Origin of the sequence: Bradyrhizobium sp. I71 (genome assembly GCF_022354745.1) — a bacterium.
Lineage (GTDB): Bacteria > Pseudomonadota > Alphaproteobacteria > Rhizobiales > Xanthobacteraceae > Bradyrhizobium > Bradyrhizobium liaoningense.
This window is the reverse complement of record NZ_CP059398.1, coordinates 7,086,129-7,308,473: the sequence shown is the minus strand read 5'-3', so window position 1 is coordinate 7,308,473 and position 222,345 is coordinate 7,086,129. Positions and strand designations below refer to the sequence as shown.

The 222,345-nt window shown below is 65.1% G+C and carries 222 protein-coding genes and 3 pseudogenes (1 of these 225 cut by a window edge); 120 read left to right on the top strand and 105 right to left on the bottom strand.

From position 1 onward, the window contains the following. The first annotated feature begins 37 nt into the window (after positions 1–37). Complete coding sequence (locus FJV43_RS34700; protein ID WP_024337874.1) at positions 38–685, top strand: alpha/beta hydrolase; 648 nt, start codon at positions 38–40, stop codon at positions 683–685. A 10-nt stretch (positions 686–695) separates the two neighbouring features. On the opposite strand, the gene FJV43_RS34695 is transcribed toward FJV43_RS34700, so the two are convergent. The 3 genes and pseudogenes from FJV43_RS34695 to FJV43_RS34685 form a co-directional block, all read right to left on the bottom strand. Next, positions 696–1,019, bottom strand: a complete 324-nt coding sequence (locus FJV43_RS34695) for a multidrug efflux SMR transporter (protein WP_239623414.1) — start codon at positions 1,017–1,019, stop codon at positions 696–698. A gap of 7 nt (positions 1,020–1,026) precedes the next feature. Then, positions 1,027–1,704: pseudogene (locus tag FJV43_RS34690) on the bottom strand (glutathione S-transferase family protein). A 98-nt stretch (positions 1,705–1,802) separates the two neighbouring features. After that, on the bottom strand, positions 1,803–2,903 hold the full coding sequence (locus tag FJV43_RS34685) for an anhydro-N-acetylmuramic acid kinase (RefSeq protein ID WP_239623413.1): 1,101 nt from the start codon (positions 2,901–2,903) through the stop codon (positions 1,803–1,805). Between the two features lie 165 nt (positions 2,904–3,068). On the opposite strand from FJV43_RS34685, the gene tyrS reads away from it, so the two are divergent. The 4 genes from tyrS (at position 3,069) to FJV43_RS34665 (ending at position 8,350) form a co-directional block, all read left to right on the top strand. After that, a complete protein-coding gene (gene tyrS / locus FJV43_RS34680) occupies positions 3,069–4,322 on the top strand; it encodes a tyrosine--tRNA ligase (RefSeq protein ID WP_239623412.1) in 1,254 nt (417 codons plus the stop codon). Between the two features lie 56 nt (positions 4,323–4,378). After that, complete coding sequence (locus FJV43_RS34675) at positions 4,379–5,638, top strand: MFS transporter (protein ID WP_239623411.1); 1,260 nt, start codon at positions 4,379–4,381, stop codon at positions 5,636–5,638. Between the two features lie 218 nt (positions 5,639–5,856). Beyond that, positions 5,857–6,291 carry a DoxX family protein gene (locus FJV43_RS34670; RefSeq protein WP_061880351.1) on the top strand — a complete coding sequence of 145 codons (435 nt, stop codon included), beginning with the start codon at positions 5,857–5,859 and terminating at the stop codon, positions 6,289–6,291. Between the two features lie 364 nt (positions 6,292–6,655). Beyond that, positions 6,656–8,350, top strand: a complete 1,695-nt coding sequence (locus tag FJV43_RS34665; protein ID WP_239623410.1) for a methyl-accepting chemotaxis protein — start codon at positions 6,656–6,658, stop codon at positions 8,348–8,350. Between the two features lie 196 nt (positions 8,351–8,546). Here the strand turns inward: FJV43_RS34665 and FJV43_RS34660 are convergent, their stop codons facing one another. Then, entirely contained in the window at positions 8,547–12,356 is a 3,810-nt protein-coding gene (locus tag FJV43_RS34660; RefSeq protein WP_239623409.1) for a DUF3971 domain-containing protein, read from the bottom strand. 195 nt (positions 12,357–12,551) lie between these two features. Between FJV43_RS34660 and FJV43_RS34655 the strand changes: the two genes are divergently transcribed. Beyond that, entirely contained in the window at positions 12,552–13,241 is a 690-nt protein-coding gene (locus tag FJV43_RS34655; RefSeq protein ID WP_239623408.1) for a peroxiredoxin, read from the top strand. A gap of 111 nt (positions 13,242–13,352) precedes the next feature. Then, positions 13,353–14,708, top strand: a complete 1,356-nt coding sequence (locus FJV43_RS34650; RefSeq protein ID WP_239623407.1) for a M23 family metallopeptidase — start codon at positions 13,353–13,355, stop codon at positions 14,706–14,708. 32 nt (positions 14,709–14,740) lie between these two features. On the opposite strand, the gene FJV43_RS34645 is transcribed toward FJV43_RS34650, so the two are convergent. Both FJV43_RS34645 and FJV43_RS34640 read right to left on the bottom strand, forming a co-directional pair. Further along, on the bottom strand, positions 14,741–15,940 hold the full coding sequence (locus tag FJV43_RS34645) for a DUF5666 domain-containing protein (protein ID WP_239623406.1): 1,200 nt from the start codon (positions 15,938–15,940) through the stop codon (positions 14,741–14,743). Continuing rightward, positions 15,937–16,815, bottom strand: coding sequence for a DUF6502 family protein (locus FJV43_RS34640; RefSeq protein ID WP_239623405.1), 879 nt, complete (start codon positions 16,813–16,815; stop codon positions 15,937–15,939). Before FJV43_RS34640 ends, FJV43_RS34645 begins: the two co-directional genes overlap by 4 nt. Positions 16,816–16,940: 125 nt before the next feature. Between FJV43_RS34640 and FJV43_RS34635 the strand changes: the two genes are divergently transcribed. The 5 genes and pseudogenes from FJV43_RS34635 to FJV43_RS34615 all read left to right on the top strand — a co-directional run. Continuing rightward, positions 16,941–17,102, top strand: a complete 162-nt coding sequence (locus tag FJV43_RS34635) for a hypothetical protein (protein ID WP_239623404.1) — start codon at positions 16,941–16,943, stop codon at positions 17,100–17,102. 8 nt (positions 17,103–17,110) lie between these two features. After that, complete coding sequence (locus FJV43_RS34630) at positions 17,111–19,039, top strand: glycosyltransferase (protein ID WP_239623403.1); 1,929 nt, start codon at positions 17,111–17,113, stop codon at positions 19,037–19,039. 3 nt (positions 19,040–19,042) lie between these two features. Then, entirely contained in the window at positions 19,043–19,783 is a 741-nt protein-coding gene (locus tag FJV43_RS34625; RefSeq protein WP_239623402.1) for an ABC transporter ATP-binding protein, read from the top strand. Further along, complete coding sequence (locus FJV43_RS34620; RefSeq protein WP_239623401.1) at positions 19,780–21,159, top strand: glycosyltransferase family 1 protein; 1,380 nt, start codon at positions 19,780–19,782, stop codon at positions 21,157–21,159. The genes FJV43_RS34625 and FJV43_RS34620 overlap by 4 nt, the downstream gene beginning before the upstream one ends. Positions 21,160–21,170: 11 nt before the next feature. After that, positions 21,171–22,430 (top strand): annotated as a pseudogene (locus FJV43_RS34615) (O-antigen ligase family protein); the annotation flags it as partial. On the opposite strand, the gene FJV43_RS34610 reads toward FJV43_RS34615, so the two are convergent. From FJV43_RS34610 to FJV43_RS37230, 6 genes are all read right to left on the bottom strand, one after another. Beyond that, entirely contained in the window at positions 22,339–23,346 is a 1,008-nt protein-coding gene (locus tag FJV43_RS34610; RefSeq protein ID WP_345946113.1) for a DMT family transporter, read from the bottom strand. The pseudogene FJV43_RS34615 and the gene FJV43_RS34610 overlap by 92 nt on opposite strands. 139 nt (positions 23,347–23,485) lie before the next feature. Then, complete coding sequence (locus FJV43_RS34605) at positions 23,486–24,364, bottom strand: NAD(P)-dependent oxidoreductase (RefSeq protein WP_239623399.1); 879 nt, start codon at positions 24,362–24,364, stop codon at positions 23,486–23,488. A 2-nt stretch (positions 24,365–24,366) separates the two neighbouring features. Then, positions 24,367–25,498 (bottom strand): peptide chain release factor 2 gene (gene prfB, locus FJV43_RS34600; protein WP_194387559.1). Its coding sequence is split into 2 segments (ribosomal slippage): positions 24,367–25,428 and positions 25,430–25,498, totalling 1,131 coding nucleotides; the frame shifts between segments, so codons are not numbered across the junction. A gap of 212 nt (positions 25,499–25,710) precedes the next feature. Further along, positions 25,711–28,212 carry a penicillin-binding protein 1A gene (locus FJV43_RS34595; RefSeq protein WP_239623398.1) on the bottom strand — a complete coding sequence of 834 codons (2,502 nt, stop codon included), beginning with the start codon at positions 28,210–28,212 and terminating at the stop codon, positions 25,711–25,713. Positions 28,213–28,441: 229 nt separating this feature from the next. Next, on the bottom strand, positions 28,442–29,737 hold the full coding sequence (locus tag FJV43_RS34590; protein ID WP_239623397.1) for an N-acetylmuramoyl-L-alanine amidase: 1,296 nt from the start codon (positions 29,735–29,737) through the stop codon (positions 28,442–28,444). Between the two features lie 616 nt (positions 29,738–30,353). Further along, positions 30,354–31,232 (bottom strand): hypothetical protein, encoded by an 879-nt coding sequence (locus FJV43_RS37230; protein ID WP_275973695.1) that lies wholly within the window; start codon positions 31,230–31,232, stop codon positions 30,354–30,356. 21 nt (positions 31,233–31,253) lie between these two features. On the opposite strand from FJV43_RS37230, the gene FJV43_RS34585 reads away from it, so the two are divergent. Both FJV43_RS34585 and FJV43_RS34580 read left to right on the top strand, forming a co-directional pair. Further along, entirely contained in the window at positions 31,254–33,611 is a 2,358-nt protein-coding gene (locus tag FJV43_RS34585) for a ribonuclease E/G (protein ID WP_275973694.1), read from the top strand. Between the two features lie 63 nt (positions 33,612–33,674). Beyond that, the gene (locus FJV43_RS34580) at positions 33,675–34,907 is read left to right on the top strand and encodes an FAD-dependent oxidoreductase (RefSeq protein ID WP_239623395.1); all 1,233 of its coding nucleotides are present in this window, start codon (positions 33,675–33,677) and stop codon (positions 34,905–34,907) included. Positions 34,908–35,000: 93 nt separating this feature from the next. Here FJV43_RS34580 and FJV43_RS34575 read toward each other — a convergent pair whose 3' ends face one another. The 3 genes from FJV43_RS34575 to FJV43_RS34565 all read right to left on the bottom strand — a co-directional run bounded on the left by FJV43_RS34575 (position 35,001) and on the right by FJV43_RS34565 (position 38,255). Beyond that, on the bottom strand, positions 35,001–36,335 hold the full coding sequence (locus FJV43_RS34575; RefSeq protein ID WP_239623394.1) for a dicarboxylate/amino acid:cation symporter: 1,335 nt from the start codon (positions 36,333–36,335) through the stop codon (positions 35,001–35,003). An 84-nt stretch (positions 36,336–36,419) separates the two neighbouring features. Further along, positions 36,420–36,977: a biotin transporter BioY gene (locus FJV43_RS34570; RefSeq protein WP_239629749.1), complete on the bottom strand. Its 558-nt coding sequence runs from the start codon at positions 36,975–36,977 to the stop codon at positions 36,420–36,422. A 90-nt stretch (positions 36,978–37,067) separates the two neighbouring features. Next, positions 37,068–38,255: an aminotransferase class I/II-fold pyridoxal phosphate-dependent enzyme gene (locus tag FJV43_RS34565; RefSeq protein WP_239623393.1), complete on the bottom strand. Its 1,188-nt coding sequence runs from the start codon at positions 38,253–38,255 to the stop codon at positions 37,068–37,070. Between the two features lie 191 nt (positions 38,256–38,446). Here FJV43_RS34565 and FJV43_RS34560 point away from each other — a divergent pair, with 191 nt between their 5' ends. The 10 genes from FJV43_RS34560 (at position 38,447) to aat (ending at position 48,378) form a co-directional block, all read left to right on the top strand. Beyond that, on the top strand, positions 38,447–39,847 hold the full coding sequence (locus tag FJV43_RS34560) for a M48 family metalloprotease (RefSeq protein ID WP_239623392.1): 1,401 nt from the start codon (positions 38,447–38,449) through the stop codon (positions 39,845–39,847). A gap of 98 nt (positions 39,848–39,945) precedes the next feature. Further along, positions 39,946–40,713, top strand: coding sequence for a DsbA family protein (locus tag FJV43_RS34555; protein WP_239623391.1), 768 nt, complete (start codon positions 39,946–39,948; stop codon positions 40,711–40,713). Between the two features lie 222 nt (positions 40,714–40,935). Beyond that, positions 40,936–41,805 (top strand): DUF1236 domain-containing protein, encoded by an 870-nt coding sequence (locus FJV43_RS34550; protein ID WP_239623390.1) that lies wholly within the window; start codon positions 40,936–40,938, stop codon positions 41,803–41,805. A gap of 226 nt (positions 41,806–42,031) precedes the next feature. Continuing rightward, complete coding sequence (gene aroQ, locus FJV43_RS34545; protein ID WP_239623389.1) at positions 42,032–42,499, top strand: type II 3-dehydroquinate dehydratase; 468 nt, start codon at positions 42,032–42,034, stop codon at positions 42,497–42,499. Positions 42,500–42,534: 35 nt separating this feature from the next. Beyond that, positions 42,535–43,029: an acetyl-CoA carboxylase biotin carboxyl carrier protein gene (gene accB / locus FJV43_RS34540; RefSeq protein WP_239623388.1), complete on the top strand. Its 495-nt coding sequence runs from the start codon at positions 42,535–42,537 to the stop codon at positions 43,027–43,029. Positions 43,030–43,111: 82 nt separating this feature from the next. Continuing rightward, the gene (gene accC / locus FJV43_RS34535) at positions 43,112–44,470 is read left to right on the top strand and encodes an acetyl-CoA carboxylase biotin carboxylase subunit (protein ID WP_239623387.1); all 1,359 of its coding nucleotides are present in this window, start codon (positions 43,112–43,114) and stop codon (positions 44,468–44,470) included. 102 nt (positions 44,471–44,572) lie between these two features. Then, the gene (locus tag FJV43_RS34530; protein ID WP_239623386.1) at positions 44,573–46,099 is read left to right on the top strand and encodes a CHASE3 domain-containing protein; all 1,527 of its coding nucleotides are present in this window, start codon (positions 44,573–44,575) and stop codon (positions 46,097–46,099) included. After that, positions 46,096–46,536, top strand: a complete 441-nt coding sequence (locus FJV43_RS34525) for a response regulator (RefSeq protein WP_028177209.1) — start codon at positions 46,096–46,098, stop codon at positions 46,534–46,536. The genes FJV43_RS34530 and FJV43_RS34525 overlap by 4 nt, the downstream gene beginning before the upstream one ends. Further along, positions 46,533–47,636 (top strand): histidine kinase dimerization/phosphoacceptor domain -containing protein, encoded by a 1,104-nt coding sequence (locus FJV43_RS34520; RefSeq protein ID WP_239623385.1) that lies wholly within the window; start codon positions 46,533–46,535, stop codon positions 47,634–47,636. Before FJV43_RS34525 ends, FJV43_RS34520 begins: the two co-directional genes overlap by 4 nt. Before the next feature lie 61 nt (positions 47,637–47,697). After that, complete coding sequence (gene aat / locus FJV43_RS34515) at positions 47,698–48,378, top strand: leucyl/phenylalanyl-tRNA--protein transferase (RefSeq protein WP_239623384.1); 681 nt, start codon at positions 47,698–47,700, stop codon at positions 48,376–48,378. A gap of 19 nt (positions 48,379–48,397) precedes the next feature. Here the strand turns inward: aat and FJV43_RS34510 are convergent, their stop codons facing one another. Next, positions 48,398–49,420 carry a DUF2155 domain-containing protein gene (locus tag FJV43_RS34510; RefSeq protein ID WP_239623383.1) on the bottom strand — a complete coding sequence of 341 codons (1,023 nt, stop codon included), beginning with the start codon at positions 49,418–49,420 and terminating at the stop codon, positions 48,398–48,400. Between the two features lie 223 nt (positions 49,421–49,643). Between FJV43_RS34510 and FJV43_RS34505 the strand changes: the two genes are divergently transcribed. Genes FJV43_RS34505 through FJV43_RS34495 form a run of 3 tightly spaced genes read left to right on the top strand, consistent with a single transcriptional unit; the run spans position 49,644 to position 51,942 of the window. Beyond that, on the top strand, positions 49,644–50,591 hold the full coding sequence (locus FJV43_RS34505; RefSeq protein WP_239623382.1) for an alpha/beta hydrolase: 948 nt from the start codon (positions 49,644–49,646) through the stop codon (positions 50,589–50,591). Between the two features lie 10 nt (positions 50,592–50,601). Beyond that, positions 50,602–51,660, top strand: coding sequence for a Na+-dependent transporter (locus tag FJV43_RS34500; protein WP_239623381.1), 1,059 nt, complete (start codon positions 50,602–50,604; stop codon positions 51,658–51,660). Between the two features lie 27 nt (positions 51,661–51,687). Continuing rightward, positions 51,688–51,942 (top strand): PepSY domain-containing protein, encoded by a 255-nt coding sequence (locus tag FJV43_RS34495; protein WP_239623380.1) that lies wholly within the window; start codon positions 51,688–51,690, stop codon positions 51,940–51,942. A gap of 104 nt (positions 51,943–52,046) precedes the next feature. Here the strand turns inward: FJV43_RS34495 and FJV43_RS34490 are convergent, their stop codons facing one another. Together FJV43_RS34490 and FJV43_RS34485 are read right to left on the bottom strand one after the other, a co-directional pair. Beyond that, on the bottom strand, positions 52,047–52,376 hold the full coding sequence (locus FJV43_RS34490; RefSeq protein ID WP_239623379.1) for a cytochrome c: 330 nt from the start codon (positions 52,374–52,376) through the stop codon (positions 52,047–52,049). Between the two features lie 10 nt (positions 52,377–52,386). After that, positions 52,387–53,628: a molybdopterin-dependent oxidoreductase gene (locus FJV43_RS34485; protein ID WP_239623378.1), complete on the bottom strand. Its 1,242-nt coding sequence runs from the start codon at positions 53,626–53,628 to the stop codon at positions 52,387–52,389. Between FJV43_RS34485 and FJV43_RS34480 the strand changes: the two genes are divergently transcribed. Next, entirely contained in the window at positions 53,608–53,895 is a 288-nt protein-coding gene (locus tag FJV43_RS34480; RefSeq protein ID WP_239623377.1) for a hypothetical protein, read from the top strand. The genes FJV43_RS34485 and FJV43_RS34480 overlap by 21 nt on opposite strands. Before the next feature lie 236 nt (positions 53,896–54,131). Here the strand turns inward: FJV43_RS34480 and FJV43_RS34475 are convergent, their stop codons facing one another. From FJV43_RS34475 to FJV43_RS34460, 4 genes are all read right to left on the bottom strand, one after another. Continuing rightward, positions 54,132–55,022: a LysR family transcriptional regulator gene (locus tag FJV43_RS34475; RefSeq protein ID WP_239623376.1), complete on the bottom strand. Its 891-nt coding sequence runs from the start codon at positions 55,020–55,022 to the stop codon at positions 54,132–54,134. Positions 55,023–55,024: 2 nt separating this feature from the next. Beyond that, positions 55,025–56,083, bottom strand: coding sequence for a YeiH family protein (locus FJV43_RS34470; protein WP_239623375.1), 1,059 nt, complete (start codon positions 56,081–56,083; stop codon positions 55,025–55,027). Positions 56,084–56,145: 62 nt separating this feature from the next. Continuing rightward, entirely contained in the window at positions 56,146–57,189 is a 1,044-nt protein-coding gene (locus FJV43_RS34465; protein ID WP_239623374.1) for an alpha/beta hydrolase, read from the bottom strand. Between the two features lie 246 nt (positions 57,190–57,435). After that, positions 57,436–58,374 carry a GlxA family transcriptional regulator gene (locus FJV43_RS34460; protein WP_239623373.1) on the bottom strand — a complete coding sequence of 313 codons (939 nt, stop codon included), beginning with the start codon at positions 58,372–58,374 and terminating at the stop codon, positions 57,436–57,438. Positions 58,375–58,482: 108 nt separating this feature from the next. Between FJV43_RS34460 and FJV43_RS34455 the strand changes: the two genes are divergently transcribed. Continuing rightward, positions 58,483–59,169 carry a DJ-1/PfpI family protein gene (locus FJV43_RS34455; RefSeq protein WP_239623372.1) on the top strand — a complete coding sequence of 229 codons (687 nt, stop codon included), beginning with the start codon at positions 58,483–58,485 and terminating at the stop codon, positions 59,167–59,169. A 427-nt stretch (positions 59,170–59,596) separates the two neighbouring features. Here FJV43_RS34455 and FJV43_RS34450 read toward each other — a convergent pair whose 3' ends face one another. After that, positions 59,597–60,004: an NADH:ubiquinone oxidoreductase subunit NDUFA12 gene (locus FJV43_RS34450; protein ID WP_239623371.1), complete on the bottom strand. Its 408-nt coding sequence runs from the start codon at positions 60,002–60,004 to the stop codon at positions 59,597–59,599. A gap of 243 nt (positions 60,005–60,247) precedes the next feature. Between FJV43_RS34450 and FJV43_RS34445 the strand changes: the two genes are divergently transcribed. From FJV43_RS34445 to FJV43_RS34435, 3 genes are all read left to right on the top strand, one after another. Continuing rightward, positions 60,248–60,955: a BA14K family protein gene (locus FJV43_RS34445; protein WP_239623370.1), complete on the top strand. Its 708-nt coding sequence runs from the start codon at positions 60,248–60,250 to the stop codon at positions 60,953–60,955. A 242-nt stretch (positions 60,956–61,197) separates the two neighbouring features. After that, the gene (locus FJV43_RS34440; protein WP_061876588.1) at positions 61,198–61,620 is read left to right on the top strand and encodes a response regulator; all 423 of its coding nucleotides are present in this window, start codon (positions 61,198–61,200) and stop codon (positions 61,618–61,620) included. After that, positions 61,617–63,869: a CHASE3 domain-containing protein gene (locus FJV43_RS34435; RefSeq protein ID WP_239623369.1), complete on the top strand. Its 2,253-nt coding sequence runs from the start codon at positions 61,617–61,619 to the stop codon at positions 63,867–63,869. Before FJV43_RS34440 ends, FJV43_RS34435 begins: the two co-directional genes overlap by 4 nt. Before the next feature lie 52 nt (positions 63,870–63,921). Here the strand turns inward: FJV43_RS34435 and FJV43_RS34430 are convergent, their stop codons facing one another. After that, the gene (locus FJV43_RS34430) at positions 63,922–64,818 is read right to left on the bottom strand and encodes a DMT family transporter (protein WP_239623368.1); all 897 of its coding nucleotides are present in this window, start codon (positions 64,816–64,818) and stop codon (positions 63,922–63,924) included. 818 nt (positions 64,819–65,636) lie between these two features. Between FJV43_RS34430 and FJV43_RS34425 the strand changes: the two genes are divergently transcribed. The 6 genes from FJV43_RS34425 to FJV43_RS34405 all read left to right on the top strand — a co-directional run bounded on the left by FJV43_RS34425 (position 65,637) and on the right by FJV43_RS34405 (position 73,461). Then, positions 65,637–69,407 carry a vitamin B12-dependent ribonucleotide reductase gene (locus FJV43_RS34425; protein WP_239623367.1) on the top strand — a complete coding sequence of 1,257 codons (3,771 nt, stop codon included), beginning with the start codon at positions 65,637–65,639 and terminating at the stop codon, positions 69,405–69,407. A gap of 21 nt (positions 69,408–69,428) precedes the next feature. Further along, positions 69,429–70,340: a hypothetical protein gene (locus tag FJV43_RS34420; protein ID WP_239623366.1), complete on the top strand. Its 912-nt coding sequence runs from the start codon at positions 69,429–69,431 to the stop codon at positions 70,338–70,340. 69 nt (positions 70,341–70,409) lie between these two features. Continuing rightward, positions 70,410–70,826: a RelA/SpoT domain-containing protein gene (locus tag FJV43_RS37200; protein WP_256456583.1), complete on the top strand. Its 417-nt coding sequence runs from the start codon at positions 70,410–70,412 to the stop codon at positions 70,824–70,826. Next, positions 70,742–71,479, top strand: coding sequence for a hypothetical protein (locus tag FJV43_RS34415; RefSeq protein ID WP_256456581.1), 738 nt, complete (start codon positions 70,742–70,744; stop codon positions 71,477–71,479). Before FJV43_RS37200 ends, FJV43_RS34415 begins: the two co-directional genes overlap by 85 nt. 181 nt (positions 71,480–71,660) lie before the next feature. Continuing rightward, on the top strand, positions 71,661–72,176 hold the full coding sequence (locus FJV43_RS34410) for a ParB N-terminal domain-containing protein (protein WP_239623365.1): 516 nt from the start codon (positions 71,661–71,663) through the stop codon (positions 72,174–72,176). 316 nt (positions 72,177–72,492) lie between these two features. Continuing rightward, complete coding sequence (locus FJV43_RS34405) at positions 72,493–73,461, top strand: IS110 family transposase (RefSeq protein ID WP_239620704.1); 969 nt, start codon at positions 72,493–72,495, stop codon at positions 73,459–73,461. 296 nt (positions 73,462–73,757) lie between these two features. Here FJV43_RS34405 and FJV43_RS34400 read toward each other — a convergent pair whose 3' ends face one another. Then, positions 73,758–74,024, bottom strand: coding sequence for a DUF2312 domain-containing protein (locus FJV43_RS34400; protein ID WP_145631477.1), 267 nt, complete (start codon positions 74,022–74,024; stop codon positions 73,758–73,760). 110 nt (positions 74,025–74,134) lie between these two features. Between FJV43_RS34400 and FJV43_RS34395 the strand changes: the two genes are divergently transcribed. The 3 genes from FJV43_RS34395 (at position 74,135) to FJV43_RS34385 (ending at position 77,551) form a co-directional block, all read left to right on the top strand. After that, positions 74,135–74,917 carry a class I SAM-dependent methyltransferase gene (locus tag FJV43_RS34395; protein ID WP_239623364.1) on the top strand — a complete coding sequence of 261 codons (783 nt, stop codon included), beginning with the start codon at positions 74,135–74,137 and terminating at the stop codon, positions 74,915–74,917. 231 nt (positions 74,918–75,148) lie between these two features. Next, positions 75,149–76,354 (top strand): hypothetical protein, encoded by a 1,206-nt coding sequence (locus FJV43_RS34390; protein ID WP_239623363.1) that lies wholly within the window; start codon positions 75,149–75,151, stop codon positions 76,352–76,354. A gap of 405 nt (positions 76,355–76,759) precedes the next feature. Then, positions 76,760–77,551, top strand: coding sequence for a transglycosylase SLT domain-containing protein (locus FJV43_RS34385; RefSeq protein ID WP_239623362.1), 792 nt, complete (start codon positions 76,760–76,762; stop codon positions 77,549–77,551). Between the two features lie 104 nt (positions 77,552–77,655). Here the strand turns inward: FJV43_RS34385 and FJV43_RS34380 are convergent, their stop codons facing one another. From FJV43_RS34380 to FJV43_RS34355, 6 genes are all read right to left on the bottom strand, one after another. Further along, positions 77,656–77,931 (bottom strand): hypothetical protein, encoded by a 276-nt coding sequence (locus tag FJV43_RS34380; protein WP_239623361.1) that lies wholly within the window; start codon positions 77,929–77,931, stop codon positions 77,656–77,658. A 285-nt stretch (positions 77,932–78,216) separates the two neighbouring features. Then, positions 78,217–78,753 carry a helix-turn-helix domain-containing protein gene (locus FJV43_RS34375; RefSeq protein WP_239623360.1) on the bottom strand — a complete coding sequence of 179 codons (537 nt, stop codon included), beginning with the start codon at positions 78,751–78,753 and terminating at the stop codon, positions 78,217–78,219. Positions 78,754–78,911: 158 nt separating this feature from the next. Next, positions 78,912–79,583 carry a cell envelope biogenesis protein TolA gene (locus FJV43_RS34370; protein ID WP_239623359.1) on the bottom strand — a complete coding sequence of 224 codons (672 nt, stop codon included), beginning with the start codon at positions 79,581–79,583 and terminating at the stop codon, positions 78,912–78,914. Between the two features lie 130 nt (positions 79,584–79,713). Next, on the bottom strand, positions 79,714–80,118 hold the full coding sequence (locus tag FJV43_RS34365) for a VOC family protein (protein ID WP_239623358.1): 405 nt from the start codon (positions 80,116–80,118) through the stop codon (positions 79,714–79,716). A gap of 206 nt (positions 80,119–80,324) precedes the next feature. Next, positions 80,325–80,684: a cytochrome c gene (locus FJV43_RS34360; RefSeq protein ID WP_239623357.1), complete on the bottom strand. Its 360-nt coding sequence runs from the start codon at positions 80,682–80,684 to the stop codon at positions 80,325–80,327. Between the two features lie 123 nt (positions 80,685–80,807). Continuing rightward, on the bottom strand, positions 80,808–81,260 hold the full coding sequence (locus FJV43_RS34355) for a pyridoxamine 5'-phosphate oxidase family protein (RefSeq protein ID WP_239623356.1): 453 nt from the start codon (positions 81,258–81,260) through the stop codon (positions 80,808–80,810). A 170-nt stretch (positions 81,261–81,430) separates the two neighbouring features. On the opposite strand from FJV43_RS34355, the gene FJV43_RS34350 reads away from it, so the two are divergent. Together FJV43_RS34350 and FJV43_RS34345 are read left to right on the top strand one after the other, a co-directional pair. Further along, entirely contained in the window at positions 81,431–81,604 is a 174-nt protein-coding gene (locus tag FJV43_RS34350; protein WP_018644642.1) for a hypothetical protein, read from the top strand. Positions 81,605–81,714: 110 nt separating this feature from the next. Beyond that, positions 81,715–82,065 (top strand): zinc ribbon domain-containing protein YjdM, encoded by a 351-nt coding sequence (locus FJV43_RS34345; RefSeq protein ID WP_239623355.1) that lies wholly within the window; start codon positions 81,715–81,717, stop codon positions 82,063–82,065. Positions 82,066–82,071: 6 nt separating this feature from the next. On the opposite strand, the gene FJV43_RS34340 is transcribed toward FJV43_RS34345, so the two are convergent. The 3 genes from FJV43_RS34340 to FJV43_RS34330 form a co-directional block, all read right to left on the bottom strand. Next, positions 82,072–82,992, bottom strand: a complete 921-nt coding sequence (locus FJV43_RS34340) for a DMT family transporter (RefSeq protein ID WP_239623354.1) — start codon at positions 82,990–82,992, stop codon at positions 82,072–82,074. Positions 82,993–83,189: 197 nt separating this feature from the next. Further along, positions 83,190–83,444 (bottom strand): hypothetical protein, encoded by a 255-nt coding sequence (locus tag FJV43_RS34335; RefSeq protein WP_239623353.1) that lies wholly within the window; start codon positions 83,442–83,444, stop codon positions 83,190–83,192. Between the two features lie 168 nt (positions 83,445–83,612). Beyond that, complete coding sequence (locus FJV43_RS34330; protein ID WP_061876629.1) at positions 83,613–83,816, bottom strand: hypothetical protein; 204 nt, start codon at positions 83,814–83,816, stop codon at positions 83,613–83,615. Between the two features lie 257 nt (positions 83,817–84,073). On the opposite strand from FJV43_RS34330, the gene FJV43_RS34325 reads away from it, so the two are divergent. Further along, positions 84,074–85,375, top strand: a complete 1,302-nt coding sequence (locus FJV43_RS34325) for a hypothetical protein (protein ID WP_239623352.1) — start codon at positions 84,074–84,076, stop codon at positions 85,373–85,375. Between the two features lie 8 nt (positions 85,376–85,383). On the opposite strand, the gene pdxY is transcribed toward FJV43_RS34325, so the two are convergent. The 3 genes from pdxY to FJV43_RS34310 form a co-directional block, all read right to left on the bottom strand. Beyond that, entirely contained in the window at positions 85,384–86,202 is an 819-nt protein-coding gene (gene pdxY, locus FJV43_RS34320) for a pyridoxal kinase (protein ID WP_239623351.1), read from the bottom strand. Between the two features lie 40 nt (positions 86,203–86,242). Further along, positions 86,243–86,884 carry an FMN-binding negative transcriptional regulator gene (locus FJV43_RS34315; RefSeq protein ID WP_239623350.1) on the bottom strand — a complete coding sequence of 214 codons (642 nt, stop codon included), beginning with the start codon at positions 86,882–86,884 and terminating at the stop codon, positions 86,243–86,245. A gap of 104 nt (positions 86,885–86,988) precedes the next feature. After that, positions 86,989–87,621 carry a TetR family transcriptional regulator gene (locus FJV43_RS34310; protein ID WP_239623349.1) on the bottom strand — a complete coding sequence of 211 codons (633 nt, stop codon included), beginning with the start codon at positions 87,619–87,621 and terminating at the stop codon, positions 86,989–86,991. A gap of 94 nt (positions 87,622–87,715) precedes the next feature. On the opposite strand from FJV43_RS34310, the gene FJV43_RS34305 reads away from it, so the two are divergent. Together FJV43_RS34305 and FJV43_RS34300 are read left to right on the top strand one after the other, a co-directional pair. Continuing rightward, positions 87,716–88,381: an O-methyltransferase gene (locus tag FJV43_RS34305; protein ID WP_239623348.1), complete on the top strand. Its 666-nt coding sequence runs from the start codon at positions 87,716–87,718 to the stop codon at positions 88,379–88,381. Positions 88,382–88,554: 173 nt separating this feature from the next. Further along, complete coding sequence (locus tag FJV43_RS34300; RefSeq protein ID WP_028179789.1) at positions 88,555–88,899, top strand: multidrug efflux SMR transporter; 345 nt, start codon at positions 88,555–88,557, stop codon at positions 88,897–88,899. A 22-nt stretch (positions 88,900–88,921) separates the two neighbouring features. On the opposite strand, the gene FJV43_RS34295 is transcribed toward FJV43_RS34300, so the two are convergent. From FJV43_RS34295 to FJV43_RS34275, 4 genes are all read right to left on the bottom strand, one after another. Next, positions 88,922–89,242: a hypothetical protein gene (locus FJV43_RS34295; RefSeq protein WP_239623347.1), complete on the bottom strand. Its 321-nt coding sequence runs from the start codon at positions 89,240–89,242 to the stop codon at positions 88,922–88,924. A 73-nt stretch (positions 89,243–89,315) separates the two neighbouring features. Next, positions 89,316–89,522 (bottom strand): hypothetical protein, encoded by a 207-nt coding sequence (locus tag FJV43_RS34290; RefSeq protein ID WP_345946110.1) that lies wholly within the window; start codon positions 89,520–89,522, stop codon positions 89,316–89,318. A 130-nt stretch (positions 89,523–89,652) separates the two neighbouring features. Further along, positions 89,653–89,934, bottom strand: a complete 282-nt coding sequence (locus FJV43_RS34285; protein WP_131868396.1) for a hypothetical protein — start codon at positions 89,932–89,934, stop codon at positions 89,653–89,655. Positions 89,935–90,200: 266 nt separating this feature from the next. Then, on the bottom strand, positions 90,201–92,123 hold the full coding sequence (locus tag FJV43_RS34275) for an FAD-binding monooxygenase (protein WP_239623345.1): 1,923 nt from the start codon (positions 92,121–92,123) through the stop codon (positions 90,201–90,203). Positions 92,124–92,228: 105 nt separating this feature from the next. Here FJV43_RS34275 and FJV43_RS34270 point away from each other — a divergent pair, with 105 nt between their 5' ends. Together FJV43_RS34270 and FJV43_RS34265 are read left to right on the top strand one after the other, a co-directional pair. Beyond that, positions 92,229–92,693 carry a MarR family transcriptional regulator gene (locus tag FJV43_RS34270; protein WP_061876627.1) on the top strand — a complete coding sequence of 155 codons (465 nt, stop codon included), beginning with the start codon at positions 92,229–92,231 and terminating at the stop codon, positions 92,691–92,693. Positions 92,694–92,810: 117 nt separating this feature from the next. Then, entirely contained in the window at positions 92,811–93,239 is a 429-nt protein-coding gene (locus FJV43_RS34265; RefSeq protein WP_239623344.1) for a hypothetical protein, read from the top strand. Positions 93,240–93,312: 73 nt separating this feature from the next. Here the strand turns inward: FJV43_RS34265 and FJV43_RS34260 are convergent, their stop codons facing one another. Further along, positions 93,313–93,909 carry a L,D-transpeptidase gene (locus FJV43_RS34260; RefSeq protein WP_165935844.1) on the bottom strand — a complete coding sequence of 199 codons (597 nt, stop codon included), beginning with the start codon at positions 93,907–93,909 and terminating at the stop codon, positions 93,313–93,315. 345 nt (positions 93,910–94,254) lie between these two features. On the opposite strand from FJV43_RS34260, the gene FJV43_RS34255 reads away from it, so the two are divergent. Together FJV43_RS34255 and FJV43_RS34250 are read left to right on the top strand one after the other, a co-directional pair. Beyond that, positions 94,255–95,331 (top strand): hypothetical protein, encoded by a 1,077-nt coding sequence (locus tag FJV43_RS34255; RefSeq protein ID WP_239623343.1) that lies wholly within the window; start codon positions 94,255–94,257, stop codon positions 95,329–95,331. A 479-nt stretch (positions 95,332–95,810) separates the two neighbouring features. Further along, positions 95,811–96,041, top strand: coding sequence for a hypothetical protein (locus FJV43_RS34250; RefSeq protein ID WP_025035960.1), 231 nt, complete (start codon positions 95,811–95,813; stop codon positions 96,039–96,041). 95 nt (positions 96,042–96,136) lie between these two features. On the opposite strand, the gene FJV43_RS34245 is transcribed toward FJV43_RS34250, so the two are convergent. Continuing rightward, on the bottom strand, positions 96,137–96,922 hold the full coding sequence (locus tag FJV43_RS34245) for an SDR family oxidoreductase (RefSeq protein ID WP_239623342.1): 786 nt from the start codon (positions 96,920–96,922) through the stop codon (positions 96,137–96,139). A 126-nt stretch (positions 96,923–97,048) separates the two neighbouring features. Here FJV43_RS34245 and FJV43_RS34240 point away from each other — a divergent pair, with 126 nt between their 5' ends. Both FJV43_RS34240 and FJV43_RS34235 read left to right on the top strand, forming a co-directional pair. Continuing rightward, a complete protein-coding gene (locus FJV43_RS34240) occupies positions 97,049–97,441 on the top strand; it encodes a hypothetical protein (protein WP_239623341.1) in 393 nt (130 codons plus the stop codon). Between the two features lie 113 nt (positions 97,442–97,554). Further along, positions 97,555–97,803: a hypothetical protein gene (locus FJV43_RS34235; protein ID WP_239623340.1), complete on the top strand. Its 249-nt coding sequence runs from the start codon at positions 97,555–97,557 to the stop codon at positions 97,801–97,803. A gap of 21 nt (positions 97,804–97,824) precedes the next feature. Here the strand turns inward: FJV43_RS34235 and FJV43_RS34230 are convergent, their stop codons facing one another. From FJV43_RS34230 to FJV43_RS34210, 5 genes are all read right to left on the bottom strand, one after another. Beyond that, a complete protein-coding gene (locus FJV43_RS34230; RefSeq protein ID WP_239623339.1) occupies positions 97,825–98,010 on the bottom strand; it encodes a hypothetical protein in 186 nt (61 codons plus the stop codon). Between the two features lie 229 nt (positions 98,011–98,239). Then, complete coding sequence (minE, locus tag FJV43_RS34225; RefSeq protein WP_028180817.1) at positions 98,240–98,521, bottom strand: cell division topological specificity factor MinE; 282 nt, start codon at positions 98,519–98,521, stop codon at positions 98,240–98,242. Next, positions 98,518–99,333 carry a septum site-determining protein MinD gene (gene minD / locus FJV43_RS34220; protein WP_239623338.1) on the bottom strand — a complete coding sequence of 272 codons (816 nt, stop codon included), beginning with the start codon at positions 99,331–99,333 and terminating at the stop codon, positions 98,518–98,520. Before minD ends, minE begins: the two co-directional genes overlap by 4 nt. Positions 99,334–99,354: 21 nt before the next feature. Beyond that, a complete protein-coding gene (gene minC / locus FJV43_RS34215) occupies positions 99,355–100,053 on the bottom strand; it encodes a septum site-determining protein MinC (protein WP_131868387.1) in 699 nt (232 codons plus the stop codon). Positions 100,054–100,357: 304 nt separating this feature from the next. Continuing rightward, positions 100,358–101,374 (bottom strand): ABC transporter substrate-binding protein, encoded by a 1,017-nt coding sequence (locus tag FJV43_RS34210; RefSeq protein ID WP_239623337.1) that lies wholly within the window; start codon positions 101,372–101,374, stop codon positions 100,358–100,360. Positions 101,375–101,474: 100 nt separating this feature from the next. Here FJV43_RS34210 and FJV43_RS34205 point away from each other — a divergent pair, with 100 nt between their 5' ends. From FJV43_RS34205 to FJV43_RS34180, 6 genes are all read left to right on the top strand, one after another. Continuing rightward, positions 101,475–102,122, top strand: coding sequence for a TetR/AcrR family transcriptional regulator (locus FJV43_RS34205; protein WP_345946109.1), 648 nt, complete (start codon positions 101,475–101,477; stop codon positions 102,120–102,122). 84 nt (positions 102,123–102,206) lie between these two features. After that, the gene (locus FJV43_RS34200) at positions 102,207–102,977 is read left to right on the top strand and encodes an ABC transporter permease (RefSeq protein ID WP_061876625.1); all 771 of its coding nucleotides are present in this window, start codon (positions 102,207–102,209) and stop codon (positions 102,975–102,977) included. Between the two features lie 20 nt (positions 102,978–102,997). Then, a complete protein-coding gene (locus FJV43_RS34195; protein ID WP_239623335.1) occupies positions 102,998–104,035 on the top strand; it encodes an NAD(P)-dependent oxidoreductase in 1,038 nt (345 codons plus the stop codon). After that, on the top strand, positions 104,022–104,843 hold the full coding sequence (locus tag FJV43_RS34190; protein WP_239623334.1) for a GNAT family N-acetyltransferase: 822 nt from the start codon (positions 104,022–104,024) through the stop codon (positions 104,841–104,843). Before FJV43_RS34195 ends, FJV43_RS34190 begins: the two co-directional genes overlap by 14 nt. Before the next feature lie 6 nt (positions 104,844–104,849). After that, positions 104,850–105,905 carry a dihydrodipicolinate synthase family protein gene (locus FJV43_RS34185; RefSeq protein WP_239623333.1) on the top strand — a complete coding sequence of 352 codons (1,056 nt, stop codon included), beginning with the start codon at positions 104,850–104,852 and terminating at the stop codon, positions 105,903–105,905. Beyond that, entirely contained in the window at positions 105,893–106,675 is a 783-nt protein-coding gene (locus FJV43_RS34180; RefSeq protein WP_239623332.1) for an ABC transporter ATP-binding protein, read from the top strand. Before FJV43_RS34185 ends, FJV43_RS34180 begins: the two co-directional genes overlap by 13 nt. A gap of 153 nt (positions 106,676–106,828) precedes the next feature. Here the strand turns inward: FJV43_RS34180 and FJV43_RS34175 are convergent, their stop codons facing one another. The 4 genes from FJV43_RS34175 to FJV43_RS34160 form a co-directional block, all read right to left on the bottom strand. Continuing rightward, on the bottom strand, positions 106,829–107,920 hold the full coding sequence (locus FJV43_RS34175) for a substrate-binding domain-containing protein (protein ID WP_239623331.1): 1,092 nt from the start codon (positions 107,918–107,920) through the stop codon (positions 106,829–106,831). Between the two features lie 203 nt (positions 107,921–108,123). Next, the gene (locus FJV43_RS34170; RefSeq protein WP_239623330.1) at positions 108,124–108,627 is read right to left on the bottom strand and encodes an SMI1/KNR4 family protein; all 504 of its coding nucleotides are present in this window, start codon (positions 108,625–108,627) and stop codon (positions 108,124–108,126) included. Between the two features lie 93 nt (positions 108,628–108,720). Beyond that, positions 108,721–108,978 carry a hypothetical protein gene (locus FJV43_RS34165; protein WP_024338019.1) on the bottom strand — a complete coding sequence of 86 codons (258 nt, stop codon included), beginning with the start codon at positions 108,976–108,978 and terminating at the stop codon, positions 108,721–108,723. A 65-nt stretch (positions 108,979–109,043) separates the two neighbouring features. Next, positions 109,044–110,063 carry a DUF2778 domain-containing protein gene (locus FJV43_RS34160; protein WP_239623329.1) on the bottom strand — a complete coding sequence of 340 codons (1,020 nt, stop codon included), beginning with the start codon at positions 110,061–110,063 and terminating at the stop codon, positions 109,044–109,046. A gap of 121 nt (positions 110,064–110,184) precedes the next feature. On the opposite strand from FJV43_RS34160, the gene FJV43_RS34155 reads away from it, so the two are divergent. Continuing rightward, positions 110,185–110,622, top strand: coding sequence for a DUF1810 domain-containing protein (locus FJV43_RS34155; protein ID WP_239623328.1), 438 nt, complete (start codon positions 110,185–110,187; stop codon positions 110,620–110,622). A 3-nt stretch (positions 110,623–110,625) separates the two neighbouring features. On the opposite strand, the gene FJV43_RS34150 is transcribed toward FJV43_RS34155, so the two are convergent. Then, complete coding sequence (locus FJV43_RS34150) at positions 110,626–111,402, bottom strand: crotonase/enoyl-CoA hydratase family protein (protein ID WP_239623327.1); 777 nt, start codon at positions 111,400–111,402, stop codon at positions 110,626–110,628. Positions 111,403–111,438: 36 nt separating this feature from the next. Continuing rightward, a complete protein-coding gene (locus FJV43_RS34145) occupies positions 111,439–111,921 on the bottom strand; it encodes a tautomerase enzyme (protein WP_239623326.1) in 483 nt (160 codons plus the stop codon). A gap of 128 nt (positions 111,922–112,049) precedes the next feature. Between FJV43_RS34145 and FJV43_RS34140 the strand changes: the two genes are divergently transcribed. From FJV43_RS34140 to FJV43_RS34130, 3 genes are all read left to right on the top strand, one after another. Continuing rightward, the gene (locus FJV43_RS34140) at positions 112,050–112,637 is read left to right on the top strand and encodes a helix-turn-helix domain-containing protein (protein WP_239623325.1); all 588 of its coding nucleotides are present in this window, start codon (positions 112,050–112,052) and stop codon (positions 112,635–112,637) included. Positions 112,638–112,652: 15 nt separating this feature from the next. Then, a complete protein-coding gene (locus FJV43_RS34135) occupies positions 112,653–113,438 on the top strand; it encodes a fumarylacetoacetate hydrolase family protein (RefSeq protein WP_239623324.1) in 786 nt (261 codons plus the stop codon). Between the two features lie 92 nt (positions 113,439–113,530). Next, positions 113,531–115,612, top strand: coding sequence for a methyl-accepting chemotaxis protein (locus FJV43_RS34130; protein ID WP_239623323.1), 2,082 nt, complete (start codon positions 113,531–113,533; stop codon positions 115,610–115,612). A 97-nt stretch (positions 115,613–115,709) separates the two neighbouring features. Here FJV43_RS34130 and FJV43_RS34125 read toward each other — a convergent pair whose 3' ends face one another. Then, positions 115,710–116,300, bottom strand: coding sequence for an NAD(P)H-dependent oxidoreductase (locus tag FJV43_RS34125; RefSeq protein ID WP_194387623.1), 591 nt, complete (start codon positions 116,298–116,300; stop codon positions 115,710–115,712). A gap of 49 nt (positions 116,301–116,349) precedes the next feature. Beyond that, positions 116,350–117,297: an AraC family transcriptional regulator gene (locus FJV43_RS34120; protein ID WP_239629747.1), complete on the bottom strand. Its 948-nt coding sequence runs from the start codon at positions 117,295–117,297 to the stop codon at positions 116,350–116,352. Positions 117,298–117,598: 301 nt separating this feature from the next. On the opposite strand from FJV43_RS34120, the gene FJV43_RS34115 reads away from it, so the two are divergent. Genes FJV43_RS34115 through FJV43_RS34105 form a run of 3 tightly spaced genes read left to right on the top strand, consistent with a single transcriptional unit; the run spans position 117,599 to position 120,214 of the window. After that, the gene (locus FJV43_RS34115; protein ID WP_239623322.1) at positions 117,599–118,708 is read left to right on the top strand and encodes a DUF2336 domain-containing protein; all 1,110 of its coding nucleotides are present in this window, start codon (positions 117,599–117,601) and stop codon (positions 118,706–118,708) included. Beyond that, entirely contained in the window at positions 118,705–119,034 is a 330-nt protein-coding gene (locus FJV43_RS34110) for a PilZ domain-containing protein (protein ID WP_239623321.1), read from the top strand. The genes FJV43_RS34115 and FJV43_RS34110 overlap by 4 nt, the downstream gene beginning before the upstream one ends. A gap of 58 nt (positions 119,035–119,092) precedes the next feature. Beyond that, positions 119,093–120,214, top strand: coding sequence for an HD domain-containing phosphohydrolase (locus tag FJV43_RS34105; RefSeq protein ID WP_239623320.1), 1,122 nt, complete (start codon positions 119,093–119,095; stop codon positions 120,212–120,214). Between the two features lie 365 nt (positions 120,215–120,579). Here FJV43_RS34105 and FJV43_RS34100 read toward each other — a convergent pair whose 3' ends face one another. After that, entirely contained in the window at positions 120,580–121,257 is a 678-nt protein-coding gene (locus FJV43_RS34100) for a nitroreductase (RefSeq protein WP_239623319.1), read from the bottom strand. 109 nt (positions 121,258–121,366) lie between these two features. On the opposite strand from FJV43_RS34100, the gene FJV43_RS34095 reads away from it, so the two are divergent. Then, complete coding sequence (locus FJV43_RS34095) at positions 121,367–122,329, top strand: alpha/beta hydrolase (RefSeq protein ID WP_239623318.1); 963 nt, start codon at positions 121,367–121,369, stop codon at positions 122,327–122,329. A gap of 7 nt (positions 122,330–122,336) precedes the next feature. Here the strand turns inward: FJV43_RS34095 and FJV43_RS34090 are convergent, their stop codons facing one another. Next, on the bottom strand, positions 122,337–122,801 hold the full coding sequence (locus tag FJV43_RS34090; protein WP_239623317.1) for a cupin domain-containing protein: 465 nt from the start codon (positions 122,799–122,801) through the stop codon (positions 122,337–122,339). Between the two features lie 201 nt (positions 122,802–123,002). Between FJV43_RS34090 and FJV43_RS34085 the strand changes: the two genes are divergently transcribed. Next, a complete protein-coding gene (locus tag FJV43_RS34085) occupies positions 123,003–123,251 on the top strand; it encodes a hypothetical protein (RefSeq protein ID WP_239623316.1) in 249 nt (82 codons plus the stop codon). Positions 123,252–123,434: 183 nt separating this feature from the next. Here FJV43_RS34085 and FJV43_RS34080 read toward each other — a convergent pair whose 3' ends face one another. Further along, positions 123,435–124,310, bottom strand: coding sequence for an MBL fold metallo-hydrolase (locus FJV43_RS34080; protein WP_239623315.1), 876 nt, complete (start codon positions 124,308–124,310; stop codon positions 123,435–123,437). Between the two features lie 173 nt (positions 124,311–124,483). Here FJV43_RS34080 and FJV43_RS34075 point away from each other — a divergent pair, with 173 nt between their 5' ends. Further along, positions 124,484–125,434 (top strand): glycerophosphodiester phosphodiesterase family protein, encoded by a 951-nt coding sequence (locus tag FJV43_RS34075; protein WP_239629745.1) that lies wholly within the window; start codon positions 124,484–124,486, stop codon positions 125,432–125,434. Here FJV43_RS34075 and FJV43_RS34070 read toward each other — a convergent pair. From FJV43_RS34070 to FJV43_RS34060, 3 genes are all read right to left on the bottom strand, one after another. After that, entirely contained in the window at positions 125,431–127,053 is a 1,623-nt protein-coding gene (locus FJV43_RS34070; RefSeq protein ID WP_239623314.1) for an ABC-F family ATP-binding cassette domain-containing protein, read from the bottom strand. The two genes, FJV43_RS34075 and FJV43_RS34070, sit on opposite strands and share 4 nt — an antisense overlap. Positions 127,054–127,234: 181 nt before the next feature. Next, positions 127,235–127,594 (bottom strand): hypothetical protein, encoded by a 360-nt coding sequence (locus FJV43_RS34065; RefSeq protein ID WP_239623313.1) that lies wholly within the window; start codon positions 127,592–127,594, stop codon positions 127,235–127,237. Between the two features lie 78 nt (positions 127,595–127,672). After that, positions 127,673–127,927 (bottom strand): hypothetical protein, encoded by a 255-nt coding sequence (locus tag FJV43_RS34060; protein ID WP_239623312.1) that lies wholly within the window; start codon positions 127,925–127,927, stop codon positions 127,673–127,675. A gap of 171 nt (positions 127,928–128,098) precedes the next feature. On the opposite strand from FJV43_RS34060, the gene FJV43_RS34055 reads away from it, so the two are divergent. Further along, the gene (locus tag FJV43_RS34055; protein ID WP_239623311.1) at positions 128,099–128,830 is read left to right on the top strand and encodes a DUF3750 domain-containing protein; all 732 of its coding nucleotides are present in this window, start codon (positions 128,099–128,101) and stop codon (positions 128,828–128,830) included. Positions 128,831–128,966: 136 nt separating this feature from the next. Here the strand turns inward: FJV43_RS34055 and FJV43_RS34050 are convergent, their stop codons facing one another. The 6 genes from FJV43_RS34050 to FJV43_RS34025 form a co-directional block, all read right to left on the bottom strand. After that, the gene (locus FJV43_RS34050; RefSeq protein WP_239623310.1) at positions 128,967–129,671 is read right to left on the bottom strand and encodes a hypothetical protein; all 705 of its coding nucleotides are present in this window, start codon (positions 129,669–129,671) and stop codon (positions 128,967–128,969) included. A 254-nt stretch (positions 129,672–129,925) separates the two neighbouring features. Beyond that, positions 129,926–130,075, bottom strand: a complete 150-nt coding sequence (locus FJV43_RS34045; protein ID WP_007609497.1) for a hypothetical protein — start codon at positions 130,073–130,075, stop codon at positions 129,926–129,928. Positions 130,076–130,146: 71 nt separating this feature from the next. Continuing rightward, positions 130,147–130,968 carry a tetratricopeptide repeat protein gene (locus FJV43_RS34040; protein ID WP_239623309.1) on the bottom strand — a complete coding sequence of 274 codons (822 nt, stop codon included), beginning with the start codon at positions 130,966–130,968 and terminating at the stop codon, positions 130,147–130,149. Positions 130,969–131,000: 32 nt separating this feature from the next. After that, positions 131,001–131,684: a substrate-binding domain-containing protein gene (locus FJV43_RS34035; protein WP_239623308.1), complete on the bottom strand. Its 684-nt coding sequence runs from the start codon at positions 131,682–131,684 to the stop codon at positions 131,001–131,003. 18 nt (positions 131,685–131,702) lie between these two features. After that, positions 131,703–132,404, bottom strand: a complete 702-nt coding sequence (locus tag FJV43_RS34030) for a GrlR family regulatory protein (RefSeq protein WP_239623307.1) — start codon at positions 132,402–132,404, stop codon at positions 131,703–131,705. Positions 132,405–132,597: 193 nt separating this feature from the next. Further along, entirely contained in the window at positions 132,598–133,632 is a 1,035-nt protein-coding gene (locus FJV43_RS34025) for a glutamine synthetase beta-grasp domain-containing protein (protein WP_239623306.1), read from the bottom strand. Between the two features lie 542 nt (positions 133,633–134,174). Here FJV43_RS34025 and FJV43_RS34020 point away from each other — a divergent pair. Further along, complete coding sequence (locus FJV43_RS34020) at positions 134,175–134,378, top strand: DUF2735 domain-containing protein (protein ID WP_028181961.1); 204 nt, start codon at positions 134,175–134,177, stop codon at positions 134,376–134,378. A gap of 112 nt (positions 134,379–134,490) precedes the next feature. On the opposite strand, the gene FJV43_RS34015 is transcribed toward FJV43_RS34020, so the two are convergent. Then, positions 134,491–134,802 (bottom strand): MliC family protein, encoded by a 312-nt coding sequence (locus tag FJV43_RS34015; protein ID WP_239623305.1) that lies wholly within the window; start codon positions 134,800–134,802, stop codon positions 134,491–134,493. 70 nt (positions 134,803–134,872) lie between these two features. Here FJV43_RS34015 and FJV43_RS34010 point away from each other — a divergent pair, with 70 nt between their 5' ends. The 4 genes from FJV43_RS34010 to FJV43_RS33995 all read left to right on the top strand — a co-directional run bounded on the left by FJV43_RS34010 (position 134,873) and on the right by FJV43_RS33995 (position 137,504). Then, the gene (locus FJV43_RS34010) at positions 134,873–135,616 is read left to right on the top strand and encodes a tyrosine-protein phosphatase (protein WP_239623304.1); all 744 of its coding nucleotides are present in this window, start codon (positions 134,873–134,875) and stop codon (positions 135,614–135,616) included. Positions 135,617–135,639: 23 nt separating this feature from the next. Further along, positions 135,640–136,320, top strand: coding sequence for an SDR family oxidoreductase (locus FJV43_RS34005; protein WP_239629743.1), 681 nt, complete (start codon positions 135,640–135,642; stop codon positions 136,318–136,320). A gap of 96 nt (positions 136,321–136,416) precedes the next feature. Then, positions 136,417–137,103, top strand: coding sequence for a DUF2161 family putative PD-(D/E)XK-type phosphodiesterase (locus tag FJV43_RS34000; RefSeq protein WP_239623303.1), 687 nt, complete (start codon positions 136,417–136,419; stop codon positions 137,101–137,103). Between the two features lie 95 nt (positions 137,104–137,198). After that, positions 137,199–137,504 (top strand): hypothetical protein, encoded by a 306-nt coding sequence (locus tag FJV43_RS33995; RefSeq protein ID WP_028182079.1) that lies wholly within the window; start codon positions 137,199–137,201, stop codon positions 137,502–137,504. An 80-nt stretch (positions 137,505–137,584) separates the two neighbouring features. Here FJV43_RS33995 and FJV43_RS33990 read toward each other — a convergent pair whose 3' ends face one another. After that, entirely contained in the window at positions 137,585–138,190 is a 606-nt protein-coding gene (locus tag FJV43_RS33990) for a GNAT family N-acetyltransferase (protein ID WP_061876526.1), read from the bottom strand. 152 nt (positions 138,191–138,342) lie between these two features. Beyond that, a complete protein-coding gene (locus tag FJV43_RS33985; RefSeq protein ID WP_028182077.1) occupies positions 138,343–138,741 on the bottom strand; it encodes a PaaI family thioesterase in 399 nt (132 codons plus the stop codon). A gap of 118 nt (positions 138,742–138,859) precedes the next feature. Between FJV43_RS33985 and FJV43_RS33980 the strand changes: the two genes are divergently transcribed. After that, positions 138,860–139,639 carry a cobalamin-binding protein gene (locus tag FJV43_RS33980; protein ID WP_239623302.1) on the top strand — a complete coding sequence of 260 codons (780 nt, stop codon included), beginning with the start codon at positions 138,860–138,862 and terminating at the stop codon, positions 139,637–139,639. A gap of 124 nt (positions 139,640–139,763) precedes the next feature. On the opposite strand, the gene kynU is transcribed toward FJV43_RS33980, so the two are convergent. The 5 genes from kynU to FJV43_RS33955 all read right to left on the bottom strand — a co-directional run bounded on the left by kynU (position 139,764) and on the right by FJV43_RS33955 (position 144,992). Continuing rightward, a complete protein-coding gene (kynU, locus tag FJV43_RS33975; RefSeq protein WP_239623301.1) occupies positions 139,764–140,966 on the bottom strand; it encodes a kynureninase in 1,203 nt (400 codons plus the stop codon). A gap of 8 nt (positions 140,967–140,974) precedes the next feature. Then, a complete protein-coding gene (gene kynA / locus FJV43_RS33970; protein WP_028180727.1) occupies positions 140,975–141,814 on the bottom strand; it encodes a tryptophan 2,3-dioxygenase in 840 nt (279 codons plus the stop codon). 35 nt (positions 141,815–141,849) lie between these two features. After that, positions 141,850–142,659, bottom strand: coding sequence for an alpha/beta hydrolase (locus FJV43_RS33965; RefSeq protein WP_239623300.1), 810 nt, complete (start codon positions 142,657–142,659; stop codon positions 141,850–141,852). 274 nt (positions 142,660–142,933) lie between these two features. After that, the gene (locus tag FJV43_RS33960) at positions 142,934–144,211 is read right to left on the bottom strand and encodes an ArgE/DapE family deacylase (protein WP_239623299.1); all 1,278 of its coding nucleotides are present in this window, start codon (positions 144,209–144,211) and stop codon (positions 142,934–142,936) included. Between the two features lie 55 nt (positions 144,212–144,266). After that, positions 144,267–144,992 (bottom strand): pyridoxamine 5'-phosphate oxidase family protein, encoded by a 726-nt coding sequence (locus tag FJV43_RS33955; RefSeq protein ID WP_239623298.1) that lies wholly within the window; start codon positions 144,990–144,992, stop codon positions 144,267–144,269. 75 nt (positions 144,993–145,067) lie between these two features. Between FJV43_RS33955 and FJV43_RS33950 the strand changes: the two genes are divergently transcribed. Together FJV43_RS33950 and FJV43_RS33945 are read left to right on the top strand one after the other, a co-directional pair. Further along, positions 145,068–146,537: a PLP-dependent aminotransferase family protein gene (locus FJV43_RS33950; RefSeq protein WP_239623297.1), complete on the top strand. Its 1,470-nt coding sequence runs from the start codon at positions 145,068–145,070 to the stop codon at positions 146,535–146,537. A gap of 66 nt (positions 146,538–146,603) precedes the next feature. After that, a complete protein-coding gene (locus tag FJV43_RS33945; RefSeq protein WP_239623296.1) occupies positions 146,604–146,849 on the top strand; it encodes a DUF6719 family protein in 246 nt (81 codons plus the stop codon). 12 nt (positions 146,850–146,861) lie between these two features. Here the strand turns inward: FJV43_RS33945 and FJV43_RS33940 are convergent, their stop codons facing one another. The 3 genes from FJV43_RS33940 to FJV43_RS33930 all read right to left on the bottom strand — a co-directional run bounded on the left by FJV43_RS33940 (position 146,862) and on the right by FJV43_RS33930 (position 148,587). After that, positions 146,862–147,224, bottom strand: a complete 363-nt coding sequence (locus tag FJV43_RS33940; protein ID WP_239623295.1) for a hypothetical protein — start codon at positions 147,222–147,224, stop codon at positions 146,862–146,864. Positions 147,225–147,256: 32 nt separating this feature from the next. Then, positions 147,257–147,421, bottom strand: a complete 165-nt coding sequence (locus FJV43_RS33935; RefSeq protein ID WP_239623294.1) for a hypothetical protein — start codon at positions 147,419–147,421, stop codon at positions 147,257–147,259. 617 nt (positions 147,422–148,038) lie between these two features. After that, positions 148,039–148,587: a CreA family protein gene (locus tag FJV43_RS33930; protein ID WP_239623293.1), complete on the bottom strand. Its 549-nt coding sequence runs from the start codon at positions 148,585–148,587 to the stop codon at positions 148,039–148,041. 208 nt (positions 148,588–148,795) lie between these two features. Here FJV43_RS33930 and FJV43_RS33925 point away from each other — a divergent pair, with 208 nt between their 5' ends. The 5 genes from FJV43_RS33925 to FJV43_RS33905 all read left to right on the top strand — a co-directional run bounded on the left by FJV43_RS33925 (position 148,796) and on the right by FJV43_RS33905 (position 154,382). Then, positions 148,796–150,334, top strand: a complete 1,539-nt coding sequence (locus FJV43_RS33925) for a L,D-transpeptidase family protein (protein WP_239623292.1) — start codon at positions 148,796–148,798, stop codon at positions 150,332–150,334. 89 nt (positions 150,335–150,423) lie between these two features. Beyond that, complete coding sequence (locus FJV43_RS33920; RefSeq protein WP_239623291.1) at positions 150,424–150,993, top strand: glutathione peroxidase; 570 nt, start codon at positions 150,424–150,426, stop codon at positions 150,991–150,993. A 163-nt stretch (positions 150,994–151,156) separates the two neighbouring features. After that, entirely contained in the window at positions 151,157–152,182 is a 1,026-nt protein-coding gene (locus FJV43_RS33915) for a polysaccharide deacetylase family protein (RefSeq protein WP_239629741.1), read from the top strand. A 7-nt stretch (positions 152,183–152,189) separates the two neighbouring features. Beyond that, positions 152,190–152,741 carry a dihydrofolate reductase gene (locus FJV43_RS33910; protein ID WP_239623290.1) on the top strand — a complete coding sequence of 184 codons (552 nt, stop codon included), beginning with the start codon at positions 152,190–152,192 and terminating at the stop codon, positions 152,739–152,741. A 525-nt stretch (positions 152,742–153,266) separates the two neighbouring features. Beyond that, on the top strand, positions 153,267–154,382 hold the full coding sequence (locus FJV43_RS33905) for a helix-turn-helix domain-containing protein (RefSeq protein ID WP_239629739.1): 1,116 nt from the start codon (positions 153,267–153,269) through the stop codon (positions 154,380–154,382). A 3-nt stretch (positions 154,383–154,385) separates the two neighbouring features. Here FJV43_RS33905 and FJV43_RS33900 read toward each other — a convergent pair whose 3' ends face one another. After that, complete coding sequence (locus tag FJV43_RS33900; protein ID WP_239623289.1) at positions 154,386–154,838, bottom strand: DoxX family membrane protein; 453 nt, start codon at positions 154,836–154,838, stop codon at positions 154,386–154,388. A 360-nt stretch (positions 154,839–155,198) separates the two neighbouring features. Then, positions 155,199–157,508, bottom strand: coding sequence for an NADP-dependent malic enzyme (locus FJV43_RS33895; RefSeq protein ID WP_239623288.1), 2,310 nt, complete (start codon positions 157,506–157,508; stop codon positions 155,199–155,201). Between the two features lie 247 nt (positions 157,509–157,755). Between FJV43_RS33895 and FJV43_RS33890 the strand changes: the two genes are divergently transcribed. Next, complete coding sequence (locus FJV43_RS33890) at positions 157,756–159,726, top strand: hypothetical protein (protein ID WP_239623287.1); 1,971 nt, start codon at positions 157,756–157,758, stop codon at positions 159,724–159,726. 254 nt (positions 159,727–159,980) lie between these two features. Here the strand turns inward: FJV43_RS33890 and aspS are convergent, their stop codons facing one another. Next, positions 159,981–161,753 (bottom strand): aspartate--tRNA ligase, encoded by a 1,773-nt coding sequence (gene aspS, locus FJV43_RS33885; protein ID WP_239623286.1) that lies wholly within the window; start codon positions 161,751–161,753, stop codon positions 159,981–159,983. A 189-nt stretch (positions 161,754–161,942) separates the two neighbouring features. Between aspS and FJV43_RS33880 the strand changes: the two genes are divergently transcribed. From FJV43_RS33880 to rnd, 6 genes are all read left to right on the top strand, one after another. Then, positions 161,943–163,415, top strand: coding sequence for a protein adenylyltransferase SelO (locus tag FJV43_RS33880; RefSeq protein ID WP_239623285.1), 1,473 nt, complete (start codon positions 161,943–161,945; stop codon positions 163,413–163,415). Between the two features lie 204 nt (positions 163,416–163,619). Next, positions 163,620–164,468, top strand: a complete 849-nt coding sequence (locus FJV43_RS33875; RefSeq protein WP_239623284.1) for a phosphodiesterase — start codon at positions 163,620–163,622, stop codon at positions 164,466–164,468. Between the two features lies 1 nt (position 164,469). Then, positions 164,470–165,420, top strand: coding sequence for a sugar ABC transporter permease (locus tag FJV43_RS33870; RefSeq protein ID WP_239623283.1), 951 nt, complete (start codon positions 164,470–164,472; stop codon positions 165,418–165,420). Next, positions 165,417–166,286: a carbohydrate ABC transporter permease gene (locus FJV43_RS33865; RefSeq protein ID WP_239623282.1), complete on the top strand. Its 870-nt coding sequence runs from the start codon at positions 165,417–165,419 to the stop codon at positions 166,284–166,286. The genes FJV43_RS33870 and FJV43_RS33865 overlap by 4 nt, the downstream gene beginning before the upstream one ends. An 11-nt stretch (positions 166,287–166,297) precedes the next feature. After that, a complete protein-coding gene (locus FJV43_RS33860) occupies positions 166,298–167,617 on the top strand; it encodes an ABC transporter substrate-binding protein (RefSeq protein ID WP_239623281.1) in 1,320 nt (439 codons plus the stop codon). A 410-nt stretch (positions 167,618–168,027) separates the two neighbouring features. Next, the gene (gene rnd, locus FJV43_RS33855; protein WP_239623280.1) at positions 168,028–169,176 is read left to right on the top strand and encodes a ribonuclease D; all 1,149 of its coding nucleotides are present in this window, start codon (positions 168,028–168,030) and stop codon (positions 169,174–169,176) included. Between the two features lie 180 nt (positions 169,177–169,356). Here rnd and FJV43_RS33850 read toward each other — a convergent pair whose 3' ends face one another. The 5 genes from FJV43_RS33850 to FJV43_RS33830 form a co-directional block, all read right to left on the bottom strand. Continuing rightward, entirely contained in the window at positions 169,357–170,739 is a 1,383-nt protein-coding gene (locus tag FJV43_RS33850) for an aspartate aminotransferase family protein (RefSeq protein ID WP_239623279.1), read from the bottom strand. A 201-nt stretch (positions 170,740–170,940) separates the two neighbouring features. After that, on the bottom strand, positions 170,941–171,111 hold the full coding sequence (locus tag FJV43_RS33845; RefSeq protein WP_239623278.1) for a hypothetical protein: 171 nt from the start codon (positions 171,109–171,111) through the stop codon (positions 170,941–170,943). A gap of 30 nt (positions 171,112–171,141) precedes the next feature. Further along, complete coding sequence (locus tag FJV43_RS33840) at positions 171,142–171,705, bottom strand: isochorismatase family protein (protein ID WP_239629737.1); 564 nt, start codon at positions 171,703–171,705, stop codon at positions 171,142–171,144. A gap of 25 nt (positions 171,706–171,730) precedes the next feature. Beyond that, positions 171,731–172,351: a GNAT family N-acetyltransferase gene (locus tag FJV43_RS33835; RefSeq protein ID WP_124158925.1), complete on the bottom strand. Its 621-nt coding sequence runs from the start codon at positions 172,349–172,351 to the stop codon at positions 171,731–171,733. Further along, on the bottom strand, positions 172,338–172,955 hold the full coding sequence (locus tag FJV43_RS33830; protein ID WP_239623277.1) for a hypothetical protein: 618 nt from the start codon (positions 172,953–172,955) through the stop codon (positions 172,338–172,340). The genes FJV43_RS33835 and FJV43_RS33830 overlap by 14 nt, the downstream gene beginning before the upstream one ends. 71 nt (positions 172,956–173,026) lie before the next feature. On the opposite strand from FJV43_RS33830, the gene FJV43_RS33825 reads away from it, so the two are divergent. After that, on the top strand, positions 173,027–174,067 hold the full coding sequence (locus FJV43_RS33825; protein ID WP_194387676.1) for a LysR family transcriptional regulator: 1,041 nt from the start codon (positions 173,027–173,029) through the stop codon (positions 174,065–174,067). Between the two features lie 18 nt (positions 174,068–174,085). Here the strand turns inward: FJV43_RS33825 and FJV43_RS33820 are convergent, their stop codons facing one another. Beyond that, entirely contained in the window at positions 174,086–175,270 is a 1,185-nt protein-coding gene (locus tag FJV43_RS33820; RefSeq protein WP_239623276.1) for an autotransporter outer membrane beta-barrel domain-containing protein, read from the bottom strand. 381 nt (positions 175,271–175,651) lie between these two features. On the opposite strand from FJV43_RS33820, the gene FJV43_RS33815 reads away from it, so the two are divergent. After that, the gene (locus FJV43_RS33815) at positions 175,652–175,858 is read left to right on the top strand and encodes a cold-shock protein (protein WP_028180514.1); all 207 of its coding nucleotides are present in this window, start codon (positions 175,652–175,654) and stop codon (positions 175,856–175,858) included. 92 nt (positions 175,859–175,950) lie between these two features. On the opposite strand, the gene purN is transcribed toward FJV43_RS33815, so the two are convergent. Together purN and purM are read right to left on the bottom strand one after the other, a co-directional pair. Beyond that, positions 175,951–176,604 (bottom strand): phosphoribosylglycinamide formyltransferase, encoded by a 654-nt coding sequence (gene purN, locus FJV43_RS33810; protein ID WP_239623275.1) that lies wholly within the window; start codon positions 176,602–176,604, stop codon positions 175,951–175,953. Further along, entirely contained in the window at positions 176,604–177,677 is a 1,074-nt protein-coding gene (gene purM / locus FJV43_RS33805) for a phosphoribosylformylglycinamidine cyclo-ligase (protein ID WP_239623274.1), read from the bottom strand. The genes purN and purM overlap by 1 nt, the downstream gene beginning before the upstream one ends. A gap of 156 nt (positions 177,678–177,833) precedes the next feature. On the opposite strand from purM, the gene FJV43_RS33800 reads away from it, so the two are divergent. The 4 genes from FJV43_RS33800 (at position 177,834) to ppx (ending at position 183,038) form a co-directional block, all read left to right on the top strand. After that, positions 177,834–178,376 carry a CDP-alcohol phosphatidyltransferase family protein gene (locus FJV43_RS33800; RefSeq protein ID WP_239623273.1) on the top strand — a complete coding sequence of 181 codons (543 nt, stop codon included), beginning with the start codon at positions 177,834–177,836 and terminating at the stop codon, positions 178,374–178,376. Between the two features lie 122 nt (positions 178,377–178,498). After that, positions 178,499–179,176: a DnaA/Hda family protein gene (locus tag FJV43_RS33795; RefSeq protein WP_061876616.1), complete on the top strand. Its 678-nt coding sequence runs from the start codon at positions 178,499–178,501 to the stop codon at positions 179,174–179,176. A gap of 154 nt (positions 179,177–179,330) precedes the next feature. Continuing rightward, positions 179,331–181,520 (top strand): RNA degradosome polyphosphate kinase, encoded by a 2,190-nt coding sequence (locus tag FJV43_RS33790; RefSeq protein ID WP_239629735.1) that lies wholly within the window; start codon positions 179,331–179,333, stop codon positions 181,518–181,520. A gap of 15 nt (positions 181,521–181,535) precedes the next feature. After that, a complete protein-coding gene (ppx, locus tag FJV43_RS33785; RefSeq protein WP_239623272.1) occupies positions 181,536–183,038 on the top strand; it encodes an exopolyphosphatase in 1,503 nt (500 codons plus the stop codon). Positions 183,039–183,097: 59 nt separating this feature from the next. Here the strand turns inward: ppx and FJV43_RS33780 are convergent, their stop codons facing one another. Genes FJV43_RS33780 through FJV43_RS33770 form a run of 3 tightly spaced genes read right to left on the bottom strand, consistent with a single transcriptional unit; the run spans position 183,098 to position 185,417 of the window. After that, positions 183,098–184,468: a sensor histidine kinase gene (locus tag FJV43_RS33780; protein ID WP_239623271.1), complete on the bottom strand. Its 1,371-nt coding sequence runs from the start codon at positions 184,466–184,468 to the stop codon at positions 183,098–183,100. Beyond that, complete coding sequence (locus tag FJV43_RS33775; protein ID WP_239623270.1) at positions 184,465–185,130, bottom strand: response regulator transcription factor; 666 nt, start codon at positions 185,128–185,130, stop codon at positions 184,465–184,467. The genes FJV43_RS33780 and FJV43_RS33775 overlap by 4 nt, the downstream gene beginning before the upstream one ends. Next, complete coding sequence (locus tag FJV43_RS33770) at positions 185,130–185,417, bottom strand: PepSY domain-containing protein (protein ID WP_239629733.1); 288 nt, start codon at positions 185,415–185,417, stop codon at positions 185,130–185,132. Before FJV43_RS33770 ends, FJV43_RS33775 begins: the two co-directional genes overlap by 1 nt. Before the next feature lie 172 nt (positions 185,418–185,589). Between FJV43_RS33770 and FJV43_RS33765 the strand changes: the two genes are divergently transcribed. Beyond that, on the top strand, positions 185,590–185,865 hold the full coding sequence (locus FJV43_RS33765) for a PepSY domain-containing protein (protein WP_239623269.1): 276 nt from the start codon (positions 185,590–185,592) through the stop codon (positions 185,863–185,865). An 11-nt stretch (positions 185,866–185,876) separates the two neighbouring features. Then, positions 185,877–186,440, top strand: coding sequence for a cytochrome b/b6 domain-containing protein (locus FJV43_RS33760; RefSeq protein ID WP_239623268.1), 564 nt, complete (start codon positions 185,877–185,879; stop codon positions 186,438–186,440). Between the two features lie 33 nt (positions 186,441–186,473). Here FJV43_RS33760 and FJV43_RS33755 read toward each other — a convergent pair whose 3' ends face one another. After that, positions 186,474–186,947: a hypothetical protein gene (locus FJV43_RS33755; RefSeq protein ID WP_239623267.1), complete on the bottom strand. Its 474-nt coding sequence runs from the start codon at positions 186,945–186,947 to the stop codon at positions 186,474–186,476. Between the two features lie 276 nt (positions 186,948–187,223). On the opposite strand from FJV43_RS33755, the gene FJV43_RS33750 reads away from it, so the two are divergent. Genes FJV43_RS33750 through FJV43_RS33740 form a run of 3 tightly spaced genes read left to right on the top strand, consistent with a single transcriptional unit; the run spans position 187,224 to position 191,683 of the window. Next, positions 187,224–188,300, top strand: a complete 1,077-nt coding sequence (locus tag FJV43_RS33750; protein ID WP_239623266.1) for an efflux RND transporter periplasmic adaptor subunit — start codon at positions 187,224–187,226, stop codon at positions 188,298–188,300. Further along, positions 188,301–191,375, top strand: coding sequence for a CusA/CzcA family heavy metal efflux RND transporter (locus FJV43_RS33745; protein ID WP_239623265.1), 3,075 nt, complete (start codon positions 188,301–188,303; stop codon positions 191,373–191,375). Further along, complete coding sequence (locus FJV43_RS33740; RefSeq protein ID WP_239623264.1) at positions 191,372–191,683, top strand: DUF3240 family protein; 312 nt, start codon at positions 191,372–191,374, stop codon at positions 191,681–191,683. The genes FJV43_RS33745 and FJV43_RS33740 overlap by 4 nt, the downstream gene beginning before the upstream one ends. A 7-nt stretch (positions 191,684–191,690) precedes the next feature. Here the strand turns inward: FJV43_RS33740 and FJV43_RS33735 are convergent, their stop codons facing one another. The 3 genes from FJV43_RS33735 to ndk form a co-directional block, all read right to left on the bottom strand. Then, on the bottom strand, positions 191,691–193,622 hold the full coding sequence (locus FJV43_RS33735; protein ID WP_239629731.1) for a TonB-dependent receptor: 1,932 nt from the start codon (positions 193,620–193,622) through the stop codon (positions 191,691–191,693). Positions 193,623–194,219: 597 nt separating this feature from the next. Beyond that, positions 194,220–195,080, bottom strand: coding sequence for a TerC family protein (locus FJV43_RS33730; RefSeq protein ID WP_239623263.1), 861 nt, complete (start codon positions 195,078–195,080; stop codon positions 194,220–194,222). A gap of 44 nt (positions 195,081–195,124) precedes the next feature. Further along, positions 195,125–195,547, bottom strand: coding sequence for a nucleoside-diphosphate kinase (ndk, locus tag FJV43_RS33725; protein ID WP_035670008.1), 423 nt, complete (start codon positions 195,545–195,547; stop codon positions 195,125–195,127). 311 nt (positions 195,548–195,858) lie between these two features. Between ndk and FJV43_RS33720 the strand changes: the two genes are divergently transcribed. From FJV43_RS33720 to FJV43_RS33710, 3 genes are all read left to right on the top strand, one after another. Then, complete coding sequence (locus FJV43_RS33720) at positions 195,859–196,113, top strand: hypothetical protein (RefSeq protein WP_028178706.1); 255 nt, start codon at positions 195,859–195,861, stop codon at positions 196,111–196,113. Between the two features lie 212 nt (positions 196,114–196,325). Continuing rightward, a complete protein-coding gene (locus FJV43_RS33715) occupies positions 196,326–196,499 on the top strand; it encodes a hypothetical protein (protein ID WP_239623262.1) in 174 nt (57 codons plus the stop codon). A 46-nt stretch (positions 196,500–196,545) separates the two neighbouring features. Continuing rightward, positions 196,546–198,408, top strand: a complete 1,863-nt coding sequence (locus FJV43_RS33710; protein ID WP_239623261.1) for an ABC-F family ATP-binding cassette domain-containing protein — start codon at positions 196,546–196,548, stop codon at positions 198,406–198,408. A gap of 152 nt (positions 198,409–198,560) precedes the next feature. Here FJV43_RS33710 and FJV43_RS33705 read toward each other — a convergent pair whose 3' ends face one another. Then, entirely contained in the window at positions 198,561–199,526 is a 966-nt protein-coding gene (locus tag FJV43_RS33705; RefSeq protein ID WP_239623260.1) for a tripartite tricarboxylate transporter substrate-binding protein, read from the bottom strand. Positions 199,527–199,761: 235 nt separating this feature from the next. Here FJV43_RS33705 and FJV43_RS33700 point away from each other — a divergent pair, with 235 nt between their 5' ends. Then, positions 199,762–200,883, top strand: a complete 1,122-nt coding sequence (locus FJV43_RS33700) for a helix-turn-helix transcriptional regulator (protein WP_239623259.1) — start codon at positions 199,762–199,764, stop codon at positions 200,881–200,883. Positions 200,884–200,983: 100 nt separating this feature from the next. Continuing rightward, a complete protein-coding gene (locus tag FJV43_RS33695) occupies positions 200,984–201,952 on the top strand; it encodes a tripartite tricarboxylate transporter substrate binding protein (protein ID WP_239623258.1) in 969 nt (322 codons plus the stop codon). Positions 201,953–201,974: 22 nt separating this feature from the next. Here FJV43_RS33695 and FJV43_RS33690 read toward each other — a convergent pair whose 3' ends face one another. The 3 genes from FJV43_RS33690 to FJV43_RS33680 all read right to left on the bottom strand — a co-directional run bounded on the left by FJV43_RS33690 (position 201,975) and on the right by FJV43_RS33680 (position 204,587). Further along, entirely contained in the window at positions 201,975–202,463 is a 489-nt protein-coding gene (locus FJV43_RS33690; RefSeq protein WP_239629729.1) for a hypothetical protein, read from the bottom strand. A gap of 165 nt (positions 202,464–202,628) precedes the next feature. Continuing rightward, positions 202,629–203,081 (bottom strand): DNA polymerase III subunit chi, encoded by a 453-nt coding sequence (locus FJV43_RS33685; protein WP_239623257.1) that lies wholly within the window; start codon positions 203,079–203,081, stop codon positions 202,629–202,631. A 6-nt stretch (positions 203,082–203,087) separates the two neighbouring features. After that, complete coding sequence (locus FJV43_RS33680; protein WP_239623256.1) at positions 203,088–204,587, bottom strand: leucyl aminopeptidase; 1,500 nt, start codon at positions 204,585–204,587, stop codon at positions 203,088–203,090. A gap of 338 nt (positions 204,588–204,925) precedes the next feature. Here FJV43_RS33680 and lptF point away from each other — a divergent pair, with 338 nt between their 5' ends. The 9 genes from lptF (at position 204,926) to FJV43_RS33635 (ending at position 214,968) form a co-directional block, all read left to right on the top strand. Beyond that, the gene (lptF, locus tag FJV43_RS33675; RefSeq protein WP_239623255.1) at positions 204,926–206,095 is read left to right on the top strand and encodes an LPS export ABC transporter permease LptF; all 1,170 of its coding nucleotides are present in this window, start codon (positions 204,926–204,928) and stop codon (positions 206,093–206,095) included. Continuing rightward, positions 206,092–207,189 (top strand): LPS export ABC transporter permease LptG, encoded by a 1,098-nt coding sequence (gene lptG, locus FJV43_RS33670; protein WP_028178692.1) that lies wholly within the window; start codon positions 206,092–206,094, stop codon positions 207,187–207,189. The genes lptF and lptG overlap by 4 nt, the downstream gene beginning before the upstream one ends. Next, entirely contained in the window at positions 207,189–209,678 is a 2,490-nt protein-coding gene (locus tag FJV43_RS33665) for an LPS-assembly protein LptD (RefSeq protein WP_239623254.1), read from the top strand. Before lptG ends, FJV43_RS33665 begins: the two co-directional genes overlap by 1 nt. Positions 209,679–209,739: 61 nt before the next feature. Further along, positions 209,740–210,678, top strand: a complete 939-nt coding sequence (locus tag FJV43_RS33660) for a peptidylprolyl isomerase (RefSeq protein WP_239623253.1) — start codon at positions 209,740–209,742, stop codon at positions 210,676–210,678. Next, the gene (gene pdxA / locus FJV43_RS33655) at positions 210,678–211,739 is read left to right on the top strand and encodes a 4-hydroxythreonine-4-phosphate dehydrogenase PdxA (protein WP_239623252.1); all 1,062 of its coding nucleotides are present in this window, start codon (positions 210,678–210,680) and stop codon (positions 211,737–211,739) included. Before FJV43_RS33660 ends, pdxA begins: the two co-directional genes overlap by 1 nt. Continuing rightward, complete coding sequence (gene rsmA, locus FJV43_RS33650) at positions 211,739–212,596, top strand: 16S rRNA (adenine(1518)-N(6)/adenine(1519)-N(6))-dimethyltransferase RsmA (protein ID WP_239623251.1); 858 nt, start codon at positions 211,739–211,741, stop codon at positions 212,594–212,596. The genes pdxA and rsmA overlap by 1 nt, the downstream gene beginning before the upstream one ends. A 72-nt stretch (positions 212,597–212,668) precedes the next feature. Further along, on the top strand, positions 212,669–213,727 hold the full coding sequence (locus FJV43_RS33645) for an alcohol dehydrogenase (RefSeq protein WP_239623250.1): 1,059 nt from the start codon (positions 212,669–212,671) through the stop codon (positions 213,725–213,727). Between the two features lie 75 nt (positions 213,728–213,802). After that, positions 213,803–214,039, top strand: a complete 237-nt coding sequence (locus FJV43_RS33640; RefSeq protein ID WP_239623249.1) for a hypothetical protein — start codon at positions 213,803–213,805, stop codon at positions 214,037–214,039. Positions 214,040–214,248: 209 nt separating this feature from the next. Then, positions 214,249–214,968, top strand: coding sequence for a Crp/Fnr family transcriptional regulator (locus FJV43_RS33635; RefSeq protein WP_239623248.1), 720 nt, complete (start codon positions 214,249–214,251; stop codon positions 214,966–214,968). A gap of 110 nt (positions 214,969–215,078) precedes the next feature. Here the strand turns inward: FJV43_RS33635 and FJV43_RS33630 are convergent, their stop codons facing one another. Continuing rightward, a complete protein-coding gene (locus FJV43_RS33630; protein WP_239623247.1) occupies positions 215,079–215,816 on the bottom strand; it encodes a Crp/Fnr family transcriptional regulator in 738 nt (245 codons plus the stop codon). Between the two features lie 157 nt (positions 215,817–215,973). Here FJV43_RS33630 and FJV43_RS33625 point away from each other — a divergent pair, with 157 nt between their 5' ends. After that, positions 215,974–216,213 carry a hypothetical protein gene (locus tag FJV43_RS33625; protein ID WP_239623246.1) on the top strand — a complete coding sequence of 80 codons (240 nt, stop codon included), beginning with the start codon at positions 215,974–215,976 and terminating at the stop codon, positions 216,211–216,213. Between the two features lie 17 nt (positions 216,214–216,230). Next, positions 216,231–216,932 (top strand): Crp/Fnr family transcriptional regulator, encoded by a 702-nt coding sequence (locus FJV43_RS33620; protein ID WP_239623245.1) that lies wholly within the window; start codon positions 216,231–216,233, stop codon positions 216,930–216,932. A 20-nt stretch (positions 216,933–216,952) separates the two neighbouring features. Here the strand turns inward: FJV43_RS33620 and FJV43_RS33615 are convergent, their stop codons facing one another. Both FJV43_RS33615 and FJV43_RS33610 read right to left on the bottom strand, forming a co-directional pair. Beyond that, positions 216,953–217,273 carry a low affinity iron permease family protein gene (locus FJV43_RS33615; protein ID WP_239623244.1) on the bottom strand — a complete coding sequence of 107 codons (321 nt, stop codon included), beginning with the start codon at positions 217,271–217,273 and terminating at the stop codon, positions 216,953–216,955. A gap of 82 nt (positions 217,274–217,355) precedes the next feature. Next, a complete protein-coding gene (locus FJV43_RS33610) occupies positions 217,356–217,970 on the bottom strand; it encodes a cupin (protein ID WP_239623243.1) in 615 nt (204 codons plus the stop codon). 333 nt (positions 217,971–218,303) lie between these two features. On the opposite strand from FJV43_RS33610, the gene FJV43_RS33605 reads away from it, so the two are divergent. Together FJV43_RS33605 and FJV43_RS33600 are read left to right on the top strand one after the other, a co-directional pair. Continuing rightward, complete coding sequence (locus FJV43_RS33605; RefSeq protein WP_239623242.1) at positions 218,304–218,519, top strand: hypothetical protein; 216 nt, start codon at positions 218,304–218,306, stop codon at positions 218,517–218,519. Positions 218,520–218,662: 143 nt separating this feature from the next. Continuing rightward, positions 218,663–219,541: a papain-like cysteine protease family protein gene (locus tag FJV43_RS33600; RefSeq protein ID WP_239623241.1), complete on the top strand. Its 879-nt coding sequence runs from the start codon at positions 218,663–218,665 to the stop codon at positions 219,539–219,541. 180 nt (positions 219,542–219,721) lie between these two features. Here FJV43_RS33600 and FJV43_RS33595 read toward each other — a convergent pair whose 3' ends face one another. Beyond that, on the bottom strand, positions 219,722–220,705 hold the full coding sequence (locus FJV43_RS33595) for an ABC transporter substrate-binding protein (RefSeq protein WP_239623240.1): 984 nt from the start codon (positions 220,703–220,705) through the stop codon (positions 219,722–219,724). A 224-nt stretch (positions 220,706–220,929) separates the two neighbouring features. Here FJV43_RS33595 and FJV43_RS33590 point away from each other — a divergent pair. Further along, positions 220,930–221,220 (top strand): annotated as a pseudogene (locus tag FJV43_RS33590) (hypothetical protein); the annotation flags it as partial. 149 nt (positions 221,221–221,369) lie between these two features. Continuing rightward, on the top strand, positions 221,370–222,345 hold the 5' portion of the coding sequence (locus FJV43_RS33585) for a hypothetical protein (RefSeq protein WP_239623239.1). The gene runs 233 nt beyond the window's last position; the window shows 976 of its 1,209 coding nt (coding positions 1–976); the start codon lies at positions 221,370–221,372; its stop codon lies off the right edge, out of view.

Sequence of the window (222,345 nt, the reverse complement as noted above, 5' to 3'; positions counted from 1 at the left end):
CAGGGATCACCTCCAAGGGACTCAATCAGAGACATCCATGCCTGAAGTCATTTTTACCGGCCCTGCGGGCCGTCTCGAAGGCCGCTATCACCCGGCCAAGCAGAAGAACGCGCCGATCGCGATGATCCTGCATCCGCATCCGCAGTTCCACGGCACGATGAACCATCAGATCGTGTACCAGTGCTACTACGCCTTCGCGCATCGCGGCTTCTCGGTGCTGCGCTTCAATTTCCGCGGCGTCGGCCGCAGCCAGGGTTCGTTCGACCACGGCACCGGCGAACTGTCGGATGCAGCCGCCGCGCTCGACTGGGCGCAGACCATCAATCCCGAAGCGCGCGCCTGCTGGGTCGCCGGCTTCTCCTTCGGCGCCTGGATCGGCATGCAGCTCCTGATGCGCCGCCCCGAGGTCGAGGGCTTCATCTCGATCGCGCCGCCCGCGAACCTCTACGACTTCTCGTTCCTCGCGCCCTGCCCGTCGTCGGGCCTGATCGTGCACGGCGAGAAGGACGCGGTGGTGCCGCCCAAGGACGTCAACACGCTGGTCGAGAAGCTGAAGACGCAGAAGGGCATCGTGATCGATCAGCAGATCATCCCCGGCGCCAACCATTTCTTCGACGCCAAGCTCGAGCCGCTGATGGAGACCATCACGGCCTATCTCGACATGCGTCTCGCCAACGTGCGGTGAAGGGTGCAGCTCAAGCCAGCTTGAGCGCGACGATCCCCGTCAAGACGAGCGCGATGCCCGCAAGCTTCATCGCGCTCAAGGTCTCGCCGAACAACACCACGCCCATCAGGAAGGTGCCGGCGGCACCGATACCGGTCCACACCGAGTAGGCGACGCCGACCTCGAGCACCTTCAGCGCGCGTCCGAGCAGAAACACGAAGGCGGCGAGCAGCACGAGCGACGCAATGCTCCAGCCCGGCCGCGTGTAGCCTTCCGCATATTTCATCGTGATCGCCCAGCCGACGTCGAGCAGGCCGGCGAGCACGAGCATAGCCCAAGCCAACGACGGCGACATGGCGCGCTCAGGCCGCAAGCTTGAGCAGATGCGCGTCGTGCCGCACGAGGAAGGCGCGCAGCAATTGCGGATAGTCCGCGCCGACGGCGCTGCGCACACTCGGACGTTTCGCGAGCTAGGCGCGCCACGCACGGACCTTCGGCACATCGCGGAAGATGCCATGCTCAGTCAATTCGTCGAACAGATCGAAGTAGCGGAAGATCGGCGCGAACACGGCGTCGACGAGACTGAACGCGTCGCCGGCAAAGAAGGGACCAGTGCCGAGCGCGGCCTCGACGCGCGCAAACTTCGCGACGAGCGCCTGACGCTTGTTCTCGAAGGTCGCCGGATCGGTCGTGGTTTCCAGGCCCCAGAGGTCGCCAAGGATCGCCGAGCCGAACTCCATCCAGGCGCGGTGTTCGGCACGCTTCAACGCATCCGCCGGATGCAGCTTCGCGCCGCCTTGCGTCTCCTCGATGTACTCGCAGATCACGTTGCTCTCGAACAGCGCGACCTCGCCCCTGTCGGTCGTCACCCCCAGCACCGGCACCTTGCCGAGCGGCGAGAGCTTCAGAAACCAGTCGGGCTTGCTGGCGAGATCGATGTCGATCCGCTCGAACAGCACGCCCTTTTCCTTGAGCGCGATCACGGCGCGCTGCACGTAGGGACAAAGCTTGTGGCTGATCAGTTTGAGCGAAGTCGCCATGGCGATGATCCCGGGCGGTTATATGCAACTGCATTTAATATAGATGCACTTGCATTAACTCGTCAAGATCAATGCACCCGCATTAATCGGCCGCGATCTCAGGGCCGCGCCATGACCCCGCCCGTCATCGGCATGGGTACGCCCGTGGTCGCTGGATAAGACAATGGCAGGCCCTTCAAACCGCGCACAGCGAGGAAACCGAAGGCCTGCGCCTCGATGGCATCGGAGGCCCAGCCGAGCGTCTCGGCGGCCTCGACGGTTGCCGAGCCCACCCGCTCCCGCAGCATCCGCAGCATGGTCAGGTTGCGGGCACCGCCGCCGCAGACGATCCAGCTCCGTGGCCGCCGCGGCACCAGCGGAATGACCCGGGCGATCGCCGCCGCGGTGAAGGCAGTCAGTGTCGCGGCACCGTCGGCCGGCGCGACGTCGCCGAGCTTCAGGGCGGCAAAATCGTTGCGGTCGAGCGATTTCGGCGGCGGCAGCGCAAAGAACGGCAGCTCCAGCGCCCGCGCAATCCAGGCTTCATCCACCTTGCCGAGCGCTGCGAATTTGCCTTCCGCATCGAACGCCTGGTTCATGGTGCGGTACATGAAATCGTCCAGCAGCGCATTGCCCGGCCCCGTGTCGCAGGCAATCAACGCCTCGCCGTCAATATAGGTAACGTTGGAAACGCCGCCGATATTGACCACGACGATCGGCCCCTCGCGCTGCAGCGATTGGACCAGCGCCCGGTGGTAGACCGGCACGAAAGGCGCACCCTGCCCGCCGGCCTCGACGTCGGCCGCGCGGAAATCATACATGACGGGAATATGGATCGCCCTGGCCAGTGCCGGCCCATCGCCGATCTGCACCGTCAGCCGCTTCTCGGGCCGGTGCAGCACGGTCTGGCCATGGAAGCCGACGATGTCGATATCCTCCGGCCTCATGCGATTCTGGGCGAGGAAGGCAGTGACAGCCTCGGCATGGGCCCGCGTCACCGCACGCTCGGCATCGGCCAGAATGCCCGGGCGGGCGTCGCGTTGCTGCAGATGCACGGCCTCGCTCAGCGCCTGGCGCAGCAGGTTGCGCTCGGCCGGGCTGTAGGCCCGGTAGCCGGTCGGCCCGAACGCCTTCACCTGTTTTCCGTCGGTTTCGATCAGCGCGACATCCACCCCGTCCAGCGAGGTGCCGCTCATCAGACCGAGTGCCGTCAACATCATGGATCAGCGTCCTCAAGAGACCCGCCCTGGCCTGCCGATCTTGTGCCAGAGGGACACATCTTATAATGCCAACGCGCCAGGTGGCGGGCGGTCATCGGGTTCCCGCGGAAGACCCTTAAATTGCCCCCAAAACAGTAAACCAAGAATTGTCAGGCACGCCGACAGATGACTGCATTTAAATCGGATTTCCTCAATATCCTGCAGGAACGAGGATTCATCCACCAGTGCTCCGATTTCGAGGGGCTGGATGCGCTCGCCGCCAAGGGCGAGGCCATCGCCTATGTCGGCTACGATTGCACCGCCCGCTCGCTGCACATCGGCAACTACCTGACCATGATGATGCTGCACTGGCTCCAGCAGTCCGGCAACAAGCCGATCACGCTGATGGGCGGCGGCACCACCATGGTGGGGGACCCCTCCGGCAAGGACGAGACGCGCGCGATGCGCACCGTCGCCGAGATCGAGGCCAACAAGGAATCGATCCGCGGCGTGTTCGCAAAGGTGCTGCGTTATGGCGAGGGCAAGAGCGACGCCATCATGCTCGACAATGCGGAGTGGCTGACCAGGCTGAACTGGATCGAGATGCTGCGCGACGTCGGCCGGCACTTCTCAGTCAACCGCATGCTGACCATGGACTCCGTGCGGCTGCGTCTCGAGCGCGAGCAGGAGATGAGCTTCATCGAATTCAACTACATGGTCTGCCAGGCCTACGACTTCGTCGAGCTGGCCAAGCGCACCGGTTGCCGCCTCCAGATGGGCGGCTCGGACCAGTGGGGCAACATCATCATGGGCGTCGATCTCGGCCGCCGCATGGGCACCCACCAGCTGTTCGCGCTGACGACGCCGCTGCTGACGACAGCGTCGGGCGCCAAGATGGGCAAGACCGCGCAAGGCGCGGTGTGGCTCAATGCCGACCAGTTCTCGCCCTATGATTTCTGGCAGTACTGGCGCAACACCGAGGACGCCGACGTCGGCAAGTTCCTGAAGCTGTTCACGACGCTGCCGATCGCCGAGATCAAGAAGCTCGAAGCGCTTGGCGGCTCGGAGATCAACGAGGCCAAGAAGGTGCTCGCCACCGAAGCGACCGCGCTGCTGCACGGCCGCGATGCCGCAAACGAAGCGGCCGAAACCGCGCGACGCACCTTTGAAGAAGGCGCCCTCGCCGAGAGCCTGCCGACCGTGGAAATTCCGCGCGGCGAACTCGACGCCGGCTTCGGCGTGCTCGCCGCCTTCGTCAAGGCGGGCCTCGTTGCCTCCAACGGCGAGGCACGGCGGCAGATCAAAGGTGGCGGCCTGCGTGTGAACGACGCGCCCGTCACCGACGAGAAGATGGCGCTCTCTGCGGCCAATCTGACGCCGGAAGGCGTGATCAAGCTGTCCTTCGGCAAGAAGAAGCACATCCTGATCAAGCCTGCATAGGCGTATGAGCTTTTCGCTGCTTGTCAGGGTGCGCGGATGCGCGCTCCCTGACGGCAATGGACCAGAACACGCCCAGGGAAACGCGCAAGGAACAAGCCGGCAGCACCAAGCGCGAGGCGGTGCGCACCGCCCTCGTGGTGCTCTGCCTTTGTTTTACCCTGGCTGTTCTGGGCCGCGGGCTCAGCGAGAGCTTCACCGTCTTCTTGAAGCCGATCTCCGAGAACTTCGGCTGGGACCGCGCGCAGGTCGTCTCGATCTATTCTCTGACCTGGCTGATCAGCGGACTGACCGCACCGCTGGTCGGGCGCCTGTTCGATCATGCTGGACCGCGCATGGTCTATGCGCTCGGGCTGTTCTTGCTCGGCTCAGCCTTCCTGATTGCAAGCCGGGCCCAAGCGCTGTGGCAGTTCCAGCTCTCGATCGGCATCTGCGTCGGTATCGGCGTTGCCTTCATCGGCAACGTGCCGAGCTCGATCCTGCTCGGCCGCTGGTTCGGACCACGGCTGCCGACCGCCATGGCGGTGGTCTATTCGGCGATGGGCGGCGGCGTGCTGGCGCTGCTGCCGGCCTCGCAGCTTCTGATCGATCATCTCGGCTGGCGCGAGACCTACCAGGTCTATGGCCTTGCCGCGCTCGCGCTGCTGGTGCCGCTGCTGCTCCTGCCCTGGCGGATGTTTTCGGCCGGCTCGCCGCATATCGCCAAGAGAAGCGACCCTGATTTCATCGACAACGGCTGGACACTGGCGAGCGCGATGCGCCACCATGCCTTCTGGGCGCTGTTCTCGACCTTCTTCTTCACCGCGGTCGGCATGTATGCGATCGCCGCGCAGATCGTCGCTTATCTGATCGACGCCGGCTTCCCGCCGCTCCAGGCTGCGACCGCCTGGGGCTTCTCTGGCGTCGTGCTGGTGTTCGGCATGCTCGGCGTCTCCGCGCTCGACGGACTGATCGGACGCCGGCCGTCGGTGCTGCTCAGCTACGCGATCTCGATCCTCGGCATCGTTCTGCTCTGGCTGCTGCAGTACTATCCGAACGTCATCCTGCTCACCGGTTTCGTCGTCTGCTTCGGCAGCATGATGGGCTCCCGCGGGCCGCTGATCACCGCCACCGCGATGAAGATCTTTCGCGGCAAGCGCGTCGGCACCATCTTCGGCACGATCTCGATCGGCAGCGGCTTGGGCTCGGCCTTCGGCTCATGGAGCGGCGGTCTGATTCACGACGCAACGCACGGCTACAATCTCCTGCTGGTCTTCGCACTTGCGAGCGTCATCCTCGGAATGATTCCATTCCTGGTCGTCCCCGCCTTGCGGGAGTAGGTCTCCCCGACGTAACCTGCATCCCTTGGCGTCACCGGGATATTACCTACGAGCCCGAGGCGAACACGCAAAAAAAGCGGATCGCGCGCGGCTGAAATGCCGGGCCTGCGGTGTTTTGTCCGACATGACAAAAATGTCAGCGCGGAATTGATCGTAGGTGGCTTGCGAGACGAAACTGAATACGGTCCAAGTCGCAGCATTGGATGGAGGGCAAACCAATGGACTTTCCTTATCTCACTCGCTTTCAACCGGTTCTGCTGAGCCTGTTTCGCTTCGTCACCGGCCTGTTACTGTTCCAGTACGGCGTCGCCAAGCTGTTCAAGTTTCCGGTGCTTCCCTACTTCGCCAACATTCCGCCGCTGATCTGGACGGCCGGCGCGATCGAGCTCGTGCTCGGCGCGCTCCTGATCCTCGGCCTGTTCACGCGGCTCACCGCGTTCATCCTCTCGGGTGAAATGGCCTTCGCCTACTTCATGGGCCACATGTTCAAGGGCGAGACGCCGGTGCTCCTGCCGCTGCTGAACGGCGGCACCGCCGCGATCCTGTTCTGCTTCGCCTGTCTCTATCTCTCGGCGGCCGGCGGCGGCTCCGTGAGCGTCGATGCCGCGATGGGCAAGGAGAGCGACGCTGGCGGCGCCTATGCGCGACGCTGACGCGCTTCGCGGTTAACCTGAAAGTAAGACGGCACCGGCGGATCTGCCGGTGCCGGTCAGCGCGTCCCCAGCACGTTCCAGATGAGAACGAGGACCGCCACGAGCAGCACGGACATGATGATTCGGTGACCGAACCGATTCATGAGCGCTCCTGCGAGGCAGGCTGACCGCCAAAGCGAAAAACCAATTCTCTCCGGCATCCGGATTGGCCTGCACCGACGCCTGTCGTCGCTTCGGTTGCAGGCTTGCGCATACGATTGCACCGCAGCTTTCGCGCGGCGCGGTTCTGCGCGCGCATGTTCACGTTTGGTAAGAACTTCATGCTACCGATGCGAGCAATAACAATCATTCCGTAGGGGCTGTGATGAAGCTGCTGAGCCATTTGAAGATCCGCACCAAGCTTGCCAGCATGGTCTGCCTTGCGGCTCTCACAGTCACGGCCATCATCGGCGTATCGGCCGTGCTCAGCAAGAGCCGCATGGTGGAGGACCGCGTCCAGCAGATGCGGACCGCAGTGGAGCTCCTCTTCAACTACGCCCAATCGCTCCAGGACGAAGTCACCGCCGGCAAGCTCACGCAAGCCGAGGCCAAGACCCTGTTCCACCAGCGCGGCCGCCGCATGAACTTCAACGGCAACCAGGGCTATCCGGTGGTCTATAATCAGGACTCCTCCCTGGTCGTGAACGGCGCCAATCAGCAGCTCGAAGGCAAGATCACCGGCGCCAAGGATTCCAACGGCGTGCTGATCGCCGACGCCATCATCAAGGCCGGCAACGAGACCGCGCAGGGCGGCGTGACCTCCTATCTCTATCCCCGTCCCGGCCAGACCGAGCCGGTCCGCAAGACCGTGTTCGCACGCAAATTCGCGCCCTGGAACGTGACCATCAGCTATGGCCTCTATGTCGACGACATCGACGCCGACGTGCGCGCGCTGACGCTGCAGCTCGGCGCGATCGGCATCGGCCTGATGCTGCTGATGGCGACGCTGTCCTGGCTGATCGCCCGCGACGTGCTCGGCGCGCTCGACCGCCAGAAGAATCGCATGCAGGAGATCTCCGAAGGCGCCATCGACAAGCCGGTCGAAGAGACCGATCGCGGCGACGAGATCGGCCGCATGGCCGAGACTCTCGAAATCCTGCGCCAGACGGCATTGACGGCGCGCGCGCTGGAGGCCGAACAGGCCGCCACCAAGACGCGCACCGAACAGGAGAAGCGCGAGGCCCTGATCGCGCTTGCCGACCGCTTCGATGCCTCCGTCGGCCAGCTCGTCGGCCTGATGGCCTCCGGCTCCGGTGAGCTCGAAGCCACCGCCAAGTCGATGTCCTCGACCGCCGAGGGCACCAACCGCCGCGCCTCCGTGGTCGGCTCCGCCGCCACCGAGGCCAGCCAGCGCGTCCAGACCGTCGCGGCCGCCGCCGAGGAGCTCTCCTCCTCCATCACCGAGATCAGCCGTCAGGTCGCGCAATCCGCCGAGGTCACCGGCCGTGCCGTGGACAGCGCCCGCCGCACCGACACCATCGTGCGCGCATTGTCCGACGGCGCCCAGCAGATCGAGCACGTCGCCGAGCTGATCTCCAGCATCGCGGCACAGACCAATCTGCTCGCGCTCAACGCCACCATCGAGGCGGCCCGCGCCGGTGAAGCCGGCCGCGGCTTTGCGGTCGTCGCCTCCGAGGTGAAGTCGCTGGCGAGCCAGACTGCGGAAGCCACCCGCGAGATCGGCGACAAGATCGCCCAGATCCAGGGCGCGACCAAGGAAGCGGTGGATGCGATCGGCGGCATCACCGCCACCATCGAGGAGGTCAGCCGCATCGCGACCTCGATCGGCGCCGCCATCGAGGAGCAAGGCGCCGCCACGGCCGAGATCGCCCGCAGCGTCTCGCAGACGGCGGAGGCGACCAAGGAGGTCACCACCAATATCGGCGTCGTCTCCACTGCCGCCAACGAGACCGGCAACGCCGCCGGCATGGTGCTCGCCGCTGCCTCGAACCTCTCCAAGCAGGCCGAGCAGCTCTCCGGCGAAGTCGGCACGTTCCTGGCCGGCGTGCGCGCCGCCTAACGCGCCACCCCCGACTCGAGACGTTTAGCGCGAAAGCGTCGCCACATTCGTCATGGCCGGGCTTGTCCCGGCCATCCACGTTTTTGGCCGCGCCGCACGAAGAACGTGGATGCCCGGGCCTTCGCCGCGCCGAAGCGGCTTCGGCCGCGCAGGCGGGACAAGCCCGGGCATGACGAGCACTTGGGAATGTGGGCGTTTATCGCCGCGCGAGGCTGCAACCGCTCGACAGCTGGCGCGTCGATCCCGTCGAGCCGTCGTTGGACTGCGACGGGAATTCGTCGAACGGCGAGTTCTGCTTGCCGGTGTTGAACTCGAAGATCTTCCGGAACAGGCCGGGCGCCATCGCCGAGATCGGATTGACCCGCATCACCGGGGCCGCCGGGGTGCCGACGACCTCGTAGGTCACGCCGATCAGTCCCTCGTTGTTGCCGCCGCCGAGGAAGATGCCGAACAACGGGATCTGGCCGAAGATGTTGTTGACGCCATACATCGGCACGAAGGTGCCGCTCATGCACACCTGGTTGCCGGGATAGTCGATCGAGCCCTCGATGGTGGCACCGATCATCGGTCCCTTGACCACGCCGTCGCGGACCGTGAGCGCGCCGTTCTGCCGCGTGAACTCGGCGCGAAGCGCGCTGAAAGAGACGCCATTCCCGGTGCCGTTGGGCGCGCCGGCGGCAACGCGTTCGAGCTGCGCCTCGCCCTTCACCGTGAAGTCGCGCACATTGATCAGGCCCTCGCGCGCGGTGTTCGGCTCGGAGGTCGGCGGCTCCATCGCCACCACCATCTGGCCGCCGACCGCCTTGGTGTAGGTGTCGGTGAAGCGCAGCAGCGCGCCGGCATCGTTGGTCTGCAGATAGATCACCTCGCGGCTGCCCTGCGCGCGGCCGCCGCGCAGATCGGCTGCCACCGGCGTGTCGCGGCCAATCTTGCCGCTCAGCGTGAAGGCTTTGACGGCGCCGCTGCGTTTCGACATCTTGGCATCGACGCTGCGCATGGCCTCGCCGTTGAACCCGGCGACGGCGCCGAGCTTCACGTCGATGTCGAAATCGACGTTCTTCAGCTTGCTCTTGCCGTCGTCCTTGGAATTGCCTGAGATCGCCGACTTCAGGAAACCGCGGCCGTCGAACACGTCGCCGCGCACGGTGCCGCGCACCACGCCGTCCTGGCTGCGCTCGACTTTGAGCGACGCCTTGTCGCCGTCGGACGGCGCATAGGTCGGGAAGTTCGCGTTCATGAGATCGCCGTTCGCGTCGACCTCGAGCGAGCCCTTGATCGAGGCTCCGGCACCGTCGATGACGATGTCCTCGAAACGCGTCGATTGCGCCGTCGGCACCACCTTGAAGCTGGCCTTGGCGGATTTGCCCGGCAGCTTTACCCAGCCGGGAAGGATGTTGTCGAGCTTGACCGAGGTCAGGTCGGCCTCGACGCCGAGCTTGGTCGTCTGATCCGTGCCACTTGCGATCTTGCCCGAGAGCTTGATCGGCAACGATCCGCTGACGGCGGGGCTCAGATCGAATCCCAGGCGCGCGCGGCTGGCATCGTCCAGCGTCGCCTGCAGTCGGACGTCCGCGTCGCCCTCGGCCGGCTTGCGATAATCGAGCGAGGCCGCCTGGCCGTTGATCTTGACGTCGCCCTTGACCTGATAGCCCTGGTTATTGGCTGATATCTTGAGGTTGTTGGCCTCCAGCTTCTGGTTCATCACCAGCTTCTCGGCGGCAAAGCCGTTGAGGTCGGCGGTGACGGCATAGGTGGTGTCGGCCTTGGTCAGCTCGCCCTTGACCGGCATTCCGAGCTGGATGTTCGCCGAGAACGTTCCCTTGCTGGTGTTGGGATCGACGACTGTCGACGACAGATCGCTCAGCCGATCATTGGCGAGCATTTCGGCGGCCGCAGGCACCGGGCCATCGACCCGGAACCTGCTCCGCGACGGCGACGGCTTGGGCGCCATATCGGGCACCTCGAAGACGAAGTCGGAGATCGTGACCTTGCGCCCCGAAGGCGTATCCGCAACGCCCTGCCCGATGTTCACAGTCGCAGTGCGCCCGGTCACGCGCGCCTTCAAATCGGCATCGCGCACCACGGGCATGCCGTCCACGGGGCGGACCGTGACACCGCTCGCCACGATGTTGACCGACAGGCCGTCGTCCGGAATCGGCGGGCCCCTGCGCGGGAGGTTCTTCGTCGGCGAGTTGATGCCGATCTCGATGCGCTGGAGCGTCCCGCGCTCGATCCGCTCGATCACCCATTCGCGCAGTTCGGGGACGACCAGCGTCGGCCACATCCGCTTCAGGGCTGAGGCCGACATCGGCGTTCCCGCAAAGCCCAGCGTCAGCCGCGGCTCGCCGGAATAGTCGATGGCACCGGTGCCGGCGACGCCGATCTCGCCATTGCTGATGTCGGCCTGCGTCAGCAAGAGGCGCTTGTGATCCGTGTCGAAGCGGAGTCCGATCGCAATGCGGTTGAAGACGAGCGGCGGCTCGTTGTCGATGCCGCCGAGCAGAATCGAACCGCCGCTGAAGCCGAGCTGCCAGTCGTTGGTGGTGCCGTTGGGCGGCTCGAGATGAGCCAGCAGCGTCAGGCGGTTCGCGCCGGAGAGAATCTTGAACGGAGCGACCAGCACGCGCCGATTGGCGTCCCACTCGACATTGATCTCGGCCGAGTCGATGGCCATCGGATAGTCGGGCGTGTCGGTGTCGATGATGTTGCCGGCGCCGACGGCGATCTTGCCGCGGAAGAAGGTCGGCACGCCGTCGCGGCCGAGCTCGCCCTTGAGTTCGCCGGTCAGCGGCAGGTCGGCGGTGTAGGTGAAGTCCTTCACCCGCAGCGCCAACAGGATGTTGGAAGTCGAGACCTTGTCGGCCTTGATGTCGATGGAGCGGACGCCGTTCTCGGCGGGACCGATCGTGGCGCGCAGCATCCACGGGCGCGCGCCCTCCTCGCCGAGGCTGAGCGCGACGCCGCCGCGGCTCGGCCGGCGCAGGCTGAGCGTGATGTTCTCAAACGACCATTTGCTGCCGCGCTGCTGATCGTCGACGACCAGGTTGCCGTTCTTGAGACCGATCTCATTGAGGTTCTGACCGTCGAGGCCGGTCATGCTCAGACTGTCGAGCCAGTCGAGGCCCTGGAGGATGCCGCTCTGCGCTGTCGCCTGCGGGGCGGCTTGCGACACCTCCGGGCTCGCGGGCGCGGTCGCGAATGGCGGCGGCGGGACACCGCCACGCGGGAATGTCGGCGGCAGGCCGGCGTCCTTCTTGGACGCGACGCCGGTCGCCAGCGGCTTCGCGGTGTCGCCGGCCGACACGGTGACGGTGCCATCGGGCGCGATGCGGATCGCGAGCTCGGCATCGACGAGATTGAGGCTTTCGGCGCGCAGGTGCCCCATCAGGAGACCCGCACCCGACAGCTTCACCTCGGCCTTCGGCGCGCTGGCGACGATGGCGTGATCGCGGTCGCGAACGATGATGTCTCGGATGCGGACGGCGATGCGGACCCGCCCGGCGCGCTCGATCTGGGTGCCGCCGATCTCAACCGTGTTGCCGTGGCCGATATTGTCCTCGATCGCGGCTGCCAGCCATGGCGTTGCGATGTCCAGATTGATGGGACCGGCGCCGAGCCGCCACCACAGCGCGCCGAAACAGCCGACGAAGATGACGAGCAGGGTGCCGAGAACCACCGCGCTGCGCTTCAGCCAGCGACCACCACCCAGCCAGCGGCGCAAACCGCCGAATCCGCCACCGAAGCGATGGAAGCCCGAACCGGAACGCGCCAGCAGCCGCCGCGCGCGATGGCCCGCCGCCGCTTCCTGATCCGGATCCCAGTCGGCGTCGTCCCATTCCTGCGGCTCATGTTGGCCGCCGCGCCGATCGAAATCCCGGTTGTAGTCCTGGGGCGACGTATTCCTTGCCATTGCTTCTCGATACAGGCGCCCGTCGTAGGATTGAGCGCCGCCGGGACCGCAGCCGGCCGCGGGACGTGATGCTCCCTGGGCCGGCACTGCCGCCATACCTCGTATATTCCTGCTGTTCGTCATTTCGCCCCGGGAGCGCGTTCAACGAGCAGTGGGGTGGTCGGTGGAATTCCTTGTAACCATACTCCGGCGTCGTCAGACTTGCCCAGCCGAGGGCGCGATTCCGGCACGCCGGACGAGGGCTGCAATACCGCTTCGATTGACCCGCCGAAAGCGTCGAAAGGAAGGCGTATGTCCAAGAAATCCCGAAAGAAATCGTCCAAAACGTCCTCCGGCAGTTCGACCGCCAAAAAGAAGACCGCAAAAACGCGGGCATCGACTCAAGCAAAGTCCGCGAAAACACAGCGGACACCGGCAGGCAAATCAACCGGGACCGTAGCAAAAGCAGGATCACATAAGGCCGCATCGGAACAGTTAAATTCATCCAAAGCGGCCTCCCCGCCCGCTCAGGCGAAGTCCGGCCTGGTTGAGGGCCAGAAGGCCCCCGCCTTCCGCCTGCCCCGCGACGGCGGCGACGTGGTTACGCTGGCGGACTATGCCGGGCGAAAGCTCGTCCTGTTCTTCTATCCCCGGGCCGACACGCCCGGCTGCACCCGCGAGGCGATCGACTTCACCCGCCTGGCCGGCGCCTTCTCCGCCGCGGGCACGGCCGTGCTCGGCATCTCCGCCGATCCGTTAAAGGCCCAGGAGAAATTCCGCGACAAGCACAAGCTCGGCGTGCCCCTCATCTCGGATGAGAAACATGAGATGCTGGAGACCTATGGCGCCTGGGGCCAAAAATCCATGTATGGCAAAAGCTTCCTGGGAATTCTTCGCACCACGATCCTGGTCGGGGCCGACGGCAAAGTGGCCAGGATCTGGCGCAATGTCCGGGTCGACGGGCATGCCGACGCGGTGCTGGAAGCGGCAAGAAGCCTTTAACCAGTCCTTCGAATTCGCCCGTTCCCGTTTCCATAAAATTAACCATGACCGGCCCAGATTGCTGCGGCAATTAGGGCCGTACGGACTCATCCGACCGGCGCGGGAGTGCCGATGTCGAAAAGTTCTGCCCAATATTCGCAGTACCCCCAGCATCATCCTCATGACCACGGACGCGTCCTCCACCGCCGTCCGGCCGCACCGGCGGCGGTAACCGCGATTCCCCTGCCCGCCGCCGACGACGCCTACACCATCGTCCATGCCGGCAAGCAGGTCCGCTTTGGCCCTGTGGTATTCTGGATCGTGGTCGGCACCGTGGTACTGCTCGGGCTGTGGTCGGCAGCAACGGCCACCTACTTTGCGTTCCGTGACGACGTCCTGACCCGGCTGATCGCCCGCCAGGCCGAGATGCAATATGCCTATGAGGACCGCATCGCCGAGCTGCGCGCCAAGGTCGACCGCGCCACCAGCCGCCAATTGCTCGACCAGGAACAGTTCGACCAGAAGCTCGACCAGATCATGAAGCGCCAAACGGCGCTGGAGTCCCGGGCCACGGCGCTCGGCGCCATGCCCGACGTGACTGGCTCGATTCCCCGCTCCACCCCGCAGCGCGGCGATCCTAGCCAGGCCACGCCGAAGCCGTCGCCGATCAGCGACACCGTCATCTTCGTGGCGCCGGCGGACCGCGAAGCGCGCCTCGAATCGCGCGCTCCGACCGTCGCGGCGCCGCCGACCAGCCAGTTCGCCAAGAACCACGGCTTCGACAATGTGCTGGCCCGGCTCACGAACTCGCTCGATCAGGTCGAGCGGCGCCAGATGGCGGCGCTCAACGCCGTTGAGGAAAGCATGGATTCGCGCATGCGCCGCATGCGCGGCGTGGTCAGCGATCTCGGCCTGAAACTCGCCAGTCTCGAAGCCGCCGTGCCGCGCACCGCGATGGGCGGGCCTTTCGTCCCCGTCAAGTTGACGGCCAATGCCGGACCGTTCGAGAAGCAGCTCTATCGCATCAACACCACGCGCGCCGAGATGGACCGTCTCAACCGCACGCTGGCGCTGGTGCCCTATCGCAAGCCCGTCATCGGCGAGGTCGAGTTCACCTCCGGCTTCGGCGTGCGCAGCGATCCTTTCCTCGGGCGGCCCGCGATGCATACCGGGCTCGACTTCCGCGCCGCCTCCGGCGATCCCGTTCGCGTCACCGCCAACGGCAAGGTGGTCTCGGCGGGCTGGTCCGGCGGCTATGGCCGCATGGTCGAGGTCGACCACGGCAACGGGCTATCGACCCGCTACGGCCATCTCTCCGAGATCAATGTCAGGGTCGGCGAGATCGTGAAGATCGGCCAGGTCGTCGGCCTCGTCGGCTCGACCGGTCGCTCCACCGGTCCGCATCTGCATTACGAGACCCGCATCGAGGGCGAAGCGGTCGACCCGCAGAAATTCCTGCGCGCCGGCGTGCGTCTCAGCGCGGGTTAGTCCCGCGCTTCTCTCCGTCCCGTAAGCGGCCTTCAGCGCCGGCCACCCATTCCGCCTCCGGGGCCGCCGAAGCCGCCGCCACCACCACCCATTCCACCACCGGGTCCCATGGGCCCGCCGGGCGCGCCCGGGCCGCCGGGCCCTGACGGGCCGCTCGGTCCTGTCGGCGCAGAGCCGGACGGCGCACCGGGCCCCGCTCCTGGCGCAGGCGCGCCCGGTGCACCGGGCTGGCCGCCGCCAGGGGGGGTGCCGCGATTTGGATGCAGGATCGAGCCACCCGGCGAGCGCCCGGGATGCCCCGCTCCGCCGGGCGCCTGCCCCGGCGATCCCGGGAATTGCCCAACCGCCTGCGCCGAATCGAGCTGAAGCCCGCGCGACCTGTCGAAGACGCCATTGATCACCATGCGCGCTTCACCGGCGGCTGGGCCGAAGCGCGAGCCGTCAAGGGCAATGAGCCCGGAGCCGAGCTGGAGGTTCGAACCCGCCCGCTGCACATAGGCCTCGATCGACAGGCGGCTGGCGCCGACGAGATCCGAAAAATCGTCGATCCGCGTGCGCGCCGCCTGCATCGCCCCGTGGCTCGCGCTTCCCTCGATCTGGACCCGCTGGCCGACCAGCCGGGGATCGACACCGCTCAGCTTCAATCCGCCGATTCGCAGGCCGTCCGGCCCGCCCTCGACCAGTCCCGTTACGCGTGCGACGACATTGCGCCGCGGCTCGACCAGGCTTGCGACGATGACCCCGTCAGTCCGGCGCAAGCCGTAGACGGCGACTTGCGTACCCATGCGGAGCTTGCTCGCCTTGTCACCGGCCAAGATCTTCTGGCCGAGCACGGTCAGCTCGTTGCCCTTCACCTGCTCAATCGGACCGGAGACCTCGCTCGCGATCGTGATGTTGCGCGTGACGAGCGTGCCGTCGGCCTGACGGATCGCAACCACGCGCGCGAGTTGACCGATACGCAGCGCCCTGGGGCTGGCCGCCTCCCCGTCGATCCGGACCGGCACGTCGCTCGCGTAAGTGATGCGCTCGCCGTTGACGTAGATGCTGCCGAAACGCTGGATCACGCCGACGATGCCGGTGCCGCCGATGCCGTGATCATCACCGCGCGTGATCCCGGTGCCACCGATGCCCTGATCGGTGCCGCGCTTGACCTGTGCACGGGCGATAGCCGTGCCGGCGAGCCAGAATCCAGCCAGCAGCACGCGACGGGAGATGAACGGCGGCCGGCTCATGAAGGACCACCTTCTTTGCCGCGCGCCTTCGCTTCACCCTCCTCGTCGGCACCTTCGTTGTAGATGTAGATGCCGAAATTCCAGCGGGCATTGCCGCCCTTGTCCTTGGCGAGCGCGCGGTTGGCCTCGCGGTTGGCGGTCTTCAGCGCGTCCATGGCGAGCTCGCGCGAGCGCGCTTCGAGCCGCCGCGCCAGCTTCGGCGAGATGTTGTTGTAGTGCACCGCGCGCTCGAGGAAGCGTGGCGCGGGCCCGGAGACGTTTTCCGCGGCGGCCGCGATATGGTCGTGCAGATTGCGGCCGAGATAATGCCATTTGCCGTCGTCCTCGCCGCTCGGCACGAAAGCGGCCTCGACCAGCTCGATCTCGTCGGACTCGTTGATGGTGACGAGCTTGCGGTCGATCCACTCGTCGAGCACCGCGCGTGGGCGTACGTCCTTGGTGACCGAGGCGACGAGCTGCTCGAACGAGGGCGCATCGCCCTCGGCCGTGCGCGGCAAAGCGAGCGGCTCGCCCCTGGCATCGGTGAACTCGGGCGCGGCGAGCCAGCGCGCGATCACCGCGCTGGTCAGCGACACTGCCGCCGGCGCCTCGTGCACGGGCGCGCCGGCGCCGCGCAGCCGCGCCACTTCCTTGCGATGGATGCCGGTGAGCAGGCTGACCCGGCTGTCGGTCTGCTCCTTTCCTTCCAGCGCGAAATCGTGCTCGGCGACGTTGACGAACAGCTCGCGAAGCAGCTGCGCCAATGCCGGAAAGGTCATTCCGCTTCGGATGCAGAGCCGCACGAGCGGGCGCAGCAGCCGCGCCAGCGGCGCGTGCAGCTTCGCGGCGGCATTCGGCTGCGGTGCCGCTGCTTTGGACCCGGACTTGGCATTCATGTCTGAATTGTACCAATGCCACACGTGGGACACAATCCCACACTTTTCCGTGTTGCGATTGACGTGGTAAATTTTCCCACATATACGGGACGCCACTGAGGGGCGCGACATAAGGGACTTCACACATGGCTGACCGCTTGGTCCGCATTTCCAGCTCACCGCGTGCCGTGCCGGCTCCCGACTGGGGACACGGCGCGATCGAGCCGATGCTGCCGGCGCTGCTGCGCGGCGTCATCTTCATCTCGCTGCTGGCCGCACCGTTCCTCGCAGCGCTTCTCGCAGGCTGACCGCCATCATGCATCACACCAGCGACAGCCCGCCCCGCCCGTCGGTGCTGCACATCTTCAAGGTGTACTATCCCGACCTGTTCGGCGGCACGCTCACGGTGATCCGCGACATCTGCGCGAGCCTGAAGGATGCCTTCGCCTCCGCCGTGCTGGTCTGCTCGCAATCGGCCGGACGGCGCCAGATCGTCGTCAACGACGTCCCGGTCGAGCGCGTGCGCTCGTTCGGCAACGTCATGTCGCTGCCAGCCGCCCCGACCTATCCCTGGCGTCTGTGGCGCAGGATCGCCGAGCACGATCTGCTCGCGCTCCATGCCCCCTTCCCTCTCGCCGACCTCGTCTTCGCCTTCGGATACGGCGCCAGGCGTCCACTGGTGGTGCACTGGCACGCCGACATCGTCACTCATGCCGGCCTGCGCTGGCTCGTCGAACCTCTGATGCGGCGAACGCTGCGCCGCGCCAAGGCGATCATCGTCTCGGACCACGCGCTGGTCGACCACACGCCGCTGCTGCGCGAATTCGAGGACAAATGCCACGTCGTGCCGTTCGGCATCGACACCACAAACTACGACCGGCCGAAGATCGAGCCGCACCATGTCAACGATCGCGGCCGGCTCGTACTGGCCTGCGGCCGGCTCGTGCCCTACAAGGGTTTCGACGTGCTGGTCCGCGCCGCAGCCGCGCACGATTTCGAGGTCTGGATCATCGGCGAGGGCAGCGAGCGGCCGCGGCTCGAGCAGTTGATCCAGGAGCTCGGCCTTCATGACCGCGTCCGCCTGCTCGGCTCGGTCAACGATTGCGAACGCATCAAGCTGATGTGTCTCGCCGACGTCTTCGTGATGCCGTCGGTGACCAATGCCGAGACCTTCGGCCTCGTCCAGCTCGAGGCCATGGCCGCCGGCCGCCCGGTCGTGAATACGGCGCTCGACACCGCGGTGCCGCGTGTCGCCCGCCACGGCATGGAGGCGATCACCGTGCCGCCCGGCGACGTCGCGAAGCTGGGTGAGGCCATCGATATCCTGATCCGCGATCCCGAGCGACGCCGCCGCATGGGGCTTGCAGCGCGCACGCGCGCCCTCACCCGCTACTCGACCACGGCCTTCAGGCAAGGCATGGAGACCGTCTACCGCGATGCCGTTGCCGTACCAGGCAAGGAACGATCAGCAACCGCGGAGTCGCTTCAAGCGACCGCCTGGCTGGACTGCGTTCGGATCGCGGCGGCACTGGCCTGGTCGGACATGCGCCACCGCTACGTGCGTTCGTTGCTCGGTCCGTTCTGGATGTCGCTCCAGATGGCGATCGTGGTGGCGGTGCTGGGCTCGGTGATCGGCCAGATGTCGAACGACGACATGCTGTCGCGCCTGCCCATGCTGGCGCTGTCGATGACGGCCTGGACTTTCCTCAACAGCGTGGTGCTCGACGCCACCACGGCGCTCCAGAACTCCGCGAGCCTGATCCGCGACCGGGCGCTGCCGCCGGTCATCTTCCTGCTGCAATGCACGTTCCGCCAGGCGCTGTTCGCGCTCCACAACGCCTGCGTACCACTCGTCCTATGGCTCATCCTGTCCCGTCACGAGCTCTCCCACGCGCCGGCGGCGCTGCCGGGCCTCCTGGCGTTCGTGGCCTGCACCTTCGCCTTGAGCCTCGTTCTCGGTGCGATGGCAACACGCTATCGCGACCTCAAGCCAATCATCGAGTCCACGTTGATGCTCGCCTTCCTCGCCTCGCCCATCATCTGGTCGTCGGAGATGATCAACCACCGCTCGACGGTGATGCGGATCAATCCGCTCACGCATCTGTTCGCGGTGTGGCGCGAGCCACTGGCCGGCGGCCATGTCGACCCCGTCAGCATCGTCTACGTCCTCGTCGCGCTGGCGCTTCTGATCGTTGCGAGCGTGCTGACGCTGCTCCACCTTCGCAAAGCCGCGTTCTGGATCTGATGCATGGTCTCGATCAGCCTACGCAACGTCTGCCTCGACTATCCGGTCTATGGCGCCTACGACCATTCGCTGAAACGGCGGCTGCTCGGCCATCTCATCCGCGAGCCCGGCGAGATGCGGATCATCCGCGCCGTCGACGACGTCACCATCCAGGCTGAAGCCGGCGCCCGTATCGGACTTGCCGGAGCCAACGGCTCCGGCAAGTCGACGCTGCTGCGGCTGATCGCCGGCGTCTATCCACCAAGCAGCGGCAGCGTCGCGATCCAGGGCAAAGTCGTGCCCCTGCTCGGCCTCAATGCCGGCGTCAATCTGGATTTCGTGGCCGAGGACAACATCGCACTGCTGCTGCGGATCAGCGGCCGCAAGCCGACCCGCAGCGTGATCGACGAGATCTGGGCCTTCACCGAGCTGGAGGCGCGCATGCAGCGGCTGCCGCTGCGGATGTTCTCCTCGGGCATGCTGATGCGGGTGCTGTTCGCGACCGCCACGGCCTTTCCGGCCGACATCCTCCTGCTCGACGAATGGCTCAGCGTGGTCGACGAGCACTTTGCCGAAAAGGCGCAGGAGCGGCTCCTCAAGCTCATGTCGCAGGCGGCGATCGTGATCATCGCCTCGCACGACCAGCCGCTGCTGCGCCGCACCTGCACCAGCATCATCAACCTCGATCGCGGCCGCATCGCCTCGACCATCACGGTCGCCCCGCCGGTCCCCAACGCCTTCGAGCTCCGCGAGAAACGCGCATGAAGCACAACATCCTCGTCGTCTCCGAGTCGCTCGGACAACCCAATCACAAGCGCGGTATCTTCCACTTCACCCGGGAACTGGTACGTTCGCTCGCCTCGGAAGGCCACGAACTCACGCTGGTGGTGGAGACCACGAAACGCTATCGCAAGCTCTGCCAGCGCGAGCGGCGTACGAGGCTGTTCGCGGCGCAGTCGCGCAACATCGAGCTGCTTGCGCTCTATCGCTATCTCGACGAAATCAACGTGAGCGGGCCGTTGACGCTCAGCGGCACGCGCCGCAAACTCGACTGGCTCCGCCGTAGGGCCGGCCTGTTGCTGTCGCAGGACAACACCGTCTGCCTGCTGCGCGCGATCGGCCTGCTCGGCCTGCCCACGCGCCTGATCGAGAACCGGCCCGCCGCGCTCGAATACATTCCGCCGGATCTGAGGCACCTCGAGCTGTTCGGCGACTTTCAGCTCGAGCCCGGCTTCTTCAACTATCAGGACGCATCGGCCTTCTTCCTGCTGCCTCCGCCGCGGATCGACGCGCGCGACTATGACTTGATCGTCGTGGACACCCCCACACGGGTGGTGATCAGGCGCAAACCCGGCGCCAAGGTGATCTGCATCGTCCACGACCTGTTGCCGCTCACCGACCTCAAGCTCAGCGACATCGCCACGCGGCAGTTCCTGGCGCGAATCCGCACCAGCCTGCGCCAAGCCGACGAACTCGCCTTCGTTTCAAACTACAGCATGATGCGGTTCAGGGAACTGCTGCCGCAATTTGCGCACCTGCCGGCGCGGGTCGTGTATCCCCGCACCCGGTTCGACGCCCCGGATGTCCTGCACCTTCCAGCCCCGTCGGGGCGTCCGGGGCGGCCGAGCTTCGTCGTCATCGTCTCGAACGAGCCACGCAAGAACGTCCCCGCCGTCGTCCGCGCCTTCCGCAACGTTCCCCACGCCGATCTCGTCGTGATCGGCTATACCGGCGAGATCAGCCGGATGCGCAACCTCCCGCCCAACGTCCGCTTCGCCGGCTACGTCGACGAGCACGAGAAGGCGACTCTGATCGCGGAAGCGCACGGCCTGATCATGCCGAGCCTTGCCGAAGGTTTCGGCGTGCCGATCATCGAGGCGCTGGCTGCGAACACGCCGGTGCTGTGCTCCGACATCGCCGTCTTCCGCGAGGTCGCGGGCGAGCTCGCCGACTATTTCGACCCGTTCTCCACGGAGGCGATCGCCGCCTCCGTCACCCGCGTGCTGACGCGGCAGGAGGAGTGCCGCGGCAGGATCCGGGCGCGACGCCACGAGCTCGCCGAACGCTTCGGCTACGAGACCCAGGCCCGGGATTTCCTCGGCCATGAGACGCCCAGAGAAAGCCTGGTCGCAGCACAGTAAGCGTCAGCCACATGCCCGCTGAGCAAGCCGTATCGCCCAGTCCGGCCAGCCCGCCAACCGTGCGCGACCGATCGCAGGCCCTGGGCCATTCCGCCCGGCTGTTTCGTGCTGCCGACCTGCTCGTCATCCTGATCGCGGCATCGCTGCCCTGGTCGACCACCGCGACTTCGGTCTTGGTCGGGTTCTGGCTGCTTGCGGTGACGCCGACCATCGCCTGGCGCGACTATGCGCGCCAGCTCGCGCGGCCGGCGTTTGCCTTGCCCTTGGCACTCCTGCTGCTCGCGCTTCTTGGCACGCTGTGGTCAGAGGGTGCGTGGGCGGACCGGCTGCATGCGGTCAAGCCGGTTGCAAAGCTCATGCTGATTCCGCCGCTGCTCTACCATTTCCGCCGGTCCGAGCGCGGCTTCCATGTCTGCATCGCCTTTCTCGCTTCCTGCGCGCTGCTTGCCGTGTTCTCCTGGATCGTGCTGCTCGATCCCGCCTGGAAGATCACCGCAACGGCGTCATCAGGCGTTCCCGTCAAGAACTACATCGACCAGAGCCAGGAGTTCACGCTGTGCGCCTTTGCGCTCGCGCTGCCTCTCTGGCGCGGCAGACGCGCGGCCACAACAGTCGTCTGCCTGGCCCTGATCCTGCTGTTCGTCACCAACATGGTGTTCGTCGCCTCGGCCCGCACCGCCCTGCTCTGCATCGCGGTGCTGCTGACGCTGTTCGCCTTGAGGCATTTGAGCCGGCGGGCGGCACTGGTCCTGCTCGCAGGTACGGTCGCCGCGAGCCTGTTGGCCTGGACCACGTCGCCCTATCTGCGCCAGCGCATCGACGACATCGCCGTCGAATACCGCCACGGCCACGAGGACATCAGCCGCGCCTCGACCGCGCAGCGGCTGACCTATTGGCGCAAGTCGCTCCATGCCTTTATCGAGGCGCCTCTGATCGGCCACGGCACCGGTTCGATCAAGCGCCAGTTCGAGCGCGCCGCCACGAGCGAAAGCAGACTCGATGCCGAGGTCGTGAGCAATCCGCACAACCAGACCCTCAACGTCGCGGTGCAGTGGGGCCTTCTGGGTGTCGTCCTGCTCTACGCCATGTGGATCGCGCATCTTCGCATGTTCGCAGGTGAAGGCTTCGCCGCCTGGATCGGTCTCGTGGTCGTCGTACAGAACATCGCGAGCTCGCTGCTCAACTCGCACCTGTTCGATTTTCATGAGGGCTGGATGTATGTGCTCGGCGTCGGCGTCGCCGGCGGCATGGTGCTGAAGGCCCAAGCCGGAGAAGCGACAGGCAGCCCGCGATTGCTGGCTGGGCTCGTCCGTCGATCACCAGCAGCGCGCTGCCGATGACGATCGCGCCCGCGATCTCGCGCATCGAGATCGGCTCGCCCAGCACCAGCCAGCCCAGAAGGATGGCGGTGACGGGAATGAGCAGCGTCACCAGCATCACGTTGGTCGCGCCGGAGCGCCGCAGGATCTGGAAGAAGACGATGTAGGCGAGCGCCGTCGACAGGCCGGCGAGGCCGAGCACCGCAAGCCATGTCGTGTCGCTCGGCATCGGAAGACGCCAGGGCTGCTCCACCGCACCGGCGATGATCGCCATCATCGCGGTCGACGCCATCAATTGAAACGTCGCCGTTCCAAGAGGCGGAGAATCCTTCAGCAGCCGCCGCGCCGCCAGTGCCGCAAAGCCGTAGCTCAAGGCCCCGCCAAGGCAGAGCAGGATGCCGAGCCCCTGCCCCGGCTTCGTCTCGATGCCCCACCCGCGCAGGATGACGACGCCGAAGAGCCCCAGCGTCACTCCGACCACGCGACGCATCTGCAACGCCTCCTCGCCCGCTGCCGCCATCACGAGAACCGCAAACAGCGGCGTCGTCGCGTTCAGGATCGACGCCAGCCCGCTCGGGATGAAAGTCTGGCCGATCACGATCAGCGAGAACGGGATGGCGTTGTTGAGCAGCCCGATCGCGACGAACGGCTTCCAGCCAGTCGCCCCGATGGGAAAGCCGATGCCCTGCATGCGAAGCAGCGGCAGCAGAATGGCCGCGCCCAGCGCGACGCGCAGGAACACCAGCGTCAGCGGCGGCAATTCCCGCAAGGCTGCGGCGTTGAAGAAGAACGAGCCGCCCCAGAGGATGGAGAGCACGCAGAGCAGCGACCAGTCGCGTGCGTCGATCCGGCTGTCGTTCGGGGGCATGCGTCTCACCCTTGGCGGCCAAGTCCGTCCGCCTAGACCGGCGCGATCGACGGCGCCACCCGAATTCCGATGAAACAGAGGTTCACAAGACCGATGCGCAAAAATGAACCAGACGATCGAAACTGCCCGCGTCGAGCGGCTACGGCGTCTTCGGCCGCGACACCAGCTCGATCATCCGGCCTTCGTCATCGTCGGGCATCTTCGCCGCCGCCTGCGCGTAGGCCTCGACCGCGGCGACCGCGACCAGCGGCTTGTCGGCCAGCAGGCTCTCGGCGAGCTTCACCGCATAGGCGGCATCCTTGTGCCGCAGCGCCGTCGTGAACGTCGCGCCACTGAAATCGCGAGCGACCATGCGTCTGGAGTGACGCTGCACCTGGGGGCTTGCGGCGACCCCCGCCTGGATCGACTCCAGCACAAGGTTCATGTCGAGCCCGGCCTGCTCGGCGATGGCGAGGCCCTCGGCGAGACCGGCGATCTGGATCGCCCCCATGAGATTGTTGATGAGCTTGTAGACGGTGCCGGAGCCGACCGGCCCGAAATGGCGGATGGTCGAGCCGATTGGCGTCAGATAAGGCCGCGCACGCTCGAGATCGGCCGCATCGGCGCCGGCGAGCAGCGTCAGCTTCCCGGCCGCCGCCGCGTCCGGCAATCCCGTCACGGGACAATCGATGTAGATCAGACCGCGCGCGTTGAGCTCGCGGCCCATCTCGCGCGCGTGGTCATGGGAAACAGTCGAGCATTCGATCGCGACGGTGCCGGCCTTCGCCGTCTTGGCGGCGCCCTTGGGCCCGAGCCAGACCGCGCGCGAGGCCTCGTCGTCGGCGACCATGGTCACGACCGCGGCGGCATCGATCGCCGCGTCCTCCGGCGAGGTCGCCCAATGCGCGCCGCGCGCGATCAGGTCTTCCGCCTTGGCCTTGCTGCGATTCCACAGCGTCACCGTGAAGCCGGCATCGAGATAGCGGCCGGCCATGCCATGACCCATCCGCCCCAATCCGATGAAGGCGACACGGGGCATGGCTAGTCCACGTCCTCGATCTCGCCGGTCGTGGTGCCGAACGCGCGCTGCGCCAGCGTCGCGGCCATGAACTCGTCGAGCTCGCCATCGAGCACGCCCGCGGTGTCGGAGGTCTGCACGCCCGTGCGCAGATCCTTCACCATCTGGTAGGGCTGCAGCACGTAGGAGCGGATCTGGTGGCCCCAGCCGATGTCGGTCTTGGCCGCCTGATCGGCGGCGGCCTTCTCCTCGCGCTTCTTCAGCTCCATCTCGTAGAGCCGCGCGCGCAGCATGTCCCAGGCCTGCGCCCGGTTCTTGTGCTGGGAGCGTCCGGCCTGGCAGACCACGGCAACGCCGGTCGGAATGTGCGTCAGGCGCACTGCGGATTCGGTCTTGTTGACGTGCTGGCCGCCGGCGCCGCCTGAACGCATGGTGTCCACGCGGACATCGGATTCCTTGATGTCGATCTTGATGCTGTCGTCGATGACGGGGAAGACCTGCACGCTCGAGAACGAGGTGTGCCGCCGCGCGTTGGAATCGAACGGCGAGATGCGCACCAGGCGATGCACGCCGGCTTCCGTCTTCAGCCAGCCATAGGCGTTGTGCCCGGAGACCTGGATCGTCGCCGACTTGATGCCGGCCTCTTCGCCCTCGGATTCTTCCAGGAACTCGACCTTGAAGCCGTGGTTTTCGGCCCAGCGCGTGTACATGCGTAGCAGCATCTGCGCCCAGTCCTGGCTCTCGGTGCCGCCGGCGCCGGCATGGACTTCGAGATAGGAGTCGAAGCGATCGGCCTCGCCCGACAGCAGCGCCTCGAGCTCGCGTCGCGCCACTTCCTTCTTGAGGTTCTTCAGCGCAGCTTCGGCTTCCGCAACGACGCCGTCATCGCCCTCGGCCTCGCCGAGCTCGATCATGCCGATGTCGTCTTCGAGCTCCTGCTCGACCTTGCCGATTCCTGAGAGCGCATCCTCGAGCGAGGTGCGCTCCTGCATCAGCTTCTGGGCTTTCTGGGGATCGTTCCAGAGATTGGGATCTTCTGCGAGCTTGTTCAGCTCAGCGAGGCGCGCCGTCGATTTCTCGACGTCAAAGATGCCTCCTCAGCAGCCCGACTGACTGCTTGATCTCTTCTACCAACCGTTCGATTTCGGCGCGCATGTCGTTCTCTGGTTTCGCGGAATGGTTCCGCAAGCAATTGAGGTGTGGATGTAGCGGCGGCGGCTGCAAAGCGCAACCGCCGGAGCCGCGATCGTCTGTGTTGTCCTGAGCCTTAAAGCGCGACGCGATTAGGATCAATCGTCATCGCGCTTTAGGTTGTTGTTTAAGCATGATCTTTTCGGAAAACCGCTGCGCACTTTTCCGGATCGTGCTTAGTACAGCCCGCCGGTGCCCGGCCGCATGAAGAAGCCGGAATCCGGCTGCTGCTGCTGCGACGCCGGCATGCGCCCGTCGGCGTCGGCAACGCCGATGACCGAATAATTGTCCGGCGGGGCCGTGCCCGGCTTGAAGGCTTCGAGGATGGTTCCTCCGGTCTCGCCGGGGCCTGCGCGCATGCCGGTCTTGGCGACGACGCGCACGAGCTTGATGCCGGCCGGCACCTTGAACGGAACGGCCGGCTTGTCGGCGAGCGCGAGCTTGAGGAAATCGCGCGCGATCGGAGCTGCCAGATGGCCACCGGTCGCGGCATTGCCCCGACCCAGCGGACGCGGCTTGTCGTAGCCCATGTAGATGGCGACGGCGATATCGGGCGAGAAGCCGACGAACCAGGCGTCCTTGGCCTCGTTGGTGGTGCCGGTCTTGCCGGCGACGGGTTTGCCGACGTCCTTGATGACCGTGGCCGTACCGGCCTGCACAACGCCTTCCATCAGCTCGGTGATCTGATAGGCGGTCATGGAATCCAACACCTGCTCGCGGCGGTCGATCAGCTGCGGCTCGGGCTGGTTCTTCCAGCCGCCCGGCGCGTCGCAGCCGCGGCACTCGCGCTGGTCGTGCTTGAAGATGGTGTGGCCGTAGCGGTCCTGGATGCGGTCGATCAGCGTCGGCTTCACGCGGCGGCCGCCATTGGCGAGCATCGAGTAAGCCGTGACCATGCGCATCGCCGTGGTCTCACCGGCGCCGAGCGCGTAGGAGAGATAGTTCGGCAGCTCGTCATAGACGCCGAAACGGCGGGCGTATTCGCCGATCAGGGGCATGCCGATGTCCTGCGCGAGGCGCACCGTCACGGTGTTGAGCGACTGCCGCAGCGCATTGCGCAGCGTCACCGGTCCCTGGAACTTGCCCGAGGAGAAGTTTTCAGGCCGCCACACGCCGGCGCCCTGGCCCTGGTCGATTTCGATCGGCGCATCGAGCACGACGGTCGAGGGCGTATAGCCGTTGTCGAGCGCGGCCGAGTAGACGATCGGCTTGAACGACGAACCCGGCTGCCGATAGGCCTGCGTGGCGCGATTGAACTGGCTCTGGTCGAACGAGAAGCCGCCGACCATCGCGAGCACGCGGCCCGTCCAGGGATCCATCACCACCATGGCGCCGGAGACCTCCGGGATCTGGCGGAGCCGGTACTGGCCCTCGACGGGCTGGCCGTCCTTGTAGAGCGGATCTGCATAAATGACGTCGCCGGGCTGAAGCACCTGCGAGACCGCCGTCGGCGTCTTGCCCTTCGTGCCGCCCTGCAAGGCCCGCGCCCAGCGCACGCCGTCGACCGTGACGATGCCGGTCTCGCGCTGCTTGCTGATGGCGCCGCCGAGCTCGCGGCTCGGCTGGAAGCCGATGCGCGCCGACTGGTCGCTGGTCTCCAGCACCACCGCCATGCGCCATGGCGAGATGTCGGAGAGCGATTTGATCTCGGCGAGCTTCACGCCCCAGTCGCCCGAAACATCGAGCTTGCTCATGGCGCCGCGATAGCCCTGCTGCTCGTCGTAATTCACGAGGCCGGCGACCATGGCCTTGCGCGCCATGACCTGGATCTTCGGATCGAGCGTGGTGCGAACCGACAGGCCGCCTTCATACAGCTTCTTCTCGCCGTAGCGCTCGAAGATGTCGCGGCGGACTTCCTCGGCGAAATATTCGCCGGCGAAGGTGTGGGCGCCGTTGGACCGGCTGGTGACGGCCAGCGGCTCCTTGCGCGCCTTGTCGGCGTCGGCCTGCTTGATCCAGCCGTTCTCCAGTAGACGGTCGATCACGTAATTGCGGCGCTCGACGGCGCGGTCGCGGTTGCGGACCGGATGCAGCGTCGCCGGCATCTTCGGCAGCGCCGCCAGATAGGACGCTTCCGCCACCGTCAGCTCGTTCACCGACTTGTCGAAATAGACCAGCGAGGCGGCCGCGATGCCGTAGGCGCCGAGGCCCAGATAGATTTCGTTCAGGTACAGCTCGAGGATCTTGTCCTTCGAGTAGGTTTTCTCGATGCGCATCGCCAGCAAGGCTTCCTTGATCTTGCGGGCGAAGGAGACCTCGTTGGTCAGCAGGAAGTTCTTGGCGACCTGCTGGGTGATGGTGGACGCACCCTGCGGGCGGCGGTTGGAGCCGTAGTTCTGCAGATAGAGCAATCCGGCGCGCGCCATGCCGGTGTAGTCGATGCCGCCGTGCTCGTAGAAATTCTTGTCCTCGGCGGCCAGGAACGCGTTGATCACGAGCTTGGGCACGGCCTGGATCGGCAGATACAGCCGCCGCTCCTTGGCGTATTCGCCAAGCAGCGAACCGTCGACCGCGTGCACGCGGGTCATCACCGGCGGCTCGTAATCCTGAAGCTGAGAGTAGTCCGGCAAGTCCTTGGAGAAATGCCAGATCAGGCCTGCCACGGCCCCGACACCGACAAGGAACACCACCGTTCCCGCGGCGAACAGGAAGCCCATGAACCGCACCAGCAAGCGCATTATCTGTTTATCCGTTCAAACTCTGGATCAGCCCAGTATCAGCCCCATGGCGACCCCAAATGGCCGCCAACCTCACGTCGCGAATTCGCCGGCTTACGCAATCACATCAATGCCGGACTTCCGACGCTTGCCGAGCAGGATTCTCGCCGATTCCGACCCCCTGCGGGGTTTTTATAGAGCGTCCGCTGTGGCCAAACTAGGGCCTTTGGATCGGGCGGGATCAACCCATTCAGTTCGGAGTTCCGGCCGTGGCCATCCGCTTGGTCAAAAATCCGTCGATCGCCTGTGCCATCGAGCCCACGGCACGCGACCGCCACCCCTCGGAGACCAGGTGCTCGAGATCCCCCTTGTTGGAGACATAACCGATCTCGACCAGCACGGAGGGTACATCGGGCGCCTTCAGCACCCGGAAGCCGGCGGACTTCAGGGGATGCTTGTGCATCCGCACCGTCGCCTTCATTTCACCCATCAAGAGGCGGGCGAAACGGTTTGAAAAGGTGCGGGTTTCCCTCTGCGTGAGGTCGATCAGGATATCGGCGACGTCGTTGGGCTCCTCCGCGAGATTGAAGCCGGCGATCGCATCGGCCCGGTTCTCCGCGTCCGCCAGCCGCTGGGCCTCGGCGTCGGACGCCTTATCTGAGAGCGTATAGATGGTCGCGCCCTGCGCATCGCCCTCGGCACGAGGCAGCGCATCGGCATGAATCGAGACGAACAATGCCGCCTTCTGGTTGCGGGCGATCTTGGTCCGGTCATTGAGGGGGATGAAGGTGTCGTCGTCCCGCGTCATCACCACGCGGTATTTACCGGCCTTTTCCAGCTTGTCGCGGAGCGCCAGACCAAAAGCGAGCACCAGGTTCTTCTCGCTCTCGCCCCCCGACTGCGTGCCGTTGTCGATGCCGCCATGGCCGGGATCAATCACGACCACCGGACGGCCGTCGGCCTTCTGCTGCGCGGCATCCGCGGTTGCCTTGGCGGGAACCGTGGCAGGCGGCGCCTCGGCGATCGCGGGCCGCAACTCGGGACGGTTTTCAGGCGGGAGCGATGCCACGAAGGCGGCGCGCTCGATCTCCTCCAGCTCGAGCACGAGCCGGGCCGGCTGGCCGTTGGCGGCTTCGACCACGTAGGAATTGGCGATCTTCGCCGGCCCCGTCAGGTCGAACACGATTCGCGAGCCGCCGGGCATGACCAGCCCGTAGCGGAAAGCCTTGACCAGCCCCCGCCCCCCGCTTCCGGTGCCGGCGGGCAGCTGGAAATTGACTTGCGGCACGTCCACCACCACGCGGAACGGGTCGGCCAGCGCGGCGGTGCGGAAGGTAATGGTCCGGTCGAGGTCGAGGATGAAGCGAGTCTGCTTGCCGTCGCCGGCCAGCCGGGCGGCCGAGGCCACCGGAAAATTCGCTGCGGCAACAACGGGCTGCGGCTGACTTTCCGCAGCAATGAGGCGCGAGGAATCAGCACACGGCAATGCCGCTGTGCACAGCAACACGCCTCCCAGCAAAACCCGTCGATTTGTGCGGCTCGCCACCGATTCCGTGCCTCCGAGCAGCCCTCTTAACGCAATAGAACCACAGGGTTAATCGCTCCCTAATGACAGAGGTGCGAAACTCGGCGACTGTGACCGCCGTGCGACGCTTCCCTTGCACGGATGGCTCATTCCTCGTATGTACGGAATGCTGACGGCCGATATTTCAGGTTGTGTCGCATTCAGCCTCCCGGCGCTGCGCCGGAACTCCCAAGATTTGGGGATTCCAGCGTTTTCCGCTTCCCTCTAAGACCAGCGCGGTGCGCGGCAGCGAGGTGGAGCGGGTCAGGCACCGGCGGTGGACGGTCTCGGGTTACCACTCATGTTACCGGGACGGTTCTGACGGCGGCGTAACCCATTACCCGGTCCCTTGATCCCAAGGGAGCGGTTCGTGATCCCCAAGGCGAGCGCGCTCGCGCCGTGCCTGGCCAGCAGCAACTGATTGAAGGGCGGCCTCGCCGCCCAATGTTTCATACGGGCCGACGCTTGATGCGCCAGACTGTGCCGACGAAATCTGAAGGACCATTCGCGACGCTGCGGAGTGACAATCCCGCGCGTCGCAACGGTCCTGAAGCTTCCGGTTCGGCAAGGCGCGAGAGACGGCGTTTCGGCCTTCCCCTCACCCCCGAATCAGGTGGACCGTCGCGTCACCCGGCGGCGCGATACGCGCCCACGGTTTATCGCGTCCGCCGCCGCCAAGAGTTAAGACATGCCCAACAAGATGTTGATCGATGCCACCCACCCGGAAGAGACCCGGGTCGTCGTGGTCCGCGGCAATCGCGTCGAAGAGTTTGATTTCGAAACCGCGCAACGCAAGCAACTGCGCGGGAATATCTACCTCGCCAAGGTCACACGGGTCGAACCCTCGCTCCAGGCCGCCTTCGTCGAATATGGCGGCAATCGCCACGGTTTCCTCGCCTTCAGCGAAATCCATCCCGACTATTATCAGATCCCGGTCGCCGACCGGCAGGCGCTGATCGAGGCCGAGGAACAGGCCCATCGCGAGGCCGAGGAAGAGAGCGAGAACCGTTCGCACGGCCGCCGCCGTTCGCGCCACCGCAACGCCCGCCGCCGCGGTCATGGCGAGCGCGTGCGCAGCGACATCGTCGAAGGCCTCGAGGTCGGTGCCGATCCCGCAGCCCAGCCCTCGGAGGGCGAGGCCCCGCACAGCGAAGGCGCGCCGTACGAGGGCGAGCATCTGCACGCCGATGCCGAGCACCGCGGCGAGCACGAAGGCCACGATCACCACGACCACGATCAGGGCGAACATGCTCATGGCGAGCATGATCACGACGATCATCATGCCCATGATGACGAGCACGCCCGTGATCACGATCACCAGCGCGATCATCACGACCACGATCACCACCACCATGATCATGCCGACGAGACGCCCGCGCCCGTTGCGGCCGTCGGCGCCGAGCCCGTGGTCGCGACCGAGGCCGCTGCCGAGCCCCAGGATGCCGAAACCTTCGAAGCTCACGTTCCTGAAGCGCATGCGGAAGCTCTGGCTGAGGCCGTGACATCGGCCGCTGAGCCGGCCGATGCGGTGTACGCCGCCGGTGAGAATGCCGAGACGTCCGCCGAGGCTGCGGAAGCAACCAGCGACGACGATGAGGACGAGGACGAAGACGACGGCGAGGAAGCCGAAGAGGAAGTCGTCGAATCCGTCGGCGGCGACGATGTGCTGGAGGAAGTGCCGGAGCGCACCTTCCGTCCGCGCCGTCAGTACAAGATCCAGGAAGTCATCAAGCGGCGCCAGGTGATGCTGGTGCAGGTGGTCAAGGAGGAGCGCGGCAACAAGGGCGCGGCGCTGACGACCTACCTCTCGCTCGCCGGCCGCTATGCCGTGCTGATGCCCAACACCGCGCGCGGCGGCGGCATCAGCCGCAAGATCACCAGCGCGCAGGATCGTTCGCGCCTGAAGGAAGTGGTGCAGGATCTCGACGTGCCCGAGGGCATGGGCATCATCCTGCGCACGGCAGGCGCTTCCCGCACCAAGCCCGAGATCAAGCGTGACTTCGAATATCTGATCCGGATGTGGGAAACGGTACGCGACCTCACGCTGAAGTCGCAGGCCCCGACCCTCGTCTACGAGGAAGGCTCGCTGATCAAGCGCTCGCTGCGCGACCTCTACAACAAGGAGATCGACGAGATTCAGGTCGCCGGCGAATCCGGCTACCGCGAAGCCCGCGATTTCATGAAGATGCTGATGCCCGCCAATGTCGGCGCGGTGAAGCAGTATCGCGACGGCCAGCCGCTGTTCTCGCGCATGGGCGTCGAGAGCCAGCTGGACGCGATGTTCTCGCCGACCGTGCAACTGCGCTCCGGCGGCTACATCGTGATCAACCAGACCGAGGCGCTGGTCTCGATCGACGTCAACTCCGGACGATCGACGCGGGAGCACCATATCGAGGACACCGCGCTCAAGACCAATCTGGAAGCGGCCGAAGAGGTCGCCCGCCAGCTCCGGCTGCGCGACCTCGCGGGCCTGATCGTCATCGACTTCATCGACATGGACGAGAAGCGCAACAATCGCGCGGTCGAGCGCAAGCTGTCCGATTGCCTCCGGCAGGATCGGGCGCGCATCCAGGTCGGCCGCATCTCGCATTTCGGCCTGCTCGAAATGTCGCGCCAGCGCATCCGCGCCAGCGTGCTGGAGAGCTCGACCGATCCGTGCCCGCATTGCGGCGGCACCGGCCACGTCCGCTCGGTGTCTTCGGTGGCGCTGCAGCTGCTGCGCGGCCTCGAAGAGATCCTGATGAAGGGCGCGACCCACAATCTCGTGGTCCGCACCCGCACCGACGTCGCGCTCTACGTGCTGAACCACAAGCGTGGCCATCTGCGCGACCTCGAGAACAGCTTCAAGGTCACGCTGTCGGTGATCGCCGATCCCACCGTCAGCGGACCGCAGGCATATGTGATCGACCGCGGCGAGCAGGTGCATACGCTCGAAGCCGCCAAGGCGCTGCTCGCTGCGCAAGTGGCTGCGAGCCCGCCGCCACAGGCCGAAGAAGCCTATGACGACGAGGATGGCTTCGACCTGGAAACCGAATCCGAGGTCGAGACCGACGAGACCGAAGGTCTTGCTGACGAGCAGGCTGCCGGCGAGGCAGCCTCCGAGCAGGACGGCCAGCGCCGCAAGCGCCGTCGCCGCCGGCGCGGCCGCGGTGCTCAGCGCGAGGGTGAGTTGCGCGAGGATACCGCCCCCACGCTTCCCGAAGCGGCCGTGATGGCCGGTGAAGGTGAAGACGATACCGAGTCCGAGCAGGACGGCGAGGAAGGCGAGGAACAGGCAGCGCGTGGCGAGCAGCAGGGCAGCGGCGAGCGCCGGCGTCGGCGTGGTCGCCGCGGCGGACGCCGCCGTCGCGGTGGCGGCGAGGAAGGTCTCGCCGGCTCCATCGGCGACGAGCTCGGCGCCAGTCAACCGTCGGAGGCGACGGACGCGGTTGCCGATTTCGACGGCTTCGGCAGCGAGCCTGCGCCCTCCATCGCGCAGGCCGAGCACGCCATCGAGCCGCAACACGCCATCGAGCCGCAACACGCCATCGAGCCGCAAATCGTGCAGCCCGAGCCGCGCGCCGAGGTGCGGACCGAGGCGCCGGACCAGCCGGAGCCGGCTTCCGCCACGACGACGGCAACGTCAGAAGAGGAGTCCGCCAGCGACAAGGCCGCGCGGCGCCGCTCCACCGTCCGGGAAAAGGTGAGCTTCCTGCTGAACAGCCAGCCCGAGCCGGCAACGCCGGTGGCGCAGGTGACCGAGCCGGTCGCTGCGCCCGCGCCGGCACCCGAGCCTGCGCCGGAGCCCACAAGCGAAACCCCGGCCGCGCCGCGCCGCGCCGGCTGGTGGTCGCGCCGCTTCGGCGGCGGCGAATAATAGGGACATCCATGAAACCGCCCGGCCAAGCCGGGCGGTTTTTGGTTGGCAAGGTCAGTTTCGATGCGACGTGCAATAGTTCTCGGCGGCGGCATGGTCGGTGTGAGCGCGGCGCTGCACCTGCAGCAGCGCGGTTGGTCCGTCACGCTCGTCGACCGCAGGGAGCCGGGCCGCGAAACCAGCTACGGCAATGCCGGGATGATCCAGGCGGAAGCGGTGCGCCCCTATCCCATGCCGCGCGACTTCGCCTCGCTCTTGAAGATCGCGACCGGCCGCACCAACGACGTGCGCTACAGCCTCTCCTCCCTCCACCTCCACATCGAGCCCCTGCTCCGCTACTGGTGGCATTCGGCGCCGAAGCGGCATCGTGAGGCGATCGAGGCGTGGGCACGGCTGATCGCCTACGCGACGGCCGAGCACGACATCCTGATCCGCGAGGCGCATGCCGATAATCTCATCCGCCGTGCCGGTTACCGAGCGTTGTTTCGCGACCGCGCTTCACTGGATATTTCGATCAAGGCCGCGGAAGAGGATCAGCGCGAATTCGGCGTGAACTTTCGCGTGCTGTCGGGCAGCGAGCTTGCCAAGGCCGAGCCGATCCTGCGCGACGATCTCCCCGGCGCGATCCATTGGCTCGACACCTGGACCGTGTCGGATCCCGGCGCACTGGTCACCGCCTATGCCGAGTTGTTCGAGCGCCTCGGCGGCACGATCGTGCTCGGTGATGCGCAGTCGCTGCAGCAGACCGCGACCGGCTGGTCGGTCGATACCGACAGCGGACGCCTCGATGCTCCCGACGCCGTCGTGACGCTCGGGCCGTGGTCGCCCGACCTCCTCCACAAATTCGGCTACCGCATCCCGCTGGTGCGCAAGCGCGGCTACCACATGCATTACAGCGGCGGCGCTTCGCTCGACCTGCCGCTGATCGACAAGACCGGCGGCTATGCCATGGGTCCGATGGCCAAGGGCATTCGCATCACGACGGGAGCGGAGCTGACGGGGCCGGATGCGCTGGCAACACCGGTGCAGCTCGCCAGCGCCGAAGCCTCGGCACGCGAGCTGATCGACCTCGGCAAGCGGGTCGAGCCGGACCCGTGGTTCGGCACTCGGCCCTGCACGCCCGACATGCTCCCGGTGCTCGGCCGCGCCCCGCGCCACCCCGGCCTCTGGATGAACTTCGGCCATGGTCATCAGGGCTTTACGCTGGGACCTGCGACCGGCCGCCTGCTCGCCGAGATCATGAGCGGCGAGACGCCGGCGGTCGATCCCATGCCATACCGGCCTGAGCGCTTCTAAGCCTCAATAAAAAGGGCTGATCGAGAATCTCGACCAGCCCTGTCATTTCAAGATCTGACGGCGCGGCCTGCGCCGTCGGACGCGGTTTGCAGATCAGTCCGTCGTGATCGCGGTCTCCATGTCGGTCGGATCGATCTGCTTGGCGAGGTTGGCGTTGAGCTTGTCGCGGTCGAGCTCGCCTTCCCACCATGCCACGATCACGCAGGCGACGCCGTTGCCGCACAGATTGGTCAGCGCGCGGCACTCGCTCATGAACTTGTCGATGCCGAGCACGATCGCCATGCCCGGCACGAGGCGTGGATCGACCACGGCGAGCGTCGCCGCCAGCGTGATGAAGCCCGCGCCGGTGATGCCGGAGGCGCCCTTCGAGGTCAGCATCGCCACCACCAGGATCGTGAGCTGCTGGCCGAAGGAAAGATCGACGCCGAGCGCCTGCGCGATGAACAGGGTCGCCAACGTCATGTAGATGTTGGTGCCGTCGAGGTTGAACGAGTAGCCCGTGGGCACCACGAGGCCGACCACCGACTTGGAGCAGCCGAGCCGCTCCAGCTTCTCCATGAGGGACGGCAGCGCGCTTTCCGAGGACGAGGTGCCGAGCACGATCAGCAGCTCGTCCTTGATGTAGGCCAGGAACTTGAAGATCGAGAACCCTGCCAAGCGCGCGATGAGGCCGAGCACGACGAACACGAACAGCGCCGCGGTGACATAGAACGTGGCGATGAGACCGATCAGGTTGAGGATGGCGCCGGTACCGAACTTGCCGATCGTATAGGCCATCGCACCGAACGCACCGATCGGCGCCGCGCGCATCACGATCGAGATGACACCGAACACCGCGTGCGCAGCATCGTCGATGAAGCTGCGAATCGTATGGCCACGCTCGCCGAGGCTCATCAAAGCAAAGCCGAACAGCACCGCGAACAGCAGCACCTGCAGAATTTCGCCTTGCGCGAAGGCGCCGACCACGGTGTCGGGAATGATGTGCAGCACGAAGTCGACGGACTTCTGGCCGGCGGCCTGCTTGGCGTAAGTTGCGACGGCCGCCTCGCTCGCCGCCGCATTGCCGAAACCGGAGCCCGGCTTGACGAGATTGCCGACGACGAGGCCGATCACCAGCGCGAAGGTCGAGACGACCTCGAAATAGACCAGCGCCTTGACGCCGATGCGTCCGACCTTCTTGGCGTCCTGGATATGGGCGATGCCGGAGACCACGGTGCAGAAGATGATCGGGGCGATCACCATCTTGATCAGCTTGATGAAGCCGTCGCCGAGCGCCTTGATCCATTCGTTGGTGGCGAACTGAGGCCACAGCCAGCCGACGATGGCGCCGAGCACGATGGCGATCAGCACCTGGACGTAGAGGACCTTGTACCACGGCTTGGCGACGGGCGGCGCGACCGGCGCTCCCGCCATCGTTGTCGTCGTCATGGTTTCACTCCCCCTCAAAACACCGGGCCAGCCAAGATCAACCCGGCCGGCCCTGTCAATTGGAACTGCTCGCTAACCGGCGTTTTACCCGCGGCGCTCGACGATCCGGCGCGCCGCCGGCATCAGGGCCGCCCCGAGCGCATTCTTGACCAGTGAGGCCGCAATGAACGGCACGATGCCGACCTGCCAGGCCTTGGCGGCGCCGAGGCCAAGACCGAACGCCAGCCAGCCGAAGCCCGCGGCCAGAATGACGATGTGGCCGACGGCCATCGCCGCAAACAGCAGCATCACGCTGCGATCCCAGCCGCGCTCGGCGAGCCAGCCGGTCACGAAGGCAGCCAGCACGAAACCGAACAGGTAGCCCGCGGTCGGACCGACCAGCGGCGCAATCCCAGCCACGGGACCGGCGAACACCGGCAGCCCCATCGCACCCTCGGCGAGGTAGGCAATCATGGTTGCGCTGCCAAGGCGCCAGCCATAGGCGGCGCCGATCATCAGCACCACCAGCGTCTGCAGCGTCATCGGCACATAGGGCAGCGGCAGGTTCACCTTGGCCGACAGCGCCATCAGCGCGGTGCCGAGAACGATCAGCACGGCGGCACGCAGCGCGCCGACGGCTTCGCCCGGCCGGGTCGGCCACATCAATGCGGCGAGAGAAGAATGCGGTGCGGCGGCGGACGGGGCGGAACTGTCTGACAAGTTGAACTCCGGAAGGCTGTCGAAAGCTGGCGGCTATTTAAGCCAGTGAGCGATCCGGTCAACTGCCTCGCGCATCTCATCGGGCGAGCGGGCATAGGAAAACCGGACGAATGAACGGCCATGGATGGGATCGAAATCGAGGCCGGGCGTCGCCGCCACGCGCGCCTGCTCCAGCATTTGCTGGGCGAACTCGAAACTGTCCGAGGTGAAGTCCGAGACGTCGGCGTAAAGATAGAAGGCGCCGTCGGCCGGCAGGAATCTCGTCAGTCCGGCTTTGGGCAATCCGTCGATCAGAATACGCCGGTTTTCCTGATAGCCGTGCTTGATTTCCTCCATCTCGGCCGCGCCGTCGAAGGCGGCCTCTGCCGCGATCTGCGACAGCGACGGCACCGAGATCGAGAGGTTCTGTTGGAGCCGCTCGATCGGCCGCACCAGGATCTCGGGCACGACCATCCAGCCGACGCGCCAGCCCGTCATGCAAAAATACTTCGAGAACGAGTTGATCACGAGTGCGTGCTCGGACAGCGCCGCCGCGGTCACGGCTGGAAACGCGTAATCGAGCCCGTGATAGATCTCATCCGAGATGAAGCGGATGCCAGCATCTTCCGCGGCCGCGATGAGGCCGGCGAGCGCTTCGCGGGACATCATCGTGCCCGTCGGATTGGCGGGACTGCCGACCAGCACGCCCTTCAGCGGCGCCTTGCGATGGGCGGCGATGAGCGCCTCACCGGTCAGCGCATGGCGCGTCTCGTTGGTGGTTTCGATCAGCACCGGCTCGCAACCGAGCGCGGTGAGGATATGGCGGTACGGTGGATAGCCCGGCACGGTCACGGCGACGCGATCGCCGGGCTCGAACATCGACAGGAAAGCCAGGATGAAGCCGCCGGAGGAGCCTGTGGTCACCACGATCCGTTCGGGGCTGACGTCGCAGCCATAGGTGTCGCGATAATGGCGCGCGATGCGCTCGCGCAGACTGGGAATGCCCAGCGCGGAGGTATAATCGATCCGTCCGGCCTCCAGCGCCGCATGGGCGGCTGTGATCGCAGTCCTGGGCGCGCCGGCCGCGGGCTGGCCGACCTCCATATGGATGACATGACCGCCGGCGGCCTCGATTCGGGCCGCCGCCGCCATGACGTCCATCACCATGAACGGGGGAACATCGCTGCGGCGGGAGGGCTCGAGCCACTGCCCCAACCGGTTCCTCAAGGTCGCATCGTGCATCGATTTCTGCTATTCGCTGGCGGACCGGATCCGTCCGGGCCGGAAAACAGGGCGCTTGCGCCCCAGACTGGCCGCATTGTACGGCTCATAAAGGGCTCGGCTCACAAGGGGCATATCGCGGATCCGGTCTGCCGCCAATCGCCAAACCAATCACGAAACTGCTGACCAAGACCGTTTGACCAGACCGCTCGATGTTGCTCAGGATCGCATTGCGCCAGAAGGCCTCCGCTCTCACCGCCCTCGTCACGGCCGCGGCCATCGCGCTGACGCCGTTCTCGGCCGCGCGGGCACAGGCCAAGGGGCCGCCGGTGCTGCGCGACACCGAGACCGAGCAGCTGCTGCGCGAATACACCCGTCCGATCCTGCGTGTCGCGGGTTTGGAGAAGCAGAACATCCAGATGGTGATCATCAACGACGGCTCGTTCAACGCGTTCGTCGCGGACGGCCGCCGCATCTTCGTCAATTGGGGCGCGATCCTGCAGTCGGAGACGCCGAACCAGATCATCGGCGTGCTCGCGCACGAGACCGGACATCTGGCCGGCGGTCACCTGTCCAAGCTGCGCGAGCAGCTTGCCACGGCCCAGACCCAGATGATCATCGCGATGCTGCTCGGCGCCGGCGCAATCGCCGCCGGCAGCACCCGCAGCTCGAGCGCCGGCAACAACGGGCTGGCCAATGCCGGCGCGGCCGCGATCGCCGCTCCGCAGGAGATGATCCGCCGTACGCTGCTATCCTACCAGCGCCAGCAGGAGGAGAACGCCGACCGCGCAGGCGTGAAATTCCTGACTGCGACCCAGCAATCGCCGAAAGGCATGTACGAGACCTTCAAGCGCTTCACCAGCGAGAGCCTGTTCGCTTCGCGCGGCGCCGATCCCTATCTCCAGTCGCATCCGATGCCGGCCGAGCGCGTCGCCGCACTCCAGGAATTCGCGGGCACCAGCCCATACTGGAACAAGAGGGACGATCCCGCGCTTCAGCTCCGGCACGACATGGTCCGCGCCAAGATATCAGCCTTCATGGAGCGGCCGGAGACGGTGTACCGCCGCTATCCCCAGACCAACGACAGCCTGCCGGCGCGCTATGCCCGCGCCATCAGCACCTATCTGCACGGGGATTTGCGCAGCGCGCTCACTCAGATCGACGCGCTGATCCAGGTTCAGCCGAACAACCCCTACTTCTACGAGGTGCGCGGCCAGGCGCTTTTGGAGAGCGGCAAGCCGGCGGAGGCGATCGCTCCCCTGCGCAAGGCAGCGCAGCTCTCGAACAACGCCCCCCTCATCGAGATGTTACTTGGGCAGGCTCTGGTTGGAGCCGATAATAAAGCCTACACCGACGATGCCGTTCGGATTCTCCGCGCTGCGGTGGCCCGAGAGCCCGAGGCGGCACTCGGTTATACCCAGCTCGCAATGGCCTATGGCCGGAAGGGAGACTACGCCGAGGCCGATCTCGCCTCGGCCCAGGCCGCTTACTTGCGCGGCGACAACAAGACCGCCCGCGAGCTTGCAACGCGCGCGAAAACACGTTTCGCCATCGGCACGCCCGGATGGGTCAAGGCCGACGACATCGTGGCGGCGAAGCCGCCGCGCAACTGACGCAACTCGAACGACGCCCGATACCACGACGTCACGACACCGAGCTTAAGTCCGCCGGGACGTTTATCGAAACCTGCTTTGGATAAGAGGATTTACCTATGCCTTCGCTGCGCCTGCTTGCTCCCGCATTGTTCGCGCTCGCCATGTTCGGCGCAGCCGTGCCCGCGTCGGCCGACAGCTTCTCCGATGCCCAGCGCACCGACATCGAAACCATCATCAAGAACTACCTCGTCAGCCATCCCGAGGTGCTCGAGGAGGCCATGGCCGAGCTCAGCAAGCGTCAGGCCGCGGCCGAAACGCAGAAGCACGAGGCCAGCATCGCGCAGAATGCCGATGCGATCTTCAACTCGCCGCGCCAGGTCGTGCTCGGCAACAAGGACGGCGACGTCACCTTCGTCGAGTTCTTCGACTACAATTGCGGCTACTGCAAACGCGCGATGGACGACATGCTGACCATCATGAAGAGCGATCCGAAGCTGAAGGTCGTGCTGAAGGAGTTTCCGGTGCTGAGCCAGGGTTCGGTCGAAGCGGCGCAGGTCGCGGTCGCCGTGCGCATGCAGGATCCCACCGGCAAGAAATATCTCGACTTCCACCAGAAGCTGCTCGGTGGCCGGGGCGCTGCCGACAAGGCGCGCGCGATTCAGGCGGCGAAGGAAGCCGGCCTCGACACCGCTCGAATCGAGAAGGACATCGCCAGTCCGGAGGTGCGCGCCACCATCGAGGAGAACTTCAAGCTTGCCGAAGCGATGGGCATGAACGGCACGCCGAGCTACGTCATCGGCAAGCAGATCGTGATCGGCGCTGTCGGCGTCGAAGGCCTCAGGGAAAAGATCGGCATCGCCCGCTGCGGCAAAGCGGCCTGCTAAGGCGACTTGCTGATCGCGCCTTTCGCGACTCGCGCATGCAAAAGGGTCGGCTGAAGAGCCGGCCCTTTTTTCGCGCGCCCAACGTTGGCGTCTTCGTGCGAAGTCGTTCATCCAGCGTTCAACAAACAAATGCCGCGGAACAGACGAAGTTCCGGAACAACTCAAATCTCCTTTCGTTGTCGGCGCGGGCAATGACGCAGGAAACACGTGAGGAGAATTTCGATGTTGAACCGCTTTATGATCTCGGTTGCCGCAGTTGCACTCATCGCGGGGACCGGTTTGGCAAACGCACAGGGCAGCATGGGCCGCGACAGCGGTGGCGGCGCCGGTGGCTCGCAGCAGATGCAGCCCTCGCAGCCCTCCGGCGGCGGCGCTGAGCGCGGCTCGATGGGGCGCGACTCCATGAGCCATGACAAGGGCACCGTCGGTCAGGCCGGCGGCTCCAGCACGATGAAGTCCGATCGGGCCTCCGAGGACAAGTCCGGTGCGATGAAGGACGAGCGCCCGGGCGCCGCGATGAACAAGAACGCGGCCGAGGACAAGGCCGGTGCCACCAAGGGCCAGCGCACCGATGATCGCGCGCAGGGCCAGATGGACAAGTCCCAGCAGGACAAGTCCAAGAGCATGAGCCAGGACACCAGCAAGTCCGGCAGCAAGGACCAGAAGGACATGAAGGCTGAGGGCAGCAAGAGCGGCACCTCGACCAACAACGCCGAGACCCGCCAGGGCACCGGCACCAGCACCAACCAGAATGCTCAGGGCCAGACCGGCACCAGCACGACCCAGAACGCGCAGGGCCAGAGCTCGACCACGGTCGGCCAGGCCGGCGCCGCTGCCAAGCTTTCGACCGAGCAGCGGACGCAGATCACGTCGGTGATCCGCGAGCAGCGCGTCGCTCCGGTGACGAACGTGAACTTCTCGATCTCGGTCGGCACCCGCATCCCGCGCGAGGGCATTACGCTGCACGCCCTGCCGTCGCGGGTCGTGAGCATTTATCCGGAGTGGCGGACCTACAGGTACGTCCTGGTCCGCGATGAGATCGTGATCATCAATCCGGACACCTACGAGATCGTGGCGGTCCTGAACGTCTGAGGCAGGATACCGGCAAGCTCGGGGCGGGCAGCGATGCCCGCCCCTTTGCATTCGGCCCGCAGCCATGCTTCGGACTGGTTAACAAGCAATTTCCGTAGTTTCCGCACAGGTTTTTGCGCACTGGGTGAGGTGCTTGAACCCGCCCCTGAGGCCCTTCGAGGCTTCCCCTCACGCGCTTTGTTACCTATAACCCCGCCACGCCGAAGCACCTCTTTCCGGGATTGGAATGGCCGAAACTGCAACCGACACGATCCTCGTCCTGAACGGGCCGAACCTCAACTTGCTGGGGACGCGCGAGCCCGAAAAGTACGGTCATGCGACGCTGGCCGACGTCGAGGCGCTGTGCCGGGAGACAGCGGCGACCTTCGGCCTGAAGGCCGATTGCCGGCAGTCCAACCGCGAAGGCGAGCTGATCGACTTCATCCATGAGGCACACCGGCGCAAGATGAAGGGCATCGTCATCAACGCCGGCGGCTATTCCCACACCTCCATCGCGCTGCACGACGCACTGCTCGCGGTGCAGATTCCGACGGTCGAGGTGCACGTGACCAACATCCACGCCCGCGAGAGCTTTCGTCACCATTCCTACACCGCACGCGCGGCCTTCGCCTCGCTCTGCGGTTTCGGCATCGAGGGCTACCGCCTCGCCATTCAGGGCCTTGCCGCCAAGCTCGGCATCAAGCCCAACGCCTGACGCCCCCTTCCAACAGAACATTCGGATCAAACAACATGGCGCGCCAGCCAGACGACAAAGCAGCCGCAAAGTTTTCCAGCGAGGATTCGGCGCTCATCCGCGAGCTTGCCTTGCTGCTCGATGAAACCAGCCTGACCGAGATCGAGATCGAGCGGGCGGGGCTGCGCCTGCGCGTCGCCCGCAACATCAGCGTGGCCGCGACTATGCCGATGCCGATGGCGGCCGCTCCTGCCGCCATGACGGCGGCTGCAAGCGCGGCCGCGCCCGGCACTGCCGCGGCCGATCTGTCGAAGCATCCCGGCGCCGTGACCTCGCCGATGGTCGGCACCGCCTATTGGGCGCCGGAGCCGGGCGCAAAGCCGTTCATCGAGGTCGGCACCAAGGTCTCGGTCGGCCAGACGCTGCTGATCATCGAAGCCATGAAGACGATGAACCAGATCCCTTCGCCGCGCGCCGGCACGGTGACGCAGATCCTGGTCGAGGATGGCCAGCCGGTCGAGTACGGCGAGCCGCTGGTGATTATTGAGTGACGCGAATGGGGAATAGCGAATAGCGAATGGCGTCAGCCTTTCCTACTCGCCATTCGCCACTCGCCATTCGCTGCAGGACAATATGTTCGACAAGATCCTCATAGCCAATCGTGGCGAGATCGCCCTTCGCATCCTCAGGGCCTGCAAGGAGCTCGGGATCGCGACCGTCGCCGTGCACTCCACGGCCGACGCCGACGCCATGCATGTGCGGCTGTCGGACGAGAGCGTCTGCATCGGGCCGCCCTCGTCCAAGGACAGCTATCTCAACGTGCCCGCGCTGCTCGCGGCCTGCGAGATCACGGGCGCCGATGCCGTGCATCCCGGTTACGGCTTCCTCTCCGAGAACGCGCGCTTTGCGGAAATCCTCGCCGAGCACAATCTGCATTTCATCGGCCCGAAGGCCGAGCACATCCGCCTGATGGGCGACAAGATCGAGGCCAAGAAGACGGCGAAGCGCCTCGGCATTCCCGTGGTGCCCGGCTCCGATGGCGCGGTCGGCCCCGATGACGACGCGATGGCGATCGCCAGGAAGATCGGCTTCCCGGTGCTGGTGAAGGCGGCGGCCGGCGGTGGCGGCCGCGGCATGAAGGTCGCGCACAGCGAGGCCGACCTCCAGCTGGCGCTGTCGACGGCGGCCAACGAGGCCAGGTCCGCCTTTGGCGATGCGTCCGTCTATCTGGAAAAATATCTCCAGAAGCCGCGCCACATCGAGATCCAGATCCTCGGCGACGGCCGCGGCGGCGCCATCCATCTCGGTGAGCGCGACTGCTCGCTGCAGCGCCGGCACCAGAAGGTCTGGGAGGAAGGCCCCTCGCCCGTGCTCTCCGCCGCGGCGCGGGCCAGGATCGGCGAGACCTGCGCCAAAGCGATGCGCGAGATGAAATATCTCGGCGTCGGCACCATCGAGTTCCTCTACGAGGACGGCGAGTTCTACTTCATCGAGATGAACACCCGCATCCAGGTCGAGCATCCCGTCACCGAGAGCATCACCGACATCGACCTCGTGCTGGAGCAGATCCGCATCGCCGCCGGCGGCGACCTGCCCGCCAGGCAGGACGAAATCCAGGTCATCGGCCACGCGATCGAGTGCCGCATCAACGCCGAGAATCCGCAGACCTTCCGCCCCTCGCCCGGCCGGATCCTGCAATATCATCCGCCCGGCGGCCTCGGCGTCCGGATCGATTCCGCCGTCTATCAGGGCTACACGATCCCGCCTTATTACGATTCGCTCGTCGGCAAGCTGATCGTGCATGGCAAGACCCGCGCCGAATGCCTGATGCGGTTGCGCCGGGCGCTGGACGAGATGGTGGTCGAAGGCATCGAGACCACGCTGCCGCTGTTCCGGGCGCTTGTGCGCGAAGACGCCATCATCAACGGCGACTACCACATCCACTGGCTGGAGCAGTACCTCGCCGGCAAGCCGGAACCCGAAGCGGGATAGTCCTCTTGTGGAACCCTTTGGCCCCAATCGCGTTCTGGACGGTTGGGGCTAGTTCCAAAGGGGGCGTTTTGATCTCCATTGAGCGCAGACGGGTGAACCGCCGTGACGGCTGAAGGCCAGCGACGGCGCGCATTCTGGCAGATCCTGCTGTTCGCGGCGGGCCTTTTGGTGCTGACCGTGATCAGCGCCGGCTCCGTCTATCTCGTCAACAAGGCGCGGGAAGACAGCAAATGGGTGGTTCACACCATCGAGGTGGAGAACCAGATCAACGCCCTGCTGCTCGAAATCCGGCGCGCCGAGAGCGGCGCTCGCGGCTATCTCCTGACGCAGGGGGAGAATTTCAGGGTCGACCATGAAAAGGCCGTGGCGGCAATCATCCCCGCTCTCGACAAGCTCACGCGCCTGAGCGGCGACAATCCAGGGCAGCGCGAGAACGTCGAAAAGCTGAGCGCGGCGATTGAAATCCGCCTCGGCCAGTTCGCGCAGGAAATGGTGTTCATCCAGCAAGGCCAGCCGGACAAGGCCGCGGCACTGGTGCGTGAGGCCGCGGCCCAGGACACCACGACGAGGATCGCCACCGTCGCGAACGCGATGATCCAGGAGGAGGAGCGCCTGTTCCGCCTCCGCACTGCCAACTCCGACCACAGCCAGACCCTCGCCGCGTCGATGACCGGCATCGGCTCCGGCCTCGTGGTGGTGCTGGCGATGCTCTCGATCTGGTTGGTGCGGCGGTCGGCCCGCGCCCGGGACGAAGCCGAATCCCGGCTGCGCGATGCCAACGTCAATCTGGAGGCCGTCGTCGACGAACGCACGGCAGACCTGCGCGAAGCCAACGACGAGATCCAGCGCTTTGCCTATATCGTCAGCCACGATCTGCGCTCGCCGCTCGTCAACATCATGGGCTTCACCAGCGAACTCGAGGAGCTCGGCGGCGACATCTTCCGCCGCATCAGCAGCCTCGCTCACGTCCCCGCGGAGGGAGCGCCGCTGGCCCCCGCCGGGCCGGGCGAGATCGCGCTCGAGGGCGCCGACAAGCAGCTCTCGGAGGATTTTTCCGAAGCGCTCGGCTTCATCAAATCGTCGATCGCCAAGATGGACCGGCTGATCTCGGCCATCCTCAACCTCACGCGCGAGGGCCGGCGCGAATTCCAGCCGGTGAAGATCGACACGCGCGAGCTGATCGAGGCCATCGTCTCGACGCTGGCGCACCAGGCGGCCGAGGCGCAGGCCGAGATCCACCTCGAGCCCCTGCCGAACCTCGTGAGCGATCGTCTCGCACTCGAGCAGATCTTCTCGAACCTGATCGACAATGCGGTCAAATATCTCAAGCCCGGCATGCCCGGCGAGATCAGAATCCGCGGGCGGACCAAGCTCGGCTACGCTATCTTCGAGATCAGCGACAACGGCCGCGGTATCGATCCGAAGGATCACCAGCGGATCTTCGACCTGTTCCGCCGCGCGGGAACCCAGGACAAGCCCGGCCAGGGCATCGGTCTTGCGCATGTCCGTGCACTTGTGCGTCGCCTCGGCGGCACCATGTCGGTATCATCGGAACTGAACGCGGGCAGCACCTTCACGATCACGCTGCCGATCGCCTGGAATGTGAGCAACCGGAACACAGATCGATGACCCAGCCTGTCACCATCATCATGATCGAGGACGACGAGGGCCACGCCCGCCTGATCGAGCGCAATATCCGTCGCTCCGGCGTCAACAACGAGATCGTCTCCTTCCAGAACGGCACTGACGCGATGATGCACCTGTTTGGTGCCGACCGCTCCGGGCTGGTTCAGAAGGGCAATGCGCTCTTGATCCTGCTCGATCTCAACCTCCCCGACATGACCGGGATCGACATCCTGAAGCAGATCAAGGAGAACAAATATCTGAAGGCCTCGCCCGTGGTGGTGCTGACCACCACCGACGACTCCCAGGAAATCAAGCGCTGCTACGAGCTCGGCTGCAACGTCTACATCACCAAGCCCGTCAACTACGAGAATTTCGCCAATGCCATCCGGCAGCTCGGGCTGTTCTTCTCGGTCATCCAGGTCCCGCCCGCCGCCACATGAACCAGCCCACGCCGACACTGCTCTACATCGACGACGACGACGCGCTGGCGCGCCTGGTCGACCGCGGCCTGACGCGGCGCGGCTACCGGGTCGTTCACGCCGCGAGCGGCGAGGAAGGTCTCGAGCGCATCCGCCGCGCCAGCGCCGAAGGCGGCATCGATGTCGTTGCGCTCGATCAGTACATGCCGGGCCTCGACGGGCTGGAGACGCTCGAGCAGATCATGGCGATCCCGGACGCGCCGCCGGTCGTATTCGTCACCGCCTCGCAGGATTCCAGCATCGCGGTCACCGCGCTGAAGGCGGGTGCGGCCGACTATCTGGTGAAGGACGTCCAGGGCGACTTCATCCCGCTCCTCCACGTCGCCGCCGAAGGCGCGCTGCGCCAGGCCGCATTGCAGAGGGCGCGCGAGGAGGCCGAAGCCGAGATCCACGCCTCGCGCGACCGCTACGCGGCGCTTGCCGCCGAACGCGAGCTCCTGCTGCGCGAGGTCAACCACCGTGTCGGCAATTCGCTCCAGATCATCGCCTCGTTGCTGCACCTTCAGGCAAGCTCCGCCGCGCAGGACGAGGTCAAGGCGGCACTGACCAATGCGATGGGCCGCGTTGCCGCGGTCGCACAGGTGCACCGCCGCCTCTACACCTCGCAGGATCTGAAAAGCGTGGTCCTGAACCAGTATCTGGACTCACTGCTCGAGGACCTGCGCCGCTCGGCCGAAGGCAACCGGATGTCGCGCCTGACGCTGAAGGCCGAGCCGATCGAGATCGACCCGGACCGTGCGGTCGCCGTCGGCATCATCGTCAACGAGCTGGTGATGAACGCGGTGAAATACGCCTATCCCGACGGCGCCGGCCCGATCCATGTCGAGCTGGTCTCGCATGGCGACGATCTCCTGCTCGCGATCACCGACGATGGCGTCGGCGACAACGTCAAGGCCGATCCGCGCTCCACCGGCATGGGCCAGCGCATCGTCGCCGCCATGGCCTCCAAGCTCGATGCCTCGGTCGAGCGCGATCCCGCGCATTCCGGAACCCGCGTCGTGCTGAAGTTCGGCCGCGTGCCCGCAGCCCCCGGCAAGACCAGCACCGCCGCCGCGAGCTGACCTCGCGCCGGGTTGCGCCACCCATCGCAACCGCATTGCGATCCTGCTATGATGGCAAACCATGACTTCGCGCGACTCCGCCCCGTCTGAAATCACGCCGGCCGTGCTGCTGCGCGCTTATGCCTGCGGCATCTTCCCGATGGCGGAAAGTGCCGACGATCCGACCCTGTTCTGGGTCGAGCCGGAATTGCGCGGCGTCATCCCGCTCGACGGTTTTCGCGTCGCCTCGCGGCTTGCGCGCACCGTACGGTCCGACGCCTTTCGCGTGACCGTCAACACCGCCTTCAAGGCGACGATCGCCGGCTGCGCCGCGCCGCAGGCAGGACGCGAGGACACCTGGATCAACAAGCGCATCCGCGACCTCTATGGCGGCCTCTTCGAGCTCGGCCATTGCCACAGCGTCGAGGCCTGGCAGGGCGACGACCTCGTCGGCGGGCTGTACGGCGTGAGCCTCGGACGGGCCTTCTTCGGCGAGAGCATGTTCCACACCGCGCGCGATGCCTCGAAGGTCGCGCTGGTGCATCTGGTCGCGCGGCTCATCTATGGCGGCTTCGAGCTGCTCGACACCCAATATGTCACCGAGCATCTGAAGAGCTTCGGCGCGGTCGAGATTTCGCGGCGACGCTATACGGCGCTGCTCGACAAGGCGCTGGCGGGCGAAGCCGGCGACTTTCTGAGGCTCTCCGACGGCGAAGCGATCCCCGGCGCACGCGCGCTCGAGATCATCGCCTCGCGGCAATGATCGACAGCCGGGCTCGATTTTAGCGGCCGAGCCCGGGGATACCGAACAGACCTGGCCGCTGCTCCGGCGGCGGCGGTGGCGGAGCCGGTTGCTGCTGCGGCGGTGGCGGCAAGGGCTGCGGCGGACGCTGCTGCACGGCCTGCTTGGGCGCAGCCTTCTTCTGCGCCGGCGGCGGCGCTGCGGGCTTGGTCGCAGGATCCGGTGCCGCGGTCGCAATGGTCTGCTGCGGCTCCTTGCAGTCGGTCAGCCAGATGTCGTAGATCGGATGCTCGACGCCGTGCAGGCCCGGGCTTGCCGCATACATCCAGCCCGAGAAGATACGCTTCACCTCGCCCTGCAGGGTGATCTCGTCGACCTCGACGAAGGCGTCGGTGTTGGTGGCCTCCGTTGCCGGCCGCGTATAGCAGGCGTCGGTCTTGACCCTGAGCGCGCCGAACTGGACGGTCTCGCCGATCTCCTCGTCGAAATTGATGATGCGCCCGGTGATCTTGTCGAGGCCGGAGAAGGTCGCCTTCTTGTTCACGATCTTCTGGGCCGGCGGCTCGGTCACGACCTCGTCGCCCGGCTGGAGGCTTGCCGGGGTCTGCGGGACCGTGCCCGGCGCACCCTTCTGCTGGGGCTGGCGCTGACCAGGCGCACCTTGCGGACTGGGCGGAGCGATCGCCGCGGACGGCGGCTGGTTTGGCGGCGCCACGGTCGAGCCCGGCGGCGGCGCCAGCGGCTGGCTCTCGACCGGCCCCGGCATCACGTTACCTTGGCGGCCCGGCGGCGGCGCCATCGGGCGGGACGGCAGCACGCGGCCCTGCGGCGGCAGCTCCGGCACCTCTTCGTCGTCCTCGGGGACCTGCGGCTGCGGCTGGCCGCGCGGAATGCTGCCGGGCGGCCGCAGCGGCGGCGGATCCGAAAAGATCGTGCCGATCTGCGCCTGAGCCGGCGTCGCAACGGTCAGCGCGGTGGCGGCCAGCAGTGCCGCAAGGCCTGTCAGGGAAAAGGTTTTGAACATCTCGCGCGGCTTCAACAGCGAATCGGGCTCGTTGGACATTTTACAGGGGATACCGCCGCTCGCAGGCCTCCGGTTAACACGGGGAATACGGCGGGGGAAGGGCGGCATCCCTGCCCTTCCCGGCGCGGTCTGGCCAGGCCAGCTCCCGGATGGGATAGTCATGGAATAGTTTTGGGATCGTCATGGCCCCTCCCCGGGGCCGAAGGCGGGCGTTGCGCCGAATGACATCCAACGATCACTGGAAACTCCAAGGTCCCGCTTCATGCCCGTTGTGCTCGATCCCGACGCCGTCGCCGTCTACAAGGCCTTCCAGGAGGCCGGCCGCCCCGCCTACGAGACCCTGACCGCGGACGAAGCACGCGCCTACTATTCCCAGGCGCGGTTTGCCACCAACCCTGACGCGCCGGAGCTGGCGCGCGTCGCGCCGCTGGCGATACCGGCACCGCACGGGGCGATCCCAGCCCGCCTCTACGTGCCCAAGGAACCGCGCCAGCACGACGGCCTGTCGCCGGCGCTGGTGTTCTTCCACGGCGGCGGCTGGGTGATCGGCGATCTCGACTCCCACGACGTCGTCTGCCGCCAGCTCGCGGCCGAAGGCGCACTGATCGTGATCTCGGTCGACTACCGCCTCGCGCCCGAGCACAAGTTTCCTGCCGCCGCCGATGACGCGATCGCCGCAACCAGATGGATCGCCGCGCATGCGCGCGATCTCGGCGTCGACGCCTCGCGCCTGTCGATCGGCGGCGACAGCGCCGGCGGCAATCTCGCCGCGGTCGTGGCGCTCGCCGCGCGTGACGCTGGCGGCCCCGCGCTCGCGGGTCAGGTGTTGATCTATCCGGCGACCGATTTCGCCATGACGCACGACTCCCATAGCGAGCCCGAGACCAGCGTGCTGCTGACGCATTCGGTGATCCGCTGGTTCCGCGACCACTACCTCAATGGCGCCGCCGACATCCACGACTGGCGCGCCTCGCCGGCGCGCGCGCAGAACCTTGCCGGCCTGCCCCCCGCCTACGTGCTGACCGCCGGCGCCGATCCCTTGCGCGACGAGGGCGACGAATATGCCGAGCGCCTCAGGCGGGCCGGCGTGCCCGTGACCTACAAGCACTTCCCCGGCCAGTTCCACGGCTTCTTCACCATGGGAAGGCTGTTGCGACAGGCGAACGTCGCCGTGAGCGAGATCGGCGTCTGGTTGAAGGGATTGGGCTGACCCCTCCCGCATGCCGTCCGTTCTTCATCCCATCTTCGCTCTTCCCCTGCGCGGACTGACATGGCTCGGCAGCCAGGGCACCCGCGCGGTCGCCGCCGTCGCCTTCATCGCGGTCGCGGTGCCGCCGCTCGGCGCGCTGCTGCGCCCCTATGTCACCGAGGCGATTTTCCTTCTGCTCTGCATCTCGTTCATGCGGGTCGATCTGGCCGCGCTCTACGGCCATCTCCGCAGGCCGGCGCTGGTCGCCACCGCCACGGCCTGGACCACGATCGGCGTGCCGCTGATCGTCGGATTGATCGCCCATGCAACGGGGCTGGCGAGCCACTCGCCCGGCCTTGCTCTCGCGCTGATGCTCCAGGGCATGGCCTCGCCGATGATGGCCTCGCCGGCACTCGCCGCGCTGATGGGGCTCGACGCCACCTTGGTGCTGGTCACGCTGGTGACCTCGACCGCGCTCGTTCCCTTCACGGCTTCGATGTTCGCAGGTCTGTTCCTCGACGGAATGCTCAGCATCTCGCCGCTTGCACTCGGCCTGAAGCTGCTCGGCATTCTCGCCGCGTCGCTGCTCGCCGCGACCGTCATCCGCTGGATCTTCGGCGCGCAGGCGATCCAGCGCCGGAAGCGGCCGATCGATGGCTTCAACATCATCATCCTGTTTGTGTTCGCGTCCGCAGTCATGGGGGATGTCGCGAGCGAGCTGGTGAGCCAGCCGGTGTTCACCATCGGCCTCGCGCTGCTGTCCTTCGCGATCTATTTCACACTGCTCGCGATCACCACGCTGCTGTTCCGCCGCATCGGCTATGAGCGCGCGCTTGCGCTCGGGCTGATGGTGTCACAGCGCAATCTCGGCCTGATGCTGGCGGCGACGGCCGGCGCGCTGCCGCCGACCACCTGGCTCTATTTCGCCATGACGCAATTCCCGATACATCTTGCGCCATACATGCTGATGCCGATCGCGCGGCGCCTGACGGCACGGGCAGATGCGTCCAGCGGGGAAAACAAGGCTGACGTTCATTCGTTTGCGTCGCACCGACGCAGTGGAGGAACATCAATCCATGGCCCCCGTTGAAGCCTCTCATCGACAAGGAGGTTCGCGATGAAGTTTGCCACAATTCTGGTTCTCGGCTCGCTCGCCGTGGGCTCGGCAGCGAGAGCCGATCAACCCGGACCCGACTGGATGCCGATGGAGCAAGTGAAGGCCAAAGTCATGGAGTCGGGCTATTCGGAGGTCACCAAGCTTGAAGCCGACGATGGCCAGTGGGAGGGCGAAGGCGTCAAGAACGGACAGAAGATGGAATTCCATGCCGACCCCAAGACTGGCGCGATCGTGCGCGAGAAGCCCGATCGATGAGCATCGCCGAAGTCCGCTTCTAAGGCGGGAGATTCAGCGGTGGTCGACTTGGACGAACGCCCTGGTCTCATCCGTTCAGCCGCGCTTGTCAGCGGTGCCGAGCATCACTGGCCGCTTCCTTTGACCTTGGCAAGATAGTCGACGATGGCGGGCACGTCGCTGTCCTCGACGGGAGCTCCATAGGCCTTGATCATCTTGTGCACCTCGGATTCCCAGGTGGACCTGGGCAAGGCCGGCTGGTTCAGCACCATGTCTGCCGAATGGCAAGCCAGGCAGTTGTTGTTGATGGCATCCGCTTCGGATCCACCGGGGAACAGCGCATCACCCGCCGGAAGCTCCACAGTCGTGGAGGAAATTGCGGGGGCCGGCCACGCGGGCGTGGATGCCAGCAGAGCGGCGAACGAGGTGCCGACGACGAAGATGAGGTGACGCATGGTGGTGCTCCTAGATCGCGGTGAGTTGGACCGTCTCAACGACGTTGCGCATGAAGCCGCTGGTGTTCCAGTTCGATGCTGCCGGCTGAATGTCGCCGGCGGTGTTCGTGCAGCGGACCATCAACGAATGGCCGCCCTTCATCAGTTGTGGAATCTCCAACTGCCAGCGGCGGAAGCTGTACTTGCCGTGGTCCTCGCCAAGCGTCGCGGGTTGCCACGTCCGGCCATCATCCATCGATAGCTCGACCTTGGCGACACCGGCATCACCGCCGAACGCGATCCCGCGGATTGTTGCGACTGCGCCCGCCGGAAGCGATGCGCCGTCCACGATGTTCGTGAAGAATGACCGTGGCACCATGCGGCTGATCGGAACCATCTTTACGCCGGTCTGGCCCGGCTTGATGTTGGCATGCGGCGTATCCGGAACGGTGTAGGCAGTCGCCATCCAGTAATTGTCGTCCTGGCGATCGAGAACCTCGATGTCGCTGAGCATCTTGACCCAATAGGTCGAGTACCATCCCGGCACGATCAGCCGCAGCGGGAAGCCGTTGAGGAGCGGCAGTTGCTCGCCGTTCATGGCAAAGGCGATCATGACCTCGCCGTCACGGGCGTGATCGACATCGAGCGACTTGCGGAAATCGGGTGCGTCGGGCACGACCGGCTCGTCCAGTCCGTTGAAGCGGACCTGAACTGCGCCCGGCCTGACGCCCGCGCGGTCCAGCACGTCCTTGAGCAGGACTCCCGTCCACCGCGCATTGCCCATCGCGCCATGCGCCCATTGCGCGCCCGGCACGCGAGGCAGGAAGAACCCTCGCGAATTGCCCGAGCATTGGTTGACGGCGGCAAGCTCGACACGGGGCAACTTGAGCAGGTCGCCGATGGACAACGAGAGGGTCTGGTCGACGTGACCGCGCACGGTCAGTCTGAAGGCGTCAGCATCCACCGAGGTCGGTATCACCGCCCAGTGCCAGCGCACATAGAACTGGTCGTTGGGGGTGAACACGCCGCGGTCGAACACCTCCATCGGGGTCTCGAGCAGTGGCGGTCGCGTGCGCTGCAGGATCATGCTCCCCTTTTGCGGAAAGTCATGCGTGATCGGCCGATCACGCGGCTCGCCCGCGATCGGCAGCCGGATCGATTGATCGGCGCGGACCGATGAGCCGGCGAGCGTGAGGCCGGCAACCCCGAGGGCTCGAAGCATGGCGCGGCGGGACAATGCCGGAAAGCGTGCATGGTCGAAATGTTGGGACATCGAAGACTCCTCAGGAATGGATTTGTGCTGGTTCAGTCCCGCGGCTCATCCGAGGAGCAAGTCCGCGAGCGGATCTTCGACGGGCTGGCGAGGTTGCGCCTGCCGGATGGTCGGAAGATGCCTGTCGATCTGGCGAAAGCCTCGTTCCGGGTGAACGGCAATTCTGGGATCCAGCACGTGCACCGGGCTGCCGGCAAGCGCGGACGGCGCACCAAGCGTGGACGCGGCGGCGACGAACAGGGCGATCGCAAGGAAAGCGCGACGTGAATGGGTCATTTTCGTTCTCCATGTCTGTATTTCCGGCACGCAGTGCTTGAAGTGCCTGCCTGTGTCCAAAGAGGTAGACCTCGGCGCATCGGCAATCCAACGAGATGATCAGATCGTTCTGATCGCCGACAGCGATCGAATCCCGCAGGCGCTTGCACGCGCGCGTCGGCGCCCTCGCCGGCGAGACGTGGGTTCGATCGTTGCGGAATCGGTGCTGCGGGCGGGCGCAGCTCTGCCTACGGTGCAGCGCCGGCAGCGATGCTGGACATCAGGGCGGCTTCCGCCTTGCTGATATGCCGCTCCTTGTGACGGAGCGCGTAGAATGAACGCTTGGCCAAGTCGTCCTCGAGCTGGACCAGCCGTTTTGCCGCTATCGCCTTTTCAACCACGAGATCGGAGACGGCCGCAGCGCAGCCGCCCGCCTCGACCGCGGTTCGGATCGCCTCGTTCGAGGCTAGTTCGAGCTGCACCGTCAGGTCGGCGAGGCGCACCCCGCGCTTCTTTAGGGCGCGCTCGAACATGGCCCGCGTTCCGGAGCCCGGCTCGCGAAGGATCCACGGTGTCCTGGTCATCCAGTCGGCGGGCAGCTTCTTTTGGTTCGCCAGCGGGTGCCGCGCACCCACGACGGCGACCAGCGCATCGCCGTCGACCCGGCGGGCGGACAATGCGGCGTCGTCAATGTCGCCCTCGACGAAACCGACATCCGCCATGCCGTCGCGAACGTCGGTTGCGACCTGCTCGCTGTTGGCGATCCTGACGTTGATTTCGATGCCGGGATGGACGGCCTGAAACGCCAGCAATCTCATCGGAAGCCAGTAGCTCCCAACCGTCTGGCTTGCCGCGATCACCAGTCGGCCGGCCTTGAGGCCGGCAAAATCGCGCAGGACCTGCTCGGCGGCGTGCGCACGCGCCAGCACCGCACGCGCTTCCCCGAGAAACGTGCGGCCCATATGCGTCAGAACGATGCCGCGTCCCACCCGATCGAACAGCTTGACCCCGTAGCGTCCTTCGAGCGCGGCGATTGCCGCGCTCGTGGCCGATTGTGTCAAATTCAATTCGTGGGCGGCCTGGGTGACGTGCTGCTTGTCGGCGACAGCGGCGAAGATCCGGAGCTGTTCGAGCGTCATGGTCATCCAACGAGTTTGACGAGGATCAGGCTGAAGCCTGCGATGAAGAGAAACGCGAGCGCGCCCAGCATAGCCGGACGCAGCCCCTCCGCGTACAATTTCGAGACGTCGGTCTCAAGGCCCATGGCCGCGAGCGCCATCGTGAGCAGGAAGGTCGAGAGCGTGATCGTCGCGCTCCTGAGGCCTGCCGGAATGCACACGACGCTGTTGAGTGCGGCTATCGCGACAAAGCCGATCGCGAACCAAGGGATCGGCGGCCTTGCCGACTTGCCGCCGGCCGGCTGCGCCGAAGCCCGGGTGACGACGCTCAAGGTCAGGACGACCGGCGCGAGCAGCATGACACGGGCAAGCTTGGCAACGGTTGCCATTTCACCCGCCCGCTGGCTGTTCTGGAACGAGGCGGCAGCCACCTGGGCGATCTCGTGGATGGATGCGCCGCTCCAGAGGCCGTACGCGTCGGCATCGAGATGCAGGAGGCAAGGCAGCATGGGATAGACGAACATCGCGATCGAGCCGAAGACCGTGACGCACGCGATCGCATATGCGACGTCCTCGTCGGAAGCTTCGGTGACGCTGTTGGTCGCCACGACGGCTGACGCACCGCAGATCGAGGTGCCCGCGGCGATCAGTCGTGCGAGCTTGCGTTCGACGCCCAGCGCACGCCCTGCTGCGAGCGTGAATCCGAACGTGGCAACGAGCGTGCCGGCGACGATGAGGAACCCCTTGGTGCCGACGCTGGCAAGCTGGGCCAGCGTGATCTGGAAGCCCAGGAGCACGATCGCGAGCCGAAGCAGACGGCGCATGCTGAAGCTGATTCCAGCGCGGGCGAGAGTTGGCGTTCCGGCGAGGTTGCGCACGGCCATTCCGATCGCGATCGCCAGGATCATGGGACTGAACGTCGCGACGGCAGGAATACTGCGCATCATGTTGGCGACCACGGCAATGGTCGCGGCCAGCGCGACGCCGGGGACGATCGCAAGGACGGAGTCCCGATATGACAGGATGTTGCCGCGCATGGCACGCGTGGCTGGGTATGGGCGGGAATTCTGAACGATGGTCATTGGCGTATCTCCGGGGAGCGAGGGACGCGACGGCGAACGCCGCCGCGTCTCTCATCGATCGGTCAATCGGTCGCGGCTGCGAGATGCCGACGCAGGCCCTGGTTCACCTGATCGATCGCAGCCTCGGTGGAGGGCACGTGACGCAGTGCGTTGAGCAACACGAAATCGTGGATCGTGCCGTTGTAGCGAACCGCATCCACACTGACCCCGGCCTCCTTCAGCTTCCTCGCATAGGCCTCGCCCTCATCGCGCAGCGGATCGTTCTCCGCGGTGATGACGAGCGCGGGGGGCAGTCCCTTCAATTGTTCGCTGCTGGCGCGCAGCGGCGATACGTAAGGATTGTCCCGGATCTTCGCGGCGGGCGCATAGAGATCCCAGCCGTACTTCATGAAGGCGCGGGCGAGGAAACGGCCGGCTCCGTATTCATGATATGACGCCGTATCGACGCTGGCGTCGGTCGCAGGGATGAGCAGCGCCTGGTACCTGATCTGCGGCCCGTTGCGGTCCTTCGCCATCAGGGCCAGTGCCGCACCCATGTTGCCGCCGACCGAGTTCCCTGCAATCGCGATACGATGGCCGTCGGCACCGAATTCGTCGGCATGCACCGCGATCCACTTGAGCGCGGCATAACATTCTTCGAGTTGCGTCGGATACTTCGCTTCCGGCAACGGCGTGTATTCCACGAACAGGCCGATCTGCCCCGAGCCCACGACCAGGTCCCGCAACAGGCGCTGATGGTTCTGGAAGTTGCCGGCGATCCAGACTCCGCCGTGGATGAAAAGCACGACGCCAGGTCTGCCGGTCAGACGCTCGGGCTTCATGACGTAAAGCTTCACGGCGCGCCCGTCCTGCTCGATGGTCAACGCGGTCGTGGTGACGCCGGACATGTCCACTGCAGTCTGAGACTGCAGCGATGTCAGTACGCCTTGCGGCTCGGGTTGGGGCAACTCCCAGAATGGCGAGCTGTCCTTGTTGATCTCGGCGAGAAATGCACGGACCTCGGGATCGAGGCGCGGATCGTTGGCGGGAGCCGGCGCAGCCGTTGCCGCCTGATTCATCAGGCTCGCTTCAGTGACAGGGGTTGCAAACGTTGTGGTGCGGTTCATGGGATTGATCCAATGCTGGTTGGAGTGACTCACTGAGGGGTCTCAGCGCAGCGAGGATCGGAGAATCCAATTAATTGATCCAACGAATTGTTATTGTTTAACCAATCGATAAAATCGATTATTTTGGCTGCAGCAGGCGCAGGCCAGCCGATCGCGGAATAGGACGTCGCGCACGAGCTAACACTTGTGAGATCGGACTAGTCCCGAACTCCTCGAGGCCAGTCGCGAACGAGGTCCGTAGCGCGCCTACCCCACCCGCGCCGCGCGCCGCAGGGCCTGCGGCGGCTGGCCGAAGGCGCGGATGAAGGCGCGCCGCATTCGCTCGGGATCGCGGAATCCGGTCGTTTCCGCAACGAGCTCGATCGCCTCGCGCGAGGACTGCACGCGCTCGCGCGCGACTTCGAGCCGCAGGCGCTCGATCGCCTTGGATGGCGTCGTGCCGGTCTCGGCGGCAAAGGCACGGGCAAAATGCCGAGCGCTCATGCCGGCGCGATCGGCGAGATCTTCCACCGTCAGCGGCGTGTCGAGGTTTTCACGTGCCCAGGACAGCAGTGCGCCGAACCGCCCGTTCGGCGTCTTCAGCTCCAGCAGCGAGGAGAATTGCGACTGGCCGCCGCTGCGGCGGTGATAGAGCACGAGCTGGCGTGCGGTCTGCTGTGCGATCTCCTCGCCGTGGTCCTCGGTGATCATCGCGAGCGCGAGATCGATGCCCGCGGAGATGCCTGCCGAGGTCCAGACATTGTCGTCCCGGGTGAAGATCTGGTCCGGCTCGAATTTCACCTTGGGAAAGCGCGCGACGAAATCGCGCGTCCGCCCCCAATGCGTGGTGGCGCGGCGGCCGTCGAGAAGTCCCGCTTCGGCGAGCACATAGGCGCCCGAGCAAACGCTCGCGACCCGAACGCCACGCTTTGCCAGCCGCTGCAAGAAGGCCCGCGTGACCTCGCAGCGCGCGGCATCGGCAACGCCCACGCCGCCGGCCACGACCAGCGTCGTGATCGCGCTCGCCGCCTTGAAGTCGCGCGCCATCATCTCGACCCCGGATGAGCTGCGCACGAGCCCCGGCTTGACTGCCAGCACGCGGATGGCCGGCGTCTTGCCGGTGCAGCGCGCTGCGATCTCGAACGCCGAGATCGGGCCTGCCGCATCGAGCAGCTGGAAATCCGGGAAGATCAGGATGCCGATCATGGGCCAACTCCTAACGATATGTCCGAAAGTGAGGGAATTACGCCATTTCGGACGGGAAGGCAGCATGACATCGTGCCGGCGTCAAGCTCGCAATTGGAGGATCTGCCGATGTCGTCACCGCTCCAGATTGGTCTGTTGGTGTTTCCGCGCGTCACCCAGCTGGACTTCACCGGCCCCCTGCAGGTGTTCGCCATGGTCCCCGGCGTAAAACTGCACCTCGTGTGGAAGCGGATCGAACCGGTGCCGAGCGATTCCGTGATGACGCTGACGCCGACCACGACGTTTGCGGACTGCCCTCAACTCGACGTGATCTGCGTGCCCGGCGGCAGTGGCACCAACGACCTGCTCAACGACGAGGAGGTGCTCGACTTCCTGCGCAGACAGGCCGACGGCGCCAAATACGTCACCTCGGTCTGCACGGGATCGCTCGCGCTCGGCGCCGCAGGCCTGTTGAAGGGCTACCGCGCCGCCACCCATTGGAGCGCGATGGACATGCTCGCCCAGTTCGGCGCGACGCCGACAAAGACGCGCGTCTGCATCGATCGCAACCGCATCACCGGCGGCGGCGTCACCGCCGGCATCGATTTCGCGCTGACGTTGGTATCGATCATGGTCGATCGCACGACGGCGGAAGCGATCCAGCTCCAGATGGAATACAATCCGGCGCCACCGTTCAATTCGGGCTCGCCCGACACCGCTTCCGCCGAGGTGAAGGCGTTGCTGAAGGAGCGCGGCGCACAGAACCAGGCGCGGCGGCTCGAAGCGGTGAAGCGCGCGGCTGAAAGGGTGATGTAGCGCACGCCGATACTCTCGTGTCCCGGACGCGCCGCACCGCTGAAGAAGCGCTGCGCTGCGTCCGGGGCACGAGACCTTCGCAAGCCCCCCAAAAGAAAAAGGCCGCTCGGTTTCCCAAGCGGCCCTTCCTGTCTTACGGCGGCTGCACATTCACATCGGGCGATTTCGGAGCTTCCAGACCGGGGGCCTATCTCCCGATCGAGTCCTGGTCGGCGGCCGCTGCATCTCGGGACAGTCGCGAGCTGTTGCCCGAACCGAACGCGATGGTCTCCCATCTCCGTAAGATGGGATCATTGAGCCGCATCGGCCGCGTCAATGCAACGCTGGCGCGAGCGGCATCCCCGCTGTTCCCGTTGTCCACAGGAGTGCGGCGCGGATGCATGTGCATCCGCTTCGGACGATGGCAGTTCGCGGGTGGGCGGAAGGGCTAGCCTGGCGTCCAGGGCTGGTAGTCGCCGGTCGCCTTTGGACGCCGGCCGCTGGCAAGCGTCGAGCCGGAGGGCCGATACGCCTTCGCCGTGCCGGTGAGGTTCGGCTGGTGCGGCTTTTCCCACTCGCGCGGCTGGTAGTTGGCCTCGGTCGGCGGCACGTCGACGACGTGATGAATCCAGCCATGCCAGGACGGCGGAATCCGGCTCGCTTCCGCGTAGCCGTTATAAATCACCCAGCGCCGCTCAAAACCGAGGGTGGGATCAATCGCACCGCCACGGGTGCGGTAGTAACGGTTGCCCTGCTCGTCCTCGCCGACCAGCTCCCCGTACCGTTTGGTCCAGAGCTGGGTGCCAAAAGTCTGGCCATTCCACCAGGTAAAGAACTTGAGGAAGAATTGTTTCATGCGGCAAGGGCCCTGCTTCGTCAGGTCCTGATGCCATCCGGGCAGCGAAATGTCCAGTTCGGCAGCTGCGGGGGTCTCCCTCCGCAATCCGGCCACCGAGCAGGACCCTGCCGCAAAGCGGTCGCGATTCATTCATGCCCGGTACAGCGGCAGCGCGTGAGGCTCCATTCGCGCGCAAACCGGCGTGATCCCAAGGAACCCCCGCGCATTCATAGGGTTTGCTTTCCGGAAAGGAGTTAAACCATGAACAGTCTGAAAGTCTTGAGTGCCGCCGCGGCGGTGGCGCTGGTTCTTCCCTTTGCGACACCGAGCTTTGCCCAGCGTCCCGGAGTGGGCGGAGGCGGGGGCGGTGGCGCCCATATCGGCGGCGGTGGCGGCGGCGCTCACTTCGGTGGCGGCGCGCGCATGGGTGGCGGCGGAGGTGGCGGCGGCGCTGCGTTCCGTGGCGGTGGCGGCAATTTCGGGGCCGGTGCCGCAGTACGTCCGGGCGGAGGCGGCTTCGCGGCCGGGACTGCGATGCGTCCGAGCGGAGGCAGCTTCGCGGCCGGCACTCCTATGCGTCCGAGCGGCGGCAGCTTCGTAGCCGGCGCAACGCCCCGGCAGGCCTTCGGTGGCACCCGTAGCGTCGCAACCGCGGGCAACTGGCACGGCGGAAGCAACTGGAGCGGCCGTCACGGGCATCATCATCGTCGGGGCGGCTTCTGGCCGGGCTTCGCGACCGGCGTCGCAGTCGGCGGCCTCGGCTCGTACGCCTATTATGGCGGTTACGGCGGCGGCTACGGCTATTACGATGATCCCTACTACTACGGCGGCTATTATGACGAACCGTCGGTTGCGGTGGTGCAGGATGGCGGCGGCGATTCCGCCTATTGCGCGCAGCGCTTCAAATCGTACGACCCGGCTTCGGGCACCTATCTCGGCTACGACGGCCAGCGGCATCCCTGCCCGTAAGCAGACCGCCAGGGCGTGAGACTGAAGGCGCCGCAGCGATGCGGCGCCTTTCTCGCGGCCGGGATATCCCTCACCCGCGTCGATTCCGTCCTGCTCGCCCGAGGACGCCGACGACCGGAGGCAGGCGGACCTTTATGCACTGCGCCGTGCATATCCTTGGGGGTCCAATCCAAAATTGACCGGACACACGATTCGCGGATATCACCAAATGCAGTGGGGACTTCGATCACCTGGGAAGTGTCATGCCGCGTGTTCTCGTGGTTGATGACGATCCGATGGTCGGCGCGACCATCGAGGTCCTCCTGCAACGTCAGGGCTTCGACGTCACGCTGGCCGACGGCGGCGAAACGGGACTGGCTGCGCTGGAATCGCAGGCCTTCGACGTGATGCTGGTTGACATCTTCATGCCGCATATGCGCGGCTTCGAATCCATCCGCATCTTTCACGAGCGCGCGCCGACCACTCCGCTGATCGCGATGTCGGGCTACGCCTTCGCCTCATCCGCCTCGCCCTCTCCCGATTTTCTCCGCATGGCGCTGGAGCTTGGCGCAACGCGCTGCCTGCGCAAGCCGTTCACGCCGGAAGCGCTGATGACCACGATCCGGGAATGCCTCGCCGGCGCGGGCGAGAGCGCACAGCCGAAGGACAAGAAAGAAGCCCCTTGATTCCAACGCAGCGCGTCATTTTCGGTGCTGGACTTGCCATCCTCCTGATCATCGCCGCGGCCTCGATCGCCCTCGACGTCAAGTCGCGGTCCGACGCGGCATGGGTCAACCATACCGTCCAGGTGCAGAAGAAGATCTCGGATCTGCGCGTGCTGCTGCGCCGCGCCGAGAGCGCCGCGCGCGGCTACGAGCTCTATCGCACCCCCGGCTTCAGCGATGAGTTTCAGGCGGTGCACGCCAGGATCGCGCCGGCCCTCGCCGACCTCAAGCGCGACGTGCGCGACAGTCCCGATCAGGTCGCTCTGCTGGAGAGCACCGAGCCGCTGGCGCTGCGCCGGATGGAGATCGCCGCCACAGCGATGCGCCTCCGCGCCGAGAACGACCAGGCCGGCATTGCCGCGCTCAACAGCAGGGCCGAGGGCCGCGGCCTCATGGACACGGTGATGGCCAATCTCGACCATCTGAGCGCCGAGGAAGAGCGCCTGCTCGCCGAGCGATCCCGGGATTCGCGCCGCACCGGCATCGCGCTGCTCGGCATCGACGTCGCCGGCGCCGTGCTGATCCTGCTCCTGGTCGCGCTGGTGATGCGCGAAAGCCGGCGCACCACGGGCGAGCTCCAGAGCTCGCTCGAGCAAACACAGGCCGCCAAGACGGCGCTCGAGGCGGCGGTAGCGGAGCGGACCGAGCACCTCGTCACCGCGCATGACGAGCTGCGCCTGTCGGTCAACGTGCTCCAAAGCACGTTTCGCAGCATGGCGGAGGCGGTGCTGGTCATCGACGCCGAGGGCAATGTCCTTCTGTCCAATCCGGCCGCCGAGCGCATGCTGTTGCATCGCGCCGGCATGAACCTGAGCAACCTGCGCGCGCTGTCCGATGTGTTTCACGGCGACGGCGTCACGCCGCTCGAGGCCGACGAGCTGCCATCGACGCGCGTGCTGCGCGGCGAGCAGTTCGAAGAGCTGGAGATGATCGTCCGCCCGCACAGCGGCAATCCTCCCCGCCATCTCATGATCAGCGGCCGGCCGATGCGAGACGGGCAAGGCAATGTCTCGGGCGCGGTGCTGGTCTATCACGATGCCACCACCTCGCGTGAGACCGAGCGGCAGCTGCACCAGTCGCAGAAGCTGGATGCGATCGGCAAGCTGACCGGCGGCGTCGCGCACGACTTCAACAACATGCTGACCGTCATCTCCGGCAACACCGAGACGCTGGTGGAGAGCCTGAAGGGTCAGCCCGAACTCCAGCGCACGGCACGGCTGATCGACGACGCCGCCGAGCGCTGCGCCGAGCTGATCCAGCATCTCTTGGCGTTTGCGCGCCGGCAGCCGCTCGAGCCGCGCAACGTCGAGATCAACGCCGCGATCGCGGACATCGCGAAGCTTCTGCGCCCCACCCTCGGCGAGCAGATCCAGATCGAGACCGTGCTGGAACAGGGGCCGATGACGACGCATATCGATCCCTCCAGGCTGACCAATGCGGTGCTCAACATGGCGATCAACGCCCGCGATGCCATGCCGAACGGCGGCAAGCTGCTGCTCGAGACCCACCGCGTGGTGCTGGACGAGGCCTATGCGCAGGCCAATGCCGACGTGACGCCCGGCCCCTATATCATGCTCGCGGTCAGCGATACCGGCACCGGCATGTCGGTGGAGATCCAGCAGAAGGCGTTCGAGCCCTTCTTCACCACCAAGGAGGTCGGCAAGGGATCCGGCCTCGGCCTCTCCATGGTCTACGGCTTCGTCAAGCAGTCCGGCGGCCATATCAAGATCTACAGCGAGGAAGGCCACGGCACCACGATCAAGCTCTATCTGCCGCCGGGCGAAGGCACGGCGGAGGTGGCAGCCGGCATGGCGCCGCAGGCCGAAGGCGGCGCCGAGACAATCTTCGTGGTCGAGGACGACCCGTTGGTGCGCAACTTCGTCACCACCCAGCTGCAGAGCCTCGGCTACAAGACGGTGGCCGCGCCCGACGGCAAAGCCGCGCTGGAATTGATCGGGGCCGGCCAGAAGTTCGATCTCTTGTTCACCGACGTCGTCATCCCCGGCGGGATGAGCGGCCGCGAGCTCGCCGAAGAAGTGGCCAGGCGCCGGCCGGGTGTGAGGGTGCTCTACACCTCCGGCTACACCGACAACGCGATCATCCATCAAGGCAAGCTCGACGACGGCGTGATGCTGCTGACCAAGCCCTACCGCCGCAACCAGCTCGCCGAGATGATCAGGACGGCGCTGGGCGGCGGAGCGGGAGCATGATCCGGAAAAGTGTGCAGCGGTTTTCCGACAAGATCATGCTCAAACAAAAAGGCTAACGCGTCGCCAGCACCACGGCGGCCAGCGTGAAGACCAGCGCCGCGATCTGCCCTGCCCCGAGCGGCTCGCCCAGCGCGATCGCCGAGGCGACGACGCCGATCACCGGCACCGCCATGGTGCCGATCGCGGCGACCGAGGCCGGCAGGCGCGCCAGAGCCGCGAACCAGCTGACATAGGCGATGCAGAACTGCACCACGGTCGAATAGACCAGCAGCCACCAGCCGAGCGGCGTCACCTTCGACAGATGCGTGGTCTCGACCAGCAGACCGACGATCGAGATCGGCAGGCAGCCGATCCCGATCTGCCAGGCCGCAGCCGTGATCGGCGGCAGATGGATCGGGTACTTCTTCGAGAACACCGTGCCGACGGCGAAGCCGAACGCGCCGGCGAGCGCCATGATGATTCCCGGCGCCTTCTCCGCGCTGGCGGCGATGCCGTTGCCGCCCATGATCGTGGCCAGGCCGGCAAAGGCCATCACCAGCCCCAGTGTGCGCAAGACCGTCGGCCGCTCGCCCAGCACCGGCCAGGCGATGATCGAGGCCCAGACCGGCATGGTGTAGGCGATCAGCGCCGCCTCGCTCGCCGGCAGCCAGAGCAGCGCCAGCCCCATCAGCACCATCCAGCCGGTGACGTTGAGCACGGCCGCGGTCAGCAGGCGTGGCCAGATCGCGCCCTCCACCCGCAGGCTTTGCCGACGCATGACCGCGAGCAGCGCCAGCAGCACCGCCCCGAGCACGCCGGTCACCCCGCGCAGGGTCAGCGGCGGCAACTCGGCCAGCAGGAATTTCGTCACCGGCCAGTTGAAGCCCCAGCCGATCGAGGTGATCGCGAGGAACATCAGGCCGGCCGGGGCGATGCGCGGTCGCGCATCCCGGCGGGTCGAATCATGCATGTGGGCAATCCGGCAAAATCTTGCGGTCAGCTTGGCCCGGATTCGCAGGCCGAACCACCGTCCCGGCGGGCATGCCTGCCCTCACCTTCCGTAGGGCTACGTGAGTCCTTCTGGCGCAATCCCGGTCCGGAAAAATATACCTGCCCTGTGAACAGCGGGATGAAGCCTCCGCAGCTCGCCGGATATGAATTTTTTCGGTTGGGAATCCCTGAGGACTCACTGATACTTGGCTCCACAACAGGCGCGGCGAAGACCCCTGTTATCCCCCACAATCCACCATATTTAGTATTTGATTCAGGAACTCGCACTAGTTCTTGACGGGCGCAACGGAGAGTCCTAGCTTTCGGTCCGTTCGGCGCGAGTGAGTTTGCGTCCCGCCGGCACTCCCCCAAAGGGTCTCGCAAATCTCAGCTCCGCCAGCCGGCCAAAGGCAGCGGGATGGGGGCTCGTCTGCCCTCGACATGCGAACGACATGCGGACTCCCCAGGGGCGCTAGAACGGGCCGGCAACAGGCTCGGAAGGCAGACTTCACGGTGGTTTCGAAGTGACACCTGCGTGAAGTGAGAGAAGTAGCGGCGTTGTGGGGCGTTGAACGCATGTCGCGCACATCCCCTTGGGGGCGGATGGGTGTGGACGTGCCGGCGGGATGATCGATGCGCGCATCGACGTCGCGCCGGGAAAAAACAGGGCCGGATCCACCGGCTGAACTGCGGTGACCGAAGGCCGAACGGCCGCAAGGTGCCGCGAAACGAAATGTCGACCCGGCACGCCCTCAATGAGGGGCGGGACCGGTCAAAGATTAAGGACGGGGCAAGACCATGCGGATTGAGCGGCGCCACACCACTTCGGGACAGTCACCTTATGCGGGAATCGAATTCCGCCTGACCACGTCGGAGATTCGCAATCCCGACGGCTCGGTCGTGTTCAAGCTGGAAAACGTCGAGGTGCCGGCCGAATGGTCGCAGGTCGCCTCCGACGTGCTGGCCCAGAAATATTTCCGCAAGGCCGGCGTTGCCGCGCACCTGAAGAAGGTCGAGGAGGAATCCGTTCCCTCCTTCCTGTGGCGCTCCGTGCCCGATACCGACGCGCTTAGCCAGCTGCCTGAGAAGGAGCGCTATGTCAGCGAGCTCTCGGCCAAGCAGGTGTTCGACCGCCTCGCCGGCTGCTGGACCTATTGGGGCTGGAAGGGCAAGTATTTCTCGACCGACGAGGACGCCCAGGCCTTCTACGACGAGCTCCGCTACATGCTCGCCAGGCAGATGGTCGCGCCGAACTCGCCGCAATGGTTCAACACCGGCCTGCACTGGGCCTATGGCATCGACGGCCCCGGCCAGGGCCATTATTACGTCGACCCCTTCACCGGCAAGCTGACCAAGTCGAAGTCGGCTTACGAGCATCCGCAGCCGCATGCCTGCTTCATCCAGGGCGTCGGTGACGACCTCGTCAACGAGGGCGGCATCATGGACCTCTGGGTCCGCGAGGCGCGCCTGTTCAAGTACGGCTCCGGCACCGGCTCCAACTTCTCGCGCCTGCGCGGCGAAGGCGAGAAGCTCTCCGGCGGCGGCCGCTCGAGCGGCCTGATGAGCTTCCTCAAGATCGGCGACCGCGCCGCCGGCGCGATCAAGAGCGGCGGCACCACGCGCCGCGCCGCCAAGATGGTCGTCGTCGACGTCGACCACCCCGACATCGAGACCTATATCGACTGGAAGGTGAAGGAGGAGCAGAAGGTCGCCGCCCTCGTCACGGGCTCCAAGATCAACCAGAAGCACCTGAAGGCAGTGCTGAAGGCCTGCGTGAACTGCGAAGGCTCGGGCGACGATTGCTTCGACCCCGAGAAGAACCCGGCACTCCGCCGCGAGATCAAGCTCGCGCGCCGCAGCCTCGTGCCCGACAATTACATCAAGCGCGTCATCCAGTTCGCCAAGCAGGGCTACAAGGACATCCAGTTCGACACCTACGACACCGACTGGGACAGCGAAGCCTACCTCACGGTATCAGGCCAGAACTCCAACAACTCGGTCTCGCTAAGGGACGACTTCCTGCGCGCGGTCGAGACCGACGGCGACTGGAATCTGACCGCCCGCACCTCCAAGAAGGTGACGAAGACGCTGAAGGCACGCGACCTCTGGGAAAAAATTGGTTACGCCGCCTGGGCCTCGGCCGATCCGGGCCTGCACTTCAACACCACGATGAACGACTGGCACACCTGCAAGGCGTCCGGCGACATCCGCGCGTCCAATCCGTGCTCGGAATACATGTTCCTGGACGACACGGCGTGCAACCTCGCCTCCGCCAATCTGCTGACGTTCTACAACACCGAGACCAAGCGCTTCGACGTCGAGGGTTACGAGCACCTGTGCCGGCTCTGGACCATCGTGCTGGAAATCTCCGTCATGATGGCGCAGTTCCCGTCCAAGGCGATCGCCGAGCTCTCCTACGAGTTCCGCACGCTCGGCCTCGGCTACGCCAATATCGGCGGCCTCCTGATGACCATGGGCCTGCCCTATGACTCTAAGGAAGGCCGCGCGCTCTGCGGCGCGCTGACCGCCGTGATGACCGGCATCACCTACAAGACCTCGGCGGAGATCGCCTCCGAGCTCGGCACCTTCCCCGGCTACAAGAAGAACGCTCAGCACATGCTGCGCGTGATCCGCAACCACCGCCGCGCCGCGCACGGCCAGTCCAACGGCTATGAAGCGCTCAGCGTCAACCCGGTGCCGATGGACCTCGTCTCCTGCCCGCAACCCGATCTCGTCAGCCATGCGCAGGCGGCCTGGGATGCGGCGCTCGAGCTCGGCGAGAAGCACGGCTATCGCAACGCCCAGACCACGGTGATCGCGCCGACCGGCACGATCGGCCTCGTGATGGATTGCGACACCACCGGCATCGAGCCCGACTTCGCCCTGGTGAAGTTCAAGAAGCTCGCCGGCGGCGGCTACTTCAAGATCATCAACCGCGCGGTTCCCGCAGCGCTCCGTGCGCTCGGCTATCGCGAAGCTGAGATCGCCGAGATCGAGGCCTACGCCGTCGGCCACGGCTCGCTCTCCAACGCGCCGGGCATCAACGCCTCGACCCTCAAGGCCAAGGGCTTCACCGATGAAGCCATCGCCAAGGTCGAGAAGGCCCTGCCGACCGCCTTCGACATCAAGTTCGCCTTCAACAAGTGGACCTTCGGCGAGGATTTCATCCGCGACCAGCTCGGCATCGGCGCCGAGGCGATCGCGGCCCCCGGCTTCGACCTGCTCCAGGCCGTCGGCTTCACCAAGCGCGAGATCGAGGCGGCCAACGTCCACATCTGCGGCGCGATGACGGTGGAAGGTGCCCCGCACCTCAAGGCCGAGCACTATCCGGTGTTCGACTGCGCCAATCCCTGCGGCAAGATCGGCAAGCGGTACCTCTCGGTCGAGAGCCACATCCGCATGATGGCGGCGGCCCAGCCCTTCATCTCGGGTGCGATTTCCAAGACCATCAACATGCCGAACGACGCCACGGTGGAGGACTGCAAGTCCGCCTACATGCTGTCGTGGAAGCTCGCCCTGAAGGCCAACGCGCTCTATCGCGACGGCTCCAAGCTCTCCCAGCCGCTCAACTCGCAGCTCATCAGCGACGACGAGGACGAGGACGATGCGGTCGAGACCCTCTACGAGAAGCCGATGGCCGCGCGCGCGACCCAGGTCTCGGAGAAGATCGTCGAGAAGCTGGTCGAGCGCATCATCGTGATGCGCGAGCGCGAGAAGATGCCGGATCGCCGCAAGGGCTACACCCAGAAGGCGGTCGTCGGCGGGCACAAGGTGTACTTGCGCACCGGCGAATATGACGACGGCCGTCTCGGCGAGATCTTCATCGACATGCACAAGGAAGGCGCGGCACTCCGCTCCTTCATCAACAACTTCGCCATCGCGGTGTCGCTCGGCCTGCAATACGGCGTGCCGCTCGACGAATATGTCGACGCCTTCACCTTCACCCGCTTCGAGCCGGCGGGCCCCGTGCAGGGCAACGACAGCATCAAGTACGCGACCTCGATCCTCGACTACGTCTTCCGCGAGCTCGCGGTGAGCTACATGTCGCGGTTCGACCTCGCCCATGTCGATCCCAACGAGACCGGCTTCGACGCGCTCGGCAAGGGCGTCGAGGAAGGCAAGGAGCCGGACGAGGACGGCGGCCACCACGCGACCCGGCTGGTCTCGCGCGGCCTCACCCGCTCGCGGACCGACAACCTCGTCGTGATGCGCGGCGGCAGCGCCGCGGTCACGCAAGGCAACGACAGCGCTCCCTCCGGCGGCAGCAAGGTCACGGCGATGGCCTCGCATGGCGCGAGCGCCCGCGTGGGCGATACCCTCGAAGGCGCCGTCGCCCTGAAGCAGGAAGTGAGCCACGACCTCTCGCCGACGGAGAAGCTCGAGCAGCTCCAGTGGAGCAAGGCCGGCACCGCGCAAACGCTCGTCCCCACCAAGGCCGAGCGCCGTGCGGAAGCGAAGGCCAAGGGCTACGAGGGCGAGATGTGCAGCGAGTGCGGCAACTTCACGCTGGTGCGGAATGGCACGTGTATGAAGTGCGATACGTGCGGATCCACGACGGGGTGTAGCTAATAATCTTATGGGCGGGCTAGCATGCCGCTGTCTGAACAAATATTGGCTGCGGCTGCTAGCGCTGTGAAAAACTCCGTCAAAAAGTTCGTCGGCTTGAGTGCCGGCGAACTTTCAGGACTAATCGGCGATCAACTCAGATTCCAGCGTTGGAAGAATGCCGTACGAATTTTGGATCGAGCCAAAGTCTTCTGCGCGAAAAACAAGATTCCGATAAAGGCCATTCCTCTAAAATTCATTGTTCCCTTCCTCGACGCAGCATCCCTAGAGGATACGCAACGCACAACCAAATTGACCGATCTTTGGGCATCTCTTCTCGCGTCGGCTGTCACCCACACGGACGCCAAATCTCAACTGTTGATCGAAAAGCTGCGAACGCTATCGTCTGACGATGCAAAGCAGCTCGGCAAACTCGTCCGCCACCTTCTGCGAGAGAAGAACGCGAACATCAACCAATTTCGAGACGAGGGATTTGATCCGGATAGTTGGAACATCGACCTTTGTGAAGAATTTCGCTTTCACTTTGCTCAAAGCGCCGCACAGGCACCCTTCAGCTTCTCGATCAACGACAAAAAGAGCACATACTCCATCACGCCCGAGCCTAGCGCTTTCCTCAAGCGCAGTCTGCGACGTTGGCCGAAAGCACGGGAGGACTTTTTCATTGATCATTACGGATGGAATATATTCAACGAGGAAGGATTCTATGGCGGCGCGTCCGACAACAGCTCATTCGGCAGCAATTGCCTAACGTCTGCTACAGTCGACACACTTGTCGCACTGGGACTCATAGAACGCCAAGTACAGGTGTTCCGCGTTGCGATCTCAAAGCCCGTTAAAGGTGAGCTGAGATTCGACATAAGACTAGGAATGCTCACGACCATGGGCCTTGAGTTCCTTCGGGCGACCCACATCAACGAATTTGGGCCAGCCAAATAATTATTGCTTTAGAACAGAGCACAACATGCCTCTCAATCTCTTCAGACGAGTGAGATTAGCAAAACGAGCATGACAGGCAACGACCGATCTTGGATAGAGGAAACCCTGTCGCAACATCGGCGACTAACTCCTGCCGTGGTTGGATTGCTTCAGAGCATCCTCGACCGAAGTTCTATCCAATATCTCAGTGTTAGCGGACGGACAAAGGAAACCACTTCAACGGAAGAGAAGATCCGCCGCAAGAAGTACACTCAACCTGAACAGCAGTTGACCGACCTTTCCGGCATACGCGTGATTACGTTCCTGGAGACTCAGGTAAAGGAGATCAGCAGCATCATTCGGGCGACGTTCGACGTTGACGACAAGAACAGCTTTGATCGAGCCTACTCGGCGACGATCGAATGGGCTATCGCTCGACGCACTTTGTCTGCACTCTCGGGCCCAACCGAAAGGGTCTTCTTGAATACGAAGCACTTAGTGAACTGAAATTCGAGATTCAAATCAGAACCGTGCTCCAGCATGCTTGGGCAGAACTTGCCCACGATCGTTCATTTAAGCTCGGAACTGGGTTGCCGATGAAGATACAACGGAAGTTGAATCTCTATTCAGGCATGCTCGAGATCGTCGACGGCGCGTTTGACGAGATTGCTCGAGATGTCGAAGAGTATAAATCAGAGATAGCAACTAAGACCGCAAGTCAGCTTTCTGACACTGAGCTTAACTCGCTCACCCTTAGGCCATATTTAGAGCAGCTCGCGGATCAATACGATCTCGATATAACCTTCGTCGAAATTCCAGACGACGTCCTCGATGAGTTCAAAGCATTTGGGCTAAACAAGATCGGCGACCTGAAAGCAATTGCTAACAAGTACGTACTCGAACAACTTAGTGAACATTCGGCGGGAGACGAGAACGCGATAGGTTTTATCCGAACCTTGATGATGTATCACGACATTGATCGATACTTCATGATCTGGAAGAGGTGGGAGGGCTTGGATAGACCAACAGCGACGCTATTGGCTAAACGATACGGCTCGCAAAAGTTCAAACAGCTAATGAAGGAAAAACATATTTGGATCGAAGGCGAGGAATACCTTGGTCCTCCTCGCGATCCTTTCGACGATGACATCCCTTGGTAGCGAGCGCCGGAATTGCGCTGACAATGCACTAAATTCACTCTCTCCGTCCTGATCTACGCTTTCGATGCCCAACAATACCCCGCCTACCCCGAAATTGCCTTTGCTGTCGACCCCTTCCCTCCTAAACTCCGACCACCGCCGGCATGAGTTGCGACGGGCCCGGTAGAAGCGGAGTCAGATTATGCCCAAACCGGAAAGCTTCCCGATCGAGAAGATCTTCGTTCCCACGAAGCAGAAGAAAGCCATCAAGCCCGAGACCGTCGGGGAGATTGCAGAAAGTATTCTCGACATCGGACAACAGACCCCCATCTCCGTTCGGCTCGACGGAGACCGCCTCGTTCTGGTCGAGGGACTGCATCGGCTCGAAGCCTGCAAGGCGCTCGGCGAGACGACCATTCTCGGCGTCCTGGTCCCGGCCGAGCTTGCTCAACACAAGCCGCAGCTAGCCGAGCGACCCGAAGTCGAGGCAGAGCGCATCAAGATGGCGCGATTGAAACAGTTGCGCCTCGAAAAGGAAGCCGCAGAGGCATCGACGGCTGCCTTGAAGGGCGCTGGCGCAACGCAAGCGTCGCGCACCCTTCCGGCGAAAGGCGCTCGCGACAATCCGAAGGCATCACCGGGCCGGACTGTGAAATCGACACCGAAATCATTGTCGGACTGGATCACGCAGCAAAAGGGCAGCGGCGGCCGCTATTGATGGTCGGCTCGTTGCCAAAGAAGCAGTTCGTAGGATGGGTAGAGCCCTTGCGAAACCCATCATTCCGCGACGGCTATTGATGGGTTTCGCTTCGCTTGACCCATCCTTGTATTAGCCCGATTGGTTATATTGAGCCGTTCCGTGAGGAATGGCCCAGCCCGGGTGGCCGCCCGAGCTGGGTCGCCGTTCGATCGGATCGGTACCCACCGAAGCCTTGAGGGCTGTCAGACGTAGCAACATCGCGATCGGCACTTCATCGGGACCCGAATGGTTGAACGAACTTTAGGTTCGCATAACAAGGGAGGGATCGACGAAGATGGCCAAGCATACCACGATCTGTGCCGGGATCGATACCGGCAAACGGAAGCTCGATGTGGCGATCGAGGGCAGCCGCGAGCAGTTGCAGGTGACGAACACGGCGGAAGGCCATGAGGCTTTGCTGACGTGGCTGCGACAGCATCGCATCAAACGCGTCGGCATCGAGGCGAGCGGCGGTTACGAACAGGCTGTCGTCGCCGAACTGCGACGCAAGGGGTTTGTGGTTGTGGTGTTTCAGCCGGCTCAGGTCCGAGCCTATGCCACATTCCACTTGCAACGGGCCAAGAACGATAAGATCGATGCCGCTCTTATCGCAACCTGCACCGCCGCGGTGCGGAAGATCCATACCGCTCCCGATCCCCGGTTGCTGCCGTTCGCCGAGCAGCTGACCATGATCGATCAGATCGGTGAGGATATTGCACGCCTCAAAAACAGGATCGAAAGCTGCCGCAATGCGGCGATCAACAAGCTCTGGCAAGAGGATATCGCTCGCCTGGAGCAGCGCGTGAGGGTCGCACTCAAGGCTCTGGTCGCCTCGATCCGCAAGCATCCCGACCTTGCCAAGAGACTTGCCCTGATCAACAGCGTTGACGGCATCGGGCTGCCGACCGCCGTGGCCATCCTGGTGCGTCTGCCTGAGATCGGCCAGATCACGCGGGAGCAGGCTGTCGCTCTCGCCGGCCTTGCGCCCTATGACGACGACAGCGGCGACCGGTCAGGCGTTCGGCATATCGAGGGCGGACGAAAGCGGCTGCGCCGCGCCCTTTATACGGCTTCACTGGCCGCATCGTTTCGATGGAACCCGCAGCTCATCAAGCTCTATCAACGGCTGACTGCGGCTGGAAAGGAACACAAGCAGGCGCTCGTTGCCTGTGCCAGAAAGATGCTCATCTTCGCCAACACAGTGGTGGCTCGCGGCACGCCGTGGTGCGGCGAACCTCCGGTAGGATCATTCCCTGCTTCTTAGTTCGACCGAGACGCGCTTCTTCGTCCCGACCTACGGCTCCTCATGACGTCGCGCGTAGCGTCCGTCAAGGATGGCCGTCGCTCGCCCCAACATCACCCGATCTGCCGCCAGGCCACGCCTTGACGGACGCGAGCACGGCGTCATCATGGCAGACGCAGGCGATCCGGACGGCGCAAAACACGGCCGCTATTTAATGGTTGCTACGAGCTATTGATGGCCGGGATCAGCTCGTCGTCGTCCTGCGGGAGAGATAGCTGCAAGCTGCGGCTACCTCTCCTTGCATGACCGCGATCACCTCAAGCCGCTTTCGCCTGCTCCGGCGATGACGTCTCCATTGCGCGCATGTAGAGGTCGAGCAGGCTTTCGCGCTCGTCGCGCTCGTTCTTGTCTTCCTTGCGCAGCTTGATGATCTCCTTGAGGATCTTCACGTCGAAACCCTCGCCCTTGGCTTCCGCGAAGACTTCCTTCTTCTGTTCGCTCAACTCCTGCATTTCGCTGTCGAGGTTCTCGATCCGCTCGACGAAGGAACGGATCTTGCCGCCGGGAATGGTGATGTCGGACATGGTGCCTCTTTGCTGACTGAGGTCGTGAAAATGACCGCAGAAAAATGACCAATGTGTTAACCTCGTCGCCCGCGCATTGCGCCCTGTGGAAACGCCGAGGGAGCCGTTCCATGCCCGAGCTTCGCTTCGATGACGGTGCCGCCTATGAGCAGATGATGGGAGTCTGGAGCCGTTCGGTCGGCGAGGTCTTTCTCGACTGGCTGAAGCCCGCGCAAGGGCTGCGCTGGATCGATGTCGGCTGCGGCAGCGGCGCCTTCACCGAGCTCATCCTGGCACGCTGCGCCCCCAGCGACGTGCAGGGCATCGATCCCTCCGAGGGGCAGCTCGCCTTTGCCCGCACGCGCCCCGGTGCGCGCGGCGCCGTGTTTCAGACGGGCGATGCCATGGCACTGCCCTTTCCGGCGGAAAGTTTCGACGTCGCGGTGATGGCATTGGTTCTCGTCTTCGTGCCGGACCCGTCGAAAGGTGTCGCGGAACTGGCGCGGGTCGTTCGTCCCGGCGGCCTCGTCGCAACCTACATGTGGGACATGCTGGGCGGCGGGTTTCCTCTCGATCCGATCGTCGACGAGATGCACGCGATGGGGCTGTCGCCGACGCGTCCGCCCCACATGGAAGTGTCCACCCTTGCGGCGCTTCAGGACCTTTGGCGCGCGGCCGGGCTGCAGCAGATCGAGACCCGCGAGATCGCCGTGCAGCGCACCTTTGCCGATTTCGACGAGTTCTGGACCGTGGAGACGAAGTCCCCCTCCATTGCACCGGTGGTCGCAGCCATGCCGGCGGCCGATGTCACAGCGCTCAAGCAGCGCGTGAAGACGGGTCTTCCCGCCGGCGCGGACGGCCGCATCACCTGCAGCGCCCGCGCCCACGCCATCAGCGGACGCAAGCCGGGCTGAGCACGTGGGGAAGCAGCACTTTTTGTCATAGGATACGCAAACATGCGGAGGCGATTTCGACGATCGCCGCCGCGGTTCCATCCATGCAATCAAACTCTCTCCCGAATTCCTGCAAATCTCTGCCATCTACCAAAGGTAGATTGCTCCCCTGAAGCGTGGTCAACAACGCGACTTGCAAGAAACTCTGCAGGCGTCAGGCCCCGCTTCCGACAATGAAATGGGAGTTACGCCATGCAGCATCTGCCCAACGACACCATCGACGTCCTGCTCGACCAGTTTGGTCAAATCGAAACCATCTACGGCGATCCGAATTTTCCGACCGCCACGGACGCCTGGGGCGGCAACGACACCGTGACGGTAACCGTCACCCAGCCTGAAGTGGACGTCACGATCTTCGGCGAGGACGACACGACGTTGCATGGCCACTCCCGCGGCGGCAACGACACCTTGACCGTTACCTTGAATTACGGCTGGAACGCGTTCCTCGTGGTCGGCGATGCCCAGGCGATGACCGACGATGCCAGGGGCGGCAACGACACGATCAGTGTCGGGGCCGATTCGCTGTACACCGACGTGCATGTTTTCGGCGATGTCGCCGGTGACATGTCGGGCAATTCACACGGCGGCAGTGACACCATCACGGGCGCGGTGGGCTGGCGAAGCTACGACCACGTGTACGCCGGCGATGCCGGCGGTTCCATGACCGGCTCGGCGCATGGCGGCAATGACACGCTCGCCATCACAGTGGATACCCTGCAGGGCTTTGCGACAGCCAGCGGCGATGCCATCGGCTCCATCGGTGGCGATGCGCAGGGCGGCAACGACAACATCACCTTCACCTTCGGCACCGACGTCGCCATGACTGGCGGATTTGGCTACGGAGATTCGGTGACCTCGCTGACCGACAATGCCCGAGGGGGAGATGACATTCTCACGCTCGAATTCGATGGTGTCGACACCATCCAGTTTGCACACCCGGAGCTCTACGGCGATGCGCGGACCATGTCCGGCAATGCCCAGGGCGGCAACGATATCCTCACCGGCGGGGCAACTCACGATCACCTCTATGGCGATGCCGCGAGCTATGCCCCTGCCACGCTGGGCTCGATCACCGGCGGCAGGGATATCCTCAACGGCGGCGCCGGCGATGACCAGCTTTCCGGCGGCGGCAACAGCGACACCTTCGTCTTCAACACCGGCTCCGGCAACGACCTGATCACCGACTTCGATCAGGGCAACAAGGCGGTCGGGAGCACCGTGACCGAGCACGACCTCATCAATGTGCACGACTACGGCTTTGCGGACTGGACGGCGCTGTCGAGCCTGATCAGTGACAATGCCGCCGGGGATGCCGTGATTCAGCTCTCGGCCAACGATTCGATCACGCTCGACGGCGTCCAGGCCGCAAGCCTGCACCCGACCGACTTCCTCATCTGAGCGAGTTGCTTCGGCGCAACGATCTCGCCCCGCCTGCAGCGGGGCGAGACGCGGATTACACCTTCCCTGCCCCGCAAAAATCCCTTCGCCCCAGCGCAGTCGTATACGGGAAGCAGACGCCTGCAGCCATCCTTCGAGACGCCCGCTTTGGCGGGCTCCTCAGGATGAGGGCGGAGTATGCGGCAGCAGTATCAGCGGGCGCGGTGCCCGTTAGCCTCATCCTGAGGAGACTGCTGGAAGCGGTCGTCTCGAAGGACGAGGCGCTTGTTCAGTCCGTTCCTACACATCATATGCGATTAGCCCTGCCCTCGACCCGATGGGTGGAACGAAGCGATTCCCGTCCTGCGAACTCCTTCGCAGAGAACAAGAACTCCACAGTTTCCGCAATTGCACGCTCACAACGCCATGCCAACGAAAAGCAGGAGCCTCCGCCTTCGCAGCGTCCGGCGGGGCGCTCGGTGGGTGCGAAGGAGGTTCGCGCGGGCACCGCGGATGGTTCGTATCGCGGGCAGCGTGGCGGTGATACTTGTGACCCTCGCGCTTCTGAACACCGCCTATCAATTGATCCGCAAGCCGACCGAACTGTTCGTCCTCGTCGGCCACGCCTTCGACAAGGAGCCGGCGGAGACCTGGGCGAGCTACGGGCCGCTGTTCCGGAAAGCTTCCACCGCGACGATCACGCCGGAATTGCTGGCCGCGCTGGCGCAGGTCGAGAGCTCGGGCAATCCGGTGGCGCGCACCTATTGGCGCTGGCGATGGAGTGTCAATCTGCTGGCGATCTACCGGCCCGCCTCCAGCGCCGTCGGCCTCTTTCAGATGACCGATCCGGCCTTCGCCGAGGCCGCGCGGTTCTGTGTTCGCGGCAACGCGGTTACGCAGACCGGCTGCGGGTCTACGTTCTTCTATATCCGCGCGATCCCGAGCCACGCCGCCGAGCTGGCTTCGGTGTATCTGGACCGCCAGGTGGCCATGGTTCTCACCCTCGCAGGCGATGCGAAGGCAAGCGCGCAGCAGAAGCAGGATCTGGCCGCCTTCATCCATCTCTGCGGCGCGGGCCCGGCCACGGCCTATGCGCGGCGCAAATTTCAGATGATCGCGGGCGAGCGCTGCGGCGATCACCTCGTCGCGGGCTATCTCGCCAGGGTCAACGCGATGAAGCGGCAGTTTCTGCGGCTTGCGGCGAATGAGGACGGTTAGCCGTAGCCCGGATGAGCGAAGCGACATCCGGGACTTCCGTTACCGAATCACCCCGGATATCGCTTCGCTCATCCGGGCTACGAGACCACGCGCGTGGCCCGGCTCTACCACCAATACGGCCAGCGCCATCCCTCGTAGCGAACGTAAGACGGCACCAGCGGCGGACCGTAGGGATCGACCTTGTCGTCCTCGGGGCGATAGCGATAGCGCGGAACGATGTTGTAGTCCCATGGCGTCGGCCGCAGCACCGGCGCCGTGACGATCAGCCGCTCCTGCGGTGCGCGAACCACTTGCTTCCGCGGCTTTGCGTCGGCGGCCGATGTTGCGAGGCTCAGCACCAGGGCCGTTCCGAGCGCATAGGCGATGGTCGTTTTCTTCATTGCATTGGTCTCCTTCCCCCGAAGAGTGCAAAAGGATGCCAGGCAAGGCAAGCGAATTTCGCGCGAGAATTTTTCCGCGGCCATCCTTCGAGGCGCCCGCTTTGGGCGGGCTCCTCAGGATGAGGACGGAGCGCGCGGCAGCAGCTTCAGCAGGCGTGATTGCCGCTCAGCCTCATCCCGAGGAGACCGCCACCGGGTCCGCGCACAGCGCGGCCCGATGACAAGCTCCGCGGTCGTCTCGAAGGACGAGGCGTGCACACGGACGCTCCAGCGGGCTACGAAGGCCTAGCCCGCATTGACCTCCTCGGGCACCGGCCCCGCAACCAGCCCGTCGAGACCGACCATCAGCAAATCCGCGATGTGCATCAGCTGGTACAGCGGAATGTCCGCCTCGCCCTTCTCGGCCGATGCCACGAAGGCGGGCGTGACGCTGAGGCGCTCGGCGAGCTGGGCTTGCGTGTAGCCGCGCTTTTCGCGCGCGGCTTTGACGCGCGCGCCGATGCCGAGGCGGTGCCGGGACTGTTCCCCTGCGGTCATCATGGCGGCCTGCTCGTCCACGCTGGCATAGCCGTCCGCGAACGCGCTGCCGATCAGCCGCTCCTTGCGCCACGCAACGCGGCAGGCCTTGCGCAGGCCGCTCGCGAAAACCAGCGTGAACGCTTCGGCGACCCATAGCGAGGAGTTGAGTTGCAGTCGCGCGCCGGTGGCGGAGACGTCGCGAATCGTACAGGGCACGCTGACGGTGCTGCCGGTGCCGTTGTCGAATTCGACGATGCCGGTGCGCAAGGTGTGATGCCTGACTGCGGCGCGATGATCGCTCATGACAGATCCCGTAATCTTGCGTCGGCGTCGCACGGCGTGTCCGACGCATCCGCAATCGCAGCGAGGATACCGCAGAATTTTGGCGCAACTCCTAAACGTCCGGCGGTTCGGCCGAGACTGGATGGCGTGGTAAAGGAATCCCTCCCGGCCTGCGCAAGCTACTCCCGCGCCCGGCTTAGCGCCTGCTCCAGCTTCATTCGCTGCTTGTCCCAGCGGCCCTGCTCGGCCTCGGCGCGCGCATCCAGCGCAGCCCGCTCCGCCTCGATCTCCTCGCTGCGTGCTTCGTGCTCCCGCCTCGCTTTGTCCAGCGCCGCCTGCGCGGTCGCGACCGCCTTGTCCCGGCGCACGCGCTCCCTGGCGCGGGCGGCCTCCTCTTTCTTTCGCTCGGCTTCGCGCCGCCGCTCCTCCTTCTCGAATGCCGCCGCGGCCTTGCGCGCGGCCTGATCGTCGATCTTGCGGGACGGCTTCTTCGCGGCCTTGGCCGGACGCTTCGTGGACTTGCTCTCGGGCTTGCTCTTGGACTTGCTCTTGGGCTTGCGTTCGGATTGGCCCTCGCCGAGATCGGTCGGCAGCTCCGCGCTCTCGGTGAACGGGCCGTCCGAGCCGACCGGACGTCTGAGCACGACACCCGGCTTCGCCATCGTCGCCGCGACGATGTCAGGATCGTCAGTCTCCTTCGCGGCGCCCTGATGGAACAGGTTGGAGCTGGCGCCCCAGGCCTGAAGCGCTGCCTTCATCGAGGGTGCGGCGATCGCCTGGTCGTAGAAGCCGAGCGAGGTCTGGTAGGTCTTCAGCTTCCTCGTCGACTTGCTTGTTTGCTTTTTTGCCATGTCGCCCCGATGTCCGCTCACGATCGTAGCAAGCGTAGCCCGGATGAGCGAAGCGATATCCCGGATTCATCGTGCCGAGGCATTTCCCGGATGTCGCTTCGCTCACCCGGGCTACGCACCCGGTCGCGAACTACGAACTCCCCAACAGCGCATCATACCCTCTCGCGCTGAACGCCAGCAGACAGAACCCGTGCCCGAACGGATCGGCCAGCACCGCGATCCGCCCATAGGGCGCATCGCGCGCGGGCGCCTCCAGGATCGCACCCGCGCCGAGCGCGCGCGCCACAGCGGCGTCGACATCGTCAACGAGGACGTCGATATGCACGGGCGTCCAGTGCCGCTCGTAACGGCGGCGATCGCCGCCGGCACCGATCGTGCCGGCCTGCTTGGTCAGGAGATACACCGGCGCCGGCCAGCCGTTGAGCTCGACGAAGTCGGCGCCGAAGCGGCGGCCGACCGTCAGGCCGAAGGCTTCGGTGTAGAAGGTCGTGGCTTTGGCGACGTCGGGGACGTCGATGTTGAGGAGGAAGGTCATGGCGGGCTCGTCGCGCGTTACGGGCGGAGGCTACGCATCGAGCGCAGGGGCGTCGAGACGACTCCACCGTGACATCATGCACCTGTTTTGCCCGACGGCGCAAACGAAATTCGGTATCGCCGAAATCAGATCAAATCCCGAGCGATTCCAAGACGATGCCTACTGTGCATGGGGTTGTTTTCGCGAAATGCAGTCTGGCTGGTCCCTCATTTGCCCCTGAGGCTCAGGATATAGGCCGACAGCGCATCCGCCTGCTCCGGCGAGATCACCAGGTTCGGCATGTTCCGATGGCTGGTGCGCCAGAACACCTTGAGCGACAGCGCGGTGGTGCCTTGCCGGTCGGCGATGGCCTGGAAGCTCGGCGCCTCGTCGAAGAAATCGGTCATGCGCCGCTCGACCGCGTGACACGACTGGCACCACGCCTGCGCCAGGCGCTGTCCTTCGGCGATCGTGCGCGAGCCGGGCCTCGGGGCCCCCGCGGCGGTGTGGACGACGCTGAAGAGGAACAGCAGCGACAAGGCGATCAGAATGACGATGCCGATGGAGATTCGAACAGTATGCGACATCGCCAGACCTCACCGCGGTTGCATCACCGATCGAGCCTAGATTTGCACCGAAAGGCCGAGTTGATCTGCGTCAAGGGAGGCGCGGATGATTGCCCTCGTCTTCGCAGACCACCGCGCGCATCATCAGCACGTCACGAGATCGGTGTGACCGAAGCCCTTGGAGTAATCGAGCAGCGAGATCACCGTCGGTGTGAGGCGGATCAGCCGCACCTCGGAAGGCTTCGGCACGGTGAGGCCGGAGGCCTTCTGCTCGGGATAGCGCGCCATCAGCAGCGCGATCGCCTTCTCGGCTTCGGCCGGATCGGTCACGGCCACGGCCCGCGCCGCCATGGACAGGCCGGTGATCTCCATCACTTCCGCCGGGTCGTCGTCGATCGTCAGCGAGACGCGGTCGTCCCGGGACAGGTTCTGCGCCTTCTGGCTGTCGATGCCGCAGAGGAAGTAGATGGTGAAGCCTACGTTGGCGTAGCCGACGGTCGTCACCTGCGGCCAGCCGTCCGGACGAACGGTTGCGATCCGCATCGTGCGGTGCTGATCCAGCAAGGCCTGGATTTTTGCTCTGAGAGTGTCGTCCATCGCTCGCCTCCGGTGGTCATTTCGCCAAGGAGGATACGACCCTCACGCGCAATGCCGTTGACGCAGCTCAACCCCGCGCGGGCGACGTTGGTTCATTGATCATGCCGCTCGCCAGGATCACGGCGACCGCATAGGCTCGGCGCTCATCCGACGATTCAGGAGGCATCACCATGAACGGCAATCGCTATTACGGCGTCCGCGTCGAGGGCGCGAAATATGGCGTGGGATTCGGCTCGGCGCTCGCCATCGCGATCTCCTACACCAACAACCATTCGATCCTGTGGGCGATCATCCACGGCATCCTGGGCTGGCTCTACGTGATCTTCGTCGCGCTGTTTCGGTGACATCGCACCGGCAGTCGAGGCCCTGCCCGCGCGGCTTGCAGCTTTTCCTTGCTTTCCCGGTTCCCGCCTCTACGGTCGCGCCGCGAACGAACCGTTGAGACGAGACAGACATGACCGACACGATGAAATGCCCGGCCTGCAACTCCGAGCACGCCTATCAGGACCGCGATCTCTGGGTCTGCCCGGAATGCGGCCATGAATGGAGCGGCACGGCGGAAGCGGCCGCGGACACGGCGCAGGATGCCGGCGTGCGCGACGCCAACGGCAACGTGCTCGCCGACGGCGACAGCGTCATCGTGATCAAGGATCTCAAGATCAAGGGCTCGTCCTCGGTCGTCAAAGGCGGCACCAAGGTGCGCAACATCCGCCTGCAGGACGCCAGCGACGGCCACAACATCGCCTGCAAGATCGACGGCATCGGCGCGATGAATCTGAAATCGGAGTTCGTGCGGAAGGCTTGAGATCCGCTAGCTTTGCCGCTGGGCCAGATAGAACCCGCACAGCACCGTGACGAGCCCTGCCGTCTGCAACATCGTCGGCGGCTCGCCCAGCAGCAGCCAGCCGGTGAGCAGCGTCAGCGCCGGCACGCAGGCCGGAAACACCGCGGCGCGGGCAACGCCGAGGCGCTGGACCGAGACGGCGTAGAGATAGAGCGCAGCGGGGCCGGCGAGCACGCCCTGCGCCAGCGCCTGGATGGCGTTCTCGGTCACGCCGATCGCCGCAATATGGGCAAGGCCGACGGTTGCGATGTAGACCGGTAACAGCAGCAGCGATAGCACGTTGATCACCAGCGCAGCCGACACGGCCGAGACGCGCCAGCGGCGCAGAGCAGCACCGAAGCCGGCGAACATGAACCCGGTGAGCACGAAGATCAGATCGCCCTGGACGCCGTCGGTCCCGATATGGCCGATCGATTCCGCGCCGATCACGCCGAGGCCGCCGACGATGACGATCGCGCCGGCAAGCCGCGAGGCGGAGATCCGTTCCTTCAGCACGACCGCCGCGAGCAGCAGGCCGCCCAGCGTCGCGCAAGAGGGCTGGATCACGCTGCCGTGGCCGAGCGGCACGAACAGGAAGCCGGTGTAGGAGATCAGCGACATCACGGGGCCGCCGAGCACCATCAGCACGAGGCCCCTGCTCCAGCCGATGCCGCAGAGATCGGAGATGCCCGCACGCGCGACCAGCGGCAGGAACACGATGCCCGACCAGACATAGCGATGCACGAGGAGATCGACCGGCGTGAAGCCGACCTTGAGGCCGTGCCGCGTGGCGGCAAAGCCGAGCGCCCAGAACAGCGCCGCGGCAAGGCCGCAGGCCACGCCGAGCAATGCCGGCGCTGCATCGTTCTTCTGAGTGAGAGCGTCAGCGCCGCTCGCCCGCTGATCCATGCATCAAGCGATATGTCGGCACGCTGAACCGCTCAACCCACGCGGTTGCAGGGCTGGCACGCAGGCATCGCGACGATGCCGCGCAGGATCGTGATTGCCGCACGCGCAATGCGCATGCGGCGTCGTGGTGTCAATGGCGCCGAGGCGGTGAAATCTCGCTCAGCGCGAAGCCCCATCTGCCTCAGGCGACCTCAGTCTCAGCGGGCCGCGCCCGTGGTGACGTCCGCGGTCGTCACCTTGCGGGGGCTGAGCACCTTCGCCTGGTGGACCGAAGCGACCGTGGCGGGCGCGGCAACCTGCTGCTCGACATGCGCAGCCCCGAGCACGCGCACCTGCAGCGGAGAAACCGGCAAGCCGTTGGCCTCATAGGTCGGCAGCTCGGCGGCGACGGCGGCGGTGCCGCCCACGATCGTCAGGATGACGGCGGCGATCGACAAAGTCTTCTTGTTCATGGTGATGCTCCGAGGGTGAAGGTCGGAGCCTATTTAGGCGCGTTTTGCTGCATTGCGACATGCTTTGTTGCATCGCAACAGCGCGCGCGTTGCATGGCGATATGCCTAATGCGTACAGGCCCTTGGGCGAATCACGCTGGCCGCGACATGCGTTTCCGTGGGCGGTACTCAACCACCCAGCACGTTGCCCCAGCCATCGAAGAGGTAGGTCTTCCAGGCTACGGTTCCATCCCCAGCGGGCCTGCTGGCACGGCGGTAGTCATCGGCCTGATCGGCGGTCCAGGTGATGATCGTGTCCGAAAGACGATCGTGCAGGATGGCGGGCTCGGTGGGATCGAAGGCGTCCATGGGACGAAGAGTGGGATGCGTCATGGCGCCTCCAACGCAGCAGCATCCGTAAAGTTGCGGCACGGCCTCGGGCAAAGCACCGCGTGGAACCCTGCGTTGCAGCTCGGCAACACCCGCCGCGAAAAGGCCGCATCCGCCGATTGCGCCATTGCGCCGCCACACCATCCCCCGAACAATCGACAAGCTGCGTGCCTTTCCGTGCAAGACTGTTTCGTCCAACTGTTTGCATCATGACTGTTCGGACAAGATGGTTCGGACAGAACCGTTTGGAGGCAGGGATCATGAACGATCGGCGGTCTCTTCTGGTGGCGGTATCGTGTCCCTCGGCCGTTCTCGCCGGCTGGCTGGTGTTGTCTCTCTCCGCCTATGCGCCTGCCCTCATCGAGAACAGCGGCGCCAATGTGGCTGCCGTCTCGCGCGTCAAGGATGTCAGTCGCCTCGAGCTCGCCGACGTGCCGCGCGCTGCAACGATCGAGGACGGCATCACCTTGACCGCCGACATCGCCGCCGCCGTCGCTGCGGCGCCTGCCCCGATGGCGACGTCGCAGGACACGCCGGAGGAGCATGCCTCAGCCGTCAAGCTCGCTTCGGCCGACCCGGCGCTGATCCTGCCGACGGAGGCGGCGCCCGCACCGCAGATTGCGCCTGAACCGGAAGCCATCGTCAGCGAGGATGCTCCCGCGCCAGAGCCCGTCAAGCTCGCCTCCGCCGATCCCACCGAGATCGTCACGACGGACGCACTGTCACCTGCGGCGATCGCAAGCGGCCCCGCCACGCCTGCGGCCAAGCCATCTCCGCCGGCCGACACCGTCGCCGTGCTCGACGAATGCTTCGTCATCGAGGCCTGCATCGACCGCTACCTCTGGGCGCTCTATCAGCGCACCGCCAAGGAGGACTCGATCAAGGTTCAGGAGCGGCGCGCCGTCACCGTCAAGCGCAAGGGCAAGACGGTCACGGTGATGCGTAGCTTCACGAAGCTGGTCGATCAGGACTTCGGCTGGAAGGATCCGAAGGCGGCCGAGCGCGCCGGCATGTCGATGATGGACTACGTCATCGGCGGCATGGACAAGAGTTTCAAGAAGAAGCTGTTCCGCACGCTGCTGGCGGCCGAAGCCGCCGGCCTGTCGCCGGGCATCACCAGCGCATTCCGCGACGACTATCGCCAGTCGATCGCGAGCGGTCTCAAGGCCGCCTCCGACCGCTCCTATCATGGGGGCAGCACGCGCGGCGGTTATGGCCACGGCATGGCGGCCGACATCGTCAGCACCCAGGGCAACAACCGCGCGCAGCGCTGGGTCTCGACCGAGATCCTGTGGAAGTGGGTCGACGCCAACGGCAAGGCGTTCGGCATCGGCCGCCCCTATCTCGGCCGCGATCCGCCGCATGTCGGCCCGATCGACGGGAAGGAATACATCTCACGCCGCGGCGTTGCGACCGACAGCAAGGAAGCCGCGAACGTCAAGCCGAAGAAGACGCGGGCTGCCGCCAGCGCCAAGCCGCCCAAGGCGCACGCCGCACGCGAGCAGAAGAGCCCGGCCAAGCAGCAGAAGTCGGCGCAATCGGCCATCAAGCCGGCGACCTGAACCGTCAATCAGGCGTCGGGCCCGCGCGTCGGCAACGGCACGAGCCGCATCTCGGCGGAGCCGGAGTCCTGCGTGCGCACCAGCACCGCGAAGATCGTGTCGACCGCAAGCCGTACTGCCGACTCGATCGCTTCGCCCTTGGCCAGATGCGCCGCGATCAGTCCGGTGAGGAGGTCGCCGGTGCCGTAGGGCCGGATCGGCAAGCGCGGCGTCGCAAAGCGCGACAATCGCCCGTCGGCGCACAGGATCGTCTCCACCTGCCCCGCTGCCGTGTCAGCGAGCGTGCAGCCGGTGGCGACCACGTCGATGCGGCCCACCCCTGCCAGCGCGGCGCAGGCCGCGCTGAGGTCCTGGGCATCGGCAATGGTGAGACCGGAGAGCAGCTCGAGCTCGAATTGATTCGGCGTCGTGAGGTTCGCCACCGGCAACAGCCGGTGCCGGACCACATCCAAAATGCCGTCCGCGACATAGACGCGGCCGTCATCGCCGATCACGGGATCGCAGAGATAGACGAGCTTCGCATTCCGCGTGAGCGCCCGCTCGACGAAATCGGCGATCACGGCAGCATTGCCCGGCGAGCCCAAATAGCCGGTGACCAGCACCGCAGCCTCTTCGACCAGGCCGCGCTCCTCGACACCCTTCAGGAGATCGGCGACGAGCTCGCTCTCCAGCACCCGCCCGCGCAGGCTCGGATAGCGCGGATGGTTGGAGAGCAGCGTCGTCGGCACCGCCGCAACGTTCACGCCCTCCGCCTGCATGGCATAGGCAGCCGCGCTGTTGCCGACATGGCCGTGGACCACCTGACTCTGAATCGAGATGACGAGCATGAGGAAGGTCCGTAAGGTCAAACGTTGCGCGGGGCAAGCGTTACGGCATCTCGTATCCAAGCCCCTGCCGCAGCGCCTGCATCTTGCGCGCCAGTCGCCGGTGACCCGACTCCTCCGACCGCGCCAGTCGATCGGCGACCGCGACATGGTCAGCATCGCTCTTGTGCTGGTTGAGCTTGGCCTGCCCTTCGACCTCATCCACCACGAGATCGACGACGCGGATCGCAGCCAGCATGCTCTCGCGCTTGCCCGGCTCCATCTGCGCGAGGTCCCAGGGTTCTTTCGGTAAGCGCGCCTCGGAGACTGCGAGCAGCGCATCGCCGTGTCCGCGGTTCTCGTCGAGCCCGCGCAGATGGGCCACGCCCGACAGGTGCACCGCTTCGTAAAGCCAGGTCGAGACGTTGTCGCGCGAGGCATACCAGTCGTTGGAGACATAGGCATCGTCGCCCGTAACGATCAGCAGAAATCGTCTGGTGCCATCGGCCAGCGCCACAAGCGGATTTTTGGCGGTGAAGTGAATCTGCACGACGGTGTGCCCGCAGCGCTCGGTCAGCACGAATGGCACGTGCGAGGCCCGCGGCCCGCGCTCGTCCGCCGCCACGATCACGCCGAAGCCGCGAGATGCGGCAAATTCCAGCGCACGCTGCGTCTCGATGCGGAACTGGGCGCGGAGAACGTGCATGGCGCGGGTACTCGATGAATGGATGACGAACGCGGCGAGGCTAACCCATAATCCCCCGAAATCCGAAGAACAATCAACCTTCGAACGCTGCTGCCAGCAATCCCTCAGCGCCGCGACAACCTCGCAAGATAGGCGCAGAACATGTCGGCCATGGCGTCGGCATAGGCTGCGATCTCCGCCTCACCCCGCATCTGTTCCGAAAAACTCTTGCCGACTTCGCTCAGCGTCCTAGTGATCAGTTCGCCGGCGAGGGTGCGCGTCGCATCCGAGGCCTTGGGCAGCGCCTCGCGCATGAAGGCGGCGACGATGCCCTCGCCGGCCGCCCGTGCGTCCCGCGCCTCGGGCGCATCGCGATAAAGCGGCGCGGCATCATTGAGCGCGATTCGGATGACAGCTTCCTCGCACTCGGAGCGGATGAAGGCGTGAACCAGCGTGCGCAGCCGCGCCCGCGGCGGCCTCGCCCGGTCAGCGAGGATACCTGCGAGCAGCCCGCTGGTGCGCCGCCACTCATCGCTCTGGAGACGGAACAGGATCGCCGCCTTGTTCGGAAAATATTGATAGACCGATCCGACGCTCACGCCGGCCCGCTCTGCCACCCGCGCCGTCGTGAAGCGCTGCGCTCCCTCCTTCGCCAGAACCTGAACAGCGGCATCCAGAATGGCCGCCACCAGCTCCGTGGAGCGGGCCTGTTGCGGCTGTTTTCGTGAGGAAACTGAAAGGCTTCGACGATTGGACATGGCGCCTGCGAGCTATGCGAATAGGAAATGCGACGAATTAGTCGTATTTCGATCTTCGCGCAAGCATGCGCTCCCCCGAACTCTGGAGACACCGATGACCACCCCAACCATCACATCGCTTGCGCCGCTGCTGGATCGACTGTTCTACGAGGCCGAAGCCGCAAGCGTCGCAACGCTGGCCGCCGTCTCCGATCTGTCCGACGCCGACCGCGCGCGGATGATGCGGAGCAAGACCGCCTACCGCGACCTCTATGGACGCCTGAAGGACGCTCCGCTCGCGGTCTCACGCGAGACCGGCAGCCTGCTTTATATGCTGGCGCGCAGCTCTCGCGCGAAGGCGATCGTCGAGTTCGGCACCTCGTTCGGCATCTCGACCCTGCACCTGGCCGCAGCTCTGCGCGACAATGGCGGCGGCCGCCTGATCACCTGCGAGTTCGAGCCGTCCAAGGCGGCGCGGGCCCGGGACAACCTTTCGGCCGGCGGCGTGATCGATCTCGTCGACATTCGCGAAGGCGATGCGTTGACGACGCTGAAGTCCGATCTGCCCGAAACGATCGATCTCGTGCTGCTCGACGGTGCCAAGGCGCTCTACCCGGATATCCTCGATCTGCTCGAAGACCGTCTCAAGCCGGGCGCGATCATCGTCGCCGACAACGCCGACGACAGCCCAGACTATCTCTCCCGCATGCGCAAGCCCGGAAGCGGCTATATGTCCACGGCCTTCGCCGAGGACGTCGAGCTTTCGGTGCGGATCGATTGAAGCCACGCTCGACCGTCGCTGTATCACGGAGCCGCTACGCGATTCATCGCGCTGCGGCTTGGTCGTCCGGGCCGACCGCGGAGCCCTAGCGCCGCGCTCCAAGCTGTCGCAGGCTCGTCACCCCCGCATGGTATGCGCCGTCATATGTCAGCCATCGTCGGCCTGGTCTCCGCATGAGCTCCGTCTTCAACGCCTATACGGCTCTTGCCCTCGCCATCGTGTTCGAGGTCACCGCGTCGGCGTTCCTGCAGCAGTCCGCGCAGTTCACCCGTCCCTGGCCGACGCTGGCGATGGTGCTGTTCTACGTCGCCTCGTTCTACGCGCTGTCGGTGGCGATCCGGGTCATCCCGTTGAGCATCGCCTATGCGATCTGGGGCGGAGTCGGCATCATCCTGACCGCCACCGTCTCCTTCGTGCTGTTCCGCCAGATCCTGGACGCCGCAGCCTTCGTCGGCATCGCGCTGATCGTGTCCGGGGTCGTGGTCATCAACCTGTTCTCGGAGACCACCGTGCGTTGATGCCGGTCCGATGCCGGCGCGCCTACTGGCTCTGCACCGGCTTGGGCTGACGCGGCGCGGATCGAGGCGGCTTTGCGCCAGGCTTGGCCGCACCCCGGGGCGGCGATTCATCGACCGACACGAGATAGGCGGCGAGTGCCCTGGCCGAGTCGACGCTGGTTGCGTAGTGGTCCTTCAGGAACCAGGACAGCGTCAGGGTGAAGCGGCCCTTGGCGAGACCGCGCGGACTGCGATGGCAGGTCGCGCAGCCGTCAGCAAAGAGCTTCGCGGGCGATTTGCCGGCGTCGAGATTTTGCGCGACCGCATCCGTCACCGTCAGCACGGTGGCGGCTGCGACAGTCATCAGGGGCACAGTCAGGCCGCGCCAAGGTCGAAACAACGACGTCAAACTGTCGTCCCCTCGCCCTGTCTCGCGATCACGCCGCCGACTGCTGATCGAATTCGGGCGGCGCGTAGGCCTTGCCGTCCTGGTCGGTGATGACGACCCGCCACCCCTCGCTCGCCCACACCTTTGCCTTCGCCACGATGAGCAACCGGCTCTCGCGGGCGAAGCTGTACTTCTCGTTGTCGCGTTCTGCGACCATTTTGTAGGCCAATTCGCATCCCCTTGCGTCGCCCTGCACCCACCCTTCTCGTGACAGCGGGCTTTGGCGGCAATTCGCCGGGAGCGTGGCAATTTGATGCCATCCGCAGGCGGTAAGGGCCGCTCCGTGCCATCGGCGACGGAGCCGATCCTGCCGCGTCGGATCGGCGCTAATGCACGCGGATAATATGGGGTCGGCCGAGATTGATCAGGCCCTGCACCGCCGAAAGGCGGTCATCGAGGGCTGCAATGGTGAGCAGCAGGTTGTTGCGGCGCTCGTCGAGCAAACCCATCTCGGCGCCGCTGAGCTTTGTGCTCGTCCGTTCCTTGTGGATCGCTTCGAGGGACTTGCGCAGTCCGGCAATCAAACTGGCCAGCTGCTGGGCCTCCTTGGTCATCGACCGCTTAGCGACATTCTGCTGACGGCGCGTCTCCGCCTGGCTCTGACTCATTTCATCCTCCCGTGCCCCGCTGCCCCGAGTGGATGCCTGCATCTTTGGGTACACATGTTACGATCGATGAAATCTGCCCGCGAAGAACTTTCTTAAATTGTACGCGCAGGGAACTCGACGCCGCGCCCGAGCAGAAAGCCCGGCTCGAGGGCCGGGCTTTCCAGCGAGCGCCAGTGCTTGGTGACCGCCACCGCCACGCGGCGCGGCATTGAGGTGCGCCGCGCCGCCGCCGGAATGCGGCATCGCGGGCGCAGCGCGGCCGGGCGTCAGCTCACCTTCAGCATGAAGCGGTCGAAGTACGATGCAAGCCCGGCATAGTCGTCGAGCGGCAGCACGTTCGCGACATACTGGTCGGGCCGCACCACGACCATGCAGCCGCTCTTTCGATCGATCCCTCGCATTGCGAAAACGTCGTGGCCGCCCTTGAGGTCCGGGCAGAACATCTTTTCGTAGTCGATCAGACCATAGCGGCCCTTGCGCGGGAGCAGCAGCGACGGCATCGCCGCGACGGCAAGCTGACGATGATCCTGCTGGAAGACGGCACGCAGGTCGATCACGCTGTCGATGTCGGCGCCAGCAGGCGTGTATCGCCGCAATGGTGATTCCCGGGCCTCGGTGAGGAAGCCGCACAGCGCGCGAATGGCCGAGGCGGCAGCCGCAGGATCTTCCGCAGGCGAAAATGCGTAGATGCGGAAACGGCCGTCGGCCTGCGCGGCGTGGCCGAGATGGACCGGCTTGGCGTCCGCCAGCCGGATCACCGGCGCGGAATGGAAGCGCTTGCCGATGACGAGGCCCTGCGCGAGGTGCTGATGCGAAGCCGCGCCGGTGAGCACCGATGGCCTGTAATGCGTTGCCGTGCCCGCGGTATAGCGCCCGTGCCTGACGAAATAGTCCTGCGTTTTGGCAGCATCGGCGCCGCCGGCCTTGGCGGCCGAGGCGAGAATCCCCGCCCATTCGCGGTCGAAATCGATCAGCTCTTTCGCGACCGCCTGGCGCTCCGCCGAATAGGAATGCAGCAGGCTTGGGACGCACTGGCTCCGGAGGACACCGGCGAGCTTCCAGCCGAGATTGAAGGCATCCTGCATCGAGACGTTCATGCCCTGCCCCGCCTTCGGGCTGTGCGTATGGCAGGCATCGCCGGCGATGAAGATGCGCGGCAGGCGCGTATCGGTGTCGGCATCCGGCACGTCGTCGAACTTGTCGGTGAGACGCTGGCCGATCTCGTAGACCGACCACCAGGCGATCTCCTTCACCTCGAGCGTATGCGGCTTCAGAATCCGCTGCGCCTTGGCGATCACGTCGTCGGCGGTGATGTTGCGGCTCGCAACTCGCTCGCCGACATCGAGTTTCGCGAGCTCGACATAGATGCGGACCATGTAGCCGCCTTCACGCGGAATGATCAGCAGGCTGCCGTCCCTGGCCGACTGAATCAGCGACTTGAAGCGGATGTCCGGGAAATCCGTCACCGCCAGCACGTCCATCACGCCCCAGGCGTGGTTGGCGGAATCGCCATGCAGCTCGCGCCCGATCGATTTGCGCACCGTGCTGCGTGCGCCGTCGCAGCCGACGACGCACCGCGCCCTGATCGTCTCGACCTTGCCCTCGTGCGCTGCATCGATGCGTTCGAGGCGCACGCTCACGGCATGATCGGCGGCATCGGCGGCAGGATCGACATGGAGATCAAGCACGCGTCGGCTGTAATACGGCTCGAGCTTCGCCGGCGATCTGCGCATGGCGTCGAGGAAACAGTCATGGATGCGCGCCTGATTGAGGATGACGTGCGGGAATTCCGACAGCCCGTCCTCGACGTCCTGAACCCGGCCGCTGCGGGCGATCTTCTCCGGCGTCCGCTCATCCGGCTTCCAGAACGTCGTCTCGTTGACCCAATAGGCCTCCTTCAGCACCCGCTCGCTGAAGCCGTAGGCGTGGAACATCTCCATGGTGCGGCAGGCGATGCCGTCGGCCTGGCCGACCAGCAGCCGGCCCGGCTTCTGCTCGACGATGCAGGTCTTGATGTCAGGAAACTGCGCAAGCTGGGCGGCGAGCGTCAGGCCGGCAGGCCCGCAGCCGACGATGAGAACATCGACCTCGTCAGGCACGGTGCCCGTTGCGCCCGGTGCCTGAACGCGCTCGGCGGGATCGGCAATCTCGGGGTCGCCCGGCTGAAATCCATTCAGATGGAATTGCATGAGCACCTCTCCCGTCAAATTTCTGTTTGGATATTGCTCAGTATGCTGACGATCAGTATACTTGTCAACGACCTCGAAACCTCCCTGCCCTCCGCGGAGACGTCGGTGAAAGACAATAACGACATGCCCGGGCATCTGGCGCGCCGCTTCCAGCAGATCGCGGTCGCGGTGTTCCTGGCCGAGGTCGAAGATGCTGGCTTCGATCTCACGCCGGTGCAGTACGCCGCGCTCGCGACCATCAAGGCCAATCCGGGACTCGACCAGGTGACGCTCGCCGGATTGATCGCCTACGATCGCACCACCATCACCGGCGTGATCGATCGCCTCGTCCAGAAAGGCCTCGCGGAGCGCCGCCCCTCCAGCCGCGACCGCCGCGCGCGGGAGCTCCAAATCACCGATGAAGGCCGGCGCACGCTGCGCAAGATCACGCCGGCCGTCGAATCTGCGCAGCGCATCATGCTGGGCGGCCTCAGCGCGAAGGAGGGCGAGGAACTGATGCGGCTGCTGCGCAAGGCCATCGCCGCCGGCAACGAGCTCAGCCGCGCCCCGCAACGCGATGCGCAAATCTAACTCCAAACCACGTCCGAATTTGTCGCAGCGCACGAAACCAGGAACTAACCTTCGCCTGCTAAGCTCGGCCCCATTGGACGCTTAACGCGCGATTAACTTTGTGGGACGGAGTTCGGAATGTTCAGGTTCCTCGTTATGGCGGCGGCCATGACGCTCTCGACCAGTCATGCGGTCGCGGGCGGCCATGGGGGCGGCGACCCTCCTCCGCCGAAGGTCGAGGCGCCGACGGCTCCAGCGAAGGTGATCCTGACCAAGCAGGGCCCCAAGCTCGTCGATCTCAACGGCATGACGCTTTATACCTACGAGCGCGACACCACCGGAAAGTCCTCGAATTGCAACGGTAAGTGCACCGAGAGCTGGGTTCCGCTGGCCGCGACGACCGACGCCAGGGCCGTCGGCGACTTCACCGTGATCAGCCGCGACGACGGCAGCAAGATGTGGGCGTACCGCTATCGTCCGCTCTACACTTCACCCGCCGACAAGGCGCCGGGCGACGCCAACGGCAATGCCACGACGCTGCAATGGCGGATCGCGCGGCCCGAGTAGGAAAAAACGCGCACATCATCATTACCGGCTGGCCGACGAGCATGCGCGACGGAGCCGGCCGATCGCACGGCCCTCAGCTTCGCCAGCGCATGCCCGTCTCGGCCTGCGCGTTCTGCCCTGGCGGCAGCACCACGACCGTCGAATTGAGCTTCACCCGGTCGTAGAGATCGATGACGTCCTCATTGCGCATCCGGATGCAGCCGGACGAGATCGCCTGGCCGATATATTCGGGCTGGTTGGTGCCGTGGATGCGGTAGAGCGTGTCCTTGTTGCCGACATACAGATAGATGCCCCGCGCGCCGAGCGGATTGGCGGGACCGCCTGGAACGCGCGCCGGATACGGGCCGAGCCGCGCTTGGATGTCCGCCGTCGGAACCCAGTCCGGCCATTCCGCCAGGCGGCCGACCCGCGCGACGCCGGAGAACGCCATGGCTTCCTCGCCGACCGCAACGCCGTAACGGATCGCCTTGCCCTCGGGGAGCACGTAATAGAGGTAGCGCGCATCGGTATCGACCAGGATCGTGCCCGGCTGTTCCTTGCGGTGGTAGTCCACGATATGGCGGAGATATTGCTCGGGCACCTTCGCCTGAGCGTAAGGCGTATGCGCGAGCAACTGACGGTCGCGCGGCGTCATGCTCGCGTCCGTCGATGGCGAGAGTGTCGTCTGCATGCAGCCGCCCAGCGGCAACAAGGCTGCGACGAACAAAACGAGTAGAGATCTTGGCACCGCCGGCCCCCCGATAGCGGATAGCAGCACCCCCAGCACTGCCACATATCGCCAAAATCGCGCTGAAAACAAGGCGGGAGAGGAACACGTGCGCGTGTTCGATCAACCGGGTTCCATCACCACAAACGGCGGAAGACCGTCGCATCATCTCCATCCCCTCGCCTTGCTTTGGTCAAACCCGGCTGGACTCGTGCGCCCCGGGGCTCGGGATGGGCTCACCTCAACCGATCGGCGCCGCGCCAATGCGGACGACCTAGGCTTCAAACACCAGGCTTCAAAGGAGTTGCGATGCTCGCGACGCTGAATGCCAAGCAAATCGTCGATGAGATCGTGAAGGACACGGTCAAGGACAACGACCCTCACGACGCGGTTCAGATCTCTCCCGAGATCGTGCTGGCCTCCCGGCCCACCAGCGCGTCTCCTGCGCTGGCGCCGGAGATCGCGCCGCGTCCGGAGCCCAGGTTCACCCCGGAGGCCAAGCTCACTCCGGAGCCCAAGCTCACTTTTGAGCCGAAGTTCACGCCGGAGCCGGCACGTGCGCCCGAGCCCACCATCAGCGTCGTCTACGGAAAGCCCGCCGCGGCACCGTTTGTCGACACGGCTGTCCGCGTCACGTCCAGCGACGTTCCTGTCAGGCAGAAGCGATCCTCGGTCGGCAAGTGGCTGCGCGGTGCGTCCGTTGCGTTCCTGTTTGCCGGCGCCAGCGTGGCCGCCAGCATCGCCTGGGAGAAGCACGGCGACACGGCAACGCAAATGCTGGCCGAATGGACGCCGGCACTGACTTCGTTGCTACCTGTGACCTCGTGGCTACCTGCGACGTCGCAAACCGCTCCGGTCGCCGCCACGCAGGCCCCACCGGCCGCAGTGGAAGCCACGGCAGATCAATCGGCCAACCAATCTGCGCCGCCGCCCGCCGCTCAAATTGCCGCAGTCGTGCCTGCCGCGACACCGCCGGTCGACACAACGCAGTCGGTGCAATCGATGACGCACGATCTCGCCGCGATGGCGCAGCAGATCGAGCAGCTCAAGGCCAGCATCGCCGAGCTGAAGGCCGGGCAGGAGCAGATGGCGCGTGAGATGGCGAAGCCGCCTGCACCGAAGCCGGCAGCCGAAGCGAAGCCACCGGTCGATCCGCGCGCACGCGCCGCTGCGCTTCCGCCGCAGCCTGCCGCGCCTCCGGTTCGCAAGCCCAAACCGGCCGTGGCACGGAACTACATGCCGGCCTCTTCGCCCGCGCCGCTCGCACCTCCGCCGCCGCCATCGCAGGCCGCCGCGGTCGCGCCGCCAGCTGCGCCGGCCACGACGACGCAAGCCGTTGCCGATGACGATGGACCTATCGTGCGCCCGCCAATGCCGCTGCGTTAGAGCATGATCGGGAAGAGCTTTTAGCGGTTTTCCGAAAAGACCATGCTCAAGACAACAGCCTGAAGCGCGATGACGATTGGTCCTGATTTCATCGCGCTTTAGACAATGCCAGGCGACAGCTCGACGTCGCGATCTCGCGCACGCTGTCCGAGTCGATGCAATGCGTTGAGTCCGGGCGACTACGGGAGGCCATGCCTTGCACGTCTTCCGATCAAGAGAAAAGGCCGTCGGGATCTATGCCGCCGGCCTTCTCGTGCAGCTGCCGGTTCCCGGAGCCCGGTTCTGCTGCAATTCCATGCCTCATGGTCGCGCGGACATATTTAATAAAATGTTAACACGCTCACATGCTGCACATCATTTCTGCGCCATAAGCTCAGAGATTGCGCGGCCTGTTCATTCGGCAACTATCGACTCAGTGGTATCATCCGGGACGTGTTGAGACTTGCACTGAAGCTCAGATCGTCACACGGGGAACTCAAATGCCCTACTACTATTTCGATCTTGTGGTTGGTGAAGAGTTCAAGAACCAGGGGGGAATCATCCTCGAAGACATCGAGGTTGCCTCCGATCGCGCCGATCAACTGGCATGCGAGCTGTCGCAGGTGAAGCCGGAGCTGCAGCAGAAGGGTTGCGCGGTGCGCGTCACCGATCGCGATCACAACGAGCTCTATCGCACGCCGCTCGATCCGGTGCCGGCCTGGCAGCGCTAAGCACAGCGCTTTCAAGCGAAGCGGATGCCGGGTCGCGTTGAGAAACGCGTCAAACCAAGACGCCAAAGCTCGTTCCGATGGAATCGGAACGAACTTTACGCTTCAAGCGTCGGCGGCTCGAACCAGTTCGTCAGCGACAACCCACCGTCGACGACGAAGGCCGCGCCGGTGACGTAAGCGGAGAGCTTGTTCGACAGCACCGTCAGCGCCATCGGCACGAGGTCCTTGGCCTCGCCGAGACGCCCGAGCGGAATGTGCCGCGCCAGCGCGGGATCCGCAACGAAACCGCCGGCCGCGATCGCGCCGGGCACCAGCGCGTTGACGCGGATATCGTAGCGGCCAAACGTCTTGGCCAACTCCTTCACCAGCATCGCCAGCCCCGCCTTCGTCGTCGAATAATGCGGTAGGTTGCGCGGGGTGCCCGCATGCAGCGAGGTCAGAAACAAGAACGAGCCCGGTCGTTTCGCCGCGATCAGCCGTTTTGCGAGTTCACGGCCCAGATGAAAACCGGCATCGAGATTGACGGCATGCATCTCCTGCCAGGTCCTGCGATCGACCGCGAGGGCGTGATCGGCCTCCCGCCGCGGCGGCGAGGCGCTGTGGACGAAATGGGTGACTTCGCCCAGCGCAGCATGTGCGGCAGCCAGCAGTTCGTCGCAGGCCTCGAGCCTGGCGAGATCGCCGACCCAGGGCACGGCCAGAGCGGGCTGCTCGCTAGCGCTGATCGCGGCACGCACCCGCTCCGCGCTCACATCGGCGAACATGGTGCGGACGCCCTCGCCGACCAGGGCCTGCGCGATCGCGCGGCCGATGCCATTGCCCGCGCCGGTGACGAGCGCGGTGTCGCGTGCTGGATCGAACGGCGTGCTGAACAGGCTCATGTCGTGCTCCGAGGCTGGGGAGCGGCAGGTTAGCCCACCGGCTGGACCGACGACAATTGCGCCGCGCGCCATTGCGGAGCGGCGCGCCGGGCGCTAGCCTCTCAAAAAACGGAGGAGGTTCCAGGGATGCGCACCGGTTTTCTGATGACGGGCCTGTTGCTGCTGGCTGCACCGGTCCAGGCTGGCGACGCGCCGCCGCGGTCGACCTATGTGACGATGGTCTTGCAGGCCTTCGCCGCCAAGGTCGAATGCCCCAACACGGACCTCGTCTATCAGGACCTCGTGCAGAGGGCGCAGCAGATGCACCTGCCCGACGGCACCACCGAGAAGGTGCGCAAAGCGATCGCCTGGATGCACACCGGCGGCAAGATGGGCGAGAAGCAGGACGATGATTTGATGGCCGAGGTCGCGGTCGCGACCCAGGCCACCGACCTGGACCAGCGCCGGCTTGGCATGCCCGGCTGGTGCGAAGCCCAAAAGACCAACCTCGCCGGCCTGATCCGCAGCAAGGGTGGCTAGCGAGCCCTGGCTTTCGCCGCATTAAGCACTCCGCGACGGACCGCTGCTCCGGCCCAAAATCGTCACAATCCTCGAAAGCATGCGACCTCTTCGAATTCGAACAGGAGGTCCTCATGCGGAGTATCCATTTCGTTTTCGCCGGCGCGATTGCGGCCGCCACGGTGCTGACCGCGCCCGCACAGGCGAGGAATGCCGACGCCCAGAAGGGCGAGGAAAAATCCACCCCGTCCTCATGCAGTGCCTATCAGCAGGCGCCGGATGGCTCGTGGGAGCCACTCCCCTGCAAGGCGACAGGCGAGCGCGGGCAGCCGCAGACACAGAACCGCACCTCGGCGCAAGGCAGCGATCGTGGGGAGCGTTGAAGACGCTCGCGCTTACGAATGTCAGCTCTGATGCGGGCCGCGCATGATCTTCATGGCGTCCACGATGTGACGCCATTCCCTGGCATCGTCGGTCTCGCCGCGGCCCTCGCAGGCCTGGGCCTGCTCAGCGGCTTTCGCAATCGCAGCAAGTCCGTGCTGTTCGAGCATCTGCCGGGCAACGGTATGAACCTGGACCTCGGACATCATGGGCGCTCTCCCGCTTGAGGGAACTGCGGTGCAGCGCACAACTGCCACCGCGGGTGTCTCACAACGATCGAGGCCCCGAGCTCGTTCCGTCCCGTCGATGTGAGCCCAAGACAAGCCCAAGACAAGCCCAAGACAAGCCCAAGACAAGCCCAAGACAAAGGCGGCCCGCCATGCCCGACGGACCGCCTTCTCACCCACCCCAAAACCGGCAGTCTCCGGCCGCGGCTCCCTACGCGACCGCCGCCTTCTTGCGCTCGAAATCGTTCGGCACCTCGATATCGACCTCCAGGGTCGAAACCTCGTCGCCGCGCTCGAGCCGGACGATGACCTTGGTCGGGTCCAGCGTCACATGCCTGGACACGACGGCGAGAATTTCCTCACGCAGCACGCCGAGCAGATCGGGCTGGCCGCGCATTCCGCGCTCATGGGCAAGCAGGATCTGCAAACGCTCGCGCGCGACCGGTGCAGTGGCCTTGTTGCCGCGGAGAAGCCGGAGCAAACCCATGCTCATGCAGCCCTCCGTCGCAGCAGGCGGTCCATGAAGCCCTTGCGCTCGGCCGGCACCTGCATGGCGACGGTCTCGCCGCACAGCCGCCGCGCCGCGTCGATATAGGCCCGTGCCGGCGCGCCGTCCGCATTCGACAGCGTCACGGGCGTGCCGACGTTGGAGGCGCGCAGCACGTCCTGGCTCTCCGGGATGATGCCGAGCAACGGCGTCGCCAGGATCTCGAGGATGTCGTCGATGGTCAGCATCTCGCCGCGCGCGGCACGCGAGGGATCGTAGCGGGTGATGAGGATGTGCTTCTCGACGCGCTCGCCCTTCTCGGCCCGCACCGTCTTGGAATCGAGCATGCCGATGATGCGGTCGGAATCGCGCACCGAGGAGACTTCCGGATTGGTGACGATCACGGCCTCGTCGGCAAAGCGCATCGCCATGGAAGCGCCGCGCTCGATGCCGGCCGGGCTGTCGCAGATCACCCAGTCGAAGCGGCTGCGCAGATCGTCGATGACCTTGCCGACGCCCTCTTCCGTCAACGCGTCCTTGTCGCGGGTTTGCGAGGCCGGCAGCAGCCAGAGATTCTCCAGCCGCTTGTCGCGGATCAGCGCCTGCGGCAGCTTCGCGACGCCCTGCACCACGTTGATGAGATCGAACACCACGCGGCGTTCGGCGCCCATCACGAGGTCGAGATTGCGCAGGCCGACGTCGAAATCGACGACGACGACCTTGTCGCCGCGTTGCGCGAGCGCTGCTCCCAGCGCGGCGGTCGTCGTGGTCTTGCCGACCCCGCCCTTGCCTGATGTCACGACCAGTACCTTACTCATCTGAAATGTCTCCTTTGCTGGTCAGTTCAGTGCTGTAATTCGCATGGTATTCCCCTGTAGCCAGGCCTGCGCCGGCTTGCCGCGCAAGGCGGCGTCGATGTCGTCCGCTGTCTGGTAAAACCCGTCAATTGCAAGCAGTTCAGCCTCGATCCTCTGACAATAGATGCGCGCGCTGGTGTGACCGTTCACGCCCGCCATGGCGCGGCCGCGCAGCGCGCCGTAGACGTGGATGGAGCCGCCGGCAACGACCTCGGCGCCGGAGCCGACCGAGCCGAGAATGGTGACGTCGCCTTCCGGGAAGATCACGGTCTGGCCCGAGCGCACGGGGTTTTCGAGGAGCAACGAGGTCGGCTTGGTCTCGACCTTCACCTCGGCCTTCTTCGGCGCGCTCGGCTCGACCACGCAGCTGCGCCCGCCCGACAGGAGCGGCGGCATCATGGGGGTCAGCCGGCCCTCCTCCACCCCTTCGATGCCGAGCACGCGAATGTTGCGGTCCTGAAGGCTGGTGAGCAGATGGCCGATGCCGGCCTGGCTGAGATCGACCGACGACAGGTCGATCACCACGGGCCGGCCGGCAAAGAAGCCCGGCGACCGCGCGATGGTGGCGTCGATCTCATGCAGCCAGTCCTGGACCGGAACCGTCGGCGTGAACACGAACGCCACATAGGAGCGCCCGCGCAGGCGCACCATTTGACGTTGGACTTTTGCTGCAGCCTCCATAGCGGCCGACTCGTTCCCTGTTATTGAATGGTTAACGATGCGGCGGATATGGTTAACGACGAGTTAATTTTTCCCCGGGGTTACGCGGGGGATGGCCCGAATTGGGTGCACGGTGATGCGCCGGCGAGCGCTGGGCAAGCGTCAGGCAGACGCTCTCGCCCAACACAGCGGTCATCGCCCGCGCAGGCGGGCGATCCAGTACTCCGAGACATTGAGGGTCAACCGATAGCCCGCGGCGTACTGGGTGCCCCGCCTTCGCGGGGCATGACACCAGTGTATGGGGCGGGCGCCGCGACCTAAGCGCCTACTTCTTCACCTTGCTCGCATCCATCTTGATGCCGGGATCCAGCATTCTGGTCGTGAATGCGGTCGTGACGTCGAACGGCTTCTCCATGCCAAGATAGGTCTGGACCAGTTCGTAGTCCTTCTTCATCCGCTCGCCGTCGATCCAGCCGAGACCCTTGGTGGTCGTGAACTCGTCCGTCATCAGGAACTTGATGCGCTCCCACTGGCGTTCCTGGTTGGCCCGATCCAGCCCCGAGACCTGCTCGAGCAGCGCGTTCAGGCACGGGGCCACGTCGGCGACGCAGGCCGCGAAGGCTTTCTGCGTGACGCGCACGAAGTCTTCGACGACCTTCGGGTTCTTCTGCAAGTAGGCGCCGTTGACGATCAGCGAATTGCCGTAAGGGTTGAGCCCGATGTCCTTCCAGTTGACGTAGCCGAGATCGGGACCGAACTCGATGACCTTCAGGTCGTGCTCGTTGTAGAAGTCGCTGATGATATCGACCGTGTGGCTCTTCAGTGCCGCGATCTTGGCGGTCGGCCCGACATTGACGAAGCCGACGGAATCGGGCGCGAGCCCCGCCGCCTTGGCGAAGGCCGGCCACATCACGCGGGACGCATCGCCGGGCGGATTGCCGATCTTGTGCCCGGCGAAATCCTTCACCCCGTTCACGCCGTAGCTCTTCAGCCAGTAGAAGGTCTGGCCGGTATTGGCATAGACGCTCATCACCGCAACCGTGTCGGCGCCCTTGCTCTTGGCCACCAGCATGGTGGCGAGATCGGCGACGCCGAAGGGCGAGCCGCCGGAGCCGACCTTGGCCGCGGAGACGCCGGAGCCCTTGCCGGTCTCGATGGTGAGGTCGATGCCCGCCCTCTCGTACCAGCCCTGCGCCTTGGCGTAGTAATACGGCGAGTGGTCGGCCGTCGGCGTCCAGTTCAGGATCAGATTGACGGCCTCTCCCGCATGGACGGGCATCGCCGTCGCACCGAGCGCCAGAGCCAACACCAGGGCCGAGCCCGCCGCCTGCAAACGCTTCATCGCATCTCTCCTCGTTGCCGCGACCCGGCTTGTCGCTCTCCCCTTGTGAGGATACCAATGCAACAAGCCCGCCCTCCACTTGTCAACTGTTTGGTTGGAAATGCCCGCAAAACGATCTGGCGACACCGTGCCGCAGCGTCGCGATCCCGTCGCCACCCGCAGGAAGCTCCTGACCGCGGCGCGTCAGGAATTCGCCCGGCACGGCTTTGCGGGCGCCCGTGTCGACGAGATCGCCGAACGCGCCGGCGTCAACAAGCAGCTCGTCTATCACTATTTCGGCGACAAGGACGCGCTCTACCTCGCCGTGCTCGAATGGGTCTATGAGGACATCCGCGAGCAGGAGCGCAGGCTCAATCTCGAAGGCCTGCCGCCGGAGAAGGCGATCCGCAAGCTGATCGAGGCATCATTCGATCACCTGGCGGCAAACCCTGATTTCATCGTGCTTCTGAACGACGAGAACCGCGGCGGCGCCTGTCATGTCCGCGGCTCGACCCGGCTGGAGGCGATGCACTCACCGCTCGTCAAGAGCGTCTCCCACATCCTCAACGAGGGGGTACGCTCGGGCGTATTCCGCAAGGGGATCGACCCCGTCCAGCTCTATATCTCGATTGCTGGCCTCAGCTATTTCTTCTTCTCCAACACGCCGACGCTGTCGGCGATCTTCGGCAAGGACCTGTCGAGCCGGGCCCAGCGGCGCGCCCGCCGCCGGCATGTCGCCGACCTCGTGCTCCAGTCGCTCCGGCCATAATCAACCAACTGGTTGAAACTTCCCTCGAGTCCGGCTAGGCTCGCGACCCGCGGCAGGGTGGCTGTCGGCAACAGGGAGCATGCGGTGGCAGGAGACGGGGCACGCACCTCGCGCAGCTTTGCGATCATCCTGATCGTGCACCTCGCCGTGCTCGTGCTGTGGCAGGTCGCGGTCGATGCCTTCCAGGTCCCGAAATTCATCCTGCCCTCCCCGCTTGCGACAATTCAGACATTGGGGACCACGGGTTATGCCTGGGGCGCCAACACGCTGGTGACGGCGGTCGAGATCCTTGGCGGCTTTGCGCTCGGCGCGTTCGTCGGCGTGGCGCTTGCCGTGATCTTCAGCTGGGCACCGCTGCTCAGCCTCGTGCTGCTGCCGCTGTTCGTCACGCTGAACATGATTCCGAAAGTGGCGCTCGGCCCGCTCTTCATCGTCTGGTTCTCCTACGGCATCGTGCCGAACATCCTGATCGCTTTCAGCATCTGCTTCTTCCCGATCCTGCTCACCACCGCGCGCGGCCTGCGCGAGGTCGAGCCGGACCTGCTCGATCTCGTCAAATCACTGCGCGGATCACGCTGGACGCTGTTCCGCAAGATCCAGCTGCCGGGATCGCTGCCCTACATCTTCTCCGGGATGAAGGTCGGCGCAATCCTCGCGGTCGCCGGCGCCATCGTCGGCGAGTTCATCGCCTCCGAGCGCGGGCTCGGCTACCTCATGATCCAGGTGCAGTCCTCGCTCGACACGCCCGCGATGGTGATGGCGGTCGTGCTGCTGACGCTGCTTGGCGTCGCTCTCTACGGCCTGGTCCTCGCCCTCGAACGCATGTTCGTGGTCGGCGACGCCAGGCAGACCTGAAGACCAAGGACAACGAATCCATGCTGCTCACCCGCCAGACGCTGCCGAAGACCATCCCTGACATCGCTGCGCTCGATGATCTCCTGTGCCGGCCGAGCCAGGCCCTGATCGACGATCTCAAGAAGGTCGAGGGCGACATCATGATCCTCGGCGTCGCCGGCAAGATGGGCCCAACGCTGGCAGGACTTGCGAAGGCCGCCGCGCCGGATCGCCGTGTCATCGGCGTCGCCCGCTTCAGCGACGCCGGCGTGAAGGATTGGCTGCACGCGCGCGGCGTCGAGACGATCAACTGCGACCTGATGGACGAGAAGGCTATTCAGGCCCTGCCGAAAGCGCCGAACATCGTCTTCATGGCCGGTCGCAAGTTCGGCGCCGAGGGCGATCTGTCGCTGACCTGGGCGATGAACGCGCATGTCCCGGCGCTGGTCGCGCAGGCTTTCCCCTCCTCGCGCATCGTGGCGTTCTCGACCGGCTGCATCTATCCGTTCGTCCCCGTCGACGGCAAAGGCTCGAGCGAGGACATGGCACCGAACCCGCCCGGCGAATACGCCCAGTCCTGCGTCGGCCGCGAGCGCATGTTCGAGTATTTCTCGCGCAAGTTCGGCACGCCCGGGCGCCTTTTCCGCCTCAACTACGCGATCGACATGCGCTATGGCGTGCTGCACGACATCGCCACGAAAGTGCTGACGGGCACGCCGATCGACGTCAGCCTTGGCCATGTCAACTTCATCTGGCAGGGCGATGCGTCCTCCCATGCGTTGCGCTGCCTGGCGCATTGCACGACGCCGACCTCACCGATCAACGTCAGCGGCCACGAGATCCTCGCGGTGCGCGATCTCGCGGCGAAGTTCGGCGCAAGGTTCGGCCGCGCGCCGGTGCTGACGGGCAAGGAGGAGCCGACCGCGTGGCTGACCGACACGTCGAAGGCGGTCGAACTGTTCGGCCTGCCCGTCGTTGACACTGAGCAACTGATCGCCTGGACGGCGGATTGGGTCTCTCGCGCCATGCCGAGCCTTGGCAAGCCCACCAAATACGAGGTGCGCGATGGTCGCTACTGACGGTCCGCGCATCGTCCGGCTCGGCGTCGAGGACGCCGCGGCTGGCCTTGTGCTCTCGACCGAAGCGCACTGGAACCAGACGATCGAGGACTGGCGCTTCTTCTTGAGCGAAGGCTTTGTGTTCGGCATCCGCGACGACGTGCGGCTGGTCGCGACTGCAGCCCTGCTGCCCTATTCCGGCAACAATGCATGGATCAGCATGGTGCTGGTGACGGCAAGCCACCGCCGCCGCGGTCTTGCCACGCTGCTCGTCGATGCCTGCCTCGAGGCGGCGCGCAAGGATGGGCTGACGTGCTGGCTCGATGCGACGCCCGACGGCACCCGGGTCTATGGCCCGCTGGGCTTCACTCCGACCTCGCAGTTGCGCCGGCTGAAGCTGGTGAAATCCACCTCCGCGTTCGGGCAAGCGCCGTCAACCGCAACGCTCGACGCGCTTTGCGATCGGGACCGGCGCGCGACCGGCCTCGACCGCACCACCCTGCTCTCCGCCTTCGCGCGGCGGCCTGGCTCGTGCATCGTCTCGGCGAACGGCGCCATCGCGCTGGTGCGGGACGGCCGAGCCGCGTGCCATATCGGCCCGTTGTACGCGGATCACACCGCAGCCGCGCTGACCCTGGTCGATGCGATCGCGCAGTCGCAGGACGGATCGCTCCTGCTCGACGCCGTCGCGTCGCAAGGGATGTTCCTGGACGGATTGGCGGCGTCCGGCTGGACCATCGAACGCCCCTTCCAGCGCATGCGTCTCGGCCCCATCACCGCCATGGCCGGGGAAATGCCATTCGCCGTCGCCGGCCCCGAATTCGGATAGGACATCATGCACCACAGCCAGATCAACAGCGACGTCCGCAAGCTGATCGCCGACGGCACCGTGCTGCCGGCGCATCCGCTCGCGCTCACCGCCGAGCGACAGTTCGACAAGACGCATCAGCGTGCGCTGACGCGCTACTACATCGATGCCGGCTCGGGCGGCCTTGCCGTCGGCGTGCACACCACGCAGTTCGCGATCCGCGACGTCGGCCTCTACCGTCCCGTGCTAGAGCTCGCCGCGGAGACCGCAGCACACTGGACCAGGCGGCCGCTGGCGTTGGTCGCGGGCCTCGCCGGACCGACCAGCCAGGCGATCGCCGAGGCCCGTACCGCACGCGACATCGGCTATCATGCGGGCCTGCTCAGCCTCGCCGCGATGAAGAGCGCCTCCGAGGACGAGATCATCGCGCATTGCACGGCGGTGGCCGCCGAGATTCCGCTGGTTGGCTTCTACCTTCAGCCGGCCGTCGGCGGTGTCGTCCTGTCGAGCCGGTTCTGGCAGCGCTTCGCCTCGATCGACAACGTCATTGCGATCAAGATCGCACCGTTCAACCGCTACCGTACGCTCGATGTTCTGCGCGGCGTCGCAGCCGCCGGCGCGCTCGACCGCGTCGCGCTCTACACTGGCAATGACGACCACATCCTGCTCGACCTGATGCTGCCGTTCGATCTCCGCGACAAGGGCGTCACCACGCGGACCTATTTCAAGGGCGGCCTGCTCGGCCACTGGTCGGTCTGGACCGCGAGCGCCATCCAGCAGTTCGAGCGCTGCAAGGCGGCGCGGCACAAGGACAGCGTGCCCGCCGACCTGCTTGCGCTCGATGCCCGCGTCACCGACTGCAACAGCGCCTTCTTCGACGTCGCCAACAATTTCCACGGCTGCATCGCAGGCTGCCACGAGGTCTTGCTGCGCCAGGGCCTGATGAAAGGTCTGTGGTGCCTTGATCCAAACGAGGGTCTCAGCCCCGGCCAGAAGGAGGAGATCGATCGCGTCTGCCGCGAGCACGCCGACCTCAGCGACGATGCCTTCGTCGCCGCGAATTTGAACAAATGGCTGGCATGAGCTCAGAGCCCTTCATCAGCCTGCAGGGCGTCCGAAAGGTCTATCGCAGCGGCGGCGCCGAGTTTCTGGCGGTGTCCGACGTCACCATGGACGTGCAGGAAGGTGAGCTCGTCTCGCTGGTCGGCCCGTCCGGCTGCGGCAAGACGACGGTGATGAAGATCCTGGCGGGCCTGCATGGCGCCGACGGCGGCACCGTGCGGATAGGCAATGCCACGAGCCCGTTCGATCCGACCCGCGACATCGGCATGGTGTTCCAGCAGGCACTGCTGCTGAAATGGCGGACCATCCTGGACAACGTGCTGCTGCCGGCCGAGATCGTCGGCCTGCCGATGAAGGCCGCGCGCGAGCGGGCGCGCGACCTGCTCAACCTCGTCGGCCTCGCCGGCTACGAGCAGAAATATCCGCAACAGCTGTCCGGCGGCATGCAGCAGCGCACGGCGATCGCGCGCGCCTTCATCCACGATCCGAAACTGATCCTGATGGACGAGCCGTTCGGCGCACTGGATGCGCTGACGCGCGAGCAGATGAATCTGGAGATGCTGCGGATCTGGCGCGAGAGCGGCAAGACCATCATCTTCGTCACGCATTCGATCCAGGAAGCCGTCTTCCTGTCCTCGCACTGCGCCGTGCTGACGGCGGGCCCGGCGAAGATGGCCGACTATTTCGCGATCGATCTGCCCTTCCCGCGCGACCTTCCGCTCAAGACGACCGATGCATTCGGCGCCTATGCGCGGCGCATCTATGCGAAGCTCGGGTTGGGGACGGCGTAATTCGCCAAACGAAAATTCTCGTAGTGCCGTAGGGTGGGCAAAGCGAAGCGTGCCCACCATTGCTAATGAAGCGAGAGAACGTGGGCACGGCGCAAGCGCGCCTTTGCTCACCCTACGAGGGCGCGGCGCAATCGCGGCACCGCGCCCCTCACGTCAGCTCTTGTTGCGCATCTTGCTGAGCAGATAGTTGTCGTAGAAGTTCTCCGCGATCTGCGTGTAGAAGAGCAGCTCCTTCATATACGCGTCGTGGCTCTCCTTGGTCCGCTTGAACAGGTCGCTCTTGGCGGCGAGCTCGTTCAGATGGTCCTGGGTCGCGTTGTAGCAGGCCTCCAGCACCGGCTGCGGGAACGCCTTCAGCTCGGTACCGCTCGCGATCAACCGCTTCAGCGCAGCCGGATTCACGCTATCGTATTTCTCGAGCATCCAGGCGCCGGCCGCCGCGCCCGCCTGGTTGACGATCGCCTGGTATTGCTTCGGCAGCGAATTCCACTTCTCGTCGTTGACGATCATGTGCAGCATGGCGCCGCCTTCCCACCAGCCGGGGAAGTAGTAATATTTGGCGACCTTGTAGAAGCCGAGCTTCTCGTCGTCATAGGGACCGACGAACTCGACCGCGTCGATCGTGCCCTTCTCCAGCGCCGGATAGATATCGCCGCCCGCGATCTGCTGCGGGACGACCCCGAGCTTTGCCAGCACGTGGCCGCCCATGCCGGCGATGCGGAATTTGAGACCCTTGAGGTCGTCGACGGTCTTGATCTCCTTGCGGAACCAGCCGCCCATCTGGGTGCCGGAATTGCCGCAGAGGATGGCATGCGCCTTGAAAGGCTTGAGCGCCTCGTTGGTGAGGTCGGCGCCGCCGCCGAAGTGCCACCACGACTCCTGATGGCGATGGTTCATGCCGAACGGCGCACCGGTGGCATAGGCCAGCGCCGGCTCCTTGCCGATGTAGAAATAGAGCGGCGTCTGCGCCATCTCCACCGATGCGGTGCTGACCGCATCGAGCGCCTGGAGGCCGGGCACGAGCTCGCCCGCCGAGAAGGTCTGGATCTGGAATTTGTTGTCGGTGGCCTCAGCGACGTATTTCGCGAAGGTCTGCGCCGTGCCGTAGATCGTGTCGAGCGATCTCGGAAAGCTCGAGGTCAGGCGCCATTTGATCTCGGGCGCGCTCTGCGCGATTGCAGGTGCAGCAACCAGCGTGGCAGCGCCGGCGACGGCGCCGCCCCTGAGGAATGTACGGCGTTTCATGATGGTGTCTCTCCCTTGAACTCGGCATCGATGGATGGCTTGGGCCACGATCTTGGCGAACCGTTTGCCCGTTCCCGGAGCGGAGTTCAAGCTGCGACGGAAAAGACCGTACCGGCTTGCATCAGATACCGATGGAGGCCGGCCGGAGCCTGGCTCAAACCCGCACTTCTGCGCGGGACGCGCCGCTCAGCCGGCCGCTCGCCTCACGCAGCTGCGGCTTCCTCGTACAGTCCGGCGATGAAATCGCTGAACGTCGATGCAAGCGGCAGGACATAGCCCCACTTGTCGGACATGGCCTGCGCCAGCGTCCAGGGCTTCTCGTACTCGGCAACCTCGTGGTCCATGAACCAGATCCTGCCGAAATGGGCCTTGTCGATCGTCATGCAGATGGGATTGCCGCCGTGGTCGCTCATGATCCACAACAGCTCGTCCACAGTCGGCCATTGCGGCGTCTGACGCGTCCGTACCAGCGAGCACTCGTCGGACCGCAATCCCAGGACCTCCTGCACCGCACCCGCCCAGTCCCCCTGCGGCCAGTTGAACTCGGCTGATCCCTGATGATAGCCACCGGCGCAGGCCAGCAGGAAACGGCGATAATCGTCCGGCAACCGGCAGCCGATCGAGGTCTCGAAGGCTGCGAGTGCCGCCTCGGTCGGTTGCTCCGCGCCGGCATGGTCGATGCCTGCGATGAATCTTGCTAATTCCATACAGCCTCTCTCCGGCGCGGAAACGCGCATGCCCTTCGTCGCATCCGCCTTGCAGCGGGTTCGAGAAGGGTCAGGGCGAAAGGAGCGTTTCTCTCAGAGCAGCTTGGCGCTGACGAACAATGCGCGCACGGCGTTGGTCGCCTGCACCGCCAGCATAGCGTTACCGGCGGCGCCTTCCAGGGCTGCGACTGCGTCCTCGTGCAGGGAGCGAAATTCCATCCACTCGACCGACTTGAAGTTGGTGAGGAATTGATAGGCCTGACCGACGGTCGCGATCGCCAACGTGTCACCGTTCAGCTTGATCTTGAACGTCGTGCGCAGCGGGGTTTCGGAACTTGATGGATCACTCATGGGCTGCTTCTGGGCGAGGACGGCTTAACGAAGGGGAAACGGCAGCCCCGCCGTCGCAGGCAAGGTCAGGAATTGGTGCTCGCGCGCTGCGAAGCGGTGGCCGTCCCGCGCAGGCTCGGCACCACGACCAGGCGGTTGAACTCGCCATTGTCGTAGGCTTTCAGGAAACGGTCATAGTCCTTGATCGAGACGCAGCCGTTGGAATCGCCGCGCGGCCCGAGCAAGTAGTTGTGCGTGAGCAGACCGACGCGGCCAAGCGCACTGGTGCCCTCAGTCGGCGTCATGCGCAGTGCCCGGACGCCGTGGAACAGCTTTTCGCGTGGCTTGAGCTCGTAGGTCGCCGGCGGCGTCGCGCCGACCATCCGCCGGTCGACGTGGTCGGGGTCGTCCATCAGCGCGCCCAGGCCGGAATGGGCCTCCAGCGCCACGCCGCTCGGCAGATAGACCGCCTTGGCCGAGATGTCGTAGACCGCGGTTCGCGAGTCGTAGCCGAGGGCGGCGAGATCCGGCGCCCTTGTCAGCAGCCCGCTATCCGGCGTCAACGAAGCCAGCTTGATCTTGTCGGTGAATCTTTCGAAGAAGTTGCGATTGTCGGCCCTGGAACCGGTATCGGCATAGGCCTGGCTGGAGGCGATCTGGGCGGCCAGATCTGCCTGGACCGGACGCGAGCGCGGGATCGGAATGGCGTCGGCACGCTGCGAGGGCCTCGCCTCTTCGGCTGCAGACTGTTCGTCATCGGACAGCATCGAGCGCCAGTCGTCGCCCTGGAGCCTCTGGGCGAGCATCGCCTTGGCATCTCGCAGCTTGAGCTGGACCGCATTCACGGCGGAGCGCTCGAGCGCCCGCAGGCCGAACTCGCGGGCCGGCGGGCTGCCGGAAGCCGACGCGAAACGGTCCTCGAACGAAGGAGCATTGGCCGGCGGCAACGCGGCGGAGACCAGCGGCGTCGAATCGCCGATATCAGAAACCCACGCGGCGGCGCCAAGCGCCAGCGCGACCGCTGCCACAGACAGTAGAATCGCCTCGGCCCGCCCGACACGGCGGCGCGACAACAGCCTCTCGGCGTTTGCTGCGTCGGAAACCATCAGATCCCCAAAATCGACCCCCGGGGGTGCCCACCCCCACCCGGAGACTCTATACCAGCTACCACATTGGGAGCCAAAAGTTAGGCATAATCGCGGCCGGAAAACCTCCCAAAGGTATCCAATGACCGATCTCTTCGATCTCAACCGCTTTGTCCGGGCCCAGGACCCGATCTATCGCGAGGTCCAGGCCGAGCTGGCCCGGGGTCGAAAGCAGACTCACTGGATGTGGTTCATCTTCCCGCAGATCGCAGGCCTCGGCCTCAGTGCCATGTCGCAGCGCTACGCCATCGGGTCCCGCGCGGAGGCTGAGGCCTATCTCGCCCATCCCGTCCTCGGGGCGCGCCTGATCGAATGCACGAGGCTCGTGCTCGCCGTCGAGGGCCGGACCATCAACGCGATTCTCGGCGCACCGGACGACGCCAAATTCCACTCGTCGATGACGCTGTTCGGCGCGGTGTCCGACGAGCCCGTCTTCGCTCAGGCGATTGCCCGATATTTTGCGGGTGAACGCGACGGCGCCACGCTCGAGATCCTGTCGAAGCTCGATAGGCCGGCGTAGCGATCAGCGCCCCTCGAAGACGGCTGCGCGCCGCTCGATGAAAGACTGGATGCCTTCCTTCGCATCCGCGCTGCCGAGCACGCGGTCGCGAATCCTGGGAATATAGGCGATCGCCGCTGCCTCGCCGCTTTCGACATATTTGGCTGCCGCTTCCTTGGTGACCTGGATACCGAGCGGCGCGTTGCACGCGATGATGGCGGCGAGCGCCATCGCCCGCTCGACCTGCTCTCCCGGTTGCACAACCTCCTGGACGAGGCCAATCGCGTGGGCTCGCTCGGCCGAGAACTCGTCGCACAGGAACAGGTGATACATCGCATCACCCCAGCCGGCGCGCGCAAGAAAGCGGAAATGTGCGCCGCCGAGTGGCGCGATGCCTCGCTTGGCCTCCAGCTGACAGAAGCGTGCATCGGAGGCAGCCACCACGATGTCTCCGGCGAGCATCAGCTCGATACCGATGGTGAACACGATGCCCTGCACGGCTGTGACGACCGGCTTACGGCAACGCTTGGCAAGGCCGAAAGGATCGACATTGCCCTCCTTGGTGCTGCGCTTCTCGGCGGAAGGCCCGAAGAACTTGGGCATGTCGAGACCAGCAGTGAAATCCCTGCCCTCGGCACAGATCACACCGACGCGGTAGGTGTCGTTGTCGTGCAGTTCGGTCAGCGCCTCAGACAATTGCTCCATCATCGCCGGGGTGAACGCATTCTTCTTGGCGGAATTGTCGATAACGATCTTGAGCACGTGGCCGTGCACTTCGGTGCGGATGTGTCCCTCGCTCATGCGTTTCTCTCCGAATGGGTTGTTCTCGCAAGCAAATCAAGCCGGCTGCGGAATCGCGGCGCGAATTGCGCTGATCCGCTCCGGCGTAAACACGCCGGAGTCCAGGAGCTGAAGAATGGAGAGCACGTCGCCCCGCGATCCCCAGCTTCCCTCCTGAATGATCTCGAAATTGACCCACCAGGTCGGCGACGGCGCTTGCATGCCGCAGGCATCCGCGAGCCTGGCGAGGACGTTGCGTATCACCACGGCCCGCACCTCCGCCGGCCACGACGCATTCATCACCGCGATGTTGATCGTCATGATGTCGCGTGGGGCGTCCTGGTCCGACAGGAGGCGTCCGCCGATCGCCATGCAATCCGCCGGCAGGTTGTGAAAACAAACCTGGAATCCCATTCGCGCCGCCGGCGCGTGCTGGCCAACTTCCGGCTCGAGCACGGCGTCGGTCAGGCTTTCCGCCAGAATGCGGCGGTGCGCCAAGCTGAGCCGGCCAACGGGCGCCGTCACGGTGATGATTGTCAAAGGCTTCCCAATCCTTCTCGACTATGACGATTGTCATATTCCAGTTTAGCTTGCCTATGTCAAGCGTCATAGTCTAGAGGAGGCTACAAAGCGAGAGACCATCGATGACCATCACCACGCGCGACAAGATGATCGCCGGCGCCGCCGATCTGTTGAGCCGGCGCGGCGTCAACGCTACCAGCATGCGCGACGTCGTGCGCCATACTGCGACGCCGCGGGGCTCGATCAGTCACCACTTTCCGGACGGCAAGCGGCAGTTGATCGCCGAAGCCGTGAGTTTCGCGGGCAAGCAGGTGTCCATCCCCCTGGAGAAAGCCATGAACGAGCGTGGCGTGATCGGCGGCCTCAAGGCTTTCATCGCATCGTGGCGCCGCCAGCTGGAAGCCTCCGACTTCGAAGCCGGTTGCCCGGTGCTCGCCGTCGCCGTCGACCGTTATGTCGGCGAAACCCCGGAGAGGGACGACCAGGCTGCGCAGCAGCATCTGCTCGACCTCGCCGACGGCGTATTCGTCGATTGGCGACAGATCATGCGCGCCGCCCTGTTACGCGAAGGATTGACTGCGGAACGCTCCGAACGACTCGCAACCCTCGTCGTCGCCTCGATCGAAGGGACGGTTGCGATGTGCCGCGCCAGCCGCAGCGCAGAGCCGCTTGATCACGTCCAACAGGAGCTCCAAGTCGTGCTGACGGCCGCTCTCAGCCAGGCAACCAGATAGATTGGATACGTCCCGATGGATTTGTCACGACAACGCGAACTCGCCCACCATCTCGCCACTTTGCGCCGCGAGGGACGGCAACAAAGCGGCCTCGACGAGCAGCTCGTGCCACCGGACGCCGACACGGCGTACCGCGTCGCGCAGATGGTGGAGGAGGAGCTCGGCTGGGACGTCGTCGGCTGGAAGATCGCCGGCATGAAGTCGGGGCTCCAGCGCCAGCTTCGTATCTCCTCGCCGATCTATGGGCGGGTGTTCGCGCCGCTGATCATAACCTCGCCCGCAGAGGTCGAGCACGACCGGCAATGCAGCCCGATTCCGGAAGTCGAGTACCAGGCGCGTCTCGGTGCCGACCTCCCCCCGCGCGCCAAACCCTATACGGTGGACGAGGTCGGCGACGCCGTTGCTTCGCTGCATCCCGGCATCGAGCTCGCTGAATGCCGCTTCGTTCACGACGCAGCGTTTCCGCCAATGCCCGCGATCATGGCCGACGGCTCCGGATCGGGAACCATCGTTCTTGGAGAGCCAATCGCCGATTGGCGCAGCCGCGACATTGCCAATCAGGAGGTTATTCTCACTTGCAACGGCGTCGAGAGACGCCGCGGCACAGCCGCGGAGGCCATCGACAATCCCCTTGCGCCGCTCGCCTGGCTCGCCAACGAGCTGTCGCGAACCGGCATTGGTCTCAAGGCGGGCCAAACCGTCAGCACGGGCACGCTGACCGGCATGCTGCGGCCGAAACCTGGCGAAACATACATCGCCGATTTTGGTCCACTGGGATCGGTAAGCGCGACCTACAGCTGAGGCGGGGACCGCTGGCACAGAGCATAAACCCAAGCTTAACATCAGCAACCTATCGTCCGGGCAATATAGTTTTCCGTTTTGCCGGACAGATCATGAAAATCGGTACGCTCCTGACCAGCGCCATCGTCTCGCTCTCGACCGTCGGCGGCGGCCTCGCCGTCTACGTCGCCGTGACCAAGTACCAGACGATGGAGCGGATCAGCGAAGCCGAAGGCCGGCTGGCGATTGTCCGCGCCGTCAGCGACATTCCGCGTTACCTCAATCCCGAGCGGGGCTTTTCCACCAACATCCTCTATGGCCCCGCCACTGTCGACCCCGCCCAGCTTGCCGAGCAGGACAGGCTGCGCAAGGCAACCAACGGCGCCCGCGACAAGATGAACGCGCTGCGCAAAGAGTTGCCCGGCCCATTCGACGACGGCAACGCCATCGGCGGCAGCATCGACGCCATCAACTCGAAGTTCACCGGTCTGCGCGAGGCGATCGACAAGGCCATCGCGGGGCCTGCGGACGCGCGCAAGGACGCGGCCCGCAAGGTCGTCGCCGACAATGCCCTGCTCAACGCCGACGTCACCGCGCTGCTGAACGAGCAGGTTCGCCGCATGGCGCTTCTCAATGGCGATGCCTACCGCCAGGCCAATTACGCCAACATCGCCATGACGCTGCGCGACATCGGCGGCCTCAATGCCAGCGTGCACAAGAACCTCGTCGGCGGCAAGAAGGTCGCAACCGACGCCGAGAAGGCTGACGTCGCCCGTATGCAGGGCCGCAGCGACCAAATCGTGATGGCACTGATGGAGCTGCGCGGCAATCCGGCGACCCCGGCCAATGTCGGCGCGGCGCTGGAGACGATGAATTCGCGCTACGTCGAGGAGTTCGGCCGCGAGCTCAAGATGGTCAAGGACGGTGCCGTCAGCGGCAAGTATGAGCACGACGTCGACACCTATTACGCGGCGTCGCAAAAGGGTCTCGGCTCCATCATCGGTGTTCGCGATGCGTTTTACGACAACGCGGAGGAGATCCTCGCCGGCGCTTCCTCGGCGGCGCGCACCAGCTTCATCATCGCCCTTGGCGGCCTTCTCGCCGTGCTGATCGCCAGCGCCGGCCTGATCGTGATGGTCCGCCGCCGCGTCTGCGCCCCGATCGTCGGCTTGACGACGCGCATGACGCAGCTTGCCGATGGCGACGTTGCCGGCGAGATCCCCGGCGCCCAACGCTCCGATGAGATCGGCGCGATGGCCGCGGCGGTTCAGGTCTTCAAGGACAACATGATCCGGGCCGACCGGCTCGCCGCCGAGAAGCAGGCTGAGAACGACGGCAAGATGCGGCGCGCGCAGGCGCTCGACAGCCTCACGCGAGCCTTCGAGGCCAAGGTCACCGAGCTCGTCGGCGGCCTGTCCCAGGCCTCGGCGACCATGGAAAGCACCGCACAGTCGATGACCTCGACGGCGGCGCAGACCAACAGCCAGGCCGCGGTGGTCGCCGCCGCCTCCGAACAGACCTCGAGCAACGTGCAGACCGTCGCCAGCGCCACCGAAGAGCTGACCTCCTCGATCGCGGAGATTGGCCGTCAGGTCGCCCAAAGCACCGAGATCGCCGCTCGCGCCGTCGACAACGCGCGCCGCACCGGCGACACCGCCCGCGCACTCGCCGAGGGCGCCCAGAAGATCGGCGACGTCGTCACGCTGATCCAGAGCATCGCCGAACAGACCAACCTGCTCGCGCTGAACGCGACCATCGAGGCCGCCCGCGCCGGCGATGCCGGCCGCGGCTTCGCCGTGGTCGCCTCCGAAGTGAAGTCGCTGGCCGGCCAGACCGCCAAGGCCACCACCGAGATCTCCGAGCAGATCACGGCGATCCAGACTGCAAGTGACGAGACCGTGGCCGCGATCCGCAACGTCGCCGACGTCATCGGCGAGATCGACCAGATCGGCACCGCGATCGCCGCCGCGATCGAGGAGCAGGGCTCGGCCACCAAGGAGATCGCCCGCAGCGTCCAGGAGGCCGCCCGCGGCACCCAGGAAGTCAACAGCAACATCTCCGGCGTGCAGCGCGCCGCCGACGACACGGGAGCCGCCGCGAGAGAGGTGCTGGGCGCCGCCGAGCAGCTCTCGACACAGTCGCGCGATCTCGCCGGACAGTTCGACCGCTTCCTCGGCGAGGTCAGGGCCGCTTAAAGCATGATCCGGAAAAGCGCGCAGCGGTTTTCCGAAAAGATCACGCTGAAACAACAACCTCAAGCGCGATGACGGCTCATCCTGGTCGCATCGCGCTTTAGTAAGGGGGCGCCTTCCGCGCCCGCTGCGCTTTCGCTGCCTCGATCCACCACAAGAGATCGTCTGCAAAGCGGGGGAACGAGCGTTCCAGCGCCTTGCCGCCCTCGCCGATCGGCTCGGCGTCCGCCGACAATGTCTGCGCGATCGGACCGACGCCGATGGTGCTCGACACCACCACCATGCCCATCTCCGAAAGCGTGCCGTGCCAGGCCGTCGCGGCGCGCGCGCCGGACAGTCGGCCGGCGGAATAGCTCACGATCGCGGCCGGACGCCAGAACCACTCTTCGAGGAAGTGGTCGGTGAGATTCTTCAGGCCGGGCTGGATGCCCCAATTGTACTCGCCGGTGACGAAGACGAAGCCGTCGGCGCCGCGGATCTGCCCGGCCAGCTTCTCCAGCGCCTCGGGCGCCGCGCCCTTGGGATATTCCTTGTACATGCGGTCCAGCATCGGCAGGCCGATCGCCTTGGCATCGATGAATTCGACCTCCTCGCCGCGGCCGCGCAGCCGATCGACGACGAAATTCGCAAGGCGGATGCCCATGCGGTCGGAACGGTAGGAACCGTAGAGAACGAGAATGCGATTGCTCATGGCCGGACGGTAGCACGAAACCGGTATCCACCCTACTCGATTTGTCGAACTATCGTCCGCGACCGCGGCCCAGCGTTTGCGACGGCGACTCGCCGAACTGGACGCGGTAGCTTCTGGAGAAATCGCTGAGATGCCAGAAGCCAAACGCCAGCGCGACCGCCTTGACGCTATCGGCGCCGGCGAGAAGCTGCCGCCGCACCAGCCACAGCCGGCGCAGGCGCAAATAGCGGTGCAGGCTCATGCCTCGATAGCGGCGGACGACGTCGTGCATGGTGCGAACGGACAGCCCGAGCTTGCGCGCGATCTCATCGCTGTAGATCGGCTGCGACAAATCCTCGGTCAGCAGTGCGCGGATATCCTGGAACATCCTGAAATTCCGCTCGTCGTTGGGGCCGAGGGTCCAGCGGGCCGAGACGACGCTTTCGAAGGCCTCGTCGACGGCTCCGAGCAGGGACTCCTTCATCGCCGCGCCCTTCAACGAAAGCTCCGGTGCCTCGGCCGGGTCGGTCGCCTCGGCCAGCACCTCACGAACCACGGTGCGCAGCCGGTGCAAGCCGGCCGCTGAGACTTCAAAAATCTTGAAGCTCGAGAGCGTGGCCGGCCAGCCGCGGTCCCGCACCTCCGGCCTGAAAACCACCGAGGCGATTTGTCGCTGCACCTCCTCAACGGTGGTGTAGGCGGCGCCGCCGCTGCCAATGACCACGACCGGTCGGGTGCGCTGCGAGCCATTGAAGCGAACGGGTACGTCGAGGTCGTCCATCGTGAAGCCGATCGCCGTGCAATTCTCGACCAGCTGCGCATCGACCATTCGCGGAAACGTCCGCGTCAAATTCACGTCGCAGCCGGGCAACGACAGGATTGTCTGCTCAGCCGAAATCCTCCGTACGAAAGGCGTGAATTCGAAATTCAGCCCCCGTATGGCACTTCGAAATTCGTCGACGTCTGCGAAGCGAAATGTTTGGATTGCCAATCTCGGTACATCGTCAATGCTGTTCATGAAAACAGGAAACGCAACGTCGCATGGACGTGCGTCGGGCCGCGGCGCCGGTTCGTTTCCCCTTCGGTTTTCCGTTACCCCGAAAAGGATCAATCTTAACGTGTCCTGAGCAATTGGCGAGGAGCTCGTTGAAAGAACCAAGCGGACACGTCCTGTCTCGCCGAATTTCGATAGCGTTTCCGGCACAGCCGATGGTGCTCAAATACCCGGCCTTCGATATCTAAAAAACAAAATTAACGACTTTGAGGCGCAATAGCCGTCGTTTGATCGTCAAAGTTATTTCAATTTTCAGGCCCCTGCCATGACGGCAAATTCGCCTGCTGATGTTCTGGTCGAGTTGGAGGACGCGGTCGCAACGTGTCCGCTGGACCGCTGCGCACGCATTCTTTCCGGCATCATGCAGCTGCTTACCAGCAGCCGCGACCGGCCTCAGGAATTGCTCGCCACTGTGGTCGACGGCGTTCTGCTGCGGCTGACGGAGCGGGTTGAGGCCAGTGCGTTGATCGAGCTCAGCACCGCACTCGCGGAACTCGCGGTGGCTCCGCCGAAGACCGTGCGGCGTCTCGCCTCACACCGCGATCCGGAGGTGGCGTGCCCCGTCTTGCTGCGATCGCCGTCACTGTCCACCGCCGATCTCAAATCGATCGCGGCCTCGAGCGGTGAACGGCAGCAATGCGCGATCGCCGCCCGCGCGCCGATCGATCCGCCGGTGATCGAGACGCTGATCGAAGGCGGCTCTCGCAGCGTTTGTGTTGCGCTGATCGCCAATACGGAGGCACGATTCTCCGACGCCGCCTACGCCGCGCTGGTCGGGAAGTGCCTGACGGATGATGAGCTCACGAAGGCGCTGGCACTCAGGCCGGACACGCCCGACACGGTCATGCGAAAGTTGCTGTCGGCCTCACCGGCCCCGACATCCGGCACAGGGCCGAAGGCGACCGTCTCGCTTCAAGCGGTAGCGGCCGCGCAAATCGTCGCCAAGCTGCCCTGCGCGGCCGCCTATGCCGGCGCGCGGCCGGAGATCGTCGCGCTCAACCGCATCGGCAAGCTCAACGATTCCACGGTGAACCGCTTCGCCATCCGCGGCGAGACCGCCAACCTCGTCACGGCGCTATCGGTGCTTTCTGGGGCTCCCATCGAAATCGTCGAGCATGTCATGACCGACGACGATTGCGAGGGTCTCGTGATGGCCTGCCGCGCCTCGCGGCTGAACTGGCAGACCACGTTGGCCATCTTGGGCAATCGCTGCGGCAGAAGGCTTTCCTTCGCCGAGCGCGAACGCGCGCAGCACATTTTCGAAACACTGCTCCTGTCCACCAGCCAGTGGACGGTGCGTTGGGGGGAAATTGCCGCAAGTGCCAAGGAGAGCAGTCGGGAACATCGCGGCGCAAAGATGGGGATCAGCCGATGAAATTCGACGGTCGCAAAGCCGCTCGTGTGAAAATGGACCACAGGCAGCCGGTCAATCTCATGGGTTCGGACGGGACCTGGCGACGCAGCTGCGTCCTGCTGGACGTATCGCAAAGCGGCGCCAAGATCGAGGTCGAGGGCACGCTCGACGTGCTCCAGGCCAAGGAGTTCTTCATGCTGCTGTCGTCGACCGGCCTCGCCTACCGGCGCTGCGAACTGGTCTGGATCGACGGCACCACGGCTGGAGTCCACTTCATTACGACCGACGGCAAGAAGAAACCTGCAGCCGTACCGACGCCTGCGCAGACCGCGGTTCAGGGCAAATAGATTCGAACATTCCACCTGGTGTTTGACATTCACATAGTCGCAAAGTGTAGGTCAGATCGTGCAGCACGCGCCAACAAGATCCGGCCCGGTCGATGGTGACGGCGGCATCCGTCAGACACGAACCGATCGCCCCTTCCTGCATGTGCTGGCCGACACGTCCGACAAGCTTTCGGGGGTCTGCTCGATCCTCCAAGAGAAATTCACCATTGCCGGCGAGCGACTCGATGCCGATTCCAGGCTGTCGCAGACGCCGGCCGCCATCGTCATCCGCGCGGAGTTGCGCGACGTCGACAACATCGCCGCGATCAAGAAGCGGGCCGGCAAGCTGGCGAAGGCCAGGAAGCGCATCTTCCTGCTCGAGCACGCCTCCCACGTCTGCATCTCGCAAGCCTACGCGCTTGGGGCAACGCTGGTCCTTCCCGGCACGGTCAGCCGGACCAGGCTGCTGGCGGCGCTGGCCGATCCGGCCGACGGGCCGTCCGCTTCGTCAGGCGACACGTCGCAACCGGACAACGCCGTCGAGACCGCCGCGACCGCGATCGCGTCGATGTTCACGGCTGTGACCCTCGGCCAACCGCTCGACGTCGACGGCACCAAGGAAGCCGGTCGCCAGATTGCCGACCGTATCACCCGGCATGGCCTGACGGAGTGGCTCATGACGGTGCGGCGCCATCACGAAGGAACCTATCAGCATTGCCTGCTCGTGACCGGCGTGGCCATCGACTTCGGACTGAGCCTCGGCGTCGGCAGAGCCGACCTGGAACGTCTCTACTCGGCTGCCATGTTCCACGACATCGGCAAGGCGCAAATTCCGCTCGCCATCCTCGACAAGCCGGGCCGCCTTGATGCCGCCGAACGCGCGATGATCGAAACGCATCCGGCCGCCGGTTACGAGTTTCTCAAGGGACACGACGGAATCTCGCCGGAGATACTCGATGCCGTTCGCCATCATCACGAATACCTCGACGGGAGCGGCTATCCCGATGCGCTCTGCGCCGAGAGCATTGGCGACATCGTGCGAATTCTAACGATCTCGGACATTTTCGCGGCGCTGATCGAGCACCGGCACTACAAGCCGACCATGCCGCGCGCGGAGGCCTACAATATTCTGTGCGGGATGAACGGGAAGCTGGAGAAGGCGCTGGTCCACTCATTCAAGCAGGTCGCGCTCACGCGGTGAGCGCGGCAGACCGGTCTCGAACGCGGCCTAGTGAGTAGCGCGATGGCTGGCGCGGCGCGGGATGGACCGGCAGGCCAGCCCCTCGGCCAGCAGCTTCATGTCCTCGTGCCGGCCGCTGCGTATCAGCCGGCCGAACTCTTCGGGTGTGAAAGGAAGACTTGGATCGTCATCGATCTTGTGCCGGGGTCGCGGACCGAAGAACCGTCGAACCAGGCTAGCCAGCCGCCGCATGTCAATTCCCTCGCGCCAGCAACAAACCTCTCAATCCGCGTATTGTTCCTCCTGCACCTTCGAGATTGCAAGAGGCCGCTTGGGACTCCGCACCAAAAAAAATTTCCGCCAGAGAATAATCTCCTCCCGTCGTGCTAATCGGCAAAACCCACGTACCGCACGAACTCGTCGTTGTGCTCGCGGTCCGAGCGAACGGCGTTTGCGGCAAAGCTGTCGTCGGGATAGCCCATCGCGACGCAGGTCATGATGGCCTCGTCCTCCGGAATCCCTGCGACCTCGCGCACGATGTCGGAACGCATGATGCCCTGTCCGTTGATCACGGAGCCGAGGCCGCGGTCCCATGCCGCGAGCACGATGCCGTAGCAGAGCGCACCGAGATCGAAATGGCAGACCGCGCCGGGATCGAGCACGCGGTCGTAGGTCAGGACCAGCGAGACCGGCGCGTCGAACTGGCGGAAACCGCGCAGCACCCAGTCCTGCCGCATCGGCTTGTCGTCGCGCGCGATCCCCATCGCGCCGAACAGCTTCTTGGCGATGTCGACCTGCCGCGTGCGGTGCACACCCTGGTACTCGCCGTGGCTGACGATGTCGCGCTTGACCTTGGCGCCACCGGCCATCTCTTCCATGTTGCGGCGGCGCACCTCTTCGAGCGGGCTGCCGGCGAGCACGTGGACATGCCAGGGCTGGGTGTTCATCGACGACGGCGCGCGCTTGGCGCTCTCGATGATCGCCTCGATCACCGCGCGCGGCACCGGCTCGTTCCTGAAGCCGCGCACGCTGCGGCGCGACTGGACCAGCGTTTCGAATTCCACTCTTGAACCTCCCTGCCCGTTAGTCCGGCGTTGCGGCGCCGGTTGCCGATGCCGCGCGCAAAATCTATGCTGGCCCGCAAGCAAGACCAAGAATCCCGGAGGACCCGTCATGGCCGCGCCGCTCGATCCCGTCATCGCCCAGATCATTCCGCTCATGCCGATGCGCGATCCCGCCACGATGACGCCACAGAGCGCCCGCGATTCCTTGCGCGCACTGGCTGCCTCGCGCGCGGCCATACCGCCCCCGCCTGTCGATACCGTGCAGGACATCAAGGTGAGAGGCGGCGCCGGGCCGCTCGATGCACGCGTCTATCGGGTCGGCACCACGCCGGCACCGACCGTGGTGTTCTTCCACGGCGGCGGCTGGGTCGCGGGCGACCTCGAGACCCACGACAGGCAGGCGCGCAACCTCGCGATCGAGACCCGCGCGGTCGTGGTGTCCGTCGACTATCGCCGCCCGCCCGAGACGCGCTTTCCCGGCGCCTTCGAGGACGCCTTCGCCGCAGTCGGCGATGTCTTCAACCGCGTCGCGGAATTTGGCGGCGATGCAAGGCGCCTCGGCGTTGCCGGCGACAGCGCCGGCGGCAATCTCGCAGCCACCACCGCGATCGCCTGCCGCGATGCCGGAATCAAGCTCGCCGCGCAAATGCTGGTCTATCCCGTGACCGACGTTCTCGGCAGCTACGCGGACGCACGCGAGAACGCGCGCTATCCCTCCCGCGCGGAGAATGCCGAGGGCTACTTCCTCACGCGCGCCACGATGGAATGGTTTTGCGGCCACTATCTCGCCGATCCCGGCCATGCCACGGACTGGCGCGTCTCGCCGTTGCGTGCCGCCTCACTTGCGGGCGTCGCGCCGGCCATCGTGACCACCGCCTGGTTCGATCCCTTGCGCGACGAGGGCGCCGCCTATGCGCGGGCGCTGGAGGCCGCCGGCGTCCGCGTCAAGCACCACGAGGGACCCGGCCTGATCCACGGCTATTTCGGCATGGGCGATGCCTCGGACGTCGCACGCGCCGAAGCGCAGCGCGCGCGGGCCGACTTCAAGGCGTTGCTCGCGCGGGGCGCCTGAGGAGGTGCTAGCCGCGAGATGCCCGTTGCGCGTCGGTGTGCCCCCAGGTCTCGTCCCAGTCCTGACCGGCGGCGTCGACGACGCGGCCGTCGGCTTCGAAGAACTTGTTCGGCACCTGGAAGATCGCCAGGATCAAGGCTCCGTCCGGACACCACGCGGCATGCCGGCTGCCCGCCTCGCGCCAGATGAATTCGCCGGCCTTGCAGGCGATGCCCTCGGCCGGGCCCTCCTTGTCGACGAGCGCGCCTTCGATCACCCAGCTCTGCTCGATGCCGACATGCTCGTGATCGGGCAGCACCGATCCCGGCGCAAAGCGCATCAAGGCGGTCATCAGGCCCGTGCGACGATCGAACAGCAGCGTCTTGGCCTCGCACCCCGGAAAGCGGGTCTTCTGCCAGTCCATCTCCTGGGGCCGAACCAGGTGGGAATGCCGATCGGCAGATTCTCCGCCCTTCGGGATCGTGGCGTCCATGACGATGCTCCATCCAGCTAAGCTGATCGAAGCTAGCAGGATCGCCCGGCGGGGTCAGCGAGCAGTGCAACAAGGATGGACGGCCACCGACCGCGCTCGAAAGATCGGTACGTCGACCGGACGACGTCCGCTCATCCTGCTTGATTGCGCCATGATTCCCGGCTCCTATCTCCCGGCCATTTCTGGTTTCAGGAGACACCCATGATGAAGCGGATTTTCCTCGGAGCGATTGTTGCCGCCTTTGCAGCGGGCTCGGCATTCGCACAAGAAACCTGCGAGAGCAAAGCGATCGGGAAGGACGGCAAGCCGCTCGCCGGCGCCGCCAAGACATCGTTCCTGAAGAAGTGCAAGGCGGATGCCTGCGCACCCAAGGCGGTCAGTTCCGACGGCAAGCCGCTCGCCGGCGCCGCCAAGAACAGCTTCATGAAGAAGTGCGAGACCAGTGCGTAAGCGCCCGACTTAGAGCACTCTCGTGCCCCGGACGCAGCGCAGCGCTCTTCAGCGATGCGCTGCAGAGCCGGGGCCTACGCTTCCCATCCGGTCCGACCGATGGGTCCCGGCTCTGCGGCGCGTCACTGCGTGCCGCACCGCGTCCGGGACGCGAGACTGGGCTCAACGCCCACCCGTCACGCTTCAACTCCGCTTGAACCGGTAATCAAAAGCATCGCCAAGCGGCTTGATCAGGCCCACCGTCGGCGCCGGAAAATGCACCGGCAGGATCAGCGTGTCGGTGTCGGCAACCGACGCAAAGAATTTTCGCCGCGACACCGCTGACTGCTTCGGGTCCCAATCCGGCTTCGCCGACCAGTCCGGCTCGCGACACTGGATCTGGTGATGCATGAGATCGCCGGCGACCACCGCGCGCTGGCCTTTGGAAAATATGTTCACGCAGCAATGGCAGGGCGAATGCCCCGGCGTCGGCGTCAGCGTGACGGTGTCGTCGAGCGCGTAATCGTCATCGACCAGCAGCGCCTGCCCGGCCTCGACGATCGGCAGGCAATTGTCCCGAAACACGGTCCCCGGCGGATCGTTGCCCTTGGCATGCTCGGCCTCCCAGGCCGCATACTCGCCCTTGTGGAAGACATATTTCGCATTTGGAAACGTCGGCACCCAGCGGCCGTCGCGCAAACTCGTATTCCAGCCGGTGTGGTCGATGTGCAGATGCGTGCAGAAGACATAGTCGATCTGCTCGAAGCCGATGCCGAGCGCGAAGAGCTCGTTGCGCCAGCGTTCCTTGCCGGGAAAGTCGAACGGCGGCGGATGACCCTTGTCCTCGCCGGTGCAGGTATCGACCAGGATCGTGTAGCGCGGCGTCCGCACCACGAAAGTCTGATACGTGATGACCATCATGCCGCGCGCTGCGTCGAAAACCTCCGGCTCCATCGTCGGCAGATGACGGGCGAACACGCCCTCGTCATAGGCCGGGAAGAAATCCTGCGGCCGCCGCCACGGCCCTTCCCGCTCGATCACCGCGTCGATGGTGATGTCGCCGATCCGAAGCTGCTTCACGGTGTTCGCTCCCTTTTTGCCAAAGCGTAGCGACCGGACCGGGAGCATTCAAGACGCCGCATGCAGGGGCCGCCATGCGCGGAGTGCCGCAAATCAACCTCAAATACTGGAGATATTGATCGTGGAATGAGGAATGTCCGGTGGGCAGGAAATTGAGAGTGACCGCGGCAATCATGGTTGCCGTCGCATCTGGCATCTACATCAACAACACCAGCCTTCTGGCGCCGCATCAGGACGGCAAGCCGGTGCTGCTCGCCCATCGCGGCATAGCACAGCGCTTTGACGAGCGGGACCTGGATAACGACACCTGCACCGCCGCGCGGATGTTGCCGCCGGCGCACGACTACCTCGAGAACACGCTGCGCTCGATGCGCGCGAGCTTCGAGGCCGGTGCCGATGTCGTCGAGCTCGACGTGCACCCGACCACCGATGGCGAGTTCGCCGTCTTCCACGACTGGACGCTCGACTGCCGGACCGACGGCAACGGCGTCACCCGGGCGCAGACCATGGCAAAGCTCAAGACGCTCGACATCGGTTACGGCTACACCGCCGACGGCGGCAAGACCTTCCCGTTCCGCGGCAAGGGTGTCGGCATGATGCCGGCATTGTCGGAGGTGTTCGCGGCCTTCCCGGACAAGAAGCTCCTCATCAACGTGAAGAGCCGCGACCCCGACGAAGGCGAGAGACTTGCCGGCGTGCTGAACGCACTGTCGGCCGAGCGGCGCCGGACCATCATGGTCTATGGCGGTAACGAGCCGATCGAAGTGATCCGTCGCCTCACCCCAGACGTCCGTACAGTCTCGCGCGGGGCTATCCGGAGCTGCCTGACCCGCTATATCGGCTATGGCTGGACTGGCCTTGTCCCGGCAGCCTGCCGCAATGCGATCGTGCTGGTGCCGATCAACGCCGCTCCCTGGCTATGGGGCTGGCCTGATCGTCTCCTCGCACGCATGAACGCAGTCAACAGCGCCGTCTTTGCGCTCGGTCCCTACAGCGGCGGCGAGTTCTCCACTGGCATCGATACGGCGGAAATTTTCGCGCGGTTGCCGCAAGGCTATTCCGGCGGCATCTGGACCAACGAGATCGAGGCAATCGCCAAGATCGCAGGCAGCAGCCGAGATTAGCTCCGCAATCCCGGCGCCTCCTGCCCGGTGCGCGCGACATATTCGGTGTAGCCGCCGCCATACTGGTGGATGCCTTCCGGCGTCAGCTCCAGCACGCGGTTCGACAGAACGCTGAGGAAATGCCGGTCGTGCGAGACGAACAGCATGGTGCCCTCGAAATCCGACAGCGCCGTGATCAGCATCTCCTTGGTGGCGAGGTCGAGATGGTTGGTCGGCTCGTCCAGCACCAGGAAGTTCGGCGGATCGAACAGCATCTTGGCCATCACGAGGCGCGCCTTCTCGCCGCCTGACAGCACCCGGCAGCGCTTCTCGACGTCGTCGCCCGAGAAGCCGAAGCAGCCGGCGAGCGCGCGCAACGAGCCCTGCCCGGCGGTCGGAAATGCATATTCGAGCGACTCAAACACCGTCTGCTCGCCGTCGAGCAGATCCATCGCGTGCTGGGCGAAATAGCCCATCTTGACGCTGCCCCCGAGCGCCACGGTGCCCTGGTCCGGCTCGCTCGCGCCGGCGACCAGCTTGAGCAGCGTCGACTTGCCGGCGCCGTTGACACCCATCACGGCCCATCGCTCCCGCCGGCGGATCATGAAGTCGAGGCCGTCATAGATGCGCTTGCTGCCATAGCCCTTGTGCACGTTCTTGAGCGCGACGACGTCCTCCCCCGAGCGCGGCGCCGGCAAAAAGTCGAAGGCCACGCTCTGGCGGCGGCGCGGCGGCTCGACCCGTTCGATCTTGTCGAGCTTCTTCACCCGGCTCTGCACCTGCGCGGCATGCGAGGCGCGCGCCTTGAAGCGCTCGATGAACTTGATCTCCTTGGCCAGCATGGCCTGCTGCCGCTCGAACTGGGCCTGCTGCTGCTTCTCGTTCTGCGCCCGCTGCTGCTCGTAGAACTCGTAATTGCCGGTGTAGGTGGTGAGCGAGCCGGCATCGATCTCGATCACCTTGGAGATCACGCGGTTGATGAATTCGCGGTCGTGCGAGGTCATCAGCAGCGTGCCTTCGTAATCGTGCAGGAATTTTTCCAGCCAGATCAGGCTTTCGAGATCGAGATGGTTGCTCGGCTCGTCGAGCAGCATCACGTCGGGACGCATCAGGAGAATACGGGCAAGCGCCACGCGCATCTTCCAGCCGCCCGAGAGTTTTCCGACGTCGCCGTCCATCATCTCCTGGCTGAAGCCGAGGCCGGACAGCGCTTCGCGCGCACGGCCATCGAGCGCATAGCCGTCCAGTTCCTCGAAACGATGCTGCACCTCGCCGTAGCGCGCGATGATCTCGTCCATCTGATCGGCCTTGTCGGGATCGGCCATCGCGGCCTCGAGCTCGCGCAGCTCGGCCGCAACCTCGCTGACGGGGCCCGCGCCATCCATCACCTCGGCCACCGCGCTGCGGCCGCTCATCTCGCCGACGTCCTGGTTGAAATAGCCGATGGTGATGCCGCGATCGGTCGAGACCTGCCCCTCGTCGGGCAGCTCCTCGCTGGCGATCATCCGGAACAATGTGGTCTTGCCGGCGCCGTTCGGCCCGACGAGGCCGATCTTCTCGCCCTTGTTCAGGGCGGCGGAAGCTTCGATGAACAGGATCTGGTGGCCGGCTTGCTTGCTGACGTTGTCGAGGCGGATCATGAGGTCTTTTTGGGGGGATTTTTGCGTTGCAGCGTCATAGGCCATACGAGCCTCCAGGGGAAGCCCGGGACCAGCGCACCACCCGGCCGCACTACCGTCGTTCAAACCGCAGCTTTGGGGATCATAGACCCCCGATGACCTACTTCTTGGTGGTCGAGCCGCCGCCTGGTCTTGACGATCGTCACTTCTTGAGGATGCCCGTATTGGTATTTCCAAGCTGCTGGATGGCAGCGTTTGCGGCGGGCGTGCTGTAAGTCGGTCGAGATCCACCGCCTTCCTGATCAGAAGGGGTAGCACCGGGTGGTCTTGCGCCGGTCGTTCCCCGGTTTTTTGCATTGAGCGTGTTGGGGCCTGGCGAGCCGCCAGTTCCGCTGAGCGTCGTCCCATTCGAGAGCGTCGAGCCGCCCGCGCCGCTCGAACCAGCCGCACTCGCGCCGCCGCCGGATGAAGAACCGCCTGAAGAGGAGCCTCCCGAGCTTTGCGCCATGGAGACCGAAAGGGTGCCCAGAAGAATGGTCACGACCGCCGCCAGAAGCCTCATTTATGTCCTCTCCCTCGATCCGTTGCCAGCTCCGGAAGCGCTGGGTTCCTGGTGATGAAGTCGCGCAGCGCACAGCTCCTATCGACGGCGAGCGATCCATGCTCCGGCCAGAAAAGCAACAAGCAAAGACACCAGAGGCGCCTTCACTGTCACCTCGCGCAACTGGTCGGCCCATCGCTTCACCGAATCCGACGAGGGCGAGTGGAGCTGCCGGCTGGAACCGCCTCTTTGCTCTCCGGAACCCGACAGCGGGCTCGAAGCCTGCTGTATGCCGCCCTGATCGTCCGTCAGCCCGGAGGCTTCTGTCATCGCCGCGGCTTCCTTCATGTCCATGGGCGCGCTCCAATCTGGTGCGGTTGCGGAACAACGACTTGATCTCAGGTGCCCGTCCGGCTCTGCTGACAAGCGCGTTGGGAACCAATGGGAGCAGCTATGGCGGCGGCGTTCATGCGAACTATATGGTTTCGTCGAAGCCCCTGCCGTACCGCTCCCTTGAAGAAGCCCTTGCTCATCCTTCTGTTCCTCGTCATCGCACCGCTTACCGCATCGGCGGCGAGATATTTCTGGCTGGGCGATGGCCGCCAGAATTGGCAAACGGCCGATCGGTCGAGCGCGGGGCTTCTGACCGCCGCGGCCGATCATCGCGAAGCCGTCGTACGGGTATTCGGGGCGAGAACGGTGAGATGGCGCAGCATCTTCGCAATTCACACCTGGATCGTCGTAAAGGAGAAGGATGCGGCGACCTACACCCGGTATGACTACACGGCGTGGGGCGAGCCGATCCGCACCAACGGCTTCGCTCCGGACGGGCGGTGGTTCGGCGCTGCGCCGGAAACCATTGTGGCTGTAGATGGAGAGCGCGCGGAGGCGCTCATCCCGAAAATCAGAGATGTGATCGAAAGCTATAAGTTTCGATCCTATGGAGATTACAGCGTCTGGCCTGGTCCCAATTCGAACACCTTCGTGCAGGCCGCACTCGACTCCGTCCCTGAGCTCCGAGCCGTCCTGCCGCCGACCGCGATCGGCAAGGACTTCCCGTACACCGGTAGATGGTTCGGCGTAACAGCGTCCGGCACAGGCATCTATGCTTCACTTGGCGGATATATCGGCTTTTCGATCGGCTGGGTCGAAGGCCTGGAGATCAATTTCTTCGGCGCCGTGCTCGGCTTCGACATCCGGCGCCCGGCGCTCAAACTACCTGGCCTCGGTCGCTTCGGGGTAACTCCGGGCCTGTAGGAGCGGGGATTCTGCGTAGCTTCCGGCGGACGGCGCCGCTGTCGCCTTCATAGCGCACGCAGGCTCATATTCATCCAGTCCCGCTTCGATGTCCGCTTTTTGCCGATAAGCGGCTCAGTCTCGATGAGGGCACGTCCTACGCCCGCCGCATCAGCTTGAGCGAGGCCGCGAGGCGCAGGCTCCGCTTCCCGGCGAGCGCGATGCCTTCGAGCTCGCCGCTGTCAGCCGTGCACGTGCCGGAGAAGCCGATCCCGACCTCGAAGCCGCCAAACACGGGGTTCTCGCCTTTCGCCGGCGTGTGCTCCTGGTTCAGCATCTCGCCCTTCCAGCGGCCGTCCGCCGAGGAGTAAGAACCGAGATAGTAGAAGAACGCATCGCCGCCGAGGATGCGGCCATCGATCAGGAGCATCACGCCGGACAGTCCGGCATCGACCCCGTCGAGCGCGCGCAGGCTCATCCCATAGAGCCCGTTGGCGATGCCGCCCGGCCCAATCGTGCCGCGCGACGGCAGCGCCCCGTCATCGAGCCGCGTGAGATTGGCCCAGAACCTGGCGCCCGGCATGGTATTCGCGCCGCCCTCGAGACGGATCTGGTTGCCGTAGAGCCGGCCGCGCGCCCCGATCGAGGCGACGTCCGCGCCGAGCAGCGGCATGTAGTTTGGATCGTGGTTATGCCGCTCGGTGATGACCTCGGCGATGATCTCGCCGTCGCGCTCGAGATAGGTGCCAAGATGCGCAAAGCCCGAATTGCCGCCCAGCATCTTGCCGTCGTGCAGGCACATGATGCTGCAGCCGAACGCATCGTTCACGCCGTATTCAACCTTGTAGAGCCCGTCCAGCAACGCCTGAACCCGCAAAATGGAAAAAGGGAATGCGGGCTACCTAGCATCGTTGCCGCATTGAAGCCACCGGCTTTTCCGCGCAGGGCCGGTGCCGGAACGCTCGCCGCCATGGTGCCAGTATGCCCCTGTTTTGCGCGACGGGTCAAATCGATTTCGTAAAATCAGCAATCCTGTGATTTCAGTGGCTTGGCTACTGTGCATGGGGTTGTTTTTCGACTTTTTGCGTCCGGCTCGCGGAAAAGGCCCCTCACGCGTCAATGACGCTTGAAGTACTGCACCTCGCGCTCGTGCTTCTCGGCGGCTGCACGGCTCTTGAACGTACCGAGGTTGCGACGTTTGCCGGTCTTCGGATTCACCTTGCGTGAATAGAGGCGGTATTCGCCCGATGCCAGTTTGCGGATCATGATCGCGCTCCGTTTTGTCCGGACGTCAACGACGTACGCGCGAGCCAGGTTCCGTCAGGTCCCGGCTCTGCTCAGAAGCACAGCGTGGTGACGAGCTTGCCCTGCTTGTCCTTGATCGCGTAGGGACAGCGAATGCGCTCCAGCGCCTTCTTCGCGTCCTCGTCGCCGAGCGCCGCGGCGCGCTCGTAATAGGCCTTCGCGGCGTCCTTGTCCCTGGGCCCGCCGCGGCCTTCCTGTGCGAAGGCGCCCATCCGCTCCAATGCGCCGGGATGGTTTTGTGCCGCCGCCTTCTCGAACAGCGCACGCGCCGCGACGTCATCCTTCGCACCGCCCGTGCCTTCGGAGAGCATCAGGCCGAGCTGGTACTGCGCTTCCGCGTTGGTCTCGGCAGCCTTGCCGAGCAGCGCGCGCGCCTGCGCGGGATCGGCCGGCGCGGCGCCACCTGCGCCGCCGAGCGCGGCGAGATTGCTGACGCCACGGGGGTTGCCGGCCTGCGCCGCCTTCTCGAACAGCTTTCGCGCTTGCGCCTCGTCCTTGGCGACGCCCGCGCCGGTGGCATAGGCCACGCCGAGTTCGACCATGGCCGCGCTCGATCCCTTGTCGGCGGCCTTGCGCCAGGCTGCGATCGCATCTCCGGTCTGCCGGTTGGCCGCATAGGCGCGGCCGAGCGCGAACATCGCACGCCGCGAGGATGGCGCGGCCTGCTTGCAGAACCTGACCGCGGTTGCAATGTCGGAGGCCGCAATCTCCGCCACGCCCTTCACGTCGGCCGGCTTGTCGGGATCGCTGGGATCGGCGGCGACCCGGTCGCACAGAACGAGATCGGCCGATTGCGCCTGCGCCGCCAGGGGCACGGCGAGCGCGAACAGCATGGCAAGGAGGTAAGTCCGCATGGTCGCCACGTTGCGTCCCCGTCCCGGCAAATTCAAGGCTCGAGTCCCGATTGGCGCAGCACGGGCACGACATCAGGCGACGCCAGATAGCGCAGCAGCCGGTTGGCGGCTTCGGCATGTTTCGCATTCGCCATGCGGCCGGCGGAGAACACGGCCGGCGTCTGCAAATCGTGCGGGATCGGACCGACGACCTCGATGCCGCCAACCTGCTTCAGCTCGCTGATCTGCTGCACGGCGAGGTCCGCCTCGCCGGTCACGAGCCGCTCCGCCGTAAATCCCTGCTCGACGATGGTGGCCCTGGCGTTGATCTCCGCCGCGATCCCCATCCGCACGATCAGCTCGGCGAAGTATACGCCGCTCGCACCGAGCCGCGAATAGGCGACGGACCGCGCTGCGAGCAGGGTCGTGCGCAGCGCCGCTTCGCTGCCGATGTCGCGGTGCGCCTGCCCGGCCCGCACGGCGATGCCGACGAAGGACCGCGCCAGATCGGCCGCACTGCCGGCAATCACGCGCCCCTCGCCGATCATCTCGTCGAGCCCCTCGCGGGTGAGGATGACGAGGTCGGCGGCCTCGCCCTCGCGCAACCGCTTGAGCAGCGCCAGGGTCGGCGCGAAGTCGGCTTCGACATGGATGCCGGTCGCAGTCTCGAAGGCAGAGGACAGGCTGCGCATCGCGCCCATCAGGCCGAGCGTCGACAGCATGCGGACATTTTCCATGAGCGGTTCCTGGCGCGATCAGGCGCGATGCATCAGCTTGAGCGCGGCGGTCAGGCGCAGGCTGCGCTTGCCGGCAAGCGCTGTCGCCTCCAGCACCGCCTGCTCCGCATCGTAGCTGCCGGAGAAGCCGATGCCGACCTCGTGGCCGCCGAAGATCGGGTCGTCCTTGGCCGGCGTGTGCTCCTGGTTGAGAATCTGGCCCTTCCAGCGGCCGTTCGCGGCAGTGTAGCTGCCGAGATAGTGGAACGACGCGTCGCCGCCGAGGATGCGGCCCTGGTTGAGCAGCATCACGCCGGTGAGGCCTCCGTCGAGACCGTCGAGCATCCGCAGATGGATCGAGTAGAGACCGTTGGCGATGCCGGCCTCGCCGATGCCGCCGGCGATCGGTACTTCGTCCTCCGTGATCGGCGTCATCACCGATTGGAAGGGCACGCCAGGCAACTCCTTCAGCTCGCCCTTGAAGCGATAGAGATCGCCGTCCGCCCAGCCCTTCGCGATCAAGGTCGCATCGTCCGTGCCCGCCATGGCGCGGTAGCTCGGATCCGGGTTATGGCGGACGGTGTTGATCACGACGTCCACGCCCTCGCCGGTCTTCACGTAGGTGCCGATATGGGCGAAGGCCGAATTGCCACCGAGCATCTTGCCGTTGCCGGCATGCATCACGCTCCGGCCGACGGCATCGCCGAGCTGAAATCGCACCTTGTAAAAGCCTTCAAACACCAGCCGTGCCCCGGCCCTGCGCGCATCCTGGAGCACTCTATCCCGCTTTCGGCGGCAATGGACAAGTTTCGCGGAGCCGCGGTCGGCAGACACGGGAACGGCCGTCATTCCAATGCAAAAATCCGCCGGAGCCTTGCAGCTCCGGCGGATTGAGACCAACCCGGGCCAGCCCCCAGCCCGGGCCGGGAGGATCTTAGGCCGCGGCCTTCTTGTCGGTCGGCACGGACGCGATCGTCTTCAGGATCTGCGAAGCGATCTGGTAGGGGTCGCCTTGCGAGTTCGGACGGCGGTCTTCCAGATAGCCCTTGTAGCCGTTGTTGACGAAGGAGTGCGGAACGCGGATCGACGCGCCGCGGTCGGCAACGCCGTAGCTGAACTTGTTCCACGGCGCGGTCTCGTGCTTGCCGGTCAGACGCTTGTCGTTGTCCGGGCCGTAGACGGCGATGTGGTCCATCAGGTTCTTGTCGAAGGCGGCCATCAGCGCCTCGAAATACTCCTTGCCGCCGACCGTCCGCATGTACTCGGTCGAGAAGTTCGCATGCATGCCCGAGCCGTTCCAGTCGGTATCGCCGAGCGGCTTGCAGTGGAATTCGATGTCGATGCCATACTTCTCGGTCAGGCGCAGCATCAGGTAGCGAGCCATCCACATTTCGTCAGCGGCCTTCTTGGAGCCCTTGCCGAAGATCTGGAATTCCCACTGGCCCTTCGCGACTTCCGCGTTGATGCCTTCATGGTTGATGCCGGCAGCCAGGCAGAGGTCGAGATGCTCTTCGACGATCTTGCGGGCGATGTCGCCGACGAACTTGTAGCCGACGCCGGTGTAGTACGGGCCCTGCGGCGCCGGATAGCCGTATTCCGGGAAGCCGAGCGGGCGGCCGTCCTTGTAGAAGAAGTATTCCTGCTCGAAGCCGAACCAGGCGCCGGCGTCGTCCAGGATGGTGGCGCGCTTGTTGGACGGATGCGGGGTCTTGCCGTCGGGCATCATGACTTCGCACATCACCAGCACGCCGTTGGTGCGCGCGCCGTCCGGAAACACCGCGACCGGCTTCAGCACGCAATCGGAGCTGTGGCCTTCGGCCTGCATGGTGGAGGAGCCATCGAAGCCCCAGAGCGGAAGCTGCTCGAGCGTCGGGAACGACGCGAATTCCTTGATCTGAGTTTTGCCGCGCAAATTCGGAGTCGGCGTATATCCGTCGAGCCAGATGTACTCGAGCTTGTACTTGGTCATTGAGCCTCTCTGTAGATGATGCGAAAGGTTGGGGGCCTGGAGGCCCCCGCACGTTTTGTACCCGGCCATCATCGGCCGGCGCTTCCCAAGCATTTAACGTGCCAAAAAGCCGCAGTACGGGCGGTTTTCCACCGCGGCCCGGCCTCTCCGCGCTGCCGACGACTGACCCACTGCCCTGTGCGTCATAGCCGCGCACCCGTCACGCAAAGCTGCACCGCAAAATCCCGCGGAAAAGCCCGATTCTGGAGCAGCCGGAGTCGCGTCGCCGGTTGCCGACTAAACGCGCATCAGCGTCCGGCAATTTTCGCAAACGATCCGACCCCTGCCCCGCAACCTTCGGAATGGCCCATGCGTTGGTCAGAGGGATCGTGCCTTGGAGGATGCAGAAGGCCACGTGCCTATAAATTAGGCGGAAACTGATTTCCTTTTCAGCACTTTCCAATCCGGTAAGGGCGGCCGATATGGGGATTTCAGTAACCACAATCGAACGAGTCGGGCGCACCATGGAGGGCCAAAGGCGCTTCGACCAAGGAGAAATCGCAATGATGAACAATGGTCTGAGTCACGGATCTGCGCAGATCTACCAGTTCCCCGTCGGCGGCCGTGCGGCCCTCGGGGGACGCCGTTATGGCGAGACCCGCTTTCCCGCCGATCACGCTGCGCTGCCCTCGAACGTCTCGATCTGCAGCGACAGCTGGTATCACCAGGATGCAGTCGACGAAGCCAAGCCGAAATGGGATCGCTGATGACTGTGGTTGGTTTGAAACCGCCTGCTCTCGCAGGTGCCTGGCGGCAAGTTCGAAAGGGTCGAAACAACGGTGTTTCGGCCCTTTTTGATTCTTGCCTGAACCATGCCGTTCAGATCACCGCGCAGGCCGTGGCCGGCCGCTTCAGATGCTTGACCGTGGTGGTCCCGGCCTTCCCGATGGTCAGCGTGATACCGGCTCCCGAATAGCGCGCGCCAGAGACCGCCAGCCGCTTCGCGAGCGTTACGGGCTCGCCGTCGATCTGCAGAAAGGCGCGCTTGTCGCCATCATAAAAACCAACGATGAACTGTGTACCATCGGCACAGCGATAGGTCCGGAACGTCTGCGCATCGGCCTGCCGGACGTGGCAAATTCCGCCCGCCAGCATGGTAGCCGCCAAAAGAATGGCCTTGTGGCAGCCCATGATCGCCCCCTCTAGTAGCCCTTAAGAACGCCCGTCGTGCGTCCAATGGAACATAACCCAAGCTGATCACATGTCAGACTCCCCTGCCCGCCATCTCGCCCTGCAAGGCGCCAGCAATTTTCGCGATCTTGGCGGCTATCCGACCACCGATGGCCGCATCACGCGCTGGCGGCACATCTTCCGCTCCAATCATCTCGGCCAGCTCACCGCTGCCGACGTCGAGATCGTCCGCGCGCTGGGCGTCAGAAGCGCATTCGATTTCCGTGGCCTGGAGGAGCGCGCAGCCGGCATCTGCGTCGTGAACGAGATCACCGTGCATTCGCTGCCGATCGAGCCGACCGTCGTCGCCGCGCTGCGCGCCGAGATCGCCCGGGGCACGCTCACCGCGCCCGTGGCGCTCGAGCTCATGCGCGAGTCCTATCGGAACTATGTTCGCCACAACACGCACTGCTTTCGCGCGCTGTTCGGCCATTTGCTGGAAGACCGTGCGCCGCTCGTGATCCACTGCACCGCCGGCAAGGACCGCACCGGCTTCGCCAGCGCGCTGATCCTGCATGCGCTGGGCGTGCCCGACGACGTCATTGCCGAGGACTACCTCTTGACCAACCGGCACTATAGGCGCGACGCCTCAAACGCGTCCGATCTTCCGGCCGATGTTCTCGACGCGATCGGCAGCGTCGAGGCCTCGTATCTGGCAGCCGCTTTCGAAGCGGTCGGCAGCGAATATGGCGATCTCGAAACCTATTTGCGCGACGGGCTCAAGCTCGGCACAGCAGAGCGGACCGCGCTCAAGGAGCGCTATCTGCAATCTTAGGCCCCCGCGCCGGGAGAACGATGATGCAAGACAAGATCCTGATCGTGACGGGCGCACTCGGCGCGCTCGGCAAGGTGGTCGCCGAGACGGCGCTGGCGCGCGGCGCGCGCGTGGCCGGTATCGATCACGCGCCTTCGCAAGTGCCCCCGACGCCCGACCGCATCGAGATCGGCGGCGTCGACCTGTCCGACCCGGCGCAGGCAACGACGGCTGTTGAGACGGCGGCAAAGCATTTCGGCCGGCTCGATGCGCTGATCAACATTGCCGGCGGCTTCGCCTTCGAGACCATCGGCGACGGCGACGTCAAGACGTGGCAGCGCATGCATGCGCTCAACGTGCTCACCGCGCTCAACGCCTCGCGCGCGGCGCTGCCGCAACTCGCCGCGTCCAAGGCCGGCCGCATCGTCAATATCGGCGCGATGGGCGCGCTCCAGGCGGGCAGCGGCATGGGGCCCTATGCGGCCTCGAAGGCCGGCGTGCATCGCCTCACCGAGGCGCTCGCCAACGAATGGAAAGGCAAGGTCACCGTGAATGCCGTGCTGCCCTCGATCATCGACACCGCGGCCAATCGCGCCGACATGCCGAAGGCCGATTTCTCCAAATGGGTGACGCCGCAGGAGCTCGCCGAGGTCATCCTGTTCCTCGCCAGCGACGCCGCGAGCGGAGTCACCGGTGCGCTGATTCCGGTAGGTGGACGGGTGTGATTGCGCTTTGATCGGATCGTCCGAACATCGGCTTGATTCAATCGGAGACGAGAAGGCACTAGACTAGCCGCAACTGATTCTCCGATCGGAACTCCCTTGGAAACCGCGCTTTACCTGCCTGTCAAACGCTTCCTCGAAGAGCTCGGCTTCACGGTCAAGGGCGAGATCGGCGGCTGCGATCTCGTCGGTCTCAGCGCCGGTGATCCGCCAATCGTGGTCATCGGCGAGCTCAAGCTTGCCTTCAATCTCGAGCTGATCCTGCAGGCGGTCGACCGTGCGCCGGCCGGCGACGAGGTCTGGATCGCGGCCAAGATTTCAGTGCGCGGCAAGGGACGCGAGAGCGATGCGCGCTACCGCAATCTCTGCCGCCGTCTCGGCTTCGGCATGCTCGGGGTGACCGATCGCGGCCAGGTCGAAGTGCTGGTGAAGCCGCCGACCGCTGCGCCACGCCGGGAGCCGAAGGTGCGCTCGCGGCTCGTCGCCGAGCATCAGCGGCGCCAGGGCGATCCCGTGCTCGGCGGCAGCACCCGTGCACCGATCATGACGGCGTATCGGCAGCAGGCATTGGCCTGCGCGTCGGCGCTTGCTGAGGGCCCGAAGCGCGTGCGCGAGCTGCGCGAACGTTGTCCCGATGCCGGCAAGATCTTGCTTAACAATGTGTATGGCTGGTTCGAACGCACTGAGCGGGGAATTTACCGGCTCACCGAAGCCGGAGACGCAGCTCTGAAACGCTGGCCTCAGCAACGTGTAGAGGTCGTCGCAGGTGCTGTGTCACCGCCATGACACCCGAACGGTGCATAGCTGAGCTGCCACGCCGATTTCATATTGCAATGCAACATTCAGGGCACTAGGTATCCCGGCATCAAAACGAGGCCGTTATGAGCGCAGACTGGAACACCAAATATGGCACGCGGCGCGTGCGCCACGATCCGCCCACCCTGGACGAGGCTATCTTCGCCGCCGTCGGCATCACCGATGATCAGGCGCAGCAGGCCGAGATCGCCGCAGCCTTGATGGGAATGCCGCTCGACGTTGTCCAGGCCGAGGTGAAGAAGCAGGCCCGCACCAACAGCCGCATCACTGCCACGCGCGTCATCGCCGGCGAACAGGGCGCGCAGCGCTCCGTGGTGGTCGAGCGCCGCGTCGTCCGCCGTTTCGGCAACGACAAGCGCACCGGCACCTGAGCGTTCATTTCACCACCCAGAATACGAAAGCGGACCGGCCATGCCGGTCCGCTTTTTGATTCGTGTCCGTTACCTTCAGGCTATGCGGCGCGACTGCCGTACATGCTCGAGATCAGCTTCCAGCAAGTGCTGTTGAAGCTGAGAAGAGCGCGCCCGGCCGTGAACGGTGACGCCGCGAGATCGGCGAGTTCCGCCTCAGGCGTCCTCGCGAGGTCGATCGTACCGGTCGATTCGCCGTGGCGGAAAGCCAGATGCGCCCCGAACTTCCTGGCGAGCGCCCGCATCGCGTGATTCTCGGCACCCGTGGTGATGCGCAGCTGCTTGTAGCCTTTCCAGCGCGCCTCCGCGATCAGGCGGCGGAACAGCACTGTGCCGACACCCTGGCGGCGCGCGGAGGCTTCCACGCTGAAGGCGACTTCGGGCAAACAATCATGTTCCGGCGGATGCAGCTCGGCCGCGCCGCGGACCACGCCATCGACGATATAGGCCACGATCACGGTGCCGTCCTCGGCGCAGCGGGCGGCGTAACGCTCGATGAAGCTGTCGTCGAGAAAGCCGTTGAAGCGGTCGTGTCGGCTGCCGGCATCGAGCCTCAGCAGATGATCGCGCAGGAGCGGCAATTCTTCCTGCTGGATCAAGGTCCGTACATAGCCGGGAGCGGTGCGGACGGTCTCTTCAAGTACCACGTCAGAAACTCCTCTTGGTGTCCCTCGAGGAGGCGTTCGAATCCCTAGACCTCCTATATTGTGCATCGCACCATAATTTTCAAGACGGAGACCTGCCCAAGTTAGAGGCAGCGGAGCGACTAATTCGTTAATAAAATCAAAGTCCCGTAGTCTTACAGGACCAGCTGCGTCTGGGTCACCACAGCAACCAGCTTGCCGTCCTCGGTTTCCAGCCGGGTGGTCCAGATCTGGGTCCGCCTGCCGCGATGAACCGGAGTGGCCGTGGCGATGACTGTGGTTCCCTCCTTGGCTCCGCCGATGAAATTGGTCTTGCTCTCCAGCGTGGTCGTGCCCTTGGCATCCTCGGGCAGATTGATCACGGTCGCCGCCGCGCCGACGGAATCGGCGAGCGCCATCACTGCCCCGCCATGGATGGTGTGGTGAAGCGTGCAGAGATCGGGCCGGACCGTCATCCGCGCCACCACGCGGTCCTTCTCGGCCTCGACGAACTCGACGCCCTTGAGCTCGGCGAACGGCATCTTCATCGCTTTAAGTTTCTCGAGCGGCGTCATCATATCTCCTCCCAATTGCTTGTTGTCTCAGAGTGAATTGCTTCGCGCGGCAAAGCAATGACCTCCGAGGTAATGGCGGTGCTGACATATGCGCCGCGTTCGCGCATATGCTCCCTCCATGCGCCACTTCCCGCCCCGCCGCGTCGTCTGTCTCACCGAAGAGACGGTCGAGACGCTCTATCTGCTCGGCGAGCAGGACCGTATCGTCGGCGTCTCCGGCTACGCGGTGCGCCCACCGCAGGTCCGGCGCGAGAAGCCACGGGTGTCCGCTTTCGTCTCAGCGGACATCCCGAAGATCCTGGCATTGGAGCCAGACCTCGTGCTCGCGTTCTCCGATCTCCAGGCCGGCATCGCCGCCGATCTCGTCCGCGCCGGCATCGATGTCCATGTCTTCAACCAGCGCGACATCGCCGGGATCCTGGCGGTGATCCGCACGCTGGGTGCACTGGTCGGCGCCGCCGGGTGCGCGGAACACCTCGCGCAAGGCTTCGAGCGGCGTCTTGCGGCAATCGCCGCAGCGCCCCGCCCCTCGTCGCCGCCAAAAGTTTATTTCGAGGAATGGGATGATCCGTTGATCTCGGGCATCGGCTGGGTCTCCGAGTTGATCGAGATCGCTGGGGGCGTGGATGTCTTCCCGGAACTGCGGCATCGGCCGGCGGCGAAGGACCGCATCATTTCACCGGACGACGTGCGTGAGGCTGCGCCTGACGTGATTCTCGCATCCTGGTGCGGCAAGAAGGTCGTGCCCGCCCGCATCAAGCAACGCGACGGATGGAGCGGCATCCCGGCCGTGCGCGACAATCGCATCATCGAGATCAAGTCGCCGATCATTCTGCAGCCGGGACCCGCGGCGCTGACGGACGGACTCGATGCGATCGTAGCGGCGTTGTGGGGATGAACGCGCCCAATCTGTCCATCATCATTGCGAGCGAAGCGAAGCAATCCACCGTGTCACTGTGGAGGAATTCTGGATTGATTCGTCGCAAGCGCTCCTCGCAATGAGGTCTGAGAAGTCGTCTTCCTCACGTCACCGCGTTGACGACCTGGTACTCCGGCCGGCGCCACACATCGCCGACGATGACATCCTCGATGATCTCGGCCGCCTTCATCACGTCGCGCTCGCCGACATAGAGCGGCGTAATCCCGAACCGCATGATGTCTGGCGCGCGGAAATCGCCGATGACGCCGCGGGCGATCAGGGCCTGCATCGCGGCGTAGCCGCTCTCGAAGGCGAAGGAGACCTGGGAGCCGCGACGTTCATGTGCGCGTGGCGTCACCAGCTTCAGGGACGGACAGCGCCGTTCGACCTCGGCAATCAGGAGATCGCCGAGCCCCAGCGAACGCGCACGAACCTCCGTGATGTCGACCCTGTCCCAGATATCGAGCGAAGCCTCCAGCGCCGCCATGGCCAGTACCGGCGGCGTGCCCACGCGCATGCGTTCGACGCCGCCGGCGGCGGCATAAGCGAGCTCGAACGCAAACGGCTTCGCATGGCCCATCCACCCCGACAGCGCGGCGCGAGCGCCGTCGGCATGGCGCGGCGCAACGTAGAGGAAAGCCGGCGAGCCGGGACCGGCATTGAGATATTTGTAGGTGCACCCCGCGGCGAAATCGGCCCCGCTGCCGGCGAGATCGACCGGCAGCGCGCCGGCGGAATGCGCGAGATCCCAGACAGTGACGATGCCGAGGGCGTGCGCTTTCGCGGTCAACTTCGCCATGTCGTGACGGCGTCCGGTGCGATAGTCAACCTCGGTGATGTAGAGCACCGCGACCTCATCCGACAACGCGGTCTCGATCTCCTCCGGCGCCACCAGGCGCAGTTGATGGCCGCGCCCGAGCGTTTCGATCAGGCCCTCGGCCATGTAGAGGTCGGTCGGGAAGTTACCGGTATCCGACAGGATCACCTTGCGCGAGGCGTTCATGTCGAGCGCGGCCGCGAGCGCCTGATAGACCTTGAGCGACAGCGTGTCGCCGACCATCACGGAGCCCGCTTCCGCGCCGATCAGCCGCGCGATGCGGTCGCCGACATGACGCGGCTGGGCGTACCAGCCGGCGGTGTTCCAGGCGCGGATCAGCTCGTTGCCCCACTCGTCCGTGATGACGCGGCCAACGCGCTCGGCAACGCCCAGCGGCAGCGCGCCCAGCGAGTTGCCGTCGAGATAGATCACGCCGTCGGGCAAATGGAACAACGCCCTGGTGTCGTCATAGACGCGAAGCCGGGTCATGGACATCCCTACAGAATCGTGCGCACGCGCCAGAGTTCGGGAAACAGCTCGACCTCCAGCATGCGCTTGAGATAGCTGACGCCGCCGGTGCCGCCGGTGCCGCGCTTGAAGCCGATGACGCGCTCGACCGTCGTCACATGGTTGAAGCGCCAACGCCGGAAATAGTCCTCGAAATCGACCAGCTTCTCGGCGAGCTCATAGAGCATCCAGTGCGTCTCCGGCGCCTCGTAGACGATACGCCAGGCCTGCAGCACGCCTTCGTTGAAGCTGTGGGTCTCACGGACATCGCGCGCCAGCACCGCCGCAGGCATCTTGAGCCCGTTGCGGTCGGCGAGGCGCAACACCTCGTCATAGAGGCTTGGCGTTGCAAGTTCCGCCTCGAGCAGCTTCGTGGTCTCCGCATCGTGCGCGTGCGGCTTCAGCATGGCGTGATTGCGGTTGCCGAGCAGAAATTCGATCAGCCGGTATTGCCGCGACTGGAAGCCCGAGGATTGCCCGAGCTGCGAGCGGAAGCGGGTATATTCGCTGGGCGTCATCGTGCGCAGCACGTCCCAGGCGCCATTGAGCTGCTCGAAGATGCGCGACATCCGCGCCAGCATCTTCATGGCGGGCTGCACCTCGTCTTTGGCGATGGCCCGACGCGCGGCGCTGAGCTCGTGGATGGCAAGCCGCATCCAGAGCTCCGTGGTCTGATGCTGGATGATGAACAGCATCTCGTCATGCGCCTCCGACAGCGGGTGCTGCGCGCCGAGGATCGCATCCAGTGCAAGGTAGTCGCCGTAGGACATCCGCCGTGCGAAATCGGTCTCGGCGCCTTCGCTCGTAGGATCGTAGTCACTGGACGTCATGACAGGTCCTTTCGATCGATCTTCCCGGGCTTTACTCAGTCGAGGCCGACCAGGCGGGCGGTGATCGGCGAGGACGGGTCCTTCAGCCCGTCGATCACGGTAAAATGGTTGAGGCCGGGCTCGACGACGAGGCGGGTCGGCACGTCGAAGCCGGTCCAGACATTGGCCAGCAGATCGGACTGGCGGATGAATTCGGGCCGCTCGCTGCCGCCGACCCAGGCGGTCACAGGCGAATGCCCGCGCGGCAGATGCAGCGCGGCGCTTTCCAGCGTCGCCTCCTCCATCGTCATGCGCAGCGTCTCGTTCATCTTGGTCTTCAGCAGCGGACGCAGATCGTGCAGGCCGCTGATCGAGAGTGTGCCGGCGATGCGGTTGTAGACGGCGGACTCGAGGCACCTGTCGTCGCACAGCATGCGGGTGACGAGATGGCCACCGGCGGAATGGCCGGCGAGCCGGATCGGACCTGCGACGAGCGAGGCCGCCTTGGCGATCGCGGCGGCGATCTCGGCTGTGATGTCGGAGATGCGCGCGGCCGGCGCCAGCGTGTAGCTCGGCAGCGCCACCGTCCAGCCATGATGGCGCGCGCCTTCGGCGAGATCGGTCCAGGTCGATTTGTCGAAGCGCAGCCAATAGCCGCCATGGACGAACACGACGAGGCCCTTGCTGTCGCCGTCGGGCAGGACCAGGTCGAGCTTCTGGCGCTCGCCGGCGCCATAGGCGATGTCGAAACGAAACTCTGTCAGTCCGGCGCGGTAGGTCGCCGCCCGCTCAGCCCACAGCGCCGGCATCTTGTCCGAGCCCGGGATATGGGCCGAATTGGCATAAGCGTCATCCCAATCGCGCATCGTGCTTTCCTCGGCGGACTTAAGGCCAGCAAGCCGGACACCAGTCTGCCACCGGCAAGGCCGCCATCCTAGTCTTTATTTTAAGCTTAAAGGATTTGGACTCGCCCGAGTTTCGGGCAGTGGTGCGGCAAGATATTCCCGTCACTCCCGCCTGAATGGGGATCTGATGGGCCGCTTCCCTCATTGCGAGCGCGGTGAAGCAATCCAGAATCTTGCCGCCGCGGCAGCCTGGATTGCCTCGTCGCTTCGCTCCTCGCATTGACGGCGGAAAGAGCTAGGCCTTCTCCACGCCGCACCATTCGGCAATGAACAGCGCCATCGCCTTGGTCGTCTTCTTCAGCGACTCCAGGTCGACGAACTCGTTGAAGCCATGCATCTCGCCTCCGCTGGCCCCGAAACACAGGCTCGGAATGCCGTGATTCAGGCCGTAGAAGCGCGTGTCGGTGAGCGCGGTGAAGACGAGGTCCTCGACCGCGCCGCCATAGACGGCGTTGAAGGCCTTGCCGAATGCAGCTTCCGGCGCGGCAGCGTCGGTCAGTTCATAGCCTTCCGACAGGAAGCCAGACCATTCGATCTCCGGCGGATTGTTAGCCAGGAAGCGGTGGTTTCGCGCAGCAGCAGCAACGCAAGCCATGATCTCCTTCTGGTGATCGGCGATCGACCAGCCCGGCAATACCGCAATCCGGCAATCGACGTCGCACCAGGCCGGCACGCTCGAGGCCCAGTCGCCGCCCTTGATGATGCCGGGGTTGAAGTTGATGGGATGGTTGAGCGTCTTGAAGTGACGATCGGCCTTGGCGCGCTCGTTCCATTCGATCTCGAGCTTTTGCAATGCCTGGATCAGGTGATACGCCGCCATGATCGCGTTCGCGCCCGAACCTGCGAAGGCCACGTGGGTCGGATGCCCCTTCACGCGCAGGCGAAACCAGATCACGCCAACCTGCGAGCGTACCATCTTGCCGCCGGTCGGCTCCGGAATGAAGCAGGCGTCCGCGCGATAGCCGCGCTGCAGCGTGGAAAGTGCGCCGACGCCGGTGCTCTCTTCCTCGATCACGGACTGGAAGTGGATCCGCGCCGTCGGCCTGAAGCCGGCGGCCTTGATCGCGTCCAGCGCATAGAGCGCGCCGATCGTGCCCGACTTCATGTCGCAGGCGCCGCGGCCGAACATCTTGCCGTCCTTGATGACCGGCGAGAATGGCGGCGTATCCCACAATTCCAGCGGGCCGGCGGGCACCACGTCGCAGTGCCCCTGCAGGATCAGCGATTTACCGCCATTGGTCTGGGGACGGTAAGTGCCCACCACGGAACGAGCCTTCGAAAAATCGTGCTCGATCGGGCCGAATCCGCGCAGATCCTTCAAATCGTCGACATTGATATGCCAATCGTCGACCTCGTAGCCACGTTGCCGCAGGAGATCGCCGATCATGTCCTGGCATGGCCCCTCCGCCCCGCGGGTCGAAGGGATCGCGACGAAATCGCGGGTGGTTGCAAGCTGAGCTTCGAAGCCGCTGTCGACGGCGTCAAGAATCCTCTGCTGCGTTTCGGCATTCATCAGGGCAACTCCAGGCATCTCAATGGTTCTCAAGGAGTGCGCAAACTAGCCGATTTCAGCCGTTCGGGTACTCCACAAAATAAGCATCCCGCAATGCATCTTCGAGCAGCCGGCCTTCGGAATAGCCATTCAGCGTCGCGGGCCGGCTCACACCGTCGAGCAGGCGCGGGCACGGCTCCGGAGCGCCGAGCACGGTGCGGACCGGAATGCGCTCCGCGTAGATCGGTAACGCATAGTCCTCGTCGTCGTCAGCGACGCCCTTGGCGCGGATCTTGGCCGAGGCTTCCTCGATCTCCATCGCGATGAAGGAGGTTGCCTTGATCTCCTGCGCGGTGCTCTGCCGCAGGCCGGCGGTGCGATCCGGGAAGAAGCGGTCGACCATGGCGATCACCGCCCGCTCCTTCTCCTCGGGATCGGTGACGAGATAGGCCGTGCCGAAGGCCATGACCGCGCGGTAGTCGGCGGAATGGTTGAAGCCGCAGCGCGCCAGCACGAGGCTGTCGAGATGGGCGACCGTCAGGCAGACGCGCTCGCCCTTGCTCTGGTTGCGCAGCATGCGGCTGGCGCTCGAGCCGTGCCAGTAGAGCCTGGTGCCCTCCCGCCAGAAGAAAGTCGGCGTGCAATAGGGCTGGCCGTCGATCACGTAAGAGACGTGACAGAGCATCGAGGAATCCAGGATGCGGTGGACCGTGGCGTGATCGTAGAAGCCGCGGTCATGCCGGCGCTTCACCTGGTTGCGCGCCGACGTCGGATAGGAATTTGAGGTCTCAGTCTGGCTCACGGCCGCTCCCGCTCGGATTGGAAGAATTCCAGCGCAGTTGTAGCGAGGCTTTTGGTCTGCGATAGTTCCAATTCCATGCGAAAAATTCCGACCAATTCCTCCGCGCCCGGCAAGACCGAGCTGCCCCTCGACCTCACGGGGCCGCACATCACGGCCGGCGCCTCCGCCGCGCACCGGCTCTATCAGGCGCTGTGCGAGACGATCGTCTCCGGCCTCGTCAAGCCCGGCGAGCTGCTGCCGCCGTCGCGGACGCTGGCCAGGCAGACCGGCTTCCGGCGCAACGCCGTCGTCACCGCGTATGAGCGTCTGATCGCCGATGGCTTTGCCGACGCAACCGTCGGCTCCGGAACGTTCGTCGCCGCACGCGTCCCTGCGCGGATGGCCGAGCGGAACAAGCCGAAGGTGGTTGTCGAAACGCCCGGGCAAGGCGCGTTCGCGCTCGGCTGCACCCATATCGACGAGCGCGCGGTGCAGCGTTTTCGCGCCTTCGTCGGCCGCCGCATGCGTGCGTTCGGGGCCGAGCACCTGCACTATGGCGATCCCCGCGGCAGCCGAGAGCTCCGCGCGGCGATTGCCGATCATCTGCTGTCGGCCCGCGGCCTGCGCTGCGACCCCGATCAGATCATGCTGACGTCGGGCACGCTGCACGCGCTGCGCATCGTGCTGAGCGCGATCCTCAAATCCAACGACCAGGTGTGGTGCGAGGACCCCGGCTATCCCGCCGCGCGAAAAACCATCGCGCATTGCGGCTATCGCGCCGTACCCGTCCCCGTCGACGAGCACGGGATGCGTGTCGCCAACGGCCGCATCGCGGCGCCGTCCGCGCGCGCAGCCTACGTCACACCGTCGCATCAATTTCCACTTGGCGTGCAGATGTCGATGCCGCGGCGCCTCGAGCTTCTGGATTGGGCAAGGCAGGCCGGCGCATTCGTGCTCGAGGACGATTACGACAGCGAGTTCCGCTATGACGGCGCACCGCTGATGTCGCTCGCCGGCATCGATCGCCTCCAGCGCGTGATCTACCTGGGCACGTTTGCCAAGACGCTGTTTCCGGGCCTGCGCATCGGCTATTGCGCCCTGCCCGAACGCCTGATCGCGGACGTGGCGGCAGCGCGCGCGGCGCTCGATCGCTTTCCCGGCACGCTGATGGAAGGCGCGGTGGCCGACATGCTCAATTCCGGCGCCTTCGCCGCGAACCTGAAGCGCGTGCGAAAACTCTATCGCGAGGCGCGTGATGCCCTCGCCGAGACGCTGGAGGCCAAATCCGACGGCGCTCTATCCGTGCCGGTGCCATCCCACGGACTGCATCTTGTCGCCCGGTTCGATCCGTCGGTCGACCTGTCGGTGGCAGCGCAGGCCAAACGAGCGGCCGGCGCCGAGGGCTGGCTATTGGCCGACACCTATTCGCGCGCGCGTCCGCTGCCCGGATTCGTGCTGGGATTTTCGGGGCATGCAATTCCGCAACTCGTGGCGGCCGCCGACCGGCTCGCGCGGGAATCGCGCTCGGCCTTGCGCGCGAACAGCAGATCGGGCCGGCGGGCGTAACCAAGCTTCACTATCAGAATCGCTGACCGGCCCCTACATTGCGGCTTCAGTTTCGGGAGCTTCGTCATGTCACTTCTTCGCGCCGCCTGCTGTTCGCTCCTGATCGCCACCGCGGTCGCCTCGACGGCGCGTGCAGGCAGCGTCGGACGCGAGCAGGACATCGTCGATCTGAAGCTCGGTCAGCGTGTGCTCGTGGATGACGGAACCTGCCCCGCCGGTCAGGTCAAGGAGGTGCGCGGCGCCAAGATGACGGACAAGGGTGTCTCGCGCACGAGCTCCTGCGTGCCGCGGCACGGACCGAAATCGAGATGATCGGCTGAGAAGCTACTTCGCCGGATCGAACATGCACTGCAAGGTCGGCTTGGCGATCTTGGTGAAGGTCGGGCCGATCTCACCCTGCTTGGATACCGGCACCCAATCGGTCTCGATCGTCGGCACGCCGGTCTCGGTAATGCCGCGCAGCAGCGCCTCGCGCAGATCGCGATCCTCGACGGCAGCGGCGGCATGGTCGTGGAGGCAGCCGCAAACCGCTTCCGGATGCTCCCAGCGCCCGAGCATGCGCGGCGCGCACTGCCGCACGAATTCGCTGCGTGGATCGGGTAGCCGGGAGGGCGTGCGAACCTGCGCCTGAACGGAACCGATCGTCAGAAGGGACACGAACGCCGCGGCGCAGAGACGAAGCAACATGATGGTCTTGCCGGCTGTTGTCTTGTGTGCGGTCAGAAGCGCGCGGCGACCATGATTGGCTGCGCTGGCGTGATGGTGATGGGCGAACCGCTGTACTGGAAGGTGCCGACACCGGGGAGATTACCGTCAGGCGCTCCCGCAAACGAGGAGCCGGCGAGCACGAAACCGAAAGCAAGGATGAAGCTGAGCGCGCGCATGATCTTGTATCCCAATTCGGTGGCCGGCGGTGCGCCGTCGTCGTTGTGACGCTGATAACCATGGGCGGTTTCGCGCGTGATGCGCGAAAAGCTGAAAATGGTTTCGTCGCCGTGAGAATTGTTTCGTCCCGTCCGTGACGACGAAACAATTGTTGGAAAATGCCAGTCATTTCAGAGAGGTCTGGCTGCAGCTCAAAGTGCCCCGGCAAGTTCCGGCTGCAGCGCGAAAACGCACCCTGCGCCGGCGCCGTCATGCTCCCGCCTCAAGCGCTTCATACGCATTTTACGTTTTTCTGCTGAACAGGCGGCAAACGAGGGCCGGGTCCTATCGAACCGGGGGCGGTTCGGACGCGACCCAAGCCATCGAAACCGAGACGCCCGATTCATCGGGCGCATTCACGTGAGGAATGGCCACCATGACGGCGGGAAATCGCGCAACGCCGCGCGATACGGATCCACCGAGGGATCGCGGAGATGAACCACCCGCTCGCGGCAGCGCCGGCGAAATGGCGCTGCAATCGAGCCGCGGCTTCGAGGCTGCACCGCAGATGTTCGCGCGGCTAACCGGTTCGCATCTCGCGAAACCAGGCGATCGTCTTTGAGCGAACGCAAGCGCGTCACTGAGTGAAGAACTCGCCGCACTTCTGGACGTTTGCGTCCGCCGGTCCCCACGGCATGATCGGCACGGTCGAGGTCGAGTTCTTGGGCGAACCCTCGATCAGCCTGTCCGAATAGACCATGTAGACCAGCACGTTGCGCTTGGCGTCGCAGCCGCGCACGATCTGCATCTTCTTGAAGAACAGCGAGCGCCGCTGGCGGAACATGTCGTCGCCCTGCTCCATCTTGTTCTTGAACCTGATCGGGGCGATCTGGCGGCAGGCGAGCGAGATGTCCGAGACCTCCTCGGCAAGGCCCAGCCACCCCTTGAAGCCCCCCTTCTCCGGCACCGTGAAATGGCAGGCGACGCCCTCGACCTCCGGATCGTCGAGACCATAGGTCGCGAGCTTGTCGTTCGGGCTCATCCATTTAAACACAGTCGAACGGCGGAAGATCAGATCGGGCTCGTCGGCGGCGGATGCCGACGCCATTGGCGCAGTCAGAGCCAGGAGGAATAAAGCGAGGCCTTTCAAGCGGATGCCCGAAAGACCGGGGAAACGAGATGACATGAAGCTCTCCGGTAACAAGTCCCCGCAATGTAGGAACGCGACAGCCCGACAGGAAGACGACAGGCAGCCCGGCGCGGCCGCCGTTTACCGCTCCGTGAGGCTTTTCTGCTACGGCTTGGACAAATGTAGCTGATCGCAGAACCACCCTGCTGGTGAACGCGTATCCCCTTTGCGAGACTAACGTCTGATTTGGATTGTGGATTCGAGGATGAGCAGCGTGAACGGCTCGGGTTCTTCCGCCAAGCGGGCGCGGCTGTGGCAGGTCGCCATTTTGACGGCGGCGGGTGCGATCGGCACGATCAGCCACGCAGACGCAGCGTTCTACTATTGGACGGATTATTCCGACGGCTCCTACTACGCCCGGCAGCGTCCCGAGCCACTGCGCCAGAAGCCACAGAAGAGCCGCACGGTCGGCAAGAAAGAAGTTGTCGCCGAGAAGGAAGCCGGCACCAAGCCGCAGGGACCGCTCGTCATCGTCGTCTCGATCGACCGGCAGAAGGTGACGGTCTACGACAGCAAAGGAGCGTTCGCGGAATCCCCGGTGTCGACCGGCATGAAGGGTCATTCGACGCCGATGGGTGTGTTCAGCGTCATCCAGAAGCACAAATTCCACCGCTCCAACATTTATAGCGACGCGCCGATGCCGTACATGCAGCGGATCACTTGGTCCGGCGTCGCCATGCATGCCGGCGTGTTGCCGGGTTACCCGGCCTCGCACGGCTGCATCCGCATGCCGATGTCGTTCGCGGTGAAGATGTGGAACTGGACCAGGATGGGCGCGCGCGTCATCGTCGCGCCCGGGGAGATGACGCCGCACAGCTTCTCGCATCCCCTGCTCGCCTCCATGCGTGTGCCGCCGCAGCCCACGGCGAGCCTCGAACCGCAGACTACCGTCGGCGAGAAGGGCGACAAGGGCGCCGCCGAAGCCAAGCCCGCGGAGACGAAGACTGCAAGTGCCGACAGCGTGCTCGCGTTGCGCGCGTCCCTCGGCCATGCCGCGATGTCGGATGTGACCACGGGCAGCGCGCCCGCGCGCGAGGAAGCCGGCGCACCGGCCGATAAGGCCAGGACGGCCGAGGCATCCGGTACGGTCAAGCCAGGTCACGACGACAAGCCTGCCAACAAGGTCGAGGCGGTCAAAGCCGAGCCGGTCAAGACGGAGGCGGTGGACTCCGCGAAGACGCCCAATACGCCGGCCACGGCGCCGACAATGACTGCTTCGCCCGACGCAAAGAAGGACGAGACCCGCGTTGCCGACCCGGCGCCAGCCGTAAAACCGGAAACGCCCAAGCGGGCCGGCCAGATTGCCGTCTTCATCAGCCGCAAGGATTCCAAGCTCTATGTGCGGCAGAATTTTGCGCCGCTGTTCGAGGTGCCCGTCACGATCGCCGCGAGCGACCGGCCGCTCGGCACGCATGTCTTCACCGCCGAAGTCGACAGGGCCGATGCCAATTCGCTGCGTTGGTCGGTGGTGTCGCTGCCCGTCTCCGCCCGTTCCGCGGCACGCGCGGACGACAGCCGCCTCGCGCGCGGCCAGCGCGGCGCCGCCGTGATCCCCGTCGCCGCCAGGCCCGTGGTCACGCCGGACAGCCCGGCCGAGGCCCTCGACCGCATCTCGATCCCCGCGGAGACCATGGCGAAGATCAACGAGATGCTGACGTCCGGCGGCTCGATCATCGTCTCCGACCAGGGCATCAACCAGGGCGAGACCGGCGAAGGCACCGATTTCATCGTCCGCCTGTACTAGGCTTCGTCGCTCCCGATAACGCGGTGTTGAGCAGTCCGGTCGTGCCGGCGGGGTAACATGCGGCCCGGATCATTTCGGGGGACGCCGTCATGATGAATCGCAGGACCATGCTCCTCGCAACGGTTGCAGGCGCGATCGCGCCGGCAGCACGCGCTTTCGCCGATGGCGGCATGAGCCGGATTGCGGCCTACGCCTTCTCCTTCCCAGCGTTGTCTGGCGACGACATCCGCCTCGCCGCGTTCACCGGCAAACCGCTGCTGGTGGTGAACACCGCCTCGCTCTGTGGCTACACTCCGCAATATGCCGGCCTGCAAGAGCTCTGGAACGAATTCCGCCCCCGCGGGCTCACCGTGATCGGCGTACCTTCCAACGACTTCGGGGGCCAGGAGCCCGGCGGCGCGAGTGAGATCACGGACACCGCGCACCACCAATATGGTGTTACCTTCCCGGTTACGGCCAAGGCCGTGGTGATCGGAGCGAAAGCGCATCCATTCTACAAATGGGCCGCCGAGGCGCGACCGAAGGAAGTTCCGAAGTGGAACTTCCACAAATACCTGATCGGCCGCGACGGCTATATCGCCGACGTCTTTGCGTCCGCGGTCGAACCGGCCGACACGCGAATCAAAACGGCCATTGCCAGGGCGCTGGCCGACAGTTGACGCAGGCGCGTCATCCGGCTGGGCACAAGTGTCGGGGCGCGTCAAACAGCCGTTGCAATGGCGATGCCGCACCATCTAGGCTAGGATCGTTTGGGGCAGGATGGTTTTTGCCACAGGCGAAAAGCCGCGGCGGGACAACGGGGCCAATCTCGAGGACAACACCATGCGTGTGGCGGCAGGACTGATTTTGGCAGGCGCGATGTCGGTTGCGATGACCGGCGCAGCATGGTCGCAGACACCGGCCGCGAAGCCGGCAGCCGCGACGCAAGCCGCACCGGCGGCGACGCCGGTCGCGTCGGCGCCCGCGACGGCTCCGACCGCCGCTCCCGCGACAGGCGCCGCGCCAGCAGGGTTCGTCAATCCGCCCCCGCCCAAACAGCCGCCGCAGCCGGCACGCGCGGCCTGCAACACGCCGGGCGCGCTCGGCGTCGCCCGCACCGTCGAGATCGACACCACGGGCGGTCCCGGCTTCGGCTTCGAGCATTTCAAGGAGCTCGACTTCCTGCGCGACAAGGAGGTGGTGCTGACCTTCGACGACGGCCCCTGGCCGCGCAACACGCCCGCGGTGCTGAAGGCGCTCGCCGACGAGTGCACTACCGGCATCTTCTTCTCCATCGGCAAGCACGCGACCTATGAGCCGGAGATCCTGAAGCAGGTCTACGCGGCCGGCCATACGGTCGGCGCCCATACCTGGTCGCACGCCAATCTCAACAACAAGAAGCTCACCGAAGCGCAGCGCAAGGAAGAGATCGAGAAGGGCTTCAGCGCCGTGAGATGGGCGCTCGGCGGCATCTCGCCCTCACCGTTCTTCCGCTTCCCGGCGCTCCAGCATCCGCCGGAGATGGTCACCTATCTCGGCAACCGCAACGTCGCGATCTTCTCCTGCGACATCGACTCGTTCGACTTCAAGGCCTCCAAGCCCGAGAAGGTGGTCGAGACCGTGATGAAGAAGCTCGATACCAAGGGCAAGGGCATCATCCTGATGCACGACTTCCAGAAGCACACTGCGGAGGCCCTGCCCGAACTGCTCAAGCGGCTGAAGGCCGGCGGCTACAAGGTGGTGGCGATGCGCGCCAAGTTCCCGGCATCGACGCTGCCGGAATACGACCAGGAGCTGCTCAAGGACGCCAAGCTGCCGACGGTGAGCCAGCGCCCGGTCAATTCCGTGGTGACGACCGTTTCCGAATAGAAGGCCGTTGTCTTTCCGTATCGAAGGCTACGTCATCGTCTCAGCGGACGGCATGCTTGCCGACGCCGATCGCGTGATGCCCGAAAGCCTCAAGTTCGAAGGCGACAAGCTCTTCTTCGAACAGGCGCTCGATCGCGCCGCGCTGATCGTGCATGGCCGGCACTCGCACGAGCAGCAGCCGAATTCGCCGAAGCGCAATCGGCTGATCCTGACCCGCAAGATCAGGGACCTCACCGTCGACCCGGAGATGCCGAACGCGACGCTGTGGAATCCGCAGCACGCGAGCTTCGATGAGGCCTGCGCCTTCGCGGACGTCGCCTCCGGCATGATCGCCATCATCGGCGGTCCGCTCGTGTTCGACATGTTCATGGACCGCTACGACGCGTTCTGGCTATCGGAAGCCCCGCATGTGCGGCTGCCCGGCGGCGAAGGCTGTTTCGGCGGCGTGCCGGCGCGGACGCCTCACGAGGTGCTGGCTTCGCACGGATTGAAGCCGGGCGCGCCGTACGTGCTCGACGCGGCACATGAGGTGACCGTGACGCCGTGGCGGCCGAAGTAGCCTCCCGGCATGGCCGGCTGGCTTTCGCTCGCACCGGTGGGATGAGGCTCCGGCAAGAATCGGAGGAACAACCCCATGCACAGTACCGGCATCAGGACACCTTTGCGTATCCTACGGTTTTATTAAACAAAATTGGCGCCGCCGCCGGCCAGCGCAAAGCCGGCTAGCATATTGGCCGAGGCCCGATAATCGGCCCCGACGGCGGTCATGGCGCTATAGCCAACGTCCGCGGCGCTGCGTCAATACGAGCTGACGACTGAGAAACACCGGATCAATAGACTGAGACAAAAGCGCAAAACTGGACGGTCTGGACCCTGGCGGAAGACGCCAATTGGGTGCTGCCTGGCCCGAGACGGCAGCATTGGTACACAAACGAGCCGCTTTCGCTCTGCGGGATAGTCACCATATACGCCGGGGCTCGGGTCTCCCGCGAAGCCCTCCGCGGCTCCGGAAATCCTTGCCATGATTGGCTCGGCTCGCCGGCTTCCGGCCTCAACGATGATCGAGACGCGACCAACGGGCACCATGAACGACGACTGCACGACGACAGGTCCGACAGACGCCTCCGGACTGACGGGCAATGCAGCCCCGATTTCGTCCCTGCTACCGGCATTCGGCTTCACTGCCGATCGGATGGAGACAGATGCGAACGTCGCCGCCTGGCGAGAATCTGTCGCCACGCTGTTCGACGTCGACGAACTCGCCGCCGACGAACCGGGTCCGTTTCGCGCCGACATCAGCTCCTACGCCATGGGGCCAGTACTGATCGGGCTGAGCCGTGCCAGCGGCCAGCGTTTCCGCCGCACCCCCGAAACGATTGCGCGCAGCGGCGTCGACCACATCATTCTCCAGCTCTATCTGAAGGGGGGCTATGACGGCGTCGCGGGCACCCGGCCGATCCGTGTGCGCGCCGGCGACATCTGCCTGTTCGACCTCGCCCAGACCCTGGAGACCAAGGCGACGGCTTTCGAGAACATCACGCTGGTCGTGCCGCGCCCGATGTTCGGCACCCATCTCTTGCGAGTCGACGACTTGCACGGCCTGGTCCTGCCCGGCAGCAGCGTGATCGCAAGGCTGCTGGCGGGACATCTCACCGCACTGGTCGAATTTGCGCCCCGCATGACGCTCGACGAATGCCAATCGGTGGTCGAGGGCACGGTTTCGCTGCTGGCCGCGTGCCTGCGCAACGAGCTCGAACGTGGCGACGCTGACGCCGACCATACCGTCGCTGCGAGCCCGTCCTTGATGCGGATTCGGCAATATATCGAGGCTGGCCTTGCCAGCGAGGATCTGTCGGCCAATTCGATCGCGGCCCATTTCGGCCTGTCCCGGGCTTCACTGTACCGGTTGTTCGCGCCCGTCGGCGGCATCGCGGACTACATTCGCAGCCGTCGGCTGCACCGCGCGTTCTTCGATCTCGCCAATTCGGGCTCGCGTGGTCCGCGCATCAGCGAGGTCGCGCGGCGCTGGCAGCTCGGCACCGACGCGCATTTCACGCGCTCGTTCAAGGCAGCCTACGGCATTACGCCCCGCGCAGCGCGCGAGGCCGCCTTGCTCGGCCTGCAGCACGGCACCGATGCTACGAGCAGCGCAACGATTTCCCGCTGGATGCGCGAGATCGCGCCCCCAAGGGCGCATTGATCGCTACACGTCGCCGTAGGCCGCCTCGGCCGGACGCGTGGTGCGGCCGTAGCCGATGATCATGCAGAGCGCGCCGATGATCGACAGGTTCTTGAGCGCGTCGACGAGCATCTTGGCGTTGTCCGGCGGGGTCTGGTTCCAGAAATCGTAGAACAGGACGGTTGCGACGGCGACGTAGATGATCAGCAGCATCGCGAAGAAGCGCGCGCCAAGATTCAGCGCGATCATCAGCCCTGCGATGACCTCGAGTCCGCCGACCGCGATCGCCAGCAGCTGCGGCGTGGTCATGGCCGTCGCCCCCTCGACCTGCGTGGCGTAAGGCGCGATGACATCGGGCACTACGATCTTGGTGGCGATGAAGTCCGCGGTCGCCTGGATGGCAAAGAGCTTGGTCGCGCCCGTGTAGATGAACAGCACGGCGAACAGGATCCGCCCGAAAGTCACGAACGCTGGCATGATCGGCCTCTTGGCAAAGCGCTACAGCATGGAACGCTTGAGGGGATTATGAAGAGTCCGATTGCGGTTTTCAAACGGGGAATGGAGAACCGCGAGGAATTCAAAACGCGCCACACGTTCGCTACACCTTCTCCCCTTGTGGGAGAAGGTGGCTCGTCGCGAAGCGGCGAGACGGATGAGGGGTATCTATCGGCACGGAAAGCTCGCGGGATCTCGACTCGCGGAAACAACCCCTCATTCCGGCGCCATAGCCGAAGCTTCGCTTCGGCGTTCTTAAGAACGGCGGCCAAAGGCCGCCTATGCCACCTTCTCCCACAAGGCGAGAAGGGACAGCACCTCCGGCGGCCCTGCAGCCCGCCCTTACGTGAACAACGTCGGCTGCTGCCGGGCTGCGCGCTCCTGGGCTTCGACGACGGCGACAGCCGTCATGTTGAGGATGCCGCGCGCGGTCACCGACGGCGTCAGGATATGTGCCGGGCGTGCCGGGCCGACCAGGATCGGGCCGACGGGCAGCGCGTCCGCCAGCGACTTGATCATCTGATAGGCGACGTTGGCGGTGTCGAGGGTGGGCATGATCAGGATGTTGGCCTCGCCCTCCAGCTTGGAGTGCGGCAGCACCATTCTTCGCGCAGCGGCGGAGAGTGCGGTGTCGCCCTGCATCTCGCCGTCGGCCTCGATCTCCGGATGCTTCTCCTTCAACAGCTGGGTCGCCCGCCGCATCTTGCGCGAGGATTCGGTGTCGTAGCTGCCGAAATCCGAGTGCGAGACGAAGGCGATCTTCGGCTTGATGTTGAAGCGCTGCACGTGGACCGCGGCGAGCGATGCGATCTCCGCGAGCTCTTCCGCGCTCGGATTGGGCCGAACCTGCGTGTCGGCGATGAAGAAGGCGCCCTTGCTGGTGATCAGCAGCGCAAGCGCCGCGTAGTCGCTGATCCCCGGCGAGAAGCCGATGATCTCGCGGACATGACGCAGATGGCTCATGTAGCGGCCCTCGACGCCGCATAGCATGGCATCCGCCTCGCCGCGCGTCACCGCGAGCGCGGCGATCACGGTGTTGTTGGTGCGCACCACCGTGCGGGCTGCATCCGGCGTGACGCCGCGGCGGCCGGCGACCTCGACGTAGGACTGCACATAGGAGCGGTAGCGCGGATCGTCCTCGGGATTGACCAGGTCGAAGTCCTTGCCGGCGCGGATTGAGAGCCCGAAGCGCTTGATGCGCGCCTCCACGACAGAAGGACGGCCGACCAGGATCGGCCGCGCCAGGTTCTCCTCCAGCACGACTTGCGTCGCGCGCAGCACGCGCTCGTCCTCGCCTTCGGCATAGATCACGCGCACCGGCTGGGTCTTGGCCTTGGCGAACATCGGCTTCATGACGAGGCCGGAGCGGAAGGCGAAGCGCTCGAGCAGCGCGGTGTATTCGTCGAAATTGGTGATGGGTCGCGTCGCGACACCCGACTCCATCGCCGCCTTGGCCACAGCCGGCGCAATGCGCAGAATCAGGCGCGGGTCGAACGGGCTCGGGATCAGCGAGCCCGGGCCGAAGCCTTGGGTCTCGCCGGTGTCGAAACCCTGCGCGACCGCATCCGACGGCGCCTCGCGCGCGAGCTGCGCGATGGCCTCGACGGCGGCGTGCTTCATCTCCTCGTTGATCGCGGTGGCGCCGACGTCGAGCGCGCCGCGGAAGATGAAGGGAAAGCAGAGGACGTTGTTGACCTGGTTCGGATAGTCGGAGCGGCCGGTGCAGATCATGGCGTCGGGGCGCGCCTTTCGCGCCTCTTCCGGCATGATCTCCGGCACGGGATTGGCAAGGGCCATGATCAAGGGCTTGTCGCCCATCGCCTTGGCCATCTCGGGCTTGAGCACGCCGGGTGCCGAGAGCCCGATGAAGATGTCGGCGCCGCCGATCACGTCGGCGAGCGTGCGCTTGTCGGTCTTCTGCGCATAGACCGCCTTCCAGCGGTCCATCGAGGTGTTGCGCCCCTCATGCACGAGACCGTCGATGTCGCAAACCCAGATGTTCTTCCGCTGTGCGCCCATCGAGACGAGCAAGTTCAGCGTGGCGAGCGCGGCCGCCCCTGCCCCCGAGGCCACGATCTTGACCTCCGACAGCTTCTTGCCGTTGAGCCTGAGGCCGTTGGTGATCGCCGCGGCGACGATGATGGCGGTGCCGTGCTGGTCGTCATGGAAGACCGGGATCTTCATGCGCTCCTTCAGGCGCGTCTCGATCTCGAAGCATTCCGGTCCGCGGATGTCTTCCAGATTGATGCCGCCGAAGGTCGGCTCGAGCGCCGCCACCGTCTCGACCACACGGTCGATGGTGTCGGCGGCGATCTCGATGTCGAACACGTCGATGCCGGCGAATTTCTTGAACAGGACCGCCTTGCCTTCCATCACCGGCTTGGAGGCCAGCGGGCCGATATTGCCGAGGCCGAGCACCGCGGTGCCGTTGGAGACCACCGCGACCAGGTTGGCGCGGGTGGTGAGCGTGGCCGCCTCGGCCGGGTTCTTGGCGATCTCGGTGCAGGCGGCGGCAACGCCCGGAGAATAGGCCAGCGCGAGGTCGCGCTGGTTGGCAAGCGGCTTGCTTGCCTGGATCTCGAGCTTTCCGGGGCGCGGCAGACGATGATAGGCCAGCGCCGCCTGGTGGAGATCATCAGAATAGGACGACATGCGGAGTCTCGCCTCACGTTACCGGCATCAAAATGCATGATCCGGAGCTGCCGCCCAAGCGAAACGGTATTTCCGGGTCATGGAAACGGGATGAAGCACGCCGGGTGCCCCGGTGGCAACATCCGATTGCGCCCCCATCAACAGGGCGCGCAGTCAACTGTCTGAAAACCATAGCTTTCCCTGGACCGCGCGGCGTTTGCCGAATATGGCAGGTTGCGCGGTGTAGAACGAGCAACTGGAGCCGGCAATGAAGCGAATCCTGATCGGCCTGATCATGGCAGCCGTGCTCGGCGCGAGCGGATGGTTCGGCTTCAATCTCTACGTCCAGCACCGGGCCACCAGCGAGGTCGAGGCGGCCTTCGAGCAGATGCGCTCGGGCGGCGGCAAGGCCAGCCATGGCAAGATCACGTTCGAGCTCGCGACCCGGACGCTGACGATCGAGGACATCGACGTCGCGCCCGCCAACCAGCCGCAGGCGAAGATCAAGATCGCCGGCATCAAGGGCACAGGCGTCCGCCTGATCGATGATGCCAGGTTTTCGGCCGACAGCATCGACATCACGGGTGTTGAGATTGCGATGGACGACGTCGGCCCCGGCAAGTTGAAAGTGGCCTACAAGGTCCCGCAGACGACACTGCGCGACTATGCAGGTCCCCTCCACGTTCAAAACATGCCGGCATCGAGCTCCCTGATCGACGCGTACCGGTTCGCGCTCGTCCAGTTCGCGAGCGTGACGGCAACGTCCGTGACGGTCCCGTCCATCAACATCAATTTCGACGCCGGCAGCAGCGGCGGCAGCGGTGAAGTGCTCTATTCCGGCCTCGCGCTGCAAAATCTCGGCCGCGGCAAGGTCGATGCGATGAAGACGGACCGCGCCACCTTCACGATCAACGTTGCGCAGCCGGGCAAGGCGGACAAGCTGACTGGCGAGATCTCGACCCTCATCGTCAACGATTTCGACTCGACCCCGATCCTCGTCGCACTCGATCCACAAGCGAGCGGTGACGACAGCTACCGCCGGGTCTACCGGCAAATCTCGAGCGGCCCTTATGTGCTGAAGTCCGCGCTGGGCCTGCGTATGGATATTGACGGCTTCGCCATGGAAGACATCGACGTGCAGCCGTCGAGGCTCCGTTTGTTCGAGATGTTTGCCATGCTGCCGCAGGATAAGTCGGCCCCGCCGACGCAGGCGCAAACGCGCGAGCTGATGGAGAAGGTCGCTGGATTCTACGACGGCATTCGCGTTGGCAAGGCCGAGATCGGCAAGACCTCGATCGGCACACCGCAGGGAACCGGGAAGATCAACGCGATCCGCTACCGGCAGGGCGAATTCGCAATCGAGGGCGTCGATGCACCCTCGCCGCAGGGTCAGTTCAAGATGGAGCGCTTCGCGCTCAAATCCTTCAGCATGCCGAACTTCATGCGCTGGGCCTCCGGTCTCAGCAGTCCCGGGCAGCCGCCCTCGCCCGACCAGATGCTGGGCCTGTTCCGGGTGCTCGAAGGCGCCGAGATCAAGGGCGTTGTCTCGCCATACAAGAACACGCGTCAATTCGTTACCATCGATACGATCAGCCTGAACTGGGGCCAGCTGGTCGGCTCGATCCCCAGCAAGGCCAATCTGATCGTGAAGATGGTCACGCCCACGGATACCGCCAATCCGGCGCTGCGGCCGCTGATCATGGCGGGTGTCGACAAGCTCGCAATCGACCTCGATCTCGGCGCCGCCTGGACGGAATCGTCCGGCGCGTTCGCGCTCGCGCCGGCGAGCATCGAGCTCGGCGACCTCGCCAAGGCGCAAGCCCGCTTCGCGCTCGCCAATGTGCCGCGCGGCCTGTTCATCACGACCGACCCAGTGCGCGCGATGGGTCAGGCGGCGCAGGTCGAGACCGGCGCGCTTGAGCTCTCCTTGCGCGACAGCGGCGTCGTCGATCTCGTCGTGGCGCAGTTCGCGCGCATGCAGAATGTCAGCCGCGACGCCGCGCGCAACGCCATCGTCCAGGTGATCCGGTCGCAAGGCGAGAGGATCGCGGCGTCAAATACCGACGTGAGAATGGCGGTCGATGCGCTGGCCGGCTTCGTGGAGACGTCGGGGCAGACGCTGACCATCAAGCTCACGCCCCGCGCCAAGGTCCCGCTGATGCAATTGATGCAGCTCTCGCAAAGCGACCCGGAGAGCGCGCTGGCGCAGTTCAGGATCGAGGCGTCGACGGGGCTGTAGCGGCGCTTATCACTGCGAAAGAGGCGGCAACTGGCCTGGCGAAAGTCCCTCCCCGTCATTGCGAGGAGCCCTTGCGACGAAGCAATCCAGAGTCCCTCCGCGGAACGATTCTGGATTGCTTCGCTTCGCTCGCAATGACGGTAGAGGGAGCGGACCCAATATCAGCCAGATCGACTCGCGGAGAATTCCCCCTCACCGCCCCGCATCTTCGATGCGACGCGGCCTCACCCCGCAAGCGGGGAGAGGCGAAAGCCTCACTTCTGCGGCAGGTTCACCCGGATGTGCAACTCGCGGAGCTGCTTGGTGGTGGCTTCCGAGGGCGCGCCCATCAGGAGGTCCATGGCCTGCTGGTTCATCGGGAATAGCGAGATCTCGCGCAGATTCGTGGTGCCGCAGAGCAGCATCACGATGCGGTCGACGCCCGCGGCCATGCCGCCATGCGGCGGCGCGCCGTACTGGAAGGCGCGGTACATGCCGCCGAAGCGCTCGACCACCTCCTGCTCGCCATAACCTGCGATCTCGAACGCCTTCACCATGGCTTCCGGCACGTGGTTGCGGATGCCGCCCGAGGCGATCTCGTAGCCGTTGCAGGTGATGTCGTACTGGAACGCCTTGATGGTCAGCGGGTCCTGGCCCTTCAGCGCCTCCAGGCCGCCCTGCGGCATCGAGAACGGGTTGTGCGAGAAATCGACCTTCTTGTCGTCCTCATTGTACTCGTACATCGGGAAATCGACGATCCAGGCGAGCTCGAACCGATCCTTGTCGGTGAGGTTCAACTCCTCGCCGACCTTGTTGCGGGCAAGGCCCGAAAACTTCCAGAACTTGTCGGGGTCGCCGGCGACGAAGAAGGCGGCATCGCCCTCCTTCACGCCGAGTTGCGCGCGGATCGCGGCAGTGCGCTCGGGCCCGATATTGTTCGCAAGCGGACCTGCGCCCTCGCCGCCCTCGCGCCACATGATGTAGCCGAGGCCGGGCTGGCCTTCGCCCTGCGCCCAGGAGTTCATGCGGTCGCAGAACGCGCGGCTGCCGCCGCCGGCGGCCGGGATCGCCCACACCTGGTTCTTGGGATCCTCGAGCATGCGCGCGAACACCTTGAAGCCGGAGCCGCGGAAGTGCTCGGAGACGTCCTGCATCTCGATCGGGTTGCGCAGGTCCGGCTTGTCGCTGCCGTATTTGCGCAGCGCCTCGGCGAACGGAATCCGGCGCCAGCCCTTGGTGACCGGCTTGCCCTTCGCAAATTCCTCGAACACGCCGGTGATGACGGGCTCCATCGCGGCGAAGACGTCTTCCTGCGTCACGAAGCTCATCTCGACGTCGAGCTGGTAGAACTCGCCCGGCAGACGGTCGGCGCGCGGGTCCTCGTCGCGGAAGCAGGGCGCGATCTGGAAATAGCGGTCGAAGCCCGACATCATCAGCAGCTGCTTGTACTGCTGCGGCGCCTGCGGCAGCGCGTAGAACTTGCCGGGATGAATGCGCGAGGGCACCAGGAAGTCGCGTGCGCCTTCCGGCGAGGACGCGGTCAGGATCGGCGTGTTGAATTCGAAGAAGCCCTGCCCCTCCATGCGCCGACGCATCGACTTGATGATCTCGACGCGCGTCATGATGTTCTGGTGCAGCTTCTCGCGGCGCAGATCGAGGAAGCGGTATTTCAGACGGATGTCTTCGGGATATTCCTGGTCGCCGAACACCGGCAGCGGCAGGTCGCCGGCCGGACCCAGCACCTCGATCTCGCTGACATAGACCTCGACCTTGCCGGTCGGCAGATCGTCATTATCGGTGCCCTCGGGGCGACGGCGGACCTTGCCGTCCATCTTGACCACGAATTCCGAGCGCAGCTTTTCGGCCAGCGAGAACGCCGGCGAGTCCGGGTCGACCACGCACTGGGTCAGGCCGTAATGGTCGCGCAGGTCGATGAACAGCACGCCGCCATGGTCGCGAACGCGATGGACCCAGCCCGAGAGGCGGATCGTCTCGCCGATGTTGCTCTCGCGGAGCGCGCCGCATGTATGTGACCGGTAGCGATGCATGGTCGTCCCAAAAATCAATGTCGGAGGATGCGAATCGAACGGCCTTTCACGGCCGGTCCGAGATTGCGGCAGGGTTTACCTCGCTAGGATCAAGGCGGCAACCAAGGGAACGCCCTGTTTTGGGCTGGAAGTGCCCATTTTCAGGGGCCGAGCCTTTGCCATTAGGCGTTCCAGCCCTATCTTGAGCCTATGACGGTGCATTTCCCCTTCCAGAACTCCTATTCGGCGCTGCCGGACAGCTTCTTCGCCCGCGTCGCACCGACCCCGGTCGCCGCCCCCCGGCTGATCAAGCTGAACCGGTCGCTGGCAATCCAGCTCGGGCTGGATCCGGACCTGCTGGAGACCCCTGAGGGCGCCGAGATCCTGGCCGGCAAGACGGTTCCCGCCGGCGCCGATCCGATCGCCATGGCCTATGCCGGCCACCAGTTCGGGCATTTCGTGCCCCAGCTCGGCGACGGCCGCGCCATCCTGCTCGGCGAGGTCATCGACAAGGACGGCGTCCGCCGCGACATCCAGCTGAAGGGAAGCGGCCCCACCCCGTTCTCCCGCCGCGGCGACGGCCGCGCTGCGCTAGGGCCGGTCTTGCGCGAATACATCGTGAGCGAGGCCATGTTTGCCTTGGGCATTCCGACCACGCGGTCGCTTGCCGCCGTCGTCACCGGCGAGCACGTCATCCGCGAGACCGCGCTGCCCGGCGCGGTGCTGACCCGCGTCGCCTCGAGCCATATCCGCGTCGGCACCTTCCAGTTCTTCGCCGTCCGTCGCGACACCGAGGCGGTGCGCCGGCTCGCCGACCATGTGATCACCCGCCACTATCCGGACCTGCTCCAGGCCGAGCGGCCCTATCACGACCTGCTCGCGAGCGTCGTCGCGCGCCAGGCCGAGCTCGTGGCGCGCTGGCTGCTGGTCGGCTTCATCCACGGCGTGATGAACACCGACAACACGTCGATATCAGGCGAGACCATCGACTACGGCCCCTGCGCCTTCATGGACGCCTACAACCCCGCGCAGGTCTTTTCCTCGATCGACGAGATGGGCCGCTACGCCTATGCCAACCAGCCGCGCATCGCGCTGTGGAATCTGACGCGCCTCGCCGAATGCCTACTGCCGCTGTTCTCCGACGAGCAGGAGAAGGCGGTCGCCGAAGCCCAGGACATTCTCGGCGCCTTCTCCGACCAGTTCAGCGCGGCCTATCAGGCCGGCCTGCGCAGGAAGGTCGGCCTGTTCACCGAGCGCGACGGCGACGAGGCGCTGATCCAGGACCTGCTCGACGCCATGGCGAAGAACCAGGCCGACTTCACCCTCACCTTCCGCAAGCTCGGTGACGCCGCAGCTGGCGACGCAGCCGACGCGCGCGCGCAGTTCATGGAGCCCGGCGCGTTCGACGAGTGGGCCGGACGCTGGCGCGCGCGCATCGCGCTGGAGCCGCAGAGCGCCGCCGAGCGGCAGGCCGCGATGCACGCCGTCAATCCGCTCTTCATTCCGCGCAACCACCGCGTCGAGGCCGTGATCCAGGCCGCGGTGAATGATGACGATTACGCGCCGTTCGAGGAATTGGTGCAGGTGCTGGCCAAACCGTTCGATGAGCAGCCGGACTACGCCGCCTACGCCGATCCGCCGCTGCCGGACCAGAGGGTGCTGCAGACATTCTGCGGGACATGAGGCGGGCGCGACCGCGCACCACCATCTCTAATTGGTTCACTGCAGGGATTGCGCCTTCCGCGGTGCATCCTCCTCCCGCGGGCGTTGTGGACACGTCCCGCGCACGGGAGCCGCTGTCATCAAACTGAAACACACGCGCTCTAACCGCCTGTCAGGGTCGTCTTGCCGGAGACGTCCATCCTCCAACCGTCCCGACAGCGCGCCATGCCCTTCAAATTCATCCACCTCACCGATACGCATCTCGCGAACCCCGGGCTGAAGCTCTATGGCCTCGACCCGCGCGCCCGGCTGGACGCTGCGATCGCCGACATCAACCAGCATCAGTCCGATGCCGCCTTTGCCGTGGTGACAGGCGATCTCACCCATTGGGGCGAGGCTGAATCCTACACCAATTTCGCCGAGGCGATGGCTGCGCTGAAGATTCCCTACATCGCCATGGTCGGCAATCACGATCGCCGCGTCACCTGCCTCGATGCGCTGAAGGCCGCGCCGCGCGATTCCAACGGCTTCGTGCAGGGCACGCGCACCACCGAGCACGGCCTGTTCGTCTTCCTCGACACCTTGGACGAGACCAGCCACGCCGGCGAGATGTGCGCCAAGCGCCTCGGCTGGCTGGCGAGCACGCTGGCGGCTGCGCCCGCGGACATGCCGCTCGTCGTGTTCATGCACCATCCGCCCTTCCCGGTCGGCGTGCACGCGATGGACGAGATCGGGCTGAAGCAGAGCGCGGAATTCGCCGAGGTGATCGCGCCTTATCGCGCGCGCATCCGCCATCTCTTCTTCGGCCATGTGCACCGGCCGATCTTCGGCAGCTGGGGCAAGATCCCGTTCTCGACCCTGCGCGGCACCAACCATCAGGTCTGGTTCGAGCTCGACCAGAGCGCGCCGCACCTCGCCAGCCACGAGCCGCCGGCCTACGGCGTCGTGCTGATCGACGACGAGAACCTCGTCGTGCACAGCCACGACTTCCTCGACACCAGTCTGCGCTTCCCCTTCGAGCCGCCGGCGGGAATGGATGGCCGCGACTACGCGCTCAGTTTCCCGGCGCGGTGAGATGAGCCTCGCCGAACCCGCGACTCTCTCCGTCGCGACCTCGGCAGCGCCGCGCCTGCACATCCTCAAGCGCGTCACGAAGCGTCTCAAAGCCTCGCTGCCGGCCTATCTGCTGCTGCTGCCCTCGCTGGTCTTCCTCGCGCTGTTCACCTACGGCGCGATGGGCCGCGTGCTCATCGATGCGCTCTATCAGCGCGCCACACCGAAGGCGCCGCTGCGCTTCGCCGGTCTCGACAATATCGCGTCGGTGCTGGCGGATCCTGCCTTTACCGGCGCCGTCGTCAACAACCTGATCTACGCCGTGGGCACGGCGGTGCCGAGCATCGCCCTTGCGCTGCTGTTCGCGCTGGCGCTTGCGCGCACCCATGCCGTGAACAGCGCGCTGCGCGCCGCGCTGTTCCTGCCGGTGTTGATCCCGATGGTCGCGGCGTCCGCGCTGTTCCTGTTCATCTTCCTGCCCAATGTCGGCCTGCTCGACTACTACATCGGCCGGCTGCTGCCGGTGCTGCCGAACTGGCTCGGCGACCCCGACATCGCGCTCTATGCGATCATGATCATCACGATCTGGAAGAACGCCGGCTACTACATGCTGTTCTTCCTCGCCGGCCTCCAGGCCGTGCCCGAGGACGTGATGGAAGCCGCGCATCTCGACGGCGCGGGCCCATATCAGCGCCTGCGCCACATCATCCTGCCGGAGCTCAAGCCCACCTTCCTGTTCGTCACCGTCATCGCAATCCTCAACGCGGTGACGCAGGTCGACCACGTCTTCGTCATGACGCAGGGCGGGCCGTCCAATTCGACCAGTCTGGTGCTGTTCTACATCTACCAGCAGGCGGTGGAGCATTACGACATCGGCAAGGCCTCGGCGGCGACGCTGCTGACGCTCGCCGCGCTGATGGGCCTCACCGCGCTCTCCTTCCGGACCATGGCGAACCGCGAGGGCGGGTCATGAAGCTGTTCGACCGCCTGTTCAGGGACGCCCCGCTCGCCACAAGGGGCGAGATCACGCCGAAGCTCGGCTTCGCGCTGACGGTGCTGCTTGCGATCGTCTGGCTGATCCCGTTCCTGTGGATGGGCGTAGCGACGCTGCGCCCGGCCTCCGACGGCATCAATGCCATGGCCGAGCTGATGCCGAGCCTGAAGCCGACGCTCGACAATGTCAGGGATGCCTGGGAGATCGGCGATTTCCCGCGCTACACGCTCAACACCACGATCATCTGCACCGGCATCCTGCTGGTGCAGTTCGTCACGATCACGCTGGCGGGCTTCGCCTTCGCCCGCCTCGACTTCGCCGGCAAGACGCTGATCTTCTACCTGTTCCTGATGCAGCTGATGCTGGTGCCGGTGCTGCTGATCGTGCCGAATTTGAGCCTGGTGGCGCAGCTCGGCCTCTACGACACGCTCGCCGGCGTGATGATGCCGTTCTTCGCCTCGGCCTTCGGCACCTTCCTGATGCGGCAGGCGTTCGAGGCAATCCCGACCGAGCTGGAAGACGCCGCCCTGATCGACGGCGCCAGCCTGTTCCAGCGCATCCGCCACATCTACGTGCCGCTGTCGATGCCGAGCTTCTCCGCGTTCGCCATCATCTCCGTGACCAGCCACTGGAACGACTTCCTGTGGCCGCTGATGGTGATCAATTCGCCCGACAAGCGTCCGCTCACGGTCGGCCTCTCGGTGTTCACCAAGACCGCCGAAGGCACGCAGGCCTGGGGCACCATCGCCGCGGGCACGCTGATGGTGATCGCGCCGCTGCTCGTCACCTTCCTGATCTTTCAGAAACGCTTCATCAGCTCTTTCGTCACCTCAGGCATCAAATAGGAGATTTTCCGATGCTGTTCTCCCGCAGGCTCATGCTCGGCCTCGCCATGGTTGGCGCTCTGGCCTTTCCGGCGCTGGCCGAAGGTCCCACCGAGATCGATCTGTTCTTCCCCGTTCCCGTCGACGGCAAGCTCGCCCGCGACATGGGCACCTTGATCAAGGAGTTCAACGAGACCCATCCCGGCGTCAAGGCGACCGCCGTCTACACCGGCTCCTACGACGACACGCTGATCAAGACGCGCGCCGCGATCAAGGCCGGCAAGCCGCCGGCCGCCGTGATCATGTCGGCGAACTTCCTGCTCGACATGCAGATCGAGAACGAGCTCACCAATCTCGACAGCCTGATCGCTGCGGACGGCACCACCAAGGAAAAGTTCCTGGGCCAGTTCTTCCCGGCGCTGCAGGGCAATGCCGTGATCAACCGCTCGGTCTACGGCGTGCCGTTCCACAATTCGACGCCGCTGCTCTACATCAACGCCGACAAGGCCAAGGAGGCCGGCCTCGATCCAAACAAGCCGCCGCAGACCTGGGCCGAGCTCACCGACTGGGCCAAGAAGCTGACCAAGCGCGAAGGCGACAAGGTGACCCAATGGGGCATCGCGATCCCCTGCGCCTACGACTATTGCGGCTGGATGATGGAAACGCTCACCATGAGCAATGGCGGGCGCTACTACAACGAGGAGTTCGGCGGCGAGGTCTATTACGACACGCCCTCAATGCTCGGTGCGCTCACCTGGTGGAACGACCTTGTCTACAAGCACAAGGTCCATGCGCCCGGCGCGACGCCCGGCCCTGCCGTCAGCACCTCCTTCATCTCCGGCAATGCCGCAATGATGATGCTGTCGACGGGATCGCTGACCTATGTGCGCGACAACGCCAAGTTCAATTACAAGGTCGCCTTCATCCCGCGCAACGTCCGCAACGCCGTGCCGATCGGCGGCGCCTCGCTGATCGTTCCGGCCGGTCTCGAATTGGAGAAGCAGAAGGCCGCCTGGACGCTGATCAAGTGGATGACCTCGCCCGAGAAGAGCGCCTGGTGGAGCCGCGCCACCGGCTATTTCGCGCCCAACATGGCCGCCTACAAGACGCCCGACATGGTCGAATTCCTCAACAAGAACCCGGACGCCAAGACCGCCGTCGAGCAGCTCGACGTCGCCAAGCCCTGGTTCGCGACCTACAAGACCGTCCCTGTCCGCAAGAATCTCGAGGACGAGGTGATGCTGGTCCTGAACGGCAAGAAGCAACCGAAGGAAGCCCTCGCCGCCGCCCAGAAGGCCGCGGACGAGACGCTCAAGCCTTACAATGCTGAGACGTCGCTGAAGCTGCCGTGAGGCCGCCGACAACGGCAACAAACATCGGCGCTCCGTCATGCGGGGCGTCGAATTCGTTTGGGCCGGTCTGTCCATTAACTCCCCGTCCACCATGCGGCCCGCCCCGCCGCCGGTAACCACGAGAATTAACAGACCCTCAACGTGCTCCCGACAAATCTATCAATGTTTCTGGAGATTTCGCCGTGGATCTGTTGGTTATCGAGTTCCTGGGACTGGCTCTGGTCGCCATGTGCGTCCTCGTGGTGGCGCTGCCCTGCGCGCGAAAATCCTCGCAGCGGGTCCGCTACGAATAGGATTTTCGTCGGAAAAAGGCGCCTCCGGCCCAAAAGCAAGGCTCGAATTCGCTCAGAGCCCCTTGACATCACAGCACTTTCGGCAGAACGGCTGATATCACGTGTCATGGGCCGTTCATGGATTTGATTACCACCACCGCTGACCTCGCGGCTGCCTGCAGCCGGCTGGCCAAGCACCCCGTCATAACAGTCGATACCGAGTTCCTCCGCGAGACCACCTATTACCCGCTGCTGTGCGTGGTGCAGATGGCCAGCGCCGAGGAGGCCGTTGTCATCGACACCTTGGCCGAGGGCATCGACCTCAAGCCGTTCTTCGAGCTGATGGCCAACGAAGGCGTGCTGAAGGTTTTTCACGCCGCCCGCCAGGACATCGAGATCATCTGGCACCAAGCCAACATCATCCCGCATCCGGTGTTCGACACCCAGGTTGCCGCGATGGTGCTCGGCTACGGCGACAGCATCGCCTACGACGCGCTGGTCGAGAAGGTCGCCGGCCACCGTCCGGACAAGACCCACCGCTTCACCGACTGGTCGCGACGGCCGCTGACCAAGGAGCAGATGCATTACGCGGTGTCCGACGTCACCCATCTGCGCGACGTGTTCGCCGCGCTGGACGCCGACCTGAAGAAGCGCCGCCGCAGCGAATGGGTCTCCATCGAGATGGAGGTCCTGACCTCCCCCCGCACCTATGATTTTCATCCCGAGCGCGCCTGGGAGCGGCTGAAGACGCGGGTGCGCAAGCCCAAGGACCTCGCGGTGCTGATGGAAGTCGCGGCCTGGCGCGAGCAGGAGGCGCAGAGCCGCGACGTGCCACGCGGCCGCGTGCTGCGCGACGAGGCGATCACCGACATCGCGACCCACGCGCCGACCACGCTGGAGAAGCTCGCGCATCTGCGGTCGGTGCCGAAAGGATTCGAGAAATCCAAATGGGGCGCGGACATCGTCGCGGCGGTCGAGCGCGGGCTGGCGCGGGACTTTACCAAGCTGCCAAAGCTGGAGAAGCCGCGCAACAACTCCAACGGCGCCGCCATCGTCGAGCTGCTGAAGGTGCTGCTGCGGATGACCGCCGAGCGCCATGCGGTCGCAAGCAAGGTCATCGCGACCGTTGATGATCTCGAAGAGATCGCGGCGGACGACGAAGCGGATGTACCGGCCTTGCGCGGCTGGCGCCGCGAGCTGTTCGGCGACGCCGCGCTGAAACTGAAGCGCGGTGAGCTCGCACTGGCCATCGAGAAGGGCCGCGTGATCGGCGTGCAGCGGGGGTAGCGGTCGGCCACGCGGACCAACTGTTAGCTCGTCATCCGGAGGTGCGAAGCGTACGGTGCAGAGCACCGTACGCGAAGCCTCGAAGGATGAACGCCCGCTGATGCAGTCGGGCCGTCGCCCTTCGAGGCTCGCCGAAGAGGCGAGCACCTCAGGGTGACGGCGATGGAGTTGCGCCGGCGCCTACGCCGGCGTCAGCTTCGCCACTTCGCCCTTCATGTCATTCAGCACGCCGGAGATCGCCCCGACCAGCTCGTCGATCTGGGCCTTGGTCGTGATCAGCGGCGGACAGATGGCGATGGCATCCAGCATGTTGCGCGAGATCACGCCGCGCTCCTGGAGCATGCGGCTGGCGATGCCACCGACCGCGCCCGGCGTCGCCGCCGCGGTCTTGCGGCCCTTGTCGAGCACGAGCTCGAGGGCTGCGATCATGCCGACGCCGCGGACCTCGCCGACCAGCGGATGGCTGGCGAGCTCGCGGAGCCTGCCTTGCATGTAGCCGCCGAGTTCGGCGGCATGCGCGACCAGGCCGCGCTCCTCGATGATCTTGAGGTTCTCCAGCGCAATCGCGGAGCCGACCGGATGGCCGCCCGCGGTGAAACCGTGGCCGAGCACGCCGATCTTGTTGCTCTCGTCCGCGATCGGCTCGAACATGCGATCGTTCAGGATGATCGCCGACAGCGGGAAATAGCTCGAGGTGATCTGCTTGGAGACCACGATCGCGTCGGGCTTGATGCCATAGGTCTCGCAGCCGAACATCTTGCCGGTGCGGCCGAAGCCGCAGATCACCTCGTCGGCGACCAGCAGGATGTCGTACTTCTTCAACACCTTCTGGATCTTGTCCCAATAGGTCGCCGGCGGCACGATGACACCGCCCGCCCCCATCACCGGCTCACCGAAGAAGGCGGCGATGGTGTCAGGCCCCTCCTTCTGGATCAGCGCATCGAGCTCCTCGGCGCGGCGCGTCGCGAAATCTTCCTCGCTCTCGCCGGGGGCGCCGTCCTTGTAGAAATGCGGCGAGCCGGTGTGCAGGATGTTCGGCAGCGGCAGGTCGAACGAGCGGTGGTTGTTCGGAAGGCCGGTGAGGCTCGCGGAGGCGATGGTGACGCCGTGATAGGCACGCAGGCGGCTGATCACCTTCTTGCGCTGGGGCTGACCGAGCGCGTTGGAGCGATAGGCGATCAGCTTCAACACCGTGTCGTTCGCCTCAGAGCCGGAATTGGTGAAAAACACCTTGCTCATCGTAACAGGCGCGAGCGCGACCAGCTTCTCGGCGAGGTCGATCGATGGCCCGTGCGATTTGGCGGAGAAGGTATGGTAGAACGGCAGCGCCTGCATCTGCTTGTGCGCCGCCTCGACCAGCCGCTTCTCGTTGAAGCCGAGCCCGACGCTCCACAGGCCTGCCATCGCTTCGAAATAGCGCTTGCCCGTCGCGTCGAAGACATAAGGCCCCTCGCCGCGTTCGATCACGAGGGGGCCGGCCTGCTGATGCGTGCGCGCGTTGGTGTATGGATGGAGCTGATAGGCCACATCCCGGGCCTCTTGCGAATTGGGCAGCATGGACATTTGCGAAGATCCTTGAAAGCGTCACGTCGCAGGCAGAGCCGGCGTCATCACTTGATGGCAAGTACCTTGGCTATTGCGACAGCGCAAAACATGCAACGCCAATTCGTCGGCAGCAAACGCTCAACAGCGATGCACAAAGCCGCATGTCACAAATCCGCACATGACAGGACCGCACATCACAGAGCCGCACGGTGGCAGCTCTCACGCCGCGCCGTCGTCGCCATCGTCGTCGGCGGCGGCACTGGCTTCCCGCACCTCCACCAGCGCCATCGAGAGCAAGTAGAGGGTCGTGGGCAGACCAAGCCTGCGCGCCCTCTCGGCGGCACGCGACAGATCGCTCGCCAGCTCCTTGAGCTCCTTCCCCCGTGACAATCTCTCACCCCATCCGCCGGTTGCGGACGCCTACACCGCAACGGCGCCGCTGGTTCTGATCAGTTCGGCGCTGGACTGCATTGTAGCAAAATTTCCGATGACATTCACTACCGCATACCTGTAGGTGGCGGCATCGTCCGTGCCCGGCTGCCGGCAAGCCGCGGCGTCAGTGACCACCTGGTAGCGATGGCTGCGATGAAACCCGTCGACGGCGGTGGCCAGGATAGTCTCGTCCAGGGAAAAGCCGATCAGAATGCAGCGCGTGGTGCGGATACTGGACATGTAGTCTACAAACCGCGACGAGCTGTAGGCGGACGGCAGCGGGTGCTCGAACGTCATCTCCCCCGGCCGCGGCTTGGTTTCCGCGATCCAATCGGTCAGCCCGGATGCCGGATTGAACCAGGCCGCCTGCGCGATGCGCTTCAGATGCATGACCGGCCACAAATTGCTGCGCCACAGCGTGAGGAGTTCCAGACAACGCGCCGTCACCGCATCGCCGTCGAGGACGACATGGCGACGGCCGGGGGTCAGATATTCGACCTGAAGATCCGCACAGACCAGTATGGGCGGATCATCATACATGGAAGCCAGCATCTCGTTGCGCGCAGCTGCACCAGTTTCAACGGTCGGCAAATGCGAGGTCTCGCAGCGGTGAGGTCACCGCCCGCCCCGCCGAGGCATCAAGCACGCCAGGCCGGTCCCAATCGCCCTCGGGACGGATGATCACATAGGGATCGCTGTCCAGCGTGATGGCGTCCGGGCCCGGCTCGATCTCCAGCAACATTTCTGTGTAGGAGAAATCCGAGAACGTGATCTTGCGATTGTGGCCGAGCGGCTTGGCGCCGAAATGTGCCCAGAAATCGACCAGCCGGTCCTGCGCCTGGCCGTAGATCTTGCGAAAGCCCTTGCGCTTCACATAATCGACGCTGGCCTGCACCAGCTTGAACGAGACGCGCGAGCGCCGATATTGGTGACGCACCGCGAGCCGCTCCACCTTGGCGAAATCGCCGAAGAACCGCACCCGCAGGCAGCCCGCAGGCTCGTTGCCGACGAAGCCGATGAAATGCGCGGCAACCATGTCATTGCCGTCGAACTCCTCCTCGAACGGACAATCCTGCTCGGCGAGATAGACCGCCGAGCGGATGGCAGTCACCAGCATGAGATCGTTCGGATCGCGCGCGAGACGGATGGTGATGGCGCGGGAACAAGGCTTGGCGAGAGGAATCCTAGTACCGTGCATCTGCAAAGCTCCTTGATTGGATGATCGCGCCTGGCATGCGCATCGGCTGCCGATGCCAGGGACGCTCGTAGCACCAAAGGTCGGGTTGGAAGCTCGGGACAGGCGCAAAGCCCGTCGCCTTCATGATGTCGCGTCCGGCCACCGTTGACGGCTGCGCATAGCAATCCGCGCCGCGAAACCTTATCTGCCGCAGATGAGCCGCGGCCTTGCCGAGACCGGCGATGCCGCGACCCGTCGCCGCGATCGCCCAGATGTAGATGGCTGCGACGTCTTCGTCCGCCGACGCGAGATGGTGCGTCTCGGGCGCGGTGAGGCAGATCTCGTCGAGCAGCAGCGCATCGTGTCCGCGATCGTTGAGAAACAGGAAGGCCATGCCGCCGACGAGGCTGCCCTTCCGGCTGAACGTCAGGATACTCTGAGGATCGAACGTGAAGTACCTCGCAAGCTCCGCTGCGCCGATCTGCACGCCCGGCACCAGCCGCTGCGCCATATCCGAAAGCGCCGCGATTTCGGAGAATTGCGCGCAGCGCACGTCGACATCCGGGCTCAGCGGCAAGGCGTCGAAATCGTGCCTTGCGGCAAACGGGCCCCTTTCCATACTCATATCACGCCTCTATCGTTCGAGGCTTTCGTGCCCCGCTATGACGATGAGCTTAGCGGTTGGGGATCAGGAGTATGCAGCAGTTATTGCACCGGGGTGCTGCGATGATGCAGCACCGTGAAGAAGCCCTGGACGCGTCCTGGGACGATTTAAAGCTGTTTTTAGCTTGCGCAAAGTATAAAAGTTTCCGCAATGCGGCCGAAGAGCTCGGGCTCACCTCCACGACCCTGATGCGCCGCGTAGATCGGCTCGAAGAGAGGATCGGGTGCAAGCTGTTCCTGCGCGACCAGAGCGGACTCACGCTCAGCGATGAAGGCACCGCAATGATCGCCGACGTTGCGCATATGGAGCGACATGCCTTCAACATCTTCCGCCGCGCCTCGCGATCGTCGAACGACACCTCGGGCACCGTGCGCGTCGCGGTGACGGAAGGCCCCGGGAATTTCTGGATCCTGCCGCGACTGATCGACTTCCAGAAGACCTACCGCAAGATCACGGTCGACCTGCGCTGCGCGATGGAGCAGGCCGACGTCGCGCGGCTCGAATCCGATATCGCGATCCAGCTCGAGCCGCCGACCAATCCCGATCTGATCGTCGCCAAGCTCGGCCGTCTCCACATCTATCCCTTCGTCTCCAAGGAGTACGAGACTCTCTACGGCGTGCCGACAACGCTCGCCGAATTGAAGAACCACCGCATCATCAAGCAGAGCGCGCCGCAGGTCGACGACGGCGCCTATGCCCGTGTGCTCGGGCTGAACTCGCTCGAGGGCATCGTCGGGATCAAGACCAATTCGTCGGTCGGCGTGCTCTATGCCGTCGAACGCGGCGCCGGCATCGGCTTCCTGCCGACGGTGTCGATCGCGCTCGGTGCGTCGCTCGTTGCCGTCGATCTCGGCGTCAGCCACCACGCCGATCTCTGGCTCACCTATCACAGGGAGTTCCGCACCTCCGAGCGTCACAAGGTTGTGGTCGACTGGCTGAAGAAGATCTTCGACGCCAGGACCTATCCCTGCTTCCGCGACGAGTTCATTCATCCGAATGCGCTGGTGCCGATGATGACGGCCGCGCGCGAGGGGTTTGGATTGGCGGGCTATGTCGCGGCAACGCCGACCTGAGCGCGGACGAGCTTCAGCTCACCATTTGTATTCGAAGCCGACGGTACCCTGGTGCAAGGTGAGCTCGTTGCGAAACTTGCCGTCGTAGTTGACGTAAAGCCGTGCCACGTTGGTCAGGCTGAGCGAAGCCGAGGCACCGGCGTCCGCGCCGTAGCGGCTCTCGCCGATGCCGGGGACCACGATGCTCTGGGCGCCCAGGCTGACCTGAATCGATCCCAGGTCCTGGTGGAAATTGTCGACGAGCTTGCCGCAGGCCGAGAGGTCCAGAATCTTCTGGTCGAAGATGAAGTAGCGGCCGATCTCGGCGCCGATCATCATGCGTGCGCGGGAGAGCGCCGTCGAGCCGACGCTGAGCGGATCGAGACCGCCGGATTCCTGGAACGCGGCACTGGTGGCGCGCACATATTCGAGCGCGCCCTTGGGCACGATGCGCATCTGGTCCCTGGTCCAGTAATAGCTGATCTCGGTCAGCGCGCCGTCGACCGCGGCGTGATAGCCGGCGGTCGCAAGGCCAAGACCTGTGTCGCGGCTGGACCGGACCTTGCCGAAACCGTGCACCACGGCAAAGGCCCAGGTCCATGGACCCTTGTCGACCGAACCATTGAAGCCAAGCTGGGTCAGGTCGAGCGTGGCCGACTGGAGCGCGAGCGGCACGTCGATGTCGGTGTGGCTCTGGTCGATGGAGAAGCCGATGTTGACACCGGGCGCGAGCCGCGCGCCGAGGCCGGCGACGCCGCCAAACGTCCTGCGCTTGTCGCCGACGAAATCGCCCTGCGCCTCAGTGCGGACCGAGATCCCGTAGCCCTCGAACCAGGTACGGTAGCGCGGATCTTCCGTGCTTGCGGAAGCACCGCCGCCGCCGGAATTGGTCCGGAACGATCGGTCGAAACCATTGGCGGCCTGGTTGCCCAGCCGCTCCAGAAATCCCGAGCCGAAATTGAGCATGCTGTTGCCGGCCGACTGATCGTAATTAATCGCGGTCGGCATCGGGACCGGGGTCGGCGACGGTGTGGGCGTCGGGGTGGGTGTCGGGGTCGGAGTGGGCGTCGGACTTTGCGCGAGGACGGATGTCGCGGCCGACATCGTTACGACGAGCGCAAGCGCGATGGCTGCAAACGTGTTGGCGACCGCTGCCGCGATCCGGCGGACGCGGTCCAGCCCGATCGTCTGCCGTGTCCCGGACGGCTGCGAGGTGCAGCGCATGACGACTAAATCCCAAAGCAAAGGGCGGCCCGCAAAAATGCAACACGAGCGGCTCGCGCCGTGTCGCGATTTGTGCCGAACTGCAACGGAGGGTCAACCGGTTGGCCCGCTGTCCCCGAGGCTATTGCCCTCGATTGTGGTTCCGCGGCCACAGGTCGCAAATAGCAGACGATGGTACCAACCGCGGTCTTGAAATTCGCGCTCTGCTTGCTAACGTGCGATTTTCATGTTGCAATATCGGACACAATCGGAATTGGCAGCTCTGCTGTGCGTTTCGCGACATTGAGACTCAAGACTCGAACAGGCTTCCGGAAAACCCGTTTGTGGCGTGGCACGCGAAAAGCGGCCGCGTCTTTTTTTATCTAGTGGAGGAGACTAGCGATGCCGCAAAAGGGCACCGTCAAATGGTTCAACCCGACCAAGGGTTATGGGTTCATCAAGCCGAACGGCAGCGACAAGGACGTGTTCGTCCATATCTCCGCCGTCGAGCGTGCCGGACTCTCCACCCTCAACGAGAACCAGGCGGTTGAATTCGACCTCGTGGAGAACCGCGGCAAGACATCCGCGGAGAACCTCAAGGTCTCCTGATTTCTCTCGCGTTCGACAAGCGAGAGATCATGACGTTGCCCCCGGCTCTGCCGGGGGATTTTGTTATGCGGCAGGCGCAGCGAGATGTCGCTTCAGCTCACCACCGGCGACACCAGAAAATTCTCCGACGCCGCGCTTCCGTCCGTCCTGCAGACATCGCCCTCGATCCGGACCTTGCCGGTCGCGAGCAGCCGCAGAGCTTCGGGATAGATGCGGTGCTCGACTTCGAGGATGCGCTCTGACAGCGTATCCCCCGTGTCGTGGTCGCTGACGGGCACCGCGCCCTGCATCACGATCGGGCCGGCGTCGGTCTCGGGGATGACGAAATGCACCGTCGCGCCCGACAGCTTGACGCCGGCGCGCAAGGCCTGGCCGTGCGGATCGAGGCCGGGGAAGGATGGCAGCAGCGAGGGGTGGATGTTGAGCATCCGCCCGTACCAGGCCCTGGTGAATTCCGCCGTGAACAGGCGCATAAAGCCGCCCAGACAGATCAGCTCGATGCCGTGCCGATCGAGCGCTGCCTGCAGCACCTTCTCGAAGCCGGCGCGATCCTTGCCGAACGGCTTGCTCTCGATCACCAGCGTGTTGACGCCGCTCGCCCTCGCCTTTTCCAGTCCGAGCGCACCGGGCTTGTTCGAGACGACGAGCGAGATCTCCGCCGGAAAATCCGGCGTGCTGGCTGCCCTGATCAGCGCGGCCATGTTGGAGCCGCGGCCGGAGATCAGGATGGCGACGCGGCGCTTCATCACAGCGCCAGATCGAGGTGGCCGTTGTAGACGACGCGGTGCTCGCCTTCGGCCGGGATCACGGTGCCGAGCTGCGCCACGGTCTCGCCGGCGTCGGTGAAGACCTCGACGACCTCATCGACCTTGTCGGGCTCGACGATCGCGATCATGCCGATGCCGCAATTGAAGGTGCGGAGCATCTCCAGCTCGGCGATGCCGGCCTGCGCCGCCAGCCATTTGAACACCGGCAGCACCGGCAGGCGTGCCAGATCGATGCCGACGCCCAGATCCTTCGGCAGCACGCGCGGGATGTTGTCGGTGAAGCCGCCGCCGGTGATGTGGGCGAGCCCCTTCACCGCGCCGGTCTCGCGGATCGCGCGCAAGCAGGATTTGACGTAGAGCCGCGTCGGCGTCAGCAGCGCGCCGCCGAGCGTCATCACGGGCGCGAACGGCGCCTGCGCCGCGAAGCCGAGACCGGATTGTTCCACGATCTTGCGCACCAGCGAGAAGCCGTTGGAATGGACGCCTGACGAAGCAAGACCGATCACGGCGTCGCCAGCGGCGATGTCCTTGCGCGGCAGCAGCGTACCGCGCTCCGCAGCGCCGACGGCAAAGCCGCCGAGGTCATAATCGCCGTCCTTGTAGAGGCCGGGCATCTCGGCGGTCTCGCCGCCGATCAGGGCGCAGCCGGATTCGCGGCACCCCTCCGCAACGCCCGCGACGATCGCGGCGGTGGCCTCGGGATCAAGCTTGCCGCAGGCGAAATAGTCCAGGAAAAACAGCGGCTCGGCGCCCTGCACCACGAGGTCGTTGACGCTCATGGCAACGAGATCGATGCCGATGCCACCATGCAGCCCGGTCTCGATCGCGATCTTGACCTTGGTGCCGACACCGTCGGTCGCGGCCACGAGGACCGGGTCCTTGAAGCCGGCCGCCTTGAGGTCGAACAGGCCGCCGAAGCCGCCGATCTCGGCGTCGGCGCCCGGCCGTGCGGTGGCGCGCACCATCGGCTTGATCAGGTCGACCAGGCGGTTGCCCGCGTCGATATCGACGCCTGAATCGGCGTAAGTGAGGCCGTTTTTGCGGTCGGTCATGCCCGATTTCCAGTGGGTTTGCGGCTGGTTACGTCGAATTCCGGGGACACGCAATGGCTCGCATGGCGCTCCTGCCTATACTATGTAGATATCAACCGGTTCAGCCTCCCGCGGGGGCCGGATTCGAGGTCAGACCGGGTGCCGGGAAGCGCTTTCGTGAGTATTCCGAACATCATTACCCTGGGCCGCATCATGCTGGTCCCGATCATCGTCTGGGCCATCGTGTCGAGCCAAATGGAGGTGGCGTTCGCCGCCTTCCTGATCGCCGGCATCAGCGATGCCGTGGACGGCTTTTTGGCCAAGCGCTTCAACATGACGAGCGAGCTCGGCGCCTTGCTCGATCCGCTCGCGGACAAGGCACTGCTGGTCTCGATCTACATGGCGCTCGGCATCTGGGGCGCGATCCCGCGCTGGATCGTGATCCTGGTGGTCTCGCGCGACATCATGATCGTCGCCGCCGTGATCGTATCCTGGCTGTTCGACCGGCCGGTCGAAATGAAGCCATCGATGGTGTCCAAGCTCAACACCGTGGCACAGGTGGCGTTCGCGGCGCTGGTGCTGGCGGCGCTTGCCTTCGGCTTCAAGCCGGCACCTTATGATATCATCCTGATGGGTCTCGTCACGATCTTCACGCTCTCCTCCGTGTCGCTCTATCTCGTCGAGTGGCTGCGGCACATGAGCACGATCGAGGCCAAATGAGCCGGGATGCGGCCCCGCAAAAGGCCAAGTCTCGCAAGATCAAGTCTCGCAAGATCAAGTCCCGCACGATCAAGTCGAACCTCTTCAAACGGGCCGGCGCGCCGGCATGGAGCAAAGCAAGCGTGGCAGGCCGCGTCCATCCCCGACAATTGGCGTTCGCGCTTCCGCATGCGGAGAGCCTCAGCCGGGACAACTTCCTCGAAGGCCCCGCCAATGCGGCCGGTCTCGGCCTGATCGACAGCTGGCCGGAATGGCCGAACCGGATCATGTGGCTGGCCGGCCCCGAAGGAAGCGGCAAGAGCCATCTCGCCGCGATCTGGGCCGAGGAAGCCGGCGCCCGCTCGACCACGGCCAATGCGCTGACCGCGGCAGGCGTTCCGGGCGCGCTCGCCACCGGCGCGCTGGTGGTCGAGGATCTCAAGGCCAAGGATTTTGACGAGCGCGCCCTCTTTCACCTGATGAACCTCGCCCGCGAGGACGGCGCCTATGTCCTCCTCACCGGACGCGAGGTGCCGGCCGCGCTGGAGATCGAGCTTCGCGACCTGCGCTCGCGTCTGCGGGCCGTTCCGGTGGTCGCGCTACTGCCCCCCGACGACCAGCTCTTTCGCGGCCTCATCGTCAAATTCTGCGCCGACCGCCAGCTCACCGTGGACGAGAGCGTAGTCGGCTATCTCGCCACCCGCCTGGAGCGATCCTCGGCCGCGGCCCGGCAGGCCGTGGAGCTGCTCGACAGCGAAGCCCTGCGGCTCGGCCGCCCGGTGACCCGGGCGCTCGCCGCCGAACTGCTCCGGGACCCCTGATCGGGCCCATGGGCCCCGACGCCTTCCGCAACGGCTTGACGCGGCGGAACGGCGGAACATCAATGTCATCGAAACGTCATCGCTGTAACACATGCTCCCCGGGGTTTTGCGCATAAGTCGCAAAGTGAGGCGAGACAGGATGGACCGACTTCTGATGGACTCTGCGCAAGCCATTGAAATTAAAGAAAAAACTCCGGAGTCCGAGGGCCTGCCGGCGATCGCATCCAGTCCCGAACGGTTCATCAACCGCGAGCTGTCCTGGCTGCATTTCAACCGCCGCGTCCTGGAGGAATCGGTCAATCCCAGCCACCCCGTGCTGGAGCGGGTGCGGTTCCTGTCGATCTCGGCGAATAACCTCGACGAGTTCTTCATGGTCCGCGTCGCCGGCATCAAGGCCCAGGTGCGCGAGGGCATTGCCGAGCGCAGCCCGGACGGCCTGACGCCGTCGGAGCAGCTCGCTCTGATCAACCGCACCGTCTCCCAGCTCGCCTCGGACCAGCAGGCGATCTGGCGCGACCTGCGCAGCGCGCTGGCCGAGGTCGGCATCGTGCTGGTCGACGGCAAGGACGTCTCCAAGTCGGAACGGACCTGGGTCGAGGACTATTTCCTCAACAACGTCTTCCCGCTGCTGACGCCGCTCGCGATCGATCCGGCCCACCCCTTCCCGTTCATTCCGAGCCTCGGCTTCACCATCGCGCTCCAGCTCACGCGCGCCGCCGACGGCAAGCAGATGAACGCGCTGATCCGCATGCCCGGCAAGATCGACCGCTTCATCCGCCTGCCCGCCGAGGGCACGGTGCGCCTGATCTCGCTGGAGCAGGCGACCGCCCTGTTCATCAACCGCCTGTTCCCCGGCTACAATCTGCACGGCCAGGGCTCATTCCGGATCATCCGCGACTCCGAGCTCGAAATCGAGGAAGAGGCGGAGGACCTCGTCCGCCTGTTCGAGACCGCGCTGAAGCGCCGCCGGCGCGGGTCCGTGATCCGGCTCGAGATCGACGCCAAGATGCCGGAGGAGCTGCGCAGCTTCGTGCAGCATGCGCTGTCGGCGGCCGACGACGAGGTGTTCCTGGTCGACGGCGTGCTCGCGATGAACGAGCTCTCCCAGCTCACGCGGCTCGACCGGCCTGACCTCGAATTCACCCCTTACGTGCCGCGCCACCCCGAGCGCGTGCGCGAGCATGGCGGCGACATCTTCGCCGCGATCCGGCAGAAGGACCTCGTCGTCCATCACCCCTACGAATCCTTCGACGTGGTGGTGCAGTTCCTCCAGCAGGCCGCGCGCGACCCCGATGTCGTCGCGATCAAGCAGACGCTCTACCGCACCTCCAACAACTCGCCGATCGTGCGCGCGCTCGCGGAAGCGGCCGAAGCCGGTAAATCGGTCACGGCGTTGATCGAGCTGAAGGCGCGGTTCGACGAAGAAGCCAACATCCGCTGGGCGCGCGATCTCGAACGCGCCGGCGTGCAGGTCGTCTACGGCTTCCTCGAACTGAAGACGCACGCAAAGCTCTCGATGGTGGTGCGCCGCGAGGGCGGCAGCCTCACGACTTACGTCCATACCGGCACCGGCAACTATCATCCGGTCACCGCGCGCATCTACACCGACCTCTCCTACTTTACCTCCGATCCGACCATCGGCCGCGATGCCGCGCGCGTGTTCAATTTCATCACCGGCTATGCCGCGCCCAGCGACCTCGAGAAGATGGCGGTGTCGCCGCTGACGCTGCGCAAGCGCATCATCGAGCACATTCAAGGCGAGACCGCGCATGCGCGGCACGGCCGGACCGGCGCGGTCTGGATGAAGATGAACGCGCTGGTCGACCCCGACATCATCGACGCGCTCTACGAGGCCTCCCAGGCCGGCGTCCAGGTCGAGCTCGTGGTGCGCGGCATCTGTTGCCTCAGGCCCGGCATCCCCGGCCTGTCGGAGAACATCCGCGTCAAGTCGATCATCGGGCGCTTCCTGGAACACGGCCGAATCTACTGCTTCGGCATGGGCCAGGGCCTGCCGAGCGCGAAAGCGGCTGTGTATATCTCGTCCGCCGACATGATGCCGCGCAACCTCGACCGCCGCGTCGAGGTGCTATGCCCGCTGCAAAATCCAACGGTGCATCAGCAGGTTCTCGAACAGATCATGGTCGCCAATCTGAAGGACAATGAGCAGAGCTGGCAGTTGTTGCCGGACGGGTCGTCAACGCGTATGAAGACCGCGAAAGGCGAGGAGCCTTTCAACGTCCACAACTACTTCATGACAAATCCGAGTCTGTCTGGCCGTGGAAAGTCGCTCAAGGAATCCTCGCCGCGTCGTCTCACGCGCCGGAACGAACGTCATCAATCCTGATCGGGGATCTGCGACGTGAAGCGGCCGCGCAAGCGCGGCTCGAGCGTCGCGGTTATCGACATCGGCTCCAACTCGGTCCGTCTCGTCGTCTACGAGGGACTGACGCGGAGCCTCATCCCGATCTTCAACGAGAAGACCCTGTGCGGCCTCGGGCGCGAGGTGCAGAGCACGGGTCTGCTCGCGCCCGACGCCGTCGACAAGGCGCTGACCTCGCTCAAGCGCTTCCGCGCATTGTGCCGCGTGATGCAGGTCGGGCGCGTGTTCGCGATTGCGACCGCGGCCTGCCGCGACGCCTCCAACGGCCCCGACTTCATCGCCAAGGCCGAGCGCATCTGCGCGGTGAAGATCGAGATCCTGTCAGGTCCGCGCGAGGCTCGGCTGTCGGCGCTCGGCGTGATCTCCGGCATCCACCTGCCCGACGGCATCGTCGGCGACCTCGGCGGCGGCTCGCTCGAGCTGATCGACGTTCGCAGGAACAGCGTTCGCAGCGGCGTGACGCTGCCGCTCGGCGGTCTCGCGCTCCAGGACCTCGCGCACAAATCGCTCAAGCGTGCCGATCGCATCGTGCGCGAGGAGCTCGATGAGTTGCCGCAGCTCACCGCGGGCCGCGGTCGCACTTTCTACGCCGTCGGCGGCACCTGGCGCGCGCTCGCGCGCATCCACATCATCCAGAGCGGCTATCCGCTCCAGGTGATGCACGGCTATTCGATTTCGGCCGCCGAGGCGCTCGACTTCTCCCGCCGTCTCCGGCGCCTCGCTGCCGCCGACATGCTCGCCGACATCGAGATCGTCGCCGATGCGCGGCGGCCGCTCCTCACCTATGCGGCGCTGGTGCTCGAGCACATCATCCGCGTTGCAAAGCCGAAGAACATCGTGTTCTCGACCTTCGGTGTGCGCGAAGGCCTCCTGCACGAGAAGCTGCCGGAGACCGAACGCAACAAGGACGGGCTGATCTGCGCGGCCGAGGAGCTGAACCAGTTGCTGTCACGCTCGGCGAAACACGCCCGCGAGCTGATCGCCTGGACCGACCGCCTCGTGCGCGTCGTGAAGCTGCGCGAGACCGAAGAGGACCGCCGCCTGCGCCACACCGCGTGCCTACTGTCCGACATCGGCTGGCGCGTGCATCCCGACCATCGCGGCGAGCAGACGCTCAGCCTCGTCGTCAACGCCAATTTCGGCGCGATCACCCACACCGAGCGCGCCTTCGTCGGCCTGTCCGTGTTCTATCGCTATGCCGGCCTGAGCGAGGAAAACCAGCCGCCGACCACCATGCAGGAGCTGCTGACGCCGGCCCAGCTCGAACGCGCGCGACTGCTGGGCGCCGCATTCCGCGTCGCGCACCTGATCTCGGCGGCGCGTCCGGGCGTCCTGCCCGCCACACATTTCCGCAGCGAGGGCCGCAAATTGATGCTGGTGTTCGAGCACCGACTCGGCGACCTCGTCGCCGACCGGGTCGGCAGCCGCTTCCGCCAGCTCGCCCGCCTGATCGGCCGTGCCGGCTCGATCGTGAGGCGCTGACGAACAGAAACAGCGCAACGCTTCCCGGGGGGCGTCGGGACGCACAACGAGCAGGCTGGTCACGCAACGAGGCGGCGGCTGTCCTGCGGCGCGACGATGGCTTTCAGTCCGCCGAGTTCGGAATCGGCGAGAACAAGCTGCCATCCATAGGCACTGAGCACGTCCTGAACGATCGCGAGGCCGAGGCCGGCGCCTTCGCCGCGCTCATCGAGCCTTACACCGCGTTCGAGCACGCGGGCGCGTTCAGCGGACGCGATTCCCGGCCCGTCGTCCTCGACCGAGATCGCCGGATTCGCAGTGGCACCGGCGCCAATGCGCACCTTGCTCTTGGCGTGACGGGCGGCATTTTCCAGGAGATTGCCGAGCACTTCGGCCAGATCGGCGCGATCGAGCGGCACGCTCGGCTCGCCCGTTATGCAGATCTTGAATTCGAGCCGCTGCGCAGTGGGCGTGCGCGCCAGCGTAAGCACCAGGGACTCGACGAGCGGTCTGAGGGGCGTGGAAATTCCGCCGCGCTGTCGTGCCGTCCCCCGCGCCCGGGCGCGTGCCAGCTCGCGGTCGACGTGACGGCTCATCGTGTCGCCGACGGCTTCGATTGCCTGGGCGACGTCCTGCTCACCTCGCTGGCGCAACAGCGCGACATCGGCTGCGAGTGCGGCGAGCGGCGTCTTCAGCCCGTGCGCCAGGTCAGCGGCACGGCTGCGCGAACGCTCGATCTCGCGTTCCTGTGCGTCGATCAGGCTGTTTACCTCTTCCACCAGAGGCGTCACCTCGGCTGGGACATCGGCGGGCAGATGCTTGCGCTGCCCGGAGCGGACCTCCGCGACGCCGCGGCGAAGTGCGTCGAGCGGACGTAAGCCCAGCCCGACCTGGATCGAGGTGGCCGCCGCCAGCACCAGCCCCAGCAGGCCGAGCGCCAGCGTCAGCTCCATGGCGAATTGCGAGCCGGCGGCTGACACCCGAGCGAGATCGGCCGCCACAACGACGCGCACCGGCGTACGGCGGTCGCCGACGGTGAGCAGCACGCGGCGTTCACTGACCAGGAGCCGTGCGTTCGCAGGCCCGGGGACGACATGACGGTGCAGTTCGCTCGGCGACGGCTCGTCCTGCGGCAGATCCAGCGCCGTGTCCCACAGCGAACGCGAACGCAGCACCTGACCACCGTCGTCTGATACCTGCCAGTACAAGCCTGAGAGTGGATCGGCAAAACGCGGATCGGCCGGCGGCCGGCCCACCACCAGCTTGCCCCGCGCATCGGCGTCGATACCCGCGACGAGTTGCTTCAGATAGATGTCGAGGTCATCGCCGATGGTGCGCGTGACGTGGCGTTCGAACAGCAGCGTCAGCCCCGCGCCGGCAATCGTCAGCGCGATCAGGATAGCTACAAGTCCCCCGGCGACCAGTCGCAGCCGCAGCGAGCCCCAGCTCATGGCGGCATCTCCGGTACCAGATAGCCGAAGCCGCGCCTGGTCTCGATCAGGTCGGCACCGAGCTTCCTGCGCACCCGGCCGACCAGCACCTCGAGCGCGTTCGACTCGTGGTCCTCGCCGTGGCCATAGACGTTCTCGTCGAGTTCTTGCTGCGATACCACGCGGCCGCGGTGGTGCAGGAGAAAGGCGATCAGGCGGTATTCCAACGGCGACAACGCGACGGGTACGCCGCGCAACGTCACCTTCATCTGACGCTCGTCGAGCTCGACATCGCCAGCGACAATCCGTGGCGAGGCATGCCCCGCCGAGCGGCGCACGATCGAGCGCAGCCGCGCCAGCAACTCCTCCATCCGAAACGGCTTGGGCAGGTAGTCGTCGGCGCCCGCGTCGATCCCATCGACGCGCTCGGCCCAGCTGCCCCGCGCCGTCAGGATCAGCACCGGCATCGACCTTCCGTTGGCGCGCCAGCGCTTGAGGACCGCCAGACCGTCCATGCCGGGCAAGCCGAGATCCAGAACGACGGCGCCGTAGTCTTCGGTGTCACCGCGGAACCAGGCTTCCTCGCCGTTGCGAACGGTTTCGACGATATAGCCGGCCGCGCGCAGCGCCTTCTCCACGTCGGCCGCGATCCGTCGGTCATCCTCCACAAGCAGCAGCCGCATCACTTCTCCTTGATGCGTTCAATCTCGCCGCTGCGCGCGTCGACATACGCTTCGTAGAGGCGGCCCTTGTCGTCGACGAGGCGAAACTCATAGATCCAGCGGCCGCGCTCACGCTCTATTTCGACGCCGGCAACCTCGCCCGGCAATTTGCCACGGACGGATGCGAGGATGTCGGCGAGTGACTTGATCTCGCCCGCCTCGACCGCGCGGCGCACCGCGTCGGGCGCCCCCCTATCGTGGTCGCTTGCGGCCGCAGGCACCGACGGGAGCAGGACTCCCACCAGCAATGGCACCGCGAGGAATTTCAGAAAGCGAGATGGCTGCATCCACGAAGTATGCCGCAATCGACCTGACAGATCGCTGACGTGGATCAACAGGCGGCGGTCAGGGCGCTTCTGCCAATGTCCACGCATTGCCTTGCCGCATGATGTGGCCGGGCCATGCACACCGGAGAGAACCATGCGCAAGATCACCATCTTCACCGCAGCTGCCGGCGCCCTGCTCGCGGCCGCGACCGCTCATGCCGGCAGCCTCGGGCGCCCCTGCACGGCAGCCCCGGCGACCCGTTGGCTGCCGCTCGAAGAACTGCAGGCCAAGATCGAAGCCCAAGGCTACAAGGTTCAGAAGGCCAAGCTCAAGAACGCCTGCGGCGAACTCTATACGATCGACAAGTCCGGCAGCCGGGTCGAACTGTTCGTCGATCCGACCAATGGCCAGATCGTCGGCCAGCTGTAGAGGGCGCCACCATGAGCGCCATCAACGACGGGATCGAGGCCGGCGGCGAGACGCCACCGACATCGGTCAAGGTCTGGGACCCCTTCGTGCGCGTGTTCCATTGGTCGCTGGCCGGGCTGTTTCTGCTCGCGTATGCCACGGGTGACGAGATCGAGAACGTCCATATCGCCGCCGGATACACGATTGCCGGATTGCTTGCGCTACGGATCGCGTGGGGCTTCGTGGGGCCGCGCAATGCGCGCTTCAGCGATTTCGTGCGCTCGCCGCGCGCGGTGCTCGCCTACATGCGCGACGTGGCGTTGCTCAGGGCGCCGCGTTATCTCGGCCACAATCCAGCCGGCGGCACGATGGTCGTGGCGCTGATCGTCACGCTGATCGTCACCTGCTCCACCGGTTACATGATGACGACCGGCACCTTCTGGGGCGCAAAATGGGTCGAGGAGATGCATGAGGCGTTCGCCAACCTCACGATCGGCCTCGTCGTCGTCCATGTGCTTGGCGTCCTGTTGGCGAGCTTCGAGCACAGCGAGAATCTGGTGAAGGCGATGATCACGGGAAGGAAGCGTCCATCGTGACCGGGGCCGGGGAGCCGACACGACAGGTTCTCGCTATCTCTCGACGAATCGGCTCCCGTTCCACCGCAGCGTACGGCCCTTGCCGCTCGCGTCCAGAACTTCAAGGAAGGCCTGATCGCGGGAAGAAGACAGCCGGACGTCGTAAGCGTGGACGGCCAGCACACGCCTATAACGTCCGCTTTTCAAGACATACACCTCGTGCAGGCAACCTGCAGGCCCGCAATGTACAGCCCTGTTACGGCAATGGAAATCGTCGAAATGAAGAGCCAGGAATTGAGCTCCGGGCACGGTCAGATAAAGAGCAAAGCGCTGGGCGGCAGCGATTGGGCCGCCGCACGCCGTGTCCCATTTCCGCACGTCTGCACGGATGTCGGGCGGCAGCATTTCGATGTGCGCAGAGCTCCAGGGGTCCCGTATCGTTCCGCTATGGGAGAGCGCTGGTTGCAAGAGGCCGACCAGCACAGCAAAGCCGGTCGCCAGGATCGAAGCAAGGTTGGTTGGTCTCACGGCCGCCTCTGCAAACGGTGCGACCACAGCCTAGCTTCTGCAGCTGCGAGGGAATTGAGCGACATCAACCGAAACGCTCAATGGACGGCAGGCAGCATTCCCAATTGGCTGTCTCGCTTGAGCCGCTTGAGGCAGATCAACTCACCAACGCGGTGGTGGAGTAAGCTAAACGTGCAATCGAACAGCACTTCGCTCGCCGGTGAGCGTGGGATATTCCTCATGCGAGTCCGTCACGAAACTCTCGTTCCCGCCTCTTCTCGGGGCGCGCTCGCTGGTATGCTCGTAGCGATTGCATTGAGCTTGTTTCCTTCCATGGCGATGGCGGAGGATGAGCTGAAGCTGAGCGATGCGCAGGCGCGCAATCTCGGAGTGCGCGTGACCCACCCGGTCGCGATCCGGACCGATCTGACGCTGCCCTATCCCGTCAAGATCGTGATCCCCACACAGCAAATATGGGTCGTCAGTGCGCCGGTGGCCGGCATGGTCGCCAGTCTCCTCGTCGGGCGCGGTGACCACGCCTCGGCCGGCCAACCGCTCGTCACGCTGGAGAGTCCAAGTTTCGTCTCCCAGCAGCGCGACTACCTGCACGCGATCGCCCAGGAGCATCTCGCCAGCCAGCAGCTGAAGCGGAATGCCGATCTGTTCGAGGGCAAGGCCGTGCCGCAGCGCGTGCTGGAGGCCAGCCAGGCCGAAGCGCGCCAGGCCGCTCTCGTGGTCGCCGAGCGGCGTCAGATGCTGCATCTGAGCGGGATGTCCGACGAAGCCATTTCTCGGCTCGCCCAGCAAGCGGCGATCAGCGCGACGCTCACGGTCAATGCGCCGCAAACCGCATCCGTCGTCGAGGTCGCAGTGTCGCCGGGACAGCGGCTCGAACAATCCGCGCCGCTCGTCAAGCTGGCGCGGCTCTCGCCGCTATGGGCGGAAATCGCGGTTCCTGCAGCCAATATTCGCGCGATCCGCGCCGGCGCGAAAGTCGAGATCGAGGGCTATTCCACTCCCGGCAAGGTCGTGCTGGTCTCCGAGACCATCGACCCTGCCACCCAGACCATCCTGGTTCGCGCGGAATTCCCCAACGACGGAGAGCTGCATCCCGGTCAGACCGCCGCTGCCCGCATCGGCTTTCTCTCCGCCGGCGAAAGCGCCTGGGAGATTCCCTATCATGGGCTGGTGCGGCGGGGTGAACGGACCTCGGTGTTCGTTGCCATAGCCGGTGGCTTCCGGCTGGTCCCCGTCAAGCTTGTTGCGGACGACCAGGACCATGTCGTGGTGTCCGGTCCCATCACGGAGCAGGACGAGATCGCGATCGGCGGCATCTCGGCGCTTCGCGGCATTCTCTCGGGCCTGGGGCAATAGATGCTCCAGCGCCTGGTTGCGTTCGCGCTTTCGCAGCGATTGTTCGTTCTGCTGAGTGTGCTGCTGCTGGTGGGCGCCGGCGCCGTCCTCCTGCCCGGCCTGCCGATCGACGCGTTTCCCGATGTCTCTCCGGTTCAGGTGAAGATCATCATGAAGGCGCCGGGCCTGACGCCCGAAGAGGTCGAGCAGCGCATCACGGTCCCCGTCGAACTCGAACTGCTCGGATTGCCGCACAAGAAGGTCCTTCGTTCGACCACGAAATATGCACTGGCCGACATCACCGTCGATTTCGAGGACGGCACCGACATCTACTGGGCGCGCAACCAGGTATCGGAGCGGTTGTCGAACATCGCGCGTGATTTCCCCGACGGGGTGACCGGAGGTCTTGCGCCGATCACGAGCCCCCTCGGCGAGATGTTCATGTTCACGATCGACAGTCCCGAGCTCTCGCTCGCCGAACGCCGAACCTTGCTGGATTGGGTGATCCGTCCCGCGCTACGAACGGTCCCCGGCGTTGCGGACGTCAATGCGCTCGGCGGTTACGTCCGCGCCTTCGAGATCGTGCCGCGTAACGATGCGCTCGCCGCGCGCGGCATCTCCTACGACCTGTTTCGCCGGGCCATCGAAGCCAATAGTCGCAACGACGGTGCCGGACGGGTGAACCAGGGCGAGGACAGCGCCTTGGTCCGGATCGAGGGCAGCATCCGATCGGTCGAAGACATCAAGGCGATCGTCGTTGACACCCGCGAGGGCGTGCCCATCATGGTCAACGACGTGGCGAGCGTCAAAGTCGGGACGCTGACCCGCTATGGCGCAGTCACGTCGGACGGCAACGGCGAGACGGTCGAAGGGCTCGTCCTCGGCTTGCGCGGCGCCAACGCCGGTCAGCTCGTCCGCGACGTGCGCGCCCGGCTCGCGGAGCTGCAACCCTCGCTGCCGAAAAGCGTCTCGATCAACGTGTTCTATGACCGCAGCCACCTGGTCAACCGCGCGGTCGGCACCGTGGTGCGGGCGCTCGGCGAGGCCACCGCCCTCGTCATCGTTCTCCTGCTGCTTTTCCTCGGCAACTGGCGGGCCTCGCTGGTGATCGCTCTCAGCCTGCCGCTCGCCATCGTCTTCGCATTGATCGTCATGCGCGTGGTCGGGATGTCGGCCAACCTGATGAGCCTCGGCGGACTTGCGATCGCGATCGGCATGTTGATCGACGCGCTGGTCGTCGTGGTCGAGAACATCGTCGGTAATCTCGGCAAGCACGAAGCGGGCAAAGCTGCTCCGCTGATCCACCTGGTGTACCGTTCGGTTTGCGAAGTCCTGGAACCGGTGGCCTCGGGCGTCCTCATCATCATCATCGTGTTCATACCCCTGCTGACGCTGCAGGGATTGGAGGGGAAGCTGTTCATCCCTGTCGCGCTCGCCATCATCTTCGCGCTCACCGGTTCACTGCTGCTGGCGCTCACCGTGATCCCGGTCATGACCTCCTATGTGCTCAAGTCCGGGGCGCATCGCGATCCCATGCTGGTCCGTGCGGCGCAATGGGTCTACGCGCCTGCGTTGGACTGGGCCCTGAAGAACGAGCGCAAGGTGATGGCCGCGGCGCTGATCGGCCTGGTCGCCGCGGGATTCGCCTATACCAAGCTCGGCAAGACCTTCATGCCGACGATGGACGAAGGCGATGTCATCGTCAGCGTGGAGACGTTGCCTTCCGTCAATCTCGACGAGTCGCTTGCCATGAATGCGAGGCTCCAGAAGGCACTTCTGGCCGTGCCTGATATTGCCGGCATCGTCGCGCGGACCGGGTCGGACGAGCTCGGCCTCGATCCCATGGGACCCAACCAGACGGACACGTTCCTCGTGCTCAAGCCCGCTGCCGAGAGGCAGACCGACAATCGCGAGGCCCTACTGCAGAAGCTCCGCGAGGTCCTCGCCGGCTTTCCCGGCATCTCGCTCAGCTTCACCCAACCCATCGACATGCGCGTGCAGGAGATGATCAGCGGCGTGCGCGGCGACGTCGCCGTGAAGATCTTCGGCCCCGACATCGCCAGGCTGAACGAAGCCGCGGCCAAGCTGTCCGCCATCCTGTCCAGCATCGACGGCGCCGAGGACGTCTACACCACGCTGAACGAAGGCGCTCAATATTACACGGTTGCGGTCAACCGCATGGAGGCCGGCCGCCTCGGCCTGACCGTGGATTCCATCGTCAACTCGCTCCGTGCCCAGATCGAGGGCCGTACGATCGGGACGGCGCTCGAGGAGGGCCGCCGCACGCCCATTCTCGTCCGCGGCAGCGAGACGACCAGGGAGGCGCCGACGCTGCTGGCGAGCCTGCCGCTGACGCTCGCTTCCGGACAGCATGTCGCGCTGTCGCAGGTGGCGCGAATCCAGCGCGTGGACGGGCCGGTGAAGATCGACCGCGAGGACGGCGCGCGCATGAGCGTGGTTCGCGCCAACGTCCGCGGCCGCGACATGGTCGGATTCGTCGAAGCGGCCCGCCAGAAGGTTGCGACCGAACTTCCGCTCCCGAGCGGCTACCGGCTGACCTGGGGCGGGCAGTTCGAGAACCAGCAACGCGCCGCCGCACGCCTGTCCATCGTGGTCCCGGTCGCGATCGGCCTCATTTTCCTGCTGCTCTTCACCACATTCGGTGCCATCCGGCAGGCCTTGCTGGTGCTGGTCAACATTCCCTTTGCTCTGATCGGGGGCGTCTTCGCACTGGTCGTGACGGGCGAGTATCTGTCGGTGCCGGCCTCGGTCGGATTCATCGCGCTGCTCGGCATCGCCGTCCTCAATGGAGTCGTTCTGGTGTCCTACTTCAACCAACTCCGGGCCCATGGCCTGAGCGAGGATCGTATCGTCGTCGAAGGTGCCATGCGCAGGCTTCGGCCGGTGCTGATGACCGCGAGCATCACGGCGCTCGGGTTGATCCCGCTGCTATTCGCGTCCGGGCCAGGGTCCGAAGTGCAGCGACCGCTCGCCATCGTCGTGATCGGAGGGCTGCTGTCCTCCACCCTGCTCACCCTGATTCTCCTGCCGATCCTGTATCGCCGCTACGGCGGAACGTCGAAGGTGGCGAAATGACCGATGGACCGGTCTGCCTCACGCTGATCGTACCGCATCGGCTCCGCGACGAGGTGTTCGACTATCTCATCGAACAGACCGACCTCGTTTCGGGATTCACGGCATCGCACGGAGCCGGTCACGGCGCCGAAGTCCGATTGCAGACGGCCGCCGAGCGCGTGAAGGGCCACGCCGATCAGACCGCCGTGCAGATGATCCTGGCGGGGAAAGATGCCGTCAGCCTGCTCGACCGGCTGCGGGTTTCATTGGCCGGAACCAAGCTCGTCTACTGGACGATGCCCGTGACGGAGTTCGGCACGATCGATTGAGACCACCTCAAAAATCCGTCGACATCGACAAGAGCAGGGTTCGCGGCGCCCCTTGCGCCAGTGCCGAGTAGCTTGCGACTCCGGCCCAGTAATTGGTGTCGAACACGTTCTGAACCAGGGCCCGTAGCGTGACGGGCCGATTGTTGATGCGCGTGCTGTAGCGCGCGCCGAGATCGAGCCTGGTCCAGGCCGGAACGACCTGCACGTTTGCCGCATCCAGATACTGATGCCCGGTATAGATGGCATTTGCGACCAGCGTCAGTCCTGGCGCGAACGGGGTATCCCATTCGGTGGACAGATTGGCCTGCACCTGGGGCACGCCGATCGGCGTCTTGCCGAGATTGGCTAGCGTGCTCGTCTTTGTCAGCTCCGCGTCGATCAACGTCACGCCGCCGAGCACGCGAATTCCCGGCTGCACTTCTCCGAACACGGTGAATTCCACGCCACGATTGCGCTGTTCGGCATCCGCCCGGTAGACCTTGTCGAGGCCCAGCTGTCCCGAGGGTTTGGTGATCTCGAACAGGCTGATCGTGGTGGCGAGCAGGCCGAGATCGACCTTGACGCCTACTTCCTTCTGCTTGCTGAAATAGGGCGCCAGGACCTCGCCTTGATTGCTCGCCGTCGTCGGTGCGATGTCGCCTTTGCTGAGACCCTCGATGTAATTGGCGTAGAGCGAAACGTTGCTCCAGGGCTTGACGACGACGCCGACCATGGGCGTGTACGCCGTCTGATCGTAGGCGGAGGTCACGGCTCCCGTGGTGGTGTTGTAGTTGTTCGACTTGACGCCCTGTTGCCTGACGCCGAGGGTCAGCTGAAGGCGCTCCTGGAAAACCGACATGGTGTCGGCCAGCGCAAGACCGGTCAGCTCGGTGTCCGACAGCTTCGGCACGGCCGCGGGAGCCGGAACGAGCTGCTGGGGACGAGCGATCGGCGCATAGATGTTGGACAGCACCGGCGTGCCGTTCACCGAGCCGCGCGAAACCTCGTCAATGTAATAGCTGCCCTGGAAGGTCACGGCGTGACTGATCGCTGCGGTGTCGAACCGGGCGCGAAGGCCGGCGTCGGCCACGTTCCTGTCGATGTCGAATTTGAACCGTCCCGGCGTCGACGTGGTGTTGCCCGCCGCGTTCAGGATCGTCGGCGTGCCGAACAGACGATCGACCTGGGTCCTGCCACCGCCGGCATCAGCGAACACCGTCACGCTCTCAGTGACATCGTATTCGGCGCGCGCCAGCAGCGAGTTGTCGTGAACCTTGGCCCATTCCCAGGACTGCGTGACATTGCGCCGCCCGACCGGCGCCGTCGGGACGGCGACGCCCGTTGCGACGAGAAACGGCCTCGTGGGCGCGTCGAACTTTTCTTCCTGATCGATGAAGTCGAGCGAGGCTCTGAATTTCTCGCCGCGATAGTCGAACGCCGCGGAGCCGACATGCGCCTCCCGGGTCTGGTTGTCCAGCGGCGTATCGCCGTTGTGATAGCTGCCATTGACCCGAATGCCGAATTCGCGGTTCTCGCCGAACCGTCGGCTCACGTCGACATGGGTGCCGAGCTGGGTGCTCGTCGCATAGTCGGTCGTGACCCGCGTGAGGTCGACGTCCCCTGCGCGCTTCGGAACGATATTGATGGTGCCGCCGACGCTGCTGTTTGGCGCCATGCCGTAAAGCAGCGCAGTCGGGCCCTTGATGATCTCGATGCGCTCGACGTAGTCGGTGAACACACGGTAGTTCGGCGCAACGCCATAGACGCCGTTGAAGGCAATCTCTCCGACATTCCCCTCGCCGATCGGAAAGCCGCGGATGAAGAAGGAGTCGAGGATGCCGCCGGTCTGCCCCGTGAAACGGACCGAAGGATCGTTGCTGATGACGTCGGCGACGGTGACGGCCTGTTGATCTTCGATCTTCTTCGCCGTGTAGCTCGTGACGTTGAACGGCGTATCCATGAAATCCTTGTTGCCGAGCAAGCCGACCTGTCCGCCGCGGGCCACCTGCCCGCCTGCATAGGTCGGCGGCAGTGCACCGGGCCTCGCAGCCGTGGGGGTCGCTTCTGCCTGCAACTTGGCCCGATCATTCGCAGGCGCGCCGCGGCCCGCCCTCCTGACTGGATTGGCCCGTGGACGCACGCGCGGCTTCGGCGCGTCCGCGGTGACGGTCACCGCTGGCAAAGTCGACTGCTCCGCCCCCGTCCCGGCGCTTTGCGCGTTGGTGCCGTGCACGAGGCCGTCGGCGAACAAGGCGATGGAGACCAGGGAGGCAGCGAATGCCGCAGGGCTGGAAAACCTCGGAGACGCTTTGACGGTAGACGCCAGAACAGCAATGGAACGGCAAATGACTTTCGACGGCATCTCGCGACAGCTTCCGGTTTGATGAATACCGGAGCGACGTGATGTGGGAACCCTCACCGAGTCAACGAAAGGGCCTTTATTTTCAGTAGTTTAGAATAAGACAAGATCTAAATATGGGGAGAAGCGCCGGGTTGGTGGCCGCGCAGCACCCCTGGATCGCAACCGGCTCGGCGCAGGCGCCGGCTGCCGTCTCAATCACTCCGCGGAGGCCTTGGCGTGGCGCTCGGAGGATTCGAGCGCTGCCTGGGTCAGGCTGCGTCGGCGCCAGATGTAGCCGACCACCAGCACGACCACGACGCCGAGCACGGCACAGAGATATTCGCCGCCTGCCCCGCCATGTCCGAACTGCGGCGGGATGCGCAGCGCGCCGAGCATGCTGTCCAGCGAGGTGCCCAGCGGGCCGTCGAGCAGCGTGTGCAGCCTCGGCGCGACGCCCGGGTCGGTCGCGATCACCTCGCCCGCGACCCAGCCGAGCAGCGCAGCGCCAGCCCAGACCAGGACCGGCAGCTTTGCGAGCAGCGCCATGATCAGCGCGGCGCCGGCGACGATCAACGGCACGCTGATGGCGAGGCCGAGGATCAGGAGCGGCACGCTGCCATTGGCCGCGGCAGCGACGGCAATGACGTTGTCGAGACTCATGACGATGTCGGCGACCACGACGATCTGGATGGCGTGCCACAGATGCGAGGCTGATTCGACGTCGTCCTCGTCATCGTTTTCCGGTACCAGCAGCTTGGCCGCGATCACGATCAGTGCGAGACCGCCGATGAGCTTGAGGTACGGCAGCCCCATCAGGGTGGCGACGATGCCGGTGAAGATGATCCGCAGCATCACCGCTGCGCCGGCGCCGAAGATCATGCCCCAGAGCCGGTGGCGCGGCGAGAGCCCGCGGCAAGCGAGCGCGATCACCAGCGCGTTGTCGCCGGAGAGCAGGATGTTGATCCAGATGATCTTGCCGACCGCAATCCAGAAGGTCGGTTCGGCCATCTCGTTGCGGAACTGGGTGAAGAATGCCCCGATCGTAGCGGGATCGAAGATCTGCCAGAGCCAGTCCACAATGAGTCCTTTCGCCCGTCGTCCCTAACCTGTCGGCCGATCGATCAGCCGACGATCTCGTTGCCCGAGAAGAACTGCGCGATCTCGATCGCGGCCGTCTCCGGCGCATCCGAACCGTGCACCGAGTTCTCGCCGATCGACTTTGCGTAGAGCTTGCGGACGGTGCCCTCGGCGGCCTTGGCCGGATCGGTCGCGCCCATCACCTCGCGGTACTTGGCGATCGCACCCTCGCCTTCCAGAACCTGAACCACGACCGGGCCGGAGGTCATGAACGCGACGAGCTCGCCGAAGAACGGGCGCGCCTTGTGGACGGCGTAGAAGGTCTCGGCCTGCTCCTTGGTCATGCGGATGCGCTTCTGCGCGACGATGCGCAGGCCCGCCTTCTCGATCACGGCGTTGACCGCGCCGGTCAGGTTACGCTCGGTCGCGTCGGGCTTGATGATCGAGAAAGTGCGTTCGATGGCCATAATGTTGTCCTTGGAAAGAAAGCGGTGGTTCGGAGGTTGCGGGGCTTATATCGGCGCCTTTGCCGGACGGCAAGCGACCCGCCGAAACGGTCCGCACAGGCGCTTGCCGCGGGGGCGGCTGCCAATTCCAGCATGGATGACAACGATTTCACCCAGATGAACCCAATCTGAAACCGCCGTCAGGGATCGGTTCAGCTTCACCGGCGTAAGGTCAGGCCCATCGAAACCGAAGCCTGATCACCAGGCGGATCGTTTCGGCGGCCTTTCCATCGACGCGATAGCCCCGCGCCGGCAGTCTTTAGGAGATCATCATGTGGAGGAAACTTTCGCTTGCCGCCGTCGCCGCGGTCGCGCTGGGTGCCGCGCTGGCACCGACCTCGGCCTCCGCGCACTGGCACGGCGGCCGGGGCTGGCACGGCGGCGGCTGGCACCACGGCCACGGCTGGGGCGGACCGCGCTTCTACGCCGGCGGCCCCGTCTCCTACGGCTATGGCGGCTGCTATGTGCGCCGGCTGGTCCCGACCCCCTGGGGACCCCGCTGGCGGCTGATCAACCGCTGCTACTGAGCCCGTCAGCACCTTCCCGAGGGTACCCAAGCCCCCCAGGTACCTTCCAGGAGAAGCCCCGGCGCCCCCTCGCCGGGGCTTTGCCTTGAGCGGAAAAGGCTTGGTTCATACAATTTTTACGAGAATGCCCGGCATCGCCCGCCGCCGGCGAAACTATTTGGGCGGCAATGACTTGGTACCGTGTCCTTACTTTAAGAGCACGGAACCCTGTGATGGCTAGCCTCCTTGCCAATGACAGCGAACAGATCGACCGGCGGACCAGTCGCTCGATTTGCGATGCCGTGGGCGAGCGGCTGCAGCAGAGCCTCCGCCCCGAGCCTCGCCTCCCGACCCATCTCGAGCAGCTCCTCAACGAATTGAGGCAGCGCGAGCGGGAGCCGCACTGACGGAAAAACGAGTTGCGTTCGACGCGCCTTGCGGTGACAAGGCCGCATGCTGTCCATCACCGATCTCTCCATCCGTCTCGCCGGACGCCTTTTGATCGACCAGAGTTCCGTGCAGATCACGCCCGGATCACGCGTCGGCTTGGTCGGGCGCAACGGCACCGGCAAGTCGACGCTGTTCAAGGTGATCCGCGGAGAGCTCGCGGCCGAGCACGGCTCGGTGACCCTTCCACCGCGCTGGCGCATCGGCAGCCTCGCGCAGGAGGCGCCGAACGGCCCCGAAAGCCTGATCACGGTCGTGCTCAAGGCCGATCTCGAACGCGATGCGCTGCTCGCCGAAGCCGAAAGCGCGACCGATCCGCACCGGATCGCCGAGATCCAGACCCGGCTCGTCGACATCGACGCGCATTCGGCGCCGAGCCGCGCCGCCGCGATCCTCTCCGGCCTCGGCTTCTCGGCTGCCGATCAGCTGCGCCCCTGCGCCGAATTCTCCGGCGGCTGGCGCATGCGCGTCGCGCTCGCCGCCACGCTGTTCGCGGCCCCTGACCTTCTGCTGCTCGACGAGCCCACCAACTATCTCGACCTCGAAGGCACGCTGTGGCTGGAGGATCACCTCGCGCATTATCCGCGCACGGTGATCGTGATCAGCCATGACCGCGACCTCCTGGAAAGCTCGGTCGACCAGATCCTGCATCTGGAGCGCGGCAAGCTCACGCTCTACAAGGGCACCTATTCCTCCTTCGAGGAGCAGCGCGCTGCGCGCGAGCTGCTCGACGCGAAGGCGGTCAAGCGCCAGGAGGCCGAGCGTGCGCGCCTGCAGGCCTTCGTCGATCGCTTCAAGGCGAAGGCCTCCAAGGCGCGCCAGGCGCAATCGCGCGTCAAGATGCTGGAGCGGCTGAAGCCGATCACGGCGCTGGTCACCGAGGACGTACGCGAGATCAGCTTTCCGGCGCCGGAGAAGATCCTGTCGCCGCCGATCATCGCGGTCGACAACACCTCGGTCGGTTACGATCCGGCCAACGCCGTGCTGAACCGCGTCACCCTGCGCATCGACAATGACGACCGCATCGCGTTGCTCGGCGCCAACGGCAACGGCAAATCGACGCTGGTCAAACTGCTCGCCGGACGCCTCGCGCCGTTCTCGGGCAAGGTGACGCGCGCGGACAAGCTGTCGATCGCCTATTTCGCGCAGCACCAGCTCGACGAGCTCAACGAGGACGCCTCCGCCTACGATCACGTCCGTAAGCTGATGGGCGATGCGCCGGAGGCGAAAGTGCGCGCCCGCGCCGGCGCGATGGGCTTCTCCGGCAAGGCCGCCGACACCAAGGCCGGCAAATTGTCGGGCGGCGAGAAGGCGCGGCTCTTGCTGGGGCTTGCGACCTTCTTCGGCCCCAACATGATCATCCTGGACGAGCCGACCAACCATCTCGACATCGACAGCCGCGCCGCGCTGGCGGAAGCCATCAACGAATTCCCCGGCGCCGTCATCATGGTCTCGCACGACCGCTACCTGATCGAGGCCTGCGCCGATCGGCTCTGGATCGTCGCCGACCGCACCGTGACCAATTACGACGGCGACCTCGACGAATACCGCCGCCTGGTGCTGTCCACACGCAACGGCGAGCCCGCCCCGCGCGAACGCAGCGCCGCGAGCGAGAAGCCGCAACGCGTGAGGTCGGACAATCGCGGCTCGCTGAAGAAGCGCATCGCGGAAGCCGAAGCCGAGATCGCCCGCGTCACCGACATCATCGCCAAGATCGACATCGCTCTCGCCCTGCCCGACATTTTCACGCGCGATCCCAAGCAGGCCGCGCAGCTGTCGAAGGCACGCGCCAACGCGGCCGACGCGCTGGCGCGCGCGGAGGAGCAATGGTTGGAGGCAAGCACGCAGTTTGACGAGGCGGCGGGGTAAAGCCTCCCCGGCGAGGCCACCTCATCAAAACCTGCAAAACAACCCCATGCACAGTACGGGTATTAAAACACCCATCACTTACTCTTTGCACAGCCTACTCTTTACCAACTCAGTCGGCGTCCTCCAGCCTGGCGACCGTGCGCCGGAATCGCTCAGTCCGCGTATTGCCCGGCTGCCTTGATGATCGGCGCCCAGCGGTCGATCTCGCTCGTCAGCATCGCGCCCAGCGCCTCGGGCGTCGCCTTGTCCTGCGGGACCGGCTCGGTGTTGATGTCGTTGAACCGGGCGATCAGCGCCGGATCCTTGAGTGCGGTCTGGAGCGCGACCGTCAGCTTCTGAACGATCGCCGGCGACGTGCCCTTTGGCGCATAGATGCCGTGCCAGACGCCGAGCTCGAAGCCTTTGAGGCCGGCCTCGTCGGCCGTCGGCAGATCTGGCAGGCTCTTCAGCCGCTCCTTGGTGGTGATCGCATAGGCCTTGACCTGCTTGGCCGTGATCGGACCGGTGGTGTTCGTCGCCTGATCGCAGGTGAGATCGATCTGCTTGCCGAGCAGATCGTTCATGATCGGGCCGTTGCCCTTGTAGGGCACCGTGGTGAGCTGCTTCTGGATCGCCGTCATGAACAGCATGCCGCAGAGATGCGATGCCGCTCCAAGGCCGGCATTGGCGTAGGTCAGCTTGTCGCCCTGCTGCTGGGCGTAGGCGACCAGTTCCTTGAGCGTGTTGGCCGGAAAATCCGGACGCGCGATGATGGTCATCGGCGCGTTGGTCACGAGCCCGATCGGCGCAAAGGCCGTCTTCGTGTCATAGCTCAGATTGCGGTACAGCGTAGCTGCAGTCGAGATGCCGACATGATGGATCAACAGCGTGTAACCGTCCGGCTGAGCGCGCGCGGCGCGGGTCGTGCCGATGGTGCCGCCGGCGCCGGTCGCGTTCTCGACGATGACCTGCTGTCCCAGGGATTTCGCCATGCCTGCCGCGGTCAGGCGCGCGATGGTGTCGGTCGGCCCGCCCGCGGCGAACGGCACCAGCATCGTGATGGGCCTCGTCGGATAGTCCTGGGCGACTGCCGGGCCGAGCGACAGAAGCAGAGCCGAGATGATCGCGGTGAAGCGCATGCTTTCCTCCAATTTTTTGTTGCTCCATATGAGCGCATTCCGGGCCGCGCGGCCACCGGGAAAGCGGACGTCGTCAGAAGTGTTGCAATTGCGATCGGCGCCGCCGGCAGGAAGCCACGGCGCACGGTCTTGTCTGGCGGGCGGGAACGGCTTCACAAGTTCCACGGCAGAGCCAACTGCTTGCGGATCGGGTCCCGCATCGGCAAATTAATGCCGCCTTGCGGAGGGATCGCGGATGCCGGCCGACTTTGAACAGAGGCGAGAGGCGCTTGTCGGCCTGATCTATGACGCCGTGCTCGACGCTTCGCTCTGGAGCGCGGCTCTGGAAGGCATCGCGGATATCACTCACAGTGCCGCCGCGCTGATCCACGGCTACAGCGTCGATCACAAATTGTACACGTTCCACAACCTCGGCCGGATCGACCCCGAGTGCAAGCGGCGCCACGAACTCTATCATGTCAGCAATCCGTGGATGCGGTCGAGCCGATTTCCGGCAGGCCAGATGGTGCATACGGATGACCTGATCGAGCTGTCGCAGCTCAAGCGAACCGCTTTCTATGACGACGTTCTCCGCCCGCAGAACCTCGCGCATGGCCTGATCGTCAACGTGGTCAGCCGTCGGGAATTCCGCGTCTCGCTCAATGTCGAACGAAGCGAGACGAGCGGACCGTTCAGCGCACGAGACCGCGCAATCTTGAGCTCGCTGTTGCCGCATCTGCGCCGCGCCTGCGAGCTGCGGCTGCGCATGCTCGACTACCAGGAGGCCGCCCAGACGGAGCGCGACGCACTCGACGCGTTGTCGACTGGAATCGTGGTGTTCGATGCCGGGCAGCGTGTGCTGTTCGCAAACTCGGCGGCTCGGGCCCGTGCCGAAGAAGTCTCGCTGCGCCTCGACGCCGGCTGCGCGCCTTCGGGCCCTTCAGCGAACGAGCTCCGCGCCGTGCTCGCGGACACCCTCCGCGGCGAGACCGTAGGAACGTGTCGGCTGTTACACCCGAGCGGCCGGGAGATTCGGATCACCGTGACACCGGTGAAGGGGCGCGCGTTCGCACATCCCTCCCACCACAAGAGAGCATCCCCCGCAGCAATCGCGCTCCTGGGCGACGTCTCGCGAAGCCGCGATGCCGCCAGCGCGCTGCTGGCAGCCCGGCACGGCCTGACGGCGGCCGAGTTGCGGGCGGCAGCCGCGCTGGCCCAAACCAGCGGCATGGAGGCAGCCGCGGCCATGCTTGGCCTCAGCCGCAACACGCTCAAGACTCACGCCAAGCGGATCTATGCGAAGACCGGCGTCCGTGGCCACGCCGAGCTGGTTCAGTCGATTGCGCAAATCGCCCAAACCCTCGATCCACCGACGTGAAATTGGGCTGATCCGCAAGGGAGCTGCGATCACCCCTGGGGGTGACGACGGACGATCGGCCGAGACGGACAATCCGCCGCTTTTCGCGAGGAGACCGAACATGATCCGCTTGGCGCTTGCGTTGCTCTCGCTTCTGTCGCTGGCCCACCCCCTGCATTCGGAGCCGCGATATCCCCAATCGACCATTCGGATCGTACTCGGGTTCAGTGCGGGAAGCGCGCCCGACGTCGCCGCCCGCATCCTCGCCGACCAATTTGCGGCAACGTGGGGCAAGCCGGTCGTCATCGAGAACATGCTCGGAGCGGGTGGCAACATCGCGGCGGACCACGTCGCGAAGTCAACACCGGATGGCGCCACGCTGCTGATGGCAGGCAATGCGGCAATCGTCATCAACCCGTCGCTCTACGCCAGGCTGCCATATGATCCGGTGCGCGATCTGATCCCCGTGGCGCAGGTCACGGTCGTACCGAACATCCTGGTCCTGAACAGGGACGTGCCGGCGGCGAGCGTCCAGGAGCTGGTCGATTTGGCGCGGCGCAGCCCCGGCACCCTCACCTTCGCCTCGGCTGGAGCGGGTACCTCGACCCATTTGGCCGGCGAGCTGTTCCAGACCATGGCCGGAATCAAGCTCCAGCACGTGCCGTATCGCGACAGCGCGACGCTGTTGAACGACCTCATTGCCGGCCGCGTGACGATGTTCTTCGGCAGCATCGCCTCGGTGCTGCCGCATGTCCGCGACGGCAGCGTGCGCGCTCTGGCGATCACATCGCTGCGGCGCTCACCGGCCGCGCCCGATGTGCCGACGCTGGATGAGCTCGGCTTTCGCGGCTTTGATGCGACCGCCTGGTTCGGCTTGATGGCACCGGCCGGAACGCCGGCTGCGATCGTCGCACTCCTGCATGAGGAGGCCCAGAAGGCCGTGGCAGCGCCGGCTGCCCGACAGAAGTTCGCGGCGCTCGGCATGGAAACGGTGACGCGTACGCCGAGCGAGTTCGGCGACCAGATCCGGGCCGAGGCTCCGAAATGGGCTGAACTGATCAGGCGGGTGGGAATCGCGCCGATCCAGTGATCGGCGGCCGAAGGCCGAGCCCTCAGGCCGCGTGCTTTTTCTTCGGCTTCACCGCCCTCGGCACCGGCTGCGGCTCGGGATTGCCCTCGATCGAGGACAGGCGTCCGGCGGAGAAGGTGTAGATGCCGGCGCGCGGGCCGGTGGTCCAGGTGACGACGGCGACCCGTCGGCCGATGGCGTCGGTGGACAGGTTGACGTTCGAAGGCGCGCCGATGCCGCGCACCACGTCGCACTCGGTATGCCCGAGCGCGACCGTGCCGCCCATCGGTGCGGGGGCCGTCGTCGACGCATTGGCGTCGGCGGGCCCGGGAGGCGGCGCCATGCCCGGACAGGCGCCATCGGCGCTGACGAGGTCCTCGGCTCCCACCGGCTTGTCAGGCGTGAGCGGCGGCGATTCGATCGAGATGTTCTTGATGAAGAGACGGCCCGGCTTCTGGAACCATTCTGCGTCCTTCGACAGCAGATCAGTGCCGCCTGAGCAGCCCGCGACCAGCGGTGCCACGGCGGCCAACGCAATCATGAGCGAGCCGGGAAGCTTTTGATGTCGCACGATAAACCAATTCCCCGCCTGAAGGACCAGCCCTAAACGATTGTCCCAACATCCCTTTGCGGCACGAAGGTGGCCGAAGCCAGTATCGTTCGAAAAGTGCAAATTATCATTAATTGCTGACGGCCGCTAATTTCGCTTCTGCCACCGGCCCCGGTCGTCGGCCTGCCAGTAGGTGACATCAAATCCCCGCGCCTTGCAATCGGTCCAGGCCGCGCGGGCGAGCGCAAGCGCATCCGGATCGTCGCCGTCGAACAGCAGCACCATGCGCTCGTAGCCCTGCGAGTCCTCCGGCAGCACGGCATTCTCGATCAGGAAGCGGACATTGGCACCGTTGGGATTCCCCCCCTCGATCGCCAGCACGATCGGCTGATCGGCAACGTCGTTCACCCGCCATGTCGCGTGCGGCAGGAAAGAGTCGTCGCGATAGGTCCACAAATGCGAATCGAGCGCATCGGCGCGTTCCTCCGAGCTCGACTGCACCACGACGCGCCATCCGCGCTCGAGCGATTTCTCGAGAAGCGGCGGCAACACATTCTCCACCGTCATGTTTTGGAGATGGTAGAACAATACTTCAGTCATCTCGGATCATTTGCGCTCGTAATGGTCGGAGACCAGGCGATCGAGCAGGCGGACGCCGTAGCCGCTTCCCCAGCTCTGGTTGATGTCGGTCTTCGGCGCGCCCATGGCGGTGCCTGCGATGTCGAGATGCGCCCAGGGCGTGCCGTCGACGAAGCGCTGGAGGAACTGCGCCGCAGTGATCGAGCCGCCATGGCGGCCGCCGGTGTTCTTCATGTCGGCAAACTGGGAATCGATCAGCTTGTCGTATTCGGGGCCGAGCGGCATCCGCCAGACCTTCTCCCCACTCTCGACGCCGGCCACGAGCAGCCGGTCGGCGAGTTCGTCATTGTTGGAGAACATGCCGGCGTGCTCGGTGCCGAGCGCCACCATGATCGCGCCGGTCAGCGTCGCCAGGTCCACCATGAATTTGGGCTTCGCCTTCTTGGCAACGTACCAGAGCACGTCGGCGAGCACGAGGCGGCCCTCCGCGTCGGTATTGATGATCTCGATGGTCTGACCGGACATCGAGGTCACGATGTCGCCCGGCCGCTGGGCGTTGCCGTCGGGCATGTTCTCGACGAGGCCGATGGCGCCGACCACGTTGACCTTGGCTTTACGCGCAGCGAGCGCATGCATCAGGCCCACGACGCAGGCCGCGCCGCCCATGTCGCCCTTCATGTCCTCCATGCTGCCGGCCGGCTTGATCGAGATGCCGCCGGTGTCGAAACAGACGCCCTTGCCGACAAAAGCGACCGGCGCCTCGCCTTTCTTGCCGCCGTCCCAGCGCATGATCACGGTGCGGCTCGGCCGCGCCGAGCCCTGGCCGACGCCGAGCAGCGCACCCATGCCGAGCTTCTGCATCGCCTTGACGTCGAGCACCTCGACCTTGACGCCAAGCTTGCGGAGCTGACCGGCGCGGCGCGCGAACTCCTCGGGGAAAAGCACGTTCGGCGGCTCGTTGACGAGGTCGCGCGCGATGATCACGCCGTCGATGACGTGGGCGGCCGAGGCAAACGCCTTTTTCGCAGCACCGGCATCGCCCACCGCAAGCGAGATGTCGGCGCGCGAGCCGCCCTCCTCGCCCTCCTTCTTCTTCGTCTTGTAGCGGTCGAACTTGTAGGTGCGTAAGCGAAGGCCCGAGGCGATCGCCACCGCCTGCTCGCTCGTCATCGCGCCGCCGGGCAGCTCCGCCATGATGGTCATGGCGCTGGTGCCGGAGGGCAGCTTGCTCGCTGCCACCCCGCCGAATTTGAGGAAATCGTTCGCCTTCAGGCCGGTCGCCTTGCCGGCGCCGATCACGATCAGCCGGGTCGCCTTCACGCCCTCCGGCGCCAGGATGTCCAGCGCGGCCGCGCTCTTACCTCTGAAGGCAGCGGCGGCGGCCGCGCGCTTCACAAGTTCGACAGCGCCGCCCAGTGCCTTGGCCGTCGCCGGGCCGAGCTTCAGGTCGTCATCGCAGAACACCACAAGGATGCCACGGGGGGCGGCAGACAAGGGGACAAAGCCGACCTTGATGGCATCGGACATAGATAACTCCTTTAATGCATGTAACTTTTCGCCGTTCGGCGGTGCCGGCCCCAGCCGAAGCTGAACGGCGATTCACTGAGGCTTGCCCTACTATGGGCCAGCGGCCCGCCCCATGCCAAGCGCCGCCGTGGCCGCCCGGCCACAACCTGCGAAATATTAACCATATATTGAAGGTGCCACGGGGCAGCCATTTTGTTGACGGATCAAAGGGATGGTAGTGAGAAAGTGAACCACCGGAAGAGCTGATGGCCAACCTTGGGGATCCCCTGATCGGGGATTGGTTGGACAGCCGGAATTCTGGTCGACATCGGGGCTGATGGGGATTCGTGCGGTAGCGCATGGGGTCGATCGATAGGTATATTTTCCGCACGACGCTGGCGTCGTTTGCGCTCGTCCTGGTCAGCCTCACCGGCGTGATCTGGATTACGCAGGCGTTGCGCGGCATCGACCTGATGACGAGCCAGGGTCAGACCATCCTCACCTTCCTCGGCATCACCAGCCTGGTCATCCCGGCCCTGGTCCTGATCATCTCGCCGATCGCGCTGATGATCGCGATCTCGCACACGCTGAACAAGCTCGCGACCGATTCCGAGATCATCGTGATGAATGCCGCCGGCTTCTCGCCGTTCCGGCTGTTCTATCCGTTCTTCTATGCCACCTGCGTGGTGGCGCTGCTGGTTGCCTTCATCGCGGCCTATCTCGCCCCCGACGGCATGCGGCGGATCAAGCAATGGGACGCCGAGATCACCGCGGACGTGCTCACCAACATCCTCCAGCCCGGCCGCTTCGCCCAGCTCGACAAGAACCTGACGATCCGGATCCGCGAGCGCCTGCCCGGCGGCATCCTCGCCGGCATCTTCATCGACGACCGCCGCGATCCCAACGAGCGCGTCTCGATCGTGGCCGAGCATGGCGAGGTCGTGAAGAACGAAACCGGCTCGTTCCTGGTGCTGGAGACCGGCAATCTCCAGCGCTTCGAGGCAGGCAAGCGCGATCCCGCGCTGGTGGCCTTCGGCCGCTACGGCTTCGACATGTCGAAGTTCTCGGGTCAGGGCCGCGACGTCACCCTCGGCATCCGCGAACGGTATCTCTGGGAGCTGTTCTCGCCGTCCGAGGACGATCCAGTCTACAAGCAGATTCCCGGCCAGTTCCGCTCGGCCCTGCACGACAGCATCCTGGCGCCGGTCTACCCCTTCGCCTTTGCGGTATTGACCTTCGCCTTCCTGGGCGCGCCTCGCACCACCCGCCAGAGCCGCAATTTCTCGATCGGCTCCTCGATCATCGCGGTGTTCGGCCTGCGGATGGCCGGCTTCGCCTGCTCGGTGATGGCGGTGAAATCTCCGGGCGCGGTGCTGGCCCAATACGCGATGGTCATGGGCGCCATCGGCGTCGGGATGTGGATGATTATCGGCGGCCTCGTGGTCGAGCCGCCCCCTGGCCTGATGGAGGCCATCAACAGGTCGAACGCACGGATCGCGCGGCTGTTCGGACGCCCGGCCGCCGCATGAGCATGCTCACCAACACACTCGGGCGCTATTTCGCCGGCCGCTTCGTGGTGGCGGCGCTTGGCGTGTTCGCCAGCATCTTCCTGCTGCTGGTACTGGTCGACTACATCGAGATGGTGCGCAAGACTTCGGGCCTCGCCTCCGCCTCCGCGATCATGGTGGCCGAGACCTCGCTGTTCCGGGTGCCGCAGCTGCTGGAGAAGCTGACGCCGTTTTGCATGCTGATCGGCGCCATGACCTGCTATCTCGCCCTCTCCCGCCGGCTCGAGCTCGTGGTGGCGCGCGCCGCCGGCATCTCCGCATGGCAGTTCATCTCGCCGGCGCTCGGCAGCGCGCTCTTGATCGGGGTGATCGCCACCGTCGCCTACAATCCGATGTCGGCCAATTTACGCGAAGCCTCCAAGCGCATGGAAGCCGAGCTGTTCGGCTCGGCGCCCGGCGGCGGCATCCAGGATGCCTCCGGCTTCTGGCTCAATCAGGTGACCAGCGACGGCCAGACGATCATCAATGCGGCGCGGAGCGAGCAGCAGGGCATCCGGCTCACGGGGCTCACGCTGTTCCGGTTTGACCCGGACCAGCACTTCAAGGAACGGGTCGAGGCGCGCGAGGCGACGCTCGAGGCCGGCCGTTGGCTGTTCAAGGGCGTCCGCCGCTTCTCACTGGACGCGCCGCCGATCGAGCAGGCCAGCCTGGAGATTCCCACCACGCTGACCGAGGCGCAGGTCCGCAACAGCTTTTCCACACCCGAGACTGTGTCTTTTTGGCAACTACCGAGCTACATCCGCTCCTCCGAAAGCTCGGGCTTCGCGACAGCCGGTTACCGACTCCAGTATCAGAAGCTTCTGGCACAGCCGTTTTTGCTTGCGGCCATGGTGATGCTCGCGGCCTCCGTGTCGTTGCGCTTCTTCCGGATGGGCGGCGTGCAGAAGATGGTTTTGAGTGGCGTGGGCGCAGGCTTTCTGCTCTACGTTCTGTCGAAAGTAACTGAGGATTTGAGCAAGGCTGAGTTGATGCATCCGATCGCTGCGGCGTGGTTGCCCGTTGTGGTGGGCGGCCTCACCGGCTTTTTGGCCTTGCTCTATCAGGAGGACGGATAGTGACTGCCGTCCACCGAGGGCTCGTGTCTCGTTTGACGCGGCGCACGTTGGTGCGTGCGGACGGGTGCGGCTGGTCCATTCGCAGGCTCCTGCTCGCTGTCGCCGCTGCCGCCTCGCTCGGCGGGCTGATCGGCGCTGCCACCGTGGCGCCGGCCAACGCCCAGAGCTTCACCTACAATCCGCTGCCGCCGCGTCCGAAGCCGCCGAGGGTCGCCAACGACAACCAGATGCTGGTTCAGGCGACCGAGGTCGACTACGACTACAACAACTCGCGCGTCTCCGCGGTCGGTAACGTCCAGCTGTTCTACAACGGCACCAGCGTCGAGGCCGACAGGGTCATCTACGACCAGAAGACCAAGCGGCTTCATGCCGAAGGCAACATCCGCATGACGGATGCCGACGGCAAGATCACCTATGCCGAGATCTTGGATCTCTCCGACGATTACCGCGACGGCTTCGTCGATTCGCTGCGCGTGGACACGGCCGACCAGACCCGCATGGCCGCGAGCCGCGCCGACCGCTCCAGCGGCAACTACACGGTGTTTGAGAACGGCGTCTACACCGCCTGCGCGCCGTGCAAGGACGATCCGAAGAAGCCGCCATTGTGGCAGGTCAAGGGTGCGCGCATCATCCACGACCAGCAGGAGAAGATGCTGTATTTCGAGACAGCACAGCTCGAATTCTTCGGCGTGCCGCTCGCCTACATGCCCTATTTCTCGACGCCCGACCCGACCGTGAAGCGGAAGAGCGGCTTCCTGATACCGGGTTATATTTCCGGCACGGACAACACGGGCTATGGCGTCGAGGTTCCCTATTATTGGGCGATCGCGCCCGACATGGACGCAACCTTCACCCCGCGCATCCTGTCGCGGCAAGGCGTGCTGCTGCAGGGCGAATTCCGACAGCGCCTGATCGACGGCGCCTACCAGATCCGCGCGTACGGCATCAACCAGCTCGATCCCGGAGCGTTTGCCGGGCAGCCCGGCGACCGCGACTTCCGCGGCGCCATCGACACCAAGGGTCAGTTCGCATTGAACGACAAATGGGTCTGGGGCTGGGACGGCGTCCTGATGTCCGACTATTATTTCTTCTCGGACTACCGGCTCTATCAGTACCGCGACCCGCTCGGCTCGTTCCTGCTGCTGCCGACGGAAGCGCTGTCGCAGCTCTATTTGACCGGCGTCGGCAACCGCAGCTTCTTCGATGCGCGCACGATGTACTGGCTGAGCTATTCGGGCAACCAGAGCCAGGTGCCGATCGTCTATCCGGTGATCGACTACTCCAACGTGCTCAACTATCCCGTGTTCGGCGGCGAGTTCAGCTACAAGACCAATTTCGTGAACCTGTCGCGTGACGAGGCGGTGTTCGATCCGATCACGACGGTCGCCAACACCAGCAGCCTGTGCACCACGGCGTCGGCCGATCCGCTGGCCCGTACGCCCTCGCAGTGCCTGCTGCGCGGCTTCCCCGGCACTTACACCCGCCTCACGGCGGAGGCGCAGTGGCGCAAATCCTTCACCGATCCGCTCGGCCAGATCTGGACGCCGTTCGCCAGCCTGCGCGCCGACGCGATCAACTCCTCGGTCTCCAACCAGCCCGGCGTGTCGAACTACCTGCCCGTCGGCGACACCCAGGCGTTCCGCCTGATGCCGACCGTAGGCTTGGAGTACCGTTATCCGTTCATCAACATCCAGCCCTGGGGCTCGACCACCATCGAGCCGATCGCGCAGATCATCATCCGCCCGAACGAGACCTATGCCGGCAAGCTGCCGAACGAGGACGCCCAGAGCATGGTGTTCGACACCTCGAACCTGTTCAGCGTGGACAAGTTCTCCGGCTACGACCGCGTCGAGGGCGGCGGCCGTGCCAATGTCGGCGTGCAGTCCACCACGCAGTTCGACCAGGGCGGCGCCGTCAAGGTGCTGTTCGGCCAGTCCTACCAGCTGTTCGGCCTGAACTCCTTCGCGGTCCAGGACACCATCAATACCGGCCTCGATTCCGGCCTCGACAAGCCGCGGTCCGATTACGTCGCGAGCGCAAGCTATTCGCCCAACAGCACCTACACGTTCAGCGTCCGCTCCCGCATGGACGAGCAGACCTGGAACGTGCAGCGCTTCGAGGCGGAAGGCCGCGCCAACTTCAATCGCTGGTCGGTCAGCATGCTGTACGGAAACTACGCGGCCCAGCCGGAGCTCGGCTATCTGACCCGCCGCGAGGGTATCCTGACCACAGGCTCGCTGAAGATCGCGACCAACTGGGTGGTGTCGGGGTCGGCGCGCTGGGACCTCGAGGCCAATAAGCTCAACCAGTATGTGGTCGGGGCCGGCTATGTCGACGATTGCTTCGTGCTGGCGGCGAACTACGTAACTTCGTATAGCTATTCCGCGGGCACCGCACCGCCCGTGCTGAGCCACGCGTTCATGTTCCAAATCGGCCTGCGCACGCTGGCGAACTCGTCGACGACCAGCAGTTCCTCCGGCCTCCAGTGAACGGTTTGAAGTGCCGGCCGCGTTTGCCCCATCACGACGCGGTTGACATGCGAGCGACATCATGACGACCCCATTTCCTGTCTTCCGCCTCCTTCTCGCCCTCGGTGCTGGCCTGGTGCTGCTGACTGCCCTGCCCTCGCCGTCGCGCGCGCAGAACATCGTCGTCATGGTCAACGGCGATCCGATCACCGATTTCGACATCGAGCAGCGCTCCAAGCTGGACCAGCTGACGACGCAGAAGACCCCGAGCCGGCAGGAGGTCATCAACGAGCTGATCGACGACAGGGTGAAGCTCAAGGAGGGCAGGAAGTACGGTGTCGACCCCGGCGTCTCCGACATCAACCAGTCCTATGAAGGCATGGCGCAGCGCATGCGCATCACGCCGGATCAGCTCACCAAGTCCCTCGAATCCAAGGGCGTCCGACCCGAGACCCTGAAGGGCCGCATGAAGGCCGAGATGGTCTGGACCAGCCTGGTGCGCGGCCGCTACAAGGAGCGCCTCCAGGTCGGCGAGCGCGACGTCGCGCAGGCCGTGCAGGCCCAGACCGGCGAGAAGCTCCAGGTCGAGGGCACCGAATACAAGATGCAGCCGATCGTGCTGATCGTGCCCCGCGGCTCGTCCCCTGCGTTCCTGGAAACGCGGAAGAAGGAAGCCGAGACCTATCGCGCGCGCGTCGGCAGCTGCGAGGAAGCCAATTCGCTGTTCCGCTCGACGCCGAACGCCACCATCCGCGACGCCGTCACCAAGACCACAGCGGAGCTGCCCGAACCGCTGCGCAAGGTGCTCGACGACACCCCGATCGGCCACCTGACCGCGCCCGAGGTGACCAAGGCGGGCATCGAGATGGTCGTGCTGTGCTCGCGCAAGCCGACCATGATCGACACGCCGAAGAAGCGCGAGGTCCGCGAGAAGATGTACCAGGAGAAGTACGAGAAGACCCAGAAGGCCTATCTCGATGAGCTCCGCAAGGCCGCGATGATCGAATATCGCAACCGCTGATGGCCAAGTCCCTCCTAGAGCCTTCCGCCAAATCCGCAGCCAAGTCCGCAGCCAAGTCCGCAGCCAAACCCCTTGCCCTGACCCTGGGAGAGCCCGCCGGCATCGGCCCCGACATCACGATCGCGGCCTGGCTCAGGCGCCGTGAGCTGAACCTGCCCGCCTTCTACCTGCTCGGCGACGAGGCGCTGATCGCGCGGCGCGCCAAGGCGCTCGGCGCCGATATCAGGATTGCCGCGGTGAGCCCCAGTGAGGCCGCTTCCGCCTTCACTGATGCCCTGCCCGTGGTCGCGACCGGCGAGCGCGCGACCGCCGAGCCCGGCAAGCCCGACGCATCCAGCGCGCCGGCCGCGCTCGCCTCGATCCGTCAGGCGGTCATTGACGTGCGCGCAGGTCGTGCCGGCGCCGTCGTCACCAACCCGATCGCCAAGAGCGTGCTCTACCGCGCCGGCTTCCGCCATCCCGGCCACACCGAATTCCTCGCCGAGCTTGCCGCGGAAAACGGCCGCGTGCCGCAGCCGGTGATGATGCTGTGGTCGCCACAGCTCGCCGTGGTGCCCGTGACCATCCACGTCTCGATGCGCGATGCGCTGGGAGAGCTCACCAGCACCCTGATCGTCTCGACCGTCCGCATCGTCGCCACCGAACTGAAATCCCGCTTCGGCATCGCAAAGCCGCGCATCGCGGTCTCCGGCCTCAATCCGCATGCCGGCGAAGACGGATCGCTCGGCCATGAGGAGCAGACCGTCATCGCCCCGGCGCTGAAAGTGCTGCGCAACGAGGGCATCGAAGCCAGGGGCCCGCTGCCCGCCGACACCATGTTCCACGAGGCGGCGCGACAGACCTATGACTGTGCGGTCTGCATGTATCACGACCAGGCGCTGATCCCGATCAAGACGGTCGCCTTCGACGATGCCGTCAACGTCACCCTCGGCCTGCCCTTCATCCGCACCTCGCCCGATCACGGCACTGCCTTCGACATCGCCGGCACGGCCAAGGCCAATCCGGCGAGCCTGATCGCCGCGCTCAAGCTTGCGCGCCGCATGGCCGCTTCCATCAGCTGATGGGCGCGATCGACGACCTCCCGCCGCTGCGCGAGGTCATTCGCCAGCACGCGCTGTCGGCCAGGAAATCGCTCGGCCAGAACTTCCTGCTCGACCTCAATCTGACCGCGCGCATCGCGCGCGCGGCCGCGCCCCTGGACGAGGCGACCATCGTCGAGATCGGCCCCGGCCCGGGTGGGCTGACGCGGGCGCTCCTCGCGCTCGGCGCCCGGCGCGTCATCGCCATCGAGCATGACGAGCGCGCGATCCCCGCCCTGCAGGATATTTCGGCGCGCTATCCCGGCCGGCTCGAGATCGTGCATGGCGACGCCATGACGTTCGATCCGCGCCCGCTGCTCTCAGGCGAACGCGCCAAAATCGTCGCCAACCTGCCCTACAACATCGCGACCCAGCTTCTCATCAACTGGCTCACTATCGAGCCCTGGCCGCCCTGGTACGAGATGATGGTCCTGATGTTCCAGCGCGAGGTCGGCGAGCGCATCGTGGCGCGCGAGGACGAGGAGGCTTATGGCCGGCTCGGCGTGCTCGCCAACTGGCGCTGCGAGACCAAGATCCTGTTCGACATTGCGCCGTCCGCCTTCGTGCCGCCGCCGAAGGTCACCTCCTCGGTCGTGCGCCTGGTGCCGCGCCCGGAGCCTTTGCCCTGCGATCGCAGGCTGCTCGAGCAGGTCGCCGCCGCAGCCTTCGGCCAGCGCCGCAAGATGCTGCGGCAAAGCCTGAAGTCGCTCGGCGTCGATCCCGCGCGGCTTGCGAGCGCAGCCGGCGTCGATGCAACGCGGCGCGCCGAGACCATTCCGATTCCGGGCTTTGTTGCCATGGCGCGCGAATTGGCCGATATACGCAGCGAAGCGGCATGATCCGGAAACGCGTGAAGCGGTTTTCCGAAACAGGTCATGCTCGAACAACGAGCTAATTTCGGAGGAAGGAATATGGCGTTGATGCGTCGGCAATCCCTGGTCAAGTTCGATGCGCCGCTGTGCGAGACCATCGTGGACACGCCCAAGCCGCAAGGCCGCGAGGTGCTGGTGCGCATCGAGCGCTGCGGCCTCTGCCATTCCGACCTGCACATCCAGGACGGCTATGCCGATCTCGGCGGCGGCAAGAAGCTCGACACCACGCGCGGCATGACGCTGCCCTTCACGCTCGGCCACGAGATCGCCGGCGTCGTCGACGAAGTCGGCCCGGACGTCGCCGCCAGCCTCGTCGGCGCCAGGAAAGCCGTCTTCCCGTGGATCGGCTGCGGCCAGTGCCGCGATTGCCAGAACGGCGACGAGAACCTCTGCGTCAAGCAGCGCTTCCTCGGCGTCTCCATCGACGGCGGCTTCGCCACCCACGTGCTGGTGCCCGACGCCAAATATCTGCTCGACTACGATCCCCTTCCCGTCAACCAGGCCGCGACCTTGATGTGCTCCGGCGTCACCGCCTACGGCGCGCTCAAGCGCCTGGTCGACCGTCCGCGCCAGCGCAACCTGCTGCTGATCGGCCTCGGCGGCGTCGGCATGATGGGCCTGTCGTTCGCGCAGGCGATGTTCAAGCAGCCGATCACGGTCGCCGACCTCTCGCCGGCCGCGCGCGAGACCGCGCTCAAGAACGGCGCGACCTTTGCCTATGACCCGGCCGAGCCTGACGTCATCAAGCGGATCCTCAAGGAGACCGAGGGCGGCTTCGACGAGATCGTGGATTTCGCCGGCAACGAGAAGTCGATGGCGTTCGCGGTGGCGGTCGCCGCGCGCGGCGGCAAGATCGTGGTCTCCGGCCTGATGGGCGGCCAGTTCACGCTGCCCATGGTGCAATGGGTCTACAAGCGCATGACCATCGAGGGCTTCATGGTGGGCACGCTCGCCGAAGCCCATGAGCTGATGGCGCTGGCGCGCGCCGGCAAGATCAAGCCGACGCCGATGCGCGAAGAGCCGATGGGCGACGTCCAGAAATGGATCGACGAATTGCGTGCCGGCAAGGTCGTCGGCCGCATCGTGCTGAAGAACTGACTCACTCGGCGGCGGGCCTGACCGAAGTCTCGCCCGCCGCACGGAACGCCTTCGGCCCGGCCGCGTTGGCTGCGCATGTCCATTCGCTGCACCGTCGAAAGCGCGTTCTTCATCGCCTGGAGCTGCCTGGAGACGAGCGGTGAGCTCGGTCCGCCGGACGAGAGCGCGAACTTCCTGCTCGACGCCATCGAGGCGCAGCTCAGGACTGGGGAGCGCCGGCAGTTGATGCTGGCGAACAAGGCGATCGATGCCTACCGCGCGCACGCCGCGCTAAGCCGATCTTCGCGGGACTGCGAAGCGCACTTCAGATAAAGGATCATCGCCTCCCGCGCCGACCGGGCGGCGTTCGGGCGGGATCGAGGACGGTGGGTCCGTCGGGCAAGGCCGAAAATCCCGGAAGCTGAAGGCGTCCTTTTTCAGCGTCTGAACATCCGTTGTGTGCACTTTGGAACCGTCGGTTCCGTCGCGGAAAAGTAGGTTTCCCGCTGGCGCCGATTCCCGGCCCGCCAAGAGAACACATTGTGACCGGTCGGCCCCAGAACGATCTGCTCCGGCAGCTCAATCACCAGGACTTCGAACTGCTCGCGCCTCACCTCCAGCCGGTCGAACTCGAGGCGAGCCACATCCTGCATCACGCCGGCGACGACGTCGCAGCGGTTCATTTCCCCTGCGGTCCCGCGCTCGTGTCCTTCGCGGTGCCGGTCGAGGACGATCGCGAGGTCGAAAGCCTGCTGGTGGGACGTGAGGGTGCGGTGGGCATTGCCCCCGGCCGCACGCCTTCGCTCGCCTATTCGCGCATCGTCGTGAAGCTCGGCGGCACCCTGGTCCGGCTGCCGCTGCGCGCGCTCGAGCAGGCGCAGCAGAGGTCGGCCACGCTCCAGGAGGTCCTCTTGCGCTATGCCGACTGCCAGTTCGCGCAGCTGCTGCAGACCGCGGCCTGCAACGCTGCGCATTCGATCGAGCAGCGCGCCGCCAAGTGGATCATCTCCGCGCAGGAACATATCGGCGGAGCGGAGATCCCTCTCACCCACGAGCAGCTCGCCGGCATGCTGGGCGTCTCCCGCAGCTATGCCAGCCGTGTCATCCAGATGTTCAAGGCGAGGCGCATCCTCGCGACCCGCCGCGGCGCCATCCTGATCCTCGACGCATCGGCACTCGAAGCAAGAGCCTGCTGTTGCAACAACTGGGTGAACAAGTATTTCGACGAGGTGCGGGGCGCAGCGGCAGCCGCCGAGGGCTAAAGCATGATCCGGAAAAGTGCGCAGCGGTTTTCCGAAAAGATCAGCTTGAACAACAACCTAAAGCGCGATGACGATTCATCCTGATCGCATCGCGCTTTAGTGCCTCCGTCTCACGCAAGCGGCGGCGCCTGCCGCTTGAGGTGCAGATAGACCGGACTGAAATCTCCGAGCCGCTGCAGCTCGCGCCATTTCAGCACGATCAGCTCCCCCTCGCGCAGATCCATGACGCCGCTCCGCCTGAGGTCGGCGAGCGTCCGGTTCACCGTCGCGATCGCCATGCCCAGCGTCTCGCCGAGCTGGGCCAGGCTGATCGGCACGCGGCAGCGATTGCCGCGGACCAGCTGCGCCGCGCGGGCGCGGTAGAACAGCTCGCAAAACAGGTGTGCCATGCGCGCCTGCATCGGCCGGGCGCTGTTGTTGGTGATGGCCTCGCGAAAGATCGCGGCGTCGAGCAGCGTCTCGCGCCAGACGGCCAGCGCAAAGGTTGGCCGCCGCCGGAAGGCGATGAACAATTCGCGATGCGGGATGAAGGCGGCTGTGGCCGCCCCCAGCGCGCTCAATCCGTGGTCCATCTGGTCGATGAACAGCCCCTGCGCATCCGGAAGGTCGCCGGTGAGATGGAACGCCAGGTACTGCCGCCGCCCGCTCCCGAGCAGGTGGTAGCGCGCGACCATGCCGGAGACGACCAGCACCGAATGTTCGGGTTCGTCGCCCTGACGGATGAAATCCTCGTTGGGCTCCAAATCGCGCAGCGTGAAGGTGAGCGCCCGGATTTCCGCGATGTCCTCCGCTTCCAGCGCGGTATGCTCGGAAAGGTTCCGGATCAGTACGTCGTGGGCTTTTTCCATGGGCCGCCAAAAATCGCGCCGGTTCTATCAAATGATACGTCCGGCTTGCATTCAGCGGATTAGAACGCGAGTCGAGAGCACAGGTTGCTGACCGGTTTGCCACCGTACCAAGTCGCATCCAACCCGTCCCCCTCGACCGCGAACGAGCCGTCCCTTCATGAGCCCTACGACCATCCTGGAGCGCATCCGCAGGCTATTCACGTCAGATACGAGCGAGCACCTCGACAGCATCCGCGATGCTTTCGTCGCGGGCACGCTGAAAGAGCCGGTCCGGCCAATGTCCGATCAGGAACTCGCCCGCGCCATCCGCGAGTTCCGCTCCGCGCCGGTCTCCGACGGGACCCTCGCAAAACTCTCGCAGCGCCTCGTCGCGGCGTCGGTGCCGCGAGACGTCTGAAGCAGCACGCGAGGCTCATGCCGCATCCGAAGTTCATCGCGCGTCTCCAGGCGATCGAAGGCCTGTCCGAGGACGAACGCCGGCAGATCGCAGGCTTGCCGTCCACGCTGCGCCAGGTCGCGGACGGCGAGATCGTGCTGCGCCAGGGTGAGACCGCTTCGCGCTGCGTGTTCGTCGTCAGCGGCTTCCTCTACCAGGCCCGCATCGTCGGCGATCGCAGCCAGATCCTCGCCTTCCACGTTCCCGGCGACATGCCGTGCCTGCACACGCTGCTGGTCTCGCCGTTGGATGCGGACCTCGTCGGGCTCGGCCCGACCATCGTCGGCACCGTCGCGCACAGCCATCTGCGCCAGCTTCTCGACGGCTCGATCCACCTGACCCGCGCCTTCTGGCGCGAGACACTGATCGACGCGGCGATCTCGCGGCAATGGATCGCGCGCCTCGGCGCGCAGGCGGCGCTGCCCAAGGTCGCGCATCTCATCTGTGAACTTGCCGCAAGGCTGGAGCTCGTCGGCCTTGTCAGGGACGGCAGCTTCCAGATGCCGATGACGCAGCGGCACGTTGCGGACGCCTGTGGGCTCTCGATCGTCCACGTCAATCGTACCATCCAGGAGCTGAGGCATCGCGGGCTGATTGCATGGGAGGGCAGCGAGATCGATCTGCTCCAGCCCGACGAACTGCGCAAGCTTGCGGATTTCAGGCCTGATTATCTGCGCTGAGCGCGGCGCGGCACGAGGCGCTAGCTCGTGCGTCGGATCTCCTCCCGCCGGGACTCGACCTCCTCGGCGTCCTCGTCGTCGACCTTCATGACGTGGTCGCGGCCGGCCACCTTGAGCAGCTCGTCCAGCTTGGCGTGGATCGCCTGGGTGTCGCGGTGCTCGGCGCGCTGGATCACCAGCGTCATGCCCCATGTCGCCAGCGTCGCGAACGAGTGCCATTCGAGTCCGTTGCCCAGCGTGATCCAGGCGATGCCATAGACCACGTAAACGGCGAACGCGGCCGGGCGCGAGGTGGCGACGCCGATCTCGGTGAGCCAGCCCTTTGACTTCGGAAGAGACATGTGCGGCAACTCGCGTAGGCCGCCGGCGTTCCCGCAGACGCTGAAGATGCGCTGGCCAAGTCGCCCCTCTAAGGTCGCCCCTCTAGGATCGCGACGAATGCGACCGCCAGTGTCTGAGCAGCGGACCGCCGGCCCCCAGCACAGGATCCGTCTTCGGCTTGCGGACCTTGGCGATGCGCTTGATCGCGTCAGTCCGCTCCCGCGTGTCGGTGCACTCGTCGTACGTGCCGTCCTGCGGATAGGCTCCGACGACCAGAAAGTCCCGGCCGGACTCGATCAGCCGGTGGCCCGTGCCCGCGGGCAGGACCAGAACGTCACCGGCTTTCACATTGAGGATGCGACCCTTGATGCCGCCGCACTCGATCCTGGCCGTGCCGCGCGCCACGCCCATCACTTCATGGATCTGCGAATGGTAATGGACGAAATCGTACACGGTGTCGCGCCACGACCGGGCCCAGCCGTTCGTGGCGAACAGCGTGTCGATGATGACCTCCGGCGGAAAACGCCGGCCCTTCAGCTTCACCGTCCCGCGATAAAACAGCACCGGAAGTTTCGGATTGTTCGGCACGATGCCATCGTCGCGAAAATGGATGGCAGTCGGCTTCCGCGCCCGCACCAGCGCCCGCAGCGTCGCCGCGTCGGGATGCTCCTCCACGAGCTTCCTGGCAAAATTCTTGATCTGATCCTTGACCGGCATGCTTGCTCCTCAGCCGCGATTCAACGACGGCAGAGGCGAGAAGTTTCGAGGTGGAACGGGCTTCATCGGGAGCATGGACTCATTCCCCTCCCACGGGGCTGAGCTCCTGGGCGTGCCAGTTTCGCTTGTGCGAGCGCGACGTCGTAAGATGCGTCACGCCCATTTGGAGCAGCCGGCAAGAGCACAGGCAAACACCGGAAGAAGTCTGCTCCCCAGGTCACAAACCGACTTTCAACTCAGCACGGCGATGTCAGCATGGGCCAATGGCTGCCGCTTCTGGCCTCACTTCCGCGGAGGGATGTGGCCTAATTCATAGTCTGATAAGCTCTCTGCATGGGAACGTTGATAGCCGAAAACCAGACCGTGAAATATCAGTGGGCGAGCGATGTCGCCTTCGATGGCATTTACTTGGAAGTTCTCTCGGACAATGGAGATGAGCTCTTTGTTGTTGGCGTGCCCGACGACGGGCCAGTGACCATCAACACGTTCGGCAAGGACGTTGCGGCATCTCTGATCGAGGCAGCAATTCAGGTTGCCCGATCAAGATAGGCCGTCCTCGCCCACATCACTGTTCGCCAAACGCCACGCCGCACCCCAACAAAACAGGTCACCGGAAGCTATCCGCCTGTGCCGGGTGGCATCTCTGGGTTGAACGAGTAGTATTGAGCATTGCGAAAACAGGAGGGCCGATCATGCCGTTGGACCGCCCCGTGCCGTTTTTCTCCCAAAACGCCGGCCCAAGCGGGCCCCAGATCGATGATCCCACAGGTTGCTGGTACGCATCCGCACGAATGATAAGCGTGTACTATGGGGGCCCCTATTCCTCACGCAAGGGTGTACCGGAGCTCGACAACCCGGACGGCACTCACAAGGGGCTGCCGATGGCGGGGAAGGAGTTAAGCATCTTCCTCAAAAATGAAAGATTGCTGCCTGTCACGACGCGGATGACCACGCCCGACGATTTCGACGCGGTACTGACCAATAGCGGGCCGATCATGGTCAATTGGTGGGCCCCAAGTCGCGGCCTTCACGTGTCGGTCATCATCGGAATCCTGGAGAAGGACGTCGTCTACCATGATCCCGCCGTTGGCCCCAATCAGTCGATGTTGGTGACAATGTTGAATCTTCGGCGCACGGGTCCAATGGGCCGCGTAGACCCGATGTATGTGCGCAACCCAAAAACTATAGGAAGGCGGCTGGAATCAAATCCAAGAGAACTCGTTCTCGCATCGGACGGAGTGGTCAAGAAATACCCGCTGCCGTGGCCGACGGGCTGGTGGCGCGTGTGGGACGGCGGCACATGGTACTACTACCTCGGCGACAATGGGGCCGCGATGTCGAGCAAGACGCCGCCGTCCAATACCGAGCCGCCCGCCAAGACAAAGGTACACAACACCGGCACTTGGGTTCGCACCTCGCCGAGGACGCTCGTGGTCACCTGGAAGCAGGTCGCCGGCGCGCCGAAGAAGTGCGAGGAAACGTTCTGGAACGCGGTTGACGAGTGCGAGCGGATGGACGCGACCTCGAACCTTTACTCCCCGCTGGTGGCGACGCGGTTTCGGGCCAAGTGAAATCGGCCGGCCCATGGCGACGCCCAAAAGCTTCGTTGGGCGAATTGCGCCAACGTCCGCCTTAGGGTCAAGATACGAAGAACTCAATCTGAGCAAATCTAGTCCGCCGTGCCTCAGTGAGCGGAATTCGTGGAGGGGATTCGCCAGTTCGCTGACGGCCAGAACCGGACTCCCGAGGCGTCACTCGATGACCTGGTCGGCCGTGGCCAGTAACGAATGCGAAACGGTGAGACCGAGTGCTTTCGCGGTCTTTAGATTGATGACCAGCTTGAGACGAGTGGGCTGCTCTATGGGCAGATCGCCGGGCTTTGCGCCTTTCAGGATCCTGTCGACATAGCCGACCGCCCGCCGGAAATGATCGGGAAAATCCGGTCCATAGGATAGCAGCAGGCCGTAAGGGACCTGTTCAGCGTTTGACGCAATTGTCGGCACCTTGTGCGCCATGGCCGAGGCGCCCACCCGCACCCGTTCATTGTACATCGGCGGCCCAACAGCAAATGCGCCATCAAAGCCCTCGCGTGCAATGGCCGAAAAGGTCGGGTCAATTTCATCCGCCGTCGTCACTTCGAATACTTTTGTCAGGCATCCCGCAGCTCTCCCCGCTGTTTCGTTAGCGATGGCGGTGGGCTTGGAAGACGGCTCGCGCGGATCGAGCACGAGGGCCAGGCGGGTCAATTTCGGAACGATTTCCTTGAACAGCGCGAGCCGCTTGCCGGAGAGGTCGACGGTCATCAGTGAAAGTCCGGTCACGTTGCCACCAGGACGCGCGAGGCTCTCGACGAGCCCCCGACCGACCGGATCCGGGTCCCCGACAAGCACGATGGGGATAGTGCTGGTCGCTCGTTTGGCCTCCCTGGCGCCAAGTCCCGTCACAGCGACGATCACATCGACTTTGCTTTCCGCAAGTTCCTGCGCCATTGTGCGAAACCGTTCAGGTTGCTCGGCAGGAAAGCGGTGCTCCAGTTCGATATTCCTGCCGTCGAAGTAGCCAAGCTCCTGAAATGCCTTGATCAGGACGACCAGATATTCCTCTTCCTGCTTGGCGTCGGCGGCATGCCAGAGAACGCCGACGCGCGGGTTCGGTTTGCGTCGCTGCGCGCGCGAGGTTAGTGGCCATGCTGCAGCAGCGCTTCCGAGAAGCGTGATGAATTCGCGGCGTTTCATTCGATCACCTCGCCACATTCCGGCTGAGCTGCGGACCGCATTGGAGCACGATCCAGACGACGTGAAACACAGGTTGCTACGAGCTGTCGCTAATGCTTCGCCATGAACGCAAGCACCGCTTGATCATAGGCGTCGGCGGCACCGGCGAAAGGTATTGCTAGACGACATTTCTGCCTCCGCGCAATTGCGGTTCGCTACGTCGGATCTCGTCTCGGCGATGTCCTCAACAGCCGCGCTCGTCTTCCCGGCGAGGCGGCGGCGGCTTTGACGGCGCCTGGGTGGTGACCAGCGTCGGCTGCGGTGGCACCACGTCCGGTGCGGTCGTCGTCTCCTCGGGCAAGGTCATCGGCCAGGGGGTCACCGGTACCGTTGGCCCGAGCGGCGCCGTCAGGACAGTCGGTCAAGGCGATGGCGTGTCCTTCACGGGCTCCGGCCGTCTCGGCGGCCGCAGCGGGTCCGGGACGTGGCGTCGTTCCGACGGCTGCGGCGGAACCTGGACTTCAGCCAAGCAGTAAGGCCGAAAAGGCTGACATCGCGGCGGAACGATCGCGCCACAGGCCCGATTCAAGCCACATCCTCTCCGGATTTGCGGCTCATTGCCACCCAACTCTTTGACGAGAAAGGGCTGGTTGAGAGTTGCGTCATGCGTAACCGGGAGACCAGGATGGGCAACCGAACCGCAAAATTCGTATCTGCGCTAGTTGGCAGCATCATTGCCGGCGCACCGCTGGCTGCCGTGTCGCAGAACGCGCCGGCCCCATCGAGCGCTGCCAGCACGGCTTCCGATTGCCTCGCAGCGCCAAAGGGCGCCGCGCCGCAGGGACAGCACTGGTACTACCGCCTCGAACGCACGACCAAGCGGCAATGCTGGTACCTGCGTGCCGCCGGCGACAAGGACAGCGCGAAAACCGCACAGACCTGGCAGGCTCCGAGCGATACCCCGCCGGCGGATGCGCCGGCGCCGCAGCAATACGCTGTGCAGGACGCGCGCGCCGAATATCCGACGCCGCGGAGCAGCGCCGCCCCGAAGACGCCGAACGCCCCCGCGCAAGCCGCCGCCGCAAGACCGGTCCAACCAGCCGCGGAGCAGACCGCCGACGGCAACGCGCAGCAACCCGCCGCCGCGCCCTGGCCCGATGTCTCCACAGCGTCCGCTCCGCCGGCACCAGCCGCCGTCGCAGCACCCGCGCAGCCGGGCGCAAAGCCGTCGAAATCCCCATCGCCAGTGGCGCTCGCTGCGGCAGACAGCACGACCGACAAGCCGACCGGCTCGCTCCAGACGCTGCTGCTCGTGATCGGCGGCGCGCTGGCGCTCGCCGGAATCCTCGGCAGCGTCATCTACCGCTTCGCCGGCGCGCGCGTCCGCCTCCAGTCCGCCGACCGTCACGGACATTGGAGCGATCGGGAGATGCAGGACGAGGACGGAAGCCGTGCGCCCTGGCTCGCTTCAACGCCGGCCGGCGTCCAGCCGCCTCACCCCATCGACTTCGATGCGGTACGTCCGCAGCCGAAACAACGAGGGACAAAACTTGCCGCGATCGGCCGCGAGATCGAGCTGATCGACGCGCGCAGGCAAAGGGCCGCCGCCCCGGCCGCAGAACCTGTCGAGGTCAAGAGCGACAAGGTCGAGATGAAGATGG

Excerpts from the sequence above, each read along its gene's own strand:
- FJV43_RS34675 (WP_239623411.1), top strand. The coding sequence starts at position 4,379 with ATGGACCAGAACACGCCCAGGGAAACGCGCAAGGAACAAGCCGGCAGC.
- FJV43_RS34135 (WP_239623324.1), top strand. The coding sequence starts at position 112,653 with ATGGATTTGTCACGACAACGCGAACTCGCCCACCATCTCGCCACTTTG.
- FJV43_RS33920 (WP_239623291.1), top strand. The coding sequence starts at position 150,424 with ATGATGAATCGCAGGACCATGCTCCTCGCAACGGTTGCAGGCGCGATC.
- FJV43_RS34230 (WP_239623339.1), bottom strand. The coding sequence starts at position 98,010 with ATGATGTCCGAGGTCCAGGTTCATACCGTTGCCCGGCAGATGCTCGAA.
- FJV43_RS34130 (WP_239623323.1), top strand. The coding sequence starts at position 113,531 with ATGAAAATCGGTACGCTCCTGACCAGCGCCATCGTCTCGCTCTCGACC.
- FJV43_RS34685 (WP_239623413.1), bottom strand. The coding sequence starts at position 2,903 with ATGATGTTGACGGCACTCGGTCTGATGAGCGGCACCTCGCTGGACGGG.
- FJV43_RS34460 (WP_239623373.1), bottom strand. The coding sequence starts at position 58,374 with ATGATCGGCATCCTGATCTTCCCGGATTTCCAGCTGCTCGATGCGGCA.
- FJV43_RS34370 (WP_239623359.1), bottom strand. The coding sequence starts at position 79,583 with ATGGCAAAAAAGCAAACAAGCAAGTCGACGAGGAAGCTGAAGACCTAC.
- FJV43_RS33840 (WP_239629737.1), bottom strand. The coding sequence starts at position 171,705 with ATGCTGGCTTCCATGTATGATGATCCGCCCATACTGGTCTGTGCGGAT.
- FJV43_RS33720 (WP_028178706.1), top strand. The coding sequence starts at position 195,859 with ATGTGGAGGAAACTTTCGCTTGCCGCCGTCGCCGCGGTCGCGCTGGGT.
- FJV43_RS34630 (WP_239623403.1), top strand. The coding sequence starts at position 17,111 with ATGCATCACACCAGCGACAGCCCGCCCCGCCCGTCGGTGCTGCACATC.
- FJV43_RS33815 (WP_028180514.1), top strand. The coding sequence starts at position 175,652 with ATGCCGCAAAAGGGCACCGTCAAATGGTTCAACCCGACCAAGGGTTAT.
- FJV43_RS33600 (WP_239623241.1), top strand. The coding sequence starts at position 218,663 with ATGCCGTTGGACCGCCCCGTGCCGTTTTTCTCCCAAAACGCCGGCCCA.
- FJV43_RS34035 (WP_239623308.1), bottom strand. The coding sequence starts at position 131,684 with ATGGAAAATGTCCGCATGCTGTCGACGCTCGGCCTGATGGGCGCGATG.
- pdxY (WP_239623351.1), bottom strand. The coding sequence starts at position 86,202 with ATGCTCGTCATCTCGATTCAGAGTCAGGTGGTCCACGGCCATGTCGGC.
- rsmA (WP_239623251.1), top strand. The coding sequence starts at position 211,739 with ATGGGCGCGATCGACGACCTCCCGCCGCTGCGCGAGGTCATTCGCCAG.
- FJV43_RS34110 (WP_239623321.1), top strand. The coding sequence starts at position 118,705 with ATGAAATTCGACGGTCGCAAAGCCGCTCGTGTGAAAATGGACCACAGG.
- FJV43_RS33895 (WP_239623288.1), bottom strand. The coding sequence starts at position 157,508 with ATGTCGTCCTATTCTGATGATCTCCACCAGGCGGCGCTGGCCTATCAT.
- FJV43_RS33980 (WP_239623302.1), top strand. The coding sequence starts at position 138,860 with ATGCGCCACTTCCCGCCCCGCCGCGTCGTCTGTCTCACCGAAGAGACG.
- FJV43_RS33645 (WP_239623250.1), top strand. The coding sequence starts at position 212,669 with ATGGCGTTGATGCGTCGGCAATCCCTGGTCAAGTTCGATGCGCCGCTG.
- FJV43_RS34580 (WP_239623395.1), top strand. The coding sequence starts at position 33,675 with ATGCGACGTGCAATAGTTCTCGGCGGCGGCATGGTCGGTGTGAGCGCG.
- FJV43_RS34410 (WP_239623365.1), top strand. The coding sequence starts at position 71,661 with ATGCCCAAACCGGAAAGCTTCCCGATCGAGAAGATCTTCGTTCCCACG.
- rnd (WP_239623280.1), top strand. The coding sequence starts at position 168,028 with ATGGATTTGATTACCACCACCGCTGACCTCGCGGCTGCCTGCAGCCGG.
- FJV43_RS34640 (WP_239623405.1), bottom strand. The coding sequence starts at position 16,815 with ATGAATGCCAAGTCCGGGTCCAAAGCAGCGGCACCGCAGCCGAATGCC.
- FJV43_RS34310 (WP_239623349.1), bottom strand. The coding sequence starts at position 87,621 with ATGTCCAATCGTCGAAGCCTTTCAGTTTCCTCACGAAAACAGCCGCAA.
- FJV43_RS33880 (WP_239623285.1), top strand. The coding sequence starts at position 161,943 with ATGACGGTGCATTTCCCCTTCCAGAACTCCTATTCGGCGCTGCCGGAC.
- FJV43_RS34475 (WP_239623376.1), bottom strand. The coding sequence starts at position 55,022 with ATGACGCTCGAACAGCTCCGGATCTTCGCCGCTGTCGCCGACAAGCAG.
- FJV43_RS34060 (WP_239623312.1), bottom strand. The coding sequence starts at position 127,927 with ATGGACATGAAGGAAGCCGCGGCGATGACAGAAGCCTCCGGGCTGACG.
- FJV43_RS33950 (WP_239623297.1), top strand. The coding sequence starts at position 145,068 with ATGCGAAAAATTCCGACCAATTCCTCCGCGCCCGGCAAGACCGAGCTG.
- FJV43_RS34085 (WP_239623316.1), top strand. The coding sequence starts at position 123,003 with ATGATGAAGCGGATTTTCCTCGGAGCGATTGTTGCCGCCTTTGCAGCG.
- FJV43_RS34090 (WP_239623317.1), bottom strand. The coding sequence starts at position 122,801 with ATGGACGCCACGATCCCGAAGGGCGGAGAATCTGCCGATCGGCATTCC.
- FJV43_RS34115 (WP_239623322.1), top strand. The coding sequence starts at position 117,599 with ATGACGGCAAATTCGCCTGCTGATGTTCTGGTCGAGTTGGAGGACGCG.
- FJV43_RS34700 (WP_024337874.1), top strand. The coding sequence starts at position 38 with ATGCCTGAAGTCATTTTTACCGGCCCTGCGGGCCGTCTCGAAGGCCGC.
- FJV43_RS34555 (WP_239623391.1), top strand. The coding sequence starts at position 39,946 with ATGCCTTCGCTGCGCCTGCTTGCTCCCGCATTGTTCGCGCTCGCCATG.
- FJV43_RS34465 (WP_239623374.1), bottom strand. The coding sequence starts at position 57,189 with ATGAACCGCACCACAACGTTTGCAACCCCTGTCACTGAAGCGAGCCTG.
- FJV43_RS34650 (WP_239623407.1), top strand. The coding sequence starts at position 13,353 with ATGTCGAAAAGTTCTGCCCAATATTCGCAGTACCCCCAGCATCATCCT.
- ndk (WP_035670008.1), bottom strand. The coding sequence starts at position 195,547 with ATGGCCATCGAACGCACTTTCTCGATCATCAAGCCCGACGCGACCGAG.
- FJV43_RS33875 (WP_239623284.1), top strand. The coding sequence starts at position 163,620 with ATGCCCTTCAAATTCATCCACCTCACCGATACGCATCTCGCGAACCCC.
- purM (WP_239623274.1), bottom strand. The coding sequence starts at position 177,677 with ATGACCGACCGCAAAAACGGCCTCACTTACGCCGATTCAGGCGTCGAT.
- FJV43_RS34405 (WP_239620704.1), top strand. The coding sequence starts at position 72,493 with ATGGCCAAGCATACCACGATCTGTGCCGGGATCGATACCGGCAAACGG.
- FJV43_RS34245 (WP_239623342.1), bottom strand. The coding sequence starts at position 96,922 with ATGAGCCTGTTCAGCACGCCGTTCGATCCAGCACGCGACACCGCGCTC.
- FJV43_RS33995 (WP_028182079.1), top strand. The coding sequence starts at position 137,199 with ATGAGCGCAGACTGGAACACCAAATATGGCACGCGGCGCGTGCGCCAC.
- FJV43_RS34395 (WP_239623364.1), top strand. The coding sequence starts at position 74,135 with ATGCCCGAGCTTCGCTTCGATGACGGTGCCGCCTATGAGCAGATGATG.
- FJV43_RS34575 (WP_239623394.1), bottom strand. The coding sequence starts at position 36,335 with ATGACGACGACAACGATGGCGGGAGCGCCGGTCGCGCCGCCCGTCGCC.
- minD (WP_239623338.1), bottom strand. The coding sequence starts at position 99,333 with ATGAGTAAGGTACTGGTCGTGACATCAGGCAAGGGCGGGGTCGGCAAG.
- FJV43_RS34190 (WP_239623334.1), top strand. The coding sequence starts at position 104,022 with ATGGTCGCTACTGACGGTCCGCGCATCGTCCGGCTCGGCGTCGAGGAC.
- FJV43_RS34450 (WP_239623371.1), bottom strand. The coding sequence starts at position 60,004 with ATGAAACAATTCTTCCTCAAGTTCTTTACCTGGTGGAATGGCCAGACT.
- FJV43_RS34065 (WP_239623313.1), bottom strand. The coding sequence starts at position 127,594 with ATGAGGCTTCTGGCGGCGGTCGTGACCATTCTTCTGGGCACCCTTTCG.
- FJV43_RS34665 (WP_239623410.1), top strand. The coding sequence starts at position 6,656 with ATGAAGCTGCTGAGCCATTTGAAGATCCGCACCAAGCTTGCCAGCATG.
- FJV43_RS34275 (WP_239623345.1), bottom strand. The coding sequence starts at position 92,123 with ATGCAATTCCATCTGAATGGATTTCAGCCGGGCGACCCCGAGATTGCC.
- FJV43_RS34045 (WP_007609497.1), bottom strand. The coding sequence starts at position 130,075 with ATGATCCGCAAACTGGCATCGGGCGAATACCGCCTCTATTCACGCAAG.
- FJV43_RS34620 (WP_239623401.1), top strand. The coding sequence starts at position 19,780 with ATGAAGCACAACATCCTCGTCGTCTCCGAGTCGCTCGGACAACCCAAT.
- aat (WP_239623384.1), top strand. The coding sequence starts at position 47,698 with ATGACTTCGCGCGACTCCGCCCCGTCTGAAATCACGCCGGCCGTGCTG.
- FJV43_RS34570 (WP_239629749.1), bottom strand. The coding sequence starts at position 36,977 with ATGTGGCCGACCCGGCCGGGCGAAGCCGTCGGCGCGCTGCGTGCCGCC.
- FJV43_RS34020 (WP_028181961.1), top strand. The coding sequence starts at position 134,175 with ATGATGAACAATGGTCTGAGTCACGGATCTGCGCAGATCTACCAGTTC.
- FJV43_RS34645 (WP_239623406.1), bottom strand. The coding sequence starts at position 15,940 with ATGAGCCGGCCGCCGTTCATCTCCCGTCGCGTGCTGCTGGCTGGATTC.
- FJV43_RS34315 (WP_239623350.1), bottom strand. The coding sequence starts at position 86,884 with ATGCACGTTCTCCGCGCCCAGTTCCGCATCGAGACGCAGCGTGCGCTG.
- FJV43_RS33705 (WP_239623260.1), bottom strand. The coding sequence starts at position 199,526 with ATGCGCTTCACCGCGATCATCTCGGCTCTGCTTCTGTCGCTCGGCCCG.
- FJV43_RS33700 (WP_239623259.1), top strand. The coding sequence starts at position 199,762 with ATGCCGGCCGACTTTGAACAGAGGCGAGAGGCGCTTGTCGGCCTGATC.
- FJV43_RS34175 (WP_239623331.1), bottom strand. The coding sequence starts at position 107,920 with ATGAAACGCCGTACATTCCTCAGGGGCGGCGCCGTCGCCGGCGCTGCC.
- FJV43_RS34625 (WP_239623402.1), top strand. The coding sequence starts at position 19,043 with ATGGTCTCGATCAGCCTACGCAACGTCTGCCTCGACTATCCGGTCTAT.
- minC (WP_131868387.1), bottom strand. The coding sequence starts at position 100,053 with ATGGAGGCTGCAGCAAAAGTCCAACGTCAAATGGTGCGCCTGCGCGGG.
- FJV43_RS34670 (WP_061880351.1), top strand. The coding sequence starts at position 5,857 with ATGGACTTTCCTTATCTCACTCGCTTTCAACCGGTTCTGCTGAGCCTG.
- FJV43_RS34240 (WP_239623341.1), top strand. The coding sequence starts at position 97,049 with ATGCGCACCGGTTTTCTGATGACGGGCCTGTTGCTGCTGGCTGCACCG.
- FJV43_RS33940 (WP_239623295.1), bottom strand. The coding sequence starts at position 147,224 with ATGTTGCTTCGTCTCTGCGCCGCGGCGTTCGTGTCCCTTCTGACGATC.
- FJV43_RS34610 (WP_345946113.1), bottom strand. The coding sequence starts at position 23,346 with ATGCCCCCGAACGACAGCCGGATCGACGCACGCGACTGGTCGCTGCTC.
- FJV43_RS33620 (WP_239623245.1), top strand. The coding sequence starts at position 216,231 with ATGCCGCATCCGAAGTTCATCGCGCGTCTCCAGGCGATCGAAGGCCTG.
- FJV43_RS33780 (WP_239623271.1), bottom strand. The coding sequence starts at position 184,468 with ATGAGCTGGGGCTCGCTGCGGCTGCGACTGGTCGCCGGGGGACTTGTA.
- FJV43_RS37230 (WP_275973695.1), bottom strand. The coding sequence starts at position 31,232 with ATGCGCTTCAGGAACGTGAGCTTCGAAGGTTTCGGCATCCTGGGGCTC.
- FJV43_RS33935 (WP_239623294.1), bottom strand. The coding sequence starts at position 147,421 with ATGCGCGCGCTCAGCTTCATCCTTGCTTTCGGTTTCGTGCTCGCCGGC.
- FJV43_RS33630 (WP_239623247.1), bottom strand. The coding sequence starts at position 215,816 with ATGGAAAAAGCCCACGACGTACTGATCCGGAACCTTTCCGAGCATACC.
- FJV43_RS33835 (WP_124158925.1), bottom strand. The coding sequence starts at position 172,351 with ATGCACGGTACTAGGATTCCTCTCGCCAAGCCTTGTTCCCGCGCCATC.
- FJV43_RS34075 (WP_239629745.1), top strand. The coding sequence starts at position 124,484 with ATGGTTGCCGTCGCATCTGGCATCTACATCAACAACACCAGCCTTCTG.
- FJV43_RS33790 (WP_239629735.1), top strand. The coding sequence starts at position 179,331 with ATGGACTCTGCGCAAGCCATTGAAATTAAAGAAAAAACTCCGGAGTCC.
- FJV43_RS34015 (WP_239623305.1), bottom strand. The coding sequence starts at position 134,802 with ATGGGCTGCCACAAGGCCATTCTTTTGGCGGCTACCATGCTGGCGGGC.
- FJV43_RS34330 (WP_061876629.1), bottom strand. The coding sequence starts at position 83,816 with ATGACGCATCCCACTCTTCGTCCCATGGACGCCTTCGATCCCACCGAG.
- FJV43_RS33745 (WP_239623265.1), top strand. The coding sequence starts at position 188,301 with ATGCTCCAGCGCCTGGTTGCGTTCGCGCTTTCGCAGCGATTGTTCGTT.
- FJV43_RS34490 (WP_239623379.1), bottom strand. The coding sequence starts at position 52,376 with ATGCGTCACCTCATCTTCGTCGTCGGCACCTCGTTCGCCGCTCTGCTG.
- FJV43_RS34095 (WP_239623318.1), top strand. The coding sequence starts at position 121,367 with ATGGCCGCGCCGCTCGATCCCGTCATCGCCCAGATCATTCCGCTCATG.
- FJV43_RS34180 (WP_239623332.1), top strand. The coding sequence starts at position 105,893 with ATGGCTGGCATGAGCTCAGAGCCCTTCATCAGCCTGCAGGGCGTCCGA.
- FJV43_RS34210 (WP_239623337.1), bottom strand. The coding sequence starts at position 101,374 with ATGAAGCGTTTGCAGGCGGCGGGCTCGGCCCTGGTGTTGGCTCTGGCG.
- FJV43_RS34140 (WP_239623325.1), top strand. The coding sequence starts at position 112,050 with ATGATCGCCGGCGCCGCCGATCTGTTGAGCCGGCGCGGCGTCAACGCT.
- FJV43_RS34500 (WP_239623381.1), top strand. The coding sequence starts at position 50,602 with ATGCCGTCCGTTCTTCATCCCATCTTCGCTCTTCCCCTGCGCGGACTG.
- FJV43_RS33830 (WP_239623277.1), bottom strand. The coding sequence starts at position 172,955 with ATGAGTATGGAAAGGGGCCCGTTTGCCGCAAGGCACGATTTCGACGCC.
- FJV43_RS34285 (WP_131868396.1), bottom strand. The coding sequence starts at position 89,934 with ATGAGTCAGAGCCAGGCGGAGACGCGCCGTCAGCAGAATGTCGCTAAG.
- FJV43_RS34560 (WP_239623392.1), top strand. The coding sequence starts at position 38,447 with ATGTTGCTCAGGATCGCATTGCGCCAGAAGGCCTCCGCTCTCACCGCC.
- FJV43_RS33890 (WP_239623287.1), top strand. The coding sequence starts at position 157,756 with ATGAAGCGAATCCTGATCGGCCTGATCATGGCAGCCGTGCTCGGCGCG.
- FJV43_RS34695 (WP_239623414.1), bottom strand. The coding sequence starts at position 1,019 with ATGTCGCCGTCGTTGGCTTGGGCTATGCTCGTGCTCGCCGGCCTGCTC.
- FJV43_RS33680 (WP_239623256.1), bottom strand. The coding sequence starts at position 204,587 with ATGTCCGATGCCATCAAGGTCGGCTTTGTCCCCTTGTCTGCCGCCCCC.
- FJV43_RS34305 (WP_239623348.1), top strand. The coding sequence starts at position 87,716 with ATGACCACCCCAACCATCACATCGCTTGCGCCGCTGCTGGATCGACTG.
- FJV43_RS34470 (WP_239623375.1), bottom strand. The coding sequence starts at position 56,083 with ATGACCATCGTTCAGAATTCCCGCCCATACCCAGCCACGCGTGCCATG.
- FJV43_RS33695 (WP_239623258.1), top strand. The coding sequence starts at position 200,984 with ATGATCCGCTTGGCGCTTGCGTTGCTCTCGCTTCTGTCGCTGGCCCAC.
- FJV43_RS34415 (WP_256456581.1), top strand. The coding sequence starts at position 70,742 with ATGGGCTATCGCTCGACGCACTTTGTCTGCACTCTCGGGCCCAACCGA.
- FJV43_RS34265 (WP_239623344.1), top strand. The coding sequence starts at position 92,811 with ATGTTCAGGTTCCTCGTTATGGCGGCGGCCATGACGCTCTCGACCAGT.
- tyrS (WP_239623412.1), top strand. The coding sequence starts at position 3,069 with ATGACTGCATTTAAATCGGATTTCCTCAATATCCTGCAGGAACGAGGA.
- FJV43_RS33820 (WP_239623276.1), bottom strand. The coding sequence starts at position 175,270 with ATGCGCTGCACCTCGCAGCCGTCCGGGACACGGCAGACGATCGGGCTG.
- FJV43_RS33860 (WP_239623281.1), top strand. The coding sequence starts at position 166,298 with ATGCTGTTCTCCCGCAGGCTCATGCTCGGCCTCGCCATGGTTGGCGCT.
- aspS (WP_239623286.1), bottom strand. The coding sequence starts at position 161,753 with ATGCATCGCTACCGGTCACATACATGCGGCGCGCTCCGCGAGAGCAAC.
- FJV43_RS33595 (WP_239623240.1), bottom strand. The coding sequence starts at position 220,705 with ATGAAACGCCGCGAATTCATCACGCTTCTCGGAAGCGCTGCTGCAGCA.
- FJV43_RS34335 (WP_239623353.1), bottom strand. The coding sequence starts at position 83,444 with ATGAACAAGAAGACTTTGTCGATCGCCGCCGTCATCCTGACGATCGTG.
- FJV43_RS33915 (WP_239629741.1), top strand. The coding sequence starts at position 151,157 with ATGCGTGTGGCGGCAGGACTGATTTTGGCAGGCGCGATGTCGGTTGCG.
- FJV43_RS34005 (WP_239629743.1), top strand. The coding sequence starts at position 135,640 with ATGCAAGACAAGATCCTGATCGTGACGGGCGCACTCGGCGCGCTCGGC.
- FJV43_RS34365 (WP_239623358.1), bottom strand. The coding sequence starts at position 80,118 with ATGACCTTCCTCCTCAACATCGACGTCCCCGACGTCGCCAAAGCCACG.
- FJV43_RS34480 (WP_239623377.1), top strand. The coding sequence starts at position 53,608 with ATGGTCGAAATGTTGGGACATCGAAGACTCCTCAGGAATGGATTTGTG.
- FJV43_RS34390 (WP_239623363.1), top strand. The coding sequence starts at position 75,149 with ATGCAGCATCTGCCCAACGACACCATCGACGTCCTGCTCGACCAGTTT.
- FJV43_RS34485 (WP_239623378.1), bottom strand. The coding sequence starts at position 53,628 with ATGTCCCAACATTTCGACCATGCACGCTTTCCGGCATTGTCCCGCCGC.
- FJV43_RS33615 (WP_239623244.1), bottom strand. The coding sequence starts at position 217,273 with ATGTCTCTTCCGAAGTCAAAGGGCTGGCTCACCGAGATCGGCGTCGCC.
- kynU (WP_239623301.1), bottom strand. The coding sequence starts at position 140,966 with ATGACCCGGCTTCGCGTCTATGACGACACCAGGGCGTTGTTCCATTTG.
- FJV43_RS34445 (WP_239623370.1), top strand. The coding sequence starts at position 60,248 with ATGAACAGTCTGAAAGTCTTGAGTGCCGCCGCGGCGGTGGCGCTGGTT.
- FJV43_RS34605 (WP_239623399.1), bottom strand. The coding sequence starts at position 24,364 with ATGCCCCGTGTCGCCTTCATCGGATTGGGGCGGATGGGTCATGGCATG.
- kynA (WP_028180727.1), bottom strand. The coding sequence starts at position 141,814 with ATGACGTCCAGTGACTACGATCCTACGAGCGAAGGCGCCGAGACCGAT.
- FJV43_RS33610 (WP_239623243.1), bottom strand. The coding sequence starts at position 217,970 with ATGCCGGTCAAGGATCAGATCAAGAATTTTGCCAGGAAGCTCGTGGAG.
- FJV43_RS34660 (WP_239623409.1), bottom strand. The coding sequence starts at position 12,356 with ATGGCGGCAGTGCCGGCCCAGGGAGCATCACGTCCCGCGGCCGGCTGC.
- FJV43_RS34125 (WP_194387623.1), bottom strand. The coding sequence starts at position 116,300 with ATGAGCAATCGCATTCTCGTTCTCTACGGTTCCTACCGTTCCGACCGC.
- FJV43_RS33825 (WP_194387676.1), top strand. The coding sequence starts at position 173,027 with ATGCAGCAGTTATTGCACCGGGGTGCTGCGATGATGCAGCACCGTGAA.
- FJV43_RS33715 (WP_239623262.1), top strand. The coding sequence starts at position 196,326 with ATGGCTAGCCTCCTTGCCAATGACAGCGAACAGATCGACCGGCGGACC.
- FJV43_RS34520 (WP_239623385.1), top strand. The coding sequence starts at position 46,533 with ATGAACCAGCCCACGCCGACACTGCTCTACATCGACGACGACGACGCG.
- FJV43_RS34340 (WP_239623354.1), bottom strand. The coding sequence starts at position 82,992 with ATGGATCAGCGGGCGAGCGGCGCTGACGCTCTCACTCAGAAGAACGAT.
- FJV43_RS33775 (WP_239623270.1), bottom strand. The coding sequence starts at position 185,130 with ATGCGGCTGCTGCTTGTGGAGGATGACCGACGGATCGCGGCCGACGTG.
- lptG (WP_028178692.1), top strand. The coding sequence starts at position 206,092 with ATGAGCATGCTCACCAACACACTCGGGCGCTATTTCGCCGGCCGCTTC.
- FJV43_RS33740 (WP_239623264.1), top strand. The coding sequence starts at position 191,372 with ATGACCGATGGACCGGTCTGCCTCACGCTGATCGTACCGCATCGGCTC.
- FJV43_RS33945 (WP_239623296.1), top strand. The coding sequence starts at position 146,604 with ATGTCACTTCTTCGCGCCGCCTGCTGTTCGCTCCTGATCGCCACCGCG.
- lptF (WP_239623255.1), top strand. The coding sequence starts at position 204,926 with ATGGGGTCGATCGATAGGTATATTTTCCGCACGACGCTGGCGTCGTTT.
- FJV43_RS33750 (WP_239623266.1), top strand. The coding sequence starts at position 187,224 with ATGCTCGTAGCGATTGCATTGAGCTTGTTTCCTTCCATGGCGATGGCG.
- FJV43_RS34170 (WP_239623330.1), bottom strand. The coding sequence starts at position 108,627 with ATGGAATTAGCAAGATTCATCGCAGGCATCGACCATGCCGGCGCGGAG.
- accC (WP_239623387.1), top strand. The coding sequence starts at position 43,112 with ATGTTCGACAAGATCCTCATAGCCAATCGTGGCGAGATCGCCCTTCGC.
- FJV43_RS37200 (WP_256456583.1), top strand. The coding sequence starts at position 70,410 with ATGACAGGCAACGACCGATCTTGGATAGAGGAAACCCTGTCGCAACAT.
- minE (WP_028180817.1), bottom strand. The coding sequence starts at position 98,521 with ATGAGCATGGGTTTGCTCCGGCTTCTCCGCGGCAACAAGGCCACTGCA.
- FJV43_RS34385 (WP_239623362.1), top strand. The coding sequence starts at position 76,760 with ATGCCAACGAAAAGCAGGAGCCTCCGCCTTCGCAGCGTCCGGCGGGGC.
- pdxA (WP_239623252.1), top strand. The coding sequence starts at position 210,678 with ATGGCCAAGTCCCTCCTAGAGCCTTCCGCCAAATCCGCAGCCAAGTCC.
- FJV43_RS33985 (WP_028182077.1), bottom strand. The coding sequence starts at position 138,741 with ATGACGCCGCTCGAGAAACTTAAAGCGATGAAGATGCCGTTCGCCGAG.
- FJV43_RS33605 (WP_239623242.1), top strand. The coding sequence starts at position 218,304 with ATGGGAACGTTGATAGCCGAAAACCAGACCGTGAAATATCAGTGGGCG.
- FJV43_RS34010 (WP_239623304.1), top strand. The coding sequence starts at position 134,873 with ATGTCAGACTCCCCTGCCCGCCATCTCGCCCTGCAAGGCGCCAGCAAT.
- FJV43_RS33850 (WP_239623279.1), bottom strand. The coding sequence starts at position 170,739 with ATGTCCATGCTGCCCAATTCGCAAGAGGCCCGGGATGTGGCCTATCAG.
- FJV43_RS34165 (WP_024338019.1), bottom strand. The coding sequence starts at position 108,978 with ATGAGTGATCCATCAAGTTCCGAAACCCCGCTGCGCACGACGTTCAAG.
- FJV43_RS34360 (WP_239623357.1), bottom strand. The coding sequence starts at position 80,684 with ATGTCGCATACTGTTCGAATCTCCATCGGCATCGTCATTCTGATCGCC.
- FJV43_RS34040 (WP_239623309.1), bottom strand. The coding sequence starts at position 130,968 with ATGCGGACTTACCTCCTTGCCATGCTGTTCGCGCTCGCCGTGCCCCTG.
- FJV43_RS34345 (WP_239623355.1), top strand. The coding sequence starts at position 81,715 with ATGACCGACACGATGAAATGCCCGGCCTGCAACTCCGAGCACGCCTAT.
- FJV43_RS34235 (WP_239623340.1), top strand. The coding sequence starts at position 97,555 with ATGCGGAGTATCCATTTCGTTTTCGCCGGCGCGATTGCGGCCGCCACG.
- FJV43_RS33865 (WP_239623282.1), top strand. The coding sequence starts at position 165,417 with ATGAAGCTGTTCGACCGCCTGTTCAGGGACGCCCCGCTCGCCACAAGG.
- FJV43_RS34120 (WP_239629747.1), bottom strand. The coding sequence starts at position 117,297 with ATGAACAGCATTGACGATGTACCGAGATTGGCAATCCAAACATTTCGC.
- FJV43_RS34205 (WP_345946109.1), top strand. The coding sequence starts at position 101,475 with ATGCCCGCAAAACGATCTGGCGACACCGTGCCGCAGCGTCGCGATCCC.
- FJV43_RS34350 (WP_018644642.1), top strand. The coding sequence starts at position 81,431 with ATGAACGGCAATCGCTATTACGGCGTCCGCGTCGAGGGCGCGAAATAT.
- FJV43_RS34440 (WP_061876588.1), top strand. The coding sequence starts at position 61,198 with ATGCCGCGTGTTCTCGTGGTTGATGACGATCCGATGGTCGGCGCGACC.
- FJV43_RS34550 (WP_239623390.1), top strand. The coding sequence starts at position 40,936 with ATGTTGAACCGCTTTATGATCTCGGTTGCCGCAGTTGCACTCATCGCG.
- FJV43_RS34400 (WP_145631477.1), bottom strand. The coding sequence starts at position 74,024 with ATGTCCGACATCACCATTCCCGGCGGCAAGATCCGTTCCTTCGTCGAG.
- FJV43_RS34185 (WP_239623333.1), top strand. The coding sequence starts at position 104,850 with ATGCACCACAGCCAGATCAACAGCGACGTCCGCAAGCTGATCGCCGAC.
- aroQ (WP_239623389.1), top strand. The coding sequence starts at position 42,032 with ATGGCCGAAACTGCAACCGACACGATCCTCGTCCTGAACGGGCCGAAC.
- FJV43_RS33965 (WP_239623300.1), bottom strand. The coding sequence starts at position 142,659 with ATGCGCGATTGGGATGACGCTTATGCCAATTCGGCCCATATCCCGGGC.
- FJV43_RS33960 (WP_239623299.1), bottom strand. The coding sequence starts at position 144,211 with ATGAATGCCGAAACGCAGCAGAGGATTCTTGACGCCGTCGACAGCGGC.
- FJV43_RS34195 (WP_239623335.1), top strand. The coding sequence starts at position 102,998 with ATGCTGCTCACCCGCCAGACGCTGCCGAAGACCATCCCTGACATCGCT.
- FJV43_RS34025 (WP_239623306.1), bottom strand. The coding sequence starts at position 133,632 with ATGACCAAGTACAAGCTCGAGTACATCTGGCTCGACGGATATACGCCG.
- FJV43_RS34495 (WP_239623380.1), top strand. The coding sequence starts at position 51,688 with ATGAAGTTTGCCACAATTCTGGTTCTCGGCTCGCTCGCCGTGGGCTCG.
- FJV43_RS33625 (WP_239623246.1), top strand. The coding sequence starts at position 215,974 with ATGAGCCCTACGACCATCCTGGAGCGCATCCGCAGGCTATTCACGTCA.
- accB (WP_239623388.1), top strand. The coding sequence starts at position 42,535 with ATGGCGCGCCAGCCAGACGACAAAGCAGCCGCAAAGTTTTCCAGCGAG.
- purN (WP_239623275.1), bottom strand. The coding sequence starts at position 176,604 with ATGAAGCGCCGCGTCGCCATCCTGATCTCCGGCCGCGGCTCCAACATG.
- FJV43_RS33925 (WP_239623292.1), top strand. The coding sequence starts at position 148,796 with ATGAGCAGCGTGAACGGCTCGGGTTCTTCCGCCAAGCGGGCGCGGCTG.
- FJV43_RS33900 (WP_239623289.1), bottom strand. The coding sequence starts at position 154,838 with ATGCCAGCGTTCGTGACTTTCGGGCGGATCCTGTTCGCCGTGCTGTTC.
- FJV43_RS34375 (WP_239623360.1), bottom strand. The coding sequence starts at position 78,753 with ATGAGCGATCATCGCGCCGCAGTCAGGCATCACACCTTGCGCACCGGC.
- FJV43_RS34505 (WP_239623382.1), top strand. The coding sequence starts at position 49,644 with ATGCCCGTTGTGCTCGATCCCGACGCCGTCGCCGTCTACAAGGCCTTC.
- FJV43_RS33660 (WP_239623253.1), top strand. The coding sequence starts at position 209,740 with ATGACGACCCCATTTCCTGTCTTCCGCCTCCTTCTCGCCCTCGGTGCT.
- FJV43_RS33870 (WP_239623283.1), top strand. The coding sequence starts at position 164,470 with ATGAGCCTCGCCGAACCCGCGACTCTCTCCGTCGCGACCTCGGCAGCG.
- FJV43_RS34455 (WP_239623372.1), top strand. The coding sequence starts at position 58,483 with ATGTCGTCACCGCTCCAGATTGGTCTGTTGGTGTTTCCGCGCGTCACC.
- FJV43_RS33640 (WP_239623249.1), top strand. The coding sequence starts at position 213,803 with ATGTCCATTCGCTGCACCGTCGAAAGCGCGTTCTTCATCGCCTGGAGC.
- FJV43_RS33735 (WP_239629731.1), bottom strand. The coding sequence starts at position 193,622 with ATGGATACGCCGTTCAACGTCACGAGCTACACGGCGAAGAAGATCGAA.
- FJV43_RS34250 (WP_025035960.1), top strand. The coding sequence starts at position 95,811 with ATGCCCTACTACTATTTCGATCTTGTGGTTGGTGAAGAGTTCAAGAAC.
- FJV43_RS33930 (WP_239623293.1), bottom strand. The coding sequence starts at position 148,587 with ATGTCATCTCGTTTCCCCGGTCTTTCGGGCATCCGCTTGAAAGGCCTC.
- FJV43_RS33685 (WP_239623257.1), bottom strand. The coding sequence starts at position 203,081 with ATGACTGAAGTATTGTTCTACCATCTCCAAAACATGACGGTGGAGAAT.
- FJV43_RS34595 (WP_239623398.1), bottom strand. The coding sequence starts at position 28,212 with ATGCGCTTGCTGGTGCGGTTCATGGGCTTCCTGTTCGCCGCGGGAACG.
- FJV43_RS33760 (WP_239623268.1), top strand. The coding sequence starts at position 185,877 with ATGAGCGCCATCAACGACGGGATCGAGGCCGGCGGCGAGACGCCACCG.
- FJV43_RS34380 (WP_239623361.1), bottom strand. The coding sequence starts at position 77,931 with ATGAAGAAAACGACCATCGCCTATGCGCTCGGAACGGCCCTGGTGCTG.
- FJV43_RS34525 (WP_028177209.1), top strand. The coding sequence starts at position 46,096 with ATGACCCAGCCTGTCACCATCATCATGATCGAGGACGACGAGGGCCAC.
- FJV43_RS34430 (WP_239623368.1), bottom strand. The coding sequence starts at position 64,818 with ATGCATGATTCGACCCGCCGGGATGCGCGACCGCGCATCGCCCCGGCC.
- FJV43_RS34070 (WP_239623314.1), bottom strand. The coding sequence starts at position 127,053 with ATGATCCGCCTCGACAACGTCAGCAAGCAAGCCGGCCACCAGATCCTG.
- FJV43_RS34150 (WP_239623327.1), bottom strand. The coding sequence starts at position 111,402 with ATGAGCGAGGGACACATCCGCACCGAAGTGCACGGCCACGTGCTCAAG.
- FJV43_RS34355 (WP_239623356.1), bottom strand. The coding sequence starts at position 81,260 with ATGGACGACACTCTCAGAGCAAAAATCCAGGCCTTGCTGGATCAGCAC.
- FJV43_RS34155 (WP_239623328.1), top strand. The coding sequence starts at position 110,185 with ATGACCGATCTCTTCGATCTCAACCGCTTTGTCCGGGCCCAGGACCCG.
- FJV43_RS34510 (WP_239623383.1), bottom strand. The coding sequence starts at position 49,420 with ATGTCCAACGAGCCCGATTCGCTGTTGAAGCCGCGCGAGATGTTCAAA.
- FJV43_RS34425 (WP_239623367.1), top strand. The coding sequence starts at position 65,637 with ATGCGGATTGAGCGGCGCCACACCACTTCGGGACAGTCACCTTATGCG.
- FJV43_RS34160 (WP_239623329.1), bottom strand. The coding sequence starts at position 110,063 with ATGGTTTCCGACGCAGCAAACGCCGAGAGGCTGTTGTCGCGCCGCCGT.
- FJV43_RS33905 (WP_239629739.1), top strand. The coding sequence starts at position 153,267 with ATGAACGACGACTGCACGACGACAGGTCCGACAGACGCCTCCGGACTG.
- FJV43_RS33710 (WP_239623261.1), top strand. The coding sequence starts at position 196,546 with ATGCTGTCCATCACCGATCTCTCCATCCGTCTCGCCGGACGCCTTTTG.
- FJV43_RS34655 (WP_239623408.1), top strand. The coding sequence starts at position 12,552 with ATGTCCAAGAAATCCCGAAAGAAATCGTCCAAAACGTCCTCCGGCAGT.
- FJV43_RS34635 (WP_239623404.1), top strand. The coding sequence starts at position 16,941 with ATGGCTGACCGCTTGGTCCGCATTTCCAGCTCACCGCGTGCCGTGCCG.
- FJV43_RS34295 (WP_239623347.1), bottom strand. The coding sequence starts at position 89,242 with ATGACTGTCGCAGCCGCCACCGTGCTGACGGTGACGGATGCGGTCGCG.
- FJV43_RS34325 (WP_239623352.1), top strand. The coding sequence starts at position 84,074 with ATGAACGATCGGCGGTCTCTTCTGGTGGCGGTATCGTGTCCCTCGGCC.
- FJV43_RS34255 (WP_239623343.1), top strand. The coding sequence starts at position 94,255 with ATGCTCGCGACGCTGAATGCCAAGCAAATCGTCGATGAGATCGTGAAG.
- FJV43_RS34565 (WP_239623393.1), bottom strand. The coding sequence starts at position 38,255 with ATGCACGATGCGACCTTGAGGAACCGGTTGGGGCAGTGGCTCGAGCCC.
- FJV43_RS33765 (WP_239623269.1), top strand. The coding sequence starts at position 185,590 with ATGCGCAAGATCACCATCTTCACCGCAGCTGCCGGCGCCCTGCTCGCG.
- FJV43_RS34260 (WP_165935844.1), bottom strand. The coding sequence starts at position 93,909 with ATGCAGACGACACTCTCGCCATCGACGGACGCGAGCATGACGCCGCGC.
- FJV43_RS34300 (WP_028179789.1), top strand. The coding sequence starts at position 88,555 with ATGAGCTCCGTCTTCAACGCCTATACGGCTCTTGCCCTCGCCATCGTG.
- FJV43_RS34420 (WP_239623366.1), top strand. The coding sequence starts at position 69,429 with ATGCCGCTGTCTGAACAAATATTGGCTGCGGCTGCTAGCGCTGTGAAA.